Origin of the sequence: Rhodococcus sp. IEGM 1318 (assembly GCF_033142465.1) — a bacterium.
Lineage (GTDB): Bacteria > Actinomycetota > Actinomycetes > Mycobacteriales > Mycobacteriaceae > Rhodococcus_F > Rhodococcus_F qingshengii_B.
Genome location: NZ_JAWLSC010000003.1, coordinates 172,459 through 398,972, shown reverse-complemented (window position 1 = coordinate 398,972; position 226,514 = coordinate 172,459). Strand labels below are relative to the sequence as shown.

Genomic DNA, 226,514 nt, shown 5'->3' with positions numbered 1-226,514 from the left:
GTCGCCAAGTACAACTCCGCCCTGGCTGGCGAGCGACTTCGACAACGTCGCCGTCACGACGACGTCGGGTTCACCGGCCAAGCCCGACTCGTGAACGAGTCCGCGTCCACCGGCACCGCGCACACCGATGCCGTGCGCCTCGTCGACCAGCAGAATCGCGCCGTGTTCGCGGCACACCTGATGTATCTCCCGCAGCGGAGCGAGATCTCCGTCGGCACTGAAGACCGAATCGGTGACGACCAGCGCTCGCTCTTCGGATCTGGTGCGCAGCGTGTCGGCGAGAAAGTTCACGTCCGAATGCGGGGCAACGGCTATCCGCGCGCGTGACAGTCGGCAGGCGTCCACGAGCGAGGCATGTGATCCTGCGTCGGAGACGATCAACGACCCGGGCCCCGAGAGGGCCGTCACCGCGCCGAGATTGGCGGTGTATCCGGAGGAGAACACGAGACCGGAGTCCGCCCCGACGAACTCCGCCAGTTCGACTTCGAGCAGTTCGTGTTCGGTGGTGGTTCCGGTGACCAGACGCGAACCAGTGGCGCCTGCGCCCCAACGGCGCAGAGCCTCCGTAGCGCCCTCGATCACGTCAGGGTGCCGCACCAGTCCGAGGTAGTCGTTCGACGCCAGGTCGATCAGCGGGGAGTCGACCGTGCGCGGACGGAGTTCGCGGCGCAGTCCAGCGGCCCTACGATCCGCTTCGACGGCAGTGAGCCAATTCAGCGAGGTGTTCACTTTTCCGACCATACTTGAACACCGTTCAACTCAATGGTTAGGGTGCATCCGTGCTCACAACCGGACTTGATCCTCATGACGTCTCCGCCATCGATGCCGATGTCCTCTGGCACCCGTACGGATCGTTTCCCGCGTCGACTCGTCCGCTGATCGTCGACTCTGCCCAGGGGGCCACCCTCACGCTCTCCGACGGCCGGCGACTGGTCGACGGGATGAGCTCGTGGTGGGCCGCCATTCACGGCTACCGCAATCCCGTGCTCGACGCCGCGGCCGCGCGACAGCTGGGCAAGATGAGCCATGTCATGTTCGGTGGACTGACGCACGAACCCGCCGCTCGCCTCGGGCGAATGCTCGTCGACATCACACCACATCACCTCGACAAGGTGTTCCTCTCCGATTCCGGTTCGGTGGCCGTCGAGGTCGCCGTGAAGATGTGCCTGCAGTACTGGCGGAGCCTCGGAAAGCCGTCGAAAAATCGCTTGATGACCTGGCGCGGCGGATATCACGGCGACACCTTCACCCCCATGAGCGTCTGCGACCCCGACGGCGGCATGCACTCTCTCTGGACCGATGTCCTGCGCGCGCAGGTCTTCGCGCAGACTCCCCCCGCGGACTATCGACCCGAGTACGCACAGGAGTTGGAAGCGCTGTTGGCCGAGCATCACGAAGAACTGGCCGCGGTGATCGTCGAACCGGTAGTCCAGGGCGCCGGCGGAATGCGCTTCCACGACCCCGCATACCTGATCGACCTACGTAACCTCTGCGACAAATACCAAGTCCTCTTGGTCTTCGACGAGATAGCCACCGGATTCGGACGCACCGGAGAACTGTTCGCCGCCGATCACGCCGGCGTCACTCCCGACGTCATGTGCGTCGGCAAAGCACTGACCGGCGGGTACATGAGCCTGGCGGCAACGCTGTGCACCACGGAGATAGCGGAGACCATCACCGCCGGTGACGGCGGCGGGCTGATGCACGGCCCCACCTTCATGGGCAATCCACTCGCGTGCGCCGTCGCGGTCGCGTCGACCGAACTCCTGCTCGCGATGGACTGGCGGCGTGACGTCGCTGCCCTCGAACATGGTCTCGCTCGTGGCCTCGCCGAAGGCGTCACCATTCCCGGGGTCGTCGATGTCCGCGTCAAAGGCGGAATCGGAGTGATCGAACTCGAACAGCCGGTCGACATGCAGAGCGCGACCGATGCAGCCGTCGACGCCGGCGTCTGGCTACGACCGTTCCGAAACCTCGTCTACGCGATGCCGCCTTACCTCTGCTCGGAGGCAGAGGTGGAACAGATCACAGCCGGAATGCTTGCAACCGCCCGCAGCCAGGCAAAACGGTGATCAGCGGCGTAGACAGTCGACAAGATTCGATCGGCTGCACCCGATAGGGTCTGATTCATGGATCAACCGCCGAGCGAGACCTCAGCCACTCCCATCCCGGTATGGCCTGGCAGTGCGTACCCACTCGGTGCCACCTACGACGGTGCGGGGACCAATTTCTCGCTCTTCTCCGAGGTCGCCGAAGCCGTGGAACTGTGCCTGATCGCCAAGGACGGAACCGAAACCCGGATTCGGATGGACGAGGTCGACGGTTACGTCTGGCATGCGTACCTTCCGTCCGTATCCCCCGGCCAGCGATACGGCTACCGCGTGCACGGGCCGTACGACCCGGCTGCAGGTCTGCGATGCGATCCGAGCAAACTCCTGCTGGACCCGTACGGAAAAGCGTTCGACGGAGACTTCGACGGAGACCGTTCGCTGTTCTCGTACGACGTCGAATCGGCGGCGGACCCCGAACCTTCAGGAGACGACGAAACTCCTGCCGTGGAGCCGCAAGAGGCTACCGACGAAATGAGTTCGGAAGCCGAATCGGGCGAGGTGGGCCTCGAAGACAAGTCGCCCACGGGCGATCAGAAATCGGACGAGATCCTCGAGCCCGAACCCTTCGACCCAGGACCATTCGTCGACGAACCCGCCACCATCCCTTTCCCCCAACATGATTCGCTCGGCCACACGATGTCGACCGTCGTCATCAATCCGTTCTTCGATTGGGCGTCCGACCACTCGCCGAAGCGTCCGTACCACGAGACGGTCATCTACGAAGCGCACGTCAAGGGCATGACCGCGACGCACCCCGGAGTTCCGGAGGAGTTGCGCGGCACCTACGCCGGACTCGCGCATCCGGTGATCATCGAGCACCTCACCAATCTGGGTGTCACGGCGATCGAACTGATGCCGGTCCACCAGTTCATGCACGACCAGGTGCTGCTCGACCAGGGATTGCGAAACTACTGGGGTTACAACACCTTCGGCTTCCTCGCGCCTCATACCGACTACTCCTCGGCAGCAAAACCCGATGCGGCAGTCGCGGAATTCAAGGCCATGGTGCGTAGCTTCCACCAGGCGGGTATCGAAGTGATCCTCGACGTGGTCTACAACCACACCGCCGAGGGCAACCACATGGGGCCGACCATCAGCTTCCGCGGCATCGACAATGCCGCCTACTACCGCCTGGTCGACGGCGACGAAGAGCACTACATGGACTACACCGGAACGGGCAACAGCCTCAACGCCCGTCATCCGCATACGCTGCAATTAATCATGGACTCGCTGCGGTACTGGGTCACGGAAATGCATGTCGACGGTTTCCGCTTCGACCTGGCCTCCACACTCGCCCGTGAACTGCACGACGTGGACCGCCTCTCCGCCTTCTTCGATCTGGTACAACAGGATCCGATCGTCAGTCAGGTGAAGCTGATCGCCGAACCGTGGGACGTCGGCGAAGGCGGTTACCAGGTCGGCAACTTCCCCGGCCTGTGGACCGAATGGAACGGCAAGTACCGCGACACCGTCCGTGACTACTGGCGCGGTGAGCCGGCAACGCTGGGCGAGTTCGCTTCCCGCCTCACCGGATCCTCCGATCTCTACGAGGCCACCGGACGTCGCCCTGGCGCGAGCATCAATTTTGTCATCGCTCACGACGGTTTCACCCTGCACGACCTCGTCTCGTACAACGAGAAGCACAACGAAGCCAACGGTGAGAACAACAACGACGGCGAATCGCACAACCGATCGTGGAACTGCGGCGTCGAAGGCCCCACCGACGACCCGGAGATCCTCGAACTGCGTGGACGTCAGAGCCGGAATATTCTCGCGACGCTGATGCTCAGCCAAGGCACCCCGATGCTCGCTCACGGCGACGAGATGGGCCGAACTCAGCAGGGTAACAACAACGTTTACTGCCAGGATTCGGAACTGTCCTGGATGGATTGGACTCTCGCGGAAACCAACGCGGATCTCGTCGAGTTCACCAAGCGCGCAATTGCCTTGCGCGCCAAGAACCCCGTCTTCCGGCGTCGTCGATTCTTCGAGGGTCGACCTATTCGAAGTGGCGATCAAAGTCGCGACATCGCCTGGCTCACACCGTCGGGCGAGGAGATGACTCCGGCCGACTGGGACAGCGGTTTCGGCAAGTCGTTGGCTGTCTTTCTCAACGGTGACGCGATCCCGGAACCGAACTACCGCGGCGAGCGCGTCACGGGAGATTCGTTCCTTCTCTGTTTCAACGCCCACTACGAAGATCTCGAATTCTCCACCCCCAACGCGGACTACGCGTCGGAGTGGACCGTCGTACTCGACACCTCGGTCCCCACCGGTGAGAGCGACACCGTGATCAAAGCCGGAACGACATTGGATGTAAAAGCGCGAGCATTGACGGTACTTCGCAGAACCGCCTGAGGGAGACGTGCACATGGCCCCGATAACCAGCACCTACCGACTGCAGTTGCGACCGGATGCATTCACTCTTCGTGATGCGGCCGCACAGGTGGACTACTTCGAGGCACTGGGGGTCTCACATCTTTATCTCTCCCCCATCCTCACTGCGACGTCCGGGTCGACGCACGGCTACGACGTCACCGATCCGACAACCGTGTCTGAAGGACTTGGTGGCCGCGAGGCTTTGGTGGAGCTCTCGCGCGCGGTTCGATCACGTGGGATGGGCCTGATCGTCGATCTGGTCCCCAACCATGTCGGTGTCGCCAAACCTCGCGAAAATGCCTGGTGGTGGGACGTTCTCACGCACGGGCAGTCGTCGGAGTACGCAGACTTCTTCGACATCGATTGGGTCGAGGACAACGGAGCCAACGGCGCCGAGGGTAAGGTCTCGCTCCCAGTACTGGGCAGCCCGGACGATCTCAACGCACTGACCGTCGAGAAAGACGGTGAGGAAACACTTCTCGCGTTCTACGAGCACCGCTTCCCCGTCGCGGCCGGCACCGAACTCGGATCTCCACAGGAGGTCCACGCCAGGCAGTCGTACCGACTCGTACCGTGGAACGCCGGAATCATCAACTACCGACGGTTCTTTGCCGTCAACGAACTCGCTGCGCTGCGCCAGGAGGACCCCCAAGTCTTCGAACTCTGCCATCGGCAAGTGAAGTCGTGGGTCGACGAAGGACTGATCGACGGCGTTCGCATCGATCACCCGGACGGACTGGCAAATCCGGCGGAATATCTCGGGCGCCTGCGAGAACTGATCGGACCAGATCAGTGGCTCGTGATCGAAAAGATCCTCGGCCACACTGAGCCACTCGATCCGCTGCTCCCGATCGACGGCACCACCGGATACGACGCCCTCAATCAGCTGGGCAGCATTTTCGTCGATCCCGCCGCCGAACTCGAACTGACCGAACTCTCGGCAGATCTGACCGGCGCCGACGGGGACAGTACGTGGTTGCATCACACCGAACGTCAGTTCAAACGCGACACCGGGCGCGGTGACCTGGCACCCGAGGTTCGCAGGCTCGTGCGCGCAATCCGACGCGAAACCGGAAGTCGTTGCAGTGAGACCGAACTGAACGACGCAGTCGTCGTCGCGATCGCCCGGATGCCGGTATATCGATCCGACTACAGTCCCCTTGCCGGTTTAGCCGCTCGCATCGTCGGCGACATGCACGAACTGGCTCCTGGGCATGAAGCGGCGTTCAACGTGCTGTCGCAGTCACTGGTGAACGGCGGTGAAGCGGCGGTTCGCTTCCAGCAGGTGTGCGGCGCCGTCATGGCGAAGTCCGTCGAAGATCGACTCTTCTATCGGACGGCGCGACTGGTCTCACGTCAGGAAGTCGGCGGCAACCCGGCATCACTTGCCGTCTCCGTCGCCGAATTCCATCTCCACAACGCGGACCGAGCGAAGCTGTGGCCGCGCGCGATGACGAGTCTGTCCACTCACGACACCAAACGCGGCGAGGACGTGCGGGCACGGATCGGTGTTGTGTCTCAGGTGCCGACCCTGTGGTCCCGGCTGATTCGCGAGTGGGAAAACGTCTGCCCCAGCCCTGATCCGCTGACCGGATTGTTCTTGTGGCAGAACATCATCGGCGTGTGGCCGGCCGACGGGCGTTCGGCGGCCTCGGTTCCCGAGCTGCGCGAGCGTATACACGCCTATGCAGAGAAGGCTGTCCGCGAATCCGGCGCAAAGACTTCCTGGAACGATCCGGACGTCGACTTCGAATCGGACGTGCACAGGTGGATCGACGAGGTGATCGACGGTCCGGTCGGTGATTCGGTCAGCGAGTTCGTCGGCCGGATCGCTCGTCACGGCTGGTCGGACTCCCTGGGCCAAAAGCTGCTCCAACTCCTCGGGCCCGGCGTTCCCGACGTCTATCAGGGCACTGAGCTGTGGGAGGACTCGTTGGTCGACCCGGACAACCGGCGCGTTGTCGACTACGCGGTGAGGCGTTCCCTCCTCGATACCGGTGGCACGCCGATCGACGCGACAGGGACTGCAAAATTGCACCTCGTTCGCACGGCACTGACACTGCGGCGTGAGAACCCCGCGTGGTTCGAACGCGGCGCGTATCGGCCGGTCTTCGCCTCAGGTTCCGGATCCGGTCATCTGGTCGGCTTCTCGCGCGGCCCCGCGGGAGATCCACCCATGGTCGTGGCTCTGGCGACGCGGCATTCGCTCGGACTCTCGTCGCACGGCTGGCGAGACACACGAATCGACCTTCCCGATGGCGAATGGGTCGACGCACTGAGCGGACAACCCGTCGCGTCCGCCGATGCGCGCGATGTCTTCGCCGCCGGGCCATGTGCCCTGTTGACCAGGATGAGCTGAGCGGTTTCCGCTGACTGGGCATTCCGACCCGAAAAGAACTTCGTCGCGCTAACTTCCGAAGAGCAGATCGTCACCACTATTCGGAGGTTTGAGCATGGCTGCCAGTCGATTCACCGGAAAAGTTGCCTTCATCACCGGAGCAGCCCGCGGTCAGGGGCGCGCTGAAGCTGTCCGTCTGGCAGAAGAGGGCGCAGACATCATCGCCGTCGATGCGTGTGTTCAGTTCGAATCCACCTCGTATGCCGGCGCCACCGAAGACGACCTGGCCGAAACCGTAGAACTGGTCAAGGCACTGGACCGTCGAATTGTCGCCACCAAGACAGACGTCCGCGACTTCGCTGCTCTGTCCGCGGCGCTCGCGGCCGGCATCAACGAATTAGGGCGCCTCGACGTCGTCGTCGCGAACGCCGGAATCTGCTCTGCCAACATGTCGTGGGAAATCACGCCCGAGCAGTGGCAGGAAACGCTCGACGTCAACCTGACCGGCGTCTTCCACACCGCAAAGGCAGCGATCCCGCACCTGATCAAGCAAGGCACCGGTGGCTCGATCATCTTCACCAGTTCCGTCGCCGGCCTGCGTGGGCTTCCCTTCCTCGGCCATTACGTCGCGAGCAAACACGGCATCACCGGTCTGGCCAAGACGATGGCCTCGGAATTGGGGCAGTACAACATTCGGGTCAACACCATCCACCCGCACGGCGTGGAAACCGGCATGCAGATGACGGACATGCGGCCGCTCATCGACGCAAACGCTCACACGCTCGGCCCGATCTTCATGCAAACCTTGCCCGATCCCGTCAGCCGGCCCGAGGACATTGCAGCCGCCGTCGCGTTCCTCGGTTCCGACGAAGCCCACCACATCACGGGGATCGCAATGCCACTGGATCTGGGAACGCTGATCCGCTGATCGAATCTTCTCGAATTTGTCCCGTCCTCGGGGAATATCGCTTCCCCGAGGACGGTTGCGCGACACATGACCAAAACTGTTGTAGCGCAGATATACGGAACGCCCGAGGTCCTGAAGCTGGTTGACGTGAATCTACCCTCGCCTGAGTCAGGAGAAGTCCTGGTCGATGTCAAAGCGATCGGCGTGAACCCCTTCGACTTCAAGCTCTACAGCGGCGCATTCGGCACCGACCACGAGAAACTTCCGATCCGCCTCGGCGGCGAGGCAGCGGGTGTCGTCTCGGCCGTCGGCGACGGTGTCACCGAAGTAGCCGTCGGCGACGAGGTGATCGTCAGCCCTGGCAACGGTCTGTACGCCGAACAGGTAGTCGTTCCGGTCTCCTCGATCACCGCGAAGCCCGCCGGCATCAGCTGGGAACAGGCGGCCGGCCTCCTTCTTGTCGGCGTAACTGCAGTCGACGCCCTTGACACGATACGAGTCGGCTCCGGCGATACCGTCCTCATCCACGGCGCGTCCGGCGGCGTCGGCGCGATTGCCGTCCAGCTGGCAGCTGCTCGTGGAGCCACCGTGATCGGCACCGCGGGAGCCTCCAATCAGGACTACGTGCGTTCACTCGGCGCGACGCCAGTCCTCTACGGCGAAGGACTCGAAGCGCGTATTCGTGAACTCGCACCGAACGGCGTCGATGCGGCATTCGACACCGCCGGAACGGACGAAGCCGTCGATGCATCTCTGGCTTTGGTCACCGACAAGAGTCGCATCGTCACCATCGTCGCGTTCGGGCGAGCTCAGACCGACGGCTTCGCTTCCGTAGGCGGCGGTAATCCGGCGAGCGCCGAAGCCCGGTTGAAGGCGCGATCCGAATTGGTCGAACAAGCCGGATCCGGACACCTCATCGTGAAGATCGCCAAGACCTTCCCAATGACGGACGTCGCGCTCGCTCACACCGAGTTACAGAGTTCTCATCCCGCCGGGAAGTTCATCCTCATTCCCTGACTTTGCCTGGGGTTCCCTGAGACTGAGCGGCGAGTGGAACCAACAGAGTGGTGCCGAACGCGACGAGCACGGATTCGCCTTCGCGTTCGGCATGTACCTCGGCAGTGACGAACACCTGCTTACGCCCGGCCTTGACCGAGCGTGCCGTGGCGACGAATGCGGTTCCGACTCCTGGGCTCACGAAGTTGACCGCACAGTTGGATGCCGCCACTACGCCCACTTGGGTGAAGGCGGCAAACCCACACGCGGTGTCCACGAGCCCCGCCACGAGCGCAGCGTGCAGGTGTCCCGAGTACTGGCCGAGATCCTCACGCCACTCGAGCCGCAGGCGCACGCGACCCGATTCTGCTTCCGTGACCTCGAAGCCCGCCCACCGATTGAAGGCCGCCGACGCGTTGACCGCGCGCAATTGTTCAAGCATCTCCGAATTTTCCATGTAGACCAGTCTACATAGATTGTGGTGGATCGCTGGGGTGTTTATGCTCCAACTCGTGGCAACTCCCCCGAAACACCGCGACGCACTTGTACGAGCTGCGGCCGATCTGTTTCGCCGCCAGGGATATGCGGCAACAGGCCTCAACGAGATCCTCAAGTCGAGCGGGGCGCCGAAAGGTTCGCTCTACCACTACTTTCCCGGCGGCAAAGAGCAAATCGGCGAAGAAGTCGTCCGCGTCGGCGGGCAGTTGGTCACCGACACTCTGACCGAACTCGCCGAGAGCCAATCAGGCGCCGGATCGCTGCTGCGCGAATACGCGCGGTTGCTCACCGGATGGGTCAGCGATTCGGACTTCCACGAAGGCTCGCCGATCACGACGGTGTTGTTGGAACTTGCCCCAGATTCGGAGAGCGTGACAGCCGCCGGACAGGCGGTCTACCGACAGTGGACTTCGCTACTGCGCGACTCACTGGTCGAGTCCGGCGTCGCACGTACGCGAGCGCAACGACTTGCCGTCCTTGCGGTGTCCGCGCTCGAGGGTTCGCTGGTGCGGGCTCGCGTCGAACGATCAGGTCAGCCGATTCTCGACTCCCTCGGCGAAGTCGCCGACTTGTTCGATGGCGCGATCGCGGCAGCGAACGCGACCTGAGCGAACGGCACTCTCGGTCTCATGAAGGCGCCGAAAGGTACGTTCGCTCGGAATCGGAGGGTGGGTCAGCGGACTTTTCTGCCCCACCTCGAGCACCACCTCGGGCCGCGCCGACACCGGCGACGACGACGCAAGCGATACCGGCCACAGCCAGAATGCTCGGTACCTGATGCAGCACAACCAAACCAATGAGCTGAGCGAACGCAGGCTCGAGACTCATCAGCGTGCCGAACGCCGCCGTGGAGTGCCTGCGCAACGAGACCATCTCCAAGGCGAAGGGGACGACGGGCAGCAAAATCGCGAGCCCGAGTCCCACGAGAATCAGGTGCGGGGTCAGTCGCCCAACGGCCGAGTGCCCCACCGCAATTGTCGCTGCCAGTCCGGCAACCGCCATCGACACCGCCAGCCCGTTGATACCGGCAACCTCGTCGCCGACACGCTGGGTGAGCAGAATGTACATCGCCCAGCAGAGTGCGGCACCGAGTGCATAAGCCACGCCGACCAGGTCGACCGTGCCCGCCCACGGTTCGGTGAGAAGCACGACGCCCACGCCCGCCAGAACCGGCCACAGAACGCGGCCACGCCCCCGCAGCAATGCAACTGTCAGCGGACCCAAGAACTCCAACGCGCTTGCCGTTCCCAGCGGAAGGCGCTCCACAGCCGCCATGAACAGGAGCGTCATCCCGGCGGTGACCACACCGAGGACCACGCAGGCCAGAAACGCCTTGCGGGTGAACGCAGACGGCCGGGGTCTGACAATGATCAGAAGAATGATGCCTGCCCAGGCGAGTCGGACCCACGCTGCTCCGTCTGCGCCGAGCTGATCGATCAGACCCACCGACACGGCGAGCCCGAGCTGCACGCACAACATCGCCAGAACAGCCAGGCCGACGCCGGCTCGCGCTCTCGTATCCATAGCTGAATTGAACGGGATAACAACCGTTCGCGTCCACGCGATTTTGAGCCACATAATGTTCACGATTAGTGAATGATCAAGGGATGGAAACTCGTCGACTCCATCTCCTCCTAGAACTCTCGCGTCTTGGTTCGATGCGCGCCGTCGCCGAAGCTCACAACCTCACGACGTCGACGGTGTCCCAACAGCTCGCGGCCCTGACTACGGAAACCGGTACCGTGTTGATCGAGCCGGAAGGCCGACGCGTTCGCCTCACGCCTGCCGGACAACGACTTGCCGATCATGCCGTCACGATCCTGGCGGCTCTCGACGCCGCTCGGCTCGACCTCGATCCGGACGCAGAACCGGTGGGGACTCTGCGAGTCGGCGGATTCGCGACTGCCATCAGAAGCGCGATGCTCCCCGTCGCACAAAGCCTGCAGCGAAGTCATCCACAGGTGGACGTGGTGATCTGCGAATACGAACCCGTCGAGGCTTTTGCACTCCTCGAGCGCGACGACCTCGACCTCGCACTGACCTACGACTACAACCTCGCCCCCGCGTCGCCAAGCCCTCTACTCGAGGCAATTCCGCTCTGGTCGACGCCGTGGGGACTGTGTGTTCCCGACGACGCCCAAGCTCCCGACAAGTCCACAGAATCCGGAATCGATCTCCGCGCCTTCGCAGACACGTCATGGATAGTGAACTCACGCAACACCGCAGACGAGCGCGCTGTGCGAACCCTCGCGTCGCTGGCCGGGTTCACCCCTCGGATCACGCACCAGATCGACAGTCTCGACTTGGTCGAACTCTTGATCCTCAGTGGTTACGGCGTGGGGCTGATGCCGCTCGAACGCAAGACCCGCAACGGCGTACGCGTCGTGCCGCTGACAGATCCGCCTGTCATCCTCACCGCGTATGCGGTGACGCGTCGCGGCCGATCGTCGTGGCCGCCGCTTCGGCTCGTACTGGACCGACTCACGGCCTACCGATAACTCACCTCCTATCAGCGTCGCCGTCGCGGCGCTGCTGCATGGCAATTCGACGCTGCTCTTCCGCACGCTCGCGGCACTGACGCAGGAAGGCTTCGTCCGCCGCCGGATCCTGCGCAACGGCGCGTCCCGGACGCTCGTATTCGCCGTAACCGGTTGGGCCGACGTACCCACGCGGTGCGTTCTGCCCGCGACCGACCACCAGCCACAGCACCGACCCCAACGTGGGAAGGAAGATGATGATCAGAATCCAGACGACCTTGGGTAGGTACTGGATATAGGCGTCGTCTCTCGTGATGGCGTCGACGATGCAAAAGATCCAGAGCAGCATCGTAATGAGGCCGAACAAGGCATAGGGCACGCTGGCGATTCCTCCCGAGTATAAAAACCCTCGCCATGCTAACTAAAACAGACCGATTAGTACATTAGATTCTGGCGAATGTTGAACTCGAGCCACGTTCGATACGCGTCGACGTCCCAACCGCTGACACGACGCAATTGCTGGTGAAGCTGAGGCGAGACGAAGGCGGCAAGGATTCCGGCGGCCTTGTCGAGCGAAATTTCCGGCCTCAGCAAACCGTGCTCCGACAGACCCTCCGCTATCGACATCGCGTTGACTGCCGATTGCTCGGCTGATTCCTCAGACAGACGACGCATATCGGAATCGGCACCGGAGGATTCCACTGTGACCATCATGAGCGCGCCGGCGCGTTCGAGCAGCCCGATGCCCTGCGCCACGATCTGGGAGACGATCCCCCGAACGTCGTCAGGGTCCGAGGCCGAACTCGGCGCGCCGAGAGGAACCCACTCAGCGTCGAGGGCCTCGGTGAGTGCCGCTTCGAAAATCTCGAGCTTTCCACCGGGGAACGCTGTGAACACGGTCCGATTGGCCACGCCGGCGGCGTCGGCAATCTGTTTGACAGTGGCGCTGACGTACCCGTCTCGCACGAACAGAGCCTGTGCCGCATCACGAATGAGTTCTCGGGTTCGCTGCGCAGAGGCCTCGCGCACGCGGGAGTGATATTGGCGTTTCCCCTCCATTGCGCACACTCTAGCCGCATTCGATGCAACAGCCATGCATGGAAAGAACTGCTCAGATCAGGAGCCTTTTCCGGGGTGGTCGATCCAACCGTCACTACCGGGAAACACGAGCGCCTCGTGCCCGTTGTGATACCTCACCAGATACGGCGGCCCCCCGTCATCGCCGTGAACTTCGAGAACTTCGGCGGTCACCTCGGACTGACCGACCACTCGCCCCTGAACATGAAGGCGGTCACCTACTTCGGCACGCATCACTCCTCCTTGTCGCCCGCCCAACGCAGGCACAGAACACCACTGTCGTTGTTCCCGCGAAACCGGCAAGGAAACCAACAGCGTCATCGAGATCGTGAGTGAAGACACAATCACCCGGCATGACAATTGGAGGTGAACAGTGATTCACTCTGGGGTGAATTACCGTTCACCCCGCGCCTCGCGAAGGATCGTCTCTTGGCATTGCACTCGTCTCCAACCCCCCGCCGTTCGAGTCGGCTCATCACCGCAGTCCTCTGTCTGTCCGGCACCGTGGTCGCACTCCAACAAACGATGGTCATTCCGTTGTTGCCCGAGTTTCCGAAGATCCTCGGCGTCAGCGCTGACGACGCGTCCTGGCTCGTCACCGTCACCCTGCTGACCAGTGCCGTCGCCACCCCGATCGTCTCCCGTCTGGCAGACATGTTCGGAAAACGACGCATGATGCTGATCTCGATGACGATGATCGTGGTCGGTTCCCTGGTCGCAGCGATGGGCGGTAACTTCATTTCCCTACTTGTCGGACGCGGTCTTCAAGGCTTTGCCATCTCGATGATCCCGGTCGGAATCAGCATCATGCGCGACGAACTCCCCAAGGAGAAGGTGGCGTCGGCGACCGCGTTGATGAGCGCGACTCTCGGAGTCGGCGCCGCACTCGGACTCCCGCTGTCGGGGTTGATCTTCGAACATCTCGGCTGGCCGGCCATCTTCTGGCTCTCGGCAATCGTGGGCGTTCTGCTGATCATCGCGGTAGCGGTCGTAGTCCCGGAATCAAGTGTTCGTACCCGTGGCAAGTTCGACTTCCTCGGCGCAGTCATGCTCTCGGTTTCGCTTGCGGCACTTCTTCTGGCAATTTCCAAGGGCGCCCGCTGGGGATGGACCAGTGAACCGACGTTGCTGATGTTCGTCATCGGGATCGTCACGCTTGCGCTGTGGTTCCCTTACGAGCTCCGCGTCACCCAACCGATGGTCGACTTGCGAACGTCGGCCAAGCGGCCGGTTCTACTGACCAACGTCGCCTCGATCCTCGTGGGCTTCTCGATGTACGCGAACAACCTCTCGACCACTCAACAGCTGCAGATGCCGAAGATCTCCGGGTACGGCTTCGAGCTGGGAGTGATGGCAGCCGGACTGTGCATGATTCCGGCAGGACTGGCGATGGTCTTCTTCGCTCCCGTGTCAGCGAACATCACCAAACGATACGGCGCCAAAACCACCTTGATCGTCGGCGGCACGGTGCTCGCGCTCGCCTACATCGCGCGCGTGTTCCTGACCGGCTCGATCGCGCTGATCATCATCAGTGCGGCGGTGGTCAGCATCGGAACTGCGATCGCCTACTCCGCGATGCCGATGCTGATCATGCGCTCGGTCCCGATCACCGAAACCGCATCGGCGAACGGCCTCAACTCGCTCCTTCGCTCGGTCGGTACCTCGATCTCCAGCGCCGTGGTCGCCGCCATGCTCACCTCGATGGTCATCCCGTCCGGACCCGGCGAGGGCCTTCCGTCGATCGATGCTTTCAAGAACATCTTCTGGCTCGCCGCCCTCGCCGCCGTGGCTGCTGCCGCGGCCGCCGCATTCATTCCTCGCCGCGGTGCGAAACCGGAAACGGCACTTCGCCCGGTGACGCCGGAGGGATTCGAGCTTCCATACGCGGCAGTGAGCGATACCGAGATCGTGGTTGCCGGTCGTGTCGTCCGAGCGGACAGTCGACCGATCCGGCAGGCAGTTGTCACCGTGATGGACATGGAGGGTCGGCCGATCGACTGGAGTCGCGCCGACAACGAGGGCAACTTCTCCCTCGCTCTACCTCAGCCAGGACGGTACCTGATGGTAACGAGTGCCGATGGCTGGTCCCCGAGGTCGCAGGTGATCGCTTTCGACAGCGCACAATCGACGCACACCGTCGAACTCGGTGAGCGCCTCACTATCTCCGGCAAGGTCGGCGTGGACGGGCAAACAACTTCGGGAACTGTCGTCACACTCACGAAACCGACTGGCGAGTTCGTCGCATCCACCGTCACCGACGGAGCCGGCCACTATGGAATCGCGCTCCCGACATCCGGTCGATACATCCTGACCGCATTGACCGCGAGCGGACACGGCACACTGGCGCGGCAGATCGCGGTGATCGCGCAGTCCACCGTCATCGACTTCGACGTTCCCCTGGACGCAGAGCCCTTGACACCAGTGTGAGCACCCACCGTGCGAGCATCAGGCAGTGAGAAAGGCTTGACATGAGTACTGCCGAGGACCGCATCCTCACAGCAGCGAAAACCCTTTTCGCAGAACGCGGATACGCATCGACGAAGATCAAGGATGTCGCTGCAGTGGCCGGCTACTCCCCTGCCCTGGTCATGAAGATATGTGGGAGCAAAGCTCGGTTGTATTCGGCAGCGATCCCATCGACACCTCCGGTGGACGAGGCGCCGCATGACGATACCTCCGGTGACATCGGCTACAGACTGGTCGAGAAACTCGTCGTCCGCAGGGAAGCCGACGAAACTGACCCGTGGGCGATGCTCGCCATACTCGTGCACGAAGCCCCGGACCCGGACGCCGCCCGGGCCGAGATCAAGGAACGCTACGTACACGGGATCGCCCGGCGCATCGGCGACAACTCGCCCGATCTGGTGCGCAGCCAACTGGTTGTCTCACTACTGCTCGGGCTTGCCACCGGGATGCGGACCCTCGACCTCCTCGGTGAGGACTCGTTGCCGTCGAAGGATCTGGTCCGGCACTACGGGAGTCTCGTGCAAACGATCGTCGACGAAACAGTCCCTGTCTCCGAGCAAGAATCGGACATCAGTGGCACGGTGGAGGGATGACTACCTACCGATACCTCGACGCTGATCGAAATCTTCTCGAAGAGAAGGATTTCGAAACCGAGCAGGACGCACAGGAATACCGACTCTCGGTCCTTGGTGCCGAACACATCGAGCCAGCAGACGAATGATCCCGTCGATTCGCCGATCGGTCAGGGAGACTTCGCGGCAGTAGCGAGTTCAGCGATCAAGGCTTGGACTCGTCGCTCGATTTCGTCGCGGATCGGGCGGACCGCATCGATGCCCTGGCCAGCGGGATCGTCGAGAACCCAGTCTCGGTAGCTCTTGCCGGGAAAAATCGGGCACGTGTCACCGCAGCCCATCGTGATCACGACATCGGAATCCTGGACAGCATCGACGGTGAGAATCTTCGGAGACTGAGCGGAGATGTCGATTCCGAGCTCTGCCATCGCTTCAACTGCAGCGGAATTGACGGTCTCGGCGGGTGCAGACCCAGCGGAACGGACCTCGATGGTGTCACCCGCGAGATGACTCAGGAAACCGGCAGCCATCTGAGATCGGCCGGCATTGTGGACGCAGACGAACAACACCGATGGTTTGCTCATGAACCCGCTCTTTCTCGACTGGATGAAACGTCTTTGACGGCAAAGCGTTTACGCAGAGCAAGGGAGACAATCTTGTCCCCGGTGACCGTGTCGAGGCGGTCGTAGCGGACCTTCGCCAACACCGGGTACATCATGATCAGCAGACCGAGGGCGATCGGCAGTGAGATGCCGTCGATCTGCACCTTCTCCGGGGCAGTGTTCACACCGGGAATCCAGCGCCCGACCAGCAGGCCGACGACCATGGCCACCCCGATCCAGACCGCCAGATAGCGATCGAGGGTGGAGAGTTTTCCGACCACTGCGCGGTGTTCGGTAGTCGCAGCGGTGTTGCTCATGCGGTGACCTCCGCGCACGCGTCCACTGCGGTCACGATCGAGCCTTCAACCAGGAGCACAGCCGAGAGCTGCTGCAGTGCAGCAGGAATCACCCAGTAGTACACCCAGGTCCCGCGACGTTCACAGTCGAGCAAACCGGCCTGACGCAACACCTTGAGATGATGCGAAATCGTCGGCTGGGACAAGTCGAACGTATCCGAGATGTCGCAGACGCAGGCCTCCCCACCCTCATGGCTGGCCACCAAGCTCAACAGACGGAGGCGAACCGGATCGCCGAGGGCCTTGAACATCCGAGACAGGTCACCGGCCCAATCCTCGGTCAACGGCTCACGCACGAGCGGGGAGCAGCAAGCGCCGGTCTCCACCACAACTTGATTCGACATAATTCGATATTGACAGAACTCGAATCAACGCGCAATCGAGCGGCGCGCGGCCACCCGATCCAGGTCTCTCAATCGGAGACGGTCACCGCACGTCGTTCGAGCAGAACGGTGTCACGCCAGACACCGTCGAGCTGGGCAATCTTTTCGCGGAGACCGACAGTTCTGAACCCGGCCGAATGATGAAGTGAGATGGAGGCGCGATTCTCGGGAAATATCGACGTCTGCAGTGTCCAGAGATCGTCGACATCGGCGGCCATGACTTGCTTGCGCAACAACGCTTTTCCGACACCCCGACCACGCATTCCGTCCGCGACGTACACGGAGTTTTCCGCCACCCCGCGGTAGCAGTCACGCTCGGAAACCGGACTCAACGCAGCCCAACCGACAACGACACCTTCGACAGTCGCCACCCACCGGTGCTGCGACAGCCACCGCTCCTGGAGATGCTCACGCGCGGGAACCTCGGTGGCAAAGGTGGCGTTTCGAGTGTCGATGCCCTCGCCGTAAATCCGTAGAACCGCATCCCAGTCGTCGTCGGCCATCGCCCGGACAGTGACATCGTCCGGCAGATCACTCGGGCAGCACGGGCGCGGCGCAAGCACCCCCATCACCACGTCGGCCGCCTGCGGTAGAGCGACGCAGCACGTCGGATTCATCGCGACGACTGTGCTTGTCCCTTCCTTACGCATGGTCACAAAACCCACATCGGCGAGCTTGCGCAGGTGATGTGACACCGTCGGCTGCCCGATCCCCAACGACCCCGCGAGCGCACCGACGGTAATTCCGCTGGACGCGCTCGCCACCCGGTGAAGCAGTCGAACACGCATCGGTTCGGCAAGGCACGCGAACCACTGCGCGTAGGTATCGGCATCGCCCTGCGCGAGCACGGAAGAAACAACCCGATCCTGGCCCGAATCACCGACGCGCACCGTCGGATTCTGCAGCGATGCCATCCGTCCACTATATCGACAGCTGTCGATGGTTGCTTACATTGATGACTGTCGATACAGTTCGACAGTAGATCGATAAGTGTCGATGAAAGGAACGGACAATGGACCCCCTCCCCGTCGTCGTGATCGGGGCCGGCCCGATCGGCCTGGCGGCCGCAGCAGAACTGCGCGAACGTGGACTCACCCCCCTCGTACTCGAGCGGGGAGCCGCCGCCGGTACTGCGATTTCCGAGTGGAATCACGTCCGACTGTTCTCCCGGTGGTCCGAACTCGTCTCCCCCGCCGCGCAGCGACTCCTCGAACAGAATGGATGGAGCTCTCCCGACGCCGAGACGCACCCGACCGGCCGGCAATGGCGCGACCTCTACCTCGGGCCACTCGCCTCAGCACTCGGCGACGCCGTCCAGTTCGACACCGAAGTGATCGGCGTAGCCCGGCGCGGGCGTGACCGTGTCGTCGACGCCGGTCGCGATACCGAACCCCTCTCGATTCATCTGCGCCGCCGTGACGGAACCGAGGACCGCGTCTTCGCCCAGGCGGTTGTCGACGCATCCGGCACCTGGGGTACTCCCAACCCGCTCGGCGGTGAAGGACTACCCGCCCTCGGCGAAAGCGCTGCTGAATCTGCGATCAGGTACCGGGTTCCGGATCTCGACGATCCGGCGGTGCGCGCACAGTTCGCCGGAAAACACACGGTCATCGCAGGGAGCGGCCACTCTGCGCTGACGGCGATCGTTGCCCTGTCGGGGTTGGCGGAGCAGGCTCCGAGCACACGCATCACCTGGGCGGTCCGCCGAGGAAACGTCGGCTCAGCGTTCGGCGGCGGCGAAGCTGACGAACTGCCCGCTCGCGGCGCCCTGGGACTACGCGCGAAGAAGGCCGTCGATGACGGATTGCTGAGAGTGGTCACCGGTTTCCGCACAGCTGAGGTGTCGACAACCCCCTCGGGACAACTTCTACTTGCCTCCGATGCCGGTGAGCGCATCGAGAACGTGGACAACGTCGTCACGCTGACCGGGTTCCGCCCGGATCTGTCCTGGCTTTCGGAAATCCGACTCGGCCTCGACCCGGTGTTGCAGGCACCGGTGGAGCTGGCTCCGCTGATCGACCCGAACATCCACTCGTGCGGCACGGTGTATCCACATGGCGCAAAAGAGCTTCGCCATCCGGAGCCGGGCGTGTACCTGGCAGGAATGAAAAGCTACGGCCGCGCGCCCACCTTCCTGGCGATGACCGGCTACGAGCAGGTTCGCAGCATCGCCGCCGAACTCGCCGGTGACCACGACGCCGCAGCCCGGGTCGAGTTGATCCTTCCGGAGACCGGAGTCTGCGGCGGTGCAGGTATTTTCGACGAAGCTGACACGGACGAAGGTGACACCGGGGAAGCCGAAGGCGGATGCTGCGGCGCACCCGCTCCGGAACTGATCACGCTGTCCGCGCCGTCTGGCAGCACCTGCGGATAGAAACCGTCCATGACGACCGATCCCGCCCCGCCAGGCTGCCGCATCCGACCGAACAAGGCATGCTGATCGTGTGCATACTTTCGAGGTCTGGGCGCCCACACCGGAATCGGTCCGGGTCGAAGTCAACGGCATCACTCACGACATGGACCGCACGGACGACGGATGGTGGCGAGCCGAGGTCGACTGCGACAACCAGGCTCGCTACGGATTTGTCGTCGACGGCGACATCCTTCCGGATCCGCGGTCACCACGCCAGCCCGAAGGCGTGCACCTTCTCTCCCAACTGCACCAACTGCACGAGGCGTCCTGGACCGACTCTCAGTGGACCGGACGGCAACTCCCAGGATCGTCCGTCTACGAATTGCACATCGGAACATTCACCACCGAAGGAACTTTCGACGCCGCGATCGAACGTCTCGATCACCTGGTGGACCTCGGCGTCGGGTTCGTGGAGATCATGCCGGTCAACGGCTTCAACGGAACTCACAACTGGGGCTACGACGGTGTGCTCTGGTACACGGTCCACGAGATCTACGGTGGTCCGGACGGATTGCAGCGGTTGGTGAATGCGGCCCACGAACGCGGGCTCGGTGTGATCTTGGACGTGGTCTACAACCATCTGGGCCCGTCGGGCAACTATCTCGAACGGTTCGGTCCCTACATCGCGGACGGCGCGAACACGTGGGGCCGAACGATCAACATCGGTGGCCCTCAGTCGGGCGAAGTTCGCGAGTACATCATCGGCAATGCCTTGCGATGGATGCGCGACTTCCACATCGACGGCCTACGTCTCGATGCAGTCCACGCATTGGTCGACCACACCGGAACGCACATCCTCGAGGAACTCGCGGTCCGAACGGAAACACTGTCGGCCCATCTGGGTCGACCGCTCACGTTGATTGCCGAAAGCGACCTCAACGACGCCACTCTCATCGCGCCGCGCGCGGCGGGCGGGTTCGGCTTGGACGCGCAGTGGGACGACGACATCCACCACACCATTCACACGGCCGTGTCGGGCGAACGCCAGGGTTACTACGCCGACTTCGGATCCTTGGAATCCCTTGCAAATACATTGCGCCGCGGTTTCTTCCACGCCGGAACGTATTCTTCTTTTCGAGGGCGGGTCCACGGACGTCCGATCGACATCACGCATCAGCCGGCCAGCTCCCTGCTCGCATACACGTGCACCCACGATCAGATCGGCAACCGCGCGATCGGTGACCGCCCGAGCGCCTATCTGACGCCAGGACAATTGGTGATCAAGGCGGCGCTGGTCCTGCTTTCGCCGTACACGCCGATGCTGTTCATGGGCGAAGAATGGGGAGCGACAACCCCGTTCCAGTTCTTTACCTCGCATCCGGAACCGGAACTCGGGGAGGCCACCGCCAAAGGCCGCAAGGCGGAGTTCGCAGCCCACGGTTGGAACAGCGACGACATTCCGGATCCACAAGACCCCCAGACATTTCTGGGTTCGAAACTGGACTGGAGCGAGCGAACCGACGAGACGCACGCGCGCGTCCTCGCATGCTATCGCGATCTACTGGCCCTGCGCAAGAAGCGAATCGAGATCACCGACCCTTGGCTTGGGCACCTGCACGTCGACTACGACGAGGATAAACAGTGGATCACCCTACGCCGCGGCGCTTTACAGATCGTGTGCAATCTGGGAACGGACGCGGCCTCGGTCCCGGCCGGTGGAACCCCCATCCTCTGGTGGGATCCGCCGACACAGGACGAGACCGCGTCCGCAACCGTCGTGCCTGGGCACTCGTTCGTCGTACTCGAAAGCTGACTACCTGGATTCTGGAGGGGTCAACGCTTCGCGTTCAACTGTTGCACGCATCAACGCTTCGCGTTCTCTGGTGTACTCCGCAGCATCCGCAAAACCAATGCGGCACTGACGAACAGAACCAGAGCAGTCGAACCGGCAGCAACGTGCATACCGTCGACGAATGCCGACTTCGCGGAATCGGCAAGTACCGAACCGAGTTCACCGGGTAGGTACGTCGCTTCCGGCAGCGCACCGCCGAGGGTGCCCTGCGCAGCGTGCGCCTGATCTGCTTCGAGCATGGACGTGTCGATTCCCTTACGGAAGATCGCCATCACCACACTGCCCAGGATTGCCACACCGAGCGCGATGCCGAGTTCGTACGCAGTCTCCGACACCGCAGACGCAGCACCGGCACGCTCGGGTTCCACCGAACTGACCACAAGATCCGAGGTCAAGGTCAATGCAACACCGACACCAGCACCGGCCAGACCGAAGCCGATCACGAACATCAACGGCCCGCTGTCCACCCCGAGGGCGAGCAGCATCGCAGCGCCGATACCGGCAACCGCGAGGCCTGCGCTGAGCACGTGAGACACCGACCACCGGCGAATCAACCAGGCCGCCGCAACCGCGGTGAAGGCGCTGAGCAACATACCCGGGAGCATCAGCAGGCCGGCGTCGAGCGCCGAGTTACCCAGCACCAACTGCAGGTACTGCGAACCGAAGAACAGGACACCTGCCAACGCGAAGATCGAGAGCAGGTTGGTGATGACGGCGGTGGAGAACGACGCGTTGGCAAACAGTTTCAGATCCAACATCGGATCCTTCAGCATCCGCTGACGACGCACGAACACGTAACCGGCCGCGAGACCCACAAGGCCGATCACCAGCAACGTGATGCTGACGCCGTGCACCACGGATTCCTTGACCGCGTACACCAGTGGCAACATGGTCGCCATCGACAGACCAGCGCTGATGAGGTCGAATCGACCCGGATTGGGGTCCTTCGACTCCGGGATCAGGATCGGGCCGAGCACGACCAGCGCGATCATGACGGGGATGTTGATCAAGAAGACCGAGCCCCACCAGAAGTGCTCGAGCAACCAACCACCGACCAACGGGCCGGCCGCGGTACCGCCACCTGCCATCGCGCCCCAGACGCCGATCGCCTCGGTGCGCTGACGCGGGTTGACGAAAATCGTGCGGATCAGACCGAGGGTGGCCGGCATCAGCGTTGCACCGGAAATACCCTGCAGCACGCGGGCGGCAATGAGCATCTCGGGACTGACAGCTAGAGCGGCGATGATCGAGGCGAGACCGAAGCCGACTGCGCCGATCAGGAGCAGTTTTCGCCTTCCGATCCGGTCACCGAGCGTACCCATGGTGATGAGCAGACCGGCGAGCACGAACGAATAGACGTCGATGATCCACAGCAACTGCGTGCTGCTCGGCTCGAGGTCGGCGCTGATGAACGGAAGCGCAAGATCGAGCACCGTGCCGTCGACTGCGATGAGCAACACAGCAAAGGCAAGGACTATCAAGCCCGCCCAGTCACGCTTTGTCGCCCGAACCTCGTCGGGATTGATTGCAGACGTGTGATCTGCCGACACTGACATTGCTCCCCTGCGACTTTCTCTGAGTTCTCTCCGAAAAGAATTCACTGCACCGTCCAGCCGGTACAGTAGGTCTACGGTAACAGTGAACCGTCCAAGCGGTAAAGTTATTTCCGGGTAGGGTCACATCACATGGCTGCCGACACTCGCGATCGAATTCTCGACGCACTGGAGAAGCTGCTGCTGGTCAGCGGCGTCGCCCAAGTCACGCTCGAAGGCGTTGCCGCCGAAGCCGGGGTTTCCAAGGGCGGACTTCTCTATCACTTCCCCAGCAAGGAAGCCCTCCTCGCGGCGATGGTCCGCAGACTCGGGGAACGCTCGGATCAGCAACTCGAAGACGCCGTAGCCGGCGGTACCACGGTCACCGAGTTCTACCTGCAGATCCCCGATGCGAACGAAAGCGAAGAACTCTCACTCTTTCGCTCGATCATTGCCGCGCTCCGAACAGTCGACGGACAACACGACGAAATCCAGAAGGCCGTCACACATGTGATGCGAAGCTGGGACAAGGGCCTTCAGACCGAGATCGCCGATCCTGTGCAGGCCGAGATCATCCGACTCGTCGGCGACGGCCTGTATCTGGCAGCCATGCTCGGACTCCCCCAGCCAGATCCCGAACTGCATCGACAGGTGGTCGAGCGACTCAGGCCCTGACCGGGGGCACCCGTTACGTCAGATAGCGGTACGCCGGGCTTCCCGGCTCGAGCCTCTCGGACTGCATCGGCGCGTGCTCCATCCGCTCGAGCAACGACGCCAAACCGTCGGCGGAACCGAGTTCGATACCCACCAACGCGGCACCCGTCTCGCGATTGTTTCGCTTGACGTACTCGAAGAGCGAGATGTCGTCGTCCGGCCCCAGCACGTCCGAGAGGAACCGGCGCAACGCTCCCGGTTCCTGCGGAAAGTCGACCAGGAAGTAATGCTTGAGCCCGAGGTGAACGAGCGAACGCTCAAGGATTTCGCCGTAACGGGAGACGTCGTTGTTACCACCGGAGATCAGGCACACGACGGTCGAGCCCGGCTCGAACGTCAGATTCTGCAGTGCCGCAACGGAAAGCGCGCCCGCGGGTTCGGCGATGATGCCCTCGCTCTGGTACAGCTCGAGCATCGCCGTGCAGATAGCACCCTCGTCGATCTGATTGACGACAAACGATCCCGAACCGGACCGCGTCTGTAGTTGACGAGCCACGAGCGGCAACGACGCGTGTGACACGACGGCAGCACCGAGACGCGAGACCACCTCGTAGGGAACGTCACCGATGCGTTTGACGGCGGCACCATCGACGAACGGATCGACGTCGGGAAGAGTCACCGGGCCGCCGGCAACGAGAGCAGCCGTCATGGACGCCGCGCCGGACGGCTCGATCCCGACGATAGACGTCTTGGGTGACCGCTCGTGCAGGTAGGTGGCTATGCCCGCGATGCAACCGCCGCCGCCGACCGGCACGACGATCGTGTCGAGAGGTGCGTCCAGTTGCGTGAGAATCTCCGCTGCGATGGTTCCTTGCCCCGCAGCGGTGCGCACGTCGTCGAACGGGGGAACCATGGTTGCGCCGGTTTCGGCTACGTCCTCCGCGGCCGCAGCGGCGGCGGCGTCATAGGTCTCACCGATCATGAACAGTTCGACAAATGCTCCGCCGTGAGCACGGATGCGATCACGCTTCTGCTTGGGCGTGTTGGCCGGCACGTAGATCCGACCCTTGATCTGCATGGTTCGGCAAGCGAAGGCAACGCCCTGCGCATGGTTCCCGGCACTGGCAGTCACCACGCCGGCCGCGCGCTCGGCCTCGTTGAGCTGCGCGATCAGGTTGTACGCGCCGCGAATCTTGTACGAACGAACGCCTTGGAGGTCCTCACGCTTGAGGTACACGTGTGCGCCGGTCAGCGCCGACAGACGGTCGCTGTACTGCAAGGGTGTCGCCGCAATGACGTGCTGAATTCGCTCGATGGCCGCGTCGATCTCCTGCGCGTCGAGCGCGGGGACGGTGGACTTCGTTACTACGACATCGGGCGAGTTAGACACTCCGCCATTTTCGCACGTCGGGGATCAACCTTCCCACCACCCCGCCGCAACCTTCCCCCGCCCCGCCCCGCATCGTCGGCGAGGCAGGGCGGGGGCATGTCAGCCGCGCGGATCCAACTGCGAGGGACGTGGCACGTTCCGCAGATTCGACTTGGCCATCTGTACCGCCTCGCCGACGCCGCCGTTCATCACCATCTTCGACATCGCCAAGGCGAAGCCCTTCATCTGACCGCCGGTGATGGTGGGCGGCAACGACAATGCCAGCGGATCGGTCACCAGATCCACGAGGGCCGGGCCGTCGTGATCCAGCGCCGCGCGCAGACCGGATTCGATGTCCGCGGGATTCTCGATACGCCGCGAGAAGATTCCGAGCGCAGCGGCGACCGCCGCGTAGTCGACCGCGGGCACGTCGACCCCGAAATCCGGAAGGCCGTCGACCAGCATCTCGAGCTTGACCATTCCGAGCGTCGAGTTGTTGAACACCACGATCTTGACCGGCAACTTGTACATCGCGACGGTGACCAACTCACCGAGCAGCATCGACAATCCACCGTCGCCGGACACCGAGATGACCTGGCGCCCCGGACTCGACCATGCCGCACCCATCGCGTGCGGAAGCGCATTGGACATGGATCCGTGCAACGCCGAGGAGATGAAGCGTCTCGATCCGTTCGGATTGAGATAGCGCGCCGTCCACACGTTGCACATCCCGGTGTCGGCGGTGAAGATTGCGTCGTCTGCAGCCAGATCGTCGAGGATCGAGGCCGCATACTCGGGATGAATGGGTGTGCGCTGCTTGACCGGATCCGTGTACGCACCAACCACTTTGGTCATCAGAGTGTTGTGCTTGGCGAGCGTATCCTCCAGGAACCCGCGGTCAGCCTTTCGATCGAGCTGCGGAATCAGTGCGTTCAAGGTGCTCGCGACGTCACCGTGCACCGCCAGGTCCAGGCTGGTTCGACGCCCCAACCGCTCGGCCGCGATGTCGATCTGAGCGGTACGAACGTCATCGGGCAAGAACTGGTCGTAAGGAAAATCCGTACCGATGAGGAGCAGGAGATCGGCGCCATGGATACCGTCGTGCGCCGCACCGTAACCGAGCAATCCGGTCATCCCGACGTCGTAAGGATTGTCGTACTGGATCCATTCCTTGCCGCGCAGCGAATGCCCGATGGGAGCCCCGACGGTTTCGGCCAGCGCCAATACTTCCGCGCGTGCGTCTCGCACACCGGCGCCGGCGAAGATCGCAACTTTGCGCGAGCCGTTGATCACATCTGCCAATGCCTTCACATCACCGGCATCCGGAACGACTGTCGGCCTTCGCGTTTCGACGAGCGTCGGTGGAGTGCCTTCGGCCGGGCAGTCGGCAATGTCGCCGGGAAGCACGATCACCGAGACGCCGTTTCGAGCGACCGAATGCTGAATCGCGGACTGCACCACGCGGGGTGATTGCACTGGTGTGCTGACAAGTTCGGTGTAACTCGAACATTCGATGAAGATCCGCTCGGGATGCGTCTCCTGAAAGTAACCCATACCGATCTGCGCACTGGGGATGTGTGAGGCGATCGCGAGGACCGGGGCGCCCGAACGATGAGCGTCGTACAGGCCGTTGATCAGGTGAAGGTTTCCGGGACCGCAGGATCCTGCACACACTGCGAGCTTTCCGGTGATCTGGGCATCTGCTGCGGCGGCAAATGCGGCGGCTTCCTCATGCCGGACGTGTATCCAGTCGATTCCACCCTTCTCAGAACCACCGGTGCGACGAACCGCATCGACGATGGGATTGAGACTGTCACCGACAATTCCGTAGATCCGACTGACACCCGCTTCAACGAGCTGCTGAACCAATTGATCTGCAACGGTTTTCGGACTCATCAGACCTCCATGACACACTCACGGGAGTCGGGATCACCGACCCCCGAGAGTGACGATTTACTTGTGATTTATGCAGTGCTTCTTGTGGACTGCCGTTTCGTGAGGACTGCAGTGCGTTACTTGGGTTCGAGCACGAACACCGGGATCTCACGATCGGTCTTCGTCTGATAGTCCGCGTAATCGGGGTACGCAGCGACAGCGCGCTCCCACCAGATCGCCTTCTCGTCTCCGGTGACTTCACGAGCAACCAGGTCGAAGACCTGCGTCGCGTCACGCAGCGTGACATGCGGATCGGCTACGACGTTGTAGTACCAGACCGGATTCTTCGGGGCGCCACCAAGCGAAGCCACTACGGCATAGGAACCGTCGTGCTCGACGCGCATCAGCGGCGTCTTCCTGACCTTGCCGGACTTTGCCCCGATGGTCGTGAGAACGACAACGGGCATGCCGTTCATGTCGTTCCCCTCGGTGCCACCGGAGTTCTCGATGCGTGCGACCTGATCGGCGGCCCACGACGCTGGACTGGGTTCGTACTCACCTGTGATTGGCATGTGTACCAGTGAACACCCACTCGACTGCCTTGGCCACCGAACCACGCCGACCAGGTCTGTCGCCGGCGCACTCCCCTGATTGATCGATTAAGTGAGATGCCGATCAATAAAGTTCGCTTGCCCGAACTCTCATCTCTGGCTACTGTGAAACCACAGCTTCGAACGGCCGTACCAGCTAGCCAGGCCACATCGTGAAAAGACTGCACCGGGAAGGGACGAGATGACTACCGCAGATATCTCCGCTCGCGAATCACGCCCCTCACCCGACCATTGCGTCGACCTGGCCGGGACTCGGTGGCCGCTGTACAAGATCGAAGCTCTCGTGGTTGGTTTTTTGCTGTTCGTCGTCGCAGGTGCCGTCACGCAGTCGATGCAGGTAGCCGTACTGACTGCCGCAACAGCAGCCGTAGTCACCTGGTGGGCGCGTCGCGTGTACTACTCACGCACCACCTGATCACTCCACTCCCCGATCTCCCGCGAACCACGAAGGGACCTTGCCGCTGATGCAGCAAGGTCCCTTCGTTCTGTTCAGATCCGCTCGATCGGCGGTCAGACCGTCAGACAGCTCGGCCCGAGCAATGCCTTCAGGTCGCCCATCAAAGCCGAGGATGGTTCGACCCGAAGGACGTCGTCGACCTTCCACAAGCTGATTTCGGTTCCACCGATCAGCCGAACGTGAACGTCGGACGTTCCGGGGTGCCTCGTCAGCACCTGCTTGAGAGCACTGAGCTTGTCCTTGGTGCATTGCCGAAGCGGCAGCGAGACCGACAGGGGGCGCGCGACCCCGATCGCCGAAATATCAGGCACCGCAAGGTCGTTGCCGATCAGCGACATCCGATCGTCTCGGATCGAGACGCGAGCCTTGACCAACACGATGGCATCCTCGGCGATGTCCATTCCGTACACGGCGTACGCCTGCGGGAAGAACAGCACCTCGATTCCACCCACGAGATCTTCGAGCTGCACGATGCACCAGGTCAGACCGTTCTTGTTGACCCGGCGATCCACCGAGGCGATGATGCCGCCGAGAGTGACCTGGGCGCCGTCCTGAACGCCGCCTTCGAGTATCGCGGCGATGGACGTGTCGGACTGCTGCCGAAGAATGTGCTCGACGCCGTTGAGCGGATGGCCGGAGACGTACAGCCCCAACATCTCTCGTTCGAGCGCCAGGCGATGCTTGGAATCCCACTCTTCGTCAGGAATCTTGACGTCGAACACCGAGGTGATCGACTCGTCCGCCTCGGCACCGCCGAAGAGGTCGAACTGTCCGATCGCCTCCGCCTTCTTGGTGCTCATCACGGAATCGATGGCGTCGGCATGGACCAACATCAGGCCCTTGCGCGGATGACCCAACGAGTCGAAAGCACCGGCCTTGATGAGAGATTCAGTGACCTTCTTGTTGCAAGCCATCGCGTCGATCTTGCCGAGGTAGTCGGAGAAATCGGTGAACTTCGACTTCTCGGTACGCGCCTTGATGATCGACGCCACGACGTTGGCGCCGACGTTGCGCACCGACCCCATACCGAAACGGATGTCGTCGCCGACGGTCGCGAAGTCGACTCGCGATTCGTTGACGTCCGGAGGAAGCACGGTGATGCCCAACTTGCGGCAGTCGGCGAGGTAGATCGCGGACTTGTCCTTGTCGTCACCGACAGAGGTCAGCAGACCCGCCATGTACTCGGCCGGGTAGTTCGCCTTGAGGTACGCAGTCCAGTACGACACGAGCCCGTATCCGGCGGAGTGCGACTTGTTGAACGCGTAGCCGGCGAAGGGAAGGACCGTGTCCCACAGCGCCTTGATGGCCGCCTCACTGAAGTTGTTGTCCAGCATTCCCTGACGGAACCCGGCGTACGCCTTTTCCAGCTCGGACAGCTTCTTCTTACCCATGGCGCGACGCAGCAAGTCGGCCTGACCCAGGGTGTAACCGGCCACCTTCTGTGCCAGTTGCATGATCTGCTCCTGGTAGATGATCAGGCCGTACGTCTCCGAGAGAATCTCCGCGAGCGGCTCCTCCAACTCGGGGTGAATCGGCTTGACGTCTTCCAAGGCGTTCTTGCGCTTGGCGTACGAGATGTGGGCGTCCACACCCATCGGTCCCGGTCGATACAGCGCCAATGCGGCCACGATGTCGCCGAATCCGGTGGGCTGCATCAGTTTCAGCAACTCGCGCATACCGCCGCCGTCGAGCTGGAACACACCGAGAGTGTCACCGCGGGCGAGCAGTTCGTAGGTTGCCGCATCGTCCATCGGCAACGTGTCGAGGTCGAGGTCGATGCCGCGGTTGGCTTTGATGTTCTCGAGGGTGTCGCCGATGACCGTGAGGTTTCGCAGGCCGAGGAAGTCCATCTTGAGCAGACCGATGGCTTCACACGAGGGGTAGTCCCACCCGGTGATGATGGCGCCGTCCTGGGCTCGCTTCCACACCGGGATCGCGTCGGTAAGCGGTTCGGACGACATGATGACCGCGCAGGCGTGCACACCGGCGTTACGGATCAGCCCTTCCAGACCCACCGCTGTCTTGTAGATCTTCGCGACGTCCGGGCTGGAGTCGATGAGCGCCCGTACCTCGACGGCCTCCTTGTATCGCTCGTGCTTCGGATCGGTGATACCGGAAACCGAGATGTCCTTGGCCATGATGGGCGGCGGGAGTGCCTTGGTGATCTGGTCGGCGATGGCAAAGCCCGGCTTGCCGAACTGGACGCGAGCCGAGTCCTTGATGGCTGCCTTGGTCTTGATGGTGCCGAAGGTGATGACCTGGGCGACCTTGTCGTTGCCCCACTTGTCCGTCGCGTAGCGAACCATCTCGCCGCGACGGCGATCATCGAAGTCGATATCGATATCGGGCATGGACACGCGCTCGGGATTGAGGAATCGCTCGAACAGCAACCCGTACGGGATGGGGTCGATGTTGGTGATGCCCATCGCGTAGGCGACCAACGAACCGGCAGCCGATCCACGGCCGGGCCCAACACGGATCCCGACGTCCTTGGCGTGGTTGATCAGGTCGCCGACCACGAGGAAGTAGGCCGGGAAGCCCATTTCGTTGATGACGCCGATCTCGTAGTCGGCGCGAGCGAGGTACTCCTGCGGAGGTCCGCTCGGGAAGCGGCGGTCCAGCCCGCGCATCACCTCGGCGCGCAGGAAGGTCTGCTGCGTGTGGCCCTCCGGGACCGGGAAGATCGGCATGCGGTCGTGGAACGCCCAGACGTCGTCGTACGACTGAACACGCTCGCCGATGGCAACGGTGTTGTCGCACGCACCCGGCACCTCGGTGTCCCAGATGGCGCGCATCTCGGCAGCGGACTTGAGGTAGTAGCCGTCGCCGTCGAATTTGAAGCGCGTGGGATCCGAGAGCGTCTTGCCGGTCTGGATGCAGAGCAGCGCCTCGTGGTTCTCGGCGGCGTCCTTTGTGACGTAGTGGCAGTCGTTGGTCGCGAGCGGCGGAATGCCGAGCTGCTGACCGATATTGAGCAGACCCTCGCGGACACGGCGCTCGATCGAGAGACCGTGGTCCATCAGTTCGAGGAAGAAGTTGTCCGGTCCCCAGATCTCCTGCCACTTCGCGGCAGCTTCGAGAGCCTCGCGATCGTGACCGAGACGAAGACGCGTCTGGATCTCACCCGACGGGCAACCGGTGGTGGCGATGATGCCCTCGGCGTGCGATGCGATGAGCTCCTCGTCCATCCGGGGCCACTTGCCGAGCTGGCCTTCGATGGACGCGAGCGAGGACAGCTTGAAGAGGTTCCGGAGTCCGGTCGCGTTCTCGGCCACCATCGTCATGTGGGTGTACGCGCCGCTACCGGAGACGTCGTCGGACTTCTGGCTGCGATCTCCCCACAGCACGCGCTTGGTGTTGAAGCGGGATTCCGGCGCGATGTAGGCCTCGATGCCGATGATCGGCTTGATGCCGGCACTCTTGGCTTCGTTGTAGAACTGGCTGGCGCCGTACATGTTTCCGTGGTCGGTCATGCCGACGGCGGTCATTTCGAGACGAGCGGCCTCCTCGAACATGGCGCCGACCTTGGCCGCACCGTCGAGCATCGAGTACTCGGTGTGATTGTGAAGATGTACGAACGAGTCAGCCACGTGCGCCTCTCTGAAGGTCTGGGAGCGAGATCGAGTGTATGCCGCGCTGCCGACACGGTCGGCGACCGCCATCGTGGAGTCGCAGCGTGCCGCCCCGGATCACGTGACCGGAACCTCAGGTTCGACGCTCGACCTCATCGAACGCCGAGAACGCCGGCTTGCGACGAAGGTGTCTGTCGTGAAGATCACGAGTGCGGCCCAGATCAGAACGAAGCCGATCCACCGTGACGCCGGCATGTCCTCGTGCATGACGGCCACGCCCCACGCCATCTGCAGCGCCGGGGTGAGGTACTGCAGCATGCCCATCGTCGCCAACGGAACTCGCTGAGCGGCGACGCCGAAAAGGAGCAGTGGCAGCGCGGTGACCGGGCCGGCCGCGAGCAGCAACAGGCTGTGTCCGGCGCCGCTGCTGATGAAGGCGCCGGCCCCGGTCAGGCCGAGAAACACGAGGTAACCGACCGCGAAGGGCGCGGCTACAACTCCCTCGGCGGTCAAACTGGTTCGAGGATCGAGCGGAACGACCTTCTTGACCAACCCGTAGGTCGCAAACGAACCGGCGAGCACCAATGCGACGATCGGCGGTTTGCCGAAGTCGACCGTGATCACGACAACTGCCGTCGCAGCGAGGACCAGGGCGGCGATCTGAGCGCGGCGCAATCTTTCGCGGAAGATCACCACGCCGAGCAGAACGGTTACCAGCGGGTTGATGAAGTACCCGAGGGCCGCCTCCACGACGCGGCCGGACACCACGGCATAGATGTACGTTCCCCAATTCACCGCGATTGCCGCTGAGGCCGCAGTCACCAGGAGCCAGGTGCGTGCGCTGATTCCGCGAAGTGATCCGAGACGGCCGGCGCAGGCCAACACGATCAGCATCAGCAGAAGGGTCCACACCACCCGGTGCGCCAGGATCTCGACCGGATCTGCGAAGTCGAGAAGCCCGAAGAAAGCCGGGAACGTTCCCCACAACAGGAAAGCGGCTACTCCGTAGAAGATCCCCGAGGACGAACCGGATCTACTGCGTTTGTCCTCGCTCACGGGACCGGGCCGTCGTCGGGGCCGGGAGCAACGACGTCCACGTACTCCGGCAGGAAGGGGCGAACAGCCGCGAACCACGGCGAGGCGTCGGACGGCAATGCCTCCACTGCACGGACATTCGACTCACGTCCGATCGCTTCGAGTCCTTCGGGAGCAGCCCGCACCAGCACACCCACCGCGCAGGCGCACCCGGCGGACAATTGCTTCGCCGATGCGAGCGCCACCTGCTGCTGGCGATCGGTGTCGCCGCCGAGCGCGACCAATCGCGTGGCTGCAACGCCGGGCGATCTGCGCACTGCCTCGTCGTTGTCGGGAACGGGCACGGACATGAGCGGCGTCTGGACGCGCTCGATCGGTACTCGAAACATGACCCTTGCCACCCGAACATCGGACAAGCGAACACTCGAAACCTGAGAGCTGCTGGTCGTCGTGATGACCTCGTCGACGGTGAGTGCCTTCGTGAACGAGACCAAGGCCCACACCGGTCCGTCCACCGACGCAACAGAATCTCGCGCTCGATCGAGGTAGTCCGGCACAGCTTCCCCACTGTCCGGACCGAGAGTGTCCGTCCTGATCGGCGGGGTCGGCACGGGATTCGCAAACCCCACACCGACCACCGCCACCGCTGCGACGACGGCCAACGCGGGAACAAGCCCGCGCGGTGTCATGAGGACCGGAGAACTTCGAGTGCGTGTTCGAGATCCTTCGGGTACTTGCTCTTGATCTCGACCCAGCGACCGTCCGCCGGATGTGCGAATCCGAGAGACACGGCGTGCAGCCACTGGCGCTCGAGGCCGAGCCTTTCGGCAAGTCGAGGATCCGCGCCGTACGTCAGGTCGCCGCAGCACGGATGACGCAAAGCCGAAAAGTGCACGCGGATCTGGTGTGTACGACCGGTCTCGAGGTGCACGTCCAGCAGACTCGCTGCCTGGAACGCCTCGATGGTGTCGTAGTGCGTGACGCTGGGCTTGCCGTCGGCCGTGACCGTGAAGCGCCAGTCGTTACCGTGGTGGCGTCCGATCGGGGCATCGATGGTTCCGCTGCTCGGGTCGGGGTGTCCCTGTACGAGAGCGTGGTAGCGCTTGTCGATGGTCCGCTGCTTGAATGCCCGCTTGAGCAGCGTGTACGCGCGCTCGGACGTGGCAACCACCATGACCCCCGACGTACCGACGTCCAGACGGTGGACGATTCCCTGACGCTCGTGGGCGCCGGACGTCGAGATGCGGAAACCGGCCGCGGCGAGTCCACCGATGACGGTCGGTCCTGTCCAACCGACGCTGGCGTGCGCGGCAACTCCGACGGGCTTGTCGACTGCCACGACGTCGTCGTCGGCGTAGAGGATCTCCATCCCCTCGACCGGCGTCGCCTCGATGGTCAACGGCCGCGGTGGTTCGGGCAAGACGACCTCGAGCCACGACCCTGCGGTCAGACGATCGGACTTGCCGACAGCCACACCGTCGACGAGTACCGAGCCTTCCTCCGCGAGTGTCGCGACCACGGTGCGCGAGAGTCCTAGGAGGCGCGCCAGGCCCGCGTCGACGCGCATGGCGTCGAGGCCGTCGGGCACTGGCATCGAACGGGATTCCCTCACTTGGTTTCCCCCTCGGCTGCTGCCTTCGCATCGGTGAGCTTCTTGTCGTCCGTCTTGTGATCGCGCAGGCGTTCACCGTTGGGTTCGAAGCCGAACAGTGTCAGGACGACGAGCAGGATCGCGCCACAGACGATCGCGGAATCCGCGATGTTAAACACCGGCCACCAGCCGACGGAGACGAAGTCCACCACATGTCCGCGCATGATTCCGGGAGAGCGGAAGAATCGGTCGACGAGGTTACCCAGCGCGCCGCCGAGAACCAGACCCAGACCGAGCGCCCACCACGGTGATCGGAGCGTGCGACCGATCTTGATCACACCGATGACCACACCGATTGCGACGAGGGTGAGGATCCACGTCATCGACGTCGCCATCGAGAACGCTGCCCCCGGATTGCGCACCATCGTGAATGTGACCACGTCACCGATGATTTCGATCGGCTGCCCCGGCTTGACTGCGGCGACAGCCCACACCTTCGTGAGAACGTCCGAGAGCAGGATGACCGCCGCGATGGCAATGAGCATGGTCAGCTTCCGGGGCTTCGCAACCGACGACTCGGCCGGGTCGCCGCCCTCAGGTTCCGCAACTTCCGGTTTCGTGTCTTTCTGCTGCACGGTTTCGGGCTCGTCGGCCTTCGAGATTTCGGTAATCGGCTGATCCTCCGCGTTGACATCTCGGTCTGGGTGGTCTGTACTCACGCAACCATCATCCCTCATGTTCACCGCACCGGGTCACGCACTCTGCAACTGCGGCTAGCCTGGAGCGCGTGCCACTGCTGTCCACGACCGGCCGACGCGTTCCGTTCGCCCTCGCTGCCCTCGCTCTCACCACCGTTCTCACCGCTTGCGGCGACTCGGATCAACCTCCGAACACTCCGACCTCCTCGCCGAGTGAGGTCACTGTTCCGGTGACCGCCGCGACGGTCGAAGTACTCGATGCGGGAAGCGAGCCGCGCGAGGTTTTGCGTACGAACTTGCCTGTCGGCACCACGCAGACGGCGACGCTCGTCACCCAGGCCGTCGTGAGTCAGCAGATCGATCAACAACCGGCGCAGGATTTCTCTTCGCCGGAGATCACGATCCCGCTCTCGGCAAACGTGACCGCTGACGATCCCACCGCAGTCGTTGACCTGACGCTGTCGTCGATGACCTCGCCCGATGCAACGCTGCAGGCTGCGCTGAGCGGGGCCGACGGATCTGCGGCCGGGTTGTCCGTCACGAATTCGGGCGCCATCACCGCACTACGGCTAAAGCCGTCCGCCAACTCGGCCAATGCCGCCCGCGCCGCGATCGAACAGGCGCTGGGCCAAGCGGTGTACCGGACCGTTGCACTCCCCGACGCTCCTGTCGGTGTCGGCGCACGTTGGGTGGTTCGCCAGCAAGTCAGCAGCGAAATCCTGCTCGATCAGACAACCACCGTCACGCTCACCGCGCGCGAGGGTAACCGGCTTTCGCTCGCGGTGGACGTATCGCAGACCCCGCAGAGCCCGGTCTGGAACCTGGCCGGTGACGCCGGAACGTTGAACATCGATCAGTACGTCATGGCCGGCACCGGAAACCTCACCGTCGACCTCTCACTCCCCTTGCCGATCGACGGACAGATGAGCGTCGGCGGAGACCAGGCATACGGCGATCCGGACAGTTCCTCGGTGATCCGGCAGACCATCTCGAACAGCATTCGGTGGGAATAGTGAACAGTCGATCGCTTCTCTCACTTGGCCTGTCGGCGACGGCGGCACTGTTCGTCGTGGCCGGCTGCGGCTCGGACGAATCCCCGAGCAGCGACACGACTACGCAGGTTTCCGCACCCCAGGTCGGTTTGGCGCCGTTCACGGCTGCTCCGGCCGCACCGCTGAGCGGGGCTCCGCTCGACCGTGACGCGCTGCAACGAGCCGCGCTCACCCTCTCCGAACTACCCGCGGACTTCGACGTAGTTCCCGACCCAGTTGACGACCTCGGCCTCGCACCGGCGCCGGAAAGTTCGGAGGCGGACAAGTCGAGCACCGACCCCGCCGTCTGCGCCCAGGTTCTGGCACCGATAGCCACCCAGGCTGCCGGATCGGTTGCCGACCTCTCCGACATGTTCACCGGCCCCGATTTCACGAGCATCGATCAGGACTCGGCTTCGTACACCGACGGCACTGCGGCAGCAGCAGCTTTCGAGAAACTGCAGACGACTCTGGCTGCGTGCACAGAGTATTCAGGAACAGATGCCGACGGAACGACAATCACCTATCGCGTCGGTGGATCGTCGGCACCGAATGTCGGTGACGCGTCTTTTGCTTTCCGAATCATCACGGAGAGTGGCGGATTCACCTTGGTGGCCGATGCGATAGTCGCAGCCGTGGGGACGACGTTGACTCAGGTGTCCGCGACGGCGCCGAGCCCGATCGCACCCGACGTTCTGCAGTCGATGGCCTCGGCTGCTGCGGATCGACTGCGCGCACAAATGCTGTAGCAGCGAGCGGAACCTGCCCGGTCCGGGCGACTCGCGAATGATTCGGGACCACAGACCCTTTGACAACTGCCCGTCCACACTGAACGGTGAGAGTAGGTACGAAACAGACCAACGCGACACACTGATGTGAGGAGCAGAAGTTCATGCCGGAACCCAGAAGGTCAGATCACACCGATTACGTAGCCGTCAATCCGATCTTCTCGAGGCCAGGCGAGGATTCGGTCGCATCGAAGTACACACTCGAACCCGACGGCATGCTTCCCGAGACCGCCTATCAGATCGTCCACGACGAAACGATGCTCGACGGCAATGCGCGACTCAATCTCGCGACGTTTGTCAGCACGTGGATGGACGACCACGCAACCAAGCTGTATGCCGAGTCGTTCGACAAGAACATGATCGACAAGGACGAGTATCCGCAAACCGCCGCGATCGAAACCTATTGCTGGCGCATCCTTGCCGATCTCTGGCACTCACCCTCTCCGAAGGACGCAATCGGCACTTCGACGATCGGTTCGTCCGAAGCCTGCATGCTGGGTGGCCTCGCGATGAAACGACGCTGGCAGCATGCGCGAACAGCCGCGGGAAAGTCCACCGAAAAGCCAAATCTCATCATGAGTTCCGCCGTACAGGTGTGTTGGGAGAAGTTCTGCAACTACTGGGACGTCGAAGCGCGCTACGTGCCGATCAGCGAAGAACACCGGACCCTCGACGGTCATGATCTGGACAAGTACGTCGACGAGAACACCATCGGCGTCGTCGCGATCATGGGTGTCACGTACACCGGCATGTACGAGCCTGTCCTGGAAATCTCGGAGGCGCTCGACGCCATCCAGGAGAAGACCGGCCTCGACGTCCCCATCCACGTCGACGGCGCTTCCGGTGCGATGATCGCACCGTTCCTGCAGCCCGAACTCGAATGGGATTTCCGGCTACCGCGCGTGCATTCCATCAACACCTCGGCGCACAAGTACGGACTCGTCTACCCGGGTCTCGGATGGGTGGTCTGGCGATCGCAGGATCTACTTCCCGACGACCTCGTCTTCAAAGTGAGCTACCTCGGCGGCAGCATGCCGACCTTCGCACTGAACTTCTCGCGCCCCGGCGCTCAAGTGATCCTGCAGTTCTACTTGTTCCTGCGTCTCGGCCACGACGGCTATCGCGCGATCCAGCAGTCCTCGCAAGACGTGGCGACGTTCCTCGCCGAAGGGATCGGGAAACTCGACGCGTTCGAACTGTGGAACGACGGTTCCGACATTCCCGTCTTCGCGTGGCGCCTCGCCGAGGGCCACACGTCCAACTGGACGCTGTACGACCTGTCGGACCGACTACGCGGCAAGGGCTGGCTGGTGCCGGCCTATCCCATGCCGGACGATCTCGCGGATCTGACAGTGCAGCGCATCGTCGTTCGTAACGGACTGAGCATGGACCTGGCAGCCAATCTGCTGCGCATCATCGAGGAGGAAACCGCGTTCCTCGACGAGCTGGACAGCCCGATGCCGCGGCCGCGCGTCACCGAGGGATTCCATCACTGACGTTGCTTAACGCACAAAGAGCGGCCGTCGACTCCCCTTCGGGAGTCGACGGCCGCTCTGGTGGTTCAGGTGTTGCGCAGAGATCAAGCAGCGCAAGCAGGCGAGGTCAGACCTGCAACACCGACGATCTGGCAAGCGGTGGTCTTCGAGAGCTTCCAGACGCCGTCTTCGTAGACGAACGAAGCCTGCAGGCCCTGCTGCAGCGGCTGACCGTTGACCACGATGTTCAGTGAAGCGGCTGCCGTCTCGCTGCCCGTGTCGGTGACCGGGTCGAGGATCTCGACCTGGGCGCCGGCAGCCTTCGCGGCAGCGGCGACCTGGTTGATCAGCTCGGGGTCAGCTTCCGCTCCCTGGACGAGGTTGACCTTGTCTGCTGCCGGAACACTCTCGTCGAGTGCCTGGGCAACCTTGGCGTTGAGCTCAGGGGCGGTCGGCAGAACAACCTCGGACGTGGGTGCCGCAGAGGTGGTGGTCGTGGGCTTCGCCGAAGTCGTCTTGTCGGAGTCTCCTCCGTCTGAACCACACGCGGTCATCGTCAGGGCTGCTGCGATCGCCACGGCTGCAACGGTCATCTTCTGAAGCTTCAACTTCTCAGTCCTATCCATTCGGGTGTTCACATTCGAGCGTCAGTCGAACATCGTGCTTGCTCGAGGATCGTCGACAACATTACCCAACGGTAAGCGGAAAAAGTCTAAGGACATCCTCAGAGAAGGCTGTCGACCGCATCTGCTACCTCGAGCACCTCATCGGATTCGGCGAAGGTCTTGGCGATTCCCGTTCCGCTGGAACGGGTTTCGAAGCGAACCGTCACCACACCGTGCCCCGCGCCCTGCACCCAACCGTGTCCGTATTCTGGATGCTTGACGTCCAAACCGGGGTGCCAGTAGCGCTGAGGGACACGCGCGGCCACCGGAGCGTCGAGTTCGGCCTCATCGAGGGCGCCGGTGAGAGTCTCGACCGGATAGCCGGGAACATCCTGATCCAACTCGGGAAAAAGTGATCCTTGGCGAACCGTGGACAAACCGGCGAATCCCACACCGACCAGGCGAATCGGCCCCAACTCCTGCGGGTCGATGACCTGTTTCTGCGCGGTGGCGACAAGGATTTGGCGGTCGATGGTGGCAAACGGCAACGTCACGGATCTAGTCAGGATGCTCATGTCGGACTTCTTGAGCTTCAGTACGACGGTACGGGCGGCTCTTCCGTCCTTCTCCAGCCTGGAAAATGCTGCACGACCACTACTTTCGACGGCCGCGCGCAGTTGCGCCATCGTGACGATGTCGGCGGCGAACGTGGATTCCGCGCTGATCTGCTTGGATTCGGCACGCTCGGCGACCGGCCGATCGTCGATCCCCTGCGCAAGGCGATGCAACCCCGGTCCGACGGTGGTCCCCAGTATCGACGCCACCTCCGCTATAGGTGTGCGGGCAAACCCGCCGATGGTTTCGATGCCGAGACGCTTGAGTTTTTCCTCGGCGACGGGGCCGATCCCCCACAGCTTCCGCACCGGAAGCGAATCGAGCAACTCGTGCTGCATCCCGGGAGGAATCACCGCGACGCCGTCGGGCTTTGCCAGCCCCGACGCAATCTTGGCCACCTGCTTGCCTGCGCCAGCGCCGATCGAGGCGACCAACCCGGTCTCGGCTTTGATCAACGCCCGCAAATCCTCGCAAAACGCGCGAACCTCGTCGGCCCCGACACCGGCCAACTCCACCGGTTCACCGAAGGCCTCGTCCACCGACAATTGCTCGAGGATCGGCATGCGAAGGCGCAACGCGTCGAACGTCCGTTTGCTCAGAACCGAATACAGTGACATCCGTGGCGGCAATACCACCGCTCCGCCACCGACCATGCGGCGCGCTTGGTGCATCGGCATTGCCGATCGCGCACCGAAAACCCTGGCTTCGTAACTTGCCCCCGCCACCACCCCGCGCCCGCCCAAGCCGCCGACCAGCACCGGGCGACCTCGCAGCGTGGGACGGGTCAACTGCTCGGCGGAAGCGAAAAACGCGTCCATGTCGAGATGCAGCACCCACCTGCGGCTTCGTGTGGGGTCATCTTGATTCATCGGGAGTTATGGTTCTCTCAAAAGTGGGCGCCGAATTTAAGTCCGTGCCCTTTTCTTGGGCGACTTCTTCTTCGGCAGGGGTAATACGTCGGCTGTCCGCTGGATGAAGGCGTGCAGATGATCGACGTCCTGCAGCTTTTCCTCCGGAACCCGGTAGTAATCCTTCGCCCCCGGATACGGCGGAGCCAGATCACTCTCTGATCCGAACTCAGGGCTGACCTCGGTGGGTTTGACGAACAGTACGTCCGCGCAGATCAAGCCCACGATCTTCTCGTCGCAATACAATCCGTACTCGCCGAACATCGCCCTTGCCCGCACGTCGAGCGGTTCCAACTGCTCGAGAATGCGCACCACGGTTTCCTTGCTCGTACTCATGAGAGCAAACTACTCCGGCACCCCGACATACAGACGTTCATCGGGGAGCCGGAGTAGTTGCGTCGGTACTAGACCTTCGTGATCGCGGCGCGGATACCGTCGCCGAGATCGACGGCGTCGTCTCCCGCTTCGCCCACCGAGAACGAGGTGGCCAGAACCTCACCGGCGATCAATTCCCGATGACGCTCGGCCCACTCCTTGCAGTCCTGCGGAACCTCGAGCACGACCTTGATCCGGTCCGAGACGTCCAACCCGGCGGCACGGCGTGCGTCCTGCAGTTGACGGATACGGTCCTTCGCCCAGCCCTCGGCTTCGAGTTCCTCCGTCACGACGGAATCGAGTACAACGAGTCCCGCACCGTCCGGCAGTGCAGCTGTCGAATCCGGCTCGGCCGCAACCAGTTTCTGCGTGTACTCCTCGGGCAGCAGTTCGATGCCAGCCGCAACCACGACGCCGTCCGCGTTCTCCGTCCAGTCGCCCGCCTTGACCGCCTTGATGACGGTCTGAACGGACTTGCCCAGACGCGGGCCGGCAGCACGCGCGTTCACCGCGATCTCGAAGCGCCCGTGCACGTCGACGTCATCGGTCAGATCGACCTTCTTGACGTTGACCTCGTCGGCGATCAGTCCGAGGAACGGACGCAGACGCTCGGCGTCGGGCGCCGCAACCGTGACCTCGGGCAGCGGAAGACGAACACGCAGATTCTGTGCCTTTCGCAGGCTCAGCACCGTCGAGCACACGGTCCGTACGTCGTCCATCGCCGCTACCAACTCGGGGTTCGCGGGGAGCTCCGACTCCTGCGGCCAGTCAGCCAGGTGAACCGAGCGTTCCCCGGTCAGTCCGCGCCAGATCACCTCGGACACCAGCGGCAACAGCGGCGCAGCGAGACGCGTCACGACCTCGAGCACGGTGTGCAGGGTGTCGATCGCGTCGCGATCCTCGTCCCAGAACCGCGAACGAGACCGTCGCACATACCAGTTGGTCAGCGCGTCACAGAACAACCGAAGCTCGTCGCACGCGCCGGCGATGTCGTTGACCTCGAGGGCCTCGGTGATCACGTCGCGGGTGGTGGCGAGCTTGGCCAGGATGTACTGATCGAGGATGTTCTCCGAATCGGTACGCCACACACCGGATTCCGGCGCGTACAACTGGAGGAAGCTCCAGGCGTTCCACAGCGGGAGCAACGCCTGACGTACGCCTTCGCGGATGCCCTGCTCGGTCACGATGAGGTTTCCACCGCGCAGGATCGGCGAGGACATCAGGAACCATCGCATCGCATCGCTACCGTCGCGGTTGAACACCTCCTTCACGTCCGGGTAGTTGCCCTTGGACTTGCTCATCTTGAGTCCGTCGTCGCCGAGCACGATTCCGTGTGCGGCAACGGTTTTGAATGCCGGACGATCGAAGAGTGCGGTGGCCAGTACGTGCAGCGTGTAGAACCAGCCGCGCGTCTGGCCGTTGTACTCGACGATGAAATCGCCCGGGAAATGACCCTCGAACCACTCACGGTTCTCGAATGGGTAGTGCACCTGCGCATACGGCATCGAACCGGATTCGAACCAGCAGTCGAGCACCTCGGGAACGCGGCGCATCATCGACTTCCCGGTCGGGTCGTCCGGGTTCGGGCGGACCAGGTCGTCGATCATCGGGCGATGCAGATCGGTCGGACGCACACCGAAGTCTGCCTCCAACTGGTCGAGCGAGCCGTACACGTCCGTGCGCGGGTACTGCGGATCGTCCGACACCCACACCGGGATCGGGCTGCCCCAGTAACGGTTTCGGCTGATGTTCCAGTCGCGCGCACCTTCGAGCCACTTGCCGAACTGACCGTCACGGATGTGCTCGGGCACCCACGTGATGTCCTTGTTCAACTCGACCATGCGATCGCGGAACTTGGTGACCGCGACGAACCACGACGGAACCGCCATGTAGATGAGGGGCTGCCCACTGCGCCAACTGTGCGGGTAGGAGTGCTCGATCGTCTCGTGCCGCAGCAGCTTGCCGGCAGCCTTGAGGTCCTTGATGATGACGGGGTTGGCGTCGAACACCATCAGGCCCTCGTACGGCGGAACCATCGAGGTGAACTTTCCACCCGGATCGAGTGGCTGCACGACCTCGATGCCATTTGCCGTGGCGACATCCATATCCTCTTCACCGAAAGCCGGTGCGAGGTGGACGATTCCGGTTCCGGAGTCGGTTGTCACGTAGTCGGCCGAGAGCACGACGTGTGCGTTCGGATGTCCGAGGAAGAAGTCGAACGGCGGTGTGTACGACAGTCCGACCAACTCGGTGCCCTTGTGACGGGAAACGACCTCGGGGTCCTCCCCCAGCTCACGTGCGTAATGAGCTACCCGCGCTTCCGCGAGTACGTACCGCTTTCCGTCCTCACCAAGCACCTGAACGTAGTCGACCTCGGGATGCACCGCAGTGGCCAGATTGGAAGGCAGGGTCCACGGCGTCGTGGTCCAGATGATCGCGTTTGCGCCGTCGAGGGGTGAACCTGGAGCGACCAGGGGCATGTCGACCGTGACTGCTGGATCCTGACGCATCTTGTACGCGTCGTCGAGGCGAGTCTCCTGATTGGACAGCGGAGTCTGCTCGTACCAGCTGTAGGGCAGCACGCGGAACCCCTGATAGATCAGGCCCTTGTCGTGCAGCTCCTTGAAGGCCCACATGACGGACTCCATGAAGTCGACGTCCAGGGTCTTGTAATCGTTGTCGAAGTCGACCCAACGTGCCTGGCGGGTGACGTAGTCGCGCCACTCGTCGGTGTACTTGAGCACTGAGGCCTTGCAGTACTCGTTGAACTTGGCCAGACCCATGACTTCGATCTCGGCCTTGTCCTTGATACCGAGCTGCTTCTCCGCTTCGAGTTCTGCGGGAAGGCCGTGGCAATCCCAGCCGAAACGTCGTTCGACCTTGCGTCCACGCATGGTCTGGAAGCGCGGCACCAGATCCTTGACGTACCCCGTCAGCAGGTGGCCGTAATGCGGCAAACCGTTGGCGAACGGCGGCCCGTCGTAGAAAACGAACTCTTCGTTACCGTCGCGATTGGAAACCGACGCCCGGAACGTGTCGTCGTCGTCCCACTGTTTCAGGACCTTCTGTTCCAGATCGGGGAACTTGACTCCGGTGTCGGCGGGGACTCCGTAGTCGACTTTGGGATACCCGTTACTCGCCATGGCGATCTCCTCGTGCCAGTCGGACTCGGCACGGGGACGACGTGGCGCTTGTGCGCCGACACCGCGGTACCACCCCGTTTGCACCCCGCCGATCCGCGCTTGTGGATCTCGAGGTGCCACTCGATCGAGCTGTGACGGGCTCACCCGTTCGGTTCTACTGGGTTCTCGGCACGCATGAAAGCGTCGAGAACCGTTCTTCCGAAAGCTCCCCGGTGATTGCCGGATCAAAGCCATGTATTCGTGATCGACAGTCTAATACTTGCCCTGGGACGTGTCGGTACTGCCTAGGACTTGCCGGTACTACCTAGGACTTGCCGCCCGACGATTCGCCATGATTGCCCGGATTGTCATCGTTGGCAGCGGCTGCATCACCGGTCGAGGAATCCGAGGAACTCTCGGCTCGGCCGTAAGGCGACGACATCCCGCTACCCGATACCGGGTCATCCAACGAAGGAACCGCCTTCCTGCTGGTCAGCGCACTGACCAGCAGGAGGACGGCACCTGCTACACAAATCGCGATACATGCCCACGCCCAGATCAGCGACCCTGTGGTCAGGGCAACGATCAGGAGTGCGAAGCCAACTCCCGCGAGAACCAACGTCACGACCAGCACGTATCAACCTTTGTCCGGTCCGATAGCTGAGCCGACGGGGCACTCTCGGTCAGCTGTTTCCCTTGGCGAAGGACGGGCTGTAGGAATCCTGTCCACCGTCGACCGGAACGGCCGAGCCACGCTGTTCGAGCTCTTCGAGCTGCGATTCCAGGTAGGACTTCAGGCGCACCCGGTACTCGCGTTCGAACGTCTTGAGCTGCTCGATACGGCCCTCGAGGACGGAACGCTGCTGGTTGATGGTCGCCATGATTTCGGTGTGCTTCTTCTCGGCGTCCGCCTTGAGAGCGTCTGCCTTCTCCTGAGCCTGGCGAAGCTGGGTCTCGGAGCGAGTCTGAGCGTCGGTGAGCATTGCCTCCGACTTGTTGCGCGCGTCCGCGATCATGCCGTCGGCCTTGCTGCGAGCCTCGCTCATGAGCTGCTCGGAGTTGGTGCGAGCACTGCCGAGCAGCTGCTCGGATTCGGTCTTGGCATCGTTGGTGAGGCGATCCGCCATCTCCTGAGCCAGTCCGAGGACCTTTGCGGCCTGCATGTGGGTGTCGCCACTCTGCGGCGCTGCAACGGCAGCGGCGGCGGGAACGGGAGCTGCAACGGGTGCAGGCTTGGGCGGTTCGACGACCCGAGCGGGCTCCGGCTTGGGCTGCGCTGCGACGGGTGCCGCCTGCTGAGCAGGTGCCGGCGACTTCTTGGCAGCCGCGAGCTCCTGATCCAGCTCACCTACGCGCTGGCGCAGGTCCGCATTCTCTTCGATGAGCTGCGACAGCGCCTGCTCGACGAGGTCGAGGAATGCGTCGACCTCGTCCTCGTTGTAGCCACGCTTGCCGATAGGCGGCTTGCTGAACGCAACGTTGTGCACGTCAGCTGGAGTCAGTTGCGGCATGGAAGGATCCCTTCACGCGTCATTTGGCGGTCTAGCAAGCATTCAGTTGCAACACAGTCTACGTAGTGGCGAACCACCGTATGAGTTATGGGTTCCATTCTGGCACACCACACACTCGGACTGTGCTCAGCGAACAACCGACATCAGGATGATGACGATGAAAAGCAAGACCATGATGGATAGATCCAAGCGAACTCCACCGAGGTTGATCGGGGGGATCAACCTGCGGAGCAGTTTCACCGGAGGATCGGTGATCGTAAAAATGGTTTCGAGAATGACTGCGACCAATCCGGTCGGTCGCCAATCTCTGGCAAACGAACGAACGAACTCGACGATCACTCTGCCGATCAGCAACAGCCAGAAGACAACCAGCACCAGATAGATCACAGAGAGAAGCGCGTCCACACCCTCACTCTGCCTGACTTCTGCGTTGTGTCCAAAACAGACACACCGCAGCAATTCCGGAACCGGTCCGCATCGAGTCCGTCTTGTAACGGCCGGCGATGGGTCCGAATGCGGCGCCCGCCGAGACCGGCCGCCGTTCGAATGTGCTCACGTCACCCCTGCTCAGGGGCCGGACTGCGGTCGAGACCATCATTTCTGGCTGTAGAAACCCGTCTCGGCGATCCGACGACGTTCCTCAGCGGAAACGTCGATGTCAGCCGGTGAGAGAAGAAACACTTTGGTGGCTACCTTGTCGAAAGAACCACGCAATGCGAACGCCAGGCCGGCCGCGAAATCGACCAGACGCTTCGCGTCGGCGTTGCTCATGTCGACCAGATCCATGATGACGGGCGTGCCGTCGCGGAAACGCTCACCGATGGTGCGGGCCTCTGCGTAGCTCTGGGGACGCAGTGTCGTGATCTTGGCGAGCGGGCCGCCGTCGTCGACAACCGGCGCACGTCGCGCTTCGGGCCGCTCGGCGCGCGCGTCGACCGCAAGGTTGCCGCGACTGGCCGGACGCGGCGCCATCGCCGGGCGGCTACTGCGACTGGGAACGGTGTCGACTCGGGGCCGGGAATCGTAGCGATCGAACTCCGCGTCCTCTTCGTCACGACGACTGGGCGCGTAGCTCGCCTTCGAGAAGGCAGGTTCGACGAACTCGCGGTCGTCGCGCTCGGCATAGCCGTCGTGACTACGACGCGGTGCGCGGCGAGCCTGATCGGGCTCCTCCACGTATTCGTCCTCGTAGTCATCGAGGGGAACCATGCCGAAGTAAGCCTTGAACTTATGCAGGTTGCTCATTGATCGACCTTCCTTGGCGCGGCGGAATCAATCCGACTGCGACCGGTCGCAGCGGTGTGGACGGGTTGGGCGATCACCTGAGCGATCACCTCGAGATTACTGGTCGTGAGCCGAGCAGTGCGGTTCCGACACGCACGCACGTGGAACCGTGGCGCACTGCAGCCTCCAAATCGCCGGTCATACCGGCGGAGAGTTCGGTTGCCCGTGGATGCGATTCGAGAATCAAAAGATGTGCCCTGCGGAGGATTTCGAACTGCTCGTCCGGATCTGATCCAAGTGGCGGGACGGCCATCAGTCCCGCGAATTCGAGACCTTCGGCTGATTCGATCCGCTCGGCAAGAGGGGTTAACTCCCCCGTCGGAACTCCGCCACGCGCAGGGTCGCCGTCGAGACTTACCTGGATGAGCACCCGCAGCGGCGCCCTGCGTTCGCCGTCGGACAAAGCGCCGAGCGCCGCCCGATCGAGTGCATCGGCCAACCGCGCACTGTCCACCGAATGAATTGCGTAGGCCCACTTCGCTACCGACCGAGCTTTGTTGCGCTGCAACTGTCCGATCATGTGCCAGCGAACCGGATCGTCGATCGCGCCGCTACGAGCAGCGCCGTCGAAATCCGCGACCTTCTCCACTGCTTCCTGCTCACGAGACTCACCGAATTCACGGCAACCCAGTTCGTACAGGATTCGAGCGTCGGACGCCGGAAAGAATTTGGTAACTGGCAGCAGTGCGACGTCGGAGACTTCGCGACCGGCAGCAAGGCACGCGGCGGCCAATCGCGCCCTCACCGAGTCGAGTGCCGTCGATATTTCTGTCAGCCGCATTTCCGTCTGTCGCATTTGTGCCTAGACGGTTTCCTGCGCTGCGGGCGCTTCCATCCAGATCACTGCAGCTTGACGTCCGGTCAGCGATTCTCGGCGATGACTGAACAGCGCGCGGTCCTCGATCGTGCATCGCGGGTCCTCGGCGACACCGGACACGCCCGCGGCGAGCAACTGCTTACGCAGTCCCGCACGCAGATCGAGTCCCGGTGTGCCCTTCTCGGTGCGAGTTGCGCTGCCCGGCAAGTGCTTTTCCACGTCAGCACGCATCGCGGCGGGAACCTCGTACTGGCGTCCACTCGCCGCCGGACCGAGGAAGGCGCCGATACGCGAGACGTCCGCGCCCTGTCGCACCATCTCCGCGAGGACACGCGGGACGATACCGATGCGGGCACCGATCCGTCCGGCATGAACGGCCGCGATGACACCGGCCTCCTCGTCGGAGAGAAGAACAGGAACACAGTCCGCGCTGAGAGTGGCGAGCGCCAAGCCGGGAACGGTGGTGACCAGAGCATCCGTCACCGGAATGACCTCGTCGGTCGGTTCCGTCACGACAGTGACGTTGCGCGAATGGATTTGTTCCATCCACACGAGATGGTCAGGCTCGACGCCGATTTCGCGTGCCAGACGACGGCGATTCGCATCGACGGCTGCCGGATCGTCTCCGACGTGATCGCCGAGATTGAACGACTCGTACGGCGATGCGGAAACACCACCGGCTCGGCTGGTCACGACGCGGCGAATGCGGGTGCGGGTGGTCGACTTCTCGGTACTCAAGATAAGTGTGCTCACAAACGTCGAAAGTTGTCGTCCGGCTCAGGCGTGACCGGACATCCAGTCGAGAACAGGGTACCCAGAAATTCCGGGCACCCTGTTCTCGAAACTGTTTGTAGCCCTACGTCAGCGACGCATGAAGACGGGCACGTCGACGTCGTCGTCGCCCTCGCCTTCCTGGACCGGCGCATGGCGTGGGCCACCGATCGGAGGCAAGCTGCCCGAACCGATGGTCTCGCGCGCTGCGGAAATCGGCTGCTCGCCAGCAGGTTCGGCAGCTACCGGTGACCGGCCGACCTCACCTGCGCGCCCGGCGCCGATAGCTCCACGTCCCTGCGCGGTCGACTCCACGGGACGACGAGCCGGAGCTCCACCGTCGAATCCCGCAGCGATGACCGTCACACGAACCTCGTCACCGAGCGAATCGTCGATGACCGTTCCGAAGATGATGTTGGCGTCGATGTGGGCAGCTTCCTGCACCAGCGACGCCGCCTCGTTGATCTCGAAGAGGCCGAGATCGCTGCCACCGGCGATCGACAGCAGAACGCCGCGGGCGCCTTCCATCGATGCTTCGAGGAGAGGCGAATTGATCGCGGATTCCGCCGCCTTGATCGCGCGCCCCTCACCACGAGAGGAACCGATGCCCATCAACGCACTGCCGGCGCCGGACATGACACCCTTGACGTCCGCGAAGTCGACGTTGATCAGCCCCGGGGTGGTGATGAGGTCCGTGATGCCCTGGACGCCGTTGAGGAGAACCTCGTCGGCGCTGCGGAACGCGTCCATCAGGCTGACTGCGGCATCACCCAACTGGAGCAGGCGATCGTTGGGAATGACGATCAGCGTGTCGCAGGACTCGCGGAGCGCCTGAATTCCGGTATCCGCCTGTCCCCCACGACGCTTGCCCTCGAAGGAGAACGGTCGTGTCACGACACCGACGGTGAGTGCACCCAGCTTCCGGGCGATGCTTGCCACGACAGGGGCACCACCGGTTCCGGTGCCACCACCCTCGCCTGCGGTCACGAACACCATGTCGGCGCCCTTGATGACCTCTTCGATCTCGTCCTTGTGATCTTCGGCTGCCTTGCGACCCACTTCAGGATCAGCACCGGCGCCGAGGCCACGGGTCAATTCACGACCGACGTCGAGCTTGACGTCGGCGTCACTCATCAGAAGGGCTTGCGCGTCCGTGTTGACCGCGATGAACTCGACTCCCTTGAGTCCCTGTTCGATCATGCGGTTGACTGCGTTCACGCCGCCGCCGCCGATGCCGACGACCTTGATTACGGCGAGGTAGTTGTGCGGGGGCGTCATCGGCTCTCGCCTTCCGTGTCGTGTTTCACGCTGCTTGTCAGAGCTGCTGTCTTTTTACTGCTGCTGGCTGTGTAACTTGTGGGGCTGTGTAACTGCTGGGGCTTTGCTACTGCTGTTGTTCGAGATAAACCCTAAACCTCAACCACAGGGTTAGAGTTATGTCAAGTATTCGATCTGAAACGAAACGCTATGCACCGTCGTCGCGTTCCGCCATTAGGCGCGCCGAGACACACCGAAGTATTTGCCACGCACCAACGCACGAGCGCACCGTGCGCTATCGAACCGTCGGAAGATCGGGACTGGACACGTCGTACGTCTGCCCCGGCTGGGTCAACAGCGGAAGCGTCACGGCAGCCTTACGATCCGAGTGCTCGACACCGCCCCAGTTTACGACGCGACCGTCGAGCAAGGTCAGCGTGACACTCGAAATCGACCGAGCGGCAACCTCTCCCACCTGAAACCTCAGATCCGGCGGCAACACCGACAACACCTCGAGAGCGGCGAGCGTGGGCTCGTCGTTCCACCCGGGCGTCGGTGTCACCAGGCGCGGAACCCCAGGCGGTGGGACGCCCATCTCGAAGTCGACGCCCTTCTCGTCCAGCAGGTGCGCGCCCTCGGGCGAGTCGACGAAGACAACCGGTACCCGTTCGGTGACCGTGACGCGGATGGTCGACGGGTACATCCGCTGCACCCGGGCCGAGGCCACCTTCGGAATCGTCGCGACACGTGCGGCGGCTGCGCCGGTATCGACCCGCATCAACGGCTGACCGGTCGGTACGGCCAGGAGTGAAAGGATCTGTTCCTCACTGACGGTCGTCGCACCGAGAACTTCGGTGCCCCGGACCGAGAGCACCGGAGACAACCAGGCCGTCAGCGCAATTCCCACCACCAGCACGATTGCCAGCGGTGCCACGATCAGCGGTCGCTTGAACCACTTACGAGTCGGTGTGGGTTCGGGAGCCTGCTCCGTCGACCGCGTCGAGTATCGCGATTCGGTGCGAGTACTGCGCCGACGCGTACTGGTGGCTCGTCTGGCTTGAGGATCTCGACGCCCGCGCCGACTTCGTGCGTCGGGTGTCATCGCGGCGCGGGATGCGGCGCCGAACGCAAAGCATCGAGGATCTGTTTGCCGAGCATGGTCACATCACCGGCGCCCATCGTGATGACGATGTCGCCGGGGTGAGCCAACGCCGCAACCTGCTTCGGCGCCTGCGACAGATCAGGTTGATAGTGAACAGGTTTGGTGACCGATTGAGCGACCAGCGCACCGCTGACGCCCGGCATCGGCTCTTCGCGAGCGCCGTAGACGTCGAGAACCACTACCTCGTCGGCCAAGTCCAGTGCCTGCGCGAACTCCTCGGCAAACGCGGCTGTGCGCGAATAGAGGTGAGGTTGGAACACCACGATCACGCGTCCGGCTGCCGAATTGGTCGACGACGAATCATCTTCCGGTCGAACCAGATCCGCAGCCGCGCCGAGGACCGCGCGAACTTCGGTCGGATGGTGGGCGTAGTCGTCGAACACCCGGACACCACGCTCGCGCCCGGTGAACTGGAACCGGCGGTGGACGCCACCGAATCCGGCGAGCCCCTCGACGATTTCCTCCGTCTCGGCTCCGGCGTCACGGGCGGCCAGCAGGGCGGCCAGCGCATTGAGAGCCATGTGTCGACCCGGCACTGCCATCCGTACGGTTCGCGCAGCGCTCTCCCCCGCCAGGTGGAACTGCAGGACTCCCCCGACGTCGTGTGCGTGGAAGCCCAGTAGCCGGACTCCGACCTCGACACCGTCGACAGGCTCGAAGGCAGTGCCCGCCTCCACTTCCTGCGCATCCGCGGATCCATAACCGAGCACCCGGATGTCCGAACGACCCGAGGCCACGATTCGCTTCGCGAGATCCGCCGATCCCGGATCGTCGAGGCAGACAATCAGGAGCCCGCCCGGACGTAGCTTGTCGACAAAATCGTCGAACACCTTCACATACGCTTCGACGCTGCCGAAGTAGTCGAGGTGATCGGCCTCGATGTTGGTCACGACGATGACGTTGGGGTCGTACTGCAGGAGCGACCCGTCACTCTCGTCCGCCTCGGCGACAAAGACGTCACCGCTGCCGTGATGGGCATTCGTTCCGGCTTCGTTGAGTTCGCCGCCAACGGCAAACGAGGGGTCGAAACCACAGTGCTGCAGGGCGACCACGAGCATAGAGGTCGTCGACGTCTTGCCGTGTGTACCCGAAACCAGGAACGTGCGATTGCCCTGCATCAGTGATGCAAGGACGGCCGGCCGGAGAATCACCGGGATTCCGCGGCGAGCGGCCTCGACGAGTTCCGGGTTGTCCTTCGGGATGGCCGCGTGAGTCGTGACGACGACGGTCGGCCCGCCTGGCAGCAGGTCGAGAGCATCGGTGTCATGACCGATCCGGACCTGCGCCCCGCGTGCACGAAGCGCCAGGACTCCTCGGCTCTCCTTCGCGTCCGAACCCGAGACGAGGCCCCCACGGGAAAGCAGAATTCGCGCGATGCCGGACATACCGGCACCGCCGATTCCGACCATGTGTACTCGCTCGAGGTGGGCGGGCAGCGCGGTCATCGGTTTCCCCTTGCGTTTTCCTGGACGGCGTTTTCCTTTGCCGCGATGTCGAGCACGATCCGTGCGATCTCGGTTGCCGCCGTACGGTGTCCGACATTGGCAGCGCCACTGCTCATCTTGTCGAGGCGCGCGCTGTCACTCAGCATCGGGACGACGGTACCGGCGACAAACGTCGGCGTGAGGTCGTTGTCGGAGACGATGATCGCGCCGCCTGCTGCGACAACGGGTTTCGCGTTGAGTTCCTGCTCACCGTTGCCGTGCGGCAGCGGAACGTAAACGGCCGGAAGCCCGACCGCCGAGACCTCGGCGACCGTCATCGCGCCAGAGCGACAGATGGTCGCATCGGCTGCCGCATACGCGAGATCCATCCTCGAGAGATAAGGAACAGCCACATAGGGTGCTGTCTCCGAGGACTGCGTAACCTCGAGGGAGTTCTTGGGTCCGTGTGCGTGCAGCACCGAGATCCCCGCTTTCGCGAGTTCCTGGGCAGCGCCGGAGACCGCGTCGTTGAGCGACTTCGCGCCCTGCGATCCGCCGAAGACGAGCAGAACGGGGCCGTCCTGCGGCAGTCCGAAGTACTCGCGCGCTTGCGAGCGAAGTCCCGCTCGATCGAAATTGGCGATCGACGCCCGGACCGGAATGCCGACGATTTCGGCGTCTTGATCGCCGCGGTTCTTCACACCCGACCCCGGAACGGCGGCAAGTACGCGCGTCGCCAGGCGAGCACCGATCTTGTTCGCGATTCCGGCACTGGCGTTTGCTTCGTGGACGACGATCGGAATCTTGCGTCGGCGCCGAAGAACACCACCACGGGCGGCAAGGTACGCCGGAAGCGCGACGTAGCCGCCGAAGCCGACGATCACGTCGGCGTCGACGGAATCGAGTACCTCGCGGGTCTTGCGCACCGACGCGAGGATGCGTGTCGGCAGTTTGACGAGATCCATCGTGGGCTTCCGAGGAAGCGGAACCGGCGGAATGAGCTCGAGCGTGTAGCCGCGGGCAGGCACCAAGGTGGTTTCGAGACCACGCGCAGTCCCGAGTGCCGTGATCCTGGTGTCGGGCTGAGCGGCCTTGACCGCGTCCGCGACCGCAAGAGCGGGTTCGATGTGACCAGCTGTGCCTCCACCTGCCACCACTACCGACAGAGTCGATTTGTTGCCGCTCACCTACGAATTCCTCGCTCTCGAACTTCTCGTGGATCTTGTGCCCTACGTGTCGGCGCCTGCCGACGCTGACCATTCTGCCCTCCCGCGGTGCGCTTCCGTGACCCAGCAGCCGCACCTCGCGTGGAATCCGCGGAAGTACGAGCGCCTTGATCTGCCCGCTTGCGTCGATCACCCGTCTCGATCGCACGCCGGCCGTCGCGTCCGCGAGCCGGTTCGATCTGCCGCGTGGGCTTCGGTCGACGGATCGGCCGACCCCCTGACGGAGGGTGGTACAGCACCGGCTTGGGGAGTCTGAGCAACTTCGAGATCTTGCCGTCCTGCCCGGAGTTCAGAGCGGCAACCGCTTCGGGCTCGTGGCGAGCAGCATTGGCGATAACGCCGAACATGAACAGTGTGATCGCCAAGGACGAACCACCGGCGGAGACCAAGGGCAACTGGAGTCCGGTGACCGGTAGCAGCCCGATGACGTAGCCGATGTTGATCATTGCCTGGCCGACGATCCAGGTAGTTGCGGTGGCGGACAGGAGCCGCCAGAACGGATCGATGCTCCGGGCTGCGATGCGCAATCCCGTGTACACGAAAACGGCGAACAGCCCGATCACTACCGCGCAGCCGACAAATCCCAGCTCTTCACCGATGATCGCGAAGATGAAGTCGTTGTGAGCGTTGGGTAGGTAGTTCCATTTGGCGACGCTCTGCCCGAGTCCGCGACCGAAAACGCCGCCGTCTGCGAGCGAATACAAGGCCTGCTTGGCCTGATAGTTGTTGCCCTGCAGGTCATCGCTCTTGTTGAAGAAGGCCTGAACTCGATCGGATCGATAGCCGGCCGTCATGGCCAGCACGCCTGCCACCACCACGCCCGTCACCGCGATCGAGCCGAAGAGCTTCAGTGGCAGCCCACCGAACCACAGCAAGGCCCCGACGATGATTCCCAATGCGATGGTCGTACTGAGGTTCGGCTGCGCGACGACCAGGGCGAAGACCAGCATCGCGGCGGGTACGAGCGGAATCAGGATCGACTTCACGGATCGGTCGTCCGGTCGCCTCGAGGCCAACAGATGGGCGCCCCAGATCGCCAACGCGACCTTCATGATTTCCGAGGGCTGCACCGAGAATCCACCGACGTTGAACCAGCGACGCGCGCCCTGCGCTTCGGTGCCGATTCCCGGAATCAGGACGAGTACCAGCATGATCAGAACGACGACGAACAGCGGAAACGAATACTGCCGGAGCACTCTCGCCGGAATCCGCAGCGCGACATAGAAGAGCATCGCCCCGAGAATCGCGAAGATCAACTGCTGGGTGAACAACGAATATGCCGAGCCGCCGGACACGTACTGCTCGACGCTCGACGCCGACAGAACCATTACGAGCCCCAAGACAGTCAACATCGTGGCAATCGTCACCACCAGGTGGAACGATGCCAACGGCCGCGCCAACCAGGCACCGATTCGGGTCTTGGGACCCTTGGTCATCGCAGGTTCCCGGCTTCGCCAGGCGAATCTGTATACGGATCGGGTAGCGCGGCTACTGCGGCGGCGAAGCTGTCACCGCGATGCCCGTAACTGACAAACATGTCCAAGGACGCGGCGGCCGGCGCGAGTACAACAGCGTCACCTGGGGACGCCAATTCGGCAGCTTCGGCTACCACTGCGGCCATGACGGCATCCGCGTCGGCACCCGACGGCAGCCGGATGGTGAGAGTCGAGTTGCTGCTGTTTTCGCTCACCACTGCATCGTCCCCCGACATCACGTGCACCACGGGAACATCGGGCGCGTGTCGCGCGAGCGCGTCCTCGATCACACCAGCGTCACGGCCGAGGAGGACAGCGCCGGAGAGTCTCGGGCCGACTTCGCTCACCAACTGGTCGACGCTTGCTCCCTTGAGCTGACCGCCGGCAACCCAGACGACGCGACCGTGCGCGAGTATCGACGGTCTGGCCGCGTGCGGATTGGTGGCCTTGGAATCGTCGATGTACACAACGGACCCGACACGACCGACCAGCGCCCCGCGGTGTGGGCCGACCTTGTGAGCGGCCAGACCGCGCTCCACGACGCCTGCGTCGAATCCGAGTGCCCGCGCCAAGGCGGCAGCGGCCAGCGCGTCCATGACGCCGGCCGGGCCGGCCGGATCTATTGACGCCGCTTCGGCCAAGCGGACGTGATCGCCGAAAGCATTGTCGACGAGGTATCCCGCGTCGACACCCAGTTCTCCTTCGCCCGGTTCACCCAATCTGAACCCGGTGACTTTGTCTGCAGTGGCGCGAGTTCCCAGCTCGGACGCGATTGCGTCATCGAGGCCGACCACCGCGACCTTTCCACTCAATGCCCGCGACTTGGCCTCGGCGTACGCACTCATTCCGCCGTGCCAGTCGAGGTGATCCTCGGCGACGTTGAGGACCACGCCGGCGTCCGGACGAACCGAAGGCGCCCAGTGCAATTGGAACGAGGACAGTTCGACAGCGAGGTACTCCACGCGCGGCGACGTCTCGGCGAGCGCGTCGAGAATCGGCAGTCCGATATTCCCGCAGGCTCGGCCGACAACTCCGGCGGCGTCGAGAATCGAGGCCAACATCGACGTCGTCGTGGTCTTTCCGTTGGTCCCCGTCACGACGAGCCACTTGCGCGGCGCGCCGAAGTGCCCGCTGTGGTCGACGCGCCAGGAGAGCTCGACGTCTCCCCAGATGGGAATCCCGTGACCGGCGGCGGCTGCCAGGATCGGTGCATCCGGACGAAAGCCGGGACTGGTGACAACGAGCCCGTAGTCGGTGATCGAATCCGGGGCATCCTCGATCGAGGTGGTGGTCACCATGTCCGCGCCGAGTTCGGCGCAGCGCTCCGCGAAGTCCAGAGTCGAATCGGCAACCGTCACGACGGCGCCGAGTGCGACAAGAGGCTCGATGGTGGCTTGACCGGACACCCGACCACCGGCGACCAGCACTCGAGTACCGCGGAGCCAGGACAGATCGTTCTCGGAATCCGCTGAGCTGGTCATGGTTTTCAGCCTCCGAGCGCTGCGAGGTATTCGCTGTAGAAGAGTGCCAATCCGATTGCCGACGCGATAGCCGCCAGCAACCAGAATCTGATGATCACCGTGGTTTCAGCCCACCCGGCGAGTTCGAAGTGGTGATGGAACGGCGCCATTCGGAACACCCGCCGTCGGCTGGACCGGAATACCGCTACCTGGATCACCACCGACGCGGCCTCCGCGACGAACAGTGCTCCGATGACAACCATCAGCAGTTCCGTGCTGGTGGTGATCGACAGCCCGGCGAGCATGCCGCCGAGGGCAAGAGAACCGGTGTCGCCCATGAAGATCTTGGCGGGTGCGGCGTTCCACCACAGGAACCCGATGCACGCGCCGGCGCCGGCCGCGCAGAGCACCGCTAGATCGAGTGGATCGCGGACGTCGTAGCAACCCTTGCCCGGGTTGGTCTCACACGAGTAGCGGAACTGCCAGAACGTGATAATGACGTAGGCACCGAGAACGAAACTCATCGCTCCGGCGGCCAGACCGTCCAGGCCGTCGGTCAGGTTGACGGCATTGGACCAGGCGCTGACCAGTAGGTAGCAGAACGCGATGAAGACCACGGAACCGAGGGAGACGGTCGCGATGTCACGAACGTACGACAGATGAACACTGCCCGGAGTCAGCCCGTCGTCACCGCGGAACTGAAGGGCCAAGACACCGAAGGCAATAGCTGCGACGAACTGACCGACCAGCTTCGCTGTCTTGTTCAGTCCGAGATTGCGCTGCTTGCGGATCTTGATGAAATCGTCGAGGAAACCGACTCCGCCGAGAGCTGTGGTCAGACCCAGAACGAGGAGTCCGGACGCCGATGGTCCCTCCGCGTTGTCCATGCCGAGACCGATGAGGTGCGAGCCGAGATAGCCGGCCCAGATTCCGGTCAGGATCGCGACGCCGCCCATGGTGGGAGTGCCGCGCTTGGCCTGGTGACTGGCCGGACCTTCGGTTCGGATCTCCTGCCCGAAACCTTGTGTCGAGAACGCCTTGATCAGAATCGGCGTGAGCATGATGGAGACCGCGAGCGCGATGCCTGCGGCGAGAAGAATCTGGATCACTGCGAATCCCCGCTGTTCTCGCCGTCAGTGTTCTCGCCGTCGGCGCCGGGCGTTGCGGCCAGAATCGCTTCGGCGACCGTCCATAGTTCAACCGACTTGGACGCCTTCACCAGCACGAGATCGCCGGGTTCGAGTTCGGCGTCGAGGATGGCAATTGCCGCAGCCGCGTCGGGCACGACGACGGACTCGTCACCCCACGACCCCTCCATCACCGCTCCTTGATGCATCGCACGCGAGGTGCGGCCAGTTCCGACGACGATCAACTTGCTGACGTCGAGCCTGACGGCAAGGCGACCGATCGCGTCGTGCTCGACCACCGACTCCGGCCCGAGTTCACCCATCTCACCGAGCACAGCCCAGCTACGACGCCCGAAGTGCCGATCCGATCGTGCCATGGATACCAACGCTTTGAGGGCGGCGCGCATGGAATCGGGATTGGCGTTGTAACTGTCGTTGACAACGGTGACGCCGTCGGCGCGCTCGGTGACTTCCATCCGCCTCGCGGACGCCGCCTTCGTACCCTCGAGGACACGCGCGATGTCCGCAACCGCGAGGCCGTTCTCGAGTGCGACAGCCGCAGCGGCAAGAGCATTGCTCACGTGATGTTCGCCGTGGACGGCCAGGCGAATGCGCGCCGAACCCTGCGAACAGTTCAGTGTGAAGGAAGCCCGAGCCTGATCGTCTACGACCACGTCGGTCGCCCGAACGTCGCAGTCTTCCGACTGGCCGACGAATACGATCCGGGCTCCGGTCCGGCTCGCCATTGCGGCGACCATGCGGTCGTCGGCGTTGAGGACCGCGACTCCACCGTCGGCTGCCGACGGGAGTGCTTCCACCAGTTCACCTTTGGCGACAGCGATCGCTTCGCGCGAACCGAATTCACCGAGGTGCGCGGTACCGACATTGAGAACGACGCCGATCTTCGGCGGAGCAATCTTGGTCAGCTCGCCGACGTGGCCGACCCCGCGTGCCGACATCTCGAGGACCAGGAAGCGAGTCTTCGCGTCCGCACGGAGGACCGTCCACGGCAAACCCAGTTCGTTGTTGAACGATCCGGGCGGCGCAACAACCTCACCGCGTTCGCGCAACAGCGCTGCAATCAGGTCCTTGGTCGAGGTCTTGCCCGCAGAACCGGTGACACCGACGAGCGTCAGTCCACCATCAGATGCTGTTCCATCAGTTGCCAGTTCGTCGACAACTGCTCGAGCCAAAAGACCGAGGGCGTGCAGGACTGCGGCCCCGGATCCGTCGGTGTCGTGTTCGAGCAGCATCACCGCACTGGGACCGTCGTTCGGCACCGAAGGAACGACGATCGCCGGCACTCCGACCGGCCGCGCCGCGAGTACCGCGACGGCGCCTGCCGCCACCGCAGCTTCCGCGTGATCATGGCCGTCGACACGCGCGCCGGGTAGTGCGAGGAAAAGCCCACCTGGACCGACCTTGCGCGAATCGAATTCGACGGTTCCAGTCACCTGCGTCGACGAATCGTCGACGTCGTGCAGGGTTCCTCCGACGATCTCGGCGATCCGAGAGAGCGTCATCGGGATCATTACTTGCCTCCATGTGCTGTGTTGATCGCGAATCGGCCGATCATTTCGCCCAACACCTCGCGGTCGTCGAACGGGTGCTTGACCCCGTCGATTTCTTGACCTACCTCGTGGCCTTTGCCTGCTACCAGGACGACATCTCCTGGCTGTGCCCACCGGACCGCTTGCTCGATCGCGGTGGCCCGGTCCCCCACTTCACGAACCTCGCCGCGTTCGGATTCAGGCACGTCCATGGCGCCTTGCATCACCGAAGCACGAATCTTCGCCGGATCCTCGGTACGTGGGTTGTCGTCGGTGACGAGCAGCAGGTCTGCACCTCGCGCACCCGCTTCGCCCATGAGAGTCCGTTTGCCGGCGTCGCGATCCCCGCCCGCGCCGACCACCACCGCAACTCGGCCGGGAACCTGGTTGCGCAGCGTGGCGATCACGGCTTCGAGCGCTGCCGGCTTGTGCGCGTAGTCGACCACAGCGAGAAAGCTCTGTCCACGGTCGATCCGCTGAACTCGTCCGGGGACATCCACAGTGCCGAGCGCTCGAACAGCGGCGTCCGGGTCGAGGCCGGCAGCAAAACTGACGGTCAACGCCAGCGCAGCGTTGGCCACGTTGTATCGACCGGGGAGGCGAAGCGAGACCGGCCATGTTTGTCCGTCTGGCCCGACCAACTCGAAAGTCTGTGAGCCGTCCTCGGCAACCTCGACCACACCGACCTTCCATTCGGCCTCGGCCGTCGAGGTCGAGACCGTGGTCACTGCATCGCTCTCGTCGATCGCAGCCAACTCGGCCATCCGTCGACCCCATACGTCGTCGACGCAGACGACGGCATGCTCGGCTCGCACCGTCGACTCGGGATCGAACAACCGAGCCTTGGCCTGGAAGTACTCCTCGAAGTCCCGATGGAAATCGAGGTGGTCCTGCGAAAGGTTGGTGAAAGCGCCGATGTCGAAGCGGATGCCGTCGACGCGTCCGAGAGCGAGCGCATGACTGGACACCTCCATGACGACGGTGTCGATCCCCTGCTCCGCCATCACGGCGAACAGAGCATGCAGTTGCGGAGCTTCCGGCGTGGTCAGCGCGCTGGGGACCCGGCGGCCGTCGATGCGAGTTTCGATGGTGCCCACCAGGCCGGGCTTGCGGCCGGCTCCGGCAATCGCTGCTTCGAGCAGGTACGACGTCGTTGTCTTGCCGGACGTGCCGGTGATGCCGACGACCTGCATCTTCTCTGAAGGTCGGCCGTAGATTTCCGCTGAGATCTCGCCGAGCACGTCCCGCGGATTCGGATGAACCAGAACCGGAACGGGACGGTCGGGCGCCTTGTCAGCGGCCTCGATCAATTCCAGGCCGGCCTCGTCGGTCAAGATCGCGGTCGCACCGCGCCCCAGAGCGTCGACGGCGAACTGAGCGCCGTGCGTCCTGGCACCGGGCAGAGCAGCGAAGAGGTCGTCGGTAACGATTCCCTGCGCACGCAGGTCGACGCCCTTGACGACCACCTCCGGCGACTGTGATCCCGGTTGTCCGACCCATTCGAGGCGAGCCCCGGACAGTTCGGACAGCGCCGTGACCGCGGTAGCAACCGGTTGTGTCGGACGCGTCCCGGGAGCGCCGTCCGAGTTCGACGATTGCAAACGATTCGGCACTGTCACTCGACTCCTGGGAATTGTCGTTGGTCTATCGCGGTCGTTGGTCTGTCGTCGGTCTATGGCGATCGCAGCGCAAGCAAGGTTCGGCGCACTGCAATGAAAGAGATTACTGCGGCGTTTGAGATTACCGTGTCCGGAATTAACCCGAAGACCGTGTCGAACCCCACACCCGCAATCAGTCCGCCTGCAACACCAACTTGCGACCGGGATCCGGCGACATCGGAACACTGTCACGCTGCAACATCCACGAGGCGATGTTGTGGAACAACGGCGCTGCCGATTGACCGCCGCCGCCGTCCACGCCGCGAACCGGGGCGTCGAGCATGATTCCGATCACGAATCGAGGGTTGTCCGCGGGCGCGATGCCCGCGAACGTAATCCAGTAGTTGGAGTTGGAGTAGCACTTGCACGCCGGATCCACCTGCTGCGCGGTGCCCGTCTTGCCGCTGACCTGATATCCCTCGACGCCCGCGGCAACACCGGTTCCTCGTTGATTACCCGTGTCTTCCTGGGTGACCGATCGGAACATGTCCCGAACCGTCGCGGCTGTCTGGGCGCTGACCACCTCGACGCCCTCGGGTTGCGGCGTCTCGGTTCGAGCACCGGAAGAATCGACAGTCGACTTCACGATCCGCGGAGGAATTCGCACGCCGTCGTTGGCAATAGCCTGGTACATCCCCGTCATCTGCAGGGTTGTCATCGAAAGGCCCTGCCCGATCGGCAAGTTCGCGAAGGTTCCGCCGGACCACTGGTCGCGGCTCGGAACGCTGCCCGCGCTCTCGCCGGGAAGTCCGACGTCGGTGCGTTGTCCGAGGCCGAACCTGTTCAGCATGTCTGCGTAGCGATCCTCGCCCACTCGCTGAGCGAGCATCAAGGTGCCGACGTTCGAGGACTTTCCGAACACACCGGTAGAGGTATACGGGGCCACACCGTGATCCCACGCGTCCTTGACTGTGGCACCGGACATCGTGATGCTGCCCGGGACCTGCAGAACTTCGTCCGGAGTTGTCTTACCGTCCTCGATAGCCGCTGCAGCGGTGACGATCTTGTTCACCGATCCGGGCTCGAACGGCGTACTGACCGACGGATTGCCCATTTCGGCTGTCGGCGCGTTCTTGTCGATGCCGATCGCGGGGTTGAAGGTGCTGTCGTTGGACATGGCCAACACCTGCCCCGTCTTGGAGTCCATGACCACAACCGAAGCGTTCTTTGCGCCCGACTTGTCCTTGGCGATCTGAACCTGCTGCTGAACGTAGAACTGGAGGTCCGAATCGATGGTCAGTTCGACGCCCGACCCGTTGACTGCCGGTTGCTTGTCACGCCAGCTACCGGGGATCACAGCGCCGTCGGAACCGCGGTCGTACGTTTCGGATCCATCGGTTCCGGCGAGCGTGGAGTCCATCGAATCTTCGAGGCCGAGCAAACCGTGCCCGTCCCAGCCGGTCGCGCCGACGAGATTCGCGGCCAGAGAGCCACCGGGGTACTCGCGGATGTCCTGTCGCTCGAGGCCGACCTCCCGGAACTTGTCCGAGATCTCGGCAGCAACAGCCGGATCCACGCTGCGTGCGAGGTACGTGAAAGTCTCGTTGCTGTTCATCTTCTGAAGCAGATCTTTTTCCGGAACGGTATCGCCGAGCTTGGCGTGGATTCCGGCGGCGATCTCGGCGAGGCGATCGCTCACTTCCGGCGCCTGCTTGTCGCCCTCGGCGCCCTGCTCGAGGCTCTTGGCGCGCGCTTCCTCGAGTTCCTTGCGTACCCGCACCGGCTGGAAGGTCAGCGCCTTGGCTTCCATGGTGAATGCGAGAGGATTTCCGTTGCGGTCGGTAATCGAGCCACGTACGGCCGGATCGACCTGCGTCGTGGTTCGTTGATTCGCGGACTCCGCCGCCAGGCTCGGCGCGTCGATGCCCTGAATCCACAAGAGCTGCAATGCCGCAACGGCGAGCGCACCACACATCGTGATACGACCGACTCGCTGGCGAAACGGGAAGGAAGCGGTCGCCGAGCGGCGCGGACGCCGACCGGGGTTGTTACGGGAGTTCTGACTCACCGACGTTCCTCAGGCGGAGCAGGCACCGCCGTCGTGGTGGCGGGTGCTGTCGTCGTGGGGATCACAGGAACCAATTGTTCACTCTGCGCGAGGTTTCGCGTGTTATTGGGAACGCTCGGCGTGGCTCCGGGAACAACCGGCGTCGTAGTACGCGGTGGCGTCGCGGTCGGAGCGGGGACCGACGTGGGCGCATCGAGCGGCGGCATCGCTCCGGCAGTCGCGGGAGTCGGCGTTCCGACGACCTCGACCGAACCATCCGGATGCACCACCAGGCGTGCAGGATCCTTGGCCGGCACCATGCCGAGAGCGCTTGCCTGATTTGCCAACTCCGGAGCCGAGTTACGCGACTGGAAGTCACGTTCGAGCGCTGCTTTCTGCTCGACCAAAGACTGGTTATAGGCACGCGCATCACTGAGTTGGTACGAATCTTCGGCAGCGCGAGTGGTCAGCAGCAGTGTTACCGCAAGACCGATCGACAGAAGTCCGATGACGGAGGCCACGAACGGTACTCGTCCCTTGAGCATCGCCCGAGGAGAGATCGACGGGCCGGCAGCAGCGGCAGTTCCGGTCCGACCAGCCGCCCGCGCGGTGCGCTTCTCGTATGCGCGTTGCGCTGCACCGGATTTACCCTGACCACTCATGCTCGCCTCCTGGAAATGCGTTCTGCGGCACGCAAACGCACCGGAGCTGATCGTGGGTTCTCTTCGATTTCCTGCTCGGACGCACGTTCTGCGCCACGGGTGAGAATGCGGAACTCCGGGCCCATTCCCGGCAACTCGACCGGCAGACCTTCAGGACTGGTGGACTTGGAGCGGGGAACCAACTCCGCCTTCACAACTCGATCCTCGAGCGACTGGTAGGACATGAACACCACTCGTCCACCGACTGCCAGTGCGTCGAGCCCGGCAGGCACCGCTGCACGAAGCGAATCCAACTCGGCATTGACTTCGATCCGCAGCGCTTGGAAGGTGCGCTTGGCCGGGTGTCCACCGGTCCGTCGCGTGGCTGCGGGAATTGTCCGGTACAGCAATTCAACCAGAGCTGCACTGGTAGTGAAAGGTTCACGCTCACGCTGCCGAAGGACCTCGGACGCAATCTTTCCGGCGAATCTCTCTTCGCCGTACGTGCTCAGAATGCGAGCAAGGTCGCCGTGGCTGTAGGTGTTGAGAACCTCTGCCGCGGTCAGCCCGACCGTCTGATCCATTCGCATGTCGAGAGGTGCGTCGATCGAGTATGCAAAACCTCGGTCGGCTTCGTCCAACTGCATCGACGACACACCCAGATCGAAGAGGATCGCGTGAACCGACTCCGTTGACGGCAGACCGGCCTGTTCGAGCGCGTCTTCGATCCCGTCATACGTGGTGTGCACGAACGTGGTTCGGTCTGCGAAGGGTGCCAGACGCTCGGAAGCGATACGGAGTGCATTGGTGTCGCGGTCGAGACCGATGAGATGAAGGCCCGGGTACTTGCCGAGGAAGAATTCGGAGTGGCCGCCGAGCCCCAACGTCGCATCGATCATGTAGGCGCCCGCACCACCGTCACCGACGGCTGTGATGGCAGAGCCGAGAAGATCGTCGGCGCGATGCAGAAGTACTGGGACGTGGGCGAAGCCATCGGCATCCGAGGGTTCGTTCACCTCGTGATCCACCATGATTGCTCCGGCTCCTACTTTCATGATTTCCGATGACTTTTCGAAAAGTTGCTAACTTTCCGAGAAGGCGATGACTGTTCGAGAAGGCGAATGCTTCGAGGTCCCTGCCCGAAGGAGAACCTGGCGCTGGGGAAGTGCGTCAGGGTCTTTCCGGGCAGAGGCCTCGCGGCATTCGCCGGGGGCTCTTCGCCTAGACGATCTCGCTGAGAGATTCGCCTGTTGCCTGCGAATAGTCCTCTTCGTTGTCTCCGAGATACCTCTCCCAGGCTGCTAGATCCCAGATCTCGAGGTAATCGACGGAGCCGGTCACTACGCATTCCTTCGACAGGTTTGCGTAACGCCGATGATCAGCCGAGAGGGTGATTCGCCCCTGGGCATCGGCGTGCTGTTCATCTGTGCCGGCGGCCAGGGCACGTACATACGCCCGAGCTGCCGGATCATTGCGTGGAGCTGCCGCTGCCTTTCGAGCGAGCTTGACGAACTCGTCCCGGGGGTAGATGGCGAGGCTGTGATCTTGACTCTTGGTGATCATCAATCCTCCTGCCAGTTCGTCTCGGAACTTTGCCGGCAACGTGAGCCGACCTTTGTCGTCCAGCTTCGGCGTGAAGGTACCGAGGAACACTCGACACCTCCTGCGAGCTTGCGCTGAAACCCTCCCTATCGAGCGGATCGTGCTTCAGCTCTCCGCCCGAACCCACAGTACCCCACTTTCCCCCACAAACAAGGAGCACATGGTCCCTATTCAGCATCATTTGCTGACAAATAGCAGGTCAGTGCAGGTGGGGAGACGTGGGGGAAATTTGCAACCGTGTCCCGGCCCACACCACCGTCATATCGACCCGTCACGCCACGACTTGTCGCTCCCCCAGACAAAATGGCAGTACAAGCACGGTTTTCGAATAGACGTGAGCTGGACGAGGTCTGGTCGAGCATTGCAGTTCGGCCAGGGTGGAGGAAAGTGGAGGACCGGGTGGAGCGAAGTGGAGGAAGCCCGTGGGCATGCCTACGGGCGGCCAGGGTGGCACGTGATTCGCTCGCGCGTCACTGATTCGCCGGTAACCCCGCCAGCGCACACGACAACACCCACACCAACGCGTGTGGCGGTCGGCAACCTTGGTTGCCGACCGCCACACGTGTGGTCGTTCGTGCCCTGCAAAGGGCGTCATGTCCGAACTGCATCACTCTCGAAGTACGCCCCAAAAAAGGGCGGGAGAGCTAGTCCTGCTCGAACCTGCGTTTGAATCGATCTTCCATCCGCGACGAGAATCCGCCGCCGGATTTCCGGCCGCGTCCTCGTCCGGAACCACCCCTGCCCGGCGGACCGGACGGATGATTGCCGCCTTCTGAAGCGGGGTCGGCAGCTGCTGCGGACTTACGTCCACCACCCCAGAGGAACAACACCCCTGCGCCGAACATGAACAAGAAACCGAACAGGCTGATGATCGGAAAACCGCCCGGCTTGAGCGGGAGGGCAACCCCCGCGATCAGCAGGACCAGACCCAGCACGAATAGAGCCGCTGCTTGGAATCGCCGTCTGCTCGACGGCGCCCGCATACGGCCGCCCCTCACATTGGAGGCGAACTTGGGGTCTTCGGCATAGAGAGCGCTCTCGATCTGATCGAGCATGCGCTGCTCGTGCTCGGAGAGTGGCACGGTACCTCCCCCGGCACTGGAAGTTTGGCAACCACCTCACGGTGTGAGGCGGCGGGTAATCAACTTGAACGATTACCTGTTTTCATAATACGAGCAGTTTAGGTCTCGGACCACCAACTCCGGGTACGAGTTCCGCCACAAGCGTACGTATTCGTGCCAAAGGGCCCCGATTCGGCTCCATTTGCCCGCGCGGACCAGGAATTTCCCCGGAAATGACTGCCGCGACGGACCATTTGTTCACGACGCTTGCAAATGCGCGGACGTGTCCTGACCGATGAAATCTTCGACTGCTGTGAGAAAACGACCGACCTCGGCAAAAAATGCGTCGGAATCGGAGTCTGTGATGACGATCGACACACCGGTTTCCACGGCCGCACGCGTAGCGGACCACCCCGCGAAGAACTTCGACCACGCACCGAACGCGGGCGCTGCGGCGTCCATCAGGACCCACGCGTTTCCGGTTCGCTTACGCTTCGAGCCGGCACCGGCGGGAGCCGCCGCCAACACCGCCCCGGCACCACGCAACGCCGCCAGGTAAGCACACCGGAACCGGTCAGCAGGATCGCCTGCCCCTATCGCTTCCTCCAGAAGCGCATCCGCCTTCCGAAGCAGTCCCCATGCCACACCAGACTTTCCCACTTGAACACTGCGGTGGCTGGTGGCCGTCGCACCGAACGACCGCCGCGCCGACATCGGCAATCGAGAGATTGCGGCATCCGACGGACTCGACAACTCGGCAGGCAGAGTTCGTACGGATTTCACACGTTCAGGCTTCACACGCTCGGACATCGGGGCACCTCCTGCACCGTAAGGATCCAAGGCCGGGTGGGCCGGAGATGCCCGCTTCCCTTCGGGCATCTCCGGATCACCCACATCGAACATCTGTTCGACCTATTCAATATAACTGCACCCACCGACACGCCGTCAAGAGAAGAGGTGAGACCGGTCGACCCGCAGATCGCCTGGACACCACATACGGTCGACCTCGACCGCGAAGAATTCGCGAATCGACTCCACGAGGCACTGGCCGTGTACGTCACAGCGATGGACTATCCGCGAGGAACCGAGTTCCATCGCGCACCGATGTGGCAGGAGCATGCGAACCGGCCTGGCTGGAAAGCCGTCGGCGCATTGGCAGTTCCCCAGCAACCGTCGCACGAAAATCTGCCACTGGTGGGGATCGCTTACGGGTATCGCGGGAGCCCGGACCAGTGGTGGCATCAGCAGGTACTGCACGGGCTGCGGCGCTCGGGTCGCCCCCAGAGCGAGATCGATGCGATTCTGAGTGACTACTTCGAACTCACCGAACTTCACGTGCATCCGAACGGACAAGGGCACCGGTTGGGCGAATCGCTCTTGCGCCACCTCCTCGCCGATCGACCCGAACGCAGTGTTCTGTTGTCGACCCCCGAGGTATACGACGAGGACAACCGTGCCTGGCGGCTGTACCGTCGCCTCGGATTTCGTGACGTGCTCCGCAGATTTCGTTTTGCCGGCGACAACCGACCGTTCGCGGTCCTCGGGCGCGGACTGCCGCTGTGAGCGCGCTTCTCGACGCCGTCGTCGTCGGCTCCGGACACAACGCGCTCGTTTCGGCCGCCTACCTCGCACGCGAGGGTTGGTCGGTCGAGGTGCTCGAGAGGGACACGGTTCTCGGCGGCGCCGTCTCGACCGTCGAGCGATTTCCCGGATACAAGGTGGACCGGGGGTCGTCGGCGCACCTCATGATTCGGCACAGCGGCATCATCGAGGAACTCGGACTCGGCGCGCACGGACTGCGCTACATCGACTGTGACCCGTGGGCGTTCGCCCCGCCCGCCCCGGGCACCGACGGGCCGGGCATCGTGTTTCACCGCGACCTCGACGCAACCTGCCTGTCCATCGAACGAGCTTGCGGGACAAAGGACGCCGACTCTTATCTGCGGTTCGTCGCAGTCTGGTCGGAGCGCAGTCAACATGTCATGAAAGCGTTTTCGGCGCCACCCACCGGATCGAACCTGATCGGTGCGTTCGGGGGTCTCGCCACCGCACGCGGCAACAGCGAACTCTCGCGGCAGTTCCTCGCGCCTGGCGACGCACTGCTGGACGAGTATTTCGACAGCGAGGAACTCAAAGCTGCGTTGGCGTGGTTCGGTGCCCAGTCCGGGCCTCCGATGTCGGAACCGGGAACCGCTCCGATGGTCGGCTTCGCTGCACTCATGCACGTCTTGCCCCCCGGGCGGGCAGTCGGCGGGAGCGGCGCGCTGAGCGCTGCGTTGGCCTCCCGCATGGCTGTCGACGGCGCCGCCATCTCACTCGGCGACGGTGTGGCGTCGATCCGCCCTGACTCGAATCACTGGACCGTCACGACCGAGAACGGTCGAGAGGTTCAGGCTCGCAAGGTAATTGCCGGGTGCCACATCCTCACCACGCTCGAACTCCTGGGCCGCGGCGGCTTCGACGGCGAGACGCTCGAACGATGGCGTCGCCGCATCAGGGTAGGCCCCGGTATCGGCGCGGTACTGCGACTGGCAACATCTGCGCTTCCGTCCTACCGCGGCGACGCCACGACGCAGGAAAGCACGTCGGGATTGCAATTGCTGGTTTCCGATCGCGCCCACTTGCGCGCTGCACACGGCGCAGCGCTGGCGGGGGAACTTCCTCCTCGCCCTGCGGTTCTCGGAATGAGTTTCAGCGGAATCGATCCCACGATCTCCCCGGCCGGTCGACATCAGGTGACGCTGTGGTCGCAGTGGCAACCGTATCGCCTCAGCGGACATCGTGATTGGGCGTCGGTCGCGGCGGCGGAGGCCGATCGGATCGTCGGCGAGATGGAGGCCGTCGCGCCCGGATTCGCTGATTCCATCCTCGACCGGTTCATTCAGACTCCCCGCGACATCGAGTCGGAATTGGGGATGATCGGCGGAAATGTCATGCACGTCGAGATGTCACTGGATCAGATGATGTTGTGGCGACCGCTTCCGGAACTGTCCGGACATCGCGTTCCGGGAGCAGACGGGTTGTATCTGACCGGTGCGTCGACGCATCCCGGTGGTGGTGTGTCCGGAGCCAGTGGTCGCAGTGCCGCTCGAATCGCACTGTCCGACAGCCGCCGGGGTGCGACTGGTCGTTGGATGCTTCGTTCGAGCAGGTCGTAAAGGTCACCCGCCGAACTTCACCCGCCGACACGCCCCCGCCTCGATGACTGGCTACGCCACGGCTGGCACGATGGCCAGTGTGCAACAGTCCACCGATCCCGCCGCCAAGCCGACCAGTCGGAAACGCTTCCTGACGGTTGCCGCGCTCGCCCTGATGTTGGTTCCCTTGCTGGCCGGGTGCATCCGCGTGCAGGTGTCGATGGGCGTGTCCGCGAACGATCGTGTGTCGGGTCAGGTGGTCGCCGCCGCGATACCTGCGGACGAGGCAGACAAGGGTCCCCAGCTGACCCCGCCTTCCTCACTGGAGGACAAGGTACGGGTCCAGGAGTACAAGAAGGACGGGTACGTCGGCAGTCAGGCGTTCTTCAGCGATTTGTCTTTCGGTGACGTCGCCCAGCTGAGTTCGATGTACGCCGAGGGATCCGGCTCGTTCCAGATCACCCTCAAGCGCTCGGGAGACACCGTCACGCTCGACGGCAAGGTAGACCTGAAGACGTTGCCGGCCCAGGGCGCTGACGTCCAGGTCAGCATCGCATTCCCGGCACGGGTGGGCACCACGAACGGAACCCGAGACGGTGATTCCCGGGTGTCGTGGACGTTGCCTGCCGGTGAGGTGTCGACGATGCGTGCCGAGGTCAACTATGCGGATCCCAGCACTCGCAGCTTCGCCGGTTGGGCCGGCATCATGGCCGGACTGACGCTCGGGGTCGCAATCGTCGTCGGCGCGCTGGCCTGGATGGCGCGCAATCGCGCACCGGTCAAGCGTGCACCCGCGTCGAAAGCACCGGCTATGAAGACGCCTGTCACAAAGTCACCGGTCACGAAGCAAGCTGACACCAAGAATCCGAGAAACACCACAAAGTAGCGCCTGGCAGTTGCGCACTCGATTGTTGTCGAGCGAGGCAACCGAAGATCAGACCGCTTGCGCTGTCCCGACCGAGGTGTCGGGGGTCAGACCGAGGCGCTCGAGGACCTCACTCGTTGCACGCGCGAAGTTCAACGTGATGAAGTGCAAGCACGGAGCGCCTTCGGCGATCAACCGCTCACCCATCCCGGTGGCCAGATCGATGCCGAGTTCACGAACCGCTGCACGGTTCTCTTCCGGACCGCTTCCGGCCGCGGCATCGAATCGACGTTCGAGGGCGGGAGGCAGAGACGAGCCCGACAGTTCGAGCATGCGCCTCACCGAACGCAGCGAGGTCACCGGCATGATCTCCGGGATGATCGGCTTGGCGCCCTGTTCTGCGTCGTACGCGCTCACCCGGTCACGAAGACGCAGGTAGTCCTCCACGTCGAAAAACATCTGCGTGATCGAGTACTCCGCGCCGGCACGCAGCTTCGACACCAGGTACTTCGTGTCGTATGCCAAGTCCGGAGCGCGGTAGTGGCCCTCGGGGAACGACGCGACACCCACGTGGAAGTCGCCCAGGTCACGGACCATCCGCACGAGTTCCTCGGCGTACTCGACGCCTTCGGGATGCTTCTTCCACTCGCCGAGCGGATCGCCGGGCGGATCGCCGCGCAACACGAGGATGTTGCTGATCCCACGATCGGCGTAAGCACCGACCATGGCACGAAGTTCTTCGGTGCTGTGCGACACCGCAGTCAGGTGAGCAACCGGCAGCAGGGTCGTCTCTTCGGCCAGTTCACCGGTGACGCGTACCGTCCGATCGCGCGTCGACCCGCCTGCGCCGTACGTCATCGAGACGAATGCCGGTGCGAGCCGTTCGAAGGTACGCACCGCACGCCACAGGCGAGCTTCGGCGTCGGCGTCGCGCGGCGGCGAAAACTCGACCGAGAACGGAATGCGGCTACCTGTCGAGGAAGCGATCCGATCGACGATCGACGGTGTTCGGGTGGCCCACCCCTCGCTGGAGCGGCCCCTGACTGGATCGAATGTCACCGGTCAAGCATATGTTTTCCAGCCGCAAACAAGCTCATCGCCCAGGGCTGCGCATCCCGTATGTCAGGATCACGCAGTTCACGGCCCGACCCGCCGTTGATTCCAACCCCCACTAAGCTGGGCTCCAAGCTCGCTTCCGTGTAACCCTCCGGCGCGAGAACATACCGATCTTGGAGGCCACCCTGTCCGCAGGAACCGCGCGCGTTGGACAGAGTTCGACCAACACCGCACCGCATCCGACCTCACTCGAACTGCCGGGCATGTTCGAAGGAGCGCTCCGCGACTTCTTCGCTTCACGCCGCGAACTCGTCTCGAACATCGGCGGTGGATACGAGAAGGCCGTCGATACCCTCGAGGCCTTCGTCCTGCGTGGCGGAAAGCGGGTCCGGCCGTCGTTCGCCTGGACGGGTTGGCTCGGCGCCGGAGGCGACCCGAACGGGAGCGACGCGGACGCCGTGATTCGGGCATGCGCCGCCCTCGAACTGGTGCAGGCCTGCGCGCTCGTCCACGACGACATCATCGACGCATCAACGACCAGGCGCGGCTTCCCCACCGTTCACGTCGAATTCGAGGACCAGCATCGCGGCGAGAAGTGGAGCGGCGACTCCGCACACTTCGGCGAGGCCGTCGCCATTCTTCTCGGCGACCTGGCGTTGGCCTGGGCGGACGACATGATCCGAGAATCCGGGATCAGCCCCGAGGCAGCCGCAAGGGTCAGCCCGGTCTGGTCGGCAATGCGCACCGAGGTGCTCGGTGGCCAGTTCCTCGACATCAGCAACGAAGCCCGCGGTGACGAGACCGTCGAGGCTGCCATGCGGGTCAACCGCTACAAAACCGCCGCGTACACGATCGAACGCCCACTGCATCTCGGCGCCGCACTGTTCGGTGCAGACGCCGAGCTGATCGACGCTTACCGCACGTTCGGAACCGACATCGGCATCGCGTTCCAACTTCGCGACGACCTACTCGGAGTGTTCGGAGACCCGTCCGTTACGGGCAAACCCTCGGGCGACGATCTCATTGCAGGCAAGCGGACTGTGCTCTTCGCGATGGCACTCGACCGCGCCGACGCCGCGGACCCGGCGGCGGCCGAACTACTTCGCAACGGAATCGGCACCGAGCTGACCGACAACGAAGTGGACACCCTGCGCGAGGTGATCACCGATCTCGGCGCCGTCACCGACGTCGAAACGCAGATCGACACCCTCGTCGAGGCAGCGTCGAACGCTCTCGGTGCAAGCACCGCGACGGCTGAGGCCAAGGCTCGTCTCACCGACATGGCGGTCGCGGCCACGAAGCGAAGCTACTGACCGTGGCAGACGTGCACCGCACTCGAACTGTCAGCTCGCCGACCGATCGAGTCGTGATCGTCGGCGCCGGACTTGCCGGACTGTCTGCGGGGTTGTACCTGCGGGGCGCCGGGCGCGAAGTCACGATTCTCGAGAGCAACAGCTCGGTCGGTGGACGAGTCGGCATCTACGAATGCAGTGACTACAGCATCGACAACGGCGCAACAGTGCTCACGATGCCCGAACTCGTCGAAGACGCTCTTGCCGCCGTCGGGGCCGACCCCGACTCGACGAACCCCAAGTTCGTTGTGCACAAGCTCGATCCGACGTACCACGCGCGATTCGCGGACGGCACCGCTCTCGACGTTCACGCTGATCCCGAAGACATGGCTGCCGAAGTAGCCCGCGTCTGCGGGCCGGAAGAAGCGCAGCGATACCGCGCGCTACGCCGATGGCTGAACCGGATCTTCGACGCCGAATTCGATCGCTTCATGGACGCCGACTTCGATTCTCCCCTCGGACTGGTCAATTCGCGTGCCGCGATCAAGGATCTGAGACGACTCGTCGCGCTGGGAGGATTCGGGAAACTGGGTGGGCAGGTGGATCGCAAGATCCACGACCCTCGCCTTCGGCGGATCTTCACCTTCCAAGCGCTGTATGCGGGCGTTGCTCCGTCTCGTGCGCTCGCGGTGTACGGGGCGATCGCGCACATGGATACCTCGCTCGGCGTCTACTTTCCCGAGGGCGGGATGCGCACGATCGCCGAGTCGATGGCCGACGCCTTCACCGAGGCCGGCGGAATTCTGCATCTCGGCCGCACTGTCGAACGCCTCGAAGTGAGCGATCGGCGCGTGCATGCCGTGCACACACGCGACGGTGAGCGCTTCCACTGTGACGCCGCTGTCCTCACTCCCGACATGGTCGTCACGGACTCGCTCCTGCGCCCACATACCCGATTCCGCCCGCGCCCGGTGCGTACATCGCCGTCCGCGGTCGTGATTCACGGCACGGTTTCCGCTGCGGTCGCCGACGGATGGCCCGCGCAGCGACACCACATGATCGACTTCGGCGAGGCGTGGAAGCGTACCTTCGCCGAGATCACGGCACGCCGCGGCCGCGGGCAACTGATGAGTGATCCGTCACTGCTCGTCACCCGACCGGCACAGACCGATCCAGGCTTGGCCTTCTCGCGAGACGGCCGGATCCGTGAACCGTTGTCAGTCCTCGCGCCGTGCCCGAATCTGGACAGTGCGCCGCTCGACTGGTCGACTCTCGGCCCGCCCTACGTCCGCGAAATCACCCTCACGCTGCAGGAACGCGGTTACACGGGACTGGTCGAGTCGTTCGAGATCGATCGAGTCGACACCCCGCAGACCTGGCTCGAGAAGGGCATGGCCGCCGGTAGTCCGTTCGCGGCGGCACACACCTTCACCCAGACGGGGCCGTTCCGACGCAAGAACCTCGCCCGCGGCTTCGACAACGTCGTTCTCGCCGGGTCGGGAACCGTTCCGGGGGTAGGAGTACCGACCGTTCTGCTGTCCGGTCGGCTCGCCGCCGAACGTATTACCGGTACACGCGAGCGAGCCAGAGCGGTGTGCACTCGTGCGAGCAACTAAACTAGCCCCTCGTAACCGACCATTCATCCACGATTCACCGACTCGGGCGCTGCACGCGCCGATCGACACCGATCTCCTCGGGGGAGGAACCTGCACCGATGACGTCCTCTGCCGCAGCCACTGAAATACCGTGGCACCTAAGGGCCGCCGATTTCCTTCGGACTCCCGAAGGTCACAGTGCACTGCTCGGTTTCTTCGGCGCAGTCATGATCACTTTCGGCGGATTCGGTGCCGGTAGCGTCCGGCGCCAGGATCCGCTGCTCGAGTCGATGCATCTGTCCTGGCTACGATTCGGACACGGATCGATCCTGTCGGCGGCAATCGTGTGGATCGGTGTTCTCTGCATGATCGGCGCCTGGGTTCGACTGGGCCGCTCGACTCTGCGCGGTGACGTCTCGCTGCGCGGTCTGCGCTACGTCGTCCCGGTCTGGACGTTTCCGCTGCTGTTCGCGGTTCCCATGTTCAGCCGTGACGCCTACTCCTACCTGGCACAAGGCGCCTTGTTGCGCAACGGCTTCGACCCGTACGCCGTCGGCCCAGTCGTCAATCCGGGGATCCTGCTCGACAACGTCTCCAACGTGTGGACGACGACAACTACTCCGTACGGACCGGTTCACCTTCTCCTCGCCGACGCCATCGTGCGTCTGACCGGCGAGAACGTCATCGCCGGCACGATGCTGTTGCGGATCACGATGCTCCCCGGACTCGCCCTGATGATGTGGGCCGTCCCCCATCTCGCGACGAAGCTCGGCGGAAACACCTCGATCGCCCTGTGGCTCGCAGTACTCAATCCCCTCGTCCTGATACACCTGATCGGCGGCGTTCACAACGAGATGCTCATGGTCGGCCTCATGGCCGCAGGCATAGCGCTCGCTCTCGAACGTAAGCACCTGTTCGGAATAGGATTGATTGCGCTCGCCGTCGCGATCAAGGCAACCGCGGGCGTTGCCCTCCCGTTCATCGTCTGGATCTGGATGATTCACGAGCGGGAGGCTGCCGCGGCCGCCGGCCGCGAACCGGCGTCACCGATCCGGTCGTTCGTCAAGACCGCGGGTGCTGGTTTTGCCGTGTTCGTGGCAGTACTCGGATCCACCTCACTGATTGCCGGCGTCGGTCTCGGCTGGACGACGGCACTCTCCGGCTCGGCGAAGATCATCAATTGGCTCTCGCTGCCCACGATCGTGGCGCACATCGGAACCATGGCCACCTCCTGGTTCGCCGGTGACCATTTCAACGACATCCTCGAAGTCTCCCGGACCATCTCGGCGGTTGTGTTGATCGCAATCATCGCCGTCGTGTGGTGGCGCTACCGCAAGACCGAGCGCGACGCCGTTATGGGCATCGTGATCGTGATGGTCGCCATCGTCGTTCTCTCCCCCGCCGCACTCCCCTGGTACTACTCCTGGCCGCTGGCAGTTGCGGCCGGTTTTGCAATGTCGCCGACCACCCTCGCTGTACTGACCGGCCTGTCCACCTGGCTCATGCTGGTGTTCCAGCCGGACGGATCCATCGGTCTGTACACCTTCCCGCATGTGGCTCTGGCCATCTTCGCCGCCGTGATCGCGGCGATGTCCTTGCAAACGGAAGACCCACTCCGACTTCGTGGACGCCATCATGAAAAACCGGTCGAAGTCTCAACACCAGCCTCGGCGACCTCGACGTCATGATCCGCGTGATCCGCAGGTCATGAACGCACTGTCCGCGTCCTACGGATTCTGCGAGGGCGTGACAAAGGAACACGGCCGCACGTACTTTCTGGCCGCGCGGTTGCTACCCGAGCCACGACGCCGCGCAGTTCACGCACTCTACGCATTTGCTCGCATCGTCGACGACGTCGTGGACGAACCATCGGGTCCGCATGAACGCGGCACCGTCCTCGCCGATGTCGAACGTGCGACCTTCACTACGCTGGACGCCGCTGGAATACGTGACCTCCCGGCAACGATTCCATCGGACCTGAGCCGTGTGCTGCCGGCCTTCGCCGACGCCGTGCAGATGTTCGACATTCCTCGTGCATATTTCGAAGCCTTCTTCGAGTCCATGCGGATGGACGCCCCCGACACGGCGAAGTTTCGACCCGTCTACAACACCATGGACGAATTGGGCGAGTACATGTATGGCTCGGCGGTCGTCATCGGTTTGCAGATGCTCCCGATTCTCGGAGTGAGCGTTCCGCAGCAGGAAGCCGTAGTGCCCGCGTCGAATCTCGGTGAGGCGTTTCAGCTGACCAACTTCATCCGCGACGTCGGTGAAGACCTCGACCGCGGACGTCTGTATCTACCGGCAAACGAGTTCGCCGCATTCGGCGTCGACATCGAGATGCTCGAGCACGGGCGCAGAACCGGAACGGTGGACGTTCGCGTCAAGCGCGCACTGGCACACTTCATTGCCGTGACGCGAGGGCGGTATCGGTCCGCCGAATCCGGAATCCCGATGCTCGACCGGCGGGTCCAGCCGTCGATCCACACAGCTTTCGTGTTGTACGGGGCAATCCTCGATCAGGTCGAGCGCGCCGACTTCCGGATACTGCATCGACGAGTATCCGTTCCCGGACGCACGCGACTTCGGGTCGCTGCGCCCGGTCTCGTCCGGTCCGCTACGTACGCGGTGAAAAGCCGGCGCGGTTGAGTACGCAGTGGGTGAGTTGTCGGAAAGCCGACAAGTTAGAAGGCCATCGCCTGCGCGCGGCGGATGACCTCACGCGCGAGATCACCATGCAGTGCGTCTACCGGGCGACCAGGCAGGGAATCATCGGCCAGGAACAACCAGCGAAGGATTTCGATGTCGGTGTAGCCACCATCGTGCAATACCGCCAGGAGACCCGGCAGCCACTTGACGATCTGGCCGTCCTCACCGAAGAACACTTCGGGAACACCGAGAACACCGTGACGCTTGACTGCGACGATCTTGTGATCGCGAAGCAACTGGTGAACTTTGCTCACCGGCAACCCGACGTTCTTCGCCACATCCACAAGCTGGAACAGGGAAACCGAAGAATCCAGGACATCATCACAATAAGGAATCGCGCTCACCGCGAGAAGTTTATCCGGTCCGGCGAGCCCGCTAGGTACCGCCCGGTGCAGTGCTCGAAACTGCCGCTCCGCTTAGGTCACAGCGCTCTGTGACGTTCTCGAGACTTCCGCGTCGGTATCGCTGGCTACGATGGACGGGATGCGGCGTATCAGTAACCGGAATTTCGCGGTGGATGCGAATCGGTGCCCTCACTGCGGGAACCAGTACGCGGTATACGACCACCCACACGCTGACAGCTACCACCCAGACCGCAAGCAGACAGATCGCAAGCACGGAGGAATAGTCATTACGGAGGTCGAGGGTTGATCGGCGAAATGCTCGAGCGCCGCTATCGAGTGGACGCACCGATCGCGCGCGGCGGTATGTCGACCGTGTATCGAGGCCTCGATACACGGTTGGATCGACCTGTCGCGATCAAGGTGATGGACCCGCAGTTCGCCGGTGATCCAGCGTTCCTGACTCGTTTCGAGTTCGAGGCCAGGGCCGTGGCCCGGCTCAAGCATCCGGCCCTGGTGGCCGTCTACGACCAGGGCAGCGATCGCAATCACGTGTTCCTCGTCATGGAACTCGTCGACGGTGGAACTTTGCGCGAACTCCTCCGTGAGCGCGGACCGATGCCGCCTCACGCCGTTGCAGCAGTCGTAGCCCCTGTCCTGGACGCGCTGGCGGTCGCGCACCGAGCGGGACTGGTTCACCGTGACGTCAAACCGGAGAACATCCTCATCTCGGACACCGGTGAAGTGAAGATCGCCGACTTCGGATTGGTGCGTGCAGCTGCGGCAGCAACCACCACATCCAACAGCGTGATCCTCGGCACCGCGGCCTATCTGTCGCCGGAACAGGTGACGTCCGGAATTGCCGACACTCGAAGCGACGTCTACTCCACCGGCGTGTTGATGTTCGAACTTCTCACTGGTACAACCCCTTTCACCGGTGATACGTCGCTCTCCATCGCTTACCAACGCATCCACGATGATGTCCCGCGCCCCGGCTCCCGCATCCCCGGTGTACCGGCGCAGTTCGATCGGCTGGTTGCCGAAGCCACTCATCGCGAGCCGGCACATCGTTTTGCCGACGCCGGTGAGATGGCAGCTGCACTTCGCAGCGTGAGCGAACAACTGGAGCTTCCGTCGTACCGTGTCCCGGCGCCGCGCCGAAGCGCCCAGCACCAAAGCGCGCAGGTTGCCCCGGCTCGGCCACAACCGGCGCCGGCGCCCCCCACGGATGCGCGCCCGAACTCTGCTGCGCGCCCGAACCCTGCTGCCACGACAGTGTTGGCGTCCGGCGTTGCCCCTGCTGCCGCAGCCACCACGGCGCTCGGCACGGGCTCCCCTCCCCCTGGCGGCATCCAGCACACTCGCGCGGTCACCGCTCAAACTGCTCGTCCGTCGACGGTCGACGGCAACTCGGATTTCGACGACGGTTCCGATTTCGGCGACGAGCAACTGGGGCCCCTCGATCCGCACGCTCATTTTGTCGAGGCACGACGCAAATCTCGGCGAGCCACCCTGATCTGGCTGCTCGTCATCGCGGTCCTCGCGCTTGCATTGGGCTTCGGCGGATGGTGGATGGGCTCGGGCCGCTACACAGCCGTTCCCTCGATCGACGGGCTGACCAAGGACACTGCAGTCACCGCCCTGCAGGACGCCGGGCTAACTCCCGACGTCCAGGGTCAGTACTCCGATGCCCAACCGATCGACATGGTGATCGGGACAGACCCGGCCTCCGGATCCAGGGTTACCAAAGGCTCGACCGTCGCGCTTCTGACTTCGCTCGGGCGTCCGACGGTCCCACCCATTCCGGCCGGCGGCGACGTCACGGCGTTGGGCGCACAACTCTCCGACCGCACTCTCGTGGCGGTCGACGGCGGGGACACCTTCAGTTCCAAGATCCCGATCGGCGGCGTGGCAGCCCTCGACCCGGCACCGGGAACCGAAGTTGCCGTGGGCTCCTCGGTCAAGGTCATCACGTCCAAAGGGTCACCGCCAGTCGACATTCCCGATGTGAAGGGCATGTCCGAGAACGCCGCACGCGCCGCCCTCGACAAGGTAGGCATCTCCGTCAGCACCACCAGAACTACGTTCGACGACGCCGTCGAGGGCGGTAATGTGATCGGCACCGATCCCGCTGTCGGGTCCTCGGTCAACGCCGGCACCTCCGTTGTTCTCCTGATCTCCGACTCCGTCAAGGTTCCCTCGCTGATCGGCCGCTCCGTCTCCTCCGCACGCGAAGAACTCGGCCGCCTCGGCCTCGAGATCACCGTGCGTCAGCTCACTCAGAACGACAGCTCGGTCATCATCAGCCAGAGCGTCAAGAACGACCTCGTTGCCAAGGGCACCGACATCAGCGTCGTCGCAATTCCCTGACAGTTCGCTTCGGCCTAGTCTGAATTCATGGTCACCTGGGAACCCGAGAGCTTAGGGATACTCGACCTGCCGTCGGGCCGATCGATTCGGGGTCGAGGACTCCGCAATCCACTTCCTTCCGGACCTCTCCCCACCTTCGGCGTCTATCTGACCGGTAAGGAACCTCCCGCTACCGAGTGGGACTCGGTGTGGGTCCGCTGGCGAGATTTCTGGTTGCCGAGCGATCCGGCTGCGCTGCGCAGCGCCCTGCACGAAGTGTGGGTGCGTTCGGAAACCGAACGAGTCGAGATCGCGTGCGGTGGTGGATACGGCCGCACCGGAACAGCTTTGGCCGCTCTCGCCATCGTGGACGGCGTGCCGAGTCAGGACGCCACCGCGTACGTTCGCGCACACTACTCACCTCGCGCCGTCGAAATGCCGTGGCAGCGCCGATTTGTCACGCGATTCACGAAATAGTGAAAGCCCCCACCTGCGCGAGCAGGTGAGGGCGTTTACCGGCGAATCAGTACGGGCGAGGTGTCAGCCTCGAAGCATCTCGGCCACGAGGAAGGCAAGCTCCAACGACTGCTGCGTGTTCAGTCGCGGATCGCACGCCGTCTCGTAGCGACCGCCGAGATCGAGGTCGGAGATGTCCTGTGCGCCGCCGAGGCACTCGGTGACGTTCTCGCCGGTCAGCTCGACGTGGATGCCACCCGGATGCGTGCCGAGACCGTTGTGGACCTCGAAGAAGCCCTGCACCTCGTCGACGATGCGGTCGAAGTGGCGCGTCTTGTATCCGGTGGAGGCTTCGTGCGTGTTGCCGTGCATCGGATCGCACTGCCAGATGACCTGGTGGCCGGTGGCCTGGACCTTCTCGATGATCGCGGGCAGCAGGTCGCGGACCTTGCCGTTACCCATGCGTGAGATCAGGGTCAGCCGACCCGGCTTGTTGGTGGGGTCGAGGCGCTCGACGTATTCCACCGCCATTTCCGGCGTCGTGCTCGGACCGATCTTGAGACCGATCGGGTTGGACACCAACTCGGCGAAGGCGATGTGCGCGCCGTCGAGTTGACGGGTGCGGTCACCGATCCAGAGGAAGTGAGCCGACAGGTCGTAGAGCTTAGGGTGATCGCTGTCATTGTCGAGACGCAGCATCGCGCGCTCGTAGTCCAGAACCAGAGCCTCGTGGCTGGCGAAGATCTGTGCCTGGTGCAGGCTCGGATCGGTGACGCCACACGCGTTCATGAACTGCAAGCCGCGGTCGATCTCGGCAGCGAGTTGCTCGTAGCGTGCGCCGGCGGGAGACGCCGCAACGAACTCACGGTTCCAGTCGTGCACCTTGTGCAAGTCGGCCATGCCGGCGCCGGTGAGCGCGCGAACCAGGTTCATCGCGGCGCTGGCGTTGGCGTATGCACGCACCAGACGCGAAGGATCGTGCGCGCGGACTGCCTCGTCAGCGACGAGCGAGTTGATCATGTCGCCGCGGTAGGACTTCAGACCCAGCGAGTCGATGTCGGCAGAACGCGGCTTGGCGTACTGGCCGGCGATGCGAGCAACCTTGACGACCGGCATCGAGGAACCGTAGGTGAGCACGACGGCCATCTGCAGCAACGTGCGGATGTTTCCCTTGATGTGCGGCTCTGTGTTGTCCGCAAATGTCTCGGCGCAGTCACCGCCCTGGAGCAGGAATGCCTCACCACGCGCGACCTGCGCGAGACGCTCCTGCAGCGCCTCGACTTCGCTGGCCACCGTGATGGGAGGCACGCTCTCGAGCACAGTCCGCATGGCGGCCGCCTGGTCAGCGGGCCACGAGGGCTGCTGAGCAGCGGGCTTCGCGAGCGCCTCGTCGAGCTGCTTACGCAGTCCGGCAGGCAGCGGCGGGAGTTCGGGCAAGCGGTCGATCGGCACGTCGACAGTCCAGTTCACCTCTACAGGATATTCGCTCACCCGTCGGCGCGTCACACAGGCTCTCGATCGCAGCTCAATCGGGACAATTCTCGCGCGCCGAAGACGTGGTCAGCGAAGTGAACGTACTGCCGAAATCGCGTCGAACTTCACGAGGTTGTGCCTGGCATCGGCAAGTGCGTCGTGTGCGTCGGCAGGTGCTGACGGGAGGGCAGGACTGCCGTTGTCTTCCCAGAACTGTCGCAGTTCGCGGGTGTAGCGCGGCATCGACTGCGGTAGTTCGGTCATATCGCCCCACAGCTGGCACAGCGCGACGTGGTCGTAGGCGGCGACCCACGCCCAGAGCTCCGGAACGACCATCGGACGCGGAACGAAGAATTTCAGTAGGTCGTCGCGGATCTTCTCGCGGGATTTCCACAGCGGCGACGACGGCTGCGGCAACTTCGGCAGCACGTTCTTGCGCACCCAACTACCGGCACGGGCGGGATCGAACTCCGTCGAGACCGCGTAGTACTCCCGGCCGTCCTCGCAGACAACGCCGATGGACACGAGATCGATGGTTCGACCGTCTTCGATGAATTCACAGTCGTAGAAATAGCGCACGTCCGAAAACTATGCCGCACGCGCAGGCCCTGGAGCCAATGCGCGTGCGGCAGATGTGGGAAATCTCTAGCTGGCCTGTGCGTCCGGGACCGAATCCTTGTCGGTCTTCGCGGCTTCCTTCGACTCGGCGGAGGCGACGAGATCAACAACCGACTCGCCGTTCTCCGACGGAACGTCGACGGCAACTTCGGGTTTCGTGGGCGCCTGGTTTTTCAGGCTCGCCGCGTAGATGTCCACGTACTCCTGGCCGGAGAGTTTCATAAGCTTGTACATCACTTCGTCGGTCACAGCGCGCTCGACGAAGCGGTTTCCGCCCATGCCTTCGAAGCGGGAGAAATCGATGGGTTCGCCGACGATGACGGTGACCTTGGCAGGGCGCCACATCCGCGAGCCGATCGGATTCATCTTGTCGGTACCGACCATCGCAACCGGGATCACCTTGACGCCCGATTCGAGCGCGAGGCGCGCCATTCCGGTCTTGCCCTTGTAGAGGCGACCGTCAGGCGAACGCGTTCCCTCGGGGTAGATGCCCAGCAGACTGCCAGAACCGAGAACATTGAGACCGGCGTTGAGCGCATCCTGCGCCGCGTCCGCGCCGGTTCGGTCGATGGGGACCTGACCGACCGCGGTGAAGAACCACTTCTGGAAAGCGCCCTTCAGACCGGAACCGGTGAAGTACTCGCTCTTGGCAAGGAACGTGATGCGGCGGTTGACGCGAAGCGGAAGGTAGAACGAGTCCAGAACCGCCTGGTGATTGCTCGCCAGGATGGCCGCTCCGTCAGTCGGAATGTTCTCGTGACCCTTGACCGTCGGACGCCCGAGCAGCCAGAGAATCGGCCCCAGCAACACATACTTGAAGAGCCAATACCACACGGCGTCCCTCCCATTCACAACTGAATTTCGCTGAGTACGACCTTACTGCCGACCCGTAACCCCCGCTACACACGCCCCTGCAGGATCGACCCGATCACAGTCCGGCAGATGTGGTTCCAGCGCCGTCGACCCCACCGAGATCCTGAGGCACTACCGAGCGAGCCAGGGCTGCGGCGCCGACCATCCCTGCAGCTTCGCCCAGCTGAGCCGAACGGATTCGTGCCAGCGGGCGGTGCTTCGCGCCCGTCAACAATGTCGCGTACTGCTCACGGGCGTCGTCGAGAAACAGTGGGGCTGAACTTGCGACGCCGCCGGCGATCACCACCAGATCGGGGTCGTAGACGTCGCCGACCATCGCCAGTCCGACGGCCAGCCAACGGGTGAACTCGGCGATGGTCGCCAGCGCGAGTGGGTCACCGTCCTGCGCGGCGTTGGCGATCCGGCGACCGGTGAGGGACCCCGGATCCACCGCTACCTCACGCGCCAGAACCGTCGACGCGGCCGGGTCGGCGGCAAGCAGTTCGATTGCCGTGTCCACGAGTGCCGTTCCGCTGCAATAGCGCTCCCAGCACCCACGTTTGCCACACGCGCATTGCCGCCCGCCTGGCACGACCTGGATGTGGCCGAGTTCGGGGGCGACGCCGTGACTCCCCCGATACAGCTCGCCGTTGATCAGCAGCGCGCCGCCGATTCCGGTCCCGATTGCCACCATCACGACATTGCGGCCCCCTGCGGCCGCGCCGAATCGATGTTCGGCAAATGCTGCTGCGTTGGCGTCGTGCTCGAGAACGACCGGCAGTCCGAGTCGCTTGCTCAAGTCGCTTCCGACCGGCGCGTCCACCCACGGCAAGTGCGGCGCGAACCGAACCGAGCTTCGATCGGACGTGATGAAGCCCGCGACCGCCAACCCCACAGCCGATACCTCGTGCCTGGTGACCAACTCGCGTACGACGCGATCAAGGCCGTCTTCGAGAGCTCTGGCGGACTGCGGAGTCGGGGCCTGAATCATCTCGAGCACTTGTCCGTCCACGTCCACGACGGAGGCCCTGATGCTCGTCCCGCCGACGTCGATGCCGACCGTCAAGACGTCGTCCATGGTGGAGTCGGAGACCGCTTTCAAGCGGCGCGCGCTCATCTCGCCAATTCCCGCGCGAGCGGCGCCCGTTGGAGTGCGCACCCTGTATCGGTGCCTCGTGCGTCGGTGACCATTGTGTCGATTGTGCTCATCACGAGCCGTTCGCTCTACCCGGGGTACTAAGTCAGTCCTTGACCGTCACGTTGATCGGGACAAATGCCGCCGTGCGAGTTCGCTCCGCACCTGGCGTCGTCGGGCCGCTGTCCGGTCCACGATCGGGGCCTGACGGCGCCCCGAGAAACTCGTCGAGAATCTCGCGAAGCAACGCCAGGAATGCTGCTGCTTGACCCGCGAGAAATGCCAACAGTTCGTGGTGCTCACCGCGAACCAGTGCAGAGAGGGCGCACACCGGGCACCAACTGCAGCCGCTGAACACCGGTTGCGTGTCCGCTGAACCGGGGTCATCCGTCGCGGCGGTGGATGCTGCGGCAGCCTTCTGCAACACCGGTTCCAGGCGCGTCAGAACGGTTTCCGCCAGCGCGCGAAATTCCGCGACGAGGCGCTCGTGCTCTTCGCTCATACCGGCCACACCGCGGGATCCGGGCTGAACCGGATGATCAGGTAACTGCCGTCCAACTCCGCCCCGTTCACGACACAACGACGCAGCACCGACGCCAAACGAACTCTGCGTCGTACGCCGTCTGCTCCCACCAGCACATCGTCCTCCACCCGGCCCAACGACAACGACGACGGATCCACGAGGGGAAGGTACATCCGCATCACGTACACCGAATCGACTCCGGTCCCCGACTCCAACGACACCACGATGTTGTCCGCGGTGCCGACGGTGCCCGAATCCGTGCCCGTTCCCCCCTCGAACGTGGCCGCGATCTCGCCCAGAGCGGCCAACCCTACCGGTTCGGCGCAAGCGCGTTCGACCGTTGTGACGGACATTCCATCGGTTGATCCACGCAATTCGTCCACGACGAGTGCCTGTGCCGCCCGGATCGAAGCGAGCCACTGCGCCGCCGGTGAATCGTCGACACCCATCCCGGCTGACAAGTTGAACTGCGGGACAAGGTTGTTGATCACAATCCCGTCCACTCGCAACCCGGCCAGAGCCAGCCCGGACAACGTCCGACGAGTCGCCGCGACCGACACGCCATCAGCCGACGTCACCACACGCACGCTGGTGTTCTCCCGATCCGAGAGGTGAACCGCGATTCGTTCCACCGACGCGAGCACCCGTTCGATGACGGACACGAGCAAAAGCAACCGCATGTCCGTGCCCGTCACGGCGACCATCCGCCTGTGCCGCGGCCACGATCGTTCGAGGTACTCCGACACCATCGACGGCGACCCGAGGATCCGCAGCGCTTCGGCTGCGGCCGGACAGTCCACGATCACGAGATCGTAGTCGCCGCTGTCGGAGAAGTCGACGATCTCGGAGAGTCCGAGTATGTCCTGAACGCCCAGGGATCCCGTCAACTCTTCTGGTTCCAACCGCTCGAACGACGAACCGTGTTCGTGATTTCCCGCTCCGAAATTTCCTGCAGCTTCGATCAATCCCGACAATCCTCGGAACTTTTCCTCGAGGAGCGCCGAAGTGTCGAGGTGCAGGACGTCGAGGTGTTCGCTGAGAGACGTCGTCGTTTGTGGCCCAGTCGTTCGCAGTGCAGGCATGCCCAGGACATCCGCCAGCGAGCCTGCCTGATCGATCGACACCAAGAGCACTCTCGCCCCGTCGGCCGCAGCCGACACAGCAGTCGCTGCGGCAAGCGTCGTCGTGCCTACTCCGCCTTTACCGACGAACAGTTGGACGCGCGATCGTTGCTCCGGCACTCAGCCCTCGACTCGCTTCTTCAGTTCTTTCAGAGCTGTGTCGGTGATGATCTTCTCGGCCTTGCGCTTGAACAGACCGATCATCGGAATCGTCAGGTCGACCGTCAACTCGTAGGTGACCGACGTGGTGCCGTTCGGGCCGGGCTCGAGTGTGTACGAACCGAATTGGGACTTCTGGATCTCACCCGAGATCAGCTCCCAACTCACCGCCATACCGTCCGGCGCCCACGAATACTGCAGTTCGTAGGTGTCCTTCACCATCCCCGCGTCGAGGACAAAACGTACTCGGTCCGCGCGGCCGCCCTGCCCCGGAGCCGTCACCTCGACGGACTTCGCCGCGGCCACCCATTCGGGGTACTGCGGGAAATCGGCGATGACGTTCATCACGGCGTCGGCAGGGGCGTCGATGCTGATCAACCCCTTGGTCTTCTCGGCCATACGACTGCGCTACCTTCCTTCGTCAAAAGTCCAGAACCTGCACAACGTGCACTGCTTCGATTATCAGTCCGGTGCTACTCCGGCGGCACGCCCTGCTTCGAGTTCGCGCTTGAGCTGGAAGGACATGACCTTGCCGTCGACCCGACGCTTGCGGTTCATCCCGGCGAGGTCGAGGTTCGCCAGATCGGACGGTGATACTCCGACCGGTTCACAGTGCAGGAAGTAGTGCGCGATCGTCCCGTCCATGACCGGTTCGAGCCACACCTCCATGGTGCCGACCAGCTGACCGGACACTCCCCACCGGAATCCCGCGGGACCGCGATCTTCCCGGACTTCGAGCGCAAGATCACTGAACCAGCGACGCCATTGCGCACGCGAGGACAACAGTTCGGCGACCCGCTCGGGCGGGGCGGCGATGAAAGTCTGGTCTGCGACCTGAATGCTGCTCACCGATGTAGCTTCACATATCGCGTCGGTGAAGCGTCGAGGGGTGTCGCACCACTACATACCGGACAGACTGTAAGCCTGGCCACAACTGCGTCGGACATGCGACTACAGTAGGAGACGAAAACCCTACTCGTCAGTATTTCGCAGTGTCGGAGGTATTTCGTGCCTGAGTTCAGCGCACCCCAGACGTTCACCATTCCCGAGGATGCCTCCGCGGTCGACTCGGTCTTCGCCTTCGCGAAGACGAAGCCGGCGGCGGTTGTCTACAAGCGCAAAGTCGGAAATGCATGGGTCGACGTCACTGCAGGCGATTTCGCCGCCCAGGTGACTGCCGTCGCCAAGGGCCTGATCGCGATCGGAGTCAAGCAGGGCGACCGCGTCGGCCTCATGTCGGCGACTCGCTTCGAATGGCCGCTCGTCGACTACGCCATCTGGGCGGCCGGCGGCGTGACGGTTCCGATCTACGAAACCTCCGCAGCCGAGCAGGTTCGCTGGATTCTCGAGGACTCCGAGGCAATCGACCTCATCGTCGAGAACGACGCACATGCCGCGACCGTGAAGGACGTCGCTGCAGCCGCACCCGCGCTGCGCACGGTCTACCAGATCGAAGCCGCGGCAGGCGGTAAAGGTGTTGTCGAGGAATTGACCGCACTGGGCGCCGACATCTCCGACGAGGACGTCCACGCCCGCGTCGCTGCACTGAAGGCTTCCGATCCCGCGACCCTGATCTACACGTCGGGCACCACAGGCCGACCCAAGGGTTGCCAGCTGACGCACTCCAACCTCATTGCCGAGTCGAAGGGCATCCTCGACTCCAACCTCGGCACGCTGCTCAAGACTCCCGGCGTTCGCACCCTGATGTTCTTGCCGCTCGCGCACGTTCTCGCTCGCGCAGTCAGCATCGCGTCGTTCGACGCCGGTGCAGCGCTGGGGCACACGAGCGACATCCCGAACCTCGTTCCGACGTTCGGCGAGTTCAAGCCCGACTTCATCCTCTCGGTGCCGCGCGTGTTCGAGAAGGTCTACAACAGCGCACGTGCCAAGGCGCACGGCGACGGCAAGGGAAAGATCTTCGACGCGGCCGCAGACACCGCCGTTGCCTGGAGCGAGGCGCAGGACAAGGGCGGCGCCGGCATCGTTCTCAAGGCCAAGCACGCTCTCTTCGACAAGCTCGTGTACTCGAAGCTTCGCGCTGCACTCGGCGGGCAGTGCCAGCTGGCCATTTCCGGTGGTGCACCTCTGGGCGCTCGACTCGGCCACTTCTTCCGCGGTATCGGCGTCACGATCTACGAGGGCTACGGACTGACCGAGACCACCGCAGCGTTCGCCGTCAACACCATCGGCGCACAGAAGGTCGGCTCTGTCGGAAAGCCTTTGGCCGGCAACTCCGTTCGCATCGCTGAAGACGGCGAAATCCTCCTCTCGGGACCGGTCGTCTTCACCGGCTACTGGCGCAACGAGAAGGCGACTGCCGAGTCGATCGAGAACGGCTGGTTCCACACCGGCGACCTCGGCACCGTCGACAAGGACGGCTACATCACCATCACCGGCCGCAAGAAGGAAATCATCGTCACGGCGGGCGGCAAGAACGTCTCCCCTGCTCAGCTCGAAGATTCCCTTCGCGCCCACCCGCTGATCAGCCAGGCCATCGTGGTCGGCGACCAGAAGCCTTTCATCGGCGCCCTCATCACCATCGACGCCGAAGCTCTTCCCGCTTGGAACGAGCGCAACAACAAGGCCGCAGGAACCACAGCTGCCGACCTGGTTTCGGACGGCGAACTGGTCGGCGAAATCCAGGACGCCATCGACGAGGCCAACAAGCTCGTCTCACACGCCGAGGCAATCAAGAAGTTCCGCATTCTTCCGGTCGACTTCTCCGAGGACACAGGCGAACTCACGCCCACGATGAAGCTCAAGCGCAACGTCGTGCACGAGAGCTTTGCCGCCGACATCGAAAAGATCTACGCCAAGTAGCCTTTCGTCGATCAGTCCTCTGCCGACATGAACGGCCCGCACCGAATTCGGTGCGGGCCGTTCGCGTTCCAGTCCGCAGTAGCTCAGCCGAGAAGATTGCGCAGCTTCGAAGCGAGCGTGTCCCACTTCCATTCTTCGGCAACCCACGCCCGGCCGGCTGCTCCCATCGCGGCCGCTCGATCACGATCGGACAGCACCTCGATCACGGATTCGGCGACGTCGCGAACAGAGGTGCCGTCGACCACGAGGCCGGTCTTGTTCTGCTGCACCGTTTCCGGAGCGCCACCACTGCGCCCGGCGATCACCGGAACGCCGGTCGCCGAAGCTTCGAGGTAGACGATTCCCAATCCTTCGACGTCCAAGCCGGCGCCTCGGGTACGACACGGCATCGCAAACACGTCGGCAATCGTGTGGTGAGCCGACAACTCCGCGGCGGGCACCGTGCCGGTGAAGACGACGTGATCGTCCATCCCGGTCTTTCGCGCGAGTTGACGGAGGTGGTCCTCGTACGGTCCACCGCCGACGATCACCAGCACCGCCCCGTCGATGCTCTTTCGAATCGTCGGCAGCGCCTTGGTGAGCATGTCCTGCCCCTTGCGTGGCACGAGCCGCGACAGGCACAGGATCGTGGGCCGCTCTCCCAGCCCGTATCGCTTACGCAGTTCTGCGCGGGCGACCGAGTCCGGGTGGAACACCGACGTGTCGACTCCGGACGGCAGGTGCTCGAGCGCCGCTTGCGGGCCGAAAGCCGCCGAGAACCGCCCACGGGTGTATTTGCTGACAAACGTCACCGCATCCGTGTGATCGCCGATCACGCGCAACGATTGCCGCGCACCGGGAATCATCGACCATCCGACCTCGTGGCCGTGGGTACTCGCGATCACTCGGCTCGCTCCGGCGCGCCGAACAACCGGCGCCAACAACGCCAACGGCGCCGCCGCACCGAACCAGACCGACTCACAGTCGTGCTTCTTGACCAACTTCGCGGCCCGACGAGCGACAAAAGGCGAGGGCAGCATCAGCGTCGTCGGGTGCCGAATGACCTCGAAAGGCTGTGCCGCGTCGAACTTCTTGTGCGAGTCGCCCCGCCACCGCGGCGCGTACACCACCAACTTGTCCGCCGGCAGATGCCCTGCGAACGTGTGGAGATAAGACTGGATACCTCCGGGGCGAGGAGGAAAATCATTGGTCACCAAGAGGGTCCGGCGCATCCGTCCACCGTAAGGCACTCGGTGCGTCGAGACGCGACAAGGTCACCGCGCAGTTTACGAACGACCCAGCTGCGAACGACCGAACCGCTGACTGCTCAGCCCAGATGGCTGTTGGTCCAGTCGACCCATCCGGTTCGTAGGTCCTCGGTTCCGACGCCGAGAACCGCTCGGATCCGCGAGTCGAGGTCTTCAGCCGTCATCTTTCCGGAGGCCAGGGCCCGAAAGAGGTCGGTCAGCTTGGCCTCTCCGAATCGATCAGCGATGTACGCGTTGATCGACCAAGCCGATTCGTACGCCAGTGAACTCACGACCGGTACACCGCCGAACTGCGTGTCGTCCGGAAACTCAGTAGGAGTATCGCCGGCGCGTACCGCTGCTGCCAGAGTCGGTGCGATCTCGCCCCAGGCCCGCGAGGATCCGCGGTTTCCCGCGTATTCGGCGAACCCTTCCAACACCCACATCGGTGACCCGTCGCGGGTTTTCGATCGGGCGGCTATGTGCATGAGTTCGTGGCGCAACACCGTTCGCCTGGTGATGTCGGTCAACCTCGAAGCCGCGGCAGGCGAGAAAACCACCCGCTGGCCGCTCACGTCGGAAGACCCGTCCGCCGTCGCATCCGCGACCGAAACTGCGGCAATCGAAGCGCCGTCGTGATGGGAGCCGACCAGTGCGGTGAATTCCTCCGCCGATCCAGCCACCATGAGCACCGCTCGCTCGGACCACCATGGACCCCACAATTGCGTCGTGTTCTCGATGGCCGAGTCCACATCGGACGCCAAGGCATCAACAAACGCCTGCTGACCCGGATGCCCGATCACCAGCGCATTACCCGCAGAATTTTCGGCGACGGCCAGCGGGCCGAAGTCCCAAGGGCCGTTCCAGGATTCGCCCGTCGTTCGGGCTCCGTCCAGTCCGACGATCGCGCCGTCAGCAAGAACCGACCACTGATCACCGCGTTTCGCGAGCGTCATGGACACGCCCTTGCGAGTGGGCAACGCGTCGACGCCGTCGAGGGCGTACCGCAACAGGACTTGCGCATTCCATACTTCGACGTCTCCGTCCGGCGCACCGGTTCGCGGCGCCGGAGTCAGGCCGCCGCCGGGAATCTCGTATCCCCAGTCGGAGAAGTCGAGCGCTCCCGCTGCAGTGGCTCGTCGAATCTCCGCTTCGAGCACACCGGGTGCGGCAGCATCGTCGACGAACTTCGCCAGCCCTGACGGATCGTCGGACATCTGCGCCGCAGCCCAGGCATCGAGAAAGGCCTGTACCTGAGCGGTTCGTTCGGCATCCTGCTCGCTGGCTGCATTTTCGTCGGAATCGGACCTGTTCGTCAGGAAGATCGTCAAACCGAGAACGAGCACCACGGCAACACCGAGCGCCACGAGAGCCGGGTACTCCCAACGGCGTTTTTGATCTGCGCCGACGTCGGGCGTCGTCATCGGTTCAGTCGGCACGGTGCCGAGTGTAGGAGAACTCGACTCGACGCTTCACGGCGGCTGGCCACACGTCGCCCGGACGCAGCAAGCCGTCAGTAACGACGCGCAGTGGAAAACTCCATGCCTGCCATCGACTGAACCTTCACCGGTACGCCGAACGTCGACGCATGCAGAATGTTCCCGTCGCCGGCGTAGATACCGACATGCGAGTTGTCGCTGTAGAAAGTCACAACGTCACCGGGCTGTAGTTGGTCCCTCGAGACCGGAACACCGCCCTGTGCCTGCGCTTGGCTCGAACGGGGCAGAGACTTCCCGATCTGCTTGTAGGCCCAGACCACCAGACCTGAGCAGTCGAACTCGTTCGGGCCGGTTGCGCCCCAGACGTACGGATCACCGATACGGGTCAGGCCTGCCTGGAGCGCTGCGGCGCCGGACCCCGGGGTCAAGTTAGCTAGAATTTTGCTGAGATCGACGTCCGGCGGGAATGGCGTACCGCTCAGTTGGTTACGCTCGGCATCGGTGAGGTTCTGGAATGCCTTGGTCACATCGGCGATCTGCGTCTGCAGTTCACTCTGCTTGCGCTGCAAGTCGTCACTGAGTGCACGGGCTTGATCGGCGGCGGTTCGAGCATCTTCGGCCGATCGCTTCGACGCTTCCGAGGCAGCACGCGCATCGGCAGTGGCCTGGTTGAACTGTGAGACCTGTACCGCCGCGTCGTTGGAAATCACGTCGAGCGCGGACATCTGATCGAGCAACTGCTGCGGCGAGTCGCTCACCATCAACGCAAAGAGGCGATTGGTTCGCGCACCCTGGTAATTCGCTGTGGCAATACGGTTTACCGCCGGAGCGAACTCGGCGACACGTGCCGAAGCCGCGTCGAGAAGACCCTGATCGGCTGCCGAACGCGCGTCCGCATCATTCGCGACCGCCAGCTTCGCGTCGAGGTCGATCTGTGCGTTGTGCAGCGCTTCGTTGGTCTGCTCGGATACCCGGGAGAGTTCACCCAGCTTGTCGAGCGCCTCGGTGGGGTTGGTGATGACGGGGTCGGCACCGGCCTGCATCGAAGGCCCTGCGACGAGTCCGAACGCCAGCACTCCCACTGTCAATGCGGCGCGTACTCGACTGTTGTTTTTCGATGAAACCACGGAATGCAACTCTCCGTCTCGATGAAGCGACGTCGACCGGGATCGGTCGACGATCTGTTAGCTGGCTGTCAACTATTCACAGTACCTGCCTCGGCCGCGCAATGTCTCGGTAAGGTTACGGAACGGCATACGTTTGTGTCTACTCGCCGGTAGGCGTGTCGGGGTGAAGTACTGGCGGATTGTCGAGAAACAAAGAATGTGGGCCTCGAATCAGAAGATTCGAGGCCCACATTCGAAGATCCGGAGCTCCCCCGAGCTCCGCCGCCTTGCAGCGGCGGATCGTTCCGACTGCCTACCGGAGACAGCCGTCGAGCGTGATCAGAAATCAGTAACGACGAGCGCCGTCGTACGGCATCGAAGAGACCGGTGCGAGCTTCACGGGCTGACCAGCGGTCGACGCGTGGATGACATTGCCGTTGCCGGCGTAGATGCCCGAGTGCGATCCGCCGTAGAAGGAGATCACGTCGCCGACCTGAAGATCGGACTGTGCAACGGCAACGCCGGCTGCAGCCTGATCGTAGCTCGTGCGAGGCAGGTTCAGGCCGGCCTGCTTGTATGCCCACTGGACCAGACCGGAGCAGTCGAATGCGTCCGGGCCCGATGCGCCGTACACGTACGGGGAGCCCAGCTTGCTCTCTGCGGCGCGAACTGCCTGCTCACCGACACTGGAGATGGGAGCGGCCGGTGCGGCCGGTGCGATGTCGGTGATGCCCGGGACGACCGGCAACTGAGGAATAGAAACGCCCGGAACCTCGAAGGTGCCGACGCCGGGGATCGTGATGGGGTCTGCCGAGGCAGGTGCAGCGGTTGCAGCAAATGCACCGACTGCGAGCGCGCCGGCTACTGCCAACTGCGCTGAACGCTTGAAACTCTGTGACGCCACTTAAGGGGTGCTCCATTTCTTCCATTCATCCGCCGACCGAGTTAGCTGACGGGTTCGGGCTGGGAAGATCAGCCCTACCCGCGTGGTCTGCAGCGATCGAGCGTGCTGCACCCCAGGCGGGATTCACCCCAGTGGAAACTTGGGTTCCCGGTTCGGGTTCCTCGCGGAGATCCCGATTAGGCGGTTCCTGACGATGCCGGTCCTGTTTGGTCCGGCAAGACTTCGTTAGGTCTCAGGAAGGTTACGAAATGATCGCGACGATGTCGACCGCTTCGTGACAATCGCGCCCGATTCGCCGGAAATCGTGCTGCCGCGCCCGCGATACTCCCAACGGGTCACGAAGAGATAACGACAGGTCTGTTCGGCGAGGCTCACCTGGCCCGCAAACCTGCGCTTGTTACCCACTGACAAGGGTCACCAAACCCGACAATCCGATCTTCCATGCAGTTCAACGCCGATTACTTGATACTAGAACCTGTTTCGATCAAACGAGCATTTTCGGCGGCTGATCGTCGTAGCAACAACCTCACGAATCGCCCTACCGGCAAGTAGGCACGGGGCCGCATTCGCGAGTTCCCGCCGCAAGTGTGATCCTCGTCTCTCATACTTTTGTCGGGGGTCGATCCACTGCTTTCTCAATGGAAGTCGGAGTGAGCCGGATTCCGCGTCAGCACTCACCCATTCCTGTCGGGGGGTCCTTCTACTGTCTGCGATGTGAGTCCCGCCTCGGCCCGAGAATTTCCGTCTCCGCCCCCGTTTTCCGACGGGGAGAAATTCGACGTCGGGCGGCAACTGAGCTTCGACGAGCTGGACACACCGCTGAGCGAGACAACGTTTGTCGTCGTCGACCTCGAGACCACAGGCGGAAGCGCCGACCAGGACTCCATCACCGAGATCGGCGCCGTCAAGATCCGGGGCGGAGAGGTACTCGGCGAAATGGCAACACTCGTCGATCCCGGCCGGTCGATTCCGCCGTACATCGTCGAGCTGACCGGAATCACCACGGCGATGCTGATCGGCGCACCTCCCATCGAACGTGTCCTGCCTGCATTTCTCGAATTCGCCGAGGGCGCGGTGCTGGTGGCACACAACGCGCCGTTCGACATCGGCTTCCTCAAAGCAGCGGCGTCACGCAGCGCACGCCCGTGGCCGGCGTTCCGAGTCCTGTGCACCGTCAAACTCGCCCGACGGGTACTCACACGCGACGAAGCACCTTCGGTGAAGCTCTCCGCACTTGCCCATCTGTTTCAAGTGACCACCCAGCCGACGCACCGCGCGCTCGACGACGCGCGTGCGACGGTCGATGTCCTCCACGGGTTGATCGACAGGGTCGGAAACCAGGGCGTCCACAGTTACAGCGAACTCGTCGACTACCTGCCCAACATCTCCTCGCATCAGCGGGCCAAACGGTCCTTCGCCGCAAACCTGCCGCGAAGCCCCGGTGTCTACCTTTTCCGAGGTCCTTCGGACGAAGCCCTCTATATAGGAACTGCTACCGACCTTCGACGCCGCGTCCGTAACTACTTCACCGGTTCGGAGACGCGCGGCCGTATGAAGGAAATGGTCGCGCTGGCCACTCGCGTCGACCACGTCGAGTGCGCGCACGCTTTGGAAGCCGGAGTCCGCGAACTGCGCCTTCTGAGCGCGCATGCGCCGCCGTACAACCGTCGTTCCAAGTTTCCCAAGCGCGGTTGGTGGATCACCCTCACGGACGAGGCGTTTCCGAGACTGTCCGTGGTTCGCACGGCGACTGCCGATTCGATCGGCCCGTTCACCTCTCGCGCCGATGCAGTAGACGTCGCCGAGACAGTCGCAGAGTTCAGTCGTCTACGCACCTGCACCAAGCGACTGGGGCGCGGCGCCGTCCACGGCCCTGACTGCCCCGCTCGCGAATTGGGAGCATGTCCGGCCTCCTGGGCCCCGGAAATCACTGCAGAGGACTACGCGGCGGCCCCTGAGGCTGTGCGTGGTTTCTTCCGGGGAACCAGCGACGCTCCTTTACAACAGATGCAGGCGCGGATCGACGAACTGTCCGCACACGCGTTGTTCGAGAATGCTGCTCGTCTACGTGACCGAACCGTCGCAGTCGCTACCGCAGTGCGGCGCACACAGCGGCTCGCCGCAGTCGCGGCGATCGAACAACTCGTTCTCGCCCGCCCCACCGGGGACGGCGGCTGGGAGCTGTCCGTGATCCGCTCTGGACGGCTCGCCTCCGCGGGCCTCGCCAGGCGCGGAACACACCCGATGCCCGTCGTCGACGCCATCACAGCGGCCGCCGAAACCGTGTTGCCGGACAACACACCGTTTCGCGGCGCGTCACCCGAAGAACTGGGCCTGATCGCAAGGTGGCTCGCATCGGACGGTGTCCGAATCGTGTCGGCGACATCCGGCTACGTCGAACCTGTGGGCGGTGCCGGCAGGTGGGAAGCCTGGTGCCGACTCGCGCGGGCCGGTACCGAATCCGAACATCGATGACGTAACGACGGGGCGGCACCCCTAAGCTCGATCGAAACCACCGGGTCATCACAACCCACCGGGAAATCGAGGAGAGAAATGATCAACGCCATCGTCATGATTCACGCCGAGTCCGCTCGGATCCCGGAAACCGCGCAGGCCGTCGCCGACCTGTCCGGTGTGACCGAGGTCTACTCGTGCGCAGGTGACGTCGACTTGATTGCCATCGTGAAAGTACGTGACCACGCCCAGATCGCCGACGTGGTCACCGGAGGAATCAACAAGGTGCCCGGCGTACTCCGAACCGCCACACACATTGCCTTCCAGTCGTTCTCCAGCGCTGACGTCGAAGCCGGTTTCTCGCTGGGTGAGTAGCCCGTCGACCGAGCCCCTTCGACGTTTCTTCGACTGACGTCGATCAGGCTTGGTCAGCCAGATCGACGGTGAGTGCCGCCCACTTGTGAAGCAATTCAGCCCCCGCGCCACTGTCGATCGCGGCAGCGGCGGCGTTCATCCCGGCAGAGATCGCACCCTCGAGGTCGTCGCCGACACCGTTGAATGCCGCGATGGCTGCTCCCGCATTCAGCAAGACCGCGTCCCGGACGGGGCCCTTCTGCCCGGAGAGCAGCGTTCGCGCCACCGTGGCGTTGACTTCGGCGTCTCCTCCGCGCAACTCTTCGAGAGGAACGCGGTCGATTCCGAGATCACGCGGATCCAACGTGACGGTTCGCACACTTCCACCGCCGACGATGTGGACCGTCGAAGTCGTGGAGGTGGTCAGTTCGTCGAGTCCGTCGTCTCCGCGCACCACCAACGCCGAATTGCCGCGCTGCGCAAGTACTCCCGCAACAACCGAGATCAGCTTCGGAAATGCGCACCCGATCAGGCCGGCGCGCGGGCGAGCCGGATTGGTCAGTGGACCGAGCACGTTGAACGCCGTCGGGATGCCGATTTCCTTGCGGGGCACAGCGGCAAAGCGCAGTGCGGGATGGAAGACGGGCGCGAAGCAGAAGCCGATGCCGACCTCCTCGACACACCTCGCCACCTGCTCCGGCCCGAGGTTGATGCGAACGCCGAGCGCCTCGAGCACGTCGGCTCCGCCGCTCTTGGACGAAGCAGCGCGGTTGCCGTGCTTGACAACTCGCACACCGGACGCGGCAACCACGATCGAGGCCATCGTCGAGATGTTGACGGTGTTGGAGCGGTCACCGCCCGTACCGACGATGTCGACGACGTCGGAATCGACCGGCACGCGCCGGGAGTGTTCGAGCATCGCGGCAGCGAGCCCTTCCAACTCCGCGGGAGTTTCACCCTTCATCTTCAGCCCGACGCCGAAAGCTGCGATCTGAGCGGAAGTGGCGTTGTCCGACATGATCTCGCCCATCGCCCACCGACTGTCGGCTTCCGACAAGTCGCTGCCGTCCGTGAGCAAACCGAGAATCATCGGCCAGGACCGCACCACGGCACTCGAATCGACGTTCACGGCGTTGGTTGCGTCGGTGCCGGCCATAGTGCCTTGGTCCCCTGTCGTTCATGTGGGCTGTGTTTCGTGCTGTCATTTCGTGCTGTCGATGACCATCGCAGCCTAGTCAGTGAGGTAGCGAGGAAACCGAATAGGGCCGCTCAGGACTTTCGGCGACCGCGTTTGGGCGTCGCCTCCGCAAGGGCTGGGGGCTGAAGCGCGTCCCACCCGGCGACCGAACCACCGAGTCGCTGCGCCAGACCGGCCATTCGTGATCGCTCCTGGGAGCAATGCAGGGCGTCAAGCACCTGGACACGCTCGAAGATGATGCGAACCGAATTCTCGACCGCCCGAGTCACGTCCTCGGGCCGACTCGCGCCTGGCAAATATCCGTCCTGGGCGACGATGCTCTCGGCTTCGACAACCGAACCCTCCGGCAGGTCCAGATGGTGCCGCAGAACCACCTCGGACTCCGCCCGGAACTCCGGTTCGGTGGAGGCGGCACGTTCGAGAGCCGTCGAGCTCGCCTCGGCGTCGTCGAAGCATTCGGCAACGACGACCAGATCCATCCGCCCTGCATCGAGCGGTGCCGGAATCTTCGTGCCGAAAATTCTCAGGAACCACGGTCTACTCTTGTGTGCAGCTGCCATCGCGCCAGCATATTCCGACCACGCCACCAGCGCGTTCGCCGCCCGATCCCGCGAACTCGAGCCGAGCGACGCGCCGATGGTGGACCCGAGTGGTCGTCTCTTACGACGAAGCGTCATACTTCTGTCTGTGACGAGCGCAGTAGGGACTTCAGGATCGGCAATCACCCAACGCGTGCACTCGCTGAACCGGCCGAATATGGTCAGCGTTGGCACCATCGTGTGGTTGTCAAGTGAGCTCATGTTCTTCGCAGGGCTCTTTGCCATGTACTTCGTGGCACGAGCTCAGGCGAACGGAAATTGGCCGCCGGAGCCAACCGAATTGAACCTGTATCTGGCCGTGCCGGTGACCTTGGTGCTGATCGCATCTTCGTTCACCTGCCAGATGGGTGTCTTCGCGGCTGAGCGTGGCGACGTCTTCGGACTTCGTCGCTGGTACACCATCACCTTGGTCATGGGGGCGTTCTTCGTCGCCGGCCAGGGTTACGAGTACTACCACCTCGTGCACGAGGGCACCACGATTTCGAGCAGCGTGTACGGCTCGGTGTTCTACATGACCACCGGCTTCCACGGTCTGCACGTCATCGGCGGTCTCATCGCCTTCGTCTTCTTGATCGCACGTACCAGGGTCAGCAAGTTCACGCCCGCCCAGGCCACCGCCGCGATCGTTGTTTCGTACTACTGGCACTTTGTCGACATCGTGTGGATCGCGCTGTTTGCCACGATTTATTTCATCCGTTAATCAGCTGTACGCCCCAGGCAGCCCCTGACGTCCAGTTCCGTCCCGACATACCAAAGGGATACAGATGAGTTCATCCCCCCCTCCCGCATCCGATAACTCAGCGAATGCCGCGAAGTCGCGTCGCCAGCGGAAAATCCGCCGGCGCGTTACCGGCGCGCTCGTATTGATGATGGGATTGATCAGCGCAGGTTTCCTCGCTTCGGCGTTGACACCAGCTCCGCAGGTTGCGACCGCCAGTGACGATTCAGCAGCCCTGATTCGTGAAGGCAAGCAGCTCTACGACACGTCATGCATCACGTGCCACGGCGCGAACTTGCAGGGCGTGCAGGACCGCGGTCCCAGCCTCATCGGCGTCGGCGAAGCAGCCGTGTACTTCCAGGTCTCCTCTGGTCGTATGCCCGCAGCTCGCAACGAGGCCCAGGCTGCACGCAAGGACCCCAAGTTCGATGCTGCGCAGACCGACGCACTCGGCGCTTTCATCCAGGCCAACGGCGGCGGCCCGACGCTCATCCGCGACGAGAACGGCGAAATCGCCCAGTCCTCGCTGCGCGGTGGCGACATCGGACGCGGCAGTGAGCTCTTCCGGCTCAACTGCGCTTCTTGCCACAACTTCACCGGCCGCGGCGGCGCACTGTCCTCGGGCAAGTACGCCCCGGTCCTGGATCCGGCCAGCGAGCAGCAGATCTACGCTGCCATGGTTACCGGCCCCCAGAACATGCCGAAGTTCTCGGATCGTCAGCTGACGATCGAGGAGAAGAAGGACATCATCGCCTACGTCAAGTCGTCGGGCGAATCGAAGGACCCCGGTGGGTACGGGCTCGGTGGCCTCGGTCCGGCCTCTGAGGGTCTCGCCATGTGGGCCGTCGGAATCATCGCTGTCGTCGGTGCAGCATTGTGGATCGGAGCAAGGTCATGAGCGACGCTGGCCAGCATGGCGGCGATACGCCTAAGAAGTACACAGATGAAGAGCTCGACGCGATGTCACGCGACGACCTGGTCAAGCTGGGTACCAATCTCGATGGCGTCGACGTCGTCTACCGCCGTGATCGTTGGTCGGTAAAGGGAACCAGGGCGGAGAAGCGCGCAGAGCGCAACGTCGCCTTCTGGTTCGGCCTCGCCGGCGTTTCGGCGATCGCGTTCATCGCGATCTACCTGTTCTGGCCCTGGGAGTACGCCGGCGCCGGTGACGAGAACTACGGCAAGTACAGTCTGTACACCCCGCTGATCGGCCTGACCATGGGTCTGGCGATCCTCGGCGTCGGCATCGGTGCCGTCCAGTTCACGAAGAAGTTCATCCCCGAAGAGGTTTCGATCCAGGACCGCCACGACGGTGGTTCCACAGAGGTCGATCGTCGCACGATCGTTGCCGAACTCGGCGACACCCTCGATACGTCCACCCTCCCCCGCCGCAAGGCCATCAAGCGCAGCTTGATGTTCGGCGGTGGCGCACTCGGCGTCATGATGGTCATGCCCCTCGGCGGACTCATCAAGAACCCGTGGGCCAAGGGCGACGACTCACCTCTGTGGGTGTCCGGCTGGACCCCGAACTACCCGGGCGAGACAATCTACCTGCGTCGTGACACCGGCCGTCCCGAGGACATCGTCCTCGTTCGCCCGGAAGATCTCGATGCCGGATCGATGGAAACGGTCTTCCCGTTCCGCGAGTCCGACCGTGGCGACGAGCACGCTCTGCTCGCTGCACTGCGCGGCATTCGTAACTCGGTGATGCTCATTCGCCTCCGCACGGAAGACACCGCGCGTGTCACCAAGCGTAAGGGCCAGGAAAGCTTCAACTACGGCGATTACTTCGCGTACTCGAAGATCTGCACCCACCTGGGTTGCCCCACCTCGCTCTACGAACAGCAGAGCAACCGTATTCTGTGCCCCTGCCACCAGTCGCAGTTCGACGCACTGACCTACGGCAAGCCGATCTTCGGTCCCGCTGCTCGCGCACTTCCGCAGTTGCCTATTACAGTGAACGAAGAGGGCTTCCTGGTCGCCGACGGTGACTTCATCGAAGCACTCGGCCCGGCATTTTGGGAGCGTCGACCGTGACCACAACAACAACCAAACCGTCCAAGATCAGCGCGGCAGCGGCTGGACAAGCGGAGGCTATGGACTCCCGCTACCACCTCGCTGCAGGCATGCGCCGGCAGATCAACAAGGTCTTCCCGACGCACTGGTCCTTCATGCTCGGCGAGATCGCGCTCTACAGCTTCGTGATCCTGCTGATCTCCGGTGTGTTCCTGACACTGTTCTTCGATCCGTCGATGGCACACGTCGTCTACCAGGGCGCATACCAGCCGCTACGCGGTGTCACGATGTCTCGTGCCTACGAGACCACCCTCAACATCTCCTTCGAGGTGCGCGGCGGTCTCTTCGTTCGCCAGATTCACCACTGGGCTGCACTGATGTTCGCGGCGTCGATCATCGTTCACCTCGCTCGCATCTTCTTCACCGGCGCATTCCGTCGTCCGCGTGAGGCGAACTGGGTCATCGGCTGCCTGCTGCTCATCCTGGCGATGTTCGAAGGCTTCTTCGGCTACACCATCCCCGACGACCTGCTCTCGGGCACCGGCCTTCGCGCCGCTTTCGGTGGTATCACGATGAGTATCCCGATCGTCGGTACCTGGATGCACTGGCTGATCTTCGACGGCGATTTCCCCGGCGACCTCATCATTCCGCGCCTCTACGTCGCCCACGTGCTGCTGTTCCCGGGCATCATCCTGGCCCTGATCGCCGGCCACCTCGCGTTGGTCTGGTACCAGAAGCACACGCAGTTCCCCGGCCCAGGCCGTACGGAGCAGAACGTCGTCGGCGTCCGTATCCTCCCGGTGTTCGCGATGAAGGGTGGCGCGTTCTTCGCCATGACCTTCGGCGTGCTCGCACTGCTCGGTGGTCTGTTCCAGATCAACCCCGTGTGGAACATCGGTCCGTACAACCCGTCTCAGGTCTCTGCCGGTTCGCAGCCTGATATCTACATGATGTGGACGGACGGCCTTGCTCGACTGTGGCCGGCGTGGGAGATCTACCTGTTCAATCGCTACACGATTCCCGCTGTGTTTGCCGTCGCCCTGATCATGGGCCTCGTCTTCGCACTGTTGATCGCGTACCCGTGGATCGAGAAGCGCCTCACCGGAGACGACGCTCACCACAACATCCTGCAGCGCCCGCGCGACGTGCCGGTCCGTACCGCTATCGGTGCGATGTCGATCGCCTTCTACCTGGTGCTCACGATCTCCTGCATCAACGACATCATCGCGTACCACCTGCACATCTCGCTGAACGCAATGACGTGGATCGGCCGTATCGGCATGGTTCTCCTTCCGCCCATCGCGTACTTCGTGACCTACCGGTTCTGCATCGGCCTGCAGCGTAGTGACCGTGCAGTCCTCGAGCACGGCATCGAGACCGGCATCATCAAGCGGATGCCGAACGGCCAGTACATCGAGATCCACCAGCCGCTCGGCCCCGTCGACGAGCACGGACACCCGATCCCGCTCGAGTACCAGGGTGCAGCTGTCCCGAAGAAGATGAACAAGCTCGGTCTCGCCGGTAAGCCAGGTAGCGGTAGCCTGATCACCGCTGACCCGGTCGAGGAGAGCGAGGCTCTCGAAGCCGCTCACCACGAAGCTGAGCACGAGCAGCTTCAGATCCTTCTGGACTACCAGAACCGAACCAATGGCAAGTCCAACGGTTCGGGTGGAGAGCTCCACTAAGAACAACAGCTGACCAGTGAGGCCCCGAACCGGATTCCGGTTCGGGGCCTCACTCGTTCTCTGAGCGATTCAGTTTGGAGAACCACTAAGGGGGGTTACCACTCCCCCGGTCCGCCGTATGAGGCCGGCTTGAAGGGCAGTACGCCCAATCTCAGACCTCGAAGACGGACGAATAGTGCTCGACCGTCGGGAAAGGTTCGTAGAAGTGATGGAGAAGTTCTCGCCACTTCTCGTATCCTGCGGACTGACGGAACCCGATGGTGTGTGACTCCAAGTCCTCCCACTCGACAAGCAGGAGGTACCGCTCCGGCGCTTCCACGCAGTGCGAGAGCCGCAGCCTGATGAATCCGGGAACCTCGGAGATGATGGCACGGGCCACGTCGAACGCGGACTCGAATTGCGCTGACTGCGCCGGATCGACCTGCAAGACGGCATGTTCGAGGATCATAGGCGAAGTGTTGCACGTTCTCGAGAGTCCCCACGAGGCGTTGCCGCCTGGTGAGATACTCGGACCATGACATCCCATGCGCGCGGCACCTTCGAGATCGATCTCCGCCCTGCCGATCCTGAGCTCGCCGGACGCGTCGGCCGCTTCGAGTTCGACAAGACATTCGTCGGCGGCATCGAAGGTACGTCGTCCGGCCTCATGCTGTCCGCCGGCGACCCGACAAACGGTGAAGCCGGCTACGTCGCGTTGGAGGTTGTCACCGGGCAAGTCGACGAAGCGGTGGGGTCGTTCGCCCTGCAGCAGTTCGGTCGGATGATCGACGGAACCCAGAAGCTCCTGTACGAGATCGTCCCCGGGTCCGGAACCGGCGAATTGAAGGGTATCTCGGGCACGCTCGAACTCGAGGTCGTGGACGGTCTGCACCGCTACGACCTCGAATACCTGCTCCACGATTGACAGACAGCGGTTGATACTCGGCAAGCTTGTCCGTCCTACACCTGCATCAACGACAACCCTGCATCAACGACAACGGAGGCGCCGAACCCGGATGGATTCGGCGCCTCTGTTCGAGTGCAGGTGAAACTAGTGCTTCTCGGGTCCGGTGTAGTACTCGAACACCAGGCCGGCAGCTGCGGCCAGCACACAGACAACTGACACTGCGATGAGCCACGGCTGGAAGTACGCCAGCGACACTGCCGCGAGTGCAGCAGCGGCGGCCAGCAGGATCGGCCAGAAGCTACCCGGGCTGAAGAAGCCCAGTTCTCCTGCACCGTCCGAGATTTCAGCGTCGTCGTAGTCCTCGGGACGGGTGTCCAGACGACGAGCAACGAAGCGGAAGTAGGTACCCACGATGAGCGTCAGACCTGCAGACAGGACGATGGCCGTCAGTCCGGCCCACTCGATACCTGTGCGTGACAGAGCGGTGAACACTCCGTAGATGATCGCGACGAGAATGAAGAACATCGTTAGGATCTCGAAGAGCTTGGCTTCGATCTTCATATCAGCACTTGTCCTTGTTCAGTGAAGAGGCTGGCCGGCTCAGTTGCCTGCAGTGGCGACGGTTGCCTGACGGTACTCGCGGTCGGTGTTGAACGGCGTGGTCGACGTAGCCACCGGCGACTGACCGATTGCCTGCAGAGCCTCAGCGGTCGTCAGACCACCCTTGCCCTCCGCGTCACCCTTGCGCAGCTCGATGTACTTGGCGAAGTCCTCCGGCGAAACCGCACGAACCTCGAAGTTCATCATCGCGTGGAACGTGCCACACATTTCTGCACAACGCCCGACGAACGCGCCTTCCTTCTCGATCTCACTGATCTGGAAGATGTTGTCCGAGTGGTTCTCCTTGGGGTTCGGGAGAACGTCACGCTTGAACAGGAACTCGGGCACCCAGAATGCGTGGATGACGTCCGAAGAAGCGAGTTCGAACTGGATTCGCTTGCCGGTGGGCAGAACGAGGATCGGGATCTCCTGGCTGGAGCCGACGGTCTCGATCTTGTCGTAGTGCAGGTAGCTCAGGTCCTCGGTGCTGTTGCCGTGGATCGGGCCGGGAACTTCTTCGCCGTGATCGTTGACAGTGGAGCCCTCGGTCTTGGCAGCCTCTTCGGCCTCGACGTCGATTCCGTTGTACTTGGCGGAACCGTCACCGAACTCGATGGAGCGGTAGCCGAACTTCCAGTTCCACTGGAATGCCGTGACGTCTACGACGACGTCAGGGTTGTCCGTCTTGTCCAGAACATGGTTCTGAACGATGACGGTGAAGTAGAAGAGAACCGCGATGATGACGAAGGGAACTGCCGTGTAACCGAGTTCGAGCGGCACGTTGTATGCCGTCTGACGCGGGAATTCCGGCGAGTCCTTCTTCTTACGGTGGAAGATGACGGCCCAGAAGACCAACCCCCACACCAGCACACCCATGACGAGGGCGGCTACAACCGACCACGTCCACAGCTCACGCATGCGCGTCGCCTCCGGGGTGATGCCCGAAGGCCACCCGAAACGAAGCACTTCGTTGTCGATGGAGCAACCCGACAGCAGCAAGGCAGCAATGCCCAGAGATACTGCCAGCCCCGCTCGCCGAAGGATCCGACCTTGCGCCACGTTCACGCCTTCCTGATCGCCACAAAATTCAACTAGGGCATGCCCGGAGGGAAGGCCCAATTACTACGCAGCGTAGACCAAAGCCGGGCGCTATCCATCCTCGGGTCCTCACCCGTGTCGCGGCGGACGTCACACAGCTCTCTCAGGTGCTGCTCAGGAACAGCTCAGGTCGTTTGGGCGACGCACATCACGTCGATTCGTTCCGCCGTGATCGGCAGGGACGTCGATCTGCGGCATACTTTCGACAAGAGTTCGTTGACCTCTCCCCGACACTCGTGTCCGGGAGCCTTCTGTACAAAAAATTCTGAATCGAGGAACCGGACGCTGTGTGTGGACTGCTCGGGCTACTGACATCTGGCGGAACCAGCGAAGACGCCGTCTCGCGGGTCGACCAGGCGATGCATTGCCTTCGTCACCGCGGGCCGGACGAACACGGGACGTGGAACGACGACCACCTCGTCTTCGGGTTCAACCGCCTGGCGATCATCGACATCGCTCATTCCCACCAGCCGCTGCGTTGGGGCCCGCCGGAGAACCCTGAGCGCTACGCGCTCACGTTCAACGGCGAGATCTACAACTATCTGGAGATCCGCGCCGAGCTGGTCAAGGACCACGACGCGAAGTTCTTCACCGAGGGCGACTCGGAAGCCATCGTCGCTGCATTCCACTACTGGGGTGAAGATGCGGTCAGGCGCCTGCGCGGAATGTTCGCGTTCGCGATCTGGGACACCGACACACGCGAGCTGTTCATCGCGCGCGATCCGTTCGGGATCAAGCCGCTGTTCATTGCGACCGGCGCCGGCGGCACCGCGTTCGGCAGCGAGAAGAAGAGCCTGCTCGAACTCACCGATCTGATCGGCATCGGTACCGAGCTGGATCCGCGCGCCATCGAGCATTACACCGTTCTGCAGTACGTACCGGAGCCGGAAACACTGCACAAGGAGATCCGACGCCTGGAGTCGGGCAGCTTCGCTCGGGTGCGTCCCGGCGAGGAGCCCACGTTCACGCGGTACTTCACGCCGAAGTTCCCGGCCAAGCCTTTTGCACCTGGCACCGAGAAGGCGCGCTACCAGGAAATCGCCGAAGCACTCGAGGATTCGGTCGCCAAGCACATGCGGGCCGACGTCACAGTCGGTTCGTTCCTGTCCGGCGGTATCGACTCCACTGCGATCGCGGCGCTGGCGATGCGTCACAACCCCAACCTGATCACCTTCACGACCGGTTTCGAACGTGAAGGCTATTCCGAGGTCGACGTCGCTGCAGAATCCGCCGCAGCGATCGGCGCGAAGCACGTCGTCAAGGTGGTCTCCCCCGCCGAGTTCGCCGCTGCCATTCCCGAGATCGTCTGGTACCTCGACGACCCGGTAGCCGATCCGGCATTGATTCCGCTGTGGTTCATCGCGAAGGAAGCGCGAAAGCACGTCAAGGTCGTGCTGTCCGGCGAGGGTGCAGACGAGCTGTTCGGCGGCTACACGATCTACCGTGAGCCGTTGTCGCTCAAGCCGTTCGAGTACCTCCCCAAGGGATTGCGTCGGGCTGCGGGCAAGTTGTCCGAACGCATCCCGGACGGCACTCGCGGCAAGAGCCTGCTCAATCGCGGTTCGTTGACCCTCGAGGAGCGCTACTACGGCAACGCTCGTAGCTTCAATGACGCTCAGCTCCGCGCCGTCCTTCGCGATTTCCGCCCCGAATGGACTCACCAGGACGTCACTGCGCCGATCTACGCGCAGTCACGGGACTGGGATCCGGTTGCGCGGATGCAGCATCTCGACCTGTTCACCTGGCTGCGCGGCGACATCCTCGTCAAGGCCGACAAGATGACGATGGCCAACTCGCTGGAACTGCGTGTGCCGTTCCTCGATCCCGAGGTCTTCGACGTCGCGTCACGCGTACCGCTCGATCAGAAGATCACGTTGGGGCGAGCGAAGCGACGGGGATTGTCCGAACACACTACCAAGTATGCGCTGCGTCAGGCCTTGGAAGGCATTGTGCCGCACCATGTTCTGCACCGCGCCAAGCTCGGATTCCCGGTTCCTCTGCGCCACTGGCTTCGCGGCACCGAACTCTTCGACTGGGCGCATCTGCAGATCGAAGAGTCGGGTACCGACCACATCTTCGACAAGCAGGCCGTCGTGAAGATGCTCAACGATCACCGCGAGGGCGTTTCGGACCACAGCCGACGCCTGTGGACCGTCCTGACCTTCATGGTCTGGCACGGAATCTTCGTGGAGAAGCGCATCGTGCCGCAGATCCAGGAACCGGTGTACCCGGTCAATATCTAAGCCTTCGGCCCCGTGAGTGGTTAGCGAGTCTCCGGACTCCTCAACCACTCACGGGGCGGAGCCCTACTGCGGCAGGATCGTCGCGATCTCGTCCGCTGCCGCGCTGCCGTACGCCTCGGTGAGACGCTTGAGAGCCTCGTCGCGATTGAACACCCACTCCTGGGTTCCGACGGTCTCGAGGATCAACACAGCAACCAGCGATCCCAGCTGAGCAGCACGCTCGAAGCTCAGACCAGCGCCGTGTGCGAGCAGGAAGCCGGCACGGAAGCCGTCGCCAACACCCGTCGGATCAACCTTACCCGTCTCGGGCACAACGTCGACGCGCACCCAATTACCTTCGGCATCAACAATTTCCACGCCCTTGGAGCCAAGAGTGGTGATGCGGATGCCGACCTGTGCGCGGATCTCTTCCTCACTCAGACCCGTCTTCTGCTGAAGCAGACCCCACTCGTACTCGTTGGTGAACAGGTACTTCGCACCGTGGATGAGCGCCTTGGCCTCGTCACCGGACAGGCGAGCAAGCTGCTGCGACGGATCAGCTGCGAACGGGATTCCGAGCAGGCGGCATTCGTCGGTATGTCGAACCATTGCTTCGGGGTCGTTTGCGCCGACCAGTACAAGATCAAGTGCACCCGAGGTCTTGGCCACTGCTGCGAGTTCGATCTCGCGGGCCTCGCTCATCGCGCCGGGGTAGAACGACGCGATCTGTGCCATGTCCTCGTCGGTGGTGCACACGAAACGCGCGGTGTGCGCCTTGTCCGAGATGCGGACCGCACTGCAATCGACGCCGTTGTCCTCGAGCCATGTGCGGTATTCGGCGAAGTCCGCGCCGACCGCGCCGACGAGCAGCGGCGATCCACCGAGCACGCCCATTGCGTAGGCGATGTTGCCGCCGACGCCGCCGCGGCGGATCACGAGGTCGTCCACCAGGAAGCTCAGCGAAATGTGGGCGAGCTGATCGGCGAGGAGCTGATCGGCGAAGCGGCCGGGAAAGCGCATCAAGTGGTCGGTGGCAATGGAACCGGTTACCGCAATAGTCACGGATCGTGGCCTTTCAGCGAAGTGAGTACAAGAATGAAAGAGGAGCAAAAGTTCACGTTACTGCCCGTAGCGCCGTCTTTGGCACCCGAGCCGTCGGATCGGAACCGTCAGGGTACGGGTCACCACAAACAACTGACGCGAAACCGAATGTCGGTTCCGCGTCAGTTGTTTGCGAATTGAGTTGTGATCGACAGACTCAGTTGAACGAGTCACCGCAGGCGCAGGAGCCTGTTGCGTTGGGGTTGTCGATCGAGAAGCCCTGCTGCTCGATGGTGTCGAGGAAGTCGATGGACGCACCTTCGACGTACGGCGCGCTCATTCGGTCGACAACCAGGTTGACGCCGTTGAAGTTGACGGTCAGGTCACCGTCGAGCGTGCGGTCGTCGAAGAACAGCTGGTACTTCAGTCCGGCACAGCCGCCGGGCTGCACTGCTATACGCAGCGCGAGGTCGTCGCGCCCCTCCTGATCGAAGAGTGCCTTCGCCTTGGAGGATGCGGCCTCGGTCATCTTGACGCCGTGGGTGGCGGTCTCGTTCTGCACAGTCATGGGCTCTCCCTAATGTTCGTACCAACCCGTGAACGCTTCAACGGTACGCCGCTGCCGACTTATTCCCGCCAGTCCTTACCGGGTGCGATTCGTCTTCATCCTATCCGGTCTTCCCGTCACGGCAACGGCGCGTCGACGCTGGTGGATCTTGTGCTCTGTTGACCGCGCCAGATGTTCCAATCGCGCGCTGTATGTTCGGCGAGTCCCTGAAGACACGCCGACGCTTCGTTCATCGCACGTTCCACCGAACCCGCGAACCCTGCCACCGATTTCGCCGCGACGATCGAGGTCGACGCATATTCCGCCTCGTCGAGCGTCACCTGGCCGGCAAAGAGGAGCGTCGGAACGCAGTGCGCTGCCCCGGCCGAAGCGAGCGCTGTTACGAGTTTGCCTCGCAGAGATTGGTGGTCGAACTTGCCTTCGCCTGTGATCACCAGGTCGGCAGACGCCAATAGCGCTGCCTGCCCGGTGCGATCGGCGACGACGTCGGCCCCGGATCGCCGCTGCGCACCGAGCGCGAACAGCGCAGCACCGATACCACCTGCGGCGCCGGCACCCGGAAGATCCGACACTCCCTTTCCGGTGACGGCCTCCAACTGTTCTGCCCACATCGCATTTCTCGCTTCGAGGACGGCGATTGCCTCGGCATCGCCGCCTTTTTGGGGGCCGAACACCGCTGCTGCGCCGTGTTCGCCGAGAAGGACGTGTTCGACGTCGGTGGCCGCGACCAACTGAATGCCCGCCGTAGCCACCATTGCAGCCTCCAGGCCGCCCAGCGCCTCCACCAGTCCACGCCCGCCGTCGGTGCAGCAACTCCCACCAAGTCCGACAACGATCGTCTTCACGCCGGCCTCGAGCGCAGCCGCGATCAGTTCTCCGACACCGCGACTGTGCGCGGCGAGTGCGCTCTCACGCGTCGGCGGGCCTCCGAGCAGGCCGAGCCCGACTGCCTCGGCCGACTCGATGTACGCCGTGCCCGAATCGAGCAGCCACTGAGCGTCAACGCCCACGGTCAACGGTCCGGACACCCGCGCGGACCGGATGTCGCCCCCTGCCGCGGCCAAAACGTCGACAAATCCCGGTCCCCCGTCGGATTGTGGCGCGGTGACGACGTCGTCATCGGGTCGGCCGCGTCGCCAACCGGCAGAAATGGACTCGGCCGCCTCGACGGCGGTCAGGGTCTCACCGAATGAATCTGGAGCAACTATTACCCGCATAGCCGAAGTCTAAGAGTGCCGAATGACCCCGATGTTTCAGTTTCTCGAGCGTTTGAGCGTCTTGCGCGATTGTGATTTTCAGAAAGACCGAGGTCGGTTTCCCAGACCGTGCACTTATCCAATAGCCTGGAGGTGTGAAATTGCTACGCCGCGGTGACTCAGACAACTCCGACAAACGTGACGTCGAGGGCACTGAGGCATCCTCGGCCTCCGAAGAGGCGCCCATCGAGCAGGTGGGCAAGGGCCGCCCAACACCCAAGCGTCGTGACGCCGAAGCGAAGAGGCGTGGCCCGGTTGCGCCTGCCCCGCTGACCGCGAAGGAAGCCCGCGCCCGCCGCAAGGCGACCCGGGGTTCCAAGGAGGACCGCAAGGCCGAAGCCGCCGAGCGTCGCGCATCGTCGGCAGACCGCCGCGCCCGCATGCTTGCCGGCGAGGACAAGTACCTGCTCCCCCGCGACAAAGGCCCGGTTCGCGCCTACGTCCGCGACTTCATCGACGCTCGCCGCAACCTCGTCGGGCTGTTCATGCCGCTCGCATTGATCCTCATCATGACGATGTTCGTCACGCCCGCACTCCAGCAGATCGTCACGCTGGCAATGCTCGTGATGATGCTCTTCATGGTCGGTGAAGGCATCTGGCTCGGACGCATGATCAACAACCGCGTGGCCGAGCGCTTCCCCGACAGCACCGACGGCGGATTCAAGCTCGGCTGGTACGCGTTCGTTCGCGCGTCGCAGATCCGTAAGCTGCGCGCACCGAAGCCTCGTGTGGGGCCGGGCGACGCAATCTGAGCGTGACGGACACTTGTAGAACTTTGGTCCTCGGCGGCGCGCGGTCTGGTAAGTCCGCGCACGCCGAGGATTTGGTTTGTGCAGGCAACCTGCCCGAAGATTCGGCACCGATCCGGTACCTGGCGACAGCCAAGCGCGATAACTCCGACGCCGACTGGGAAAGCCGGATCGATCAGCACCGCAGCAGACGGCCTTCTCACTGGTCGACTGTCGAAACCGCAGATGCGGGTGACCTCGCGGCGCAGCTCGAAAGCGATTCACACACAGCGACGTTGGTCGACGATCTGGGAACGTGGCTGACCACGGAACTCGATCGGCAAGGCGCCTGGGACGCACCGCGCGGCACCATCACGTCCGCTGCGGACAGCTTGGTCGCGAGCGTCGAGAACTACCGCGGATCCTTGGTGCTGGTCAGCCCCGAAGTGGGTTTGGCCGTGATCCCCGAGACCCGGTCGGGACGATTGTTCCGCGACGAGATCGGCACTCTCAACGCTCGTATCGCAGCGGTGTGCGATCGTGTCGTACTAGTGGTTGCAGGGTTACCGCTCGTCTTGAAAGATACTGCTGCACAACCGGAAGGCACGATGTGAGTACCGACGCCAATTCAGGGGCCAATCCAGAATCCAACCCCGACGTCGCGCCTGCCAGTAGCGCCGACTTCGAACCTGTCACCCCGCCCGACCGCGAGGTGCGTGCACAGGCCGATGCGCGTCAGCGTGATCTGACCAAACCTGCCGGTTCACTGGGTCGACTGGAGGCTCTGGCCGGTTGGGCATCGGCATGCCAAGGCGTTTGTCCCCCGCGTGCTTTCGCTCGACCTCGCGTCGTCGTCTTCGCCGGTGATCACGGAATCGCCCGCAACGGTGTCTCCGCCTATCCCCCGGAAGTGACCGCACAGATGGTCGCCAACTTCCTCGGGGGCGGCGCGGCAGTCAACGTCCTCTCCGAGGTTGCCGGCGCCACCGTTCGCGTCGTCGACATCGCGGTGGACGGCGATACCGATCCGTCCGTCGCGAACCACAAGGTGCGCAGGTCTTCTGGGTCCATCGACCGCGAAGACGCGATGTCGACCGAGGAAACCCTCCAGGCCATCGCCGCCGGCCGAGCAATCGCGGACGAGGAAATCGACGGGGGCGCAGACCTTCTCATCGCCGGCGACATGGGCATCGGCAACACCACACCCGCTACCGTCCTAATCGCCGCCCTGACGGACAGCGAACCTGTCGCGGTCGTGGGTCGAGGTACCGGTATCGACGACGCCGGGTGGATCCGCAAGACTGCCGCGATTCGCGATGCTCTCCGACGCGCGCGTCCGCACGTTCGCGACACAGTCGCGCTGCTGCGCACGTCTTCGGGTGCCGACCTCGCCGCGATGGCCGGCTTTCTGGCCCAGGCAGCGTCGCGTCGTACGCCGGTGATCCTCGACGGCGTTGTGGTCACCGCAGCCGCCATGGTTGCCGACGAACTGGCTTTCGGCGCACGTGAATGGTGGGTCGCCGGACACCGCTCCACCGAACCCGCCCACACCATCGCATTGACCCGCATGGGTCTCGACCCGATCGTCGAGTTCGACATGCGTCTCGGTGAAGGTTCAGGTGCAGTCACCGCGCTCCCGATTCTTCAGAGCGCTGTGGCAATCCTGAGCAAGATGGCGACATTCTCCGAGGCCGGTGTCAGCACTCAGGGCAGCGCGCCCGATGAAGTGCCCGGGTCGATCGACCTGACCAAGACCGATACGGCGGAGTGAGCGTGGTGGGCCCGCTGTCCGGAGTGCCGCTGGCCTTCTCGTGGCTGACGGTCCTTCCGGTTCGTGGTCCCTCCGACATCGACCGAACTGCCGGTCGTCGCGCCATCGCGGCAGCTCCGCTCACCGGAATCGCTCTCGGGATTGCCGCGACGTTTCTGCTCTGGGGCACAACAAGTATCGGCCTGAATCCCTATCTCGCAGGTTTGCTGACGGTAGGTGTGCTCGCTCTCGGGACACGCGGAATGCACGTGGACGGACTGGCAGACTCCGTCGACGGACTGGGTTGTTACGGTCCACCGGAGCGCGCCCGCGAGGTCATGCACAGCGGCGGTGCCGGACCGTTCGGGGTCGCGGCACTGTTCATCGTCCTCGGGCTGCAATCGGTCTCCTTCGGCGTCCTCGCTGTTGCCGACTCCCCCACGCAGTGGATCGCGGTGCTCGTATCTGTCGCTGTGGGTCGTGTGGCCGTCGTTTTTGCCTGCCGCCGAGGCATTCTCGCGTCTGGTCCGAGCGGATTTGGTGCGCTCGTCGCCGATTCGCAACCGCTGTGGGCCGCACTCGTATGGTCGGTTCCGCTCATCGCCGTTTCGGCCTTTGCCGCCGACCGGTGGTGGCTCGGCCCTCTCGTCACCACGTCGGCGCTGCTGATCAGTGTGCTGTGTGTGCGTCACTGCGTCCGTAGATTCGGCGGACTCAACGGAGATGTTCTCGGATTCGCGCTCGAACTCACGGTGACGCTGACGGCCGTCGGCCTCACTCTCGGACTGTGATCTGACGTCGTGCGAGCCGGAGTCCTGGCATACGAAGGTTGCCTGGCGGCCGAGATCTTCGTTTTCACCGACCTTCTCCTGATCGCGAATCGGGTCGCTGATGGAGCGCCCGCCGACCTCTTCGAGGTATCGGTTATCGCAGCGTCCGGCACGCCCGTCGTTGCGGCAGGCGGATTTTCGCTCGGCGTACAGGAGGGGCATCACGACATCGATCACCTGGTTGTACCGGGGTTCGAACTCGTACCGTCCGAAGACCCTGCGAAGAACTCGAAGCCGTCCGCTCGCGACTCGACGCCGAAGACCTCACGGTGCTTGCCTACCGATTTCAAGGCGACCCGTTCTGCCGCGCACAGCGATTCGCGGCCTACTCGAAGGCCTTGGGCGAGCGCTTCGTCGGGAAAGTACTGCCCGACGAAGCGGCCAACGCGGCAACGTCACCGTTCTTCGAATACGTCATTGCCAATCCACACAGCGTGGTGACAGCTCATCTCGTCGACGAGGCGGGATCGACCACCACCGTCGCACGAGACGAGATTCTGCAGTTCTTCAGCGAGCGATTGCTCGCGGAACGAACCAGCGATCAGTGAAGCTTGGTCATCCAGCCGTGGGTGTCGGCGAAGGTGCCGCGCTGAATACCCGTGAGGGTGTCACGCAGTGCCATCGTCACTTCACCCGGCTCGCCGTCGGCGATGGTGAACTCGCCCTCGGCGGACTTGACGCGTCCGACGGGGGTGATGACTGCTGCTGTGCCACAAGCGAAGACCTCAGTGATTTCACCGCTCTTGCACTTGGTACGCCATTCGTCGGTGCTGATCTTGCGCTCTTCGACGGAGAAGCCGGAATCGGCGGCGAGGGCGAGCAGCGAGTTGCGCGTAATGCCGGGCAGCAACGAACCGGACAGCGACGGCGTCACGAGGCGAGCGTCGGGGCCGGAGCCGAAGACGAAGAACAGGTTCATTCCACCCATTTCCTCGACGTACGTGCGCTCGATGGCGTCGAGCCACACCACCTGGTCGCAACCCTCGTCGGCAGCCTGCGCCTGGGCGAGGAGCGAAGCGGCGTAGTTGCCGGCGAACTTGGCAGCGCCGGTCCCGCCGGGGGCTGCGCGAACGTATTCGGTGGACAGCCACACACTGACCGGCTTCACGCCACGCGGGAAGTACGCCCCGGCAGGCGAGGCGATCAGCAGGTAGCGGTACTCGTCGGCGGGACGGACACCGAGTCCGGCTTCGGTGGAGAACATGAACGGACGGAGGTAGAGCGCGTCCTCGCCGCCGGCAGCGGGAACCCAGTCGAGATCGACGTCGATCAGTTCGGTGATGGAATCGATGAACATCTGCGCCGGCAGTTCAGGCATGGCGAGACGGCGCGCAGATGCTGCGAAACGCTCGGCGTTGGCCTCGACGCGGAACGAGCTGATCTCGCCACCCGGCTGACGGTATGCCTTGAGGCCCTCGAAAATGGCCTGTCCGTAGTGCAAAACCATTGCGGCCGGATCGAGCTCGATGTTTCCGTAGGGCAACACCTGGGCGTCGTGCCAGCCCTTGCCCGCGGTGTAGTCGATCGAGACCATGTGGTCGGTGAAGTGCCGCCCGAAGCCGGGCGCCGCCAAAATGTCACGGCGCTCGGCGTCGGACTTCGGGGACGAGCTCTGAACGCGAACGAAATCGGCGGCACCTGTCATGGGCGCAATCCTATCGAACGTGAAAAAGCTCTCTACTTGGTGTTGGTCTCCACGAACGGAGGAGACACCACGACGCACCGAAGAGCGCGACCACGGACGTCGACTTCGATCTCGTCACCGGCTGCGATATTGGCGCCGGAATCCAGGAGCGCCAACGCAATTCCCACTTTGAGTGAGGGCGAGAACGTTCCGGAGGTGGTCTCGCCGATTGCCTCGCCGTCACGCAGAACACCGAGCCCGGCCCGCAGCACACCGCGGTCGAGAGCCTTGATCCCCCAGAGTTTGCGGGCCGGACCGGCAGCCTTCTCGTCGGTCAGGGTCTCTTTGCCCCAGAATGTCGGCTTCTTCCAACCGATCGCCCATCCGCAGCGTGCTTCGAGCGGAGAAATCTCGAGCGAAAGCTCGTGCCCGTGCAGCGGATAACCCATCTCGGTGCGAAGAGTGTCGCGGGCTCCGAGCCCGGCGGCCTGACCGCCCTCGGCGCGCACTGCTTCGAGAAGCGCACGGAACAACGGCTCGCTGTCCTCCCACCGTGGCAGTAGCTCGTACCCGACCTCACCGGTGTAACCGCTGCGGCACACACGCACAGGCACGCCGTTCCATTCCGCGTCTTCGTACGCCATGTACTCGATGTCGGTGGGAAGTCCCAGAGCGGTCAGAACCGCCACCGATTTCGGCCCCTGCACAGCCAATACGCCGTAGGCACGATGCTGATCCTCGACGGTGATTCCGTCCGGTGCTACAGCGACCAGGGCCGCAACGACGTCCGCGGTGTTGGCCGCATTCGGGACGAGGAAGATCTCCTCGTCGCTGACGTAGTACGCGATGAGGTCGTCGATGACGCCACCGGACTCGTTGCAGCACAACGTGTACTGAGCCTTGCCCGGCCCGATCTTGTTCAGATCGTTGGTCAGTGCGGAGTTCACGAATTCCGCGGCCCCCGTCCCACGCACGACGGCCTTGCCGAGGTGACTGACGTCGAAGAGTCCGACATTCTCACGCACAGAGGTGTGTTCAGCCACGACCCCGGCGTAGGAAACCGGCATCTGCCACCCCCCGAACGGCGCGAACGTCGCGCCGAGTTCGACGTGGACGGGGTGGATCGGGCCCTGCAACAGTTGTTCGTCGGTCATGGTCCACAACCTATCGGACTTCGCCGATCGAAACATGTCCGCAGCGAGAGCTCACCCGGCCGAGACGATCGCCCGTCCACAAACTGCAAAGGGCCTAACATCGACTCAGGCATCCGCCAGAACCGGACGCATCGCACACTCACCTCACAGGAGACACCTTGAGCACTCGCACAGCCCGATCGTTGGGACCCGACCTCGTTCTCGCCGGCACAGTCGCCAAGCGCGCAGAGATATTGGTCGTCGGCCTGACGTCGGGTCCGGACGGCCCCGAAATCGCACTCAGCGAAGGCATCGTCGACGAGGACGTGCTCGCCGAGATCCTCGACAGCCTCATCGCCGTCGGCGCCACCGGCAAGCCCGAGCAGCTCACTCGCGTCCCGGCACCGAGCGCGCTGTCGGTCACCAGCGTCCTCGCCGTCGGGCTCGGCTCCGCCGACAAGCTCGGCAGTGAGCAGATCCGCAAGTCCGCCGGCGCTGCAGCTCGCTCGCTGTCCGGCATCGACACCGTCGCGACCACGCTCTCGATCCTCGACCTCGGAGCAGCCGCCGAGGGATTTGCGTTGGGCGCATACAGCTTCACCGAATTCAAGTCGTCCATGACGGCTCCCGGTCCTGATTCGCAGCCACTCGCCCGCGTCGAACTTCTGGTGCCCTCGCCGCGCACGAAGGAGACCAAGGCAACGCTGGCACGGTCCGCTGCCATCGCCGAAGCCGTCGCCACCGCACGCGAGTTCGTCAACACTCCCCCGAGCCACCTCTACCCTGCCGAGTTCGCCGCCCGCGCCAAGGCACTGGGCGTCGAGGCCGGGCTCACCGTCCAGGTTCTCGACGAGAAGGCACTCGAGAAGGGTGGCTACGGCGGAATCATCGGCGTCGGCAAGGGCTCGTCACGCCAGCCGCGTCTCGTCCGCCTCGAATACGCGTCGAAGAAGCGTGGAGCTCGCAAGGTCGCGCTGGTGGGTAAGGGCATCACCTTCGACACCGGCGGAATCTCCATCAAACCCGCCGCCGGTATGGAGAACATGACCTCGGACATGGGCGGCGCCGCAGCCGTCATCTCCACCGTCGTGCTCGCCGCCAAGCTCGGCCTGCCCGTCAACGTCGTCGCATACGTTCCGATGGCCGAGAACATGCCGTCCGCGACCGCGCAGCGTCCCGGCGACGTGCTGACCCAGTACGGCGGAATCACCATCGAGGTCGTCAACACCGACGCCGAGGGCCGTTTGATTCTTGCCGACGCGATGGTTCGCGCGGGTGAGGACAACCCCGACTACATGATCGACACCGCAACCCTGACCGGTGCGCAGATGGTCGCGCTCGGCAACCGCACCCCCGGAGTCATGGGCACCGACGAGTTCCGTGACCGCGTCGCCTCCATCTCGCAGAGCGTCGGCGAGAACGGCTGGGCCATGCCGCTGCCCGAAGAACTGCGCGGAGATCTCGACTCCAAGGTTGCCGACATGGCCAATGTCACCCCGCACCGCTGGGGCGGCATGCTGGTCGCAGCTCACTACCTCAAGGAATTCGTTCCCGAGGGTGTCCAGTGGGCGCACATCGACGTCGCGGGTCCGGCGTACAACACGTCAGGGCCGTGGGGTTACACCGGCAAGGGCGGTACCGGCGTTCCCGTTCGCACGATGATCTCTGTCCTGGAGGACATTGCGGTCAACGGCTGACCACTTGCTGTGCGCCTTTATCAACCCCCCGCGGTTAACAAAGGCGCACAGCAGTTCAGGCACCGTCGCGCAATTCCTGCTCGCGGGCACGCTTGCGTTCGATGCGCTTACGCTCGTCGTGGTCGCGCATACGCTGCGGATATCCCGTTTTGCGGACGTCGTAGACGGGGATCTTCAAGTCCTGTCCCAATTTGCGGGCACCGCGTTCGCCGCCGACACGACGACGAGTCCACTCCCCGTCCTTTGCGACGAGGACGACGGTCACCTCGGTCACCGTCGTCTGAGGTTCCACGTACGCCTCGACACCCTCGTGTGAGTGCGCCCAGTTCGCCAGATGATCCGCATCACTTTGCGCTGCGGCCTGAGCCGCACTCGGCGGACGCTTGAAACGATCGAACAGTCCCACGGTCGTACCCTCCTCGGTACCGACGCCGCGGATGTACCCCGGCGATATGTCAAGTTTGCCAGGCGATGTCCGTTGTGCCTGCGCACGACATACCGTTTGGTCCGCTTACGCCGTTACAACCGAACCCCCGACGCATACCTACTCGCCGGTAGCCGACACACCCGAAACGGACGGCATCCCCCTCATCGGACACGCCCGGCGTATCAATGGAAAGATGAACGACGGTGACGCCGCGCCCGCGCGTCGACATCGGCAAAATAGCTACAAGTAGCCGCACGTCGCGTGCCACTCGAGCACAATGCATTACGACCACAAGTCGACAAAATTCAACAACCCGAACACAACTGTCGAGGAGTCAAAAGACATGGCCTTCTCCGTCCAGATGCCAGCCCTAGGTGAGAGCGTCACCGAGGGAACTGTCACACGGTGGCTCAAGCAGGAAGGAGACACGGTCGAAGTCGACGAACCCTTGCTCGAAGTCTCCACGGACAAGGTCGACACCGAGATTCCGTCTCCCGTCGCCGGCGTCCTGACCAAGATCGTCGCGCAGGAAGACGACACCGTGGAAATCGGTGGCGAGCTCGCCCAGATCGGTGAAGCCGGCGAAGCCGCAGCACCCGCGGAAGAGGCACCCGCCCCCGCCGCAGAGGAAGCTCCCGCCGAGGAAGCCCCGGCTGCCGAAGCTCCCACTGAAGAAGCTTCCGCTGCCGAGGCACCCGCTGCTTCCGGCGGTTCCGCTGAAGGTACCGCCGTGACGATGCCCGCCCTCGGCGAGTCCGTCACCGAAGGCACCGTCACCCGCTGGCTCAAGGCCGTCGGCGACGAAGTTGCCGTCGACGAGGCGCTGCTCGAAGTCTCGACCGACAAGGTCGACACCGAAATCCCGTCGCCCGTCGCCGGAATCCTGCTCGAGATCAATGCACAGGAAGACGACACCGTCGAGATCGGTGGCCAGCTGGCCGTCGTCGGATCCGGCGCACCCGCCGCGGATCCGGCACCCAAGGCCGCTCCGGCCGCACCCGCAGCGCCGCCCGCCCCCAAGGCTGAGGCACCGAAGGCCGAAGCACCCAAGGCTGAGGCACCGAAGACTGAAGCACCCAAGGCTGAGGCACCGAAGACTGAAGCACCCAAGCCTGCGGCCGCACCGAAGCCCGCTGCGGCTCCCGCACCGGCGGCTTCACCCGCGACTTCGGGTGACAGCAGCCCGTACGTCACCCCGCTCGTGCGCAAGCTCGCAACGGACAATGGCGTCGACCTCACCACCGTCACCGGCACCGGCGTCGGCGGCCGCATCCGCAAGCAGGATGTGCTCGCCGCAGCGGAGGCCAAGAAGGCACCCGCAGCCGCTGCTCCTGCTGCTGCAGCTCCCGCAGCCGCACCGGCTGCCTCCGCAGCTGCAGGCGTCCGACCGGAACTGGCACACCTGCGCGGAACCACGCAGAAGGCCAACCGTATTCGGCAGATCACGGCCACCAAGACACGCGAGTCGCTGCAGAACACCGCTCAGCTCACGCAGACCTTCGAGGTCGACGTTACCAAGATCGTCGCCCTGCGGGCCCGTGCCAAGGCCGGCTTCATCGAGCGCGAAGGTGTCAACCTGACGTTCCTCCCGTTCTTCGCCAAGGCAGTCGTCGAGGCACTGAAGTCGCACCCGAACATCAACGCCAGCTACGACGAGGCCGCCAAGCAGATCACCTACTACGACGCTGAGCACCTCGGCATCGCAGTAGACACCGATCAGGGCTTGCTCTCCCCCGTCATCCACAACGCCGGCGATCTCGGCCTTGCCGGTTTGGCTCGCGCCATCGCCGACATCGCTAAGCGTGCACGCTCGGGTGGCCTGAAGCCGGACGAGCTCTCGGGTGGAACCTTCACCATCACCAACATCGGCAGCCAGGGCGCGCTGTTCGACACCCCGATCCTGGTACCGCCGCAGGCGGCCATGCTCGGAACCGGCGCGATCGTCAAGCGCCCGATGGTGGTCACCGACGAGAACGGCAACGAGTCCATCGGCGTTCGCTCGATGATCTACTTGCCGCTGACCTACGATCACCGTCTGGTCGACGGCGCCGACGCCGGCCGATTCCTCACCACTGTGAAGCAGCGGTTGGAAGAAGCCTCGTTCGAAGCTGATCTGGGCCTGTAAGCAACCGCTCGGCTGGCCGGGGCGTCATCTCCATCAGGAGGTGGCGCCCCGGCTTTTTCAGTACGGTCGGATATACACGGTCGGATATCGAAGCAGGCTGAATCGAAGGAGGCTTTCCGAATGCGAGTAGTCATCGCCGGCTCGTCCGGTTTGATCGGAACGGCCTTGGTGTCATCGTTGCGCTCCGACAACCACGACGTGGTGCGTCTGGTGCGACGGTCGACCGCTGGGCCCGACGAATCGCGTTGGGACCCGGACCACGACCGTCTGGACCTCTCCGTCCTGAAAGGCGCTGACGCCGTCGTGAACCTTTGTGGTGTCGGCATCGGCGACAAACGGTGGTCGGGTTCCTACAAGCAAGCGATCCGTGACAGCCGCATAGTTGCCACCGATGTCTTGGCCGAAGCTGTCGCGAGCCAGAAGGTTCCCGTCCTCGCCAACGCCAGCGCCGTCGGCTATTACGGCAACACCGGCGACAAGATCGTGGACGAGGATTCGCCGGCAGGCACCGACTTTCTCGCCACGACGTGTCGAGACTGGGAACTTGCCACCGAGCCCGCGCGCAGGGCGGGTGCCCGCGTCGTAAATCTGCGCTCGGGCGTCGTGATTTCACCCCACGGCGGCATGCTCGGTCGGCTTCGGCGGATCTATTCGTTCGGCCTCGGCGGGCGACTGGGCAACGGTCGTCAGTACTTTCCGTGGATCTCACTCGAGGACGAGTGCGACGCGATCAAGTTCGCGCTCACAAATCCCGAACTCTCCGGTCCCGTCAACCTGACCGGTCCGGCCCCTGTCACCAACGCCCAGTTCAACGACGCCATGTCCCGCGCAGTTCACCGCCCGGCGCCGTGGATCGTTCCCGGGTTCGCTCTCGAAGCCTTGATCGGAGAATTCGCCAAAAGCGGCATCCTCGGTGGCCAACGCGCCATTCCCGCAGCTTTGGAGAAGGCGGGATTCTCCTTCCGCCACAACACGATCGGCGAAGCGCTGGCGGCCGCACTCGGTTGAGTCCGAAGTCGGGCGTAATCTCTACTTCTATGAGCAGCGCTGCCGTTTCCGCCCGGTTCTCGAAACTGCCGATCGCCGTCGAGCAACTCGGATCGATCGACTACAACGCCGCGTGGGACCGTCAGCGTGAGCTCGCGGCAACGCGGGCAGACGACATCGGGCCGGACACGCTACTGCTCCTCGAACATCCCCCGGTGTACACGGCTGGGCGACGCACGGAACCGGAAGATCGACCTGTCGACGGCACGCCGGTCATCGATGTCGACCGCGGCGGGAAGATCACCTGGCACGGCCCCGGTCAACTGGTCGGGTACCCGATCGTAAAACTGGCCGAGCCCATCGACGTGGTGCGGTATGTCCGACGCATCGAGGAAGCACTGATCACGGTGTGCACGGACCTCGGCCTGAACTGCGGGCGGATCGACGGCCGCTCCGGCGTGTGGCTGCCTGCCGAAATTGCGAACGGGCAATGGAAGCCCGAGCGCAAGGTTTCTGCCATCGGCGTGCGCGTTCAACGGGGCGTGGCGCTGCACGGCTTCGCCCTGAACTGCAACTCGGTCCTGACCGGATTCGACAACATCATTCCCTGCGGCATCCGTGACGCCGGGGTGACGACGCTGTCACACGAACTCGGTCGCGACGTCACCGTGGACGAAGTCACTCCCGCCGTGACCGAGGCAGTGATCGCCGCTCTCGACGGAACCATGCCCGTCACCGAACGCAACGTCGAGCGCGTCACCTTCGAAAGCGCCTCGCCTACTCCGACTTTTACTACCGTTCAGTACAGCTGACGGGCTCGCCCCAACCCCGTTGCAGTAATCACCGGGCGTAGGATCGTCCCCGTGACTATCGCCCCAGAAGGACGTAAGCTGCTCCGCCTCGAAATCCGAAACGCGGAGACGCCCATCGAACGCAAACCCAACTGGATCAAGACCCGCGCAAAGATGGGCCCCGAGTACACGGAGCTCAAGGGCCTGGTCAAGCGTGAAGGTTTGCACACCGTCTGCGAGGAAGCGGGCTGCCCCAACATCTACGAATGCTGGGAAGACCGCGAAGCCACCTTCCTGATCGGCGGCGAGCAGTGCACACGCCGCTGCGACTTCTGCCAGATCGACACCGGCAAGCCCGAAGCCCTCGACCGCGACGAGCCCCGTCGCGTCGCCGAAAGCGTTCAGGCCATGGGACTTCGGTACTCCACGATCACCGGCGTCGCCCGCGACGACCTCCCCGACGGCGGCGCCTGGCTCTACGCCGAGACCGTTCGCAAGATCCACGAACTCAACCCGGGCACCGGCGTCGAGAATCTGGTTCCCGACTTCAACGGCAAGCCGGAACTGCTCGACGAGGTCTTCGCCTCTCGCCCCGAGGTGCTCGCACACAACCTCGAGACCGTTCCCCGCATCTTCAAGCGGATCCGTCCGGCATTCCGGTACCAGCGCAGCCTCGACGTCATCACCGCAGCACGCGACTACGGACTGGTCACCAAGTCCAACTTGATCCTCGGTATGGGCGAAACCCCTGAAGAGGTCACCGAGGCGATGGCAGATCTCCACGCCGCCGGTTGTGACATCCTCACCATCACCCAGTACCTGCGCCCCTCGCCCCGGCACCACCCCGTCGAGCGGTGGGTCAAGCCCGAGGAGTTCGTCGCACACTCGAAGGCTGCAGAAGAGATGGGCTTCGCCGGCGTCATGGCCGGTCCGTTGGTTCGCTCGTCGTACCGCGCCGGCCGCCTGTATGCGCAGGCCATGGCACATCACGGCCGTGAACTTCCCGAGGCGCAGCGTCATCTCACCGAGGGCGGAGACGCTTCCCAGGAAGCCAGCTCACTCATGGCGCGCCTGAATCGCTGATCCATATTTTGCTGTGCGCCTTTATTAACCGCGGGCGGTTAGTAAAGGCGCACAGCAATGGACGTATCCTGGGTACATGGCGAACGGCAGCAAATCCGGTAAGGGCAAACCCACCAAAGAGGCAAAGGCTGCAGCGAAGGCTGCCCGCAAGCAGGCTTCCAAGGAACGCAGAACTCAGCTCTGGCAGGCGTTCCAGATGCAGCGCAAGGACGACAAGCTCCTTCTGCCGCTGATGATCGGCACCCTGGTGGGTGCGGCTCTGGTCTTCTTCCTGGTCGGTCTCATCTGGGGCCTTCAGTGGTTCTTGCTTCCGATCGGCATCGTTCTCGGCCTCCTCGGCGCCTTCATCATCTTCGGTCGCCGCGTCCAGAAATCGGTGTACAAGAAGGCTGAGGGCCAGGCCGGCGCCGCCGCGTGGGCACTCGACAACATGCAGGGCGCGTGGCGCGTCACGAACGCCGTCGCCGGCACCACCCAGCTCGACGCCGTTCACCGCGTTGTCGGACGGCCGGGTGTCATCCTCGTCGCAGAAGGTTCGCCGCAACGCGTCAAGGGCCTCCTCGCTCAGGAGAAGAAGAAGACTGCGCGCCTCATCGGCGACACCCCGATCTACGACATCATCATCGGAAACGACGAGGGTCAGGTTCCGCTCTCGCAGCTCCAGCGCTACCTGAACAAGCTACCGCGCAACATCGACACCAAGCGCATGGACAACATCGAAGGCCGACTCGCTGCGCTCAGCGCACGCGGCGGCGGAGCAGCGCTTCCCAAGGGACCGATGCCCGGAGGCGCGAAGATGAAGGGAATGCAGCGGACCATTCGTCGTCGCTGACACTCCCCCACAGCAAAACGAAAGACCCGGGCCCATACGGACCCGGGTCTTTCTTCGTTCGAGAAGTTCGTGTCAGCGCGACTTCACGAGCAAAGTGCCGGTCGCGCGGTCCTGCATACCGCGACCGTCGATGTCGGTGATCGTCGCGGGAATCACGAACACGAGAAGTGCCTGACGCCCGAGCGCACGCACGAAGCCCACTCGAATCGGGCCTTCGATTCGCGCGACCTGAAGTCCGAGAACGAATTGCCCCGGTGTGAAGTTGAACAGCGCCACGGTGACGACGCCGACAGCGAACCACACCATCAGCGTGATCGTGGAGGTCATACCGTCGAAGAAGTCACCGGTGATGAGCGAGGCCACTCCCACGGCCATTACCCAATCCACCAACAGTGCGGCGATACGACGACCCGAACCGACCAGCGATCCGGGGCCCTCCTGGGGGAAGCCGAGAAACTCGCCGCGATAAGACTGCTCACGACCGTCCGCATTCTTCGGCAAAGCTGCTTCAGGCCCAGAGAGCCAAGTTCCGGTGATTCGTGCCATGCTGTCCAGGATAGGCGTCGCAGCACCGTAGTCCAGATTTGCCGCGTTTTAACTGTGTGGCCGGTCACATGGACTTCGGAAATCCCCAGGATGCTGCGACGCGTAACACTGCCGAAACAAAGGGTTGACGAGCGGGCAACACCAGCTCCCTACCGTCTGCCTCGACGGATTCAACCGACATCACTTGGCTGAAGCGACTTAAGGAGCACAAGCGTGGCGTTCACCACGGCCGAAGAGGTCATCAAGTACATCGCGGACGAGAACATCGAGTACGTCGACATTCGGTTCAGCGACCTGCCCGGCGTCCAGCAGCACTTCTCGATCCCGGCGTCTGCTTTCAACCAGGATGTGTTCGAGGACGGCCTCGCGTTCGACGGATCTTCGGTCCGCGGATTCCAGTCGATCCACGAGTCCGACATGATGTTGCTTCCCGACGTCACCACGGCGCAGATCGATCCCTTCCGCAAGGCGAAGACCCTCAACATCAACTTCTTCGTGCACGACCCGTTCACCCGTGAGTCCTACAGCCGCGACCCGCGCAACGTTGCCCGCAAGGCCGAGGAGTACTTGGTCAGCACCGGCATCGCGGACACCGCATTCTTCGGCGCCGAGGCCGAGTTCTACATCTTCGACTCGGTTCGCTACGACTCCGGCATGAACTCCGCTTTCTACGAGCTGGATTCCATCTCCGGTTCCTGGAACACCGGCGCAGAGACCAACGCCGACGGTTCCCCGAACCTCGGCTACAAGGTTCGTGCCAAGGGCGGCTATTTCCCCGTCGCTCCGTACGACCACTACGTGGACCTGCGCGACGAGATCTCCACCAACCTGACCAACGCGGGCTTCGAGCTCGAGCGCGGCCACCATGAGGTCGGCACCGGCGGACAGCAGGAGATCAACTACAAGTTCAACACGCTGCTCGCAGCGGCCGACGACCTGCAGCTGTTCAAGTACATCGTCAAGAACACCTGCTGGCAGCACGGCAAGTCCGCCACCTTCATGCCGAAGCCGCTCTTCGGTGACAACGGCTCGGGCATGCACGTACACCAGTCCCTGTGGAAGGACGGCAAGCCCCTCTTCCACGACGAGTCCGGCTACGCAGGCCTCTCGGACATGGCTCGCCACTACATCGGCGGCATCCTGCACCACGCTCCGTCGCTGTTGGCCTTCACCAACCCGACGATCAACTCGTACCACCGTCTGGTGCCGGGCTACGAAGCTCCCATCAACCTCGTGTACAGCCAGCGCAACCGCTCGGCAGCTGTCCGTATCCCGATCACGGGCAACAACCCGAAGGCAAAGCGTCTCGAGTTCCGCGCACCCGACTCCTCGGGTAACCCGTACCTCAACTTCGCTGCACAGATGATGGCCGGCCTGGACGGCATCAAGAACAAGATCGAGCCGATGGCTCCGGTCGACAAGGACCTCTACGAGCTTCCCCCGGAGGAGGCTCGCAACATCCCGCAGGCTCCGACCAGCCTCGAGACGGTCATCAACCGCCTCGAAGCCGATCACGAGTACCTGACCGAGGGTGGCGTCTTCACCACCGACCTGATCGAGACCTGGATCTCGCTCAAGCGTGAGCAGGAAATCGCTCCGGTCAACCTGCGTCCGCACCCGTACGAGTTCGAGCTCTACTACGACGTGTGATCCGCATCCTGACGTAAGTCAGACCTGCGAGTACCGAGTCCACCCGTCCCGCTTTTGCGGGGCGGGTGGACTTGTTTCGGTCCGAGGGAGACCCCTCGGGCAAATGATGACCGGCATTCATACCGGACGCGGTCGAATCGCGGATCAGCCTCGGGCACGTTGACCGATAGCCGCTTTGTTGACGATATAGGCGATTCGACCTGCCCGTGTTGCGTCTCGAGCGGCGCTGACGATCCACCACAGCATCTGTTTGCGGGCGCTGGGCGGAAAACTGTCCCAGTTGCTTCGAGCTTGCGGGTCCCGGTCCAGCGCCGTCTGCAAGTCAGATGGTTCCTCGAGGTCTTCGACTTGGTCGAGAATCGTCCACCAACCAGTGGATTTCGCGGCAGCAATGGCACCACGACCAGCAGCGGTCATGAGGCCACGCGCCTCCATATCAGCTGCGCGTTCGCGGTTGAGTCGGGTCCAGGAACTCTTGCGTCTACGCGGCGTGAACAGTTGCAAATTGCGCTCTTCGTCGAAGATGGTGTTGGTGGAATCGATCCAACCAAAGCAGATGGCTTCCTCAACGGCCTGAGGGTAGGGGCAGCGTGGTCGGCTGGTGCTGGTGCGCCAGGAGCACAACCACACACCTCGGGCTGACGTGTGATTGTCCGTCAACCAAGTTCGCCACTGTTCCCGAGTCTCGGCGTGGATGATCGGGTAGTCGAACTTCCACGTCGGGGGGTGGACGGAAGCCGGTAGCGATGATTTCGAATTGGTCACTTACTCTCCAAGCTCAGAGGGAAACGGATACGTGTCTCGATAGACGAGGGGCCTGCGCAGGGAACACGTCTGCGAACTTGTTCCGGGGCAACCTGGACATGAATGGTCTTGTCGCGCAATCCACTTCTGACTGTCATGGTGGCGAGACCCTGAGGTGAAGGGCGAGCCGACTGACGGTGTCGGCAAGCTCGGTTGGTTCGATGACGACCACTGGGGCGGTGAGCGCAATGCGCGCAACCGTCATGGCGAGCCTGCCGAGATCTTCGCTGCGAATCTGGACAAGGCAGCGGTCCGCTGCCACCTCGATCGGTGTGTGGTCAATCCATCTGAGTACGCCCTCGAGGTCTGCGAACGTGGCTTCGATGGCGAGTTTTGCATCGTGGTGACGGGGTGGCGAGCCGACTGATCTCGCGACGAAGCCTGCCGCGTCACCACCCGGGATCTCGCGTGGCGTGAAATGACTGCCTGCCAGCCAGGGCTCCGAGAGCCGGTCCAGTCGAAATGTTCGCCAATCCGCACGATGGTGGTCCCATGCTACGAGGTACCAACGACGTCCCGCCGTGACAAGGCGGTGCGGCTCGACGAGCCGTCTGCTGCTCTCGCCATCACCTCGCCGGTAGTCGAAACGAACGTGCTCGTGGTCGCGACATGCCGCAGCGAACACACTGAGTGCTTCGGGGTCGACGATGTCGTCGTCGGCCCGCCGCATGGAACTGACGGCCGAATGCAGTGCCGACACACGTCGGCGTAGTCGATGGGGCAGAAGTGTTTCGATCTTCGTCAGCGCGCGCAGCGACGTTTCTTCGATGCCTCCGATGGCGGCCTCGGCTGCGTAGCGCAGTCCGACGGCTACCGCCACCGACTCGTCATCGTCGAGGATCAGGGGCGGCACGTGCGCCCCCGTTGCAAGTCGGTAGCCCCCGTATTTTCCGGACGTGGAATCGACCGGATAGCCAAGGTCGCGTAGGCGATCGATGTCGCGGCGCACCGTCCGCTGCGTGACATCGAGTCGTGCGGCAAGTTCGGCACAGTGCCAGAAGCGATGGGTCTGAAGGAGCGAGAGCAATTGCAGTGCTCGGCCTGTGGGATCGTTCCGCATTTCTTCAGATTGCCAGCGATCTAGGACTTTATGTGTCCACGATGCTCCCTATCGTCGGAGCAACCGGTCGATCCAGACACGAGATCGGTACTCAACTCAAAGGAGCATCCGTGAATCCATCCGACTTCCCCAGGCCCGTCCTCATCCAAGTCAACGGCGTGGAACTCGAAGTCTTCGAAGCAGGGCGACACAATGCCGGGAAACCCATCGTGCTGTGTCACGGATGGCCAGAGCACGCCTATTCCTGGCGATACCAGGTGCCCGCCCTTGTCGAGGCGGGCTACCACGTCATCGTCCCGAACCAGCGCGGCTACGGGAATTCATCACGTCCGACCGAAGTGACGGACTATGACATTGAACATTTGGCGGGTGATCTCACCGCACTACTCGATCACTACGGCTACGAAGATGCCACCTTTGTCGGTCACGATTGGGGCGCCTTTGTCGTGTGGGGCCTGACCCTGTTGCACCCGGACCGGGTAAACAAAGTGATCAACCTGAGCCTGCCCTACCAGGATCGCGGAGAGCAGCCGTGGATTGAGTTCATGGAAGCCGTGCTTGGCGGTGATTTCTACTTCGTCCACTTCAACAGGCAGCCGGGCATCGCGGACGCCGTGTTCGAAGACAACACCCTCCGGTTCCTCCGCAACCTGTACCGGAAGAACGAACCCCTCAGGGAGCCTCAGGCGGGTATGGCGCTGATCGATCTCGCCAGAGCAGAGACGCCACTCGGTGAGCCACTGATGAGCGAGAGCGAATTGGCCGTTTTCGTCTCCGCCTTCGAATCGACCGGATTCACGGGAAGTGTGAACTGGTACAGGAACCTTGACCGCAACTGGCATTTGCTGGCCGAGGTGGACCCGATCATCCAACAGCCCGCACTCATGATCCACGGCGACCGTGACGCGATCGCGAGGGCAGAGAACCTGACAGAGTTCGTGCCCAATGTGGAAGTAGTCAATCTCGACTGCGGTCATTGGATCCAGCAAGAAAAACCTGATGAGACCAACCAAGCGATCTTGAACTGGCTGGAACGGCAGGATGCCACATAGTTCCAAGGCCAGCCGCGGTCTCAGGAAAATGTCAGTCTCATTCAGGTCCGGTAGGGGGCTTGATCCGGACCCACCTTGTGTGTGTATCAAGCGAATTGCCGAGCTCGGGTGTGGGCGAGTCGGCAAAAGTCGGTGCCGGTTTCGATGATGTTGCCGTCGAAGGTGAGCCGATCCACGATGGCGGCACAAAGTCGTGGGTCGGTGAACATTTTTGTCCAGCCGGAGAACGATTCGTTGGAGGCGATGGCGACGGAGTTCTTTTCCTCCCGTTCGGTCAAAACCTGGAAAAGCAGCTGGGCGCCTCGTTTGTCGAGTTCCATGTATCCGAGTTCGTCGATGCAGAGTAGATCCACTCGGCCGTAGCGGGCGATCGTGCGGGCAAGTTGCTTCTCGTCTGCGATTTCGACTTGCCGGGAGTGTCGGCGTAGATACCGATCAAGACCTCACTCGCCGCGGACAACGCAGCCGACAGCGCGCGGACCCGACCACCCCCTGCCAGTTGGCCCGGCCCAACCAGTTCCGGCATGGCCTGGATGGACGTTGTCGCCTGCTGCATCGACAAGAGCCTCTCGCCACATTTCAAATCGTTGTTGATCCAACAAGTTACGGGGCTCCGCAAACGCGGCCACCTCTACCGGCTCCACTTTCGAGAATTAACGAGAGCGTCGGAAAACAAGCCATGCACTCAACCCGGCGATGGGCACAAGCCAAATCCCGAAAAAGAAGGCGACTGCTCGCCACACACCGATTCGCCGGGACACGGAAACCACATCGGCCGTTCCGACAAGGCACAGGGAAATCCATATCAAGGCGAGAATGAATCCGCCGCCGTACAGAAGAACGAACGCCCCGAATCCGTCCATGCAGTCCATTCCACTGTCGACGCAGTCCTGAAGCCCCGCCGCACCGAGTAGCGAGATGTTCACAGTGGCGATGCTACGGACCAGGGCGTCCCGAACTGCCGGACAAGCCGGCGGACTCGGCGATGCGAACTCCGGTCAGCCCGAACAAGGTAGAAGCCCCACCCCCGTGGGGAGGGTAGGGCTTCCTTCGATCCGGCGCTCACGCACAGTGGGAGGGTGGTGGGCATGCCCGACCGACGACACAGCAGGGAGTCAAGCTGCCGCGCCCAAGCGCTGACCTGGAGGAATGCGCCTGAGATCGTGGTTACGAGAACCATCAAACCAGACAAACTGGACGCATGTTCAGGAATCGAAAGATTTGACCACGCCCGTCAGAAAGATCTCACTGCACCCGATAGGTTTCGCTGCGGCCAGGATCCACCAACCGGCGCATGATCTCGTACGCACGGTCCGGATCCGTGTACGGCGGAATCATCATCAGAACGAGTTGACGGCCGTACATGTCGTCGAGATACATCAAATCGTGAGGCTGGCCAGGGTATGGACCCCGCACTTCCAGTCCGTCGACCTCGTCGATACGACGCTGCGCGCTGCTGATCGTGTTCCAGTCGAACGCAACCCGCGCGATCGGCCCCAACCTCAGCGAAAGGGCGGATATCAGATCGTGAAGCTCCGCCGTGACGTTGGTGGTCCATGGGAACCACGCGCCGTCTACCGATGCCTTGACGGCACCTTGCCCGCGAAGCAGGAATCGCGGAGTCCGCGTCGGCGACGGGAAAGGTTGCCCGACATGGCGCTGCGGCGCTTCACTTGCATAGTCGAGAGTGCTGATGTGCGCCATGACGACGCTCCTTAACGGAGGATTCGTGGAACCGTCAGGCAGAGGCGCCCGGTCGTGGGTTCCATGCCTTCAGGCTACTCCGCTGCGCAATACCGACTACGCATCGACGGAAATGATCACGCCGGTGTCGCCGTACGGGAACGGCCCCTTGCCGATGTGGCCGAGAGTGTTGAAGAATTTCGAAATAGGCACCATCACACCGTATTTCGCCTTAACTTTGCTGCGGATCTCGTCGAATTCAGCACCCCCGCTCACCAATTGAGCGGTCCCGACGACCGGCGACGAACCGTCGGCAACCCTTCCGCGGTTGTTGCACGGCACTACGGTGACGCGTGGGTTGTTCCGCAGCCGCTTGGCCTTACCCGATTTCGAGGAAGTCCAGAAGCCGATACGTCCGTCCGGCAATTGGCGTATGCCTCCACACACTCCACGACCATGCATGCGAATGAATTTTCTCTGCCCCAGGCGTTTCAAAACGGACAATTATCCGGACGAAGATGAACAACAGGTGCCGAATGGTGGAAATGTCGCGGAACGACCACGTCTGAGGTCGATTTGAGGCCCGCCGGTATTGGAACATGACTTCTCGTGAATGCGGAACTCATCGTTCTCCTCGTCGTCGTCGTAACCGCTCTGGGGTTCGACTTCACCAACGGTTTTCATGACACTGGCAACGCTATGGCCACGTCGATTGCAACCGGCGCCCTCAAGCCCAAGGTGGCAGTGGCTCTGTCTGCTTCCTTGAACCTGGTCGGAGCTTTCCTCTCGGTAGAGGTTGCTGCCACCGTGGCCAAGGGCGTGGTGAACCTCGGAAATGTGGGTGGCCAAGCGCTGCTCACCATCGTCTTCGCCGGCCTCGTCGGCGGCATCATCTGGAACCTGGCAACGTGGTTGCTCGGCATCCCCTCCAGTTCCTCACACGCACTGTTCGGCGGCCTGATCGGCGCCGCCATCGCGTCCCTCGGAATGAGCGGTGTCGCCTGGAGCGGCGTCCTCAGCAAGGTTGTCATCCCCGCCGTTCTCGCTCCCGTCGTAGCCGGCTTGGTTGCAGCGGCCGGAACTTGGCTCATCTACCGCATCACCTCCAACGTCGGTGAGGAAACCAAGGACAAGGGTTTCCGACTCGGCCAGATCGGTTCGGCTTCACTCGTTTCCCTCGCCCACGGCACCAACGACGCTCAGAAGACCATGGGCGTCATCTTCCTCGCTCTGGTCGCCCACGGAACCATCTCCGCCGACGCGGACATGCCGTTCTGGGTCAAGCTCACGTGCGCGCTCGCGATCGCTGCCGGAACCTACCTCGGCGGGTGGCGAGTCATCCGCACACTCGGCAAGGGTCTTGTCGAGATCGCCGCACCCCAGGGCATGGCGGCCGAAGCATCTTCTGCTGCAATCATTCTCACCTCCAGCCACCTCGGACTTCCCCTCTCGACCACCCATGTGGCGACGGGTTCCATCATGGGAACCGGTCTGGGACGCAAGGGCGCCGAGGTTCGTTGGGGCGTCGCCGGACGTATGGCGGTCGCCTGGTTGATCACTCTCCCGTCCGCTGCAATCGTCGGCGCTCTGTGCTGGGGCCTGGCCAACATCGTCGGCGGCCTGGCCGGTGTCCTGGTCGTCTTCGCTGTGCTCATCGCCTTGGCCGGTTGGATGTACCTGCGCTCCCGCAAGGAGCCCATCGATCCGAGCAACGTCAACGCCGAGTGGGACGGTGGCCTGGTGCCTGCAGAGGTCCCCGGTCCGGACGCCCGCGTCACCACCGACGTCAAAGCCTGAAAGAGGGAATCGACATGGATATCTTGAAAAACACCGTCGACTCGCTCTGGCAGGTCGTACTGGTCGGCCTCCTGCTGGGCGCCGGACTGCCGGCGATCTTCGCAATCGGCCTGAAGTCCCTCGACGCCGGGCAACGTGGCAGTGGCGGCGGGAGCACTGCCGTCGCGGCTCGCAGTCCGTTGGCCGTGGCAGGCGCAGTGGCGTGCTTCGCGGTAGTGCTCATCGCGATCGTCACCGGAATTCTCTTCATCATGCAGGGCTTCCTCAGCCACACATTCGGCATCGAGATCTTCTGATCCCGTACGCCCTCACGAGCGGAAAGACATCACCGTGACTGCACCGACTCCATCCCTTCCTCAATCCATTCTGGAATGGCTTCGCGCCGGCTACCCCGAAGGCATACCGCCCAAGGACCGCATTCCGCTGGTCGCATTGCTTCGACGCAAGCTCTCGGACGCGCAAATTCGAGAAATTGCCATCGGCGCTGCGCTCGCAGAACTGAGCGATGTCAACAGCGATCAGGTGATCTCGAGCGACGAGATCAGCGCTCAGATCGCAGATCTCACGAGCCAGACTCCCTCGGACGAGGACATCGCGCGCGTTGCCTCCGTCCTGGCTGCCGCCGGGTGGCCCCTCGCCGATCTCGACAACCACTGAAGCTCGATTCGTTGAGTCTTCCACCACTTCTGGCTTCGATACTCGGCTGGCTGCGTGCCGGGTATCCGAACGGTGTGCCGGAGCAGGACTACGTCCCTTTGATGGCCCTGCTCCGGCGACAGCTGTCCGACGACGAGATCGCCGTTCTTGCCGACGATCTCGTCGCCGAGTTTCCGGTTCCGGTCGATCCGATCGACTTTCCGGTTCCGGTCGATCCGATCGACATCGGCGTCCTCATCACCAAGGTCACCGACGATATTCCGCACGAATCAGACGTCGCACGGGTACGTGAACACTTGATTCGTGGAGGTTGGAAAATCGAGGTGCAACCTCCGGTCGACGACGCCTGACGGCACTTCGTCAACCGGCCAGTTTGATAACGAACCGGTAACGGTACCGTCGAGGTCAATACAGACCACTTAGTGTCATACGGAATTCCGTGCCTCGGGGGGCTCGGTCGGATTTCGGTGTGCAAGCACCTTTGGGGCGGGAGTGATACGTGCACGAGGCTCACACAGATTTGGCGAAGAACCCAGATATTTCGAGAAACCGCATTTCGAAACGAATCAAGCGTCGGATCCTCGGCCTCGTCGCGACAGCACTCGCACTCCCCCTGACCGCAGGCCTGATCAGCGGATCAGTAGCGACCGCAGCGCCCGCGCGGACCGCCCCGGCCGGTGGGTACGAGGAGGTGTACGTCGACTCCTCGATGGGGCCGATCAAGGTTCAGATCCAGTGGGCTTCGCGCGGCGGCAACGCGGCGCTCTATCTTCTCGACGGTCTACGAGCACGCGACGACCGAAACGCATGGAGTTTCGAGACCAACGCTCTCGAGCAGTATCGTGGCGACAACGTCACCCTGGTCATGCCGGTCGGCGGGCAGTCCAGCTTTTACTCGGACTGGTATGCGAACAGCAATTTGAATCGCCAGCCAGTCACGTACAAATGGGAAACCTTCCTCACCCAGGAACTTCCCGCTTATCTGGAATCGCGTGGCGTCTCCCGAACCAACAACGGCGTGCTCGGACTATCCATGGGTGGCAGCGCTTCACTGACGCTAGCCGCCTACCACCGCGATCAGTTCAAGTTCGCCGGTTCGCTCTCGGGATACCTCAACATCTCAGCTCCAGGCATGCGTGAGGCGATCCGCGTGGCGATGGTCAGCGCCGGGTCCTTCAATGTCGATGCCATGTGGGGACCGCCGTGGAACCCGGCTTGGCTCCGCAACGACCCCTTTGTGTTTGCACCCGAACTGGCTGGGCTCTCCCTGTACATTTCCGCCGCGAGCGGCCTACCCGGACAGTTCGATCAACCGCGTCGACCCGTCGACTTCGTAAATACCGGTAGCGCCATCGGCCTCGAAGCCCTTGCCCTGATGAACTCACGGGCATTCCAGCTGCGCATGAACTCCCTGGGAATTCCGGCGACGTACAGCTTCCCGGCCAACGGCACTCACTCGTGGCCGTACTGGGGCGCGGAACTGTGGAAGGCCCGAGGCCAGATCCTCGACACCCTCGACGCTTGGTGAACTGACAACGACTCGATCACCGACAATCCCAGGCCCCGACCGAATTTCGGTCGGGGCCTTTCTCGTTCGAAATCAGAGCGCGGCAAAGAGATCCACGGTATTGCCGTCGGGATCGAGAAGAACGGCGTAACGCTGGCCCCACACGGCGTCAAAGGGTGCCTTGTGCCCGGGGAAGTCGGCTGTGATGCGCTGATACGCCTCGTCGACGGCGGCGGGAGTCCCGAAATCGAAGGCCAAAGCGACGGGGTGTCGACCTTCCCCGACAGCGAAGTCAGGATCGAAGCTCGCAATGGTGGACAGTGCGTCCCACGCCAGCCGAAGCCCACCGTCGAAAGTGAACTCCACGTGTGGAGCGTCAGCGGGTGTTTCCGGAATGTCGAGCCCGAGGGTTCGGTAGAACGCGAGGGAACGAGCGAGATCGTTGGTGACGATTCCGACGAGATCGAGTCTCGGAGAGACGGACACGGTATTTCTCCTGTTTCGGGTCGAGAAGTGATCGGCGAGTGTGTGACGATGATCTGATGACCGGCACTGGCACCCTCGCTCTCGACGGTAGTCGGACGGTAGCGTCGAGTCTTGAACAAAACGGCCACACCTATGTCGAAACTCCGATCACCGGTTCGGCCGGCCTCTTCAGTTGCACGTGGAAAAGCACTAGCGAATCCCATACGCCCACGGAAGCAAAGCGGATTCTTCCCGATCTCTGCGCCGACTTCATCGTCGACAGCACCGGAAAGTCGTGGCTCGTCGGACCTGCCACCAGTGCCGATCTGGTTTCGGTCGCCGCCGGTACAACCATGTGGGGCATCCGGATCAATCCACCGGCTCTGCGGAGCCTGCTCGGCACAGCGGCCGACGCGGTGCAGGATTCGAAGATCGTCTTCGACGACATCCTCACTTCCCGACAAGCTCGGGTGCTTGCCGACGCCCTTCGCCACGAAGCAATTGACGCTGATCTGCTGGACCAGCTGTGGCGGGGACTGGAACCGGACTACGGAATCGAGCGTGGTTACTCCGCGCTCGTCTCCGCCCCTTCGACGCCGATACGCGAGATCGCCGTCGACCTCGGTGTTTCCGAACGTCATTTTCGACGCTCGATCACGTCGTCGGTCGGGCTGTCCCCCAAGCTGATTCAGAAGGTGCAACGTATGCAGGACGTGTTGACTCTCAGCCGCAGCGCAGATCTCACGTTGTCGTCGCTGGCCGGCCGCGCCGGCTACGCCGACCATGCCCACCTCGCGCGCGATACGCGAGCGCTGGCCGGCCTGACGCCGACTCAGCTGCTGCGCGAGCACCGGTAGGGATGAACGAAGATCTGTTCTCAGCCCTCGATCACCTGGCTGCCACTTCGATCGTCGTGATCGATCGGCCCCGCGGGTCCGCACACCCGCGGTACCACGCTGCGATCTATCCGCTTGATTACGGCTATCTCGACGGCACGGTCAGCGCGGACGGCGACGGGATCGATCTGTTCCGAGGCTCGGCCGTCGGCACCGGCGTTGTTGCCGTGGCTGTTATTGCCGACATCGTCAAGAAGGACGTGGAAGTCAAAATCCTTCTCGAATGCACTGCGGATGAAATCGACACTGCTGCAGCATTTCTCCGCGACACTTTAGGTCTCGGTTCCACGATCCTGCGGCGCGATGTCAGCTGAGTTCGTCGAATCGCGGAACAAGGTACTCCGCAACCCACTTCGCTTCCTCGATCAGCGGCCAGCCCGCCAGGATCAGTGCAGTCAAACCGGTTCGGCCGCGAAGCGTGCGTACCGAGTCCGTGATCGAATCCGGATCGCCGACGTAGTACACCGCCGATGACCCCGTGCCGAAGATGTCGAGGGGTGACCACGCCGTGATACCGGCGTACAGTCCGTCACCGACGTACAACTCCTCCGGTTCTGGAAGTCGGCCCGAGGCGATCTTGTCCGCCCAGCCCTGCCGCTGTGCGTCGCGGGCGGTGAAGGTCTTGAGGTCTTGCTTCCCCTGAGTACGACGACGCACTGCGTTGTCCAAGACATGAGCGATCTGCTCGACGCCCGTCTTCTCGAACAAAGAACGGAACCGGTCGTGCGCCTGCGCCTTGGTGGGGCGAACGATCACACCGGTGAGCGCACCGAAGTCGGTGAACTCGCGCCCGACTGCCTCCGCCGCCGCCCGTGCGGCAGAGAATTTGTCTTCGATGAACGAAGTCTCGCGCAACATCGCCAGATAGGTGTCGAGCACCTTGCCTGAATTCGCCAGGCCTGCAGGCGAATCACCGGTACCCCACAGCGGAACCTGATGCCCCGCGGGCGCATCGATACGCAGTGGTGTGTTGGGAAAGTTCGACTCCGTGCCTTCGGCGTAGATGCGGCGGAAGTCCGCCCGGTACTGCTCCCCCAACTCGTAACGCTCGTCGTGGGGCACGTTCATGTCGTACTTGGTCAGAATGTTCTCGCGACCGTTGACCGAGTTGATCAACAGTCGGCCACCGCTGAAGGCGTCGAAGGTCAATGCCTTCTCCGCCAGCATGCGCGCCGGCGTCATGTTCGCGTAGACGGCGACGAGGAACTTCATGCGCGTGGTGTGCGCTGCCGCCCACGTCGCCGAGATGAACGGATCGTTCGGCCAGGTGGCAACAAGCGTACCTTCGAATCCGCCGGCGTCGATCGTCTTCGCGAGTTCGATCTGCCTGGCCCCGTCCACGGGCCGCCCAGAGAGCAACCGGTACTGGTCACACGTGGCAACAGAGCGCTGCCAAGCCGACGCCTACGCCGCCGTCTGTCAGTCGGGGAGCGTGTCGACCTCGACGTCGTACACGCTCTCGGCCGGGCTCGACATCACTCGATCTGCCATCTCCTGCTTGAGCACTGTCAGCCGTGACTCGTCTTCGGCCGTGCGGTCACCTTTGCGGGCGAGAGTGCTGAACTCCTCGACGACAAATCCCTCGCGAATGGTCAGCGTGACGATCGCGCCGCGATAGTCGACCCGAAATACATACAGTGCGAGTGTATTTCCACGCTCACGCCTGGCCAGGGAACTGTCGACGGTATACCGCCCTTCTGTCACCGCGCGCGTGACCAACTCGAACGCATCGCGCACTCCAGGTCCGGCATGTGAGGTGGCCACGACCAGGTCACGACGCTCGACGGAGCCCTCCCCACCGAACACACCGAGTGCGCGCTCGAGGACCTTGTAAGCGTGCGCCACGCCTCCCGGCGCCTGCGGACCGTGATAGCGGAGGGCATCCTCGTACGTGAAGTCGAGCGTCGTTTCGTGATCGGTCACGGTGAGCGAGCTGGTCATGATGGGCGTCCTTGCCGGTCAGTCCTGGTCGATCGGATTGTTCCGCGAGACGATGAGCGGATCGATCGGGGTGAAAGGGAAGTGTGGCAGCTCCCGCTCCGGAACACCGAACGAGGCCGAGAGAACGCCGCGCGAGAACGCGGAAGCCGTTGCACGGTAGCCTATGTCACCTGGCGTCGGCTGGTCGAAGAAGATGAGAAAGTTGATGTCCTCGTCGCCCATCACCTCGATGTGATGGGGATAGGCGCGTGGAACGAAGTACACCTGACCCGGCTCGAGCAGGTAAGTGTCGAGTGACCCGTCGGGATCGAGAACTGTCATCCGCCCGCGACCCCGATGCACGTATCCCATCTCGGCAGTGACGGGATGCCAATGTGGCTCACGCATTCCACTCTCGCGAATAGTCAACGAGTACATCGAAAGATCCTCCAACGCTGCCCAATACTGCTTGCGCGCCACCTTCGCCTGTCCGTACGGATAGGCGAGAGGGGCGATCTGGCCGTCGAGGTCGAAGAGATGCGCGTTGGGAAGGCCAGCGGTATCGGGAATTACGGCCGCACCGCCGCGCCGCACTATCTGGGACGCATCGACTCTACCGAAGACATCGAAGGCTGATGCGGCCAGGTCGTAGGTATTGCCGAGCACCGCGTTGGACATTGCGCTGACGCTATTCTGCAATGAGAAGTGCTGCGGGAGAGAAGTTCGCAAGGCAGCGATGATCTCCGCCGCCCCATCGCCGACATTCTCGATGTGATAAATCGCCCCGGATTCGACGTGATACATCTGCCCCGTTCGCACAACGAAACTGGCGAACTCGTCGGCATTGCCCAACATCGAGACAAGGACAGTTCCGCTGGTGACGTAGGCGATCTGGTTCGCGTTGACGTTCCATTGTGGTTCGCGGATCGCACCGGGGCCGAGAACAATTCGTTTGATCGACAGACCGGACAGGATCGGCAACGAACTCGTGTCGAGCTGCGAGATCGAGCCGAGTTCGTTCTCGAAGACGCTGGGACCATGGCGCAGCGAAGCAACATGAGTGGTCATGGCAATTTGATCCTTCCAACTCTCTGACGTCAGTCCTCGATGAAGGCGAGAATGTCCTGGTCGAGGGTCACCTGATACGAGCCGTGGATACCATGCGGTGCACCCGGATATACCTTCAGCGTGCCGCTCTTCACCAGCTTGATTGCTTTCTCCGCCGCCGCGCCGATCGGCACGATCTGATCGTCGTCCCCCTGAGCGATGAAGATCGGAACGTCGATGGCTTCGAGATCGGCAGTCTGGTCAGTCTCCGAAAATGCCTTGACGCAGTCGTAGGCCGCGGCAAGGTTGACCAACATCCCCTGTCGCCAGAAGTCGTCCTTCGCTCCCTGCGAGACATCGGAGCCTTCGCGGTTCGCACCATAGAAACTCTCGCTCAGGTCCTTGTAGAACTGCGATCGGTCTCGCAGAACTCCCTCACGAATGCCGTCGAACACCTCGATCGGTGTGCCTTCGGGGTTGCCGTCCGACTTGACCATGATCGGCGGAACGGCGCCGGCAGTAATCACCTTGGCGACACGCCCTTTGCCGTACTGCGCCGCGTAGCGGACCACTTCCCCGCCGCCGGTCGAATGGCCGACCAGGATCAGATCTTTCAGGTCGAGGGTGTCGATCAGCTCGGCCAGGTCCTTGGCATATGTATCCATGTCGTTGCCGGTGTACGTCTTCGACGAGCGGCCATGACCTCGTCGATCGTGCGCGATTGTCCGGTAGCCTGCGTCGGCGAACAGCTTCATCTCGACCTGCCATGCGTCGGAACTCAGCGGCCACCCGTGGCTCAGGACGATCGGTCGGCCGATGCCGTGCTCGGTGTAGTAGATCTCGGTTCCGTCGGAGGTGGTGATGTAGGGCATGTTCCGCTCTTCTCTGTCGAGTCGTGGACTGAGGTCCGGACACGGTGCCCGGTTTCCTCACTCTGCGAGTGCCCACTACGGGGGCAGTCGAGTCATCGATCGACAGAAATCTGCGTGGGGCAGAAGACTCAGGCCCGGCACCACGGAGTGTGATGTCGGGCCGGACCCTTCAGTCAAAGGGAAACGATCAGTAATCGTCCTCCGTGTAGACGATCATCCCGCGCAGGTTCTTTCCCTCCAGCATGTCGGCGTAACCCTCGTTGATCTCCTCGAGCTTGTAGGTCTTGGTCACCAACTCGTCGAGTTTGAGTGCGCCGCTTCGGTAGTGATCGAGCAACTTGGGAATCTGGGAGCGTGGCCCGACCCCGCCGAAGATGGCTCCCTGCAAACGCTTCTGCAGAAGGGTCAGCTCGAAGAGGCTGAGCGTCACCTGCGAATCCTCGTGATGCCCCATTCCGACGACCACTACCTGGCCACCCTTGCCCGTCGCACTGAGCGCGGGCTGAATGATGTCGCCGTGGATCTCGCCCACGGTGATCACGGTGACGTCGGCCATCTTGCCCCAGGTGATCTCGCCGATCACCGGTAGCGCTTCCTCGAGTGAGGCGAACGTATGTGTGGCGCCGAATTCCTTTGCCTTGTCGCGTTTGAACTCGACAGGATCGATCGCGATCACAAATCGCGCTCCGGCCGACGCCGCACCCTGTACGGAGTTGATTCCGACACCGCCGACGCCGACGACCACCACCGTGTCGCCGACCTTGGCTCCACCGATCGCGGTGGCCGATCCCCAGCCGGTGGCAACACCGCAGCCGAGCAAGGCCGCCTTGTCGAGCGGGATGTCCTTCTCGATTTTGATCACCGACGCCTCGTTGACGGTCACGTACGGCGAGAATGTTCCGAGCAGGCACATCTGGATGACCGGCTCGTCGTTGAGGGTGACGCGGTAGGTCTTGTCGGAGATCGCCTGCCCGGTCAACAGGCCGGCTCCCTCGTCGCAGATGTTCTGTAGCCCCTTCGCGCAAGACGGACAACGTCCACATGCCGGGATGAACGCGAGAACCACGTGGTCGCCTTCTTCGACGCTCGTGACGCCCGGGCCGACCTTCGTCACCACTCCGGCGCCTTCGTGCCCGCCCAAGGCCGGGAAGAATGGCAGCGGGCTGGCGCCCGTACGCAAATGTTCGTCCGAATGGCACAGTCCCGATGCGGCGAGTCGGACCTGTACCTCACCCGAGACCGGGTCGCCCAGCTCGACCTCTTCGATCTCCCACGCCTGACCCGGCGCCTTGACTACCGCTGCCTTGACCTTCATCTGCACTCCTCGAAATTCTTCGTGATGCACGGACGACGAAAGAACGCGTCGGAATTTTGTGTCGCCGATCACACTCCATGTACGAGTGTGCCTGAAGTAGCCCGAGAATACCGCCGGTCTGTGCGCCTTTTTGGTAGTGGGCGCTACCAAAAAGGCGCACGGCTAACATAGACACAGTGGCCAAGGGAACTCGCAAGACCAGAACTCGCAGCAGCACTCCCGAGCGAGGCGAATCCGGTCCCGTCGCCGGCACTTTCCCCATCGATACCGGGACGTGCGAACTTGTCCGCGACCAGTACTCCGACGACAGTTGGATCATCCAGATCAACGGAGTGCCCAGTTCCCACGTGAACGTCGCAGATCCCACGGTGCTCGATTTCGAATACATGCGGTGGATCGCGCATCTGGTCGATTCCGAACGTGACAAGGCCGAGCGTCTGCGGGTCCTGCATCTCGGCGGCGGTGCCTGCTCCATGGCCAGATACTTCGCCGCGACTTACCCCGACGCACGTCAGGTGGTGGTCGAAATCGACGGAGCTCTGGCAGAACTCGTGCGCGATTGGTTCGACCTTCCGCGCGCACCACTTCTGCGCATTCGTGTCGGCGAGGCCCGCGCCGTCACGGAAACTCTCACCGAGTCCACCCGGGACATCGTGATTCGAGATGTCTTCGCCGGCAGCACAACTCCGGCACCGTTGACGACGGCACAATTCACCACCCACGTACGAGGCGTACTTGCCCCGGGCGGTATCTACATCGTCAACTGCGGCGACACCCCGGATCTGCAGGGCGCTCGGAGCGAGGCCGCGACCATCGGCGCACAGTTCGAACACATGGCGATCATTGCTGATCCCGCAATGCTCAAGGGTCGCCGCTACGGCAACATGATCATCGCTGGCAGCGACGTACCGATCGGCGGGCAACCCGCGCTCGCGCGCGAGCTACTCGGCGGCGGCGTTCCCGCCCACGTGTGGCAGGACACCGAAGTCCGCAAGTTCGCCGCGAACGCGGCGATTCGGCAGGACTGAGCGAAAGACCTACTCGCCGCCGAAGACCCTCTCCACCACAGCTTTTGCCCGTCGAGTGATGCGCAGGTAGTTGTCGAGGAACTCCCCTGCGTCGTCGCCGTATCCGGCGACCTGCGCCACGGCCGCGAGGACGCGTCCGGGGCCGGGAAGCTGATCGGTTGGCTTACCGCGGACCAGAACGAGGCAGTTGCGTGCCTTCGTTGCCGTGATCCAGGCGTCACGTAGCAGTTCGACGTCACCTTCGCTGAGCAGTTCCGCGGCGCCGATGGCGTCGAGAGTCTCCAGCGTCGACGTGTTGTGCAGCGACTCGATCCTGTCGGCGTGGCGCAGCTGCAGCAATTGCACAGTCCACTCGATGTCGGCCAGACCGCCGCGACCCAGTTTGGTGTGCGTTGCCGGATCGGCTCCACGAGGAAGCCTTTCGGAATCGACGCGCGCCTTGATGCGTCGGATCTCGCGCACCGCCGCGTCACTGACGCCGCCTTCGGGGTAGCGGGTCTTGTCGATCATGTGCAGGAACCGCAGTCCCAATTCAGGATCACCGGCCACCGGGTGCGCACGAAGGAGTGCTTGAATCTCCCACGCCTGAGCCCACTTCGCGTAGTACGCGTCGTAAGACTCGAGGGTGCGTACCATCGGTCCGTTCCGGCCTTCCGGGCGCAGTCCGGTGTCGACCTCGAGCGGTGGATCCGTACTCGGTGCCCCGAGCAGCTTGCGCACCTTGTCGGCAATGCTGTTGGCCCACTTGACCGCAACGGTCTCGTCGGCGCCCTCACGAGGTTCGCACACGAACAGCACGTCCGCATCGGATCCGTAGCCGAGTTCCCCGCCGCCCAATCGGCCCATGCCGATGACGGAGAAACTGGCCGGAGCCTCGGTCCCGAGTTCGGTAACGCTGGCCTTGATCACCGCGGAGAGCGACGCGTTGAGCACCGCAGCCCAGACCGACGACAGTGCCTTGCAGACCTCTGGAACATCAAGCATGCCGAGGATGTCGGCCGAAGCGATGCGTGCAAGTTCGTGTCGGCGCAGCGAGCGGGCCGCGGCAACAGCGCGATTCGGATCACTGTGTCGGCCGGAGGCGGTAAGGATCCCGCGAGCGACATCCTCGGGCTTGGGCTCGACCAGGCGCGGTCCGCTCGGTGAATCCGCGAACAAACGGATCACGTCGGGAGCCTTGATGAGCAGGTCGGGCAGGTACGCCGACGAGCCCAGCACGGTCATCAGACGCTCGGCGACCGCAGCCTCGTCACGGAGCAGGCGCAGGAACCACGTCTGATCGACGAGCGCATCCGAGAGCCTGCGGTATGCAAGCAGACCGGCGTCGGGATCCGGTGTGTCCGCAAGGGATTCGAGCAGAGTCGGCAGCAGGAGCGCTTGAATACGACCCTTACGCGAAGCGCCACTGGTCAGTGCAGTCAAATGTCCGAGTGCATGCTCGGGCGCCGTGTAACCGAGAGCGGCCAACTGCCGCACCGCGGCTTCGGGCCCCAGGACCAGCGCTTCCTTGTCCATCCGCGCCACCGATTCGAGAAGCGGGCGGTAGAACAATTTGGCGTGCAGACGGCGAATACGATGCGAATTCCGCTTGATCTCGGCGCGCAGTACTCCGAGCGAATCCAGACGACCGTCGGGTCGCATGTGTGCGGCGCGCGCCAACCAGCGCAACGCCTCCTCGTCGTCCGGCGGTGGCAGAGTGTGCGTGCGCTTGAGCTTCTGCAACTGCAGACGATGCTCGAGCAGACGCAGGAATTCGTACGACGCGGTCAGGTTCGCGGCGTCGTCGCGGCCGACGTACCCTCCCGCGGCCAATGCGGTCAGTGCATCGACAGTGCTCTGCACGTGCAACGACCTGTCGGCCCGTCCGTGCACCAATTGCAGAAGCTGGACGGCGAATTCGACGTCGCGCAGGCTTCCGCGGCCGAGTTTGAGTTCACGCTCACGTAGTTCGGGGGGAACCATTTCCTCGACGCGTCGACGCATGGCTTGAACTTCGGGTACGAAATCCTCGCGCTCGGAGGCGATCCACACCATCGGGCTCATCGCCTCGAAGTACTGGCGACCCAGCTCCATGTCGCCCGTCATCGGACGAGCCTTGAGCAGCGCCTGGAACTCCCAGGTTTTGGCCCAACGCTTGTAGTACGTGATGTGGGATTCGAGCGAGCGAACCAGTTCTCCGCGCTTACCTTCGGGACGCAGCGCAGCATCGACCTCGAAGAATGCGGAGGTTCCGATACGCATCATCTCACCGGCAACGCGGCTTGCCGTCGCGTCGGCCGGTTCGGCGACGAACACGACGTCGACGTCGGAGACGTAGTTCAGCTCGCGCGCACCACATTTGCCCATGGCGATCACTGCGAGCCGGATCGGACAACTGCCCTCAGGGCACACCGTTGCGATGGCTACCGCGAGCGCAGCGGTCAGTGCAGCGTCAGCCAGGTCGGAAAGCTGATGCCCCACAGTCTGATACGGCACCACCGGTTCGTTCTCGACGGTCGCCGCGAGATCAGCCGCGGCCAGGAGCATCAGCTGATCCTTGTAGCTCTTACGCAGAGCAACAACAGCTTCCGGTCCGGTCACGGTGGCGCGGTAGGTCAGTGAGCCTTCGGTGGCGCCCTCGTCGAGGGTTGCACCCACGGCCTCGAGCAAGGCCGCAGTCGCCTCGTCCTTGGTCGGCAGAGCGGTGCCGTCGAGCAGTTTCCAGCCGATCGGATCTGCGGCCAGGTGATCGCCGAATGCCGACGACGCACCCACCAGCGCGAACAAACGGCCGCGCAGACTCTTGTCCTTGCGCAATGCCTGATCGAGTTCGCGCCACCCGTCGCCGAGCCCGTCCTTGATCCGCACAAGGGTGCGCAGAGCTAGATCGGCGTTCGCGGCACGCGAAAGCGACCACAAGAGTTCGATGCTCTCGGCGTCGACCCAGCCGAGCTGACGCAACTCGTCGGCGGCGGTGGGCTCGACCAGCCCGAGACGACCCGGTCCTGGAACTGCTGATCTCGCAGCGGGGGGTTTCACCGTCACAGACCGAGGTAGGTCTTGAGCTCGAACGGCGTCACGTGGCTGCGGTATTCCTCCCACTCACGACGCTTGTTGCGCAGGAAGAAATCGAAGACGTGCTCGCCGAGTGCTTCGGCCACCAGTTCCGACTTCTCCATCTCCCGCAGAGCGCTGTCCAAGTTGCTCGGTAGTTCCTTGTAACCCATGGCGCGACGCTCGGCGGAGGTCAACGACCACACGTCGTCTTCTGCCTCGGGTGGCAAGGTGTAGCCCTTCTCGATGCCACGCAGACCGGCAGCAAGCAGGACCGCGAAGGTCAGGTACGGGTTGCAGGCCGAGTCTGGGCTGCGGATCTCGACGCGGCGCGATGACGCCTTGTTGGGCGTGTACATCGGGACGCGGATGAGAGCCGATCGGTTGGACGGGCCCCACGACGCGGCGGTGGGAGCCTCTCCCCCGTGAACGAGCCGCTTGTACGAGTTGACCCACTGATTCGTGACCGCACTGATCTCGTTGGCGTGCTCGAGGATGCCGGCGATGAATGCCTTGCCGGTCTCGGAGAGCTGCATCGGATCGTCAGGATTGTGGAAGGCGTTGGTATCGCCTTCGAACAGGCTCATGTGGGTGTGCATCGCGGAGCCGGCCTGATCGCTGAACGGCTTGGGCATGAAGCTCGCCCGAACGCCTTCACCGATCGCGACCTCCTTCACGACGTACCGGAACGTCATGACGTTGTCGGCCATCGAGAGTGCGTCGGCGTAGCGCAGATCGATCTCCTGCTGACCCGGCGCGGCCTCGTGGTGACTGAACTCGACCGAGATGCCCATCGACTCGAGTGCGTCGATGGCATGGCGGCGGAAGTTCGGAGCCGAATCGTGGACGGCCTGGTCGAAGTATCCACCCGAGTCGGCCGGGATCGGCGGAGTACCGTCGATCGGACCGTTCTCCAGCAGGAAGAACTCGATTTCCGGGTGAACGTAGCAGCTGAAGCCCAAATCGCTGGCCTTGCTCAACTGGCGACGCAGGACGTGGCGCGGATCTGCCCACGACGGCGAACCGTCGGGCATCGTGATGTCACAGAACATGCGCGCGGAATGCTGCGCACCGTCCTTGTGGGCCCACGGCAGGATCTGGAATGTCGAAGCGTCGGGCCGGGCGACGGTGTCGGCTTCGGAGACTCGCGAGAATCCCTCGATGGCGGAACCGTCGAATCCGATTCCCTCCTCGAAGGCACCTTCGAGTTCGGCGGGGGCGATCGCCACCGATTTGAGGTACCCGAGAACATCGGTGAACCACAAGCGGACAAACCGAATGTCGCGCTCTTCCAGGGTACGAAGCACGAATTCTTTTTGGCGATCCATGCACGCGAGACTAAGCAAGCCACGTTAAATCTGTGTTACATCAGTGGTCCCGGTCAACAGAGTGATTGGTCACCATCGAATAGGCGCAGCGTACGGCGTCGCGCCGGCTAACATGTGAGACCTTCTTCCGGGGCCTTCAAGTAAACGAAGTAGTCGACAACGGCATCGTCGACGCAGGAGTTTCCGTCCAGAACCACCGTGTGCTGGGTTCCGTCGAACGTGATGAGGGCGGCGCCCAACTGCTTCGCGAGATCCACTCCGGCCTGATACGGCGTCGCCGGATCCTGCGTCGTGGATACGACGACCAGCTGCGGCAGACCGGCATCGGCGAGCGCCTGGGGGTCGAGCGCGTGGGGGCTGCCGGTTGCCGGAACGGGCCAGAACGCGCACAGGTCGAGTGGCGCTTGACCGGTCCCCCGTCCGTCGTCGAGGAACGGCGCCGCCTCGCGGTACCGAGTGTCGGATTCGCCGGCCTCGGCGCGGTCGGTGGTTGCCGGATCGTCCACGCAGCGAATGGCGTTGAACGCGTCGTTGATGTTGGAGTAGCTGCCGTCGTCCTCACGGCCTTCGTACATGTCGGCGAGATTGAGCAGCGAGTCGCCGCGTCCGTCGGCCAGACTCGACAGGCCCCCGCGCAACGGAGTCCACAACTGCGGCGAATACAGAGCCTGCTGGACGCCGGTGATCGCGTCGGAATAGCTCAGCCCGCGTGGGTCGGTGGTCTCCGCCGGCTTCTCGATCAACGGATCGACGAGAGCCTGGAAGCGTGTCTGCGCCTGAGCCGGATCATCACCCAGCGGGCAGTCGGTTCGCGAGACACAGTCGGCGACAAAAGCGTCGAAAGCGCCTTGGAAACCCTGCCCCTGCAAGACCACCTCGTCGACGGGATCCTGCTCGGGGTCGAGGGCTCCGTCGAGGACCATCGCTCGAACGTTCTGCGGAAAGGTCTCGGCGTAAGTGGATCCGAGCCGGGTGCCGTACGAGAACCCGAGGTAGTTCATCTTCGGATCGCCGAGAACTCCCCGAATGACGTCCATGTCCCGCACTACCTCGTAGGTACCGACGTGGGCGAGGAACTCCGTACCCGTCCGCTCGGCACACTTGGCGGCGTAGTCCTTGCTGTCAGCCTCGGCGAGGGCGATACCTTCCGGCGTCATGTCGACGTTGACCTCTGCGCGCTCCGCATCGATCTCCTCCGGCGTCAGACACCACACCTGCGGGGTCGACGCACCGATTCCCCGCGGATCGAAACCGATCATGTCGAAGCGTTCCTGCAATTCGGTGCCCGAACCCGACGTCGCCATCGACAGCCCGGACCCACCCGGTCCGCCCGGGTTCAGCAACAGCGAACCGATGCGGTCACCGGTGGCCTTCGAACGCGAGATCACCACCTGCGCGGTGTCGCCGCTCGGCTTCGCATAGTCGACGGGAACGCTCACCTTCGCGCAGTCGACCCCTCGCCCCAGCGGCGCAGTTCCTTCTTCGACAAATTGGTCGCACGAACCCCAGTCGAGCTTCTGCTCGTAGAATTTCTCCAGGCCGGACGGCACCGCGGACGCGGCAGAACCAGCAGGTTCCACTGATTCGGGAGTGCCTTCCGAACTGGTGCAACCGACAACCAACACGAGCACTGCTGCGCTTCCGACAAGGGCACCGGAGAGGCGAACGAACTTCGACATGCCATCGATGGTGCCAGGAAACCTCGGTAGCCAGCGGTTCGCCTCGGTTCGGCACCTAACTGGTACGCGCGCGGTGATGTGACCCATTGCACCACGTCAACTATTCGTGTCGGCGATGTCCGGTGGCAGACTGAACACGTCATCACCCACACCCGGGGACCCGAAGGCGATCAACGCTCAGGGCCTCGAGGCCAGAAAGGGACAACGATGTCCGAAACACCTCTCTATGGTTCTGTACCCACTGCAAGTTCTACCGACGCACCGAAGCGGAAGACGCGCATTCACCACCTCGCCGAGATGAAGCAGAACGGCGAACGCTGGTCGATGCTCACCGCCTACGACTACTCGACGGCACGCATTTTCGAAGACGCAGGCATCCCGGTGCTGCTCGTCGGCGACTCTGCCGCCAACGTCGTCTACGGCTACGACACCACCGTGCCGATCACCGTCGACGAACTGCTCCCGCTCGTGCGTGGCGTGGTTCGCGGTGCCCCGCACGCACTCGTCGTCGCCGACCTCCCATTCGGCACCTACGAGGGTTCCGCCGAGCAGGCCCTTGCGACTGCGACACGGTTCATGAAGGAAGGCCTCGCGCACGCCGTCAAACTCGAGGGCGGCGAGCGGATGAGCAAGCAGATCGCGGCTATCACCTCAGCCGGCATCCCCGTCATGGCTCACGTCGGATTCACCCCGCAGAGTGTGAACTCGCTCGGCGGTTTCCGCGTCCAGGGTCGTGGCGACGCGGCCGAGCAGCTTGTGGCGGACGCCATTGCAGTTCAGGAAGCCGGGGCTTTCTCCGTCGTCATGGAAATGGTCCCGGCCGAGATCGCGGGCCAGGTCAGCCGCAAACTCACCATCCCCACCGTCGGCATCGGGGCCGGTTCCGAATGCGACGCTCAGGTACTCGTCTGGCAGGACATGGCGGGTTACACGAGCGGTAAGACGGCCAAGTTCGTCAAGCGTTTCGGTAACGTCGGTGACGAACTGCGTTCCGCAGCCGCAGCCTATGCATCAGAAGTTCGCACTGGCGCTTTCCCGGCCGCAGAACACAGTTTCTGATCCGAGACCGGCGAACGCCGCCTGTCTCTCAACCAGCCAGGGGTGCGTTCAATGATCGGTAACCGTCGAAGTTTCACTGCCGCAGCTGTAGTCGGCGCGGCAGCTCTCGTCACGGTGCTGAGCGGATGCGCGGGAGGGTCCACCAACTCTCCCGCGCCCAGCAGCACTACGACCGCGAGTTCCACCACGACGGCGCCGGCAACAACGTCCGCGTCCGGCACGACCTTCACCGACGCGCAGGTCCAGCAGTTGTGCTCGGATATGGAAGGGCAGCTGCAGAACTGGCGTACTGTCACCCCGACGCTCGGCAAGGGCGGACTGAACACGATCGTCATCACGTGGGCGACGCAGAACGGCATCAACCTGCTCGATCTCGCCCAGAACCGCGAAAGTATCGACGCGGCAACCTCGGCCGCGTGCCCCGACGTCCGCACCGGTGCAATTTCCGCACTCGAGATCCCCGATCTCGCCTCCGGCCTGGTGGGCTTCTGATGACCGAAACATCAGCACAGCCGTCTGCTCGTCGGAATCTCTATCCTCCGATCGAGCCGTTTGTGACCGGTTTCCTCGACGTCGGTGACGGCCAGAGCATGTACTGGGAAGTGAGCGGAAATCCGGACGGCAAGCCGGTGGTGTTCCTGCACGGCGGTCCCGGTGGCGGCGCGCAGCCGGCGGTGCGACAGTTCTTCGATCCGGCTGCCTACCGCATCGTTCTGCTCGACCAGCGCGGCTGCGGTCGATCCACCCCGCACGTAGCCGACGGCGCAGACCTGTCGGTGAACACGACGGACAAGCTGCTGGGCGACATCGAAGCCCTGCGTGAACATCTTTCGATCGACAAGTGGATGGTCTTCGGCGGGTCCTGGGGTTCCACACTGTCCATCGCCTACGCCGAGGCGTTTCCCACGCGTGTCACGGAACTGGTCCTGCGCGGGATCTTCCTCCTGCGTCGCAGCGAAATCGACTGGTATTACAACGGCGGCGCGGGAAACATCTTCCCGGAGCGCTGGGACAAATTCCTCGAACCGGTACCCGAGGCGCAGCGCGGCGAAGACCTCGTCGCCGTCTATCACCAACTGCTCCATTCCGAAGACCCCGACGTCGCGGCCCGCGCAGCCATCGCCTGGTCTGCCTGGGAAGGATCGACAAGCTACCTGTACCCACAGGCCGACAAGATCGAACAGAACTCCGAGACCAGGTTCGCCTTGGCCTTCGCCCGCATCGAGAACCACTACTTCGTCAACGGCGGGTTCTTCGACGAGAACCAACTCCTACGCAAAAGCTCCGCACTGCAGGGCATTCCGGGGACGATCGTCCAGGGCCGCTACGACGTCGTCTGCCCGGCCACCAGCGCCTGGGCGCTGCACAAGGCGTGGCCCGAATCCAAGCTCGTGATCGTCGACGACGCCGGACACTCCGCCATGGAGCCCGGCATCGTGCATCACCTGGTGGAAGCCACCGATTCTTACCGGTAACTCCCTACGCCGGGAATGTGAATTCCACCGTCCGTTTGACGGTGTCGACGGCGGTGAGTCGCACCTTCGCGCGCTCACCGTCGTCGGGCGTTCCGACGCATTTCGCGATCACCGCGACCGACGGGACAAATACTTCCGCCGAGCGCTTTCCATCTTTGGCGCGCATCACTACCGCGTCGAAAACCTCGCCGACCCGGCCGTCGAGCAAAGTGGACTCGGTCAGATCAATGCACGCGCGGTCGACCTTGTTCGCCAGTGAGTCGGATCCACTCATGATGTCGGGCAACTCGGGAAGGGCGGTGCGCGCCCATTCCGGTACCGGCGTGCCAGCTGTGATCGCCAGACACACCTCGGTGCTGAAGCGATCGGACAGCCGGCGCAGTGGAGCCGTCACATGAGCGTAGGGCGCTCCGATCCCCGCATGCACCGTCAACTCCGGTAGCTGGCCGTCGAAGGCCGCGTAGTCTGCGCCGCGCAGCAACGACGGCGCAACCGACATCAGCGCCATCGTCGACGGCTCGTTGGAGTCGAGGCCGGCAAGAATCTGCCCGACGCTTTGCCCCTCCGGCCACGTGATACCCAGCGCCACTGCAGTTCTCCGCAGGGTCTGCACGGCAGACGTCTCGGCTGGAGGAAGAGTGCGAAGCAACCCGATACCTGCGTCGATCATCATGCGCCCGGCGCACATCCCCGTGAGCAGCGAGACTTCTGCGTTCCAGTCGTCAGCTTCGGTGCGTGGCTCCAACTCGATCCGCCAGCGAACCGGGGACTCGTCCTCTGGCTGCTCTCGAACCACTGACTGCTCGGGCAGTTTCAGCTCGATGGCGCCCCGGGCAACCGCCGAGGCACTGCGCAATCGTCCGAACTCCGGTAGTGCGGCTATCGACGGGTGCAAGGTGCCCGAATCCGCGTCGCACTGCACGGTCGAATAGTCCAGACGCGCCACCGATTTCACCAGAGCGCGTCTCACCTGCCACGACGTGGGCTCGGCTTGGGCATCCAACTCGATACGCCACAGCACGGCGGGGCGAACCACGTCCGGCAGCAGACTCGCCGATCCCTCCGACAACGCTCGAGGATGCAGCGGAACGGAACCATCCGGGAGATAGAAGGTTTGGCCACGCTTGCGGGTTTCGATGTCGAGCGCACCACCTGGCGTCACCACCGCCGCGACGTCGGCGATCGCGTAGTGCACGACGTACCCGGTCGAGGTCTTCTCGATGTGCACTGCCTGGTCGAGGTCCATCGATCCGGGAGGGTCGATGGTCACGAAGGCGATACCCGTTTCGTCGACACGCCCGGCACTGAAACGATCCACGGCATTCTCGGCCTCGGCCTGCGCCGCGGCCGAGAATGCTCCTGGCAAGTCGAACTCCGCCCGAACCACTCCGAAGTCGATTCCCTGCACCATCATTCGACTTGCGGGCACGCATCCTCCATGATCGGTTCGGGCTGGTGTAGCAGCTGTACCGGTTCCAGTTGTTCCAGTTGTTCCAGTTGTTCCAGTCTCAGTTGTTCCAGTCTTCGTCTGCCCGATCGGCGGCTTTGTTGCGTTCGGCAGCGATCTTCAATGCATGCTCGGCAGAGTCCCGATCAGGGTACGGCCCCATCCTCGTCAGCGAGGACGCACCCTTTCCCTGCGTGACGGAACCGTCGGACACGTCGAAGTACCAGAGTCGATCTTCATCAGTCATATCCACAGTGTGACATCAGAGTGAGATAGAAGCTTGTAGATCGCTGTGAGACTGATATTCTTTCTACTTGGCCTGGCAGGTGAGAACCGGACATTCGAACGGTGAGTTCTGCTTGAATGCCCAACACAAGCTACGAACAGAAAATGGAGTGCGCATGTCCGCAATTCTTTACGATTACCTCCTCCCGCTCATGGGCCATGACGCGGCAACGTACTGGGCTACGCTGCTGGTCATCAAGCCTGTCTGACAGCTTCTCGAACAAAAGAAGACCCCCACCGATCCGGTGGGGGTCTTCTTTTTCTCACTGTGCAGATCGCGGGCGGACGAGTCGGCGTGTAAGCCGGATCCTGTCCTGCGGCACCGAAGTGCCGAGTGGCGACCATCCATCTGGGCACACCGTCGCCGGGTGCCTCGAGCGGTTCACCCGCAGGCTCGGGCGAGCAGCCCTCGAACACCTGCGCAGCCGCACCGCGAGCGATGCGACCTTCAACCTTGCTCCGGGCGGGGTTTACCTAGCCACCCCGGTCACCCGAGGTGCTGGTGCGCTCTTACCGCACCGTTTCACCCTTACCTGCCTCGAAAGGCAGGCGGTCTGTTTTCTGTGGCACTGTCCCGCGAGTTGCCTCGGGTTGCCGTTAACAACCGCCCTGCTCTGTGGAGTCCGGACTTTCCTCGGCCCCAGGCCTGTGCGCGGTACGCGCTGGTTCCAGAAGCCGCGGCCGCCCGGCCAACTCGTCCGCCCCCGTATGCTACCGGGCGCCTGTCGGTGGCCGGCACTATGGTCACCTTATGACTCGGTACGTGGCCCTGCTACGCGGTATCAACGTGGGCGGCATCAACATCAAGATGGTGGACCTCGCGGGAGTCTTCACCGACCTCGGATTCGAAGGCGTGAAAACCGTCCTGGCCTCCGGCAACGTGCTGTTCGACAGTCCGAGCACCGACATACCTTCTCTGAAGAAGAAGATCGAATCCGCCCTGGCCCGCGAGTTCGGCTACGAGGCTTGGGTATTCGTCCTCGACGTCCCGGCACTGCAGGCGATCGTGGACAACTATCCGTTCGACCGCGAACGCGAAGGTTGGCACGCGTACGCGATGGTTGCCTCCGAGCCGGCCGTGCTCGAGGAATTGAGCGCTGCGGCAGCGCAACTCGATGCCTCGGTCGAACGGGTCGCGGCCGGCGACGGGGTCGTGTATTGGGAGGTCGAGAAGGGCCAGACTGTCAAGAGCGCGTTCGGCAAGAACACCGGCAAACCGAAGTTCAAGGCGTTCACGACAACCCGAAACCTGAACACGCTCTACAAACTGCTCAAATGACGGTCGCCCCGACACGGAGCACCAACGCGTGACTCTTCTACCGATCCTGCTCGTCGCCCTCGTCCTCGTCTTCGCGATAGTGCGTCCACGCGGGCTTCCCGAGATCGTCATCGCCGGGCCGGCAGCCGTCGTCGTTCTCCTGACCGGCGTCGTCACTCTCGACGAAGCCCGCGAAGAACTGACGAGCATGGCGCCTACCGTCGTGTTCCTGGTGGCCGTGCTGGTTCTCGCTCACGCCGCTGACGCTCTCGGTATCTTCCGCTGGGTCAGCCAGGTCCTGCAGCAAAAATCCCTCGCCGATCCGCACAGGCTGCTGATCTATGTGTTCGGCGCCGCTGCCCTGACCACGGCGGTCCTGAGCCTCGACGCCACCGTCGTGCTGCTGACACCCGCGGTGATCGCGGCCGCACGATCCATCGGAGCAAGTCCCCGGCCGCATTCCTATGCCAGTGCGCACCTGTCGAATTCGGCGTCGACGCTGCTGCCGGTGTCCAACCTGACCAACCTCATCGCGTTTGCTGCAACAGGTTTGACGTTCTTGCACTTCACCGCGTTGATGGCGCTGCCGTGGGTCGTGACGATCGCTGTCGAATATCTGATCTTCCGACTGTTCTTCCGATCCGAACTCGTGCGGGACGACAGCGTAGATCCGCCTGAGGCAGCCAGATCTGCGCCTGCGCCGATTCTGCCGCTGACGGTGATCGGACTGACCCTGCTCGGTTTCGCGGTTTCGGGTTTCTTCGGGATCGAACCCGCCTGGATCGCTGTGGTGGGTGCGAGTGTTCTGGGAGCGATCGCGCTGGCTCGGCACCGTACGACCGCCGCCAAGATGCTCTACGCTGCCGACCTCTGGTTCTGCGCGTTCGTCCTGGTTCTCGGGATCATCGTCGCCGGAGTCGCGAACGGGCCGGTGGGCGAATGGATTGCGCAGATCCTGCCCGGCGACACCAGCTACGGCTCACTGCTCTTTGTCGCCGCGGTAGCGGCGGTTGCGTCCAATCTCGTCAACAACCTTCCGGCCACCTTGCTGATGATCGCAGCGCTCGGAACGGCGGCACCTCCAGCTCTGGTGCTTGCGATGTTGATCGGCGTCAACCTCGGCCCCAACCTCACCTACGTGGGCTCTCTCGCCACAATGCTCTGGCGACGAGTTGCCACCAGCGCGGGCGCACCGCCCGCGCTGGCGACCTTCACTCTGCTCGGAATTATCACGACGCCCCTGACGCTGCTCGCCGCCGTGAGTGCCTTGTGGTTGGTGATCTGATCAGAGGCTGATCAGCCGTCGGGGCTCCTTCAGCGAAGATGTGACGTGTCGTTGATCAACCGGACCGAGGCTCCCCCGTCGGGATAGAACTCGGTGATGCTCAGCGACGCCAGATCCAGATGCAAGCGGTACAGCAACGACGGCCCGGCATCGAGCGCCAACTGCACCAAAGTCTTGATCGGGGTGACGTGAGAGACGACCAACAGAGTTGCGCCGCGGTAGGTCGAGATCAGGTCGTCGCGCGCGGCGACGACTCGTTCTCGTACCTCGTCGAAACTCTCGCCGCCGGGTGGCCGCACCGAAGTGTCCGAGAGCCATTCGCGATGCAGGTCCGGGTCGCGCTCGGCTGCCTCGCGGAACGTGAGTCCGTCCCAGTCGCCGAAATCGGTTTCGATCAAACCCTTGTGCTCGACGACGGGAAGACCGAGCACGCGGGCCGATGCCTCTGCCGTCTCACGGGTTCTGCCGAGGGGTGAGCAGACGATGGCGTCGATTCCGCCTCGGTTACCGAAGCGTCCGGCCGCGCCGGCAGCCTGCGCACGGCCCAGTTCCGTGAGCTCCGGATTCCCTCGTCCGGAGTACCGGCGATCGACCGACATCGCTGTCTGTCCGTGACGTAGCAACAACATTCGCGTCGGCTTACCGGTGGTGGCGATCCATCCTGGAGAGCCGGCGATCTGAGGCTCCGACGTCTCTTCGGACGGCGCTGCGGGTGCACCTGGTGCGGGGGCCGCGGTTTCGATGCCGGCAGCAGCGTCCATCGCCTCGTTGGCAAGACGATCGGCATGAGAATTCTCCGCGCGCGGAATCCACGTGTAGGTCACTCGTGAGAACTGCGTCGCCAACTCGGCCGCACGTCGCTGCAGCGGAATCATGTCCGGGTGCTTGACCTTCCAGCGCCCGGACATCTGCTCGACGACCAATTTGGAATCCATGCGGACGTCGACCGTCGACGCGCCGAGTTCACCGGCAGCGGTCAACCCGGCGATCAGTCCGCGGTACTCGGCGACGTTGTTGGTCGCGATTCCGATGCTTTCCTTACGTTCGGCCAACACCGAGCGAGAGGCGTCGAACACCACAGCTCCGTAGCCGGCCGGACCGGGATTGCCCCGCGATCCACCGTCGGCCTCGACGATGACCTGCGAGAGACTCACAGACCGGACTCCTTGGTACGCACCATGATTGCACTGCATTCAGGGCAACGAACGACGACGTCGGCCGGTGTCGCGGCGATTCGGGAGATCTCACCGCGGTCGATCTCGATCCGGCAAGCGCCACATCGGCGGGCCTGCAGTAGCGCTGCGCCCGGTCCGCCCAGGCTGCGCTGCTTCTCGTACACCGCGAGGAAATCGGCGGGGAATTCGCCGACGAGTCGTTCACGATCGGCGGCGCAACGCTCCTGCGCCTTGTCCAGATCAGCGACGGCATCGTCGCGGCGACGCTTGGCGTCGATCAGTTCTTCTTCGGCCTGGGAGAGCTGGGCACCGGCGTGATCGTGATCGGCCTGCAACGCCTCACGCTGCTCCATCACTTCGAGCAACTCGTCTTCGAGGAGTCCTTGGCGCCGAACCAGGCTGCCGAGTTCGTGTTCGAGTTCGGTGAGCTGCTTCGCGCCGACCGACCCACTCTGCAACAGCGTGCGGTCACGATCTTCGCGCTGACGAACAGCGTCGACCTCGCCCTCGAGCTTGCGGATGTCGCGATCGATGTCGTCGATCTGGATTTCGACGGCGACGGACGCATCTTTACGGCTGATTCGCTCGGCCTCGAGACGTTCGACTTCCTGCTGCTCGGGAAGCGCTCCGCGTCGGTGGGTGATCCGAGTGAGCTCAGCATCCACCCCGGCGAGGTCGAGAAGCTTGGACTGCACCTGTGGTTCGACGTTCACGCTGTATAACTCCTGCTGTAAGTCCGATGTCGGCAGTGCTCGCGAAGGACGGCTCTCGAAGAACTGCTCTTGAATTGTTCGTGCAACCGTACCTTGCAGAGCGCTGCGCTAATGCGCACTCAAACACCACGGATCGGTGCGAATTGTCGAAACCCGGCTTTCCCACCCCGGATTGTCGGCAAACGCGGCATCGAGCACAGATTTCGCCTGTGCGCACCACGGGTACTCGCTCGCCCAGTGTGCGACGTCGACCAGTGCCGGGCCACCGGCGCGAAGATGCTCGTCCGCGGGATGATGCCGCAGGTCCGAAGTGACGTAGACGTCGGCGCCGAGTGCCGCCACCACGTCCAGATACGAGTCGCCGGAACCGCCGCAGACCGCCACGGTATGAACGGTCGCGTCTGGATCTCCAGCGGCGCGAACGCCCCACTCGGTCGATGGCAGTGAGCGCGCCACTCGCGCAGTGAACTCCCGCAAGGTTTCGGGGTGGTCGAGCTCACCCAACCGCCCAAGTCCGAGTGAACTGGGGAACGCTGCGAGTTCGAAGACGTCGAAGGCCGGTTCCTCGTACGGGTGGGCCGTACGCAATGCGCCCAGCACCGCGCTTCGCTTTCCGCGCGGGGCAATCACTTCCACACGATCCTCGCGAACCTGCTCCACAGCGCCGACAGTTCCGATCGTCGGATTCGCTCCGTCGGCGGGCAGGAACTGCCCCGTACCGGTGACGGTCCAACTGCACTGGCTGTAGTCACCGATCCGCCCAGCGCCGGCCTCGAAAAGTGCACCCTGCACGGGCGATGCATTCTCCTCCGGAACCATGACGACCCACTTGTCGAGCGGCTGCGTCGGCTTGGGTTCGATCGGACGCAACACGGTCAGGCCCAGAGCCTGCGCCAACGCGTCGGACACTCCGGGGTCGGCGGAGTCCGCATTGGTGTGCGCCGAGAACAGCGCACACCCAGCCTTGATGAGTTTGTGGACCAGCGCACCCTTGGGCGTGTGAGCACCGACGGTGTCCACCCCACGCAGCAGCAGCGGATGGTGAACGACCAGAAGGTCGGCACCGGAGGCGATGGCATCGTCGACCACTGCCTCGGTCGGATCCACCGCGAAAACCACTCGCGTCACCGCATCGGCCGGATCGCCGCAGACCAGACCGACCGAATCCCACGATTCCGCCAGGGCCGGCGGATACGCGGATTCCAGCACGGCTATGACCTCCGCAAGAGTTGGGCAGCTCACAAGATCTCCTTCATCGCTTCGATCAGTACCGAAACCTGCTCGGCTGGCCGGACGGCCACACGCAACTGATCCGGGCCGAGTCCGGGAAAGGTGTCGCACCGGCGGACGGCGATACCGCGGGCACGCAGGTGCTCTCGCATCGTGGCGCCGTCACGGACGTCGATGAGCACGAACGGCCCCGCAGCGGGTTCGTGCACGGCAATCCCGATCTCGGTCAGTCGCCGGGACATGTCTTGGCGGTCCGCGGCAATCACTTCGGCTTTGATCCTCGACTGCTCGACCGCGAACGGTTCGCAGCATGCCGTGATGGCTTCGATCTGCAGACTGCCCAATGGCCAGTGGGCTCGGCCGTGGGTGAGTCGAGCCAGAAGATCCGGAGAGCCGATCGCGTACCCACACCGCAATCCGGCGAGCGCCCACGTCTTGGTCAGGCTCCGAAGCACCAGTACATCCGTCGACTCGACGCCGGCGACGCTCTCCGTTTCGCCGGGGACCGCGTCGCCGAAGGCCTCGTCCACCACCAGGATCCGGCCCGGCCGACGCAATGCCAACACATCGGCCTTGGGGTGAAGCACGGACGTCGGGTTGGTCGGATTGCCCAGAACGACAAGGTCCGCGGATTCGGGTACTTGTGCGGTCCGAAGCTCGAACGGCGGCTCCAGAATCACCTGTGTCACCGGTACACCGGCCTCTCGCAGCGCCAATTCAGGCTCGGTGAAGGACGGATGGATCAGTGCTGCCGAGCGAGAATCCAGGCGCGGCAACATCGCAAAACCCTCGGCACCGCCAGAGAGCAGCAAGACCTCTTCGGGTCGACGCCCATGCCGCTGCGCGACGGTTTCGCGCGCCTTTAGTTCCGCAGCAGCCGACGGATACGAACCGAGCGTCGACAACCGCGCTGCCAGCCGATTCCGCAGCCACTGCGGTGGGCCGGCACCTTGAACGTTGACGGCAAAATCGAGCAACCCGGGCTCGGCTTCGACATCTCCGTGATGTCGCAAGCTCTCCAGGTCAACCGTTCCGGTACTCACCTGGCCAGCCTACGGTCGGGCACTGTGCGCGGACATCGCCCCCGCCGTCCGGGACAATGAGACCCGTGACGACACCACCGCTCGACCGTTTTCCCGTAGTTCTGTTCGACCTGGACGGAACCATCACCGATTCCGCGCCCGGCATTCACGGCGGCTTCCGACATGCATTGGCCGCCGTCGGCCAGCCGGAGCCGACGGAGGAGATGCTGGCATCGGTCATCGGCCCACCGATGGTCGACACCTTCAGATCACTCGGCATGACCCCGACAGACGTCGACCGGGCGATCGCCGCGTACATCGAGCGATACGACGCGACCGGGTGGCAGGAGAACTCGGTGTACGAGGGCATGGACGTCGTCCTGGGCAAGGCTCGCGCGAACGGGACCCGGCTGGCCGTCGCCACCTCGAAGTCGGAGCGATTCGCCATTCGTATCCTCGAGCATTTCAGCCTGGCCGAGCACTTCGAGTTCATCGGCGGCGCGAGTGACGACGGAACTCGTCGGGCGAAACCCGATGTGATCGCGCATTCGCTGGCCTCACTCGGAATCACTCCCGTCCTCGCCGCCGACGGCGGAACCCCCGACGTGCTCATGATCGGCGATCGTGATCACGACGTCCTCGGCGCCGCGAAGTACGGCATCCCCACCGTCGTCGTCGAATGGGGCTACGGTTCCGCCGAGGAAGCGCGGCAAGCGTTTCGCTCCGTATCGTCGGCATCCGAACTGGGAGGACTTCTCGATGGCCGCCTCTGAACCACTCCATGTGACGTTTGTGTGCACCGGCAATATCTGCCGGTCACCGATGGCCGAAAAGATCTTGCTCGCGCATCTGGACAGCGAAGGCCTCGCCGACCGCGTCCGTGTCAGCAGCGCCGGTACCGAGGGGTTTCACACCGGTAGCGAGGCCGACGAGCGGACCAACATCGTGCTTCGAGCGGCCGGATATCCGACGGGCCATAGCGCCGCGCAGGTCAATGCAGATCATCTCGCGGCCGATCTGGTTGTCGCCCTCGACACCGGCCACGAACGTGAGCTTGCTCATCTCGGCGTGCCCACGGAGCGGCGACGGCTACTGCGATCGTTCGACCCCGAGGCCGACGGCGAATCTGTCCCAGACCCGTACTACGGGGATCAGGAGGACTTCGAACTGGTTCGAGACCAGATCGAAGCGGCCATTCCCGACATACTCGACTGGATCCGTGAGCGGGCCTGAACCAGTAGCAAAATTCACTCCCATTCGGGCAACGGATACCGTGGACGTGTGCGAAGACTGAAATTCCTGTTGCGGCCCGGTTGGTTGGTACTGGCAGCTGTGGTCGGGCTCTTCGCCTACCTGTGCTTCACCGTGCTCGCTCCGTGGCAGCTCGGCAAGAACACGAAGACCGAGCATCGCAATGATCTGATCTCGAACTCGATCAACGCGGAGACCGTGCCGATCGGTGATGTCATCTCCGATTCGACGATCGCACCGGACGATGAATGGCGAAACATCACCGCGGCCGGTACCTATCTGCCGGACGCCGACATCCTCGTCCGACTGCAGTCCATCGAGGGCGCGCCGTCGTACGAGATCCTGACGCCTTTCCGCCTGGACGACGGTCGCACGATCCTCGTCAATCGCGGATACGTTCGGCCGATCAACGGCGCCGAGGCACCGCCCATCGCTGCGCCGCCGTCAGATCCGGTGACGCTCAACGGCCGCGTGCGCCTGTCGGAAGGCACTGCACCCGGCAGAGTTCCGATGTTCGAGGACGGCGCGAAGCAGGTCTACTCCATCGACGCACAACCCATCGGCGAGTTCATCGGAACGGACCTGATCGACGCGTACATCCAGCTCGAACCCGACCAGCCCGGCGGTCTCGGCACGATTCCGCTCCCTCAACTCGACGCGGGCCCCTACCTCTCGTACGGGTTCCAATGGTTGGCTTTCGGCATCATGGCGCCGCTCGGACTGGCCTACTTCATTCGCGCGGAGTGGCGCGAACGTCGCAAGGAAAAGGCAGCTCAAGCAGCTGTCGAGGGCTTTGCGGCCGACGACGCCGCTACCGAGAAGACCCCAGAGGCAACGGCGTCCGCGCCTGCCGCGCCCCCCGCTGAACCGGCTCGTACCTTCAGCCGCCGTAAGAAGCCGGAAGCGGAGTCAGTGCCGCTGACGGCGCAGGAAGCCAAACTTGCCGATCGATACGGCAATACCCGCTGAAATACCCGCTGCCACCACTGCTGCACTGATCTGCACCGCCGACGAAAGCCTCGACGCGCGGCGCAGATCGTTCGGCGTCGGCGCAGGCCCACCGCCGAGGACGGGCCGCATCTCCACACCGTGCGCGTACTCGGTCCGGCCTCCCAACGAAATGCCCAATGCCCCCGCCGCCGACGCTTCCGCGACGCCCGCATTGGGGCTTGGATGAGCCGCTGCGTCGCGTTTCCACGCTGTCAGTGATTCCAGCACCGAACCGCCCACCACCGGTGCACACGCAGCCGTCAGCGCGCCCGTGAGCCGAGCCGGGAAGATGTTGACCAAGTCGTCGAACCTCGCCGCGGCCCACCCGAATCTGAGGTACTTCTCGGAGCGGTAACCGATCATCGCGTCGAGTGTGTTGGCGGCGCGGTAGGCGAACAGACCTGGCACGCCCGCAACTGCGCCCCAGAACAATGCGCCGACGCTTGCATCGGATGTGTTCTCGGCGACCGACTCCAGTGCAGCTCGCGTGAGGCCCTCTTCGCCAAGCACTGAGGGGTCGCGTCCACACAGTGAAGGAAGAAGCTCCCGCGCATCCGTCAGGTCGCCGTCGACGCGTGAGGCCTCCAACCGCGCGGCCATGTCAATGCCGGTGCGTGCAAGCGACGTCCCGCCGAGCACGGCCCAGGTGGCTACCGCCGTCGTACCCGTCACGGCCACCCAACCTGCCCGGCGCGACGCTGCTTCGCCTGCGAGGCCGAGTCCCGCGGTGCCTGCGACGAGCACGGCGACATGAAATGTTCCGGCCGTCCGCGAGTCTCGGTAGGAAATCTTCTGCAGCGCGATAGCTGCGGTACCGAAGCCGGCGACCGGATGGAACCGCCCCGGATCGGCGAACACCCGATCAGCAGCGAAGCCGAGGAGAAGGCCGGCGGCTCGCGCACTGAATCGAGATTGAGACGAACGAACCGAAATGTGCACGAGCGTAGTTGTAGCAGCGACGCTCGTTCCCTGGCCAACCGTCACGTGTCTGCCAGAGCCGATCTCTACCCGTCCCAGTCGATCGTCAGATAGATCAAGCGGTGCATTCGATTGATTTCCCAGACACGGGCAACCCCGGTCGCCGGTGCGTCACCTTGGGAGCGAACTCGGATCGTCTGCCCCGGGAACAACGCAACACTCAGACTGGGCATCTCGGCGATATGTATGTGCGGACGGGTGGGATGCACACGCTTCGGGTCGACGGCTACTTCGATGAGAGAACTGGACATGCGTCCAGAATGACCTATTTCGGACCGTCCGTTGCCGGAAACGAAAACCCCGACCTGCATCGACATGCAGATCGGGGTTGAATTTCGGTGGGCGCGGAGGGTTTCGAACCCTGTCTGAATGCATGCATATCGCCTGGAAATTTGTCAATAATTCAGCCTGACCAGTCATTTATGCATCGTCAAGAATCCTCATCAATCCTCAAAAACCTGATCGACTGTCCGAATTCTGTCCGCTTCTGCCTAATCCAAGACAACCTTGGGCTATTGACATTCCCTAATCAACCGCCAGAGGTTGATCGCTCACTCTGAGTTTACGTACGGTTCGTCTGGTTTGATTTGATGATGACAACTCCGCGCCCTGACATCGATACTGACCCCTCCGCCGCCTGGCAGGACGGTTACGACCTCGGGGTCGAGCATGGCGAACTGTCCGTCGAGAAGCCGTCGCGAGCGCTATGGATGCTCGCCGGGGCGGGAATCGTGATCGCGGTGCAAGCGATCGTCGCAATCATTGGATTCGCAGTCTTCGCGTTCGCGATCGATTCGGTTGAGGTGTCGTCAAGTGCGCCAGTAAGTGCGCTCGAGTCGAGTGCAGCCTCGACTTCGATCGCACCGACACCCGCAGGGAGTGAGCGCACTGGCGTCTCGCCGAGTGGCATCACGACGGCGGTCAATGCGCCCATCACTGCTTCTGCCGCCGAACAATTGGCGGGATGCGTCGAATTGAAGGCCTTCGCCGAAGCCTTCGGTATTGCAGACGTCGAAGGGTTGCTCGCAATCGCTCAGATGACCGAGGAGGACTCGACCGAGGGCGTCACCATCTCGGGCGGGACCAACTGGGAAGATCGCACGCCCTCTGATCAAGCTGCAACAATCGCGATCGCCGAAGCCGCAATGAGCGGTAAATGCTGACGAGCTTGTCAGTGCCCTCGCCTACAGTCTGTCGCGCGGGGTCGGGAGGGTAAGGGAAGACCAGCTCGGCCCCGCACAGACAACAAAAAGCCCCACCTCATCACGAGGCGGGGCTTTTTTGGGGCGTCTCACGTCTTGCGGGACTTGACCCACTCGTCGACGGTTTCTTTCGTCCAGCCCTGGTTGCGGCCGATCATCGCGTCGGGCGGTGGAAACGTCTTGTACTGCTTGACGGTGGCGAGGGTGACGCCGAGGTAGTCGGCGATTTCGCCGCGCGACATGAAGCGGATCACGGTCTCTCCTTGCTTCGGGTATCCCTCATAGTAGCACCCTTAAAGATGGTCGAAAAGTCTTTCCGGATCGAGAAACAAACAACTTTCACAGCTTGCTCACCACCCTTAAGGGTGCTACAGTTATGGAACAACAACAGAGAGGAGGTGAGTGAATGACCGAAAGCCGAATCGCCCTGATCGTCGGGATTGCAACACTGATCACGAACATCTGGATGGCAATCCAGAATCGGGGAACGAGGAAGCGAGGCAAACACCGGAAGCGGAAACGCTGACCTGAGACGGGACCGGGGTGAAGGAGTCACCCCGGTCCCACCTCAAGGGTCCATTATAGAAGACAACACGGCAAGGAGACCGAGATGCTCAACCGCAACTACGACATCCTGGGAACAATCAGCACAGGTGCAGTCCTGGCGATCCTGTCGGCCCCCTGGCCGCTCTGGATCGTCTGGGGCGGCATCGTCGCCTACCAGGTGCAGAACCGGGTGAGGTTCAGCCACGCGTGAACCTGCCGGCTAAACGACAACAAAGCCCCCGACCTCGAAAGGTCGGGGGCTTTGTCGTGCGTCGGTCAGTAGATCTTGCACCACGTACCAGCAACAACGATCGTGTTGGCGAAGCCCGCCGCTGACGCCCACACTGTGATCAGATCACCGGAGACTACGGACACTGAAGTCGCCGGAACCGTCACAATCTGGCCCGTACCGGACGCCGGCGCCGACACCGTGGTCGTAGCACCCGGAATCAGGACGCCATTCTTGCGGATCTCTACTACGTAGTTGTTGGCGAAATACCTGTCCTGCCAGGCGACCTGCGCCTCGACAGTCGCTGCTTTCGATCCATTGACTACGAGCGCGTTGGATACCACGGAGCTGCCAGGATATGCGGAATCCGCAGCCCAGCCGGTGACCTGTGTTCGCGTGCTCGAGGCCGACGTTGCGAGGGTGCCCGACTTGAGCATGCCCATCGGCGTGAACACGATGATGGTCCCCTCAGAGAGGATGTCCACCGTGGTGTTCGTGTTGATTGTCGGCGACGGCTTCACGGTGGCAGTCGATGCGATGTCGACAATCGTCTCGCCTGCCGCTGTCGGCGACGGGATGACGACAGCGGTGGACGCGATGTCGACAACGGTCTCGGTGTTGATTGTCGGCGACGGCCTGACCGCGGTGGTCGATGCGATGTCCACCACCGTGTTCGTGGTGACAGTGGGCGACGGCTTCACTGTGGTTCCGGGGATGATGTCGACGATCGTTTCGGAGCTCACGACGTCGACGATCTGGATCGTCTGCGAGACAACTTCGACCACGCTCTGTGTGTCGACCGTGACGGATACGCCGACTGTCGCTGTCGAGATGACGTCGATGACGGTCTCGGCGAGGTGCCACGGCACACCGATCACGACACCTGTCGAGATGATGTCGATGACAGTTTCGGTGGAGACGCGCACAACTAGCTTCGGTGCCGGAGGGAATGGGACCGTGGCCTCATCGATACCAGGGAAACGGGCTGCTCTGATGTCCGGTCCTGGAAACCGGGCTACCCCGACGTCCGGGGCCGGGAACCTCATGGCTTAGGCCGGGAGTGCGTACGGGATGGTCACCTTGTGGTTGACCTTGGCTTCGCCGGACGGGCTGATGATGATGTCCAGATTGTCGATCACCTCGACCAGCGTCGAACCGTTCCACCGCGTCATGTGGGTGTACGTATTCGCGGCAACCGGGAAGGTCATCTGCGACCACGCGACGACGCCGAGCGCGGCGGTGCCGGGTGTTGCGGTCTGGCGTGCGTACGAGCCGCCTGTCGCTTCGTTTGCGGTTCCTGCGGGGCCGGGGCTGCCGGTGTGGAGCCCGAACGTGGAGCCAAGTGCTGCAGCGGATGTCGCGGTGCTGTTGGCGGTTGCGACGGGACATACGAGTGCCATGTCAGAATCCTTCGTCTAGGGGGCGTTGAGCGGATCCTGTGATCCACTCGTAGTCGTCAGTGGTTTCGGTTTCGCCGTTCGGGTATCGGACCCAGATGGTGAAGGTGTCGCCGCTGTCGATGGCGGCGAGTTCGGCTGATTCGATGCGCCAGGCCACCGTGTTTCCGACGATCGAGGTGGCGGGCCATGTCGGGCCGTCGTCCCAGATGATCTCGATGACCGTTCCGGTGGGGATCGGTCCTTCGTCTCGGGTGCGTGAGAAGATCAAGTCACCCCTGGTGATGCTCATGATGTCGCGTAGCGGTTCCCAGGCGATCATCTATCCACCTCATCTGCGTCAATTTCGTTGGCACTCATACGTATTCCTATTCGATCGGCTCGTCGGGGTAATCGGGAGTGCCGGTCGCGACCACCCGGCTGTCATGCTTGATTGCAGACAGTCGGGAGTAGGACGTTCCGCCGGCGAAGTTGCGCCACTTCGCCGAGGTGACCCAGACGTGAACTTCGAAGTTCACGTCTGGGATGACGAACGGAGCGGTGACGTGGTGAGTGAGTCGGGATCCGCCGGGCCGCTTGACGTCTGGGATCTCGGAGAAGATGGCGCCGCCGCCTGGATGGCGAACGGACAGGTACATGACAGTCTCGTCGCCACCACCGAAGACCGTGGATTTCGCGAGCGTGGTCGCGGAAATCTGCCACAGTCCCTTCGATTCCAGTAGCAGTCCACCACTGGCTAGGATCCGCACACCCTTGAGCGGGCCGAGCTGGCCGGTGAACGGCATTCGAGTGGCTCCTGACACGACGGCTGGGTTCTTCGTCATGTACGCCGCGCCGTAACCCTGCACACCTTCGAGAAGGTCGAGACGGCCGTTGAGGTCGAGCTGCCCATCGCGATACCCCTCACCGAACTGCTGCAGAAGTTCGGTGGATTCGGTAAGAACAGCGAGCGTGTCCGCCTCGTACTCGGCGCGGGTCTTGTTCGCCCACGCCGCGATACCGCCGAGTCCGTCGAGCATTCCCGCCGGATACGGTCTGGTCGGGTCAGGCGAGGTCATCGCTGAATCTCACTTTCCAGATCTGGCGGGATCGTCGGCGGAGTTCCTTCCGGCACGTGAATGCCAATCCAGCGCAACAACTCCTGAATGAACCGGATCGCCGAATCCAACAGCTTCGTCTTGTGTTCGTTCTCCGACTCGAGAACCTCGATCCGCGCTTCGAGTTTCCCGACCCGCTCCGACAGTGGCACGAGAAGATCCGTCGCGGTCTGCGCGATGATCTGCGCCGCCTCGACACCGATCTTCCCTGACTCGGAATCGATCTTCCCGATGTCGGCCTTACCTTTCCGCCGGCCGATCAGCCACGCAATGATCGCGAGCAGGACCGCACCGACACCGAGCGTGTCGAACCACTCTTGCAGCCATGCCACGTGCTCAGTCGATCAAGCTGGCAGAGTCGGGATTGCCCTTGCTTCCCGACGCAATGGACGTCAGCACCGAGACAACGGTGGCGAGGGCAGCGACCGAACCGACATTGGCCCAGTCGACTTCGAGGACGCCCAGTGCGCCCGCTCCCAGCACGCCGAGTGCGGACTGTGCGGCTGTCTTGACTGCTCGTTCAGCGGAGTCTGCCCAGAACTTGGATGTGGTGAAAATGCTCATGTCAGTAGTTCCTTCGTTCGAGTTGATCGCGGTGGATGATGAGTGCGTGGCCGGTGGCCCAGCGCCACCCGGCCCAGGCGAGTAGGCAGGTGGCGCCGAGGACGACGACAGCGACTGCGAGGACGGTCATCGTTGCCCTGCCGCTCGCCAGGTATCGGGACCGACAACTCCGTCGACGGCGAGGTTGGAGCGGCGTTGCACTTCTCGCACTACCGATTCGGTTGCGGGACCGAAGTCGCCGTCCACGGCGAGCTTGGAGTAACTCGCGAACATCCGATTGAGCAGACCCTGGAGGTAGGTCACTTCACCTCCACTGTCGCCGCGGCGCAGCGTCGGGCGTGCGACAGGCTTCGGGAGCACGGGTGGGACCGTTGTACCTGCCAGTAGTCCGAGGTACCCAGCTTCGAGACGTCGTGCGAACTCGATGAGCTTCGCGGATGCACCATCACCCGAGGCGGTGCCCTTGTTGAGCTGGTAGTGCATCTCGTCGGCGCGAGCCCAGTCGGCACCCCAGAAGATATTGTCCTCGAACAAGCGCAGGCCCTCGCGGACCTTCTGCTTGCGGCCAGCGGGCATGGTCCGCAACTTCCACGGGTACTGCACGGCGTTGAAGTCGTAGCCGGTGCCCGAGAGGTGGTTCGAGTCGCCGACATCGTTGACGAGGGACCAGCCCCAGTCGTCACCGACCCCAGCCTTGTACAGGTCGAGGCGTTCGACGTTTCGGTGGTACCAGATCGCCCATGCGCGTAGGACGACCTCGGATGGCCCGGATCGGACAATCAGTGCGGCGAGGAACTGATTGTCGGCGCCAGGAATCAGGATCCGTTCACAGGCGTCGCGGTTGCACATGCGCCACCCGTTCTCGGAACGGGTGTTGCCGTAAGCGGTTCGGAAGGTCATGTCTCCTCCTGGAGTGTTGGTGGGTGCGGGTTCACGGAGCCCTCGGCTTCAACGGCTTCGAGAGCGTTCGTGAGTTCGTCGCGCAGTTCTTTCGGCATCTGGCGCACAAGGTCTTTCGCGTCGGTCCGGGGTGGGTCGGGTTCGTCGACCGACACCCACTTGCCGAGGCCCGTCATCCAGTGCTCCTCGGTTTGCGGTAGTCGCAACTTCAGCGTCGGATCGGCCATGTGCCCGCAGGCATCGCACTTGAGGCGTGCTCCCAGGTCGTGCAGTCGTTTCGACATCAGCCGGTAGTACTCGAGCGGGACCATCGCCAGCGCGCCTTTGAGGCCAGGCATCGAGACGAACATCCACCAGAACATCTCTTCCGGGTCGTCGAGGTCGCAACTCTCACGTAGAGGTATCTCGTCCTTCTTCATCCCATGACCCCCATTTCCTTGAGTTCGGATTTGCTGTTCGCGATCTCGGCCATCAGGCGCAGGATCGGATCTTGTTGCAGCTTTTCGCCGCCGAGCGTGATGGCGATGTCCGGCGATCGGTCCACTCCCCAGGACAGAACCGTTTTCGACACTCTTTCGACGTGCATGCGCTGGGTGAGGTCGCCGGGAATGCGGGTCGCTACCCGATCGCCGCGCCCGAAGTGCCCGATACCGGGCGCTCCGATGACATACGGTGCGGCATTAATGATTTCCAGCGCCCCGGAGAAGATCGCCCGAGTCTCGAACGCGCCCTGTCGAAGGACCGCGAGCGAGTCGAGGGTGTATGCCTTGCCGCCCGAGGCGATGAAGTACTCGAATTCGCGGAAGTCACCCGAGGTTTGGGCGCGGCGCAGCATTTTGACCGCAATCCAGGCGAGCACCGTGTCTTCGTAGAACGGGGCAAGGATTCGGTCGACAGATCCGCCGATGCTCCCGAACTGCAGCAGATTTCCGACGACATCGAACATTCCCTGGATGAGCGCGCCCATGGTCTCGTTCACACCGGGCATCGAGTGGCCACCGGTGACGAGTTGTATCGGGCCGGGTAGCTGCTGGTCGAAGTTCGAGCGCAGGATTCCTGGACTGTCCGGCGGGTAGTACACGTACGGCACGCGGGGATCGGTCAGGCGCTTACCGGGGATTCGGTAGTCGCCGACTGTCGGCATGCCGGTCGTCGCCTGATCGATGTTCTCGACGAAGTCGTCGGTGTACGAGCGAAGAGTGCGCGTGAGTCCGTCGAACCATGTGCCGCCGTTCGCGGTACCGGCGAAAATTCCGGACTTGTCCTCGACCCACACCACGAGCGCGCCGTGACGGACCTTCGCGTTCGGCCACGGCAACGGGTCGCCGGTGAACCAACGCCGCCACTGCAGCGACATCTCGCCGTCAGCGAGCATTGCGGTCGCCGCTTCGTGCCAGTATTTGAAGCGCGAGGTGAGTTTGCCCCACGGCGCACCAGTCGCGAGCCAGTCCATGAAGCTGCCGGGCTTGACGACGACTGTCCAGGTGGACATGTCGAAGCCTTCCCACCAGGACGATGGCTTGAGTGGATCATCCGGGAAGGTGAGGATCGGGTTGTTCTCGCGGCACAGGTTGATGTGCAGCGCCCCGAGGACCACCCACGGAATCGGCCCGGCGAGTCCGAACACCTTGATCGGCTGAAATGCCGCCGGCATAACCGGTGTGGACCACAACAGTTTCGTCTTGAGCTGCTGAAAATCCGACAGGAACGTCGCCGTCAGTTGCGAGTATCCGAGTTCGTCGGTCGCGACTCCGACCCTTTTCATCAGCCCGGACCAGCGGGTGCCCATGTAGTCGACCGAGACGATGACGTTGATCTTCTCGCCGCGCTCCACCCGGCCGTACATGTCGTTGAGCCACTGCGCCTGTGGCATCGAGAAGTCGAGTTTCAGTGTTCCGACACCGGCGTCGAGCTCGATGTCTTCCCATTCGGCCTCGTCTTCGCACTCGATGACGTGGACCAGATCGCAGTTGTCGCCCGTCCACAGGCGAACCAGCGCCGGAGTGCGCCGCATCATCTCGAGCTCGCGATGAACGCGATCGGTTTCCAGCATGATCGCGGCGCACTGCTCCGCCAGGGTCAGATCGAAGTCGACTGCAGTCACAGCAATTCACCCCCGAACGGTTTCGGCCACAGCCGCGGTTGATGCAGCTCCGCCCGAGCGCCACCGGCAGGTGCGCCCGTGTAGCTGATCGGAAGCAGAGTGCGCGGGGTGAAGGGCGGGACCTTGTGCATGAAGAACTCCCGGCCGCCGTTCTCGCCGAGAAGGTTCGTTCCCGACCAGGATTCGAGCATCAGACGCATCGGGTCGTAGTTGATCCGGGCGCCGGCATGAACGGAATCGATCGGCAGCAACGGCACAATCCGATTCGCGTACTTGCCACCCGGAACGCGCTTCCCCTTCTTGCCCTTCCAGGAAAAGTCAGGAATGTTCCACTGCGCCCGAGTCAGCACCCACGTCTGAATCATCGTGATGGGCGTCGGATTCGACACCGCGATGAAACCGGACGCCGACGTTGTGGTCGCCTCGAAATGCGTGACAGCCTTGCGGCCCTCCCAGAACGGTTGAGCAGAGCGCACTTTGTAGATCGGATTCAGGTACTGCTCATCTTCGAGCGTCGGATCGAATTCCGGATCCAGGTCAGTGGTGTCGTAGCGCTGGATGAACAGTCGCCGGATGTCGCGCTTGGACTTCACGACGATCCGGGCGAGCTGCTCGTCCTCGTCCCACTCGTCCGGAGCGTCGGTGATCATCTGATCCAGCAGGCCGTCGAGCTGCTCGATATCCATGGGGCCTTCATCTCCGAAGAGATGAAGGCCCATGGTGATATCGCGCCACGGGTAGGTGCGGGACTTGAACCGACCGCCGCGCTCTCTCGCCGCCCGCGTCCACTCACTACTGATCGGCGGGTTGAGGATCCCCTGGAGTTGACCAGCTTTGATCATCACGCCCTGCTTGCCGGCGTTACGGCCACTGACGTCGAGTCGGTGGCCGTTCGCGCCGATGATGGCAATGTCGAGCACAGTCAGCCTCCGAATCGCATGATGGCGGTCCGCTGACGGCTCGCCTGGTCGCGCTGCCAGGACGCCTGGTCAGCGATCACTTGGTTGTTGTTGTTGGTGATCTGCACCCGCGGCCCGCTGCCGACTCCTGCACCGGCAGAAACCAGCTCGTCGACCTTGTCGATGTTCGCCTCGGCGACCTTCCAGTGGGCGTCCTTGAGAACGAATTCCGGGTCGTTGAGTCCGTTGAACCCGAGGGTTCCCGGTTCCCAGACGCCGCCGGTGTCGAAAAGCGATGTGCCTTCGACCAACTCGCGGGCGCGGCCCATTGCCTGGCCGTACTTGGCGGGGAATGCGCTACGCTGCACGGACTGTGCGACCGCGCCTGGATCCATCAGTTCCCAGCCGAGCGGGAACTTCTCGTAGAACATCTTCGCGCTCTCGAACGGATTCATCCGTTGTTCGAGCGTGCCCCACTCGGGGAAGTCTTGCTGCTGAAACAGCCCCGTCGAGCTGCCGTTGGAGCCGACAGCGTCGTGCGGGAGGTTCAGTGATGCAGCAAGTCCCGAATTGGCGAACATCTTGAGCGGGTCGCCGACCTCCACGAGGGCGGTCGCTTCACCGATCGCGGCGGCATGCTCGCCGAGTCCCATTTCCTTGGCGGCGCGAGCAATCTCGTACGCGTACAGATCGTGACCGGTGCGCTGAACCGTGTCGACGGGCGGCACGGTGCCCGCAGTGATCGCTTCGTCCGCCTCCTTCTTCGACATCGTTTCCGTTGTCGACGTCGAAGAGGACTTTGCGCTGTCAGTGATCGTGTACCGGTCGGCGAGGTCGAGCCATTCGCCTACGCCCGCGATCTCGATCGCAGAGTCCGCCCAGATCCCGGCGACATCCGTGAACATCGTCTTGATCCGATCACGCGCCGAGAACACCTTCTGCGCTTCAGGCGCGCTGGTCGTCTCGGTTGTGGTTGACGTCGTCCCCGCGACACCTGACGTCGACGGAGCTGACGTCTCAGGGCTTGTCGGGACAGCCTCCGGTTCAGGTGCGGCATCGCCAATGGAGGCCGATGTCCGCGTGTGCACATGATCCTGATGTCCGGAATAGTCCGCGGCGAAGTAGCTCCCGCTCGCATCCGGACTTCGGCCGGCCCAACCGATCTTCTGGCCGGTGTTCGGGTTCTGCCAGATGATTTGCTCGAGCCCTTGAGACTTCGGCGCGATAGACAGCAGCCACTCGGCATATGTCTGCATCGCAGCGACCGGCCCAGACCAGTCAATTCCACGGTTGAGATGCTCAGGATTGGGGGCGTACCCCGCCTCTCCTCGATCGCCTTCCTGATGTCCGGGATATGTACTCGCCTGCAATCCGTTTGTCGACGCCAGGCTGGTCACCCACTCGGGGAATCCAGCCGACCCGTAGCTGATGCTCGATCCAGTCGCGAGGCCGTACGGCTCACCTACGCTGCCGCTACCTGAAGTTGCCCCTGTAGCTGTTGGAGCGGTCGGTGCTGCCGACGCTGCCGGTGCTGCCGGCGTGCTGGATACGGACGGCGCCGCGTAGTTCGTCGGCGCCGCCTCTACGCCGCTCGGTGGCCCATAGACGCGACCCGGATTTCCTGTCGTGTCGACCGGTGTCGGCGTCGCTGGCGGCGTGTGAGGGTAGGCATTGTTGTAGAAATTCGACTTCGATTTCGGCTTGTCTCGATCGCCGATACCTGGACCGGATACAGCACCGCCGCCCGCATACTTCGGCAGATCCGGGAACATCGTGTGCAACTCGGTCGCCGTCGGTGTCCATCCGGCATTGAGCGCGCCGACGAGTTCGGATCCACCATTGTCCATGGCGTCCGCATTGACTACGCCCTCCCTCGTCGAGACGAGAGCCGTGGGCATACCCCATTTGTCGACGCCGAGGATCGAGTCGGATGTCGGTGTGCCCGGACCCCAGAGCGTGCCATCCTTCCGACGACCCGCAATGCCACCCGATGCGAGCAGCGGAATGTCCGGTGTGTCGATTCGGACTTCCTTGCCGCCCAACCAAGATGGCATCTTGACGCCGAGGGAGAAATTGTTCCACTTTTGAATGATCCAGTTGATTGCTCCACGGAAGGCGTCCTTCAGTCCGTCCCACATCCCGCTTACAGAGGACGCGATTCGGCCAGGCAATCCGCTCACGAACCCAACCAGCTCGTCAAACTTGCCGACCACCCAGTCCTTCGCGCCGCCGGCGGCATCCGTGACAGACGTCCACATCCCCGAAGCGATCGCTGCGATACGGCCGGGAATGCCGGTCACGAAGTCGACCAGCTCGTTCCACTTGCCGACGATCCAGTCCTTGACCTGGGTGACTTTGTCGCCGATCGAGCCGAACGCCTGCTTGAGGAGTTCCCACCCTTCCTGCAGCTTGCCCCACACCCAATCCCAGGTGGCGGTGATCCCACCCCACACTGCATCCCAGATCGTTTGGAACCACGTTGTTTTCGTGGCAATCAGGACGACGGCTGCGACGAGAAGCCCGATACCGATCACGATCAGCATCAGTGGGTTCGCAGACATGATGACGTTGAACGCCAACTGAATTCCGGACCAGATCTTCGTGGTCGCGGACGAGAGTTTCGACGCGACGTCGAAGTCCTTGACCGCAGTGACACCCTTCTTGACGCTGTCAGCCATACCGACCGCGGTGTCCTTCGCCGAAACGAAACCGTCCTTGAGGCCGATAGCGCCCTCTTTGACAGAATCGAATGCGCCTTGCGCGGTCTCGAAACCGGCGATCGCACCACCCATGCCAGTCATGCCCGCAACGGCAGCGAGAGCGGAACCTTCGTTCTCCTCGAGCGCGCCGGTGAAGTTCCCCAGAAGCGGGATCACGTTGTCGCCGAGCATGCTCGTGACGTTCTGCTCGAGCCCACGCTTGAAGGTCTCGAATGCGGACCCGGCGTTGTCGTTGAGGACGTCGATCGAACCGTCGAGCGAGCCGGTGAAGTCGCCCATGACGTCATCTGCACCAGCGAGCCCGGCGAGGAAACCGGGAATCTGATCGACCGACAGGTCTTCGAGCGGTGCGCCGAAGAGCGCGATAGCGGCGCTTGCCCGCTCGCTCGGATTTGTAATCTCCAGCAGTCCTGCAGCAGTTGCCTGCAACGCTTCCTGTGCACCCGCGCCGCCCTGGGCGACCTTGTCAGACATCTCCTGCGCATTGAGGCCGATAGCCTCGTACGTCTCCTGCGAGGACTTGCTCATGTCCGACCCGAGGATGGTGAATTCCTTGAGGGCGTCACCGGTCTTGTCGAGCGCAATTGCGCCGCCCTGCGATGCCGAGATCAGCAGGTTGAACGCGTCCTTGCCATCGAAGCCGAGGGCGCGGAAATTGGTGCCGTACTCGTTGAGGATTTCGGGCAACTCGTCCCGCATGCCGACCGAGACCTCTTGCATGCCTCGGGTGAGCATGTCGAACGCTTCGTCGGCGCTGCCCGCGAGTCCGTTCTGCATGAGCTGGCTCGCGGCCTGCACCGATCCTGACACGTCCTGATCGAAGATCTCCGCGAAACCTGCAGCCTTGGTGGTCAACTGTTCGAGACGTGCGCCACCCATTGTGTCAAGTGACCCGAACGAGCCACCGACAGCGGAGACCGCTTCTCGGATGGTGTCCATCGAGTCGCCGACACCGGTGGCGTAGAGGTCACCTGCGACCTTGCCGTACTGCTTGGCTTCCTCGGCGCTCTCACCGAACGATGCGGCGAGCTTGGAGCCGACCTTGCCCTGTTCCATGGATTTACCCATGAGTTCCATCGCGCCGCCGACACCGGCAGCACCGGCGGCGAGGCCGGCGAGCTTCTTGGTGCCGGAGTCGAGTCCGGAGAACATGCCCTTGAGTCCGCCGCCTGCCCGCTCAGCGGAACCTGCGACATCGTCGTTGGAGTCAGCGAGATCGTCGCTGGCGTTCGCCGCTGCTTCGGCCGCATCGGCCGCGCGCTTACGCGCCTGTGTCAGTTGCGCTTCGGCAGCTTCGGCAGATCCGGCGGCCTTGTTACTGGCCGACCGAGCCTTCTCGATGTTGTCCTCGGCGGTCTTGATCTGCGAGGCCTTCGCCTTGCCGGTGTCGCGAAGTTCTTGCAGTTTGAGTTCGGCGATCTCGACTTTGCGGACCGCCCCCGCGGCCTTCTCTCGCTCGGCGGACAGCTTCGTTGTCGCAGAGACGACTGCGGCTTCGGACTTCTTGACGCCTTCGGCCATCGCATCGCCGAAACTCGAACCTGCCGCCTGACCTGCCTGGCGGATCGGGCCCGACACCTGGCGGGTGATCTCGCCAGCGATGCCGGGAATGGTGGGCAGGATTTGCAGTGTTGCCCAGCCGACAGATCTGGCCATCAGGTACCTTCTTCCAGTCTTCGGCGGCGATCCGCGAATCGCTTCTCAGCGCGATTGATTCGGGCGTCGTCGATTTGCGCAGCTTGTTTCGCAGCGGGTTTCGGCCGGTTCGGGTAGTCCTTCCACGGCGTGCCCTTCTTGCGTCCACGGTTGGCTTGCAGCGCCCACAGATCGGCGAGCAGGTGGTCTTCGATTGACCACGGCATGTGTCCGCCGTTGTCGGAGATCGCGAGCGCGGAGGTGCGCGGTAGTCGACGGATGAGGACCCACAGCAGACGCAATGTCAGCTGCGAGTCCCCGCCGCCCGGCCGCCACAGGTCGCGCAAGTCGAGCCCGTGATAAAAGGTTCTGAGGTCGGCCTCGATGTCGTCGCCCCGCAACTGCAGGACGGCCAGGAGGCCTAGGAGTTTCCCGTGGTCCCGACGCCCGATTCCTCGGCGAACATCGTCATGATCTCGGCAGCCGCATCCATCGGCGCCTTGCCTTCAGCCTGCGAGCGAGCACAGAACCAGAAGAACTTCTGGTCACCGAGCAGGCCCTTGACCATGTGCAGTGGGTTCTTGCCGATGGCGCCGAGCTGCCAGTCCCAGGAGTCGATGAGTGCGGACCGGTTGACGCGGATCTCTTCGCCCCACAGGGTGAGGACGATCGTCGAGTCGGATGCCTCGGACTTGCGGGCGGCGTTCGCCTTCTGGTGATCCTGCGGCTTGGGTGCGTTGGCGGGGATCTTGCCGGCAGATTTCGCTTCGGCGCGGCGCTGCTTGCGGTTGCCCTCCTTTCGGTTCTTTCGCGCGATCCGGCGGGCTTCCTCGGCGGCTCGCACTTCGTCGTCCTCTGTGGCTCGTACGTGGTCCTCGACAGCGGGCGCGACTACGTCGGGGTAATCCTCTTCGACGCGGGTGTAGTTTTCGTCGCGCTTCTCGGCGCGGAACTTCGCGAGTAGAGCCACCTCGTCTGCGGTCAGCGCATCGGCTTCCGGCGCGGTGTTCTCGTAGTCGGTAAAGTCATCATCTGAGGGCATGTGCAGCTCCTTGGTTGTCGCGCCAGATTTGTGGTGCGAGGGCCGCCGTGATTCGGTCGGCGGCGAGGTCTGTGAGTCCGGCCTTGATCAGGTCGGCGTGTGTTTGCGCAATGAGCGCGACGGGATCGGACGGCGCGGGTTCGTCCTCGTCGTCTTCGTCCGGTAGCTGCTCGGCGATTTGAATGGTCTTGGCGACCTTGGCGCGATCGCGTGGACGGAGGCGCTCACCCGGTTTGATCACGTCGAGTGCGATTGCGGCCGCGGTGATCTCGACGTCGGTCGGCGTGCGCAGTCTCGGCGGGGTGATCATGGCTTTGGCGATACCGGGTCTGTCGAGGTAGCCGCTGGCGAGATCTGGACCCGCTTCCATGAATCTCGATGAAAGGTAGCGATATTCCCCGGTTCAGTGCCAAGGATGTGAAGGTGGCCATCGTCGTCGATATGCCATTTGGTGCCGTTGAAAATGTCTGCGCGGGTGGCGAAATCGTGTTCGACGTAGACGACGTGAATCATGTGGTTCTCCTGGTCGTGGTGGTGGTTGTGCAGCAAGCTGGAGCCGATCGCCCGCCGGGCTGCACACCGGCGGGCGATCGGGGTTTCAGGCGGAGACGACGGTGACGACGCCTGCCGGGGTGAGCGATGCAGCGGGCGCGGCGAGGGTGCCGCCGTTGGCGAGGACGACCGTGTACGGTCCGCCTGCCGAACCGGTGACGGTCGCGTTGCCGGGACCGACCGTGGTGAGAGCTTCGAGCGCTGCCTTCACGGCCGCAGTCGTCGCGTTGAAGACGATGCCCACGACGGTCTGGTTGTCTACGCGCAGCGGGAAGGTGCCTGCCGTGGTGCCCGCCGGAACGGTGACGGTCCAGGTGGTCGGATCGTCGGCGTTCTCGTTCGCCGTGCCGAGCAGGTGGTTGTCGCTGTCGGCGAAGATGTCTGCGGTGACCGGGAAGGTGCGGACACCGGATTCGGACTTCGTCCACGCACCCGTGGTGAGCAGCGCGGGGCGAGTGGTCCACTCGACCTCTTCGACGTCTTCCTCGCGGGTGACGATCAGCAGATGCCGGTAGACGCCCTTGGGTACGGAGATGAAGCCGGCGTCCTTGCCGTAGGCGATACCGGCGCTGACCGCGTTGCGTTCGAGGGCGTTGAAGCTCAGCTCGAGCGTGCCCTTGCTGGTCTTGCCCTTGAAGCGAGGCTTTCCCCAAGCGTCGTAGAAGGTCTTCTCGACGCCGGGGGTGTAGGTGACGCCTTCGGTGCCGAGCAGGCCGAAGTCGAGCCACATCGCGCCGGGGGCCTGGCCGGGTGCGGGGACGGCATCGGTGAGGGTGCCGGTGTAGTTCGGGTCGAGGACGTAGATCTCGCCCTCGTCGAAGACGGAGGCGTTGTCGGGATTGATTACGGACATGGCAAATGACCCCTTTCAAGGGCAGGTGGCCTCGGGCGAGGCGGTTAGATTGCTGTGGTGCGGATGCGCACTCGGATGGTGAATCCGGCGATGCGTCCGCCGTTGGCGTCGTCAACGTCGTCGAGGATGGACGAACCAGCCATCACGTTGGTAATGCCTGGAATCCGGTGCGCGAGAAGCAGGCCCTGACAGAGCGCTGCAAGTTCCTTCGAGCGGGTTCGCCCGTTGGACCACACGGTGACGCCGATCTGCGGCACGGTGAAGATCGGCCACTCCATTGGCCCACTGTCGTCACGGACAACGATGAACGGGTCGGTGGCGACGCCGTCGACTTCGGGAACCCATTCCGGATCGAGCGACAGCGCGACTCGGACATCCGGATCACGTTCGGCGAGGACCGATTTAAGGAAGTCCTTGATCGGCTTCGCCGCGTCGGTTGCCTTGCGTGCCGGTTTCACTTGCCACTCACCTCCAGTCCGACGATGCCAGCAGCGCGAGTGAGGACACCGCGCTTGAGCTGTATCCCGACACCGCCCGGATGCTTGATCGCCACCGAACCCACCGGCCTGTCGGTCTGGTAGATCTCGACCCCGACCTCGATGTCGTCGCCGAGCTGGCTTCGCGCCTTCCCTGCGATCTGCTCGGTCACCTCGGAAACCATCGCTCGAACTTCCGAGCTGTTGAGGATTTCGCGGATGCCTTCGTGGTCGAGTTGAAACTCACCCTTTCCTGCCACGGTCAGCCCCTTCCGGTGACGGCGAGAACTTCCAGTCCGCGACGTCCGGTTCCGAATGCCGAACGCCAGTCGAGGATCCGAATGTCGTACGTCAGTCCGCGAACGATGAGCTGATCGTCGTTGGTCAGATCCGGCGCGGGCATGAAATAGACGGTGTGCTCGATGGTTTCACCGTTGCGCACCAGCGAAGCATTCTTCGCAGTGGCGCCCGGAGTGACCGCCTTCGCCTTGAGTGGAAACTTGGACACCGTCGACGTCACCGGGTCGTCGTTCTCGTCGAGCCCTCCAGGGTTCTTGCGGACCCTGATCACTGCTTCGCTCATGGCAGGCTCGGCAATCGGTAGCGGTCGAGTACTCGGAGTTCGTGATCGAAGAGTGCCGTTGAGCCTTCCGATGCGGAGAAGCTGAACGGGCCGATCGTTTCCGCGTGGCCACCGAGTTCGGAATTGACTGCCCTCGCCGCGGCTTCGAGGACGACGCCAAGCAGGTCGGCGGGCGTGTCGTAGCCGTGACGCATGTCCACCTCGATCGACCGCCACCGATCCGGCCACTGCCCGCGCAGCATCCCTTCGGCTGACCACTCGACGTCCGGGACCACCGCTCCCTGCACCTTGACCTCGTTGATCGAGACTAGGCGCAGGGTCGGTAGATCCAGGACTTTGCCGCCGTGCCCGTCGAGGACGATCTTCTCGTCGACGACGGGCGCGACGTGCCAGCCGCAATACGAGCGCACCGCGCCGGATGCGACACCGAGCCGCCACTCCTCGAGGTCGTCCCCGGCCATCAGGGCGGTGAACTGTTCGATCCCGATCAGTGGCTGCATCTCATGCCCCCTTGTTACGAGTCCGAGTGCGTGCCTTGTTGATCACTGCTCGCGTCTTCGTGATCGGGGTCAGCCCGCGAGCCTTGGCGTCCTCGTCGGTGAGCAGAACGGTGTGCGGCAGTCCGGCTACTTCGATTTCGTATTCACGCACTGCCGTCCCCTTACGCTGCGGGGGTCGAGGACAGGGTGAGCTTGACCAGGCCGAGCGGCTGACGCAGGGCGAGAGCTACGCGCTCTTCTGCGCGGATGGTCACCATGTTGTTGGTGAAGTCGTCCGCGTGCGTGTTGACCGCTTCGACGCTGACGCCGCCCTTGCGGTACAGCGTTGCCGCCGTGCCGAATGCGCCGACGAGAGCGGTTCCGGCTGCGATCGCCGGTGTGACCACGGTGCGCAGTCCCCAGATCGGCGGGTTCTCCATGATGCCGCCCTGGCCGTATTGGCCGGCGAAGTAACCTCCGCCGAAGTACTGGCCGTTGCCGTCCTTGGAGAGCCGGAAGTTCTGGTAGTCCGCCGGGTTGATCACGATGCCGTCCGCGACGAGACCCGATCCGGTGGAGATCTTGGTCAGTGCACGGAACACCGAGTCAGCGTTGTCCTCGATGTTCGCCGAGGTTTCGGTCTGGATGCCCGAGCGCTTGAGCAGACCCAGCTGGTTCTGTCCGGTGCCGGTGCCGTTGAGGAGCTGCTGCTCCTCGAAGACGCCGAGCTTGTACAGCAGGCGGCCGTCGATCTCGGACTTGATGAACGGTGCGTCCTCGATCAGCTCGTCGGACACCTTGACCCAACCGGCGATCTTCTTGAGAGCGTCGGTGACCGAGGAGGGCAGGACGAAGTGCATCTGCGGCTTTGCGCCACCTTCGGCGACGCCGGCGAAGTCACCTTCGGCTGCACCTTCCACCAGGTAGGTGATCGAGTTGCCGGAGATCTTGCCCTTGCCGAGCAGATCGGCGATGACGAGCTGCGGGCGGTAGCCCTGCACGATCGTCTGGTCGAAGTCGGTCAGGTAGGGCGTTCCCGCCGACCATCCGGTCAGGACGTGAGAGTCGGTCGCCGCCTTGAACTCGGGCGCCTGGATCGCGAAGCGGCCACCGCGGGACTTGATCGCGTCTGCCGCATGCTTGACGAAGTGGTCGCCGAGCGAGACCGACTTGCGCGAGGAACGCCCGGCCTTCGGCGCTTCACCGGCAGGCTCTTCGCCATCGGTCGCGTCGGCGCTCTCGTCGGCGAGTCCGTCGAGCTTGCCGAGCAGCGCCGCGGCCTCGGAAGCCTTCGCGATACTCGCGTCGAGAGTTTCGACCTCGGCGACCAGGGTGGCCACTGCAGCGGACTGCTCTTCGGTCAGCTCGACACCGGCAGCCTTCGCGCCGGCCACGATTGCGTTCGCGTTCGCCAGAGCGGCAGCACGCTTTTCCTTCAGATTCATGGGTGCTCCTTCAGAGCGAGAAGTGATAGTTCGAGTGCTGCCAGGGAGACGGACGGGCTAGGCGTGGTCGATCCGGGCGAAGTCTGCGCAGACTTCCCTGGGGACGGTTCCGTACCGCTGGTCTGGTCCTGGTCTTCTGTCTCCTCTTCCGCGTCAACGGGGAGAACGGCTTTGAGAGATTCTGCGGCCACTTCGAGTTGCGTGATCGTGTCCCGAATCGCGGTCTCGTTCTTGGACGAGAGCACGCGTCCGGCCTTGGCGCGCAACGAGCTGGCCGCAGCTTTGACGGATAGGATCTCCGTCTCTTGATTCGCGCCGATAGGCACGACGGACACCTCGAAGAGATCGAGTTCCTTGAGTGAGTAGTAGGCATCCCGCCAGGACTTGCCCTCGCCAGTGGGTTCGATGAACTCACCTTCGACGATGGCGAACGCGAACGACATCTGAGATACACGCCCAGCCTTGAGGAGTCGATACACCTGGGCCGACTTCGGAGACTCCAAGTCGATCCGGGCGTGAACCTTCAGGCCCTTCGCATCCTCCTCCGCCTTGACGATCTGACCGATGTTGAAATCGGGATCGGCGGTGTTGTGTCCCCACAGCAGCGGGATCGGGATGGCCTTCTCGGCCCACGCTTTCAGGGTGTTTGCGAACGCACCGGGTTGGACTACGTCACCGTAGGAGTCCTTGTTCCCGAACACGCTCGCGTAGGCGATGAATTCACCCTCCTCGAGCCCATCGTCGGGACCGGCCTTGAACTGGACTGAGCAAGCTTTGGTCTTCACGGCTGCACCTCCTCGGTGTCAGTGGGTGGTGCGCTGAGCGCCTGGTTCAGGTTCGATGCGAGCATTGCCGCGTCACCGCCGAGCGCCGGCATGTTCTGCGTTGCGCGCGCTTCGTCAGCAGTCATCCACGGGCGGCCGGTCGCGGTCTGCAACGACGCCGCCTCTTCCTCGAAGGAGCCCTTCATCTTTTCCTTGACGTTGAATTCGACCTGCTTCCCCGGGTCGACCCTCGGTACCAGGAAGGTGTTGATGCGGTCCTGGACCATGCGCAGCGTCGGACCGAGGGTGTCGGAGTACAGCATTCGTGAGAACTCTTTGACGTTGCTGTAGTTCGCGTTGTCGAGGATGCCGACCATGACCGGGTTGACGTGGTACACGCTCGCCACGGTGGTCAGCGCGAGTTTGGCCGAATCGACATACTCGTCTTCCTTCGACGAGAAGCCGAGCTTCTTGATCTCCATACCGTCTTCGAGGAACGGGGTTCCGCCTGCACCGCTGCCGGAATATGAATCCCGGTACTGTGCAGCCCACTTCGCCTTCGCCTCCGGCGACCACTGTGGTGCATCTTTAGGTCTGGTGATGTACGAATCGACGCGAGCGCCTTTGTCCCACCGCTGCTTCCGGTACTCCTGTGCCGAGATCTGCTCACTCAAAACACTTTTGAGTGCCGACACCGGGGAGCTTCCAATACGTGTGTCCTCGGGCGACCAGCCGTGAAAGACGAGCATGTACTCCGCCGGGATGGTCAGAGTCTCAGTGACCTCGGGCAGGGAGACGTCGTAACTCTCGATTCCGAATGCGCCGGCGGTCTTGGCGTCGGTGATCCACGAGGGTCTGATCGGTCGAATGATCCAGCCGCTCGGCGACTTCGCGTCCTCGGAGACGAACCAGTATGCGATGTCGTAGAGCGCCAGAGTCGCGATCAGGTCGTAGACCAGCTCGTATGTCGTCTGATCGGGGTTGGGTTCCCGGATCAGGTCGACGAGCGCCCCGTCCCTCGCGCGCGCATGGTTGCCGTCCTCCGACTGCTCGAAGCTGTGGAGGCCGAGCTGTGCGACGTTACGAGCGAGGAATCCCACGACGGTTCGTAGGTTCGGTTGTTCACGCCACAGTTTCTCGACGGTCTGCCCGCGCATGCCCGAGAGGTTGACTGTGACGTCCGGTGCCGATCCAGCAGTGACGCCGGGCGGTGTCTTGCTTCCGAACCCAAAGAAGGCGGCAAGGCCCATGGTTGCCTCCTCAGAGCATGATGAAATCGGTTTCTTCGTAGGTTGAATCTGGTTGTGGTTCTTCCACTTCGGCCCAGAGACCGAAGCGTGCGAGGGTCACGGCGACCATCGGCGTGATGACGAAGTCGCCGCGCCTGTCCCATCCCCATGCGCCACCGGTACCGATGGGCCGCTTCGACGCGGACTTGAGTGCGTCGAGCATGAGTTGATCGCCGGTGTGCGAGATCAATCCGTCCGGCAGCTCGTTGTCGATCGCGCTGCACGCCTGACCCATCTGCGAGGCGTTGGTGACAATGACCTTCACGCCGGCCGCTTCCAGATCGGGCACGAACGCGAACGCCGGGGACTGACGATCGATGACGACCGCGCGCGGCTTCTCCTTGAGCCAGATCGCGATTGCCATATCGACCGGACCGCGCAGAGTGCCATCCTTTTGACGGACTCGGGCGGACTTGCCGTGGTAGATCAGCTCTAGGTGCGAGCCACCGTCATCGCGGAAGGTTGCCGCAGCGATCGTGCACGTGAGGCCATCGGGCGAGACGTCCATGCCGATCGCACTGTCGTTGCGAAGGATTGGTTTCGGATCCGTGCGCGCAGACCAATCGTCAGGCTTGATGACGTACTCGGGCGTTGCCGCGAGATCGGTGGGCCAGTTGCCCACGGACAGTCGCTCGACGAGGAAACCTGGGAGCTGATCGGCCATGCCTGCGAGTTCGTTCTCGATGTACTCCTCGTCAAGCAGGTACCCGAGCGAGGGGTTCGACTCCTCCCAGCGTTCACGGTCCTCGCACCACGCCAGCAGTTCCTCATGTGACGTCAACTCGGGCGGTTCCGTCGTGGACCACTCCATCCAGCACAGCGCCGGATCGGCGCCCTTGAGTGCGCGCTTACGCAGTGACGCCCACTTGTGGCAGTACGCCTGGTCGGTCACATCTGCTGCGCTCGCGAGATACCAGATCTGCGGGTTGTCGGCGGTTGTCAGAAGTGGGGTCAGCGACTTGATCGAGGCGGGCGAGAGGTCCATTGCCTCGTCGAAGATCAGTCGATCCACAGAGAATCCGCGAGCGCCCATGTTCGTACGCGTCTTGAACCGGATGATCGAGCCGTTCTTGAACTTGATCGACTCGAATCCGTGTGAGCGGACTACGCCCTTTTTGCCGGGGAGCAGCTCGGCCTCGATGAGCGGATGTGACCGGATCAGCGTTTCCAGCTTCTCCATCGACTCCATGGCCGTCGAAAACTTGTGCGCCGTATGCAGAATCGAGACGCCCGGCTCGTTGATCATCCAGCCGAGCTCGACGACCTCGATGCAACCGTTCTTCCCGTTCTGGCGTGCTACCAGCACAGCGACTTCGTACGCGGCCCAGCGACGGACGCCGGACATTGTCAGCCGGTCACTCTTGGCCATGCCGTTGCGAACGACGTACTGCTGCCAGGGGAAGACATCGCGGCCGCCGACAGTGGCAACGTCGATCGCATCATCTCCGGCAGTGGTCGACCATGCTGGTATCGACTCAACCCGTGGCGTTTGCCTCCCGCGCAGCGCGGGCCTTGGCGAGTTCATCAGCGAGCGTCGCCCCCTCCTGCGGCTTCGCATCAGCCCGAACGAAGAACGCGTTGATCTGACGCAAGGTCGTCGCCTGCTGTCGCGCCTCCTGCAATGCGCCGTCGATCCGGATCACCAACTCCTCGTCGTTGTCCCGAGCAGCGACGAGCGTCGCCCAGGTGTCGTCGTCGCCAGAGATAGCGCGGTCTAGCATCCGAAGTCGGTCGGAGATGCGTGCACCCTCGGCGATCATCGACAGCTCGGCTACTGTCCGAGCTTCGGCTGTCATCTCGTCCCAGTAGGCCTGCCCTACCTGGCCCAACTCGATCGGCTCGAAGATCTCCGCCAGCTCGTCAGCGCCCACTGTGGAGCCTCCTTGCGTGTAGCCCAGCGATTCGGGGAGAGAAGCCTGACTGCCCAGCGAAGGGAGTCAGGCGGTGGGGGCCTTCCCAGCGATCTGGAGGCCCCCTGGCTTGCGGGGTCAGAGCCACTCACGCGTCGTCAGCGTGGGGCTGAGCTGCGATCTGAGGGCCGGGCGGAGGTGATCCCGGCTTCCGTCGCCACGACTGGCATTGCACCGCTTGTGTAGTAGTCGGTCCGCTTGAGTGCCGCCATTCGATCTAGAGGTCGAGTGATCGGCTTCGAGCGGGTGTCCATCCCAGTTCTTCAAGGGCTCCCGAAACAGTCGATTACCGCACCAGTAGCACTCGGTTCCATCGACGAGGTTGCGGAGGAGCCGCTTTCGCTGCTTCTGATGTGACCAACCCAGGCCCTTGGCTGTGGTCGACTTGGTCGTAGCCATCAGCTTCTCGCGTCGATCTGATCACTGAGCGACTCGGCATACTCGGTGAGTCGAGCAACTGCATCCCAGTTCTTCATGCGCTCGGCTCGTGCGATGAGAACCTCGCAGTCATACAGGCGGTCATAGAGGGTGGGCATCACGTACCCGCTGCCCGGTGCAGTAGGCACAGTTCGATGTGAACGAACATCTCCTCGGTGATCGTGACCGGTCCGAGGATCTTCACCTCAGAGCATGAGTAGCCGCGTGCGCCCTTGGTTGATCGAGGTGTCATGTAGGCCCAGCGCCGAGCCTCGGGGTGCACCATCTGGTACGTAACGATGGTCGCCATGTCGGGTGCGATGAGTAGTGGGTTGGGCATCATGACCTCCACATGTGAATGAGTCGGACTATCACCCAACGGATCAGTGCGAGGCTTGGCATCGCTGCTCTCGCTGCATCATTCGGCGCGACCACCAGGCGTCGTCGAGGATCTTGTCGGCCTGCACTTGAATGTTCGGTATGCCGAGGAAGGGACTGATGTAGTCGAGGCCTTCTTGGATGACGCGCGGGAGCGCAACGCCTTCGAAGACTGCGAGCAGGTCACCTTCGTATGCGAACTCCATCAGATCACCCACTGTTCGATGAGTGCCCACATGATCCGGATTGCTTCGATCAGGTCGAGGATCACGTGAACTCCCATCGTCGTGCTTGTTTCTCAAGCGGAGAGCAGAGGAGTTGAACCCCTGGCCTTTCGGCCCGTGCCGCGTTCGAAGCGGTCCCGCCACCACTGGCGGTTTACTCTCCAGGGCCCCGCCTGCAGGCCGGGGCTATTCAGTTGTTCGGCTACCGATCTACCCGGATCACCGTGTGCCCCACGACAGCGGGGACGTTGAGTCCATCCAGGCAGCGGCGCACTACGGCGGGAGGCCGTCTTGGTGCGGGCTTGGATTCCGTGCTCCCGGCGTGTGAGTCAGGACCGGGCGGTGACTTAAACCTGGATGGAAGATTGTGGCGTTGATTCCTGGAGCACCCACCGGTGATGTTTCGGCTAGTGCATCGACAGATCCAGACGCGCCCCTGGACGACAAAGGCGCGAGGCGGACTTTCATCCACTACTCGCGCCAACGCGCCTAGCGTAACACGCGAGGTGCGGCTAAGAGATCGCCCACTCCGCCTGATATTCCGGATGATCCGAGTAGGTAGACGCGAAAAGACGTAAGGCAGTCTCTCGTGCCGCCTGACCGCCTTCGGTCCAGGCGGTGCGATGTCCCTGATCCTGAACCCAACACTCATTAACGTACTCAGCAATGATTGCTCGCTTTGCTGCCAACTCACGCAGAACGCGGGCAGGGTCATGACGAACGATGTGCTCAGCCCTCGAGTCGTCAGGCGCGGAGCCATCCCCGTACACAACCATCCGCCGCGCGCCGTCAATCACGCTATTGACCCCATCGCGGCGCCACAGACCCTCGTCGCGTACCGAGCCGGATGAGTCCCACCCCGCAGCATCCCGAGCGACCTCCTCGTCCTCATCCAACCGTGCCTCGAGAAACTCGACGATCGTCACGCCGCCACCTTCCTAGCTCGAACCGGCACATCCAAGTGCTTGTCCAGCACCTCACCCATCAAGAACACTTCCGCTCTCGACAGCACTCCACACCACTTGGCCACGATATGCCCACCTTTCCGAAGCGCGTCAACCCGATTGGCCGTCAACCCGCGATACTCCGGATACTGACGCGCCAGCAGTTCGGCGACCTGGACGATGCCGGCGCGGTGCAGCATCCGGGCTCGTACGCGCTCGAGCACTTCATCCTTCTCATGAACAGGTACCGGATCTTCGGCCGGGATGTCGACAGTCGCCCAGCAGCGATTCATCACCTTGCTGATGTCGACGTACGCCGTATCCGCGCCTTCGGTCATCGCGAGCGAGATGATGTTCCGTCGCAGCCACCGCGCCAACCCGAGCACCGATTCCTGATAGCCGTACGGGAGTCGGTTCTCGCTCTCCCGGAGCGGGCCGACGAAGTCGAAGTCGTGCGTGAACCCAGTCGGCATGTACGAGATCCCGCGGGAATCGCACACGTGGCGAGCCCAACCTGCCAGCTCGTTGAACAGGAGGTCGACTGCGTTGCTTGCGCCGAGGTTGAACGGCAAGGGCTGCTCATCGGTGCCCGATGCGATTTTCATTCCGCCCTTGCCGATCCGATCCTGTCGGTAGGTCGTGACTGCGAGGTCCTCCGCGAGTGAAGGGATTTTCTTCAGCAGATCCAGTAGAGCTTTCTGATCGACCCTCGGTAGGTAGAAGTGATCCGCTTCGGTCGTCCCAACGCTCATGGTCACACCTTCCCAACAGTCCGCAACTCTGGACTGATTCTACCACATATCACACCCAGTTACGTTGTGCCACAACATTTTTCACTTGACCCTCCTTGTCGGCCCGTACGCGGTCCTTCGTGTTGTCGCCGGATCTCGGACCCACATCGGCGGAGCCTGCTTGGGTAGTGACGCGAGCGAGTACGCGGTCGGGTTGCCGTCGTCAGGCCACTCCTCGCGAAATGACCACTTGCCCAGCGGGACGGACTCGACCGGCGACGGCAACTCGAACGGCTTTCCGCCGAAGTCCTCCCCCGCGCTGTCGGGCAATATCGTGCCCACCGGTGCGTAGTACACGCCAGGCCCCAACTCAGCCCATGAACCATCGGCGCTCATGTTGCATCCCCAGGAGTGAAGAGGACGGTGAAGATGGGGGCGGCTTCGGCTATGACGACTTCGGTGCTGGTTTTGTGGTGGTTCTTGTCGACGCCGGGTGTGAGCCATGTTCCGGCGAGATTCTTTTCCCAGATCAGGAATTCGCCTCGGATCACTGATCCTGGTGGAAGTTCGTCGAGGTCATCGGGTGTCTCGACCGTGCGGGGCTTAGACCAACCAGCGGAAACCAGTGCGTTGGCGGAGTAGCGTGCGAATTCCCTCGTTGCACCCTGGGTTTGTAACTCATCGGCCAACAGTGCGGCCCGTTCGTCCCTCGCGGGTGTGGCCTGTGATCGGATCTCACTCACAACGACTCCTCGGAAGGCTTGCGGTTCAGGCGGTACGCCAGGGCGACGAGCACCTGGTGCGGGATGGGGTCAGGTTTGGGATTCGATTTGGCGCGCTTCACGATCCGCACCGCGTTGCCGTCCACCTCCCACAGTCCGCACCCGTCCGGGATCTCCTCGGGCTTCAGCAGTCCGGCCGGTGTGGCGTAGACGAAACGGTTGGTGATCTTCCGCCATGGCCGCCGCTTCTCCTCGGTCTCGCGGAGGAAGTCGGCTCGGCTAATCTTCACCTCGATTGCCGTGCGGGTGCCGCCGCCGTCGAGCATGAGTGCGTCGATGCGGCGGAACGGCTTGTGCGTGTCGAGGATCCGTTCGTGATCTTCGGTGTAGTCCGGGGTGCCTGGCCAGTGCTTGTTCGCGAAACCAGGGTGCTGCGTCTTGTAGAACGCCCGCCACGCCTCTTGTCGCTCCGAGTCCTCTACAACCACTTCGTGAACGAACGCGCAGCCTGAGTGTTTCCGTGCGATCGCATCGAGTACGGCAGTTGCGTTCATGATTCCCCTTCCAAAGCTGCGCGGACACGAAGGCTCAACACTTCCCGGCCCTCCCGCTTGAGTTCGGAGGCGAGTTTCTCCACCCTGGCGATCGTGGACTTGAGTTCCGTGATCCGCCCGTTGGTGTGCTGCTCCACCACCAACGCCACATGCGCGGCATGGATTCGTTGCGGCCCCTCTATACCGCATGAGCAGATCCAACCGTCGTGGTGCGGTCGCTCCTGGTGCGCTGCGATGAGGTCGGTCAACCCCGGATCAGGCGCGGTCATCGGATCCACCACTTTCGTACTCGCTTCACCTGTCCGCCGATCTGTGAGTTGCATTCGTCGCACGGTTGAAACACCCACACCGGATGCATGTTGTAGACGGCCTTGTTTTTGAAGCAGAGCCAGCACAGGAGGTTGTGGGTTGCGCCCATGCCCAGGCTGCGGATGTCGACCTCCACCGGATCAGGCGCGGTCATGACGACACCTCCTCGGCCGCAACGAACGGGGCGAAGTTATGCATCTCATAGTCCGCGTAGTCGCCGGACTCGTTGACATATCCCGATGGCCGGTGTGCGCGCCTTACGCCAGATGAGTTGACCCATATCGTCTCTGTCAGCAATCCGTTTTCCGTCGTCCCGTGATAGGGCTTATGGTCCGGCACCGCATCCCATGTCTGCCACTCGGTTTCGGTGGGGGCAGCTTCCCTCACGCCTAGCCTGGCGCGTAGGTCGGCAGCGAGTTCCGGGTAATCGGTCTCGCACGATGCGGCATAAGCGGCGAGAGCGGCTCGGGCATGGGGATCACTGTCGTACGAGAGGACGAAGTATCTGCGCCCGAAGTTTCTGCCACCCTCGGCATCTGAGCCGTCGACCCTACGAACGATGTACTTGTCAGTCAGACCGGCGGGGTTGGTGCCTTCGATGTTCGGCAGCGCGTTCCGCACCCTGGCGATCGTGGCCTCAGCCTTCTCGGCGCGGATCTTCCAGCCTTCGCAGTCCCGGGTCTCGTCCTCCACGCTGAACGTGAGCGTCCGGTTCTCGGCTTCGAGTTCCGTGATCCGCCCGTTGGTGTGCTGCTCCACCACCAACGCCACATGCGCGGCATGGATTCGTTGCGGCCCCTCTATACCGCATGAGCAGATCCAACCGTCGTGGTGCGGTCGCTCCTGGTGCGCTGCGATGAGGTCGGTCAACCCCGGATCAGGCGCGGTCACGACGACACCCCCGCAAGCTGAGCCATCAACTGGCGGCCCACAAACTCTGCGTACGCTGGCGGAATTGCCTCCGCGATGTCCTTGCGCACATCAGTCCAGTCGATGCCCATCGCCTTCTGCCATTGCGCGACAGTTCCTTTGCCGCCACCATCGCCGTACACAGCGAAGTAGGGGCCGTCGAACCACTCACCATGCCGGTATCCAGCGACCCGGCCGCGATGCTTCCGATGCGCCGGTTGCGCGACTTCGAAGCCTGTGACCTCGAAGTAGCGGTGCCGGATCACACCGAGCCCGAACATTTCCCCACAGAGGGTGAGGTCGCGTCGGAGGTCTGAGCCTTGGACGTTTTCGATGATCGTCGGCACCGTGAGTTCCGCGAATGCTGCGCGTGTGGCGGGGATCAGGTTGATGTGGTTGCCGGCAGTTGCCTTCTGATTGCCTTTGATGAGGGTGCACGAGGCCTGGCATGGAGGGGAACCGTGTACGGCGTCGTACTCGTGTCCGTGTGCGGCGAGGTATTCGAGTGCGTCGCCTTGGATGAATGTGTCCCCGGCGTAGTTGGGTTGAGGGTTGATGTCGACGCCTGTGACGTGGAATCCGGCGTTCTGGTATCCGCGGGCAGCACCACCAGCGCATGAGAAAAGGTCGAGAAGTTTGAGGCTCATGTTCACCCCTCCTCGGCCGCAACGAACGGGGCGAAGCCCTCTGGCAGTAGGCGCTCGGAATCGTCGTACACAAAGTCGCCGTGGTCGTTGAACTTTCCGATCCGGTATCGAAGGCGCGGGGTGACCGCTGGCGCGTAGACGCAGATCCTTCCGTCACGGTGCTGCCACGGTCCGGTTTCGGTGGGGGCAGGGACAACCGGCGAGGAGGTGGGCTTCTGCCAGCCGTTGTGTTCGTCGTACGGGTTGAGCGGCGGGTCGATCGAGATTCCCGACGCTGTGGATTCACATCCGGCATGGTTGTATCCAGCCTCGAAGCCGTCATCCCAAGCGCCTGCCATTGTCTCCTCCTCTTTCGTCTCCTCCTCGGCGGGTTCGACAGGGGCGCAATCACCCTCACCTCTCGCGCAGGCATCGCGGCTCCATCCGCAAAAGCTGCAGAAACCTTCCGCCTGTGTCACTCTCTCGGCGGGTTCGGTTGCCGGATCCGGCTCTGACTCACCCAGCGAGTACGGGTTGCTGGTGTAAGCATTCCCGCGTGTCCCATCCACGCCGGCATCACTGTCGGTCACTGCCGCCTGATAACCCTGCTCCCAAACGAAGTACGGATGCTCGGGATTGGGGACAGTTTCGGGGATCTCCACGTCACCGTCCGTCGATGCGAGAGCGGACTTGATTCGGGCGAGCGTTTCCGGGTTCCGCTGTAGACGTGCCTCGTCATGTTCAGATGTAGGAAACTTCTCACGGAGTCGATCGCGTGAACTGTAGTCCCCGCGGCCCTCCCAGATCACGTTGAGGAAGTCTGCCCACTCCTCGGCGGTGAGTGCCATACCGCCGACAGGGATGTAGTTGCGGCCGGTTTCGTAGCCGATGGTGAAGGCTTTCGCGAAGATGTCGCCAGCGGCAGTGCCTAGCTCTTTGTCAGTCATGAGTTCTCCTGTGCAAGTGAGTAGTTGCGTGCGATGTTGCGGCTGGCGAGTCGTGCGACGTCGTAGGCCGACCGCGCGTGCCTGAGTTGGCCGCCTCCGATTCGGGCTTCCCATCCGGCCTTCCGTCGTTCTCCGGGTGAGACGAGCACTCCGGGGTAGGTCCCGAGTGGTTGTGAGCCGTTCTTGTTGGGTCGGATCTGGATGACGTGGTTGGTCCAGGGGAAGCCGAGGATGGCGCCGAGTATTTCGGCGGTAGCGAGCAGTGCTGTGGGGTCGACTGCGGCGCGGCCTTTCATGTGCCAGCTAGGTCGGTTGATGGTTTCGATTGCAATGAGTTCGGCTTCGTGGAGGTCGTGGAGTAGGACGGCTGTTGTGACGACGTCACGGACGTAGAGCCTCTGTGCCGGAAAATAGTCACCTTCTGAGGTGATCGTCCGGTGAGCGAGGATTTGGTCGCCAGAGAGGACGCAGAGCCCCGTTGCGCGCGCTCCCGGATCGATCCCGAGGACTGTTCTCATGCTTGGTCCTTCGCTGCCCGGTACTTCTGGATGCCCCAGGCGATCGCGTAGCAAGCCATCAGGTAGTGGAAATCCCACTCGCGAAGATCCCACTCCCACGTGTCCGAGAACTCCCACACTTCGGACGAGCCCACGTCGGTGAAACTCCACCGCGCGAGTGCGTCGCGGGTCAGGGATTCGTCGCCGATGATGGCAATGTCGAGAACCTCCTCACATAGCGAACGAAAGGCAGGCCCGGCAGAGTCGGACATCCAGTGGCGCTGTTCGAGGAACGCTTCGACGATCCGGGCCTTGGCCTTGTCGGACTCGTACACGCGGGTCTGGACACTGCGGTTGGTGATCTTCTCCGCCCAGTACTGGGGGTTGATCCGTCCACGGTCCATCGCGAAGAACCCGAACATGTCGTGCTCACGGGAGAACGTGAATGAGTCGAGGTCACCGTCGATGCACAGGTGCCCCGGCCAGGTGACGAGATCCCAGTGCATCATCGAGGTTCCGGGCTGAGCGAACCGAACGTGCCGGTACACGCCGTCATCGTGGAGGATCGTCATCTCATGCTCGGCGGTATCGCGATCGAACCATTCCTTGGGCGTCATGGCGCGTGTCATGCTGCACCGCCGAGAACGCAAACCCCTGTGGATAACTCAGATGCCGGCAAGCGAAGCGCCGGCGAATCCCCCACACCCCGAGCAAATTTCGGTCGTTTCTCGCACGCGTCTCTTACGTAGGAAGAAGAGATTTCTCTTGAGTATTTATCTACGTAAGTCCGTACGTTCGTACGTAGGGTAGTGCCATTGTCAAATTGGAATGGCAAATCGAGTTTTGCCATCGTTTTGCCATCGGTTTTGCCATATGGCAAAAGTGCCTTCAGTTGCCCCATTTTGCTTCCGCTCCCTTCTTGCCTGCTGCGCTTCGTGTGTCGTGTAATGCCTGCTGAGCGAACCCAACGACGTTCCGGTTGCCGTAGTTCTTGATCCGAAATCCACCGCCGGGAACCACTTCCCAAAGCCCGCAAATGACGAGCAGTTTCGCTTCGCCTGGCGTGCAGTGAATGAACGGAAGGGCCGCTTTTTTGATGAGCCCATCTGTGCCGTTTCCGGCCGAGTAGAGGTAGGAACAGACGTAAACAAACGCTGCGCCCTTGCCTTTCGGGCTCTCGCTCAGGAGGTCGAGGATCTTGTCGTGCGTCGGAAGGTTGGTGTCCGACCGCGCCCATGGGAGTCCCACTAGCTGCCTTTCGTGGCCGCATGCTTGTTGCTGTGGGCGCCGAAGTCTCGGCCTCCCGCGATAGCCCACCGCTCGTCCGTTTTGATGGCCCACGCGAGGCACTCCTCGCGGACAGGGCATTCGAAGCAGATTGCGCGGGCGGGGAAGCTCGCTTCGCGACGCGCCTTCTTGTTGTGGACCTGGTTCGGGAACCACAGCTCAGGATCGTGATCGCGACACTTGGCACGTGCGCGCCAATCGATGTCGTCACTCATGTGAATAGCTCCTGTGCATAAGCCGGGCCGCCACCGCCTCGATGGCGGCCCGGATCTGTTGCGGGGTCGGGGATTACTGGGCGGGTTCGCCGCTAGTAGAGGCGCCGGATACGGTGCCGACGATGTCGCCGGATGTAATCCGAGCGGGCGGGAACACCTCGTCCTTGTCGACACCCTCGCGAGTGATCGAGGTGTAGGTGACGCCCATCGTGGCTACGTCAGCCGGTGTCCACATGCCACGCTTGCGGTCGAGCTTGGTTTCGAGCTGCTCGAGCTTGATTCCGATGCCGGAGAATGCGCCGACCATCTTGTCGATGCGGGACGAGAGCGGCTCGCCTTCACCGTTTTCGAGCGTGGTTCGGCACAAGTCCTGCGCCTCCTCGGTGAAGTACGTCGGGAGGACGGTAGCGATGCACTCACGGACCGCTCGGGCGCCGACGTTCTGGTTCGACAGGTAGATGTCGCCAAGGTCGGTGAGCTTCTGCCGACTCTTGCCCTTCATGCGTTCGTGAGGTGCGATGAAGTTGCGCACCGACCGGACGTTGGTCTGGACATCCCAGGCGAATGCCTGGATCTCGGACTCACCCTTGACGTCGTCGCGTCGAAGCTCGGTGACGCCGTACTGGATGTTGCCCCAGATTCGGGCGAGTTCTCGCATGAGGTGGACGGTCGGGCCGGTGCCGCGATTGGGGACTGAGTAGAAGGCTCTGCCTGCCATCGACAGTCGGCCGCAGACGTACCGCATGTCGGACTCTGCACGGTTCATATCGCGCGGTACCTGCTGTGCGACGACGACGGCAGCCTGGACTTCGGCGACTGCGCGAGCCTGCTCGACCGCGGTGGCCTGACTGATCTCGGTGGACTGCACCGCCGGTGTGGCGATGGGCTGGTAACGCTCAGGCGTTGACATTGAGTAGCTCCTCTTGCTGGTACATGGCCCACTGGGGCAGTTCGATTCGAGTGACGTCGTTGCCGTAGCCGGGCCAGATGCCGGATTCCATGCACCGGGCATAGGTCTCGATGGCGAGGCGGTTGAGTCGGCGGCCGAGTTCAACCGCCTCACGGTCGAGTTCGATGACGTTCACGAGGTACGGCGCGGCCTTCTCCTGGACGACGAACAGGAAGGCTGCGTTCGAGTCGGCGGCAACGGCAGCGAACCCATCGCAGTACCAGGGCTGCTGCTGGTGGTAGCCGTAGTCGGCGGCTGACCGGGCGAAATCGGCAGGTGCGGCCGAGTTGGCTGACTTGAAGTCGACCATCGCGGTGCGTCCGTTGGCGAACCGGGTGATCCAGTCGGGTCGTGCGCGGAGCCGGACGCCAGACTCCTTGTCGGTCCAGTAGATCGACTGCTCTGGTGAGCCACTCTCGAAGAGTTTCGCGGCGATCGGATGTGACTTGAGCTTCTCGGCCATTGCGACAACGACGGCGTACTCGTCCGGCTTGAGCGGAACATTGCCCGCGGCCCTGGCAGTGGCGACGAACTCCTTCGCTTCCTTGGTGCTGACCGCGCCGTTCGATGCGAGTACATCCTCGGGGATTTCGACAATCTTGGGGCCGTAGCCGAGAACCAGCGTGTGTGCGGCATGCCCGAAGTCGAACGCCTTCTTTGGCTTCAGCTCGTTGTCCCGCTCGTGCTTGAACGTTGCCGGCGTCGACGGGAGTAGTAGCTTGCGGGCGCCGGACGACGCGAGTGACGTACGGTCGGCATGGTAGATATGGTCGGGGATCGCGTCGTAGATGCCCGGCTCGGTTGGTGCGGTCACTGGTCATCCTTTCCGATTGCGTGAGCTATGCCGCTCGTGGAATGCGTGGCGTTGTAAACGAGTTCGCCGTCGATGTAGCCCTCGATCCGAACGCGGCGTCCCTCTCGGGTGATGACGGTTGTATTGAATCCGTCGCCAAATACGCTCATCTCTGCCACTCCTTCACGTCATCGCGCGGGTCATATTCGTGAAACGGGTCAGGGTCGGCGGGAAGGCATTCCTCGGAGAACGGGTCCACGTCGGGATCGAGATGAGAGGTCACTGGGGCGCACCTTCCAGGTAGGCGAGCGCTTTGATCTCCTCCATTCGGAAACCCGACCAGTGCACGATTTCCTGTCCCGACTCGACGAGGACCACAGGCATTGACGAGTAGCCGAGATCGATGCACTTCTGTCGTCCGGCCTCATCGACGGTGACGTCCACAGTGACGTAATCGATTCCGTGCTTGTCGAACTCACGCTTGGTGAAATCGCACTGCTTGCAATCGGGCTTCGAAAATAGGGTGACGTTCATCGTCTGCTCCAATCAAGTCTGAGGTTGTCGGGATGGGTGGCCCAAACATTGGGGCCGTATTGGACGTTCACGAGTCCGCGGTTCGCGATGTCGACGCTGCGGATGATTCCGGGCTCGGTCGCGAGAGTTGCTGGGTGCGTGTAGATCACCGGCTTGCCGACATTCTCGACGGCTTCGGAGAGTCTCATTCCTCCACCGCCTGTGATCGGGCGTGCTCGTTGAGGTCTCGGCGGTCGAGGGTCTCGCCATAGCAACCGGCGGGACGGCAGTTAGCGGACCGGGTCTTGGATGGGCAGGTAGTCCTCGGGCAGATCCACGTGTTGAGTGAGGAGTTCATTGGTGGTCCTGATCTTTTGCGATGTCGTAGTGGTGATCGGCAAGGTCGAACAGGCCCGGTTCGGTGTCGTACCAGTCGTTTCGGGTTACGGGGTCCTGTAGCGGGTCGGTCATTGGTCAACCTCCGGCACAACAACTTCGGCATCGAACGGAACTAACTTCGACTTCGCGAAGATGTTCACCGAGTAGTCCTGATGCGGGATCTGCATCTCGACGTGAAACGACCCCGAGGTGCCGGGAAGGCTTCGAATTGAGAAGACATAGTTATCGCCGCCCTCGATCAGTTCGACAGGCATGCGCCATCCGATGTCACCGAGAACGGTTATCGCCGTCTCTGCCTGATCTTCGGTGAGGCCCTCGGACTGGAGCTCTTTCATTGCATCCTTGTAGCTTTGCTCGCTCATGCCGCACCGCCGAGAGGTGCGATCGAGTAGAGCCAGACGAGCTCGACACGCTGCGGCCGAAGCTCCCAGAAGTCGGCGACCTTCGAGGTTGTTGCGTTGTCTGGCGGGGTGTTTTGGGTATGCGTCATCGCAAAATGTCCTTCGCAGGAGAAATGGAGAGTGTGGGAAGTTTGGGCCGGTGGCGTCGGGTTGCCGGCCATCTGGACCGGCACGGTCCTACAGTGGTGACGCCACCGGAGTCATTGGGTTACGTCGGAAGGATGTGCAGCTCGTCGCCGTAAGCGGAATCTGTTCCACCGCCGATGTATTCGAAGCGGAAGAATCCGCCGTACTCGCGATCAGATTTCTAGGCAGGCTTCACGCGGTCGAGAGTGGCGATCGGGAGGCCGTTGAAGGTGAGACTCATGCTGCAGCCTTCCGATCACGAATACGCTTGCGAATCAGATCGATTCCGCGCGGGGTGATGCGGAGCGTGTAGTGATTGCACGAGCCCCAGGTGTGATTGACGACTGTCTCGCGCGCCTCGAAGTGCGGCGCGAAGTCCGCGTAGAAGTCGTAGAGAACGTTCCCACACTGTGCGTGCCGGACAAAGATCATTCGCTCGTCGAGCAGGAAGGCGCGGAGTTCCTTTCCCTTCATGTCGAGGATCTTCGCGGCCTCGCCGATGAGCCGACTGCCAGCTGACGCGGTGAGATAGTTCTCCGCGAGTTCCGCCTTGGGTTCGAGCTCGGCTACGCGCTCAGTGAGTGCAGCCACGCGGGTGGCTGAAATCGAGAGCGCCTGGTGAATCAGTTCGTCATCGGTGAGGGTCGGTGCCGTGGAGTAGGTGCCGGTCTTGCGGAGGGCCGGGAGTACGGTGCCGGTGATCCAGCGCTTGAACGCTTTTGCTTCAGGCTTTCGACTCGTGAAGACAAGCGAGTAGAGGCCAGACTCAGTCACGTAAGTCGCGGACTGCATTCCGCCAAGGGTGTCGGTAGTACCGACACCCTTCTCGTCATCATCCAGCCGAGAGATTGCGTCCCGACTGTTTCGAATGTCGAGGATCGAGCAGACATCGGCGGCATTGAATGCGGGCTCGCCGTTGACGATCGACGTACGAAGACGGTCCTGGCCGTAACTGAAGAGTTCGATGCTCACTTGGCGTCCCCGTTGACGAAGTCGGTGTAAGCAGTCTCGGCATCGCGGGTCTTGTTTCTGGCGTGTGCGAGGTTTTCGGCGGCGTCAGCAAGGTTGGCCTGCGCGGCGAGGTAGATCTCCTCAGCTTTGCCTTCGTCGATCTGAATGAAGGTGAGCCTCGTGTGAAGCGAATCCTCAGTGACCTCGGTCGCCGGGGTAGCCGAAGCATCCCCGGCGCCGGGACCATCTCCTACGCTGTGAGCGCCAGCACCATCAACAGAAGGAGAAGAATTGTGAGTGCCACCGACAGGCTGAGAGACCAGGTCATCCCGCCCGAGTTGCCGATCACGAACGAATTCCGCGATCGACTCTTCGAGGTTATCGACAACGGGGCTCCAGATGAGATCGTCCAGCGCACCATCGCTGCCCTCTCCATGGACGCGGTTTTTAAACTTGAGCGGCGCCTCGTCGCTATCGAGGACCGGCTCGAGAAGTAGTCCGCCGACCTTGCCGATCTCCTCACTCACGATTGCGCGTACGTCGTCGTGGGTGAGGGGTTGTGCCTGCGTGCGTGACTGCGACAAGCGGGCTGCGTCGCCGAGTACCTTCTCGACGCTGGGCATTTTGTGCCCAGTGAACGTCATAATGTGCGCGCCGTCCGCCTTGAAGGTTCGCCCCTGCGTGGTAACGACAACCTTCTCGAGTACCTCGGTGAGCGCAGACACGAGGACGTCATGCAGGACGGGTTCCGGTGATGCGAGAGTGTCGCGCCTGCCAGCCGCCTCCTGTTCGCGGGCTGCGGCCAGGCTTGCCATTGCTGCATCCGCATCGGCCTGGGATCGCTTGGCAGCATCCGAGAAAATTGCCCCGGCGACATTTCCCCAAGCCTTGGCAGTCAGGCGACTGTTCATCCGGCGATTGGTGTCGGCGTCAAACACCTCCGCCACCTTGCGGGCGATGATGCGGCGCTGCTCACGGATACGTCGTTCGCGGCGGCTCAAACGCGGCTTACCTGGGTACTCGGACGCCCATGAAGTCGGGAAGATCTTTTGCAGAACGTCATGCCGGAGACCGCTGGTGTCGTGAATTTGCTCGGGTACCGAATTGTTCGTGTGTGTCGTAGTATCAGACATCAGATTCCTTTTCGGGGGATTGGATAGAGGCCGTCATCTGTTCGCGCAGATGGCGGCTTTTTCATGCGGTGCGCCGGAGCCGTTGAGGTTTGACGCCAGATCGCCAAGCGATCGCGTCAGCAGGAAGAATGAGCCAGCGACTTTTGCGGCTTCCTGTCTGTCTGGCGCGCAATTCCCCGCTCTGACAAGCCTTTAGGACGGTGTTGTAAGACGGGCTCGTGTTCGTCCCGGAGCCTTCCCATCCCAGTAGCCGCGCAATGCGTTCTGGCGGAAGTGGGATCTCGGCGTTCATGCGGCACTCGAATGGAGGGCGGCCGACGTGGGAATAAGCGTCTCGAGTGGGACGTCGAGCGCTTCGGCGATCAAAACCAGGTGATCCAGCCGAAAGGATCGATGTCCGTTGATCTGACGCTTGAGCGTGGTGAGCGGAATGCCGGTCGCTTCCGACAGTTCTTCATTGGTCACGCGGGCCAACTTTTTGGCATCTCGCACGGCCGCTGCTGTGAGTTCGTTGATTTGGACCATGCGGACCACTTTAAGGACCATACGGACCAAATGTCAAGCGTGGGATTCTTCGGTCAGACCAGTCGGTCCAAGAAAGTTTCTTTTCGGTCCAAATTGTGGTCTAATATGACCCATGGACATAGAGAGGCTGAACAGAATGGTTGGCGACGAGATCCGTGCAGCACGTGCAAGGCTCAATCTCAGCCGCGAGAAACTTGCCGAACTGTCCGGGATGAGTTCCAAAACTATCCAGCGCCTCGAAAGCGGCGAGAGGCCTGCAGATGTGACTCAGATGAATGCCCTATGTGAAGTGTTCGGTGAGTCGGTTGTCGATCTAGTGGGTCGCGCCGTCGCCCGAGTCGGATAGCAATTCGCGCCAGTCAATCCCGAGAGCGTGAGCGATCACCACAAGCTCCACAACGGTGACCTCACGCTCTCCGAGGATCAGCTTCCGGACCTGATTTGCGGACCTGTTGGTCAACAGTCCAATGCGCTCAACGCTCATCGAACGGTCGACAACAACCGCTCGATGCAACACGGACTCAATCGTCATTTACTCCACCTTTGGATCGCGCGTCCCGTTCGAACATCGAACAGTTCGAACATATGTTCGCACACACTGGCGACAATGGTCCTCAATTAGTCCGAATCCTGAGAGGGGTCATCCGTGGCAACCATCAAGTCGTACGACACGAAAGCCGGACTGCGATACAAAGTCCGATACATGAAACCGGATGGCACCCAGGGATCCAAGGGCGGATTTCCAAGCAAGCCGGCGGCCGAAAGTTTCGCCAACCGTATCGAGGTCAGGAAGCTCGACGGCGAGTTTGTGGACCCGAAGCATGGGAGGCTCACGGTCGAATCGTTGGCACAGCCGTGGCTCAACACCAAGAAGGCCAAGCTGAAGGCCTCCGCCTACAAGCCGCTCGAATCAGCGTGGCGAGTTCACGTAAAGCCCGAGTGGGGCACCGTGCGAATTGCGGACATCGAAGTCACCATGGTTGAGGACTGGATCACCGACCTAGTTACCGATCAGAGAGACCCTGCCAACCCGGAAGTGATTACCAGGAAGGCCGCGAGCGCGACAACGGTGATCCGTGCGCACGCCGTTCTCTCCGGGTTGCTCGACCGAGCTGTGCGTGACCGGAAGATCCTTGCGAACAAGGCCCGCGATGTAGACAACCTCCCCCGGAAAGTTGCGAAGCGGAAGATCTACCTGACACACACCCAGGTCGCCTCGCTGGCCGATAGTGCCGGCGAATGGTCGACCCTCGTCCTATTCCTGGCATATTGCGGACTCCGATGGGGCGAGGCGATCGGACTGCAAGTTGGCGACCTTGACCTTCTGCGCCGGCGCGTGAGTGTTAATCGGAACGCTGTGGAGGTCGGATCGGAGATCGTCGTGGGTACGCCGAAGTCGAACAAGCCCCGCTCGATCCCGATCCCCGCATTCCTTGTCGACGAGCTTTCGAAGCAATGCATCGGAAAGGGGCGCGAGTCGCTGGTCTTCTCGGGACCGGATGGTGATTTCATGCGGAGACCCAAGACGCCACGCGGGTGGTTCATCCGGGCCGTAGAGGCTGCAGAGCTCCCGACGATCACTCCACACGACCTTCGGCACACTGCGGCGTCACTGGCGATCTCAGCGGGCGCAAACGTGAAAGCTGTGCAACGGATGCTCGGTCACGAGTCCGCAGCGCTCACGCTGGACGTGTACGCCGAGCTGTTTGACGACGATCTGGATACAGTCGCGAGCGCGTTGGATCGAGCCCGATTGGCCGTTATCAATTCGTAATCTGTCCGAAAACTGTCCGCTCTCGCGATGGACGCCCAGATTCTGGACATAAAAAAGCCCCTCACCTGCACTCGCAGATGAGGGGCTTTTGTGGGCGCGGAGGGTTTCGAACCCCCGACCGCTGGTGTGTAAAACCAGAGCTCTACCACTGAGCTACACGCCCGAACTCCCGGTGAGACCCTCACCGGGAGTGCTCTAAGACTCTAGCGCGGCAAGCGCGTTTGCCCAAAGTCCGTGGTCACGGGCTTCACCGGGGCCGTTCATCTCGGCAAAGCGAATGATTCCGTCTTTGTCGATGACAAAAGTGCCGCGATTCGCGAAGCCCAACTTGTCGTTGAACACCCCGTACTTCTGAGCGACTTCACCGTGCGGCCAGAAGTCCGACAGCAAGGGAAAGGTGTACCCCTGCTCAGCCGACCAGATCTTGTGGGTCGGCGATGCACCGACGGAAATCGCAAGAATGGCAGTCTCGTCGTTCTCGAACTTCGGAAGCTCGTCACGGACCTTGCAGAGTTCACCCTGACAAGTCCCAGTGAAGGCCAAAGGATAGAAGACCAGCAGAACATTCTTGTTACCGCGGAAATCTGCGAGCGAAACTTCCTGGTTGTTCTGATCCTTCAAAGTGAAATCCGGTGCCTGGGCACCAACATCGAGAGGCATGTGCGATTCCTTGGGAAAGTACGGAAAAGGACCGGGTCAGCGCTTGTTGGCCGGACGGGCCTTCGGCTGAACCAACCGACTTCCCGACCATTCACCGAGGTTGGCTGCCGATGTCTGGGTCAGGCCGGCAGTCGGCGCCGATTCGGCGATCTCGCTGGGCTCGACGTGACCGTCGAAACCGGTCTTCGGGGTGAGGACCCACACAAAACCTTCGTCGGCGAGCGGCCCGATGGCATCCATCAAAGCATCCACCAGGTCACCGTCCCCGTCGCGCCACCACAGCAGCACGACGTCGATGACCTCGTCGGAATCCTCGTCGAGCATTTCCCCGCCGATGGTTTCCTCAACCGCGGCACGAATGCCGTCGTCGGTATCCTCATCCCAGCCCAGTTCCTGCACCACCATGTCAGTGGTAATCCCGAGTTTCTGAGCGTAGTTCTGGGCATCCGCCGCGGCGACCACGGTGGGGTCCTCCTTTTGTTGATGGTGTGTGGCGACCCCGCACACCTACCGTTTGACGATCAATTAGGGAAAGCGAACATGGTCTGAGGCGTTAGCGCAAGCCGACCACGCCGAAAACTTTCGTCAAAGATCGTCTTCTGACACACGCCGAACCATACGCCTGCGGATTACCGCAGGTCACAGGGATCCACATTCTTCGGAGATCGACTTGCGAATCGAATTGCTCGCATCGCTGATCGAATTGATTTCATCCGCCGAATGATCGCTCTCGATCACGGCAGCAGACGAACGTAGATTCGTGGCCAATTCGTCGAACAGTCCGGAAAGCGCCGCTGGAAGTTCACTCGAGACCGAGTCGAACCACGATGCCGTATCCCGCGCAGACGAGGCAGCAGTGCTTGCTTCGACCCTCAGGTCCGTCGCGCCTTGATTTCCGGCGTCGACGTAAGCGTTGAACGCGACCACGTCGTTTTTCGATCGAGAGACCGCTTCCTCACAGATCTCGAAGGCTGCTTCGGCAGCATCTGCTGCTGCTTTCGACGAAGACGCCGCGGCCACCGAAATGCTCACCTCGGATTGATATGCAACGGCTTGCGATTCGTTCGGAACTGCTGAACCGGTCACCGCCGCGGAGCACCCCACGATCACCGACAGCCCCACTGCGATCGATCCGATCGAGACCCACGCCCCGACCCTGCCGTAATTGATTTCTTTGTTTATTTTTTCCCACCCCTTCATACGTTCCGATCCATCCCCCAAGCCTGTGACTACGGGGAACCATCACGCCCCTGCGTCACGCCGAAAAACGCTACCCGAGAGTAACCAGAGGCGAGGTGTGCCGGACCGACCGGGATGGTGAAAGATGAGGTACGCGCCATATTCACGATGGAAGTGCGTCGGACCTAACAAGGCCTCGATCACCTATGTAAGGACGCCCCACCACGCGTCCCCAAACCAATGAGGAGCACACGTTGTCTGACCTGATCCAGGGTCCCGCGTCCGGGCAGAACGCCGATTCCGGCGCCGCCGGCGAGTCGGGTCCGCCCGCATCGAATACGCCGGGGGGAACCGACGGTCGCGTTCGCGTCATTCGCGAAGGTGTTGCGTCGTACCTTCCGGACATCGATCCGGACGAGACCACCGAATGGCTCGAATCATTCGACGGACTTCTGGATCGATCCGGACCCACGCGTGCCCGCTACCTCATGCTCCGCATGCTCGAACGCGCCGGTGAGAAGCACGTCGCACTCCCCGCGCTCACCTCGACCGACTACGTCAACACGATTCCGACCGAAAACGAGCCATGGTTCCCCGGCGACGAAGAGGTCGAGCGCCGCTATCGCGCCTGGATTCGTTGGAACGCCGCGATCATGGTCCACCGCGCTCAGCGACCGGGCGTCGGAGTCGGCGGACACATCTCGACCTACGCATCGTCGGCAGCGTTGTACGAAGTCGGCTTCAACCACTTCTTCCGCGGCAAGGACCACCCCGGCGGCGGCGACCATATCTTCATCCAGGGTCATGCCTCCCCAGGCATCTACGCGCGCGCCTTCCTCGAGGGCCGCATCCCCGCGGAACAGCTAGACGGATTCCGCCAGGAGAAGTCGCACGCAGACTTCGGCGGCGCACTGCCGTCCTACCCGCACCCGCGACTGCTTCCCGACTTCTGGGAGTTCCCGACGGTCTCGATGGGCCTCGGCCCGATGAACGCCATCTACCAGGCCCGCTTCAACCATTACCTCAACGACCGCGGCATCAAGGACACCACCGATCAGCATGTGTGGGCATTCCTCGGCGACGGCGAAATGGACGAGCCGGAATCACGCGGCTTGGCTCACGTCGCGGCAACCGAAGGCCTCGACAACCTGACGTTCGTCGTGAACTGCAACCTCCAACGCCTCGACGGCCCGGTCCGCGGTAACGGAAAGATCATTCAGGAACTGGAATCGTTCTTCCGCGGTGCCGGCTGGAACGTCATCAAGGTCGTCTGGGGTCGCGAGTGGGATGCGCTGCTGCACGCCGACCGCGACGGGGCACTCGTCAACCTGATGAACGTGACGCCGGACGGCGATTACCAGACGTACAAGGCCAACGACGGCGCGTTCGTGCGCGATCACTTCTTCGGCCGAGACCCCCGCACCAAGGAACTGGTCAAGGACCTGACCGACCAGGAGATCTGGAATCTCAAGCGCGGTGGCCACGACTACCGCAAGGTTCACGCCGCATATGCAGCCGCCATGGCACACAAGGGCCAGCCGACGGTCATCCTCGCGCACACCATCAAGGGCTACACCCTGGGTAAGCACTTCGAGGGCCGCAACGCCACGCACCAGATGAAGAAGCTCACGCTGGACGACCTCAAGGCGTTCCGCGACATGCAGCACATCCCGATCTCGGATGCCGAGCTCGAGAAGGATCCGTACCTGCCTCCGTACTACCACCCGGGCGCCGACGCACCCGAGATCAAGTACATGCTCGACCGTCGTAAAGCACTGGGCGGGTTCCTGCCTTCGCGCAACACCGACGCGGCGCCGCTCAAGCTCCCCGAGGACAAGACGTACGACGTCATCCGCAAGGGTTCGGGCAAGCAGGAAGTCGCCACCACCATGGCGATCGTGCGCATCCTCAAGGAACTGTTGCGCGACAAGGAAATCGGCAAGCGCATCGTGCCGATCATCCCGGACGAGGCTCGCACGTTCGGTATGGACTCGTGGTTCCCGTCGCTGAAGATCTACAACCGCAACGGTCAGCTCTACACGTCCGTCGACGCCGAACTCATGCTCGCCTACAAGGAGAGCCCGATCGGCCAGATCCTGCACGAGGGCATCAACGAGGCCGGTTCGACGGCTTCGTTCACCGCAGTCGGCACGTCGTACGCCACACACGGCGAACCGATGATTCCGCTGTACATCTTCTACTCGATGTTCGGTTTCCAGCGCACCGGCGACGGTCTGTGGGCGGCCGCCGACCAGATGGCTCGCGGATTCGTTCTCGGCGCGACCGCCGGGCGTACCACCCTGACCGGCGAAGGTCTCCAGCACGCCGACGGACACTCCCTGCTCCTGGCATCCACCAACCCCGCCGCTGTCACCTACGACGCCGCGTTCTCGTACGAGTTGGCGCACATCGTCAAGGACGGCTTGCGCCGTATGTACGGCGGCACCGAGGGCGTCGACGGTTTCGGTGGCGAGAACATCTTCTACTACCTCACCATCTACAACGAGCCGTACGTTCAGCCGGCCGAGCCCGAAGGTCTCGACGTCGAGGGCTTGCTCAAGGGCATCTACCTCTACAAGACGTCCGAGGCCGCCGGCCCGAAGGCACAGATACTGGTATCCGGTGTCGCGATGCCCGAGGGGCTGCGGGCGCAGAAGTTGCTCGCCGACGAGTGGGGCGTCTCGGCAGACGTCTGGTCGGTCACGTCCTGGGGTGAGCTGCGCCGCGAAGGCGTCGAATGCGAACGTCAGGCGCTGCTCAATCCGTCCGAGGATGCTCCGGTTCCCTTCGTCACCACGGCGTTGTCCTCGGCTCAGGGCCCTGTTGTCGCGGCTTCGGACTGGATGCGGGCGGTCTCGGATCAGATCCGTCAGTGGGTTCCCGGCGACTACACGACGCTCGGCACGGACGGGTTCGGCTTCTCCGACACGCGCACTGCGGCACGTCGTTACTTCAACGTCGATGCCGAGTCCATCGTCGTTGCCGTGCTGATCGGTTTGGCGAAGGAAGGATCGATCGAGCGGTCCAAGGCCGTCGAAGCAGCGAGCCGGTACCGTATCGACGACGTTAACGCTGCCCCCGAGCAGACCGGGGACACCGGTAGCGCGTAAGTCGTAGCGCAACAGTTCGGGCGATCGAAAACAGACCTACGCCCATCGCCGCGGGTGTCATCTCGACATCCGGTGCGGCGATGGGCGTAGGTTTTTCTCATGCCCGAACCTGATCCCGAGAAACCCGAAGAGGGTGTACGCCGCACCCGACCACAGTCGTCCGGGTTGCAGGCTGTTCTCGCCCGCCGTCGTCAGGTTCGCGATCCGCTCCCCGAGGCCTTGCTCCGCCGCGTCAAACAGTTCTCCGGTCGGCTCTCCACCGAGGCCGTGACCGTGATGGAGGAGCAGCTTCCGTTCTTCGACAGTCTCGACGCTTCGCAACGCGCCGACGTTCAACTCCTGGTGCAGACGTCGGTGGTGAACTTCCTGGAATGGCTGCGGCAACTCGACTCGGAGATCAGCTTCGGATATGAGTCTTTTCCGGTCATCCCTCAGGACCTCGCTCGACAGCTCACGCTGCGCCAGACGGTCGACATGGTCCGAGTGGCGATGGAGTTCTTCGAGAAATGGCTACCGGCTCTCGCCCGCAACGATCAGCAGCTGATCGCGCTGACAGAAGCCGTCCTGCGGTACGGACGTGAACTCGGCTTCGCAGCGGCGACGGTGTACGCAAGCGCTGCCGAATCTCGTGGAGCCCTGGACACGCGACTGGAAGCGCTCGTCGTCGACGCCGTCGTGCAGGGAGACACCGGGTCGGACATGCTTTCCCGCGCCGCCACCTTGAACTGGGACGCCACTGCTCCGGCCACCGTCATCGTCGGGTCTCCCCCGCCGGACGAGCGGGTCTCGGTTGCCGGCACCGTCCACGCGACTGCCGCCGCGCACGGGCGCGCTGTTCTCGCCGTGGTCCAGGGTCCGCGGCTGGTGATGATCGTCAGCGGTGAGCTGAGCAGTAAGACGGAAGGCAGCCAGTTCCTTCAAGACCTGCTCATGAGTTTCGCCGACGAGCCGGTGGTGATCGGCCCGACAACGCCCTCATTGAGCGCAGCGCACTTCAGTGCGTCCGAAGCTCTCGCGGGAATCAAGGCCGTTGCCGGGTGGCGCGGCGCACCTCGTCCCGTTTTCGCGACTGAACTGCTCCCGGAACGGGCACTACTGGGAGACGCTGCTGCCGTAAAGGCTCTTCGCGATTTCCTGGTCGCGCCTTTAGCTGAATCCGGCACAGTCTTGACCGATACTTTAGACAGTTATCTCGACTGTGGAGGTGCGGTTGAGACTTGTGCACGTCTTCTGTTTGTTCATCCAAATACCGTTCGGTACCGCTTGAAGCGAATTGCGGAAGTTACCGGCCGGGATCCCACGAATCCACGCGACGCATATGTACTACGGATCGCCGCTACCGTGGGCCGATTGACACAAATCGATCTCAAATCGAACAATTCGGTTACTTCAGTCACATCTTTAACATCCGGCCAACCAAACCTGTAACCCCCGAGCGTCCAATTTCGATGGCCGAGCGCGACGTGGGATTTTGTGGGAACCCTACAAAACACTTCGCCAGAGTTCATCGCGACCGACATCTCGCAGGTCACTCGCGGCGGTGTTCTCTTAGTAAGTGATTTCGTTGCTCGCCCCGGGACAGGGCTCTCAGACACCCGGCATGCTCAGCCCCTGGCTGGCATTGCCCGGAGCACAGGACCGCCTCGAAGTGTGGTCGAAGGCAGCCGGCCTGGACTTGGTCCGACTCGGCACGACCGCGACTGCCGAAGAAATCACCGACACCTCGGTAACCCAGCCGCTCGTCGTTGCCGCTACTCTGCTCGCATACGAGGAAATCGAATCACGTGGACTGCTCGGCGCCGACGTCATCGCTGCCGGCCATTCGGTGGGCGAACTTGCCGCCGCTGCGGTAGCCGGTGTCATCTCCGCTGACGACGCAGTTGCGCTTGCCGCAATTCGCGGCGCCGAGATGGCCAAGGCTTGCGCGCTCGAGCCCACCGGCATGTCGGCGGTTCTCGGTGGAGACGAAGCCGAAGTACTCGCACGACTCGAAGAACTCGGACTGGAAGCAGCCAACCGCAATGCGGCCGGCCAGATCGTGGCCGCCGGCCTGCTCACCGCACTCGAAGAACTCGCGGCGAATGCGCCCGAAAAGGCACGAGTGCGCGCGCTGCCAGTCGCCGGCGCGTTCCACACCCGCTTCATGGCACCTGCACAGGATGCCGTCGCAGCTGCTGCCGCCAAGATCACCCCGTCCGATCCGACGCGCACGCTGCTTTCCAACTCGGATGGCGCACCGGTCTCCTCGGGAGCCGACGCTCTCACCAAACTTGCCGCGCAGGTAACCCGCCCCGTTCGCTGGGACCTCTGCTCCGCTTCGTTGCGGACAGCAGAAGTCAGCGCGATCGTGGAACTCCCGCCGGCCGGAACCCTCGTCGGAATTGCCAAGCGCGAAATGCGTGGCACGCCGACGGTGGCCCTCAAGAACCCGGAGGATATCTCCGCACTGTCCGAGCTGACCTAGCTCGGACGCCCACCCGGCCGATCAGCCCGAACGGCGGCCGGACGTTTCACCCCACCTCAATCGATCAAGAAGGGAGCCACACCAGTGGCCCACACTCAGGAAGAAATCATCGCGGAACTCGGCCAGATCGTGGAGGAGGTCACCGGTATCGAGCCTTCCGAGGTCACCGTTGACAAGTCTTTCGTGGACGACCTCGATATCGACTCCCTGTCCATGGTCGAGATCGCTGTGCAGACCGAAGACAAGTACGGCGTGAAGGTCCCCGACGAGGATCTTGCAGGCCTGCGCACCGTCGGCGACATCGTCGCGTACATCCAGAAGCTCGAAGCCGAAGGCGCCGAAGCCAAGAACGCAGAGTGAGCCGACCGTGACTTCCGCTTCTACCCGCAAAGGGAAATTCCCCGACATCGTCGTCACGAGCCTCGCGACGTCGACGTCGGTGGCTGGTGATGTGGATGGCACGTGGAAGGCGCTGCTCGCCGGCGAAAGCGGCATCGGAATCCTCGATGACCCGTTCATCGACGAGTTCGACCTTCCCATTCGCATCGGCGGGCACCTGAAGGTTTCACCGGACGAGGGCTTGTCCCGCGTCGAAATTCGACGGATGAGCTGGGTGGAACGCCTTGCCCTCACGTTGAGTCGTACGGTCTGGAGCAACGCCGGCAGCCCTGAAGTTGATCAGGATCGCCTGGCCGTTGTCATCGGCACCGGACTCGGCGGCGGCGACACGCTCATCGACGCCGTCGACAAGCTCCGCGGCGGCGGATACCGCAAGGTGTCCCCGTTCTCGGTGCAGATGGTCATGCCCAACGGACCGGCCGCAACGGTCGGGCTCGAACTCGGGGCCCGCGGTGGCGTCATCACCCCCGTATCGGCATGTTCGTCAGGTTCCGAGGCGATTGCTCACGCTCACCGCATGCTTGTCATGGGTGACGCGGACATGGTTGTGGCCGGTGGAGTCGAGAGCTTCATCGACGCGGTTCCGATCGCGAGCTTCGCCATGATGCGTGCGATGAGCACCAACAACGACAACCCCGCCGCAGCTTCACGTCCTTTCGACAAGGACCGTGACGGATTTGTCTTCGGCGAAGCCGGCGCACTGATGATCCTCGAAACCGAGGAGCATGCCAAGGCACGCGGGGCAACGATTCACGCCCGCCTGCTTGGTTCCGGAATCACTTCGGACGGGTACCACATCGTGGCGCCGCATCCGGAAGGCCTGGGCGCGGCGAGAGCCATGACCCGAGCAATCGAGATGGCCGGACTGACGAAGTCCGACATCAAGCACATCAACGCCCACGCCACTGCGACGCCGATCGGTGACATCGCAGAGGCAAAGGCAATCAACGCAGCGGTCGGCAATCACGCTGCGGTGTACGGCCCGAAATCCGCGCTGGGACACTCGATCGGCGCTGTCGGCGCCCTCGAATCAGTCCTCACGGTTCTGGCAGTGCGTGACGGGATCATCCCGCCCACGCTCAATGTTGACAGCCAGGATCCAGAGATCGATCTCGATGTCGTCAAGGGTGAACCCCGAACCGGCTCTTTCGATTTCGCACTGAACAACTCGTTCGGTTTCGGTGGGCACAATGTCGCGCTCGCCTTCGGTCGGGCCTAGCCCGAACCGCGGTTTGCACCTGTCCGCGGGTGTCGTTGCAACACAACGTCACCTGCGGACAACACCGACCTTTCGTTCCACCCAAGGCTCGTACTGAAGGAGGACGCGATGACCATCCTGGCCCCCGTGACAAAGTCCGAATCATCAACAGACCCGCGCGATCCTCTTGCGCGCCTGGAAAATCTGTTCGACCCCGGCACCACAGTGCCGCTCCATGCCCGTGACAAGTCCGGTGTGCTTGCTGCGTCCGGAAACATCGACGGCGTCCGCACCATCGCATACTGCTCCGACGCCACCGTCATGGGTGGCGCGATGGGTGTCGACGGCTGCAAACACCTCGTCAAAGCCATCGATACCGCCATCGAGGAAGAGTCCCCCATCGTGGGCCTCTGGCACTCCGGTGGCGCGCGTCTGGCTGAAGGCGTCGAAGCACTCCACGCAGTCGGACTGGTCTTCGAGGCCATGGTCCGCGCGTCGGGTCTCATACCTCAAATTTCCGTCGTTCTCGGCTTCGCTGCCGGCGGAGCCGCGTACGGTCCAGCCCTCACCGATGTCGTGATCATGGCCCCGGAAGGCCGAGTGTTCGTCACCGGCCCAGACGTAGTTCGCAGTGTCACCGGTGAACAGGTCGACATGGTTTCACTCGGCGGCCCGGACACACACACCAAGAAGTCCGGTGTCGCACACATCGCCGCACACGACGAGGCCGACGCATTGCACCGCGCACGCCGCCTGGTTTCGATGATGTGCGAGCAGGGCGAATTCGATCAGCGTGCGGCCGAGCTCGGCGACAGCGATCTGCGCGCCATGATGCCCGCGTCCGCAAAACGCGCGTACGACGTCCGTCCGATCGTTCACGAAATGCTCGACAACGTCGAAGGCGAGTCGAGTTTCGAAGAACTGCAAGGCAATTACGCGCGGAGCATCGTCACCGGATTCGGTCGGATGGCCGGACGTACCGTTGGCGTCATCGCGAACAATCCACTTCGACTCGGGGGGTGCTTGAACTCCGAAAGTGCAGAGAAGGCCGCTCGATTCGTTCGACTGTGCAACGCATTCGGCGTGCCGCTCGTAGTCGTCGTCGATGTTCCCGGGTACCTGCCTGGCGTGTCGATGGAGTGGGAAGGCGTTGTCCGGCGCGGCGCGAAGTTACTTCACGCCTTCGCCGAGGCGACTGTCCCCCGCGTCACCGTCGTCACTCGAAAGATCTACGGCGGCGCATACATCGCAATGAACTCGCGAGCACTCGGAGCCACGGCCGTTTTCGCCTGGCCCAACTCCGAAGTAGCCGTGATGGGCGCGAAGGCTGCTGTCGGCATCCTGCACAAGCGGGCTCTCGCTGCGGCACCGGACGACGAGCGTGAAGCATTGCACGACCGTCTTGCTGCCGAACACGAGGCGATCGCGGGCGGCGTCGACCGCGCTGTCGAAATCGGCGTCGTCGACCAGGAAATCGACCCGGCGAAGACTCGCAGCATCGTGACCGCTGCGCTCGCGTCTGCACCATCTGTCCGCGCGCGGCACAAGAACATTCCGCTCTGACAACTCTAGACAGCAAGGTGGGCCTCGCCGATACGGCGGGGCCCACCTTTGTCATTCAAGTCTTTGTCGTTCAAGCCGCGAGAGCACTCAGGATTCAGGATGGACCTCGGTCAGCTGACACGCCTTCGCAGCCATGTCACCTCGGCACCTTCGCCTGAACTCCGGAAGGGTTCGAGTTCCTCGTCCCACGGTGCGCCTATCGCCCGATCGATTTCCGCTGCGATGTCTCCACCGGAATTCATGATGGACCGCAGCTTCATCTCCCCTACGACGACATCACCGTTCGCACTGGTGGATCCGCGCCACAGGCCCAGACCGGGTACATGGCTGTACCGTTCGCCGTCGACGCCATGACTCGGGTCCTCGGTGACCTCGAACCGCAACATCGGCCACGCGCGTAGCGAATCGACCAGGCGGGCACAGGTTCCGACGGGACCCGTCCAATCCGTCGTTGCACGGAGAAGACCGTCGTAGGCAGGCTGTGAGGTCCATCTGAGCTTGGCAGGGCTGTCCAACGTGGCGGACAAAGCCCAATCCACGTGCGGGCACAGCGCCGCGGGCGACGAGTGGATGTAAACCACACCAGTCGTCACGTCCGCGAATTGATTCATTTCGCGCACTCGAGCCTCCTGCTTCGACGAGGGACGTCTTCCCCAACGACCTCTGTCGAGTTCATGCAGCACGCTCGATTGAACAGTGTGCCTTGTGTTACCCGTGTTGCGCCAGTGGAAGGAGAGAAATTTGTGCTCTATCGAGAAACTTCGCCGATCACGCCATCGGACAATTCAGTCCACAAAGGTTTGGCCCAGTCACCGAAGTCGCGATCGGTAAGCACGACGCACGCGGTATCGATCGCGGGATCAACCCACAGGAAAGTCCCCGATTGACCGAAATGACCGAAGGTTGTGGCCGAGTTCTCGAGACCAGTCCAATGCGGACGCTTGTCGCCGCGAATTTCGAATCCGAGTCCCCAGTCGTTGGGGCGCTGAGAGCCGTAACCCGGAAGAATACCGTTGAGCCCCGGGAACTGAACAGTTGTCGCCTCTACGAACGTCTGCGTCGAGATCAGCGTCGGCGAGAGCAGTTCAGCCGCGAACTTGGCCAAGTCGTCCGCCGATGCCTGCGCGCCGTGACCGGCCGGACCGACGAGAGCCGCACCGGACATACCCAACGGCGCGAACACGGCCTCGGCCAGATAGTCGGCAAATTCGATCTCGGTCTCCCGGGAAACCAACTCGGCAAGAACCTCGAATCCCGCGCTCGAATAGATCCGCTTCGACGCCACCGGCGCCTGGACAACACGTTCGGCGAATGCCAACCCCGACGCATGTGCAAGGAGATGACGAACCGTCGCCCCCTCAGGCCCCGCCGGCCCATCCAACTCGACCGCCCCTTCCTCCACCGCGACGAGAATCGCGTAGGCGCACAACAGTTTTGTCACCGAAGCCAGAGGGAAAACGCGCGACTGATCGCCGCTGAAACCACGAACGCGGTCGCCCTCACCCGAGTTCTTCCCGGAGAGGACGACCGCTGCCGCATTGTCGACCGGCCACTGCTGAATTACGTCAAGACTGTGAGTACTGGGCACCCGATCAGACTACTGGCACAACACTTGCGCTTCCGATCACCAGTCAGCTTCGGTGTAGCGGATGACGCCGCGGATGTTCTTGCCATCCAACATGTCCTGGTAGCCGTCGTTCACACCTTCGAGCGTGTACGTCCGCGTGACCATGTCGTCGAGATTCAGCCTGCCTGCCTTGTACATCGCAAGGAGGTTCGGCACGTCCTGGCGAGCGTTGCCACCGCCGAAGATGTTGCCCTGAAGATCCTTCTGAAGCATCGCCATCAGGAACAGGTTCAGCTTTACGTCCATGTCCGTCAGATGCCCCATTGCGGTGACAACACAACGACCGGCCTTAGCCGTCAGGATCATCGCCTCTTCGACGTACTCACCCTTCATTTCGCCGACGGTGATGATCGTCTTCTGCGCCATACGTCCATACGTAGCATCGATGATCGGCTGAATGGCAGCGGCGGCGCTTTCGAACGCATGTGTTGCGCCGAACTTCAGAGCCTGCTCACGCTTCCACGGCACAGGATCAATAGCAAAGATGTACCGGGCACCCGACGCAACAGCACCCTGCAGGGCACTGATACCGACGCCGCCAACGCCCATGATCACAACGTCTTCGCCCGGCTTCACATCAGCGATGTGTGTTGCCGATCCCCAACCGGTGGGAACGCCGCAACCGACGAGTGCGGCAACCTCGAACGGAATGTCCTTTTCGATCTTCACAACCGACGACTGGTTCACGACCATGTAGGGCGAGAACGTCCCTAGCAGGCACATCGGGATCACGTTTTCGCCGCGAGCCTGGATTCGGTAGGTGCCGTCGCTGATGGCCTGGCCACTGAGCAGGCCCATCCCGAGGTCACACAGATTCTGATGGCCAGCCGAACACGCCGGACAGGTTCCACAAGCCGGAATGAAGGACAGAACGACATGGTCGCCGACCTCCAACCCCTTGACCTCTGGGCCGAGCTTGGTGATGACGCCCGAACCCTCGTGCCCACCCATGACGGGGAACGACGGCATCGGGGTCGCGCCGGTGACGATGTGGTGATCGGAGTGGCACATTCCGGCCGCTTCCATGCGAATCTGAACTTCGCCGGCTACCGGCTCGCCGATCTCGATCTCCTCGACGGACCACTTCTCGCCCAGGCCCCACAGGATTGCACCCTTGGTCTTCACGTCACTTCACCTTTCATTCGCACACCCGCATCTATCTCTGTGACCATAGCCACAAATCTGTGAAATTGGAACGTGTTCTAACAAATGATTTTGCGCTGCAGGTCAGACGTCCAAATGACCTGGCACAACCGCCGTGGCAACGACGAAAAGATGACCCACTGAGTGGGACACGTCGCCCTGTCTCAGCGAAATCACGGTCGCACCGAAAGCACGGCCATCACGAGAACACGCACCTTGGACTCCACCTCCGACAGTCAAGTCGAATACGGAGCCTGGGCGTGTTCTGTTGTGCCTGAGAAGCTGTTCTCAGGTTTTGAAGGTGGTGTTCGCGGGCCGTGGGTGCTGCCCGGGGTCGATCGAGGGTGGTGGGAAGAACCAGGGTTTGTTGTCGACGCCGATCCGAATCTCCCACTTGCCGACGAACCCGGATTTCCGGTGCATCAGCCGGTGGTGCGAGCGGCACAGCAGGACCAGGTTGTTCATCACCGTCGGGCCACCGTTAGCCCAGTGCCTAATGTGGTGCGCATCAGTCCAGGCGGGCACGCATGAACAGCCGGGGAAGGCGCAGCCTTTGTCTCGGGCGATAAGGGCGACGCGTTGTTCGGCGGTGACCAACCTCTTTCCTGGTCTCGCATCGAGCGGCGCTCCGTGATCGTCGAGTAGGACGGTCGAGAGGAAGCAGTCGCACCCCAACCTCGTCTGCGAAACCGACAGGGGCCCGAGCCACGGCATGTGCCCCACATCAGGATCCGACAGTGACTCTCCACCATCAGTTGGTGTTGCGGCACAATCCCGGTGCTCAGCCAAATCGCGAGCGTTGATGTGCACGTTCACGTGTGGGCGTTGGCCACCATCGGTACCGGTCTTGGCGCAGTCGAGGTAGCGGCGGATCAGTTCGGTGAACCCGTCCGCGGTTCGCTTCGCCGCGGACCGGACATCGGGAGTGCCGTCCGGCGCCGGGGTGGGCATCGTCAGATTCGACAGGGCGGAGAGCAGCATTTCGCCGGTGAGGGCGTCGAAATCCCCGCGGACCACCACCCGACCGTTCAACGTGGACGCGATCCGGAGCTCGTTGCGATCGACGTCTTCGGCGGGCGGAATCTCATCGGACTCGAAAACGCGCTCCAAGGTGGCGATGACGCGCCGCACCTTCGTTGTCGTCGCCTCCACGCCCGACGCAGCCGCGAACAGCAGGTCGATGCAGCGAGGTAACGCCTCCTCCGGCATCCCCTTCGGCGGGGACTCACAGAACGCCACGATCAAGGCGGCATGTTCGAACGAGCAATCCCCGCAATCAAATCTCGCTGCCACCGCGGGAAACGGCCGCAGCGCTGCACCGAGGGCGGCGATCTTCTTCCCGTCCCGAACCTGCAGCATCGTGTTGGCCGCCAACCAGCAACCCACCTCGCGGCTGGCGATCACCTGATCATCGGGACGCATCGAGAGTTCGTCGACCACGGCCACTCGCACAGCCTCGAGGCGCAGAATCTCCGCACTCGCCTCGATAGCAGCAGCGCGCAATTCCGCGGCAGTCAACCGCCACAGGCGTCCGCGCAACCCCACCGCAGAACCAGACACCACATCCGACAACAGAACACTCATTGAATCCCCCGATCCCCACCCCAAACAAACTCGAACACCCGTTCGAGTCAAGAGTTTCTCGAGTCAATCCACCGAGCGTCCCGGAATCACCACACCGCATTGATAGGCGAGAACCACCAGTTGCGCGCGGTCGCGGACATCCAGTTTCGTCATCGCCCGATTCACATGGGTTTTTGCCGTGACCGCGCTGATCACCAATTCCGCGGCGATTTCGTCGTTGGACATCCCGAGGGCAACGAGGGCTACTACTTCGAGTTCGCGTGGTGTCAATTGACCGAAAATCCCAGAAGTCGAGTCGGCCCGCGACGGAGTGGAAAGGAATCGAGAAATCAACGCGCTGGTCGCAATCGGCGACAGCAAAGAGTTCCCACCTGCGACCGTCCGAACAGCATCGAGTAGATCCTCCGCTCGGATTCCTTTGCCGATGAAGCCGCTCGCTCCCGCCCGGATCGCCTGTGCCACATGTTCATCCACTTCGAAGGTCGTCAGGATCAGTACGTGTACGTCGGACAAATCCGGATGATCGGCGATCTTGGCGGTCGCTTCGACTCCGCTGGTGCCCGGCATGCGAATGTCCATCAGTACAACGTCGGGTCGGTGCTCGAGCGCCGCCTGGAATGCCTGCTCTCCGTCTGCCGCCTCGGCGACCACCTCCATGTCGTCTTCCGAACCGATCAGCAGCGCAAGCGTTTGACGGAAGAGCGCCTGATCGTCTGCCACTACCACCCGAATACTCACGACTCCTCACTCTCCGAACCGCTGGAGACCGAGACCAGCGGCAGTTGGGCGTCCACACGAAATCCCCCGTCCGCGCGGAATCCTGCTGAGACCTCGCCTCCCATTGCCTGTGCCCTCTCCTTCATTCCCAGCAGTCCGTACCCGGGCGGTGACGTCGAAGGCACTGCCGTTCCGGAGTTTTCGACCGACAGCACCAGAACCTCGGCTTCGTACGACAACGACACGGTGACGGCCCCTGGCAACGCATGCTTGCTTGCATTCACGAGTGCTTCCTGGATAATTCGGTACGCCGTGAGGTCTACTGCTGGCCCGAGAGGGCGCGGCGAACCCACTGCGCGCACTTCGATTTCCATTCCCGCACTGACGAATTGATCCACCAGTGCCGGTAGATCCGAAAGCCCCGGTGCCGGTTTCATCGAGCGATCACCGTCCTGAGCGTCACGGAGAACTCCGACCGTGGCCCGAATTTCATCGAGTGCCGCCTTGGACGTTTCCTCCACTCCGCGTAGTGCAGTCGTCGCCTTCTCCGGGTCTTTCCCGATCAAGTGCGACGCGACCCCGACTTGCAGGTTGACCAAGGCAATGTGGTGCGCGACAACGTCGTGCAAGTCTCGCGCAATCCGCATCCTCTCTTCGACGACGCGGTGTCGGGCCTCGTCCTCGCGCATTCTTTCCGCTTGCACCGCGCGAGCCTCAACGGACTCCAGATAGGCGCGGCGAGAACGGACCTCGGCGCCGGCGAAACTTGCCATCAGCAACCACGCCAACAACCCCAGTGCCTCCTGCAGGAGATTGTTCCCCACTCCCAGGAAGATTGTGACGAGCATCAGCGAGCTGACTGTGCTCGCCGCTGCGAAGAAGGTCCTCCGGCGGTCACTCGTGCTGGCAACGTAGTAGAGGCACACCATCGCCGCGGAACCTGTGCCGGCATTCGGCGGCGCTGACAGTGCAATCATCAATACGCCGAGAAGTACTGCCACCGCCAGCGCCGAGAACGGGTAGCGCCTCCGGAACACGATGGTTGCCGCTGCGATCGCTGTTACAAGGACTCCCACAACTGTTACTTCGCGGGTGTCATTGCCATCGAGCGCGATGCGGTGCGCCGTCCACGTGGCAAGGAGCACGAGGATCGTCAGTGCCAGGTCGATGGTGCGCGGGTGTTCCGCACACCATCGACCCCACGTCGATGTCGAAGTCATCGATCTACCGTATCCGGGTCACACCGACAACTTGTCGCTCGTGGGTTCACTGGATTCCTTCGAATCTGCGAGCAGCGCAGTCAACTGCTCCCCCTCGACATCCACGTTCGGAACCAACCGGTCCAGCCATGAGGGGAACCACCATGCCTTCGAACCCAACAGGGACATGACGGCCGGCACGACGGTCATACGAATCACGAAGGCGTCGAACAGAACCGCGAACGAGAGTCCGAGTCCGATCTGCATGATGAAGGCGTCGCCACCGAAGATGAAGCCCGCGAAAACGGCGATCATGATCAGCGCCGCGGCCGTGACAACTCGGGCGCCCTGGTCAAAGCCCTTCACAACTGCTTCGTCCGGTCCGTCACCGTGGACGAACGCTTCACGCATTCTGGTCACCAGGAACACCTGGTAGTCCATCGCCAACCCGAAGACGATGCCGATCATGAAGATGGGCAACATCGCCACAATTGATCCGGTTTGGCCTTCGATTCCGAGAATGCCTGCGAACCAACCCCACTGGAAGATCGCGACAAGCACACCGAACGTCGCACCGATCGAGAGCAGAAATCCGAGAGTTGCCTTGAGCGGTACCAAGATCGAGCGGAACACCAGCATCAAAAGAATGAAGGCGAGGCCGACGACCAATGCGAGGTAGGGAACGAGGGCATCAGCCAAGCGGTCCGAGACGTCGATCGTCAACGCTGTCTGACCGGTGACCGACATCGTGGCTCCAGTCTCATCGGTCAGTGATCCGGCGACCTCACGTATATCTGCAACGAGCGCCTTTGTTGCCTCGGTTTCCGGGCCACTCGAGGGAACCACCGTGATGACTGCTGTATCGCCGGCCTGATTGAGTGCTGGCGGCGTCACTGCCGCTATGTCAGGCAGAGCACCGAGCTTTTCCTGGGCGCCGCTCAATGCCACTGCCGGATCGGTGGCGTCGGCAACGTCGACAACCACCATGAGCGGACCGCTGAACCCGGCACCGAACCCCTCGGATAGTCGGTCGGTAGCCCTGGCGGCAGTTGTGTCGGGCACTGGTGGGCTCGCCAAACTCAGGTTGATTCCGAAGGTGGGGATCGCCAGCAATCCCAACCCGAGGACTGACGCGAGCAAAACCGGAACTCGACGCCGGATCACGAACTTGGCCCATCGCGAGCCCGCCCCCTCCGACTGTTTCCGGTGTGTCAGTTCACCGCCGGACGCCAGCAGTCGACGATCAGACCGACTCAGGACGCGCGACCCTGCAAATCCGAGTGTGGCGGGCAGCAGCGTCAGTGAAATCACCACTGCAACAGCAACTGCGAATGCCGCAGCCAGACCCATGCTTGTCAGGAACGGGATGTTCACGACGAACAGTCCGGCCAGTGCGATGAGGACGGTCAACCCCGCGAACACTACGGCCGAACCCGCAGTCCCCGCTGCGCGGCCCGCAGCAATTTCCGGATCATGTCCGTCACGTAGTTCGGAGCGGTAGCGCGAGACGATGAACAGCGAATAGTCGATCGCCACGGCGAGCCCCAGCATCATTGCCAGGACGGTTGTGCTCGAACCCAATTCGATGAAACCAGTTGCGATTGTGATCGTGCAGATCGCGATGCCGATGCCGATCAACGCGCTGATCAACGGAAGCCCCGCCGCAACCAAGGAACCGAAGGTGACGGTCAGCACCACCGCGGCGATCGCGACTCCGATCACCTCTCCCATGGATTCTGCGCTGCTTTCCATCAGCACGTTGCCGGCAACATCGACTGCCAGCCCTGAATCCGCGGCGTCGTGGACGGCGGACTCGAGCAGCTCTTTCGAACTGTCCGGCAAGTCCATCGAATCGGCGGTATAAGAGACCTGCATGTATCCGATCGTCCCAGTCGGCGACACTCCGCCGGAGGCATACGGATCCGATACCGCTGCAACCTCGGGGTCCTTCCCGAGCGCAGAGACCAATTCACTGACGGATTGCCGAATGGCCGGATCGGCGAGCGTCGTGCCCGCCGGAGATTCGAAGACTATGCGAGCACTGGCTCCGCCGGTGGACGATTCCGGGAACCGTTCAGCCAGAAGGTCCTGTGCCGCTTGCGATTCTGTGCCCGGGATCGACAATGTGTTGACGGTCGGACCGGACAGCGTTGCTGCGCCTACTCCGCCCGCCACCAGCAGGACGACCCAGAAGCCCACCATTGCCCAGCGACGACGAAACGCGAGTCGCGAGAGTTTGTACAGGAATATCGACATGCGTATCACTGTGCCGATACACGACCCCGTCGCACATCGTGCACAGGTAGGCAGTTCGACGTACTGCGCTCGCAGTAGGGCGGTGGTCCCCAGTGCTAGACGGGCAGGCCCAACTCCCTTGACCACGGCGGATCCGCCCCTGGTCGTGACACGGTGACGGCTGCCGCGCGTGCGGCAAAGGTCAACGCGGCCGACCAATCTGCCTCGGAGAACGCACGCACAACGGCGACGCCGAGTGCATCGTGACGATCAAGGTAGGCCAGCAGGGCTCCGTGAACGGTATCGCCCGCACCGATCGTGTCCGCGACGTCGACTGCGGGCGCTGGCACCGAAACATCGAGTTCCTTGGTGATCAACCGCAACCCGTCACCACCACGGGTGAGCAGTACGGCGCCGACGCCTTCGTCAAGCCACTCGGCGCCGTCGACCGAACCCAACCATGTGGCGTCGTCGTCGCTCACTTTGAGAATATCGATGGCGGGTAACCACGAACGAAATCGTCGTCGATATGCTTCCGGGTCGGCGATCACCGCCGGACGAATGTTGGGATCCACCATGGTGAGTCGACCGCGGGCGTGTGCTTCGTGCAGCAGAGCTTCGTAGGCAGAGGCACCGGGCTCGAGCACCAGCGACAGCGTTCCGAACGAGAACGCCCGAGCAGAGGGAAGTTTCGGCAGCGCAAACTGTCGATCCGCCGTTCCCTCGAGGTAGAAGGAGTACCGCGCTCCCCCGTCCGCAGCAAGATTCACGACGGCCAGAGTTGTCGGCTCGGGCCCGCGTTCGACTCCGGTTGTGTCGACGTTCGACGCGGCCAGCGAGTCGATCATCCGATCTCCGAACGCGTCGGTGGACAAGCGAGAGACGAATCCCACGTCAGAGCCGAGTCGACCCAATGCGATAGCAACGTTGAACGGACCACCGCCCAATTTGGGAGAGAAGTTGTCCCCCACCGGTACCAGATCGACCAGTCCCTCACCACACACCACGACGGATCGTTCGCGTGTATCACTCATCGGTAGACCCTAACCTTCCTGCCAATCGAAGATGGATGTGACCTGCTCGGCACGAACGAATTAGGGTGCCGAGCAGGCCACGATTGTGGAGGGGGTTCAGCTACCCACGCGCTCGCCTGTCGTGGGGTCGAAGAGGTGCACCGGACCGTCCACCCGCTCGAAACCGAGCGTCTGGCCGTACTGCAACTTCGATCGCCCGCCGGTGCGTGCGACGAGCGAAATCGGATCGGCTTCCGTGCCGGGTACGTGCGCGTAGATGTACGACTCGTTGCCCAGTTCCTCTACCAGATCGATCTGAGCTGCGATTCCGTCTCCGGCCGCAACCACCTGGAATTGTTCAGGCCGAATTCCCACGGTGACCGAACTCAGACCGGCTGCGGCGATTGCCGTCATCTGCTCGCGGTCCAGCGGAACTTCGACGGCGCCGAAGCGGACGCCACCCGAACTGACCGGCGCGGTCACCAAGTTCATTCCAGGAGATCCGATGAATCCGGCAACAAACACATTGGCCGGCCGATCGTAAAGTTCGGTCGGAGAAGCGAACTGCTGCAACTTACCGCCCTTGAGCACTGCCACGCGATCGCCCATCGTCATCGCTTCCACTTGATCGTGCGTGACGTAGACGGTGGTGGTTCCGAGTCGTCGCTGCAATGCCGCGATCTGCGTGCGAGTCTGGACGCGCAGCTTGGCGTCGAGGTTGGAAAGCGGCTCGTCCATGCAGAACACTTGCGGTTCACGAACGATGGCGCGGCCCATCGCAACTCGCTGCCGCTGACCACCGGAAAGCTTGGCCGGCTTGCGGTCGAGACACTCCGTCAAGTCCAGAAGTTTGGCCGCTTCGGCAACTTTCTTCTTTCGCTCCTCGAGGGGTACACCGCGCATCTTCAGCGCGAACCCCATGTTCTCACCGACGGTTTTGTTGGGGTAAAGCGCATAGTTCTGGAAGACCATCGCGATGTCACGGTCCTTCGACGGGACATCGGTCATGTCCTTGCCGTTGATGGTGATCGCGCCCGAATCGATGTCCTCGAGCCCCGCCAACATGCGTAGTGCTGTGGACTTTCCGGAACCTGACGGACCGACGAGCACGATGAACTCACCGTCGTTGATGTCGAGATCGAGTGAATCGACAGCGAGAGTCCCGGCACCTTCGTAGATGCAAGACGCTTTCTGGTACGAGATTTCAGCCATGACGAACTCCTGAGAAGGGTGAGGAGAATTACTTGATTGCACCGAAGGACAGGCCGCGCACCAGTTTGTTCTGGGCGAACCAACCGGCCAGGATGACGGGCAATGCCGCCATGGTCGCTGCCGCGGAGAGCCGAGCCCAGTACAGGCCCTCGCCGGTGATAAACCCGACCAGGAAGACCGGAATCGTCTGCGCTTGAACAGCTGTCAGGTTGACGGCGAAGAAGAATTCGTTCCACGAGAAGATCACGCAGATCAGCGCAGTTGCAGCAATTCCTGGCGAGATCAGCGGGAGGATCACCTCGCGAACCGAAGTCCACAAACTCGCGCCGTCCATGCTGGCGGCTTCGAGAAGTTCTCCGGGGACTTCGAGAAAGAACGAACGCATCATCCACACTGCGATCGGCAGATTCATCGATGTGTACAAGATGACCAGCGCCCAGATGTTGTCGAGCAATCCGATGTCGTTGACGATCACGTACAGCGGCACGATTGCGGCGACAACGGGGAGCATCTTGGTACTGATGAAGAAGAACAGAACATCCTGAGTCTTGGCGACCGGGCGAAGCGACAATGCAAACGCAGCCGGAACACCAAGAAGCAGAACAAGAATCGTCGACATGGCCGTTGCAAATGCAGAGTTTGCCAGCGTCGTGCCGAGACCGGAGTCGAGGACGGCACGGAACTGTTCGAGGGTGGGAGTGAAGAACAGCTTCGGCGGATCCGTGTAGGCGTCTGCCTCGGTCTTGAACGCGGTCAGGACCATCCAGAAGACCGGGAAGAAGAACCCGAGAGCGGCGATCCACGCCACAGCCGACCATGGACTGAACTTGCTGCTCTTCTTTTTCTTGACGACGGGCTTGTCGGCCGTCGCGCTTGTCGTCTCTACGGCAGTCATCACGCCGCCTCCTCGTTGCCGGTGAAGCTCTTGAAGATCAGTCGAAGCGCAAGTGTCGACACGATGATCGTCGCGATCACTGTCACGACACCCATCGCCGCAGCTTGACCCACATCGAAGCCGAGGAACGCGCGCTGGTAGATGTAGAACGGCAGGTTCGAGCTGGCCACGCCGGGCCCACCCGAGGTCATCATGTACACCGCGTCAAAGGTGTTCACGAGGTAGATCGCACCGAGAACTGCACCGAGTTCGATGAAGCGGCGCAGGTGCGGCAACGTCAGTTCGCGGAACATCGCCAACGGCTTGGCTCCGTCCACTCGTGCGGCTTCGAGAATGTCTCGGGGCATGGACTGCAAACCGGCCAGAATGAGCAGCATCATGAAGGGCGTCCACTGCCAGATCAGATTGATCATGACGGCGGCGAGCGGAAATTTGCTGACCCAGTCGACCTGGCCTACACCGAAAGGCTGGAGGACGAAGTTCACGATACCGAACACCGGGTCGAACATTGTTGTCTTCCACAGCAATGCGCCGGCTACGGGAGTGATGAGAAACGGCGTGATCAGCAGTGTCCGGACGATACCCCGACCAAGGAATGCGCGGTCGAGTAGCAGCGCCAGCGCGAGTCCGAGGACCACGGAAACGATGACCGTACCCACGATCATGATGACCGTGTTGACCGCGACTTCCCGAAACTGACTGTCCTTGAATACATCGATGTAGTTGTCGAACCCGTTGAAGTGCCGCGACCCCGGCCGGACAAGGTTCCACGACTGCGTCGAGTAGTAGAGGGTGAACAGAAATGGAATCTGGGTGACGACGATCGAGAAGATCAACGCCGGCAACAGGGGACCTCTACGACGCCAACCCTCGGCGCGGGAGATCTTCTTGTCTATACGCACCGGTGGTGCGTCGTCCACCGTAGTTCTGGGCTCGGCAACCGTAGTCATCGGTTCTCCTGATAGGTCTTGCCGACCACCTCGGCATACTGCTGGGATTGTTCGAGTGCTTCTTTCACGCTCTTCTGACCCGCGATGGCAGCACTGATTTGCTGGCTGACGCGAGTGCCCAGGTCTTGAAACTCAGGGATGGTGAGGAACTGGACGCCGGTGTACGGAACCGGTTGCACTGTCGGGTTTTTCGGATCTGCATTGTTGATCGATTCGAGGGTGATCGGACCGAATGCCTGAGCAGCCTCTTGATATTCCGGAATCTCGTAGGTCGAAAGGCGACTTCCCGGGGGGACTCTCGACCAGCCGAGTTCAGTGCCGACCTTCTGGATGTAATCCTTGTTCGTCATCCAGGAAATGAACTTCCAGGCATCATCTTTGTTCTGTGCCGACTCCGGGATTCCGAGCGCCCAGGTGTAGAGCCAACCGGGATCGGACTTCTCGACCTTCGGGGCCTTCACATATCCGATGTTGCCGACCACCTTCGACGATGCAGGGTCTTCGAGAACCGAAACAGCCGACGTCGCGTCGTACCACATCGCCGTGTTGCCTTGCGCGAATTGTGTTGCACATTCACCGAATCCGCTTGTGGCGGGACCCGGCTGGCCGTGCTCCTTGACGGTGTCCACGTAGAACTGAACCGCATCCTCGACCTGCGGACTGGTCAACTGCGCATTCCAATTCTCGTCGTACCAGCGTCCACCGAAGGTATTGATCACGGTGTTCAGCGGTGCGAGTACCTCACCCCAGCCAGGCTTTCCACGCAAGCAGATTCCCGCCATCTTGGCGTCTGGGTTGTCGAACTGCGCTGCCCAACCCGCAACTTCTTGCCACGTCGGGTCTTCGGGAACTGTTATCCCCGCCTGATCGAACAGATCCTTGCGGTACATCAGGAACGACGACTCCCCGTAGAACGGGACCGCGTACATACTGTCCTCGTACGACAGAGAAGTCTTGATCGACGGTATGAAGTCATCCTCGTCATAACCAGGCGTCTTGTCCGCGTACTCGGACAAGTTCGTGAGCCAACCGTTGGCGGCCCACTGAGGTGTCTCGTAGTTGCTGATCATCACGACGTCGAACTCACCGCCGCCGGTTGCCGTCGACGCTGTGATCTTGGCGCGGGCCTGGTTCTCGGAAAGGCTGACGAATTTGAGGTCGATGCCGGGGTTCTCGGCTTCGAAAGCCGGAGCCAATTTGATGGCGTCCTGCATCTGCGAGTTCGACACCATCGCAATGGTGACTGTTCGTTCGCCGGAACCACCGAGTGCACCAGCACCCGCACATCCCGACACCAGGAGGCAGAGCGCCGCCGCGGCAGCGCCCCACACTCGTCTTCCTGTTTTCACGGATTACCTTCCTTCACACTTGCGTGTCAGTCGCGCGCTCGGACAGCGAAACTCGTGAGATCGCTAGCCTTCGAGCAGCCACTGGGCGCACTCGACGTCGGTGACGAGTACGTTTGCCAAACCTCCGCGCAATGCGCCCAGAACGGCCTGGCGTTTGTGTGTTCCCCCCGAAATCAGAATCGTCTGATCGCAGGATTTCACTGCGTCGAGCGATACGGAGACCGTTCGCTCAGGCAGTGGCCCCTCCACTGGATTGCCGTCGATCGTGTAGAAACGGCCGCCGATTTCACCGACAGCGCCTCGACTTTCCAACTCGTCCAGCATGGTCGAGTCGACGAAGCTACCGGCAAACAAGGTCGTGGCAGTCGAGACGGCACCGACTCCGAAAACCATGATGTCGGAATCAGTTCCGGCTTGCAGCGCCTTCGAGATCACCGAGTCGTTTCGCATCGACTCCACAGTCGCCGGGTCGGCATACAGCGGAGCATTGAGACGAATAGGATTGGCCTGCAACTGTTGTGCACATCGGCCGATGGTGAAGTCGACACCGGTTTGGTAGTCGGTCACCGTCATGGAGCCGTCAAGTTGTACCACAGCCGAGCACTTCGCCGCCTTGTCTGGCAAAGATCCTGCTACCGCAACGGTTTCCGGACCCCAGGTAAACCCGAGAACGCTCGAGGGCTGCAGACGACGAACCAGAACTTCCGCTGCTCGTCGGCCGAGTGCGTCGAAGTCCGGATCGTCCGAATCCGAAATCGCTTCGGGGACGATCAACACTTCGGCCAACCCGAAGTGCTTCTCCAGCTTCGATTCCAACTCCGTGTTCACCGAACCTTCGAGCTCCGGCGGAACCAAAATCTCGACCCTGACCAAACCTTGCGTCCGCGCCCTGGCCAACAGTCGCCCGGCTGTCGGCCGCGAGACGCCCA

The 226,514-nt window shown here is 62.8% G+C and carries 237 protein-coding genes, 2 tRNA genes, 1 other RNA gene, 2 pseudogenes and 1 riboswitch (2 of these 243 only partly in view); of the genes and pseudogenes, 75 read left to right on the top strand and 167 right to left on the bottom strand.

The window, feature by feature from the left end; translation table 11 throughout:
- A protein-coding gene (locus R4P65_RS10165; RefSeq protein WP_317826393.1) for an 8-amino-7-oxononanoate synthase crosses the window boundary here: on the bottom strand, positions 1-741 show its 5' portion. It extends 405 nt beyond the left edge of the window; only the first 741 of its 1,146 coding nucleotides appear in the window; it begins with the start codon at positions 739-741; its stop codon lies beyond the left edge, outside the window.
- A 38-nt stretch (positions 742-779) separates the two neighbouring features.
- Here R4P65_RS10165 and R4P65_RS10160 point away from each other — a divergent pair, with 38 nt between their 5' ends.
- From R4P65_RS10160 to R4P65_RS10140, 5 genes are all read left to right on the top strand, one after another.
- Positions 780-2,072 carry an adenosylmethionine--8-amino-7-oxononanoate transaminase gene (locus R4P65_RS10160; protein ID WP_317826392.1) on the top strand — a complete coding sequence of 431 codons (1,293 nt, stop codon included), beginning with the start codon at positions 780-782 and terminating at the stop codon, positions 2,070-2,072.
- A gap of 57 nt (positions 2,073-2,129) precedes the next feature.
- Positions 2,130-4,469 carry a glycogen debranching protein GlgX gene (gene glgX, locus R4P65_RS10155; RefSeq protein ID WP_317826391.1) on the top strand — a complete coding sequence of 780 codons (2,340 nt, stop codon included), beginning with the start codon at positions 2,130-2,132 and terminating at the stop codon, positions 4,467-4,469.
- A gap of 13 nt (positions 4,470-4,482) precedes the next feature.
- Positions 4,483-6,849, top strand: coding sequence for a malto-oligosyltrehalose synthase (gene treY, locus R4P65_RS10150; protein WP_317826390.1), 2,367 nt, complete (start codon positions 4,483-4,485; stop codon positions 6,847-6,849).
- A gap of 94 nt (positions 6,850-6,943) precedes the next feature.
- Positions 6,944-7,756: a mycofactocin-coupled SDR family oxidoreductase gene (locus R4P65_RS10145; RefSeq protein WP_317826389.1), complete on the top strand. Its 813-nt coding sequence runs from the start codon at positions 6,944-6,946 to the stop codon at positions 7,754-7,756.
- Between the two features lie 66 nt (positions 7,757-7,822).
- Positions 7,823-8,752, top strand: a complete 930-nt coding sequence (locus tag R4P65_RS10140) for an NADP-dependent oxidoreductase (protein WP_317826388.1) — start codon at positions 7,823-7,825, stop codon at positions 8,750-8,752.
- Here the strand turns inward: R4P65_RS10140 and R4P65_RS10135 are convergent.
- Positions 8,742-9,173, bottom strand: coding sequence for a PaaI family thioesterase (locus tag R4P65_RS10135; RefSeq protein WP_317826386.1), 432 nt, complete (start codon positions 9,171-9,173; stop codon positions 8,742-8,744). The genes R4P65_RS10140 and R4P65_RS10135 overlap by 11 nt on opposite strands.
- A gap of 70 nt (positions 9,174-9,243) precedes the next feature.
- On the opposite strand from R4P65_RS10135, the gene R4P65_RS10130 reads away from it, so the two are divergent.
- Complete coding sequence (locus tag R4P65_RS10130) at positions 9,244-9,837, top strand: TetR/AcrR family transcriptional regulator (RefSeq protein WP_317826384.1); 594 nt, start codon at positions 9,244-9,246, stop codon at positions 9,835-9,837.
- 19 nt (positions 9,838-9,856) lie between these two features.
- Here the strand turns inward: R4P65_RS10130 and R4P65_RS10125 are convergent, their stop codons facing one another.
- The gene (locus R4P65_RS10125; RefSeq protein WP_317826383.1) at positions 9,857-10,753 is read right to left on the bottom strand and encodes an EamA family transporter; all 897 of its coding nucleotides are present in this window, start codon (positions 10,751-10,753) and stop codon (positions 9,857-9,859) included.
- Between the two features lie 83 nt (positions 10,754-10,836).
- On the opposite strand from R4P65_RS10125, the gene R4P65_RS10120 reads away from it, so the two are divergent.
- Positions 10,837-11,727 carry a LysR family transcriptional regulator gene (locus R4P65_RS10120; protein WP_317826382.1) on the top strand — a complete coding sequence of 297 codons (891 nt, stop codon included), beginning with the start codon at positions 10,837-10,839 and terminating at the stop codon, positions 11,725-11,727.
- A gap of 1 nt (position 11,728) precedes the next feature.
- On the opposite strand, the gene R4P65_RS10115 is transcribed toward R4P65_RS10120, so the two are convergent.
- Genes R4P65_RS10115 through R4P65_RS10105 form a run of 3 tightly spaced genes read right to left on the bottom strand, consistent with a single transcriptional unit; the run spans position 11,729 to position 13,017 of the window.
- On the bottom strand, positions 11,729-12,085 hold the full coding sequence (locus tag R4P65_RS10115) for a PLD nuclease N-terminal domain-containing protein (RefSeq protein ID WP_317826381.1): 357 nt from the start codon (positions 12,083-12,085) through the stop codon (positions 11,729-11,731).
- Positions 12,086-12,141: 56 nt separating this feature from the next.
- Positions 12,142-12,765, bottom strand: a complete 624-nt coding sequence (locus R4P65_RS10110; RefSeq protein WP_317826380.1) for a TetR/AcrR family transcriptional regulator — start codon at positions 12,763-12,765, stop codon at positions 12,142-12,144.
- A gap of 57 nt (positions 12,766-12,822) precedes the next feature.
- The gene (locus R4P65_RS10105; RefSeq protein ID WP_317826379.1) at positions 12,823-13,017 is read right to left on the bottom strand and encodes a DUF1918 domain-containing protein; all 195 of its coding nucleotides are present in this window, start codon (positions 13,015-13,017) and stop codon (positions 12,823-12,825) included.
- A gap of 195 nt (positions 13,018-13,212) precedes the next feature.
- Here R4P65_RS10105 and R4P65_RS10100 point away from each other — a divergent pair, with 195 nt between their 5' ends.
- Genes R4P65_RS10100 through R4P65_RS10090 form a run of 3 tightly spaced genes read left to right on the top strand, consistent with a single transcriptional unit; the run spans position 13,213 to position 15,970 of the window.
- Entirely contained in the window at positions 13,213-15,210 is a 1,998-nt protein-coding gene (locus R4P65_RS10100) for an MFS transporter (protein WP_230813482.1), read from the top strand.
- A 41-nt stretch (positions 15,211-15,251) separates the two neighbouring features.
- The gene (locus R4P65_RS10095) at positions 15,252-15,842 is read left to right on the top strand and encodes a TetR/AcrR family transcriptional regulator (RefSeq protein ID WP_317826378.1); all 591 of its coding nucleotides are present in this window, start codon (positions 15,252-15,254) and stop codon (positions 15,840-15,842) included.
- Positions 15,839-15,970 carry a hypothetical protein gene (locus R4P65_RS10090; RefSeq protein WP_256922339.1) on the top strand — a complete coding sequence of 44 codons (132 nt, stop codon included), beginning with the start codon at positions 15,839-15,841 and terminating at the stop codon, positions 15,968-15,970. Before R4P65_RS10095 ends, R4P65_RS10090 begins: the two co-directional genes overlap by 4 nt.
- Positions 15,971-15,991: 21 nt before the next feature.
- Here the strand turns inward: R4P65_RS10090 and R4P65_RS10085 are convergent, their stop codons facing one another.
- From R4P65_RS10085 to R4P65_RS10070, 4 genes and pseudogenes are all read right to left on the bottom strand, one after another.
- Positions 15,992-16,405 carry an arsenate reductase ArsC gene (locus R4P65_RS10085; protein WP_317826377.1) on the bottom strand — a complete coding sequence of 138 codons (414 nt, stop codon included), beginning with the start codon at positions 16,403-16,405 and terminating at the stop codon, positions 15,992-15,994.
- A gap of 71 nt (positions 16,406-16,476) precedes the next feature.
- A pseudogene (locus tag R4P65_RS10080) lies at positions 16,477-16,740 on the bottom strand (arsenic resistance protein); the annotation flags it as partial.
- Entirely contained in the window at positions 16,737-17,123 is a 387-nt protein-coding gene (locus tag R4P65_RS10075) for an ArsR/SmtB family transcription factor (protein ID WP_230813486.1), read from the bottom strand. The gene R4P65_RS10075 and the pseudogene R4P65_RS10080, both read right to left, overlap by 4 nt.
- A gap of 68 nt (positions 17,124-17,191) precedes the next feature.
- Entirely contained in the window at positions 17,192-18,076 is an 885-nt protein-coding gene (locus R4P65_RS10070) for a metalloregulator ArsR/SmtB family transcription factor (RefSeq protein WP_317826376.1), read from the bottom strand.
- A 98-nt stretch (positions 18,077-18,174) separates the two neighbouring features.
- On the opposite strand from R4P65_RS10070, the gene R4P65_RS10065 reads away from it, so the two are divergent.
- Together R4P65_RS10065 and treZ are read left to right on the top strand one after the other, a co-directional pair.
- Entirely contained in the window at positions 18,175-19,536 is a 1,362-nt protein-coding gene (locus R4P65_RS10065) for an NAD(P)-binding domain-containing protein (RefSeq protein ID WP_317826375.1), read from the top strand.
- A gap of 70 nt (positions 19,537-19,606) precedes the next feature.
- A complete protein-coding gene (treZ, locus tag R4P65_RS10060; RefSeq protein WP_317826374.1) occupies positions 19,607-21,328 on the top strand; it encodes a malto-oligosyltrehalose trehalohydrolase in 1,722 nt (573 codons plus the stop codon).
- Positions 21,329-21,378: 50 nt separating this feature from the next.
- Here treZ and R4P65_RS10055 read toward each other — a convergent pair whose 3' ends face one another.
- A complete protein-coding gene (locus R4P65_RS10055) occupies positions 21,379-22,923 on the bottom strand; it encodes an MFS transporter (RefSeq protein WP_317826373.1) in 1,545 nt (514 codons plus the stop codon).
- A gap of 129 nt (positions 22,924-23,052) precedes the next feature.
- Between R4P65_RS10055 and R4P65_RS10050 the strand changes: the two genes are divergently transcribed.
- The gene (locus tag R4P65_RS10050; RefSeq protein WP_007733148.1) at positions 23,053-23,574 is read left to right on the top strand and encodes a TetR/AcrR family transcriptional regulator; all 522 of its coding nucleotides are present in this window, start codon (positions 23,053-23,055) and stop codon (positions 23,572-23,574) included.
- A 13-nt stretch (positions 23,575-23,587) separates the two neighbouring features.
- On the opposite strand, the gene ilvA is transcribed toward R4P65_RS10050, so the two are convergent.
- The 3 genes from ilvA to R4P65_RS10035 form a co-directional block, all read right to left on the bottom strand.
- Positions 23,588-24,943 (bottom strand): threonine ammonia-lyase IlvA, encoded by a 1,356-nt coding sequence (gene ilvA, locus R4P65_RS10045; protein ID WP_230813492.1) that lies wholly within the window; start codon positions 24,941-24,943, stop codon positions 23,588-23,590.
- A 99-nt stretch (positions 24,944-25,042) separates the two neighbouring features.
- The gene (locus R4P65_RS10040) at positions 25,043-26,818 is read right to left on the bottom strand and encodes a pyruvate dehydrogenase (RefSeq protein ID WP_317826372.1); all 1,776 of its coding nucleotides are present in this window, start codon (positions 26,816-26,818) and stop codon (positions 25,043-25,045) included.
- A 116-nt stretch (positions 26,819-26,934) separates the two neighbouring features.
- Positions 26,935-27,369: a nitroreductase family deazaflavin-dependent oxidoreductase gene (locus R4P65_RS10035; RefSeq protein WP_317826371.1), complete on the bottom strand. Its 435-nt coding sequence runs from the start codon at positions 27,367-27,369 to the stop codon at positions 26,935-26,937.
- 220 nt (positions 27,370-27,589) lie between these two features.
- Here R4P65_RS10035 and R4P65_RS10030 point away from each other — a divergent pair, with 220 nt between their 5' ends.
- Positions 27,590-27,823 (top strand): hypothetical protein, encoded by a 234-nt coding sequence (locus R4P65_RS10030; RefSeq protein WP_317826370.1) that lies wholly within the window; start codon positions 27,590-27,592, stop codon positions 27,821-27,823.
- 95 nt (positions 27,824-27,918) lie between these two features.
- On the opposite strand, the gene dnaE is transcribed toward R4P65_RS10030, so the two are convergent.
- The 5 genes from dnaE to lspA all read right to left on the bottom strand — a co-directional run bounded on the left by dnaE (position 27,919) and on the right by lspA (position 34,782).
- Complete coding sequence (gene dnaE / locus R4P65_RS10025; protein WP_317826369.1) at positions 27,919-31,455, bottom strand: DNA polymerase III subunit alpha; 3,537 nt, start codon at positions 31,453-31,455, stop codon at positions 27,919-27,921.
- A gap of 99 nt (positions 31,456-31,554) precedes the next feature.
- Positions 31,555-32,493: an EamA family transporter RarD gene (gene rarD, locus R4P65_RS10020; protein WP_317826368.1), complete on the bottom strand. Its 939-nt coding sequence runs from the start codon at positions 32,491-32,493 to the stop codon at positions 31,555-31,557.
- On the bottom strand, positions 32,490-33,161 hold the full coding sequence (locus R4P65_RS10015) for a hypothetical protein (protein WP_317826367.1): 672 nt from the start codon (positions 33,159-33,161) through the stop codon (positions 32,490-32,492). The genes rarD and R4P65_RS10015 overlap by 4 nt, the downstream gene beginning before the upstream one ends.
- The gene (locus R4P65_RS10010) at positions 33,158-34,084 is read right to left on the bottom strand and encodes an RluA family pseudouridine synthase (protein WP_007733161.1); all 927 of its coding nucleotides are present in this window, start codon (positions 34,082-34,084) and stop codon (positions 33,158-33,160) included. Before R4P65_RS10010 ends, R4P65_RS10015 begins: the two co-directional genes overlap by 4 nt.
- Complete coding sequence (gene lspA / locus R4P65_RS10005) at positions 34,081-34,782, bottom strand: signal peptidase II (RefSeq protein WP_317826366.1); 702 nt, start codon at positions 34,780-34,782, stop codon at positions 34,081-34,083. Before lspA ends, R4P65_RS10010 begins: the two co-directional genes overlap by 4 nt.
- A gap of 68 nt (positions 34,783-34,850) precedes the next feature.
- Here lspA and R4P65_RS10000 point away from each other — a divergent pair, with 68 nt between their 5' ends.
- The 3 genes from R4P65_RS10000 to R4P65_RS09990 all read left to right on the top strand — a co-directional run bounded on the left by R4P65_RS10000 (position 34,851) and on the right by R4P65_RS09990 (position 38,076).
- Positions 34,851-35,774: a hypothetical protein gene (locus R4P65_RS10000; protein ID WP_317826365.1), complete on the top strand. Its 924-nt coding sequence runs from the start codon at positions 34,851-34,853 to the stop codon at positions 35,772-35,774.
- Positions 35,765-36,541, top strand: a complete 777-nt coding sequence (locus R4P65_RS09995) for a sensor domain-containing protein (RefSeq protein WP_411742530.1) — start codon at positions 35,765-35,767, stop codon at positions 36,539-36,541. Before R4P65_RS10000 ends, R4P65_RS09995 begins: the two co-directional genes overlap by 10 nt.
- A gap of 143 nt (positions 36,542-36,684) precedes the next feature.
- The gene (locus tag R4P65_RS09990) at positions 36,685-38,076 is read left to right on the top strand and encodes a glutamate decarboxylase (protein WP_317826363.1); all 1,392 of its coding nucleotides are present in this window, start codon (positions 36,685-36,687) and stop codon (positions 38,074-38,076) included.
- Between the two features lie 83 nt (positions 38,077-38,159).
- On the opposite strand, the gene R4P65_RS09985 is transcribed toward R4P65_RS09990, so the two are convergent.
- The 25 genes from R4P65_RS09985 to R4P65_RS09865 form a co-directional block, all read right to left on the bottom strand.
- Positions 38,160-38,648: a hypothetical protein gene (locus tag R4P65_RS09985; RefSeq protein ID WP_371713249.1), complete on the bottom strand. Its 489-nt coding sequence runs from the start codon at positions 38,646-38,648 to the stop codon at positions 38,160-38,162.
- A gap of 131 nt (positions 38,649-38,779) precedes the next feature.
- Positions 38,780-40,144: a DNA polymerase IV gene (locus R4P65_RS09980; protein WP_230813504.1), complete on the bottom strand. Its 1,365-nt coding sequence runs from the start codon at positions 40,142-40,144 to the stop codon at positions 38,780-38,782.
- Between the two features lie 36 nt (positions 40,145-40,180).
- A complete protein-coding gene (locus R4P65_RS09975) occupies positions 40,181-40,519 on the bottom strand; it encodes a TfoX/Sxy family protein (RefSeq protein ID WP_230813505.1) in 339 nt (112 codons plus the stop codon).
- Between the two features lie 68 nt (positions 40,520-40,587).
- A complete protein-coding gene (ileS, locus tag R4P65_RS09970; protein ID WP_317826482.1) occupies positions 40,588-43,701 on the bottom strand; it encodes an isoleucine--tRNA ligase in 3,114 nt (1,037 codons plus the stop codon).
- 304 nt (positions 43,702-44,005) lie between these two features.
- Complete coding sequence (locus tag R4P65_RS09965) at positions 44,006-44,314, bottom strand: hypothetical protein (RefSeq protein WP_317826362.1); 309 nt, start codon at positions 44,312-44,314, stop codon at positions 44,006-44,008.
- A 49-nt stretch (positions 44,315-44,363) separates the two neighbouring features.
- Entirely contained in the window at positions 44,364-45,191 is an 828-nt protein-coding gene (locus R4P65_RS09960; RefSeq protein WP_003941722.1) for a DivIVA domain-containing protein, read from the bottom strand.
- 126 nt (positions 45,192-45,317) lie between these two features.
- Positions 45,318-45,596, bottom strand: a complete 279-nt coding sequence (locus tag R4P65_RS09955) for a YggT family protein (RefSeq protein WP_003941780.1) — start codon at positions 45,594-45,596, stop codon at positions 45,318-45,320.
- Between the two features lie 189 nt (positions 45,597-45,785).
- Positions 45,786-46,436, bottom strand: a complete 651-nt coding sequence (locus R4P65_RS09950; protein WP_003941752.1) for a cell division protein SepF — start codon at positions 46,434-46,436, stop codon at positions 45,786-45,788.
- Positions 46,437-46,521: 85 nt separating this feature from the next.
- Positions 46,522-47,271 (bottom strand): YggS family pyridoxal phosphate-dependent enzyme, encoded by a 750-nt coding sequence (locus tag R4P65_RS09945; RefSeq protein WP_230813508.1) that lies wholly within the window; start codon positions 47,269-47,271, stop codon positions 46,522-46,524.
- A gap of 6 nt (positions 47,272-47,277) precedes the next feature.
- The gene (pgeF, locus tag R4P65_RS09940) at positions 47,278-48,045 is read right to left on the bottom strand and encodes a peptidoglycan editing factor PgeF (RefSeq protein WP_007733207.1); all 768 of its coding nucleotides are present in this window, start codon (positions 48,043-48,045) and stop codon (positions 47,278-47,280) included.
- A gap of 108 nt (positions 48,046-48,153) precedes the next feature.
- Positions 48,154-49,341, bottom strand: coding sequence for a cell division protein FtsZ (gene ftsZ / locus R4P65_RS09935; RefSeq protein WP_317826361.1), 1,188 nt, complete (start codon positions 49,339-49,341; stop codon positions 48,154-48,156).
- 274 nt (positions 49,342-49,615) lie between these two features.
- Positions 49,616-50,422, bottom strand: a complete 807-nt coding sequence (locus R4P65_RS09930; RefSeq protein ID WP_230813511.1) for a cell division protein FtsQ/DivIB — start codon at positions 50,420-50,422, stop codon at positions 49,616-49,618.
- On the bottom strand, positions 50,419-51,927 hold the full coding sequence (gene murC, locus R4P65_RS09925; RefSeq protein ID WP_317826360.1) for a UDP-N-acetylmuramate--L-alanine ligase: 1,509 nt from the start codon (positions 51,925-51,927) through the stop codon (positions 50,419-50,421). Before murC ends, R4P65_RS09930 begins: the two co-directional genes overlap by 4 nt.
- Positions 51,924-53,093, bottom strand: a complete 1,170-nt coding sequence (gene murG, locus R4P65_RS09920) for an undecaprenyldiphospho-muramoylpentapeptide beta-N-acetylglucosaminyltransferase (RefSeq protein WP_317826359.1) — start codon at positions 53,091-53,093, stop codon at positions 51,924-51,926. Before murG ends, murC begins: the two co-directional genes overlap by 4 nt.
- The gene (gene ftsW / locus R4P65_RS09915) at positions 53,090-54,568 is read right to left on the bottom strand and encodes a putative lipid II flippase FtsW (protein WP_317826358.1); all 1,479 of its coding nucleotides are present in this window, start codon (positions 54,566-54,568) and stop codon (positions 53,090-53,092) included. The genes murG and ftsW overlap by 4 nt, the downstream gene beginning before the upstream one ends.
- Complete coding sequence (gene murD, locus R4P65_RS09910; protein ID WP_317826357.1) at positions 54,565-56,088, bottom strand: UDP-N-acetylmuramoyl-L-alanine--D-glutamate ligase; 1,524 nt, start codon at positions 56,086-56,088, stop codon at positions 54,565-54,567. The genes ftsW and murD overlap by 4 nt, the downstream gene beginning before the upstream one ends.
- 5 nt (positions 56,089-56,093) lie before the next feature.
- Positions 56,094-57,176: a phospho-N-acetylmuramoyl-pentapeptide-transferase gene (mraY, locus tag R4P65_RS09905; RefSeq protein WP_317826356.1), complete on the bottom strand. Its 1,083-nt coding sequence runs from the start codon at positions 57,174-57,176 to the stop codon at positions 56,094-56,096.
- Positions 57,173-58,726: a UDP-N-acetylmuramoyl-tripeptide--D-alanyl-D-alanine ligase gene (locus tag R4P65_RS09900; protein ID WP_317826355.1), complete on the bottom strand. Its 1,554-nt coding sequence runs from the start codon at positions 58,724-58,726 to the stop codon at positions 57,173-57,175. The genes mraY and R4P65_RS09900 overlap by 4 nt, the downstream gene beginning before the upstream one ends.
- A complete protein-coding gene (locus tag R4P65_RS09895; RefSeq protein ID WP_317826354.1) occupies positions 58,726-60,357 on the bottom strand; it encodes a UDP-N-acetylmuramoyl-L-alanyl-D-glutamate--2,6-diaminopimelate ligase in 1,632 nt (543 codons plus the stop codon). Before R4P65_RS09895 ends, R4P65_RS09900 begins: the two co-directional genes overlap by 1 nt.
- A gap of 178 nt (positions 60,358-60,535) precedes the next feature.
- The gene (locus R4P65_RS09890) at positions 60,536-62,410 is read right to left on the bottom strand and encodes a penicillin-binding protein 2 (protein ID WP_317826353.1); all 1,875 of its coding nucleotides are present in this window, start codon (positions 62,408-62,410) and stop codon (positions 60,536-60,538) included.
- Positions 62,407-63,051, bottom strand: coding sequence for a hypothetical protein (locus R4P65_RS09885; RefSeq protein ID WP_317826352.1), 645 nt, complete (start codon positions 63,049-63,051; stop codon positions 62,407-62,409). Before R4P65_RS09885 ends, R4P65_RS09890 begins: the two co-directional genes overlap by 4 nt.
- Positions 63,048-64,061, bottom strand: a complete 1,014-nt coding sequence (gene rsmH, locus R4P65_RS09880) for a 16S rRNA (cytosine(1402)-N(4))-methyltransferase RsmH (RefSeq protein ID WP_317826351.1) — start codon at positions 64,059-64,061, stop codon at positions 63,048-63,050. The genes R4P65_RS09885 and rsmH overlap by 4 nt, the downstream gene beginning before the upstream one ends.
- 190 nt (positions 64,062-64,251) lie before the next feature.
- The gene (gene mraZ, locus R4P65_RS09875) at positions 64,252-64,683 is read right to left on the bottom strand and encodes a division/cell wall cluster transcriptional repressor MraZ (protein ID WP_003941779.1); all 432 of its coding nucleotides are present in this window, start codon (positions 64,681-64,683) and stop codon (positions 64,252-64,254) included.
- Positions 64,684-65,276: 593 nt separating this feature from the next.
- Positions 65,277-65,714 carry a DUF3040 domain-containing protein gene (locus R4P65_RS09870; protein WP_230813528.1) on the bottom strand — a complete coding sequence of 146 codons (438 nt, stop codon included), beginning with the start codon at positions 65,712-65,714 and terminating at the stop codon, positions 65,277-65,279.
- Between the two features lie 237 nt (positions 65,715-65,951).
- Positions 65,952-66,503: an SAV_6107 family HEPN domain-containing protein gene (locus R4P65_RS09865; protein ID WP_230813530.1), complete on the bottom strand. Its 552-nt coding sequence runs from the start codon at positions 66,501-66,503 to the stop codon at positions 65,952-65,954.
- Positions 66,504-66,650: 147 nt separating this feature from the next.
- Between R4P65_RS09865 and R4P65_RS09860 the strand changes: the two genes are divergently transcribed.
- From R4P65_RS09860 to R4P65_RS09850, 3 genes are all read left to right on the top strand, one after another.
- Positions 66,651-67,256, top strand: coding sequence for a GNAT family N-acetyltransferase (locus R4P65_RS09860; protein ID WP_230813532.1), 606 nt, complete (start codon positions 66,651-66,653; stop codon positions 67,254-67,256).
- Positions 67,253-68,851: an NAD(P)/FAD-dependent oxidoreductase gene (locus R4P65_RS09855; RefSeq protein WP_317826350.1), complete on the top strand. Its 1,599-nt coding sequence runs from the start codon at positions 67,253-67,255 to the stop codon at positions 68,849-68,851. The genes R4P65_RS09860 and R4P65_RS09855 overlap by 4 nt, the downstream gene beginning before the upstream one ends.
- A 70-nt stretch (positions 68,852-68,921) precedes the next feature.
- Complete coding sequence (locus tag R4P65_RS09850; RefSeq protein ID WP_230813535.1) at positions 68,922-69,716, top strand: LppM family (lipo)protein; 795 nt, start codon at positions 68,922-68,924, stop codon at positions 69,714-69,716.
- Between the two features lie 48 nt (positions 69,717-69,764).
- On the opposite strand, the gene R4P65_RS09845 is transcribed toward R4P65_RS09850, so the two are convergent.
- A complete protein-coding gene (locus R4P65_RS09845; protein ID WP_317826349.1) occupies positions 69,765-70,754 on the bottom strand; it encodes a methylenetetrahydrofolate reductase in 990 nt (329 codons plus the stop codon).
- Positions 70,755-70,924: 170 nt separating this feature from the next.
- Here R4P65_RS09845 and R4P65_RS09840 point away from each other — a divergent pair, with 170 nt between their 5' ends.
- The 4 genes from R4P65_RS09840 (at position 70,925) to R4P65_RS09825 (ending at position 76,287) form a co-directional block, all read left to right on the top strand.
- Positions 70,925-72,064, top strand: coding sequence for a polyprenyl synthetase family protein (locus R4P65_RS09840; RefSeq protein ID WP_230813539.1), 1,140 nt, complete (start codon positions 70,925-70,927; stop codon positions 72,062-72,064).
- Between the two features lie 2 nt (positions 72,065-72,066).
- A complete protein-coding gene (crtI, locus tag R4P65_RS09835) occupies positions 72,067-73,659 on the top strand; it encodes a phytoene desaturase family protein (protein ID WP_317826348.1) in 1,593 nt (530 codons plus the stop codon).
- Between the two features lie 98 nt (positions 73,660-73,757).
- Positions 73,758-75,326 carry an alpha-(1->6)-mannopyranosyltransferase A gene (locus tag R4P65_RS09830; RefSeq protein ID WP_317826347.1) on the top strand — a complete coding sequence of 523 codons (1,569 nt, stop codon included), beginning with the start codon at positions 73,758-73,760 and terminating at the stop codon, positions 75,324-75,326.
- Positions 75,327-75,345: 19 nt separating this feature from the next.
- The gene (locus tag R4P65_RS09825) at positions 75,346-76,287 is read left to right on the top strand and encodes a phytoene/squalene synthase family protein (RefSeq protein ID WP_317826346.1); all 942 of its coding nucleotides are present in this window, start codon (positions 75,346-75,348) and stop codon (positions 76,285-76,287) included.
- A 35-nt stretch (positions 76,288-76,322) separates the two neighbouring features.
- Here R4P65_RS09825 and R4P65_RS09820 read toward each other — a convergent pair whose 3' ends face one another.
- Positions 76,323-76,691: an Rv2175c family DNA-binding protein gene (locus R4P65_RS09820; RefSeq protein ID WP_230813547.1), complete on the bottom strand. Its 369-nt coding sequence runs from the start codon at positions 76,689-76,691 to the stop codon at positions 76,323-76,325.
- 303 nt (positions 76,692-76,994) lie between these two features.
- Here R4P65_RS09820 and pknB point away from each other — a divergent pair, with 303 nt between their 5' ends.
- Positions 76,995-79,058: a Stk1 family PASTA domain-containing Ser/Thr kinase gene (pknB, locus tag R4P65_RS09815; RefSeq protein ID WP_317826345.1), complete on the top strand. Its 2,064-nt coding sequence runs from the start codon at positions 76,995-76,997 to the stop codon at positions 79,056-79,058.
- 27 nt (positions 79,059-79,085) lie between these two features.
- Positions 79,086-79,514, top strand: coding sequence for a protein phosphatase (locus R4P65_RS09810; protein ID WP_230813551.1), 429 nt, complete (start codon positions 79,086-79,088; stop codon positions 79,512-79,514).
- Positions 79,515-79,577: 63 nt separating this feature from the next.
- Here R4P65_RS09810 and R4P65_RS09805 read toward each other — a convergent pair whose 3' ends face one another.
- From R4P65_RS09805 to R4P65_RS09770, 8 genes are all read right to left on the bottom strand, one after another.
- A complete protein-coding gene (locus tag R4P65_RS09805; RefSeq protein ID WP_007730070.1) occupies positions 79,578-80,963 on the bottom strand; it encodes a class II 3-deoxy-7-phosphoheptulonate synthase in 1,386 nt (461 codons plus the stop codon).
- A 90-nt stretch (positions 80,964-81,053) separates the two neighbouring features.
- On the bottom strand, positions 81,054-81,545 hold the full coding sequence (locus R4P65_RS09800) for a polyadenylate-specific 3'-exoribonuclease AS (protein WP_230813553.1): 492 nt from the start codon (positions 81,543-81,545) through the stop codon (positions 81,054-81,056).
- 66 nt (positions 81,546-81,611) lie between these two features.
- Complete coding sequence (locus tag R4P65_RS09795; RefSeq protein ID WP_230813556.1) at positions 81,612-82,418, bottom strand: lysophospholipid acyltransferase family protein; 807 nt, start codon at positions 82,416-82,418, stop codon at positions 81,612-81,614.
- A 94-nt stretch (positions 82,419-82,512) separates the two neighbouring features.
- Positions 82,513-83,553 carry an ROK family protein gene (locus R4P65_RS09790; RefSeq protein WP_230813559.1) on the bottom strand — a complete coding sequence of 347 codons (1,041 nt, stop codon included), beginning with the start codon at positions 83,551-83,553 and terminating at the stop codon, positions 82,513-82,515.
- Between the two features lie 124 nt (positions 83,554-83,677).
- Positions 83,678-84,073 (bottom strand): hypothetical protein, encoded by a 396-nt coding sequence (locus R4P65_RS09785; RefSeq protein WP_317826344.1) that lies wholly within the window; start codon positions 84,071-84,073, stop codon positions 83,678-83,680.
- On the bottom strand, positions 84,070-85,335 hold the full coding sequence (locus R4P65_RS09780) for an ArsA family ATPase (protein WP_317826343.1): 1,266 nt from the start codon (positions 85,333-85,335) through the stop codon (positions 84,070-84,072). Before R4P65_RS09780 ends, R4P65_RS09785 begins: the two co-directional genes overlap by 4 nt.
- On the bottom strand, positions 85,336-85,773 hold the full coding sequence (locus R4P65_RS09775) for an SRPBCC family protein (RefSeq protein ID WP_230813566.1): 438 nt from the start codon (positions 85,771-85,773) through the stop codon (positions 85,336-85,338).
- Between the two features lie 63 nt (positions 85,774-85,836).
- The gene (locus R4P65_RS09770; protein ID WP_095969865.1) at positions 85,837-86,223 is read right to left on the bottom strand and encodes a polyketide cyclase / dehydrase and lipid transport; all 387 of its coding nucleotides are present in this window, start codon (positions 86,221-86,223) and stop codon (positions 85,837-85,839) included.
- Between the two features lie 159 nt (positions 86,224-86,382).
- Here R4P65_RS09770 and R4P65_RS09765 point away from each other — a divergent pair, with 159 nt between their 5' ends.
- Positions 86,383-88,194, top strand: coding sequence for a long-chain fatty acid--CoA ligase (locus R4P65_RS09765; RefSeq protein WP_317826342.1), 1,812 nt, complete (start codon positions 86,383-86,385; stop codon positions 88,192-88,194).
- Positions 88,195-88,277: 83 nt separating this feature from the next.
- Here the strand turns inward: R4P65_RS09765 and R4P65_RS09760 are convergent, their stop codons facing one another.
- From R4P65_RS09760 to R4P65_RS09745, 4 genes are all read right to left on the bottom strand, one after another.
- On the bottom strand, positions 88,278-89,405 hold the full coding sequence (locus tag R4P65_RS09760; protein WP_317826341.1) for a glycosyltransferase family 4 protein: 1,128 nt from the start codon (positions 89,403-89,405) through the stop codon (positions 88,278-88,280).
- Between the two features lie 95 nt (positions 89,406-89,500).
- Positions 89,501-90,859, bottom strand: a complete 1,359-nt coding sequence (locus R4P65_RS09755) for a peptidase MA family metallohydrolase (RefSeq protein ID WP_411742529.1) — start codon at positions 90,857-90,859, stop codon at positions 89,501-89,503.
- Between the two features lie 74 nt (positions 90,860-90,933).
- The gene (locus tag R4P65_RS09750; RefSeq protein ID WP_317826340.1) at positions 90,934-91,986 is read right to left on the bottom strand and encodes a C40 family peptidase; all 1,053 of its coding nucleotides are present in this window, start codon (positions 91,984-91,986) and stop codon (positions 90,934-90,936) included.
- 325 nt (positions 91,987-92,311) lie between these two features.
- Complete coding sequence (locus tag R4P65_RS09745) at positions 92,312-92,869, bottom strand: C40 family peptidase (protein ID WP_230813577.1); 558 nt, start codon at positions 92,867-92,869, stop codon at positions 92,312-92,314.
- 14 nt (positions 92,870-92,883) lie between these two features.
- Positions 92,884-93,062: riboswitch (cyclic di-AMP (ydaO/yuaA leader) on the bottom strand.
- Between the two features lie 521 nt (positions 93,063-93,583).
- Here R4P65_RS09745 and R4P65_RS09740 point away from each other — a divergent pair.
- Complete coding sequence (locus R4P65_RS09740) at positions 93,584-95,344, top strand: DEDD exonuclease domain-containing protein (protein WP_317826339.1); 1,761 nt, start codon at positions 93,584-93,586, stop codon at positions 95,342-95,344.
- A 78-nt stretch (positions 95,345-95,422) separates the two neighbouring features.
- Positions 95,423-95,698 carry an Lrp/AsnC family transcriptional regulator gene (locus R4P65_RS09735; RefSeq protein WP_003941677.1) on the top strand — a complete coding sequence of 92 codons (276 nt, stop codon included), beginning with the start codon at positions 95,423-95,425 and terminating at the stop codon, positions 95,696-95,698.
- Between the two features lie 43 nt (positions 95,699-95,741).
- Here the strand turns inward: R4P65_RS09735 and trpD are convergent, their stop codons facing one another.
- Both trpD and R4P65_RS09725 read right to left on the bottom strand, forming a co-directional pair.
- On the bottom strand, positions 95,742-96,833 hold the full coding sequence (trpD, locus tag R4P65_RS09730; RefSeq protein ID WP_317826338.1) for an anthranilate phosphoribosyltransferase: 1,092 nt from the start codon (positions 96,831-96,833) through the stop codon (positions 95,742-95,744).
- 113 nt (positions 96,834-96,946) lie between these two features.
- Positions 96,947-97,435, bottom strand: a complete 489-nt coding sequence (locus R4P65_RS09725) for a hypothetical protein (RefSeq protein WP_317826336.1) — start codon at positions 97,433-97,435, stop codon at positions 96,947-96,949.
- 127 nt (positions 97,436-97,562) lie between these two features.
- Between R4P65_RS09725 and R4P65_RS09720 the strand changes: the two genes are divergently transcribed.
- The 4 genes from R4P65_RS09720 (at position 97,563) to R4P65_RS09705 (ending at position 101,893) form a co-directional block, all read left to right on the top strand.
- The gene (locus tag R4P65_RS09720; RefSeq protein WP_007730060.1) at positions 97,563-98,174 is read left to right on the top strand and encodes a heme-copper oxidase subunit III; all 612 of its coding nucleotides are present in this window, start codon (positions 97,563-97,565) and stop codon (positions 98,172-98,174) included.
- Positions 98,175-98,238: 64 nt separating this feature from the next.
- Positions 98,239-99,090 carry a cytochrome c gene (locus tag R4P65_RS09715; protein ID WP_020908102.1) on the top strand — a complete coding sequence of 284 codons (852 nt, stop codon included), beginning with the start codon at positions 98,239-98,241 and terminating at the stop codon, positions 99,088-99,090.
- A complete protein-coding gene (locus R4P65_RS09710; protein WP_020908103.1) occupies positions 99,087-100,229 on the top strand; it encodes a ubiquinol-cytochrome c reductase iron-sulfur subunit in 1,143 nt (380 codons plus the stop codon). The genes R4P65_RS09715 and R4P65_RS09710 overlap by 4 nt, the downstream gene beginning before the upstream one ends.
- A 59-nt stretch (positions 100,230-100,288) precedes the next feature.
- Positions 100,289-101,893 (top strand): cytochrome b, encoded by a 1,605-nt coding sequence (locus tag R4P65_RS09705; protein ID WP_230814115.1) that lies wholly within the window; start codon positions 100,289-100,291, stop codon positions 101,891-101,893.
- A gap of 151 nt (positions 101,894-102,044) precedes the next feature.
- On the opposite strand, the gene R4P65_RS09700 is transcribed toward R4P65_RS09705, so the two are convergent.
- Complete coding sequence (locus tag R4P65_RS09700; RefSeq protein WP_230813585.1) at positions 102,045-102,341, bottom strand: antibiotic biosynthesis monooxygenase family protein; 297 nt, start codon at positions 102,339-102,341, stop codon at positions 102,045-102,047.
- Between the two features lie 66 nt (positions 102,342-102,407).
- Between R4P65_RS09700 and R4P65_RS09695 the strand changes: the two genes are divergently transcribed.
- On the top strand, positions 102,408-102,797 hold the full coding sequence (locus R4P65_RS09695; protein WP_230813587.1) for a DUF3224 domain-containing protein: 390 nt from the start codon (positions 102,408-102,410) through the stop codon (positions 102,795-102,797).
- Between the two features lie 126 nt (positions 102,798-102,923).
- On the opposite strand, the gene R4P65_RS09690 is transcribed toward R4P65_RS09695, so the two are convergent.
- Both R4P65_RS09690 and R4P65_RS09685 read right to left on the bottom strand, forming a co-directional pair.
- On the bottom strand, positions 102,924-103,340 hold the full coding sequence (locus tag R4P65_RS09690) for a cytochrome c oxidase subunit 4 (protein WP_230813589.1): 417 nt from the start codon (positions 103,338-103,340) through the stop codon (positions 102,924-102,926).
- A 39-nt stretch (positions 103,341-103,379) separates the two neighbouring features.
- Positions 103,380-104,444, bottom strand: coding sequence for a cytochrome c oxidase subunit II (locus tag R4P65_RS09685; RefSeq protein WP_007730054.1), 1,065 nt, complete (start codon positions 104,442-104,444; stop codon positions 103,380-103,382).
- A 320-nt stretch (positions 104,445-104,764) separates the two neighbouring features.
- Here R4P65_RS09685 and asnB point away from each other — a divergent pair, with 320 nt between their 5' ends.
- On the top strand, positions 104,765-106,720 hold the full coding sequence (asnB, locus tag R4P65_RS09680) for an asparagine synthase (glutamine-hydrolyzing) (RefSeq protein ID WP_317826335.1): 1,956 nt from the start codon (positions 104,765-104,767) through the stop codon (positions 106,718-106,720).
- A 63-nt stretch (positions 106,721-106,783) separates the two neighbouring features.
- Here asnB and R4P65_RS09675 read toward each other — a convergent pair whose 3' ends face one another.
- The 3 genes from R4P65_RS09675 to R4P65_RS09665 form a co-directional block, all read right to left on the bottom strand.
- On the bottom strand, positions 106,784-107,761 hold the full coding sequence (locus tag R4P65_RS09675; RefSeq protein ID WP_317826334.1) for a carbohydrate kinase family protein: 978 nt from the start codon (positions 107,759-107,761) through the stop codon (positions 106,784-106,786).
- Positions 107,762-107,957: 196 nt separating this feature from the next.
- The gene (locus tag R4P65_RS09670; protein WP_230813595.1) at positions 107,958-108,308 is read right to left on the bottom strand and encodes a HesB/IscA family protein; all 351 of its coding nucleotides are present in this window, start codon (positions 108,306-108,308) and stop codon (positions 107,958-107,960) included.
- 116 nt (positions 108,309-108,424) lie between these two features.
- On the bottom strand, positions 108,425-109,525 hold the full coding sequence (locus R4P65_RS09665; protein WP_317826333.1) for a glycerate kinase: 1,101 nt from the start codon (positions 109,523-109,525) through the stop codon (positions 108,425-108,427).
- 134 nt (positions 109,526-109,659) lie between these two features.
- On the opposite strand from R4P65_RS09665, the gene R4P65_RS09660 reads away from it, so the two are divergent.
- From R4P65_RS09660 to R4P65_RS09640, 5 genes are all read left to right on the top strand, one after another.
- A complete protein-coding gene (locus R4P65_RS09660) occupies positions 109,660-110,316 on the top strand; it encodes a DUF3043 domain-containing protein (protein ID WP_007730051.1) in 657 nt (218 codons plus the stop codon).
- Between the two features lie 2 nt (positions 110,317-110,318).
- Positions 110,319-110,906, top strand: a complete 588-nt coding sequence (gene cobU / locus R4P65_RS09655) for a bifunctional adenosylcobinamide kinase/adenosylcobinamide-phosphate guanylyltransferase (RefSeq protein WP_317826332.1) — start codon at positions 110,319-110,321, stop codon at positions 110,904-110,906.
- 98 nt (positions 110,907-111,004) lie between these two features.
- Complete coding sequence (gene cobT / locus R4P65_RS09650; RefSeq protein WP_411742534.1) at positions 111,005-112,063, top strand: nicotinate-nucleotide--dimethylbenzimidazole phosphoribosyltransferase; 1,059 nt, start codon at positions 111,005-111,007, stop codon at positions 112,061-112,063.
- A 2-nt stretch (positions 112,064-112,065) separates the two neighbouring features.
- A complete protein-coding gene (locus R4P65_RS09645; protein WP_317826330.1) occupies positions 112,066-112,833 on the top strand; it encodes an adenosylcobinamide-GDP ribazoletransferase in 768 nt (255 codons plus the stop codon).
- 308 nt (positions 112,834-113,141) lie between these two features.
- Positions 113,142-113,420, top strand: coding sequence for a hypothetical protein (locus R4P65_RS09640; protein ID WP_317826329.1), 279 nt, complete (start codon positions 113,142-113,144; stop codon positions 113,418-113,420).
- Here the strand turns inward: R4P65_RS09640 and R4P65_RS09635 are convergent.
- Together R4P65_RS09635 and gcvT are read right to left on the bottom strand one after the other, a co-directional pair.
- Positions 113,414-114,517 carry a branched-chain amino acid aminotransferase gene (locus R4P65_RS09635; protein ID WP_230813607.1) on the bottom strand — a complete coding sequence of 368 codons (1,104 nt, stop codon included), beginning with the start codon at positions 114,515-114,517 and terminating at the stop codon, positions 113,414-113,416. The genes R4P65_RS09640 and R4P65_RS09635 overlap by 7 nt on opposite strands.
- 32 nt (positions 114,518-114,549) lie before the next feature.
- The gene (gcvT, locus tag R4P65_RS09630; protein WP_317826328.1) at positions 114,550-115,650 is read right to left on the bottom strand and encodes a glycine cleavage system aminomethyltransferase GcvT; all 1,101 of its coding nucleotides are present in this window, start codon (positions 115,648-115,650) and stop codon (positions 114,550-114,552) included.
- Between the two features lie 158 nt (positions 115,651-115,808).
- Here gcvT and R4P65_RS09625 point away from each other — a divergent pair, with 158 nt between their 5' ends.
- Positions 115,809-117,326 carry a leucyl aminopeptidase gene (locus tag R4P65_RS09625; protein WP_214888014.1) on the top strand — a complete coding sequence of 506 codons (1,518 nt, stop codon included), beginning with the start codon at positions 115,809-115,811 and terminating at the stop codon, positions 117,324-117,326.
- A 55-nt stretch (positions 117,327-117,381) separates the two neighbouring features.
- On the opposite strand, the gene R4P65_RS09620 is transcribed toward R4P65_RS09625, so the two are convergent.
- Positions 117,382-117,732, bottom strand: coding sequence for a hypothetical protein (locus tag R4P65_RS09620; protein ID WP_003941713.1), 351 nt, complete (start codon positions 117,730-117,732; stop codon positions 117,382-117,384).
- 364 nt (positions 117,733-118,096) lie between these two features.
- On the opposite strand from R4P65_RS09620, the gene sucB reads away from it, so the two are divergent.
- The 5 genes from sucB (at position 118,097) to R4P65_RS09595 (ending at position 123,571) form a co-directional block, all read left to right on the top strand.
- Complete coding sequence (gene sucB / locus R4P65_RS09615) at positions 118,097-119,878, top strand: 2-oxoglutarate dehydrogenase, E2 component, dihydrolipoamide succinyltransferase (RefSeq protein ID WP_317826327.1); 1,782 nt, start codon at positions 118,097-118,099, stop codon at positions 119,876-119,878.
- 120 nt (positions 119,879-119,998) lie between these two features.
- Complete coding sequence (locus R4P65_RS09610) at positions 119,999-120,886, top strand: TIGR01777 family oxidoreductase (RefSeq protein WP_317826326.1); 888 nt, start codon at positions 119,999-120,001, stop codon at positions 120,884-120,886.
- A 29-nt stretch (positions 120,887-120,915) separates the two neighbouring features.
- Positions 120,916-121,677, top strand: a complete 762-nt coding sequence (lipB, locus tag R4P65_RS09605) for a lipoyl(octanoyl) transferase LipB (RefSeq protein WP_317826325.1) — start codon at positions 120,916-120,918, stop codon at positions 121,675-121,677.
- A 51-nt stretch (positions 121,678-121,728) separates the two neighbouring features.
- Positions 121,729-122,739: a lipoyl synthase gene (gene lipA / locus R4P65_RS09600; RefSeq protein ID WP_003941610.1), complete on the top strand. Its 1,011-nt coding sequence runs from the start codon at positions 121,729-121,731 to the stop codon at positions 122,737-122,739.
- Positions 122,740-122,815: 76 nt separating this feature from the next.
- Positions 122,816-123,571, top strand: coding sequence for a DUF4191 domain-containing protein (locus tag R4P65_RS09595; RefSeq protein WP_003941625.1), 756 nt, complete (start codon positions 122,816-122,818; stop codon positions 123,569-123,571).
- 72 nt (positions 123,572-123,643) lie between these two features.
- On the opposite strand, the gene R4P65_RS09590 is transcribed toward R4P65_RS09595, so the two are convergent.
- Positions 123,644-124,117: an RDD family protein gene (locus tag R4P65_RS09590; RefSeq protein WP_172932084.1), complete on the bottom strand. Its 474-nt coding sequence runs from the start codon at positions 124,115-124,117 to the stop codon at positions 123,644-123,646.
- Between the two features lie 213 nt (positions 124,118-124,330).
- On the opposite strand from R4P65_RS09590, the gene glnA reads away from it, so the two are divergent.
- Positions 124,331-125,767: a type I glutamate--ammonia ligase gene (gene glnA / locus R4P65_RS09585; RefSeq protein ID WP_003941609.1), complete on the top strand. Its 1,437-nt coding sequence runs from the start codon at positions 124,331-124,333 to the stop codon at positions 125,765-125,767.
- A 144-nt stretch (positions 125,768-125,911) separates the two neighbouring features.
- Here glnA and R4P65_RS09580 read toward each other — a convergent pair whose 3' ends face one another.
- The gene (locus R4P65_RS09580) at positions 125,912-126,532 is read right to left on the bottom strand and encodes a YdeI/OmpD-associated family protein (protein WP_317826324.1); all 621 of its coding nucleotides are present in this window, start codon (positions 126,530-126,532) and stop codon (positions 125,912-125,914) included.
- Positions 126,533-126,665: 133 nt separating this feature from the next.
- Complete coding sequence (locus R4P65_RS09575; RefSeq protein ID WP_317826323.1) at positions 126,666-127,631, bottom strand: YafY family protein; 966 nt, start codon at positions 127,629-127,631, stop codon at positions 126,666-126,668.
- Positions 127,632-127,741: 110 nt separating this feature from the next.
- Here R4P65_RS09575 and R4P65_RS09570 point away from each other — a divergent pair, with 110 nt between their 5' ends.
- Entirely contained in the window at positions 127,742-128,683 is a 942-nt protein-coding gene (locus R4P65_RS09570) for an alpha/beta hydrolase (protein ID WP_317826322.1), read from the top strand.
- Between the two features lie 86 nt (positions 128,684-128,769).
- Here the strand turns inward: R4P65_RS09570 and R4P65_RS09565 are convergent.
- From R4P65_RS09565 to R4P65_RS09550, 4 genes and pseudogenes are all read right to left on the bottom strand, one after another.
- A pseudogene (locus R4P65_RS09565) lies at positions 128,770-129,090 on the bottom strand (ATP-binding protein); the annotation flags it as partial.
- A 246-nt stretch (positions 129,091-129,336) separates the two neighbouring features.
- Positions 129,337-129,609: a hypothetical protein gene (locus R4P65_RS09560; RefSeq protein WP_317826321.1), complete on the bottom strand. Its 273-nt coding sequence runs from the start codon at positions 129,607-129,609 to the stop codon at positions 129,337-129,339.
- Positions 129,610-129,928: 319 nt separating this feature from the next.
- Positions 129,929-130,387: a DUF5994 family protein gene (locus R4P65_RS09555; protein WP_230813738.1), complete on the bottom strand. Its 459-nt coding sequence runs from the start codon at positions 130,385-130,387 to the stop codon at positions 129,929-129,931.
- 96 nt (positions 130,388-130,483) lie between these two features.
- Positions 130,484-130,828, bottom strand: a complete 345-nt coding sequence (locus R4P65_RS09550; protein ID WP_317826320.1) for a F420-dependent protein — start codon at positions 130,826-130,828, stop codon at positions 130,484-130,486.
- Between the two features lie 147 nt (positions 130,829-130,975).
- On the opposite strand from R4P65_RS09550, the gene R4P65_RS09545 reads away from it, so the two are divergent.
- The 5 genes from R4P65_RS09545 (at position 130,976) to R4P65_RS09525 (ending at position 134,348) form a co-directional block, all read left to right on the top strand.
- Positions 130,976-132,163 carry an inorganic phosphate transporter gene (locus tag R4P65_RS09545; protein WP_317826319.1) on the top strand — a complete coding sequence of 396 codons (1,188 nt, stop codon included), beginning with the start codon at positions 130,976-130,978 and terminating at the stop codon, positions 132,161-132,163.
- 14 nt (positions 132,164-132,177) lie between these two features.
- A complete protein-coding gene (locus tag R4P65_RS09540; protein WP_208690512.1) occupies positions 132,178-132,459 on the top strand; it encodes a hypothetical protein in 282 nt (93 codons plus the stop codon).
- A gap of 34 nt (positions 132,460-132,493) precedes the next feature.
- On the top strand, positions 132,494-132,820 hold the full coding sequence (locus tag R4P65_RS09535) for a DUF3349 domain-containing protein (protein WP_317826318.1): 327 nt from the start codon (positions 132,494-132,496) through the stop codon (positions 132,818-132,820).
- An 11-nt stretch (positions 132,821-132,831) separates the two neighbouring features.
- Positions 132,832-133,170, top strand: coding sequence for a DUF3349 domain-containing protein (locus R4P65_RS09530; RefSeq protein ID WP_230813744.1), 339 nt, complete (start codon positions 132,832-132,834; stop codon positions 133,168-133,170).
- A gap of 149 nt (positions 133,171-133,319) precedes the next feature.
- Positions 133,320-134,348: an alpha/beta hydrolase family protein gene (locus tag R4P65_RS09525; protein ID WP_317826317.1), complete on the top strand. Its 1,029-nt coding sequence runs from the start codon at positions 133,320-133,322 to the stop codon at positions 134,346-134,348.
- A gap of 72 nt (positions 134,349-134,420) precedes the next feature.
- On the opposite strand, the gene R4P65_RS09520 is transcribed toward R4P65_RS09525, so the two are convergent.
- A complete protein-coding gene (locus R4P65_RS09520; protein ID WP_230813746.1) occupies positions 134,421-134,813 on the bottom strand; it encodes a VOC family protein in 393 nt (130 codons plus the stop codon).
- A 56-nt stretch (positions 134,814-134,869) separates the two neighbouring features.
- On the opposite strand from R4P65_RS09520, the gene R4P65_RS09515 reads away from it, so the two are divergent.
- Together R4P65_RS09515 and R4P65_RS09510 are read left to right on the top strand one after the other, a co-directional pair.
- Entirely contained in the window at positions 134,870-135,649 is a 780-nt protein-coding gene (locus tag R4P65_RS09515; protein ID WP_317826316.1) for an AraC family transcriptional regulator, read from the top strand.
- A 2-nt stretch (positions 135,650-135,651) separates the two neighbouring features.
- Positions 135,652-136,002, top strand: coding sequence for an inorganic pyrophosphatase (locus tag R4P65_RS09510; RefSeq protein ID WP_317826315.1), 351 nt, complete (start codon positions 135,652-135,654; stop codon positions 136,000-136,002).
- Here the strand turns inward: R4P65_RS09510 and R4P65_RS09505 are convergent.
- The 5 genes from R4P65_RS09505 to R4P65_RS09485 form a co-directional block, all read right to left on the bottom strand.
- Positions 135,995-137,047, bottom strand: a complete 1,053-nt coding sequence (locus tag R4P65_RS09505) for an LLM class flavin-dependent oxidoreductase (RefSeq protein ID WP_411742528.1) — start codon at positions 137,045-137,047, stop codon at positions 135,995-135,997. The two genes, R4P65_RS09510 and R4P65_RS09505, sit on opposite strands and share 8 nt — an antisense overlap.
- 60 nt (positions 137,048-137,107) lie before the next feature.
- On the bottom strand, positions 137,108-137,629 hold the full coding sequence (locus R4P65_RS09500) for a hypothetical protein (RefSeq protein ID WP_317826314.1): 522 nt from the start codon (positions 137,627-137,629) through the stop codon (positions 137,108-137,110).
- Positions 137,630-137,647: 18 nt separating this feature from the next.
- A complete protein-coding gene (locus tag R4P65_RS09495) occupies positions 137,648-138,676 on the bottom strand; it encodes a cupin domain-containing protein (protein WP_317826313.1) in 1,029 nt (342 codons plus the stop codon).
- Positions 138,677-138,705: 29 nt separating this feature from the next.
- The gene (locus tag R4P65_RS09490) at positions 138,706-139,527 is read right to left on the bottom strand and encodes an alpha/beta hydrolase (protein ID WP_317826312.1); all 822 of its coding nucleotides are present in this window, start codon (positions 139,525-139,527) and stop codon (positions 138,706-138,708) included.
- Between the two features lie 187 nt (positions 139,528-139,714).
- Positions 139,715-140,842: an NDMA-dependent alcohol dehydrogenase gene (locus R4P65_RS09485; RefSeq protein ID WP_317826311.1), complete on the bottom strand. Its 1,128-nt coding sequence runs from the start codon at positions 140,840-140,842 to the stop codon at positions 139,715-139,717.
- 176 nt (positions 140,843-141,018) lie between these two features.
- On the opposite strand from R4P65_RS09485, the gene R4P65_RS09480 reads away from it, so the two are divergent.
- On the top strand, positions 141,019-141,870 hold the full coding sequence (locus tag R4P65_RS09480) for a spermidine synthase (RefSeq protein ID WP_230813768.1): 852 nt from the start codon (positions 141,019-141,021) through the stop codon (positions 141,868-141,870).
- Positions 141,871-141,879: 9 nt separating this feature from the next.
- On the opposite strand, the gene R4P65_RS09475 is transcribed toward R4P65_RS09480, so the two are convergent.
- The 3 genes from R4P65_RS09475 to R4P65_RS09465 form a co-directional block, all read right to left on the bottom strand.
- Positions 141,880-144,894 carry a bifunctional [glutamine synthetase] adenylyltransferase/[glutamine synthetase]-adenylyl-L-tyrosine phosphorylase gene (locus R4P65_RS09475; RefSeq protein ID WP_317826310.1) on the bottom strand — a complete coding sequence of 1,005 codons (3,015 nt, stop codon included), beginning with the start codon at positions 144,892-144,894 and terminating at the stop codon, positions 141,880-141,882.
- On the bottom strand, positions 144,891-146,231 hold the full coding sequence (locus R4P65_RS09470; protein WP_003941637.1) for a glutamine synthetase family protein: 1,341 nt from the start codon (positions 146,229-146,231) through the stop codon (positions 144,891-144,893). The genes R4P65_RS09475 and R4P65_RS09470 overlap by 4 nt, the downstream gene beginning before the upstream one ends.
- Positions 146,232-146,338: 107 nt before the next feature.
- On the bottom strand, positions 146,339-147,910 hold the full coding sequence (locus R4P65_RS09465; RefSeq protein WP_317826309.1) for an alpha/beta hydrolase: 1,572 nt from the start codon (positions 147,908-147,910) through the stop codon (positions 146,339-146,341).
- A 207-nt stretch (positions 147,911-148,117) separates the two neighbouring features.
- Here R4P65_RS09465 and panB point away from each other — a divergent pair, with 207 nt between their 5' ends.
- From panB to pip, 3 genes are read left to right on the top strand one after another with little or no spacing between them, the layout of a single operon-like run.
- The gene (gene panB / locus R4P65_RS09460) at positions 148,118-148,969 is read left to right on the top strand and encodes a 3-methyl-2-oxobutanoate hydroxymethyltransferase (RefSeq protein WP_003941624.1); all 852 of its coding nucleotides are present in this window, start codon (positions 148,118-148,120) and stop codon (positions 148,967-148,969) included.
- Between the two features lie 51 nt (positions 148,970-149,020).
- Positions 149,021-149,461: a hypothetical protein gene (locus R4P65_RS09455; protein WP_317826308.1), complete on the top strand. Its 441-nt coding sequence runs from the start codon at positions 149,021-149,023 to the stop codon at positions 149,459-149,461.
- The gene (pip, locus tag R4P65_RS09450; protein ID WP_317826307.1) at positions 149,461-150,444 is read left to right on the top strand and encodes a prolyl aminopeptidase; all 984 of its coding nucleotides are present in this window, start codon (positions 149,461-149,463) and stop codon (positions 150,442-150,444) included. The genes R4P65_RS09455 and pip overlap by 1 nt, the downstream gene beginning before the upstream one ends.
- Before the next feature lie 4 nt (positions 150,445-150,448).
- Here pip and R4P65_RS09445 read toward each other — a convergent pair whose 3' ends face one another.
- The 3 genes from R4P65_RS09445 to rnpB all read right to left on the bottom strand — a co-directional run bounded on the left by R4P65_RS09445 (position 150,449) and on the right by rnpB (position 152,873).
- On the bottom strand, positions 150,449-151,858 hold the full coding sequence (locus R4P65_RS09445) for an RNB domain-containing ribonuclease (protein ID WP_230814119.1): 1,410 nt from the start codon (positions 151,856-151,858) through the stop codon (positions 150,449-150,451).
- 94 nt (positions 151,859-151,952) lie between these two features.
- Positions 151,953-152,138 (bottom strand): hypothetical protein, encoded by a 186-nt coding sequence (locus R4P65_RS09440; protein WP_007735457.1) that lies wholly within the window; start codon positions 152,136-152,138, stop codon positions 151,953-151,955.
- Positions 152,139-152,458: 320 nt separating this feature from the next.
- Positions 152,459-152,873: RNase P RNA component class A (rnpB, locus tag R4P65_RS09435), an RNA gene on the bottom strand.
- Between the two features lie 54 nt (positions 152,874-152,927).
- Here rnpB and R4P65_RS09430 point away from each other — a divergent pair.
- Both R4P65_RS09430 and R4P65_RS09425 read left to right on the top strand, forming a co-directional pair.
- Entirely contained in the window at positions 152,928-153,455 is a 528-nt protein-coding gene (locus tag R4P65_RS09430) for a DUF1697 domain-containing protein (protein WP_317826306.1), read from the top strand.
- Between the two features lie 28 nt (positions 153,456-153,483).
- Positions 153,484-154,719, top strand: coding sequence for an SLC13 family permease (locus R4P65_RS09425; protein ID WP_317826305.1), 1,236 nt, complete (start codon positions 153,484-153,486; stop codon positions 154,717-154,719).
- Positions 154,720-154,748: 29 nt separating this feature from the next.
- Here the strand turns inward: R4P65_RS09425 and R4P65_RS09420 are convergent, their stop codons facing one another.
- The 4 genes from R4P65_RS09420 to cobC form a co-directional block, all read right to left on the bottom strand.
- Positions 154,749-155,912, bottom strand: coding sequence for a bifunctional RNase H/acid phosphatase (locus R4P65_RS09420; protein ID WP_411742527.1), 1,164 nt, complete (start codon positions 155,910-155,912; stop codon positions 154,749-154,751).
- Positions 155,870-156,607, bottom strand: coding sequence for a zinc ribbon domain-containing protein (locus R4P65_RS09415; protein WP_230813783.1), 738 nt, complete (start codon positions 156,605-156,607; stop codon positions 155,870-155,872). Before R4P65_RS09415 ends, R4P65_RS09420 begins: the two co-directional genes overlap by 43 nt.
- A 108-nt stretch (positions 156,608-156,715) precedes the next feature.
- The gene (locus tag R4P65_RS09410) at positions 156,716-157,849 is read right to left on the bottom strand and encodes a Nif3-like dinuclear metal center hexameric protein (RefSeq protein ID WP_317826303.1); all 1,134 of its coding nucleotides are present in this window, start codon (positions 157,847-157,849) and stop codon (positions 156,716-156,718) included.
- Positions 157,846-158,880 carry an Rv2231c family pyridoxal phosphate-dependent protein CobC gene (gene cobC, locus R4P65_RS09405; protein ID WP_317826302.1) on the bottom strand — a complete coding sequence of 345 codons (1,035 nt, stop codon included), beginning with the start codon at positions 158,878-158,880 and terminating at the stop codon, positions 157,846-157,848. The genes R4P65_RS09410 and cobC overlap by 4 nt, the downstream gene beginning before the upstream one ends.
- Before the next feature lie 56 nt (positions 158,881-158,936).
- Between cobC and R4P65_RS09400 the strand changes: the two genes are divergently transcribed.
- The 3 genes from R4P65_RS09400 to R4P65_RS09390 are packed head-to-tail and all read left to right on the top strand — an operon-like array spanning position 158,937 to position 161,079.
- Positions 158,937-159,632, top strand: a complete 696-nt coding sequence (locus R4P65_RS09400; RefSeq protein ID WP_317826300.1) for an HAD hydrolase-like protein — start codon at positions 158,937-158,939, stop codon at positions 159,630-159,632.
- On the top strand, positions 159,619-160,092 hold the full coding sequence (locus R4P65_RS09395; protein WP_317826299.1) for a low molecular weight protein-tyrosine-phosphatase: 474 nt from the start codon (positions 159,619-159,621) through the stop codon (positions 160,090-160,092). Before R4P65_RS09400 ends, R4P65_RS09395 begins: the two co-directional genes overlap by 14 nt.
- A 48-nt stretch (positions 160,093-160,140) precedes the next feature.
- Entirely contained in the window at positions 160,141-161,079 is a 939-nt protein-coding gene (locus R4P65_RS09390) for an SURF1 family protein (RefSeq protein ID WP_230813793.1), read from the top strand.
- Here the strand turns inward: R4P65_RS09390 and R4P65_RS09385 are convergent.
- Both R4P65_RS09385 and R4P65_RS09380 read right to left on the bottom strand, forming a co-directional pair.
- Positions 161,020-162,039, bottom strand: coding sequence for a cobalamin biosynthesis protein (locus R4P65_RS09385; RefSeq protein ID WP_317826298.1), 1,020 nt, complete (start codon positions 162,037-162,039; stop codon positions 161,020-161,022). The two genes, R4P65_RS09390 and R4P65_RS09385, sit on opposite strands and share 60 nt — an antisense overlap.
- A gap of 65 nt (positions 162,040-162,104) precedes the next feature.
- A complete protein-coding gene (locus tag R4P65_RS09380) occupies positions 162,105-162,329 on the bottom strand; it encodes a hypothetical protein (protein WP_317826297.1) in 225 nt (74 codons plus the stop codon).
- A gap of 342 nt (positions 162,330-162,671) precedes the next feature.
- Between R4P65_RS09380 and lpqV the strand changes: the two genes are divergently transcribed.
- Positions 162,672-163,241, top strand: a complete 570-nt coding sequence (lpqV, locus tag R4P65_RS09375) for a lipoprotein LpqV (protein WP_317826296.1) — start codon at positions 162,672-162,674, stop codon at positions 163,239-163,241.
- Positions 163,242-163,369: 128 nt separating this feature from the next.
- On the opposite strand, the gene R4P65_RS09370 is transcribed toward lpqV, so the two are convergent.
- Entirely contained in the window at positions 163,370-163,534 is a 165-nt protein-coding gene (locus R4P65_RS09370) for a helix-turn-helix transcriptional regulator (protein WP_256519661.1), read from the bottom strand.
- Between the two features lie 356 nt (positions 163,535-163,890).
- On the opposite strand from R4P65_RS09370, the gene R4P65_RS09365 reads away from it, so the two are divergent.
- Entirely contained in the window at positions 163,891-164,037 is a 147-nt protein-coding gene (locus R4P65_RS09365; RefSeq protein WP_317826295.1) for a hypothetical protein, read from the top strand.
- A 65-nt stretch (positions 164,038-164,102) separates the two neighbouring features.
- On the opposite strand, the gene R4P65_RS09360 is transcribed toward R4P65_RS09365, so the two are convergent.
- The 15 genes from R4P65_RS09360 to R4P65_RS09290 all read right to left on the bottom strand — a co-directional run bounded on the left by R4P65_RS09360 (position 164,103) and on the right by R4P65_RS09290 (position 176,783).
- Positions 164,103-164,981 (bottom strand): hypothetical protein, encoded by an 879-nt coding sequence (locus R4P65_RS09360; protein WP_317826294.1) that lies wholly within the window; start codon positions 164,979-164,981, stop codon positions 164,103-164,105.
- Positions 164,982-165,104: 123 nt separating this feature from the next.
- On the bottom strand, positions 165,105-165,455 hold the full coding sequence (locus R4P65_RS09355; protein ID WP_317826293.1) for a hypothetical protein: 351 nt from the start codon (positions 165,453-165,455) through the stop codon (positions 165,105-165,107).
- A 1-nt stretch (position 165,456) separates the two neighbouring features.
- On the bottom strand, positions 165,457-165,774 hold the full coding sequence (locus R4P65_RS09350) for a hypothetical protein (RefSeq protein ID WP_317826292.1): 318 nt from the start codon (positions 165,772-165,774) through the stop codon (positions 165,457-165,459).
- A gap of 46 nt (positions 165,775-165,820) precedes the next feature.
- Positions 165,821-166,510, bottom strand: a complete 690-nt coding sequence (locus R4P65_RS09345) for a hypothetical protein (protein ID WP_317826291.1) — start codon at positions 166,508-166,510, stop codon at positions 165,821-165,823.
- Positions 166,507-166,881, bottom strand: a complete 375-nt coding sequence (locus tag R4P65_RS09340; RefSeq protein ID WP_317826290.1) for a hypothetical protein — start codon at positions 166,879-166,881, stop codon at positions 166,507-166,509. Before R4P65_RS09340 ends, R4P65_RS09345 begins: the two co-directional genes overlap by 4 nt.
- A gap of 4 nt (positions 166,882-166,885) precedes the next feature.
- On the bottom strand, positions 166,886-167,113 hold the full coding sequence (locus tag R4P65_RS09335; RefSeq protein ID WP_054831581.1) for a holin: 228 nt from the start codon (positions 167,111-167,113) through the stop codon (positions 166,886-166,888).
- Position 167,114: 1 nt separating this feature from the next.
- Positions 167,115-167,243, bottom strand: coding sequence for a hypothetical protein (locus tag R4P65_RS09330; protein ID WP_317826289.1), 129 nt, complete (start codon positions 167,241-167,243; stop codon positions 167,115-167,117).
- A complete protein-coding gene (locus tag R4P65_RS09325) occupies positions 167,240-168,013 on the bottom strand; it encodes a peptidoglycan-binding protein (RefSeq protein ID WP_317826288.1) in 774 nt (257 codons plus the stop codon). Before R4P65_RS09325 ends, R4P65_RS09330 begins: the two co-directional genes overlap by 4 nt.
- On the bottom strand, positions 168,010-168,432 hold the full coding sequence (locus tag R4P65_RS09320; RefSeq protein WP_317826287.1) for a DUF2744 domain-containing protein: 423 nt from the start codon (positions 168,430-168,432) through the stop codon (positions 168,010-168,012). The genes R4P65_RS09325 and R4P65_RS09320 overlap by 4 nt, the downstream gene beginning before the upstream one ends.
- The gene (locus R4P65_RS09315; RefSeq protein WP_317826286.1) at positions 168,429-170,117 is read right to left on the bottom strand and encodes a hypothetical protein; all 1,689 of its coding nucleotides are present in this window, start codon (positions 170,115-170,117) and stop codon (positions 168,429-168,431) included. The genes R4P65_RS09320 and R4P65_RS09315 overlap by 4 nt, the downstream gene beginning before the upstream one ends.
- Positions 170,114-171,037 (bottom strand): hypothetical protein, encoded by a 924-nt coding sequence (locus tag R4P65_RS09310; protein ID WP_317826285.1) that lies wholly within the window; start codon positions 171,035-171,037, stop codon positions 170,114-170,116. The genes R4P65_RS09315 and R4P65_RS09310 overlap by 4 nt, the downstream gene beginning before the upstream one ends.
- Positions 171,038-171,039: 2 nt before the next feature.
- Complete coding sequence (locus tag R4P65_RS09305) at positions 171,040-175,392, bottom strand: phage tail tape measure protein (RefSeq protein ID WP_317826284.1); 4,353 nt, start codon at positions 175,390-175,392, stop codon at positions 171,040-171,042.
- On the bottom strand, positions 175,392-175,772 hold the full coding sequence (locus R4P65_RS09300) for a hypothetical protein (protein WP_317826283.1): 381 nt from the start codon (positions 175,770-175,772) through the stop codon (positions 175,392-175,394). Before R4P65_RS09300 ends, R4P65_RS09305 begins: the two co-directional genes overlap by 1 nt.
- 20 nt (positions 175,773-175,792) lie before the next feature.
- Positions 175,793-176,413 carry a hypothetical protein gene (locus R4P65_RS09295; RefSeq protein ID WP_317826282.1) on the bottom strand — a complete coding sequence of 207 codons (621 nt, stop codon included), beginning with the start codon at positions 176,411-176,413 and terminating at the stop codon, positions 175,793-175,795.
- Entirely contained in the window at positions 176,400-176,783 is a 384-nt protein-coding gene (locus tag R4P65_RS09290; RefSeq protein ID WP_317826281.1) for a hypothetical protein, read from the bottom strand. Before R4P65_RS09290 ends, R4P65_RS09295 begins: the two co-directional genes overlap by 14 nt.
- 8 nt (positions 176,784-176,791) lie before the next feature.
- Here R4P65_RS09290 and R4P65_RS09285 point away from each other — a divergent pair, with 8 nt between their 5' ends.
- Positions 176,792-177,031 carry a hypothetical protein gene (locus tag R4P65_RS09285; RefSeq protein ID WP_317826280.1) on the top strand — a complete coding sequence of 80 codons (240 nt, stop codon included), beginning with the start codon at positions 176,792-176,794 and terminating at the stop codon, positions 177,029-177,031.
- On the opposite strand, the gene R4P65_RS09280 is transcribed toward R4P65_RS09285, so the two are convergent.
- The 39 genes from R4P65_RS09280 to R4P65_RS09090 all read right to left on the bottom strand — a co-directional run bounded on the left by R4P65_RS09280 (position 177,012) and on the right by R4P65_RS09090 (position 199,314).
- The gene (locus tag R4P65_RS09280) at positions 177,012-177,818 is read right to left on the bottom strand and encodes a hypothetical protein (RefSeq protein WP_317826279.1); all 807 of its coding nucleotides are present in this window, start codon (positions 177,816-177,818) and stop codon (positions 177,012-177,014) included. The two genes, R4P65_RS09285 and R4P65_RS09280, sit on opposite strands and share 20 nt — an antisense overlap.
- Positions 177,819-177,862: 44 nt before the next feature.
- A complete protein-coding gene (locus tag R4P65_RS09275; RefSeq protein WP_317826278.1) occupies positions 177,863-178,276 on the bottom strand; it encodes a hypothetical protein in 414 nt (137 codons plus the stop codon).
- Positions 178,273-178,554 (bottom strand): hypothetical protein, encoded by a 282-nt coding sequence (locus R4P65_RS09270; protein ID WP_317826277.1) that lies wholly within the window; start codon positions 178,552-178,554, stop codon positions 178,273-178,275. The genes R4P65_RS09275 and R4P65_RS09270 overlap by 4 nt, the downstream gene beginning before the upstream one ends.
- A gap of 2 nt (positions 178,555-178,556) precedes the next feature.
- Complete coding sequence (locus R4P65_RS09265) at positions 178,557-178,877, bottom strand: hypothetical protein (RefSeq protein WP_317826276.1); 321 nt, start codon at positions 178,875-178,877, stop codon at positions 178,557-178,559.
- Positions 178,874-179,377 carry a hypothetical protein gene (locus R4P65_RS09260; RefSeq protein ID WP_317826275.1) on the bottom strand — a complete coding sequence of 168 codons (504 nt, stop codon included), beginning with the start codon at positions 179,375-179,377 and terminating at the stop codon, positions 178,874-178,876. The genes R4P65_RS09265 and R4P65_RS09260 overlap by 4 nt, the downstream gene beginning before the upstream one ends.
- A 1-nt stretch (position 179,378) precedes the next feature.
- The gene (locus R4P65_RS09255; RefSeq protein WP_317826274.1) at positions 179,379-179,528 is read right to left on the bottom strand and encodes a hypothetical protein; all 150 of its coding nucleotides are present in this window, start codon (positions 179,526-179,528) and stop codon (positions 179,379-179,381) included.
- A 10-nt stretch (positions 179,529-179,538) separates the two neighbouring features.
- Positions 179,539-180,801 carry a phage major capsid protein gene (locus tag R4P65_RS09250; RefSeq protein WP_317826273.1) on the bottom strand — a complete coding sequence of 421 codons (1,263 nt, stop codon included), beginning with the start codon at positions 180,799-180,801 and terminating at the stop codon, positions 179,539-179,541.
- The gene (locus R4P65_RS09245) at positions 180,798-181,586 is read right to left on the bottom strand and encodes an HK97 family phage prohead protease (RefSeq protein ID WP_317557255.1); all 789 of its coding nucleotides are present in this window, start codon (positions 181,584-181,586) and stop codon (positions 180,798-180,800) included. Before R4P65_RS09245 ends, R4P65_RS09250 begins: the two co-directional genes overlap by 4 nt.
- A complete protein-coding gene (locus R4P65_RS09240) occupies positions 181,583-182,815 on the bottom strand; it encodes a phage portal protein (RefSeq protein WP_317826272.1) in 1,233 nt (410 codons plus the stop codon). The genes R4P65_RS09245 and R4P65_RS09240 overlap by 4 nt, the downstream gene beginning before the upstream one ends.
- Positions 182,816-182,825: 10 nt before the next feature.
- Complete coding sequence (locus R4P65_RS09235) at positions 182,826-184,379, bottom strand: hypothetical protein (RefSeq protein ID WP_317826271.1); 1,554 nt, start codon at positions 184,377-184,379, stop codon at positions 182,826-182,828.
- On the bottom strand, positions 184,330-184,725 hold the full coding sequence (locus R4P65_RS09230) for a hypothetical protein (RefSeq protein WP_317826270.1): 396 nt from the start codon (positions 184,723-184,725) through the stop codon (positions 184,330-184,332). Before R4P65_RS09230 ends, R4P65_RS09235 begins: the two co-directional genes overlap by 50 nt.
- Positions 184,726-185,162: 437 nt before the next feature.
- Positions 185,163-185,300: a hypothetical protein gene (locus R4P65_RS09225; RefSeq protein WP_317826269.1), complete on the bottom strand. Its 138-nt coding sequence runs from the start codon at positions 185,298-185,300 to the stop codon at positions 185,163-185,165.
- A complete protein-coding gene (locus R4P65_RS09220) occupies positions 185,300-185,521 on the bottom strand; it encodes a hypothetical protein (RefSeq protein WP_317826268.1) in 222 nt (73 codons plus the stop codon). The genes R4P65_RS09225 and R4P65_RS09220 overlap by 1 nt, the downstream gene beginning before the upstream one ends.
- Before the next feature lie 43 nt (positions 185,522-185,564).
- Complete coding sequence (locus tag R4P65_RS09215; protein ID WP_317826267.1) at positions 185,565-185,765, bottom strand: hypothetical protein; 201 nt, start codon at positions 185,763-185,765, stop codon at positions 185,565-185,567.
- A gap of 97 nt (positions 185,766-185,862) precedes the next feature.
- Positions 185,863-185,946: transfer RNA gene (locus tag R4P65_RS09210), tRNA-Ser, on the bottom strand.
- Positions 185,947-186,295: 349 nt separating this feature from the next.
- A complete protein-coding gene (locus tag R4P65_RS09205; protein ID WP_317826266.1) occupies positions 186,296-186,709 on the bottom strand; it encodes a DUF6221 family protein in 414 nt (137 codons plus the stop codon).
- Positions 186,706-187,479 (bottom strand): hypothetical protein, encoded by a 774-nt coding sequence (locus tag R4P65_RS09200; RefSeq protein ID WP_317826265.1) that lies wholly within the window; start codon positions 187,477-187,479, stop codon positions 186,706-186,708. Before R4P65_RS09200 ends, R4P65_RS09205 begins: the two co-directional genes overlap by 4 nt.
- An 81-nt stretch (positions 187,480-187,560) precedes the next feature.
- A complete protein-coding gene (locus R4P65_RS09195; protein ID WP_317826264.1) occupies positions 187,561-187,854 on the bottom strand; it encodes a hypothetical protein in 294 nt (97 codons plus the stop codon).
- Positions 187,851-188,201 (bottom strand): hypothetical protein, encoded by a 351-nt coding sequence (locus tag R4P65_RS09190; protein ID WP_317826263.1) that lies wholly within the window; start codon positions 188,199-188,201, stop codon positions 187,851-187,853. The genes R4P65_RS09195 and R4P65_RS09190 overlap by 4 nt, the downstream gene beginning before the upstream one ends.
- On the bottom strand, positions 188,198-188,734 hold the full coding sequence (locus tag R4P65_RS09185) for an MmcB family DNA repair protein (protein ID WP_317826262.1): 537 nt from the start codon (positions 188,732-188,734) through the stop codon (positions 188,198-188,200). Before R4P65_RS09185 ends, R4P65_RS09190 begins: the two co-directional genes overlap by 4 nt.
- Positions 188,731-189,003 (bottom strand): hypothetical protein, encoded by a 273-nt coding sequence (locus R4P65_RS09180; protein ID WP_317826261.1) that lies wholly within the window; start codon positions 189,001-189,003, stop codon positions 188,731-188,733. The genes R4P65_RS09185 and R4P65_RS09180 overlap by 4 nt, the downstream gene beginning before the upstream one ends.
- Positions 189,000-189,197, bottom strand: a complete 198-nt coding sequence (locus tag R4P65_RS09175) for a hypothetical protein (RefSeq protein ID WP_317826260.1) — start codon at positions 189,195-189,197, stop codon at positions 189,000-189,002. Before R4P65_RS09175 ends, R4P65_RS09180 begins: the two co-directional genes overlap by 4 nt.
- The gene (locus R4P65_RS09170) at positions 189,194-189,934 is read right to left on the bottom strand and encodes a hypothetical protein (protein ID WP_317826259.1); all 741 of its coding nucleotides are present in this window, start codon (positions 189,932-189,934) and stop codon (positions 189,194-189,196) included. Before R4P65_RS09170 ends, R4P65_RS09175 begins: the two co-directional genes overlap by 4 nt.
- Entirely contained in the window at positions 189,931-190,599 is a 669-nt protein-coding gene (locus R4P65_RS09165) for a DNA methylase (RefSeq protein ID WP_317826258.1), read from the bottom strand. The genes R4P65_RS09170 and R4P65_RS09165 overlap by 4 nt, the downstream gene beginning before the upstream one ends.
- Before the next feature lie 2 nt (positions 190,600-190,601).
- Positions 190,602-191,525, bottom strand: a complete 924-nt coding sequence (locus tag R4P65_RS09160; protein WP_317826257.1) for a hypothetical protein — start codon at positions 191,523-191,525, stop codon at positions 190,602-190,604.
- Positions 191,522-192,043 carry a hypothetical protein gene (locus tag R4P65_RS09155; protein ID WP_317826256.1) on the bottom strand — a complete coding sequence of 174 codons (522 nt, stop codon included), beginning with the start codon at positions 192,041-192,043 and terminating at the stop codon, positions 191,522-191,524. Before R4P65_RS09155 ends, R4P65_RS09160 begins: the two co-directional genes overlap by 4 nt.
- The gene (locus tag R4P65_RS09150) at positions 192,040-192,651 is read right to left on the bottom strand and encodes a hypothetical protein (RefSeq protein ID WP_317826255.1); all 612 of its coding nucleotides are present in this window, start codon (positions 192,649-192,651) and stop codon (positions 192,040-192,042) included. Before R4P65_RS09150 ends, R4P65_RS09155 begins: the two co-directional genes overlap by 4 nt.
- Before the next feature lie 259 nt (positions 192,652-192,910).
- On the bottom strand, positions 192,911-193,270 hold the full coding sequence (locus R4P65_RS09145; protein ID WP_317826254.1) for a hypothetical protein: 360 nt from the start codon (positions 193,268-193,270) through the stop codon (positions 192,911-192,913).
- Positions 193,270-193,524 (bottom strand): WhiB family transcriptional regulator, encoded by a 255-nt coding sequence (locus tag R4P65_RS09140; RefSeq protein ID WP_095971184.1) that lies wholly within the window; start codon positions 193,522-193,524, stop codon positions 193,270-193,272. The genes R4P65_RS09145 and R4P65_RS09140 overlap by 1 nt, the downstream gene beginning before the upstream one ends.
- Before the next feature lie 73 nt (positions 193,525-193,597).
- Complete coding sequence (locus tag R4P65_RS09135; protein ID WP_317826253.1) at positions 193,598-194,434, bottom strand: hypothetical protein; 837 nt, start codon at positions 194,432-194,434, stop codon at positions 193,598-193,600.
- Positions 194,421-195,287, bottom strand: coding sequence for a PD-(D/E)XK nuclease-like domain-containing protein (locus R4P65_RS09130; protein ID WP_317826252.1), 867 nt, complete (start codon positions 195,285-195,287; stop codon positions 194,421-194,423). The genes R4P65_RS09135 and R4P65_RS09130 overlap by 14 nt, the downstream gene beginning before the upstream one ends.
- A complete protein-coding gene (locus R4P65_RS09125; RefSeq protein ID WP_317826251.1) occupies positions 195,284-195,436 on the bottom strand; it encodes a hypothetical protein in 153 nt (50 codons plus the stop codon). Before R4P65_RS09125 ends, R4P65_RS09130 begins: the two co-directional genes overlap by 4 nt.
- A 109-nt stretch (positions 195,437-195,545) precedes the next feature.
- Positions 195,546-195,800: a glutaredoxin domain-containing protein gene (locus R4P65_RS09120; RefSeq protein WP_317826250.1), complete on the bottom strand. Its 255-nt coding sequence runs from the start codon at positions 195,798-195,800 to the stop codon at positions 195,546-195,548.
- The gene (locus R4P65_RS09115) at positions 195,797-195,988 is read right to left on the bottom strand and encodes a hypothetical protein (protein ID WP_256082730.1); all 192 of its coding nucleotides are present in this window, start codon (positions 195,986-195,988) and stop codon (positions 195,797-195,799) included. The genes R4P65_RS09120 and R4P65_RS09115 overlap by 4 nt, the downstream gene beginning before the upstream one ends.
- Before the next feature lie 258 nt (positions 195,989-196,246).
- The gene (locus R4P65_RS09110) at positions 196,247-196,540 is read right to left on the bottom strand and encodes a hypothetical protein (RefSeq protein WP_317826249.1); all 294 of its coding nucleotides are present in this window, start codon (positions 196,538-196,540) and stop codon (positions 196,247-196,249) included.
- The gene (locus R4P65_RS09105) at positions 196,537-196,668 is read right to left on the bottom strand and encodes a hypothetical protein (protein WP_317826248.1); all 132 of its coding nucleotides are present in this window, start codon (positions 196,666-196,668) and stop codon (positions 196,537-196,539) included. The genes R4P65_RS09110 and R4P65_RS09105 overlap by 4 nt, the downstream gene beginning before the upstream one ends.
- A 274-nt stretch (positions 196,669-196,942) precedes the next feature.
- Positions 196,943-197,677, bottom strand: a complete 735-nt coding sequence (locus tag R4P65_RS09100) for a phage antirepressor (protein ID WP_317826247.1) — start codon at positions 197,675-197,677, stop codon at positions 196,943-196,945.
- Entirely contained in the window at positions 197,674-198,789 is a 1,116-nt protein-coding gene (locus R4P65_RS09095; RefSeq protein ID WP_317826246.1) for a hypothetical protein, read from the bottom strand. Before R4P65_RS09095 ends, R4P65_RS09100 begins: the two co-directional genes overlap by 4 nt.
- Positions 198,790-199,077: 288 nt before the next feature.
- Positions 199,078-199,314 (bottom strand): helix-turn-helix transcriptional regulator, encoded by a 237-nt coding sequence (locus R4P65_RS09090; protein ID WP_317554957.1) that lies wholly within the window; start codon positions 199,312-199,314, stop codon positions 199,078-199,080.
- Positions 199,315-199,426: 112 nt separating this feature from the next.
- Between R4P65_RS09090 and R4P65_RS33130 the strand changes: the two genes are divergently transcribed.
- Positions 199,427-199,660, top strand: coding sequence for a helix-turn-helix domain-containing protein (locus R4P65_RS33130; RefSeq protein ID WP_411194340.1), 234 nt, complete (start codon positions 199,427-199,429; stop codon positions 199,658-199,660).
- On the opposite strand, the gene R4P65_RS09085 is transcribed toward R4P65_RS33130, so the two are convergent.
- Positions 199,628-199,846, bottom strand: coding sequence for a hypothetical protein (locus R4P65_RS09085; RefSeq protein WP_317826245.1), 219 nt, complete (start codon positions 199,844-199,846; stop codon positions 199,628-199,630). The two genes, R4P65_RS33130 and R4P65_RS09085, sit on opposite strands and share 33 nt — an antisense overlap.
- A gap of 114 nt (positions 199,847-199,960) precedes the next feature.
- On the opposite strand from R4P65_RS09085, the gene R4P65_RS09080 reads away from it, so the two are divergent.
- On the top strand, positions 199,961-201,088 hold the full coding sequence (locus tag R4P65_RS09080) for a site-specific integrase (protein ID WP_317826244.1): 1,128 nt from the start codon (positions 199,961-199,963) through the stop codon (positions 201,086-201,088).
- A gap of 91 nt (positions 201,089-201,179) precedes the next feature.
- On the opposite strand, the gene R4P65_RS09075 is transcribed toward R4P65_RS09080, so the two are convergent.
- The 4 genes from R4P65_RS09075 to R4P65_RS09060 form a co-directional block, all read right to left on the bottom strand.
- Positions 201,180-201,251: transfer RNA gene (locus R4P65_RS09075), tRNA-Val, on the bottom strand.
- Positions 201,252-201,283: 32 nt separating this feature from the next.
- Complete coding sequence (locus R4P65_RS09070; RefSeq protein ID WP_230813799.1) at positions 201,284-201,748, bottom strand: peroxiredoxin; 465 nt, start codon at positions 201,746-201,748, stop codon at positions 201,284-201,286.
- A gap of 36 nt (positions 201,749-201,784) precedes the next feature.
- Positions 201,785-202,210 (bottom strand): DUF3052 domain-containing protein, encoded by a 426-nt coding sequence (locus R4P65_RS09065; RefSeq protein ID WP_230813801.1) that lies wholly within the window; start codon positions 202,208-202,210, stop codon positions 201,785-201,787.
- Positions 202,211-202,387: 177 nt separating this feature from the next.
- Entirely contained in the window at positions 202,388-202,948 is a 561-nt protein-coding gene (locus R4P65_RS09060; RefSeq protein ID WP_317826243.1) for a hypothetical protein, read from the bottom strand.
- A gap of 233 nt (positions 202,949-203,181) precedes the next feature.
- Here R4P65_RS09060 and aceE point away from each other — a divergent pair, with 233 nt between their 5' ends.
- The 6 genes from aceE to R4P65_RS09030 all read left to right on the top strand — a co-directional run bounded on the left by aceE (position 203,182) and on the right by R4P65_RS09030 (position 211,661).
- On the top strand, positions 203,182-206,037 hold the full coding sequence (gene aceE, locus R4P65_RS09055; RefSeq protein ID WP_317826242.1) for a pyruvate dehydrogenase (acetyl-transferring), homodimeric type: 2,856 nt from the start codon (positions 203,182-203,184) through the stop codon (positions 206,035-206,037).
- A 99-nt stretch (positions 206,038-206,136) separates the two neighbouring features.
- Complete coding sequence (locus tag R4P65_RS09050; protein ID WP_230813804.1) at positions 206,137-207,465, top strand: PucR family transcriptional regulator; 1,329 nt, start codon at positions 206,137-206,139, stop codon at positions 207,463-207,465.
- Positions 207,466-207,592: 127 nt separating this feature from the next.
- Positions 207,593-208,501, top strand: a complete 909-nt coding sequence (locus tag R4P65_RS09045) for an ACP S-malonyltransferase (RefSeq protein ID WP_317826241.1) — start codon at positions 207,593-207,595, stop codon at positions 208,499-208,501.
- 84 nt (positions 208,502-208,585) lie between these two features.
- Positions 208,586-208,861 (top strand): meromycolate extension acyl carrier protein AcpM, encoded by a 276-nt coding sequence (acpM, locus tag R4P65_RS09040; protein ID WP_003941649.1) that lies wholly within the window; start codon positions 208,586-208,588, stop codon positions 208,859-208,861.
- A gap of 7 nt (positions 208,862-208,868) precedes the next feature.
- The gene (locus R4P65_RS09035) at positions 208,869-210,119 is read left to right on the top strand and encodes a KasA/KasB family beta-ketoacyl-ACP synthase (protein ID WP_003941591.1); all 1,251 of its coding nucleotides are present in this window, start codon (positions 208,869-208,871) and stop codon (positions 210,117-210,119) included.
- A gap of 108 nt (positions 210,120-210,227) precedes the next feature.
- A complete protein-coding gene (locus tag R4P65_RS09030; RefSeq protein WP_317826240.1) occupies positions 210,228-211,661 on the top strand; it encodes an acyl-CoA carboxylase subunit beta in 1,434 nt (477 codons plus the stop codon).
- A 110-nt stretch (positions 211,662-211,771) separates the two neighbouring features.
- Here the strand turns inward: R4P65_RS09030 and R4P65_RS09025 are convergent, their stop codons facing one another.
- From R4P65_RS09025 to R4P65_RS08965, 13 genes are all read right to left on the bottom strand, one after another.
- Positions 211,772-212,281, bottom strand: a complete 510-nt coding sequence (locus R4P65_RS09025) for a DUF3145 domain-containing protein (protein ID WP_003941617.1) — start codon at positions 212,279-212,281, stop codon at positions 211,772-211,774.
- 128 nt (positions 212,282-212,409) lie between these two features.
- Entirely contained in the window at positions 212,410-213,249 is an 840-nt protein-coding gene (locus R4P65_RS09020; RefSeq protein WP_317826239.1) for a serine hydrolase domain-containing protein, read from the bottom strand.
- Between the two features lie 36 nt (positions 213,250-213,285).
- The gene (locus R4P65_RS09015) at positions 213,286-214,413 is read right to left on the bottom strand and encodes an NDMA-dependent alcohol dehydrogenase (protein ID WP_230813811.1); all 1,128 of its coding nucleotides are present in this window, start codon (positions 214,411-214,413) and stop codon (positions 213,286-213,288) included.
- A gap of 306 nt (positions 214,414-214,719) precedes the next feature.
- Positions 214,720-216,015: an HNH endonuclease signature motif containing protein gene (locus R4P65_RS09010; RefSeq protein WP_317826238.1), complete on the bottom strand. Its 1,296-nt coding sequence runs from the start codon at positions 216,013-216,015 to the stop codon at positions 214,720-214,722.
- 63 nt (positions 216,016-216,078) lie between these two features.
- A complete protein-coding gene (locus tag R4P65_RS09005) occupies positions 216,079-216,753 on the bottom strand; it encodes a response regulator transcription factor (protein ID WP_317826237.1) in 675 nt (224 codons plus the stop codon).
- Positions 216,750-217,952 carry a sensor histidine kinase gene (locus R4P65_RS09000; RefSeq protein WP_317826236.1) on the bottom strand — a complete coding sequence of 401 codons (1,203 nt, stop codon included), beginning with the start codon at positions 217,950-217,952 and terminating at the stop codon, positions 216,750-216,752. Before R4P65_RS09000 ends, R4P65_RS09005 begins: the two co-directional genes overlap by 4 nt.
- 18 nt (positions 217,953-217,970) lie before the next feature.
- Positions 217,971-220,187 (bottom strand): MMPL family transporter, encoded by a 2,217-nt coding sequence (locus R4P65_RS08995; RefSeq protein ID WP_317826235.1) that lies wholly within the window; start codon positions 220,185-220,187, stop codon positions 217,971-217,973.
- 95 nt (positions 220,188-220,282) lie between these two features.
- Positions 220,283-221,200 carry a carbohydrate kinase gene (locus tag R4P65_RS08990; RefSeq protein ID WP_317826234.1) on the bottom strand — a complete coding sequence of 306 codons (918 nt, stop codon included), beginning with the start codon at positions 221,198-221,200 and terminating at the stop codon, positions 220,283-220,285.
- 96 nt (positions 221,201-221,296) lie between these two features.
- Entirely contained in the window at positions 221,297-222,391 is a 1,095-nt protein-coding gene (locus tag R4P65_RS08985; RefSeq protein WP_317826233.1) for a sn-glycerol-3-phosphate ABC transporter ATP-binding protein UgpC, read from the bottom strand.
- A 28-nt stretch (positions 222,392-222,419) separates the two neighbouring features.
- Positions 222,420-223,286 (bottom strand): carbohydrate ABC transporter permease, encoded by an 867-nt coding sequence (locus R4P65_RS08980; protein ID WP_317826232.1) that lies wholly within the window; start codon positions 223,284-223,286, stop codon positions 222,420-222,422.
- On the bottom strand, positions 223,286-224,236 hold the full coding sequence (locus R4P65_RS08975; protein WP_317826231.1) for a sugar ABC transporter permease: 951 nt from the start codon (positions 224,234-224,236) through the stop codon (positions 223,286-223,288). The genes R4P65_RS08980 and R4P65_RS08975 overlap by 1 nt, the downstream gene beginning before the upstream one ends.
- Positions 224,233-225,585 carry a sugar ABC transporter substrate-binding protein gene (locus tag R4P65_RS08970; protein WP_317826230.1) on the bottom strand — a complete coding sequence of 451 codons (1,353 nt, stop codon included), beginning with the start codon at positions 225,583-225,585 and terminating at the stop codon, positions 224,233-224,235. The genes R4P65_RS08975 and R4P65_RS08970 overlap by 4 nt, the downstream gene beginning before the upstream one ends.
- 63 nt (positions 225,586-225,648) lie before the next feature.
- Positions 225,649-226,514 carry the 3' portion of a sugar-binding transcriptional regulator gene (locus R4P65_RS08965; protein ID WP_317826229.1) on the bottom strand. 133 nt of this gene lie beyond the right edge of the window, so only the last 866 of its 999 coding nucleotides appear in the window; its start codon lies beyond the right edge, outside the window — the gene reads right to left on this strand; its stop codon occupies positions 225,649-225,651.

What these genes read in the sequence shown, in the direction of transcription:
- R4P65_RS09240 (WP_317826272.1), bottom strand. Translation starts at nt 182,815, where the DNA reads ATGGGCCTTGCCGCCTTCTTTGGGTTCGGAAGCAAGACACCGCCCGGC.
- R4P65_RS09825 (WP_317826346.1), top strand. Translation starts at nt 75,346, where the DNA reads ATGAACGCACTGTCCGCGTCCTACGGATTCTGCGAGGGCGTGACAAAG.
- R4P65_RS09945 (WP_230813508.1), bottom strand. Translation starts at nt 47,271, where the DNA reads ATGCGACAGACGGAAATGCGGCTGACAGAAATATCGACGGCACTCGAC.
- R4P65_RS09355 (WP_317826293.1), bottom strand. Translation starts at nt 165,455, where the DNA reads ATGGCACTCGTATGTCCCGTCGCAACCGCCAACAGCACCGCGACATCC.
- R4P65_RS10105 (WP_317826379.1), bottom strand. Translation starts at nt 13,017, where the DNA reads ATGCGTGCCGAAGTAGGTGACCGCCTTCATGTTCAGGGGCGAGTGGTC.
- R4P65_RS10035 (WP_317826371.1), bottom strand. Translation starts at nt 27,369, where the DNA reads ATGCCAATCACAGGTGAGTACGAACCCAGTCCAGCGTCGTGGGCCGCC.
- R4P65_RS09345 (WP_317826291.1), bottom strand. Translation starts at nt 166,510, where the DNA reads ATGACCTCGCCTGACCCGACCAGACCGTATCCGGCGGGAATGCTCGAC.
- R4P65_RS08985 (WP_317826233.1), bottom strand. Translation starts at nt 222,391, where the DNA reads ATGGCTGAAATCTCGTACCAGAAAGCGTCTTGCATCTACGAAGGTGCC.
- R4P65_RS10075 (WP_230813486.1), bottom strand. Translation starts at nt 17,123, where the DNA reads ATGTCGAATCAAGTTGTGGTGGAGACCGGCGCTTGCTGCTCCCCGCTC.
- lpqV (WP_317826296.1), top strand. Translation starts at nt 162,672, where the DNA reads ATGACAACTCCGCGCCCTGACATCGATACTGACCCCTCCGCCGCCTGG.
- R4P65_RS09365 (WP_317826295.1), top strand. Translation starts at nt 163,891, where the DNA reads ATGCTCAACCGCAACTACGACATCCTGGGAACAATCAGCACAGGTGCA.
- R4P65_RS09105 (WP_317826248.1), bottom strand. Translation starts at nt 196,668, where the DNA reads ATGACGCATACCCAAAACACCCCGCCAGACAACGCAACAACCTCGAAG.
- R4P65_RS09250 (WP_317826273.1), bottom strand. Translation starts at nt 180,801, where the DNA reads ATGAATCTGAAGGAAAAGCGTGCTGCCGCTCTGGCGAACGCGAACGCA.
- R4P65_RS09195 (WP_317826264.1), bottom strand. Translation starts at nt 187,854, where the DNA reads ATGAGCGCCGATGGTTCATGGGCTGAGTTGGGGCCTGGCGTGTACTAC.
- R4P65_RS09985 (WP_371713249.1), bottom strand. Translation starts at nt 38,648, where the DNA reads ATGACCGTTGCAGCCGTGGCGATCGCAGCAGCCCTGACGATGACCGCG.
- R4P65_RS09140 (WP_095971184.1), bottom strand. Translation starts at nt 193,524, where the DNA reads ATGAGTGACGACATCGATTGGCGCGCACGTGCCAAGTGTCGCGATCAC.
- R4P65_RS09670 (WP_230813595.1), bottom strand. Translation starts at nt 108,308, where the DNA reads ATGACTGTGCAGAACGAGACCGCCACCCACGGCGTCAAGATGACCGAG.
- R4P65_RS09695 (WP_230813587.1), top strand. Translation starts at nt 102,408, where the DNA reads ATGACATCCCATGCGCGCGGCACCTTCGAGATCGATCTCCGCCCTGCC.
- R4P65_RS09885 (WP_317826352.1), bottom strand. Translation starts at nt 63,051, where the DNA reads ATGAGTGGTCAGGGTAAATCCGGTGCAGCGCAACGCGCATACGAGAAG.
- R4P65_RS09290 (WP_317826281.1), bottom strand. Translation starts at nt 176,783, where the DNA reads ATGGAAGCGGGTCCAGATCTCGCCAGCGGCTACCTCGACAGACCCGGT.
- R4P65_RS09260 (WP_317826275.1), bottom strand. Translation starts at nt 179,377, where the DNA reads ATGCAGCCACTGATCGGGATCGAACAGTTCACCGCCCTGATGGCCGGG.
- R4P65_RS08995 (WP_317826235.1), bottom strand. Translation starts at nt 220,187, where the DNA reads ATGTCGATATTCCTGTACAAACTCTCGCGACTCGCGTTTCGTCGTCGC.
- R4P65_RS09010 (WP_317826238.1), bottom strand. Translation starts at nt 216,015, where the DNA reads ATGAGTGTTCTGTTGTCGGATGTGGTGTCTGGTTCTGCGGTGGGGTTG.
- R4P65_RS10055 (WP_317826373.1), bottom strand. Translation starts at nt 22,923, where the DNA reads ATGTCAGTGTCGGCAGATCACACGTCTGCAATCAATCCCGACGAGGTT.
- R4P65_RS10145 (WP_317826389.1), top strand. Translation starts at nt 6,944, where the DNA reads ATGGCTGCCAGTCGATTCACCGGAAAAGTTGCCTTCATCACCGGAGCA.
- murD (WP_317826357.1), bottom strand. Translation starts at nt 56,088, where the DNA reads ATGACCAGCTCAGCGGATTCCGAGAACGATCTGTCCTGGCTCCGCGGT.
- R4P65_RS09380 (WP_317826297.1), bottom strand. Translation starts at nt 162,329, where the DNA reads ATGTCCAGTTCTCTCATCGAAGTAGCCGTCGACCCGAAGCGTGTGCAT.
- R4P65_RS09790 (WP_230813559.1), bottom strand. Translation starts at nt 83,553, where the DNA reads ATGAGCGCGCGCCGCTTGAAAGCGGTCTCCGACTCCACCATGGACGAC.
- lipB (WP_317826325.1), top strand. Translation starts at nt 120,916, where the DNA reads ATGAGCAGCGCTGCCGTTTCCGCCCGGTTCTCGAAACTGCCGATCGCC.
- R4P65_RS09455 (WP_317826308.1), top strand. Translation starts at nt 149,021, where the DNA reads ATGATCGGTAACCGTCGAAGTTTCACTGCCGCAGCTGTAGTCGGCGCG.
- glgX (WP_317826391.1), top strand. Translation starts at nt 2,130, where the DNA reads ATGGATCAACCGCCGAGCGAGACCTCAGCCACTCCCATCCCGGTATGG.
- R4P65_RS09050 (WP_230813804.1), top strand. Translation starts at nt 206,137, where the DNA reads ATGCCCGAACCTGATCCCGAGAAACCCGAAGAGGGTGTACGCCGCACC.
- R4P65_RS09810 (WP_230813551.1), top strand. Translation starts at nt 79,086, where the DNA reads ATGGTCACCTGGGAACCCGAGAGCTTAGGGATACTCGACCTGCCGTCG.
- R4P65_RS09070 (WP_230813799.1), bottom strand. Translation starts at nt 201,748, where the DNA reads ATGCCTCTCGATGTTGGTGCCCAGGCACCGGATTTCACTTTGAAGGAT.
- R4P65_RS09735 (WP_003941677.1), top strand. Translation starts at nt 95,423, where the DNA reads ATGATCAACGCCATCGTCATGATTCACGCCGAGTCCGCTCGGATCCCG.
- treY (WP_317826390.1), top strand. Translation starts at nt 4,483, where the DNA reads ATGGCCCCGATAACCAGCACCTACCGACTGCAGTTGCGACCGGATGCA.
- R4P65_RS10140 (WP_317826388.1), top strand. Translation starts at nt 7,823, where the DNA reads ATGACCAAAACTGTTGTAGCGCAGATATACGGAACGCCCGAGGTCCTG.
- R4P65_RS09335 (WP_054831581.1), bottom strand. Translation starts at nt 167,113, where the DNA reads ATGAGCATTTTCACCACATCCAAGTTCTGGGCAGACTCCGCTGAACGA.
- R4P65_RS09515 (WP_317826316.1), top strand. Translation starts at nt 134,870, where the DNA reads ATGACCGGCACTGGCACCCTCGCTCTCGACGGTAGTCGGACGGTAGCG.
- R4P65_RS09495 (WP_317826313.1), bottom strand. Translation starts at nt 138,676, where the DNA reads ATGACCACTCATGTTGCTTCGCTGCGCCATGGTCCCAGCGTCTTCGAG.
- R4P65_RS09265 (WP_317826276.1), bottom strand. Translation starts at nt 178,877, where the DNA reads ATGAGCGAAGCAGTGATCAGGGTCCGCAAGAACCCTGGAGGGCTCGAC.
- R4P65_RS09830 (WP_317826347.1), top strand. Translation starts at nt 73,758, where the DNA reads ATGACGTCCTCTGCCGCAGCCACTGAAATACCGTGGCACCTAAGGGCC.
- R4P65_RS09215 (WP_317826267.1), bottom strand. Translation starts at nt 185,765, where the DNA reads ATGGAGTTCGCATACGAAGGTGACCTGCTCGCAGTCTTCGAAGGCGTT.
- R4P65_RS09180 (WP_317826261.1), bottom strand. Translation starts at nt 189,003, where the DNA reads ATGACCGCGCCTGATCCGGGGTTGACCGACCTCATCGCAGCGCACCAG.
- R4P65_RS10085 (WP_317826377.1), bottom strand. Translation starts at nt 16,405, where the DNA reads ATGAGCAAACCATCGGTGTTGTTCGTCTGCGTCCACAATGCCGGCCGA.
- R4P65_RS09280 (WP_317826279.1), bottom strand. Translation starts at nt 177,818, where the DNA reads ATGTCCGTAATCAATCCCGACAACGCCTCCGTCTTCGACGAGGGCGAG.
- R4P65_RS33130 (WP_411194340.1), top strand. Translation starts at nt 199,427, where the DNA reads ATGGACATAGAGAGGCTGAACAGAATGGTTGGCGACGAGATCCGTGCA.
- R4P65_RS09220 (WP_317826268.1), bottom strand. Translation starts at nt 185,521, where the DNA reads ATGCCCAACCCACTACTCATCGCACCCGACATGGCGACCATCGTTACG.
- R4P65_RS09440 (WP_007735457.1), bottom strand. Translation starts at nt 152,138, where the DNA reads ATGACTGATGAAGATCGACTCTGGTACTTCGACGTGTCCGACGGTTCC.
- R4P65_RS10015 (WP_317826367.1), bottom strand. Translation starts at nt 33,161, where the DNA reads ATGACACCGCGCGGGCTTGTTCCCGCGTTGGCCGTCGTCGCAGCGGTG.
- R4P65_RS09930 (WP_230813511.1), bottom strand. Translation starts at nt 50,422, where the DNA reads ATGACACCCGACGCACGAAGTCGGCGCGGGCGTCGAGATCCTCAAGCC.
- R4P65_RS10090 (WP_256922339.1), top strand. Translation starts at nt 15,839, where the DNA reads ATGACTACCTACCGATACCTCGACGCTGATCGAAATCTTCTCGAAGAG.
- R4P65_RS09330 (WP_317826289.1), bottom strand. Translation starts at nt 167,243, where the DNA reads ATGACCGTCCTCGCAGTCGCTGTCGTCGTCCTCGGCGCCACCTGCCTA.
- R4P65_RS08990 (WP_317826234.1), bottom strand. Translation starts at nt 221,200, where the DNA reads ATGAGTGATACACGCGAACGATCCGTCGTGGTGTGTGGTGAGGGACTG.
- R4P65_RS09120 (WP_317826250.1), bottom strand. Translation starts at nt 195,800, where the DNA reads ATGAACGTCACCCTATTTTCGAAGCCCGATTGCAAGCAGTGCGATTTC.
- R4P65_RS09160 (WP_317826257.1), bottom strand. Translation starts at nt 191,525, where the DNA reads ATGACTGACAAAGAGCTAGGCACTGCCGCTGGCGACATCTTCGCGAAA.
- ftsZ (WP_317826361.1), bottom strand. Translation starts at nt 49,341, where the DNA reads ATGACGCCCCCGCACAACTACCTCGCCGTAATCAAGGTCGTCGGCATC.
- R4P65_RS09175 (WP_317826260.1), bottom strand. Translation starts at nt 189,197, where the DNA reads ATGACCGCGCCTGATCCGGTGGAGGTCGACATCCGCAGCCTGGGCATG.
- R4P65_RS09960 (WP_003941722.1), bottom strand. Translation starts at nt 45,191, where the DNA reads ATGCCGCAACTGACTCCAGCTGACGTGCACAACGTTGCGTTCAGCAAG.
- R4P65_RS09430 (WP_317826306.1), top strand. Translation starts at nt 152,928, where the DNA reads ATGACTCGGTACGTGGCCCTGCTACGCGGTATCAACGTGGGCGGCATC.
- R4P65_RS09325 (WP_317826288.1), bottom strand. Translation starts at nt 168,013, where the DNA reads ATGACCTTCCGAACCGCTTACGGCAACACCCGTTCCGAGAACGGGTGG.
- trpD (WP_317826338.1), bottom strand. Translation starts at nt 96,833, where the DNA reads ATGGCCGGCACCGACGCAACCAACGCCGTGAACGTCGATTCGAGTGCC.
- R4P65_RS09595 (WP_003941625.1), top strand. Translation starts at nt 122,816, where the DNA reads ATGGCGAACGGCAGCAAATCCGGTAAGGGCAAACCCACCAAAGAGGCA.
- gcvT (WP_317826328.1), bottom strand. Translation starts at nt 115,650, where the DNA reads ATGACCGACGAACAACTGTTGCAGGGCCCGATCCACCCCGTCCACGTC.
- R4P65_RS09155 (WP_317826256.1), bottom strand. Translation starts at nt 192,043, where the DNA reads ATGAGAACAGTCCTCGGGATCGATCCGGGAGCGCGCGCAACGGGGCTC.
- R4P65_RS09485 (WP_317826311.1), bottom strand. Translation starts at nt 140,842, where the DNA reads ATGAAGGTCAAGGCAGCGGTAGTCAAGGCGCCGGGTCAGGCGTGGGAG.
- R4P65_RS09085 (WP_317826245.1), bottom strand. Translation starts at nt 199,846, where the DNA reads ATGACGATTGAGTCCGTGTTGCATCGAGCGGTTGTTGTCGACCGTTCG.
- R4P65_RS09540 (WP_208690512.1), top strand. Translation starts at nt 132,178, where the DNA reads ATGGATATCTTGAAAAACACCGTCGACTCGCTCTGGCAGGTCGTACTG.
- rsmH (WP_317826351.1), bottom strand. Translation starts at nt 64,061, where the DNA reads ATGGTGGATCACGAGGTGAACGAACCCTCGGATGCCGATGGCTTCGCC.
- ileS (WP_317826482.1), bottom strand. Translation starts at nt 43,701, where the DNA reads ATGGCGAGTAACGGGTATCCCAAAGTCGACTACGGAGTCCCCGCCGAC.
- R4P65_RS10125 (WP_317826383.1), bottom strand. Translation starts at nt 10,753, where the DNA reads ATGGATACGAGAGCGCGAGCCGGCGTCGGCCTGGCTGTTCTGGCGATG.
- R4P65_RS09060 (WP_317826243.1), bottom strand. Translation starts at nt 202,948, where the DNA reads ATGAAGGGGTGGGAAAAAATAAACAAAGAAATCAATTACGGCAGGGTC.
- R4P65_RS09320 (WP_317826287.1), bottom strand. Translation starts at nt 168,432, where the DNA reads ATGAAGAAGGACGAGATACCTCTACGTGAGAGTTGCGACCTCGACGAC.
- R4P65_RS09980 (WP_230813504.1), bottom strand. Translation starts at nt 40,144, where the DNA reads ATGAATCAAGATGACCCCACACGAAGCCGCAGGTGGGTGCTGCATCTC.
- R4P65_RS09125 (WP_317826251.1), bottom strand. Translation starts at nt 195,436, where the DNA reads ATGAGCGTATTTGGCGACGGATTCAATACAACCGTCATCACCCGAGAG.
- murC (WP_317826360.1), bottom strand. Translation starts at nt 51,927, where the DNA reads ATGACCGCGCTGCCCGCCCACCTCGAGCGAGTACACATGGTCGGAATC.
- R4P65_RS09785 (WP_317826344.1), bottom strand. Translation starts at nt 84,073, where the DNA reads ATGAGCGAAGAGCACGAGCGCCTCGTCGCGGAATTTCGCGCGCTGGCG.
- R4P65_RS09715 (WP_020908102.1), top strand. Translation starts at nt 98,239, where the DNA reads ATGAGTTCATCCCCCCCTCCCGCATCCGATAACTCAGCGAATGCCGCG.
- R4P65_RS09465 (WP_317826309.1), bottom strand. Translation starts at nt 147,910, where the DNA reads ATGTCGAAGTTCGTTCGCCTCTCCGGTGCCCTTGTCGGAAGCGCAGCA.
- R4P65_RS09150 (WP_317826255.1), bottom strand. Translation starts at nt 192,651, where the DNA reads ATGACACGCGCCATGACGCCCAAGGAATGGTTCGATCGCGATACCGCC.
- R4P65_RS09850 (WP_230813535.1), top strand. Translation starts at nt 68,922, where the DNA reads ATGGCCAGTGTGCAACAGTCCACCGATCCCGCCGCCAAGCCGACCAGT.
- R4P65_RS09775 (WP_230813566.1), bottom strand. Translation starts at nt 85,773, where the DNA reads ATGGCCGAGAAGACCAAGGGGTTGATCAGCATCGACGCCCCTGCCGAC.
- R4P65_RS09030 (WP_317826240.1), top strand. Translation starts at nt 210,228, where the DNA reads ATGACCATCCTGGCCCCCGTGACAAAGTCCGAATCATCAACAGACCCG.
- sucB (WP_317826327.1), top strand. Translation starts at nt 118,097, where the DNA reads ATGGCCTTCTCCGTCCAGATGCCAGCCCTAGGTGAGAGCGTCACCGAG.
- R4P65_RS09665 (WP_317826333.1), bottom strand. Translation starts at nt 109,525, where the DNA reads ATGCGGGTAATAGTTGCTCCAGATTCATTCGGTGAGACCCTGACCGCC.
- R4P65_RS09900 (WP_317826355.1), bottom strand. Translation starts at nt 58,726, where the DNA reads ATGATCCCGATGACGCTCTCTCGGATCGCCGAGATCGTCGGAGGAACC.
- R4P65_RS10040 (WP_317826372.1), bottom strand. Translation starts at nt 26,818, where the DNA reads ATGAGTCCGAAAACCGTTGCAGATCAATTGGTTCAGCAGCTCGTTGAA.
- R4P65_RS09865 (WP_230813530.1), bottom strand. Translation starts at nt 66,503, where the DNA reads ATGTCCGAGCGTGTGAAGCCTGAACGTGTGAAATCCGTACGAACTCTG.
- R4P65_RS09165 (WP_317826258.1), bottom strand. Translation starts at nt 190,599, where the DNA reads ATGAGCCTCAAACTTCTCGACCTTTTCTCATGCGCTGGTGGTGCTGCC.
- R4P65_RS08980 (WP_317826232.1), bottom strand. Translation starts at nt 223,286, where the DNA reads ATGACTGCCGTAGAGACGACAAGCGCGACGGCCGACAAGCCCGTCGTC.
- R4P65_RS09305 (WP_317826284.1), bottom strand. Translation starts at nt 175,392, where the DNA reads ATGGCCAGATCTGTCGGCTGGGCAACACTGCAAATCCTGCCCACCATT.
- R4P65_RS09470 (WP_003941637.1), bottom strand. Translation starts at nt 146,231, where the DNA reads ATGGATCGCCAAAAAGAATTCGTGCTTCGTACCCTGGAAGAGCGCGAC.
- R4P65_RS10050 (WP_007733148.1), top strand. Translation starts at nt 23,053, where the DNA reads ATGGCTGCCGACACTCGCGATCGAATTCTCGACGCACTGGAGAAGCTG.
- R4P65_RS09295 (WP_317826282.1), bottom strand. Translation starts at nt 176,413, where the DNA reads ATGCCCTCAGATGATGACTTTACCGACTACGAGAACACCGCGCCGGAA.
- R4P65_RS09700 (WP_230813585.1), bottom strand. Translation starts at nt 102,341, where the DNA reads ATGATCCTCGAACATGCCGTCTTGCAGGTCGATCCGGCGCAGTCAGCG.
- R4P65_RS09550 (WP_317826320.1), bottom strand. Translation starts at nt 130,828, where the DNA reads ATGCATGGTCGTGGAGTGTGTGGAGGCATACGCCAATTGCCGGACGGA.
- R4P65_RS09115 (WP_256082730.1), bottom strand. Translation starts at nt 195,988, where the DNA reads ATGAGACTCTCCGAAGCCGTCGAGAATGTCGGCAAGCCGGTGATCTAC.
- R4P65_RS09500 (WP_317826314.1), bottom strand. Translation starts at nt 137,629, where the DNA reads ATGACCAGCTCGCTCACCGTGACCGATCACGAAACGACGCTCGACTTC.
- R4P65_RS09990 (WP_317826363.1), top strand. Translation starts at nt 36,685, where the DNA reads ATGCCGGAACCCAGAAGGTCAGATCACACCGATTACGTAGCCGTCAAT.
- R4P65_RS10095 (WP_317826378.1), top strand. Translation starts at nt 15,252, where the DNA reads ATGAGTACTGCCGAGGACCGCATCCTCACAGCAGCGAAAACCCTTTTC.
- R4P65_RS10070 (WP_317826376.1), bottom strand. Translation starts at nt 18,076, where the DNA reads ATGGCATCGCTGCAGAATCCGACGGTGCGCGTCGGTGATTCGGGCCAG.
- R4P65_RS09635 (WP_230813607.1), bottom strand. Translation starts at nt 114,517, where the DNA reads ATGACAGGTGCCGCCGATTTCGTTCGCGTTCAGAGCTCGTCCCCGAAG.
- panB (WP_003941624.1), top strand. Translation starts at nt 148,118, where the DNA reads ATGTCCGAAACACCTCTCTATGGTTCTGTACCCACTGCAAGTTCTACC.
- R4P65_RS09185 (WP_317826262.1), bottom strand. Translation starts at nt 188,734, where the DNA reads ATGAACGCAACTGCCGTACTCGATGCGATCGCACGGAAACACTCAGGC.
- R4P65_RS09350 (WP_317826292.1), bottom strand. Translation starts at nt 165,774, where the DNA reads ATGATCGCCTGGGAACCGCTACGCGACATCATGAGCATCACCAGGGGT.
- R4P65_RS09610 (WP_317826326.1), top strand. Translation starts at nt 119,999, where the DNA reads ATGCGAGTAGTCATCGCCGGCTCGTCCGGTTTGATCGGAACGGCCTTG.
- R4P65_RS10120 (WP_317826382.1), top strand. Translation starts at nt 10,837, where the DNA reads ATGGAAACTCGTCGACTCCATCTCCTCCTAGAACTCTCGCGTCTTGGT.
- R4P65_RS09000 (WP_317826236.1), bottom strand. Translation starts at nt 217,952, where the DNA reads ATGACTTCGACATCGACGTGGGGTCGATGGTGTGCGGAACACCCGCGC.
- R4P65_RS09135 (WP_317826253.1), bottom strand. Translation starts at nt 194,434, where the DNA reads ATGTCAACGCCTGAGCGTTACCAGCCCATCGCCACACCGGCGGTGCAG.
- R4P65_RS09225 (WP_317826269.1), bottom strand. Translation starts at nt 185,300, where the DNA reads ATGCCCACCCTCTATGACCGCCTGTATGACTGCGAGGTTCTCATCGCA.
- R4P65_RS09445 (WP_230814119.1), bottom strand. Translation starts at nt 151,858, where the DNA reads ATGATGGTGCAGGGAATCGACTTCGGAGTGGTTCGGGCGGAGTTCGAC.
- R4P65_RS09690 (WP_230813589.1), bottom strand. Translation starts at nt 103,340, where the DNA reads ATGAAGATCGAAGCCAAGCTCTTCGAGATCCTAACGATGTTCTTCATT.
- R4P65_RS10030 (WP_317826370.1), top strand. Translation starts at nt 27,590, where the DNA reads ATGACTACCGCAGATATCTCCGCTCGCGAATCACGCCCCTCACCCGAC.
- R4P65_RS09395 (WP_317826299.1), top strand. Translation starts at nt 159,619, where the DNA reads ATGGCCGCCTCTGAACCACTCCATGTGACGTTTGTGTGCACCGGCAAT.
- R4P65_RS09975 (WP_230813505.1), bottom strand. Translation starts at nt 40,519, where the DNA reads ATGAGTACGAGCAAGGAAACCGTGGTGCGCATTCTCGAGCAGTTGGAA.
- R4P65_RS09095 (WP_317826246.1), bottom strand. Translation starts at nt 198,789, where the DNA reads ATGTCTGATACTACGACACACACGAACAATTCGGTACCCGAGCAAATT.
- R4P65_RS10135 (WP_317826386.1), bottom strand. Translation starts at nt 9,173, where the DNA reads ATGCTTGAACAATTGCGCGCGGTCAACGCGTCGGCGGCCTTCAATCGG.
- R4P65_RS09725 (WP_317826336.1), bottom strand. Translation starts at nt 97,435, where the DNA reads ATGGCAGCTGCACACAAGAGTAGACCGTGGTTCCTGAGAATTTTCGGC.
- R4P65_RS09760 (WP_317826341.1), bottom strand. Translation starts at nt 89,405, where the DNA reads ATGCGCCGGACCCTCTTGGTGACCAATGATTTTCCTCCTCGCCCCGGA.
- R4P65_RS09555 (WP_230813738.1), bottom strand. Translation starts at nt 130,387, where the DNA reads ATGGCGCACATCAGCACTCTCGACTATGCAAGTGAAGCGCCGCAGCGC.
- R4P65_RS09950 (WP_003941752.1), bottom strand. Translation starts at nt 46,436, where the DNA reads ATGAGCAACCTGCATAAGTTCAAGGCTTACTTCGGCATGGTTCCCCTC.
- R4P65_RS09590 (WP_172932084.1), bottom strand. Translation starts at nt 124,117, where the DNA reads ATGGCACGAATCACCGGAACTTGGCTCTCTGGGCCTGAAGCAGCTTTG.
- R4P65_RS09575 (WP_317826323.1), bottom strand. Translation starts at nt 127,631, where the DNA reads ATGCGGAACGATCCCACAGGCCGAGCACTGCAATTGCTCTCGCTCCTT.
- R4P65_RS09285 (WP_317826280.1), top strand. Translation starts at nt 176,792, where the DNA reads ATGAAAGGTAGCGATATTCCCCGGTTCAGTGCCAAGGATGTGAAGGTG.
- pip (WP_317826307.1), top strand. Translation starts at nt 149,461, where the DNA reads ATGACCGAAACATCAGCACAGCCGTCTGCTCGTCGGAATCTCTATCCT.
- R4P65_RS08975 (WP_317826231.1), bottom strand. Translation starts at nt 224,236, where the DNA reads ATGACTACGGTTGCCGAGCCCAGAACTACGGTGGACGACGCACCACCG.
- R4P65_RS09090 (WP_317554957.1), bottom strand. Translation starts at nt 199,314, where the DNA reads ATGGTCCAAATCAACGAACTCACAGCAGCGGCCGTGCGAGATGCCAAA.
- R4P65_RS09510 (WP_317826315.1), top strand. Translation starts at nt 135,652, where the DNA reads ATGAACGAAGATCTGTTCTCAGCCCTCGATCACCTGGCTGCCACTTCG.
- R4P65_RS09235 (WP_317826271.1), bottom strand. Translation starts at nt 184,379, where the DNA reads ATGAACTCGCCAAGGCCCGCGCTGCGCGGGAGGCAAACGCCACGGGTT.
- R4P65_RS09400 (WP_317826300.1), top strand. Translation starts at nt 158,937, where the DNA reads ATGAGACCCGTGACGACACCACCGCTCGACCGTTTTCCCGTAGTTCTG.
- R4P65_RS09200 (WP_317826265.1), bottom strand. Translation starts at nt 187,479, where the DNA reads ATGAGCGTTGGGACGACCGAAGCGGATCACTTCTACCTACCGAGGGTC.
- ftsW (WP_317826358.1), bottom strand. Translation starts at nt 54,568, where the DNA reads ATGACCAAGGGTCCCAAGACCCGAATCGGTGCCTGGTTGGCGCGGCCG.
- R4P65_RS09490 (WP_317826312.1), bottom strand. Translation starts at nt 139,527, where the DNA reads ATGCCCTACATCACCACCTCCGACGGAACCGAGATCTACTACACCGAG.
- R4P65_RS09110 (WP_317826249.1), bottom strand. Translation starts at nt 196,540, where the DNA reads ATGAGCGAGCAAAGCTACAAGGATGCAATGAAAGAGCTCCAGTCCGAG.
- R4P65_RS09420 (WP_411742527.1), bottom strand. Translation starts at nt 155,912, where the DNA reads ATGCAGTGCAATCATGGTGCGTACCAAGGAGTCCGGTCTGTGAGTCTC.
- R4P65_RS09705 (WP_230814115.1), top strand. Translation starts at nt 100,289, where the DNA reads ATGGACTCCCGCTACCACCTCGCTGCAGGCATGCGCCGGCAGATCAAC.
- R4P65_RS10065 (WP_317826375.1), top strand. Translation starts at nt 18,175, where the DNA reads ATGGACCCCCTCCCCGTCGTCGTGATCGGGGCCGGCCCGATCGGCCTG.
- R4P65_RS10110 (WP_317826380.1), bottom strand. Translation starts at nt 12,765, where the DNA reads ATGGAGGGGAAACGCCAATATCACTCCCGCGTGCGCGAGGCCTCTGCG.
- R4P65_RS09710 (WP_020908103.1), top strand. Translation starts at nt 99,087, where the DNA reads ATGAGCGACGCTGGCCAGCATGGCGGCGATACGCCTAAGAAGTACACA.